Annotated in this window: 216 protein-coding genes, 2 tRNA genes, 1 other RNA gene and 2 pseudogenes (1 of these 221 only partly in view); 113 read left to right on the forward strand and 108 right to left on the reverse strand. The window is 69.1% G+C overall.

Features of this window, described 5'->3' with window-relative positions; genetic code table 11:
- From NS3_RS13025 to NS3_RS13060, 8 genes are all read right to left on the reverse strand, one after another.
- A partial coding sequence (locus NS3_RS13025) for a Mur ligase domain-containing protein (protein ID WP_245649595.1) occupies positions 1-255 on the reverse strand: 255 nt, incomplete at its 3' end.
- Positions 256-352: 97 nt separating this feature from the next.
- Complete coding sequence (locus NS3_RS13030; protein ID WP_067858931.1) at positions 353-1,951, reverse strand: UDP-N-acetylmuramoyl-L-alanyl-D-glutamate--2,6-diaminopimelate ligase; 1,599 nt, start codon at positions 1,949-1,951, stop codon at positions 353-355.
- A gap of 149 nt (positions 1,952-2,100) precedes the next feature.
- Positions 2,101-3,978 carry a peptidoglycan D,D-transpeptidase FtsI family protein gene (locus tag NS3_RS13035; protein ID WP_373865303.1) on the reverse strand — a complete coding sequence of 626 codons (1,878 nt, stop codon included), beginning with the start codon at positions 3,976-3,978 and terminating at the stop codon, positions 2,101-2,103.
- Positions 3,975-4,904, reverse strand: coding sequence for a cell division protein FtsL (ftsL, locus tag NS3_RS29690; RefSeq protein WP_174550470.1), 930 nt, complete (start codon positions 4,902-4,904; stop codon positions 3,975-3,977). Before ftsL ends, NS3_RS13035 begins: the two co-directional genes overlap by 4 nt.
- A 61-nt stretch (positions 4,905-4,965) precedes the next feature.
- Positions 4,966-5,940, reverse strand: coding sequence for a 16S rRNA (cytosine(1402)-N(4))-methyltransferase RsmH (rsmH, locus tag NS3_RS13045; protein WP_067858940.1), 975 nt, complete (start codon positions 5,938-5,940; stop codon positions 4,966-4,968).
- Between the two features lie 329 nt (positions 5,941-6,269).
- Positions 6,270-6,701, reverse strand: a complete 432-nt coding sequence (mraZ, locus tag NS3_RS13050; RefSeq protein WP_067858943.1) for a division/cell wall cluster transcriptional repressor MraZ — start codon at positions 6,699-6,701, stop codon at positions 6,270-6,272.
- 554 nt (positions 6,702-7,255) lie between these two features.
- The gene (locus tag NS3_RS13055; RefSeq protein ID WP_067858946.1) at positions 7,256-7,690 is read right to left on the reverse strand and encodes an SCO2097 family morphological protein; all 435 of its coding nucleotides are present in this window, start codon (positions 7,688-7,690) and stop codon (positions 7,256-7,258) included.
- Between the two features lie 147 nt (positions 7,691-7,837).
- Positions 7,838-8,263 (reverse strand): SAV_6107 family HEPN domain-containing protein, encoded by a 426-nt coding sequence (locus tag NS3_RS13060; protein ID WP_067859457.1) that lies wholly within the window; start codon positions 8,261-8,263, stop codon positions 7,838-7,840.
- Between the two features lie 221 nt (positions 8,264-8,484).
- Here NS3_RS13060 and NS3_RS13065 point away from each other — a divergent pair, with 221 nt between their 5' ends.
- The 6 genes from NS3_RS13065 to NS3_RS13090 all read left to right on the forward strand — a co-directional run bounded on the left by NS3_RS13065 (position 8,485) and on the right by NS3_RS13090 (position 14,740).
- The gene (locus tag NS3_RS13065; RefSeq protein ID WP_067858949.1) at positions 8,485-9,096 is read left to right on the forward strand and encodes a GNAT family N-acetyltransferase; all 612 of its coding nucleotides are present in this window, start codon (positions 8,485-8,487) and stop codon (positions 9,094-9,096) included.
- Entirely contained in the window at positions 9,093-10,655 is a 1,563-nt protein-coding gene (locus NS3_RS13070; protein ID WP_067858951.1) for a phytoene desaturase family protein, read from the forward strand. Before NS3_RS13065 ends, NS3_RS13070 begins: the two co-directional genes overlap by 4 nt.
- Positions 10,652-11,491, forward strand: coding sequence for a carotenoid biosynthesis protein (locus NS3_RS13075; RefSeq protein WP_067858954.1), 840 nt, complete (start codon positions 10,652-10,654; stop codon positions 11,489-11,491). Before NS3_RS13070 ends, NS3_RS13075 begins: the two co-directional genes overlap by 4 nt.
- A 181-nt stretch (positions 11,492-11,672) precedes the next feature.
- Positions 11,673-12,326 carry an LppM family (lipo)protein gene (locus tag NS3_RS13080; RefSeq protein ID WP_245649605.1) on the forward strand — a complete coding sequence of 218 codons (654 nt, stop codon included), beginning with the start codon at positions 11,673-11,675 and terminating at the stop codon, positions 12,324-12,326.
- A 65-nt stretch (positions 12,327-12,391) separates the two neighbouring features.
- Positions 12,392-13,693, forward strand: a complete 1,302-nt coding sequence (locus NS3_RS13085; protein WP_373865305.1) for a glycosyltransferase — start codon at positions 12,392-12,394, stop codon at positions 13,691-13,693.
- Positions 13,694-13,930: 237 nt separating this feature from the next.
- Positions 13,931-14,740, forward strand: coding sequence for a DUF1684 domain-containing protein (locus NS3_RS13090; RefSeq protein ID WP_067858957.1), 810 nt, complete (start codon positions 13,931-13,933; stop codon positions 14,738-14,740).
- A gap of 31 nt (positions 14,741-14,771) precedes the next feature.
- On the opposite strand, the gene NS3_RS13095 is transcribed toward NS3_RS13090, so the two are convergent.
- Positions 14,772-15,710 (reverse strand): methylenetetrahydrofolate reductase, encoded by a 939-nt coding sequence (locus tag NS3_RS13095; protein WP_067859467.1) that lies wholly within the window; start codon positions 15,708-15,710, stop codon positions 14,772-14,774.
- 293 nt (positions 15,711-16,003) lie between these two features.
- Here NS3_RS13095 and NS3_RS13100 point away from each other — a divergent pair, with 293 nt between their 5' ends.
- The 4 genes from NS3_RS13100 to NS3_RS13115 all read left to right on the forward strand — a co-directional run bounded on the left by NS3_RS13100 (position 16,004) and on the right by NS3_RS13115 (position 20,877).
- Complete coding sequence (locus NS3_RS13100) at positions 16,004-17,149, forward strand: polyprenyl synthetase family protein (protein WP_067859470.1); 1,146 nt, start codon at positions 16,004-16,006, stop codon at positions 17,147-17,149.
- Positions 17,146-17,355 carry a hypothetical protein gene (locus tag NS3_RS13105; protein ID WP_067858961.1) on the forward strand — a complete coding sequence of 70 codons (210 nt, stop codon included), beginning with the start codon at positions 17,146-17,148 and terminating at the stop codon, positions 17,353-17,355. Before NS3_RS13100 ends, NS3_RS13105 begins: the two co-directional genes overlap by 4 nt.
- A 165-nt stretch (positions 17,356-17,520) precedes the next feature.
- On the forward strand, positions 17,521-19,104 hold the full coding sequence (gene crtI / locus NS3_RS13110; RefSeq protein WP_067858964.1) for a phytoene desaturase family protein: 1,584 nt from the start codon (positions 17,521-17,523) through the stop codon (positions 19,102-19,104).
- Between the two features lie 66 nt (positions 19,105-19,170).
- The gene (locus NS3_RS13115) at positions 19,171-20,877 is read left to right on the forward strand and encodes an alpha-(1->6)-mannopyranosyltransferase A (RefSeq protein ID WP_067858967.1); all 1,707 of its coding nucleotides are present in this window, start codon (positions 19,171-19,173) and stop codon (positions 20,875-20,877) included.
- 101 nt (positions 20,878-20,978) lie between these two features.
- Here NS3_RS13115 and NS3_RS13120 read toward each other — a convergent pair whose 3' ends face one another.
- The gene (locus NS3_RS13120; protein ID WP_067858970.1) at positions 20,979-21,347 is read right to left on the reverse strand and encodes an Rv2175c family DNA-binding protein; all 369 of its coding nucleotides are present in this window, start codon (positions 21,345-21,347) and stop codon (positions 20,979-20,981) included.
- 99 nt (positions 21,348-21,446) lie between these two features.
- Between NS3_RS13120 and pknB the strand changes: the two genes are divergently transcribed.
- Complete coding sequence (gene pknB / locus NS3_RS13125; protein ID WP_218018226.1) at positions 21,447-23,447, forward strand: Stk1 family PASTA domain-containing Ser/Thr kinase; 2,001 nt, start codon at positions 21,447-21,449, stop codon at positions 23,445-23,447.
- Positions 23,448-23,620: 173 nt separating this feature from the next.
- Here pknB and NS3_RS13130 read toward each other — a convergent pair whose 3' ends face one another.
- The gene (locus tag NS3_RS13130; protein ID WP_067858973.1) at positions 23,621-25,009 is read right to left on the reverse strand and encodes a class II 3-deoxy-7-phosphoheptulonate synthase; all 1,389 of its coding nucleotides are present in this window, start codon (positions 25,007-25,009) and stop codon (positions 23,621-23,623) included.
- Between the two features lie 185 nt (positions 25,010-25,194).
- Between NS3_RS13130 and NS3_RS13135 the strand changes: the two genes are divergently transcribed.
- Complete coding sequence (locus NS3_RS13135; protein ID WP_067858977.1) at positions 25,195-25,683, forward strand: polyadenylate-specific 3'-exoribonuclease AS; 489 nt, start codon at positions 25,195-25,197, stop codon at positions 25,681-25,683.
- Between the two features lie 80 nt (positions 25,684-25,763).
- Here the strand turns inward: NS3_RS13135 and qcrB are convergent, their stop codons facing one another.
- The 4 genes from qcrB to ctaE form a co-directional block, all read right to left on the reverse strand.
- Positions 25,764-27,386: a cytochrome bc1 complex cytochrome b subunit gene (qcrB, locus tag NS3_RS13140; protein ID WP_067858980.1), complete on the reverse strand. Its 1,623-nt coding sequence runs from the start codon at positions 27,384-27,386 to the stop codon at positions 25,764-25,766.
- A complete protein-coding gene (gene qcrA / locus NS3_RS13145; RefSeq protein WP_157101307.1) occupies positions 27,383-28,567 on the reverse strand; it encodes a cytochrome bc1 complex Rieske iron-sulfur subunit in 1,185 nt (394 codons plus the stop codon). The genes qcrB and qcrA overlap by 4 nt, the downstream gene beginning before the upstream one ends.
- On the reverse strand, positions 28,564-29,427 hold the full coding sequence (gene qcrC, locus NS3_RS13150) for a cytochrome bc1 complex diheme cytochrome c subunit (RefSeq protein ID WP_084495472.1): 864 nt from the start codon (positions 29,425-29,427) through the stop codon (positions 28,564-28,566). Before qcrC ends, qcrA begins: the two co-directional genes overlap by 4 nt.
- A gap of 83 nt (positions 29,428-29,510) precedes the next feature.
- Positions 29,511-30,122 carry an aa3-type cytochrome oxidase subunit III gene (ctaE, locus tag NS3_RS13155; RefSeq protein ID WP_067858986.1) on the reverse strand — a complete coding sequence of 204 codons (612 nt, stop codon included), beginning with the start codon at positions 30,120-30,122 and terminating at the stop codon, positions 29,511-29,513.
- Positions 30,123-30,311: 189 nt separating this feature from the next.
- Between ctaE and NS3_RS13160 the strand changes: the two genes are divergently transcribed.
- Both NS3_RS13160 and trpD read left to right on the forward strand, forming a co-directional pair.
- The gene (locus tag NS3_RS13160) at positions 30,312-30,743 is read left to right on the forward strand and encodes a ribonuclease E inhibitor RraB (protein WP_067858989.1); all 432 of its coding nucleotides are present in this window, start codon (positions 30,312-30,314) and stop codon (positions 30,741-30,743) included.
- Between the two features lie 213 nt (positions 30,744-30,956).
- Complete coding sequence (trpD, locus tag NS3_RS13165) at positions 30,957-32,063, forward strand: anthranilate phosphoribosyltransferase (RefSeq protein WP_067858991.1); 1,107 nt, start codon at positions 30,957-30,959, stop codon at positions 32,061-32,063.
- 97 nt (positions 32,064-32,160) lie between these two features.
- On the opposite strand, the gene NS3_RS13170 is transcribed toward trpD, so the two are convergent.
- Together NS3_RS13170 and NS3_RS13175 are read right to left on the reverse strand one after the other, a co-directional pair.
- Entirely contained in the window at positions 32,161-32,436 is a 276-nt protein-coding gene (locus tag NS3_RS13170; RefSeq protein WP_040795366.1) for an Lrp/AsnC family transcriptional regulator, read from the reverse strand.
- Between the two features lie 324 nt (positions 32,437-32,760).
- Positions 32,761-34,908, reverse strand: a complete 2,148-nt coding sequence (locus NS3_RS13175) for a DEDD exonuclease domain-containing protein (RefSeq protein WP_373865304.1) — start codon at positions 34,906-34,908, stop codon at positions 32,761-32,763.
- A 681-nt stretch (positions 34,909-35,589) separates the two neighbouring features.
- On the opposite strand from NS3_RS13175, the gene NS3_RS13180 reads away from it, so the two are divergent.
- From NS3_RS13180 to NS3_RS13235, 12 genes are all read left to right on the forward strand, one after another.
- Positions 35,590-36,177 carry a C40 family peptidase gene (locus tag NS3_RS13180; protein WP_067858995.1) on the forward strand — a complete coding sequence of 196 codons (588 nt, stop codon included), beginning with the start codon at positions 35,590-35,592 and terminating at the stop codon, positions 36,175-36,177.
- Positions 36,178-36,341: 164 nt separating this feature from the next.
- Positions 36,342-37,406, forward strand: a complete 1,065-nt coding sequence (locus NS3_RS13185) for an NlpC/P60 family protein (RefSeq protein WP_067859478.1) — start codon at positions 36,342-36,344, stop codon at positions 37,404-37,406.
- 7 nt (positions 37,407-37,413) lie between these two features.
- Complete coding sequence (locus tag NS3_RS30045) at positions 37,414-38,496, forward strand: peptidase MA family metallohydrolase (RefSeq protein ID WP_067858998.1); 1,083 nt, start codon at positions 37,414-37,416, stop codon at positions 38,494-38,496.
- A 47-nt stretch (positions 38,497-38,543) separates the two neighbouring features.
- Positions 38,544-39,671, forward strand: a complete 1,128-nt coding sequence (locus tag NS3_RS13195) for a glycosyltransferase family 4 protein (RefSeq protein WP_067859001.1) — start codon at positions 38,544-38,546, stop codon at positions 39,669-39,671.
- Between the two features lie 87 nt (positions 39,672-39,758).
- On the forward strand, positions 39,759-40,142 hold the full coding sequence (locus tag NS3_RS13200; protein ID WP_067859004.1) for a polyketide cyclase / dehydrase and lipid transport: 384 nt from the start codon (positions 39,759-39,761) through the stop codon (positions 40,140-40,142).
- A 56-nt stretch (positions 40,143-40,198) separates the two neighbouring features.
- Positions 40,199-40,636: an SRPBCC family protein gene (locus tag NS3_RS13205; protein WP_067859007.1), complete on the forward strand. Its 438-nt coding sequence runs from the start codon at positions 40,199-40,201 to the stop codon at positions 40,634-40,636.
- Positions 40,637-40,641: 5 nt separating this feature from the next.
- Positions 40,642-42,018: an ArsA family ATPase gene (locus NS3_RS13210; protein WP_245649596.1), complete on the forward strand. Its 1,377-nt coding sequence runs from the start codon at positions 40,642-40,644 to the stop codon at positions 42,016-42,018.
- Position 42,019: 1 nt separating this feature from the next.
- Complete coding sequence (locus tag NS3_RS30050) at positions 42,020-42,640, forward strand: hypothetical protein (protein WP_245649597.1); 621 nt, start codon at positions 42,020-42,022, stop codon at positions 42,638-42,640.
- A gap of 1 nt (position 42,641) precedes the next feature.
- Positions 42,642-43,616, forward strand: a complete 975-nt coding sequence (locus NS3_RS13220) for an ROK family protein (protein ID WP_067859010.1) — start codon at positions 42,642-42,644, stop codon at positions 43,614-43,616.
- A gap of 197 nt (positions 43,617-43,813) precedes the next feature.
- Positions 43,814-44,536 (forward strand): lysophospholipid acyltransferase family protein, encoded by a 723-nt coding sequence (locus NS3_RS13225; protein ID WP_067859013.1) that lies wholly within the window; start codon positions 43,814-43,816, stop codon positions 44,534-44,536.
- Between the two features lie 164 nt (positions 44,537-44,700).
- Positions 44,701-45,465, forward strand: a complete 765-nt coding sequence (locus tag NS3_RS13230; protein WP_067859016.1) for a sporulation protein — start codon at positions 44,701-44,703, stop codon at positions 45,463-45,465.
- A gap of 57 nt (positions 45,466-45,522) precedes the next feature.
- Positions 45,523-46,800 carry an FAD-binding oxidoreductase gene (locus tag NS3_RS13235; RefSeq protein ID WP_067859019.1) on the forward strand — a complete coding sequence of 426 codons (1,278 nt, stop codon included), beginning with the start codon at positions 45,523-45,525 and terminating at the stop codon, positions 46,798-46,800.
- Positions 46,801-47,068: 268 nt separating this feature from the next.
- On the opposite strand, the gene NS3_RS13240 is transcribed toward NS3_RS13235, so the two are convergent.
- Both NS3_RS13240 and ctaC read right to left on the reverse strand, forming a co-directional pair.
- Positions 47,069-47,485, reverse strand: a complete 417-nt coding sequence (locus NS3_RS13240) for a cytochrome c oxidase subunit 4 (RefSeq protein WP_067859022.1) — start codon at positions 47,483-47,485, stop codon at positions 47,069-47,071.
- 13 nt (positions 47,486-47,498) lie between these two features.
- Positions 47,499-48,485, reverse strand: coding sequence for an aa3-type cytochrome oxidase subunit II (gene ctaC / locus NS3_RS13245; protein ID WP_373865306.1), 987 nt, complete (start codon positions 48,483-48,485; stop codon positions 47,499-47,501).
- Between the two features lie 446 nt (positions 48,486-48,931).
- On the opposite strand from ctaC, the gene asnB reads away from it, so the two are divergent.
- Positions 48,932-50,875 carry an asparagine synthase (glutamine-hydrolyzing) gene (gene asnB / locus NS3_RS13250; protein ID WP_067859024.1) on the forward strand — a complete coding sequence of 648 codons (1,944 nt, stop codon included), beginning with the start codon at positions 48,932-48,934 and terminating at the stop codon, positions 50,873-50,875.
- An 85-nt stretch (positions 50,876-50,960) separates the two neighbouring features.
- Here the strand turns inward: asnB and NS3_RS13255 are convergent, their stop codons facing one another.
- Positions 50,961-51,929: a carbohydrate kinase family protein gene (locus tag NS3_RS13255; protein ID WP_067859027.1), complete on the reverse strand. Its 969-nt coding sequence runs from the start codon at positions 51,927-51,929 to the stop codon at positions 50,961-50,963.
- 139 nt (positions 51,930-52,068) lie between these two features.
- Positions 52,069-52,434, reverse strand: coding sequence for a HesB/IscA family protein (locus NS3_RS13260; RefSeq protein ID WP_067859030.1), 366 nt, complete (start codon positions 52,432-52,434; stop codon positions 52,069-52,071).
- A 174-nt stretch (positions 52,435-52,608) separates the two neighbouring features.
- Here NS3_RS13260 and NS3_RS13265 point away from each other — a divergent pair, with 174 nt between their 5' ends.
- A complete protein-coding gene (locus tag NS3_RS13265) occupies positions 52,609-53,289 on the forward strand; it encodes a DUF3043 domain-containing protein (protein ID WP_067859032.1) in 681 nt (226 codons plus the stop codon).
- Positions 53,290-53,460: 171 nt separating this feature from the next.
- On the opposite strand, the gene NS3_RS29070 is transcribed toward NS3_RS13265, so the two are convergent.
- Entirely contained in the window at positions 53,461-53,619 is a 159-nt protein-coding gene (locus NS3_RS29070; RefSeq protein ID WP_157101308.1) for a hypothetical protein, read from the reverse strand.
- An 86-nt stretch (positions 53,620-53,705) separates the two neighbouring features.
- Between NS3_RS29070 and NS3_RS13270 the strand changes: the two genes are divergently transcribed.
- The 4 genes from NS3_RS13270 to NS3_RS13285 all read left to right on the forward strand — a co-directional run bounded on the left by NS3_RS13270 (position 53,706) and on the right by NS3_RS13285 (position 57,516).
- Positions 53,706-54,677 carry a helix-turn-helix domain-containing protein gene (locus NS3_RS13270; RefSeq protein WP_067859035.1) on the forward strand — a complete coding sequence of 324 codons (972 nt, stop codon included), beginning with the start codon at positions 53,706-53,708 and terminating at the stop codon, positions 54,675-54,677.
- A 108-nt stretch (positions 54,678-54,785) separates the two neighbouring features.
- Positions 54,786-55,919: a nicotinate-nucleotide--dimethylbenzimidazole phosphoribosyltransferase gene (gene cobT / locus NS3_RS13275; RefSeq protein WP_084495475.1), complete on the forward strand. Its 1,134-nt coding sequence runs from the start codon at positions 54,786-54,788 to the stop codon at positions 55,917-55,919.
- Complete coding sequence (locus NS3_RS13280; protein WP_067859038.1) at positions 55,916-56,692, forward strand: adenosylcobinamide-GDP ribazoletransferase; 777 nt, start codon at positions 55,916-55,918, stop codon at positions 56,690-56,692. Before cobT ends, NS3_RS13280 begins: the two co-directional genes overlap by 4 nt.
- Positions 56,693-56,802: 110 nt before the next feature.
- The gene (locus tag NS3_RS13285; RefSeq protein WP_067859041.1) at positions 56,803-57,516 is read left to right on the forward strand and encodes an MBL fold metallo-hydrolase; all 714 of its coding nucleotides are present in this window, start codon (positions 56,803-56,805) and stop codon (positions 57,514-57,516) included.
- Between the two features lie 79 nt (positions 57,517-57,595).
- On the opposite strand, the gene NS3_RS13290 is transcribed toward NS3_RS13285, so the two are convergent.
- From NS3_RS13290 to NS3_RS13300, 3 genes are read right to left on the reverse strand one after another with little or no spacing between them, the layout of a single operon-like run.
- Complete coding sequence (locus tag NS3_RS13290; protein ID WP_067859044.1) at positions 57,596-58,696, reverse strand: branched-chain amino acid aminotransferase; 1,101 nt, start codon at positions 58,694-58,696, stop codon at positions 57,596-57,598.
- Positions 58,697-58,753: 57 nt separating this feature from the next.
- Positions 58,754-59,848: a glycine cleavage system aminomethyltransferase GcvT gene (gene gcvT, locus NS3_RS13295; protein WP_067859047.1), complete on the reverse strand. Its 1,095-nt coding sequence runs from the start codon at positions 59,846-59,848 to the stop codon at positions 58,754-58,756.
- 10 nt (positions 59,849-59,858) lie between these two features.
- Positions 59,859-60,491, reverse strand: coding sequence for a GNAT family N-acetyltransferase (locus NS3_RS13300; RefSeq protein WP_084495506.1), 633 nt, complete (start codon positions 60,489-60,491; stop codon positions 59,859-59,861).
- Positions 60,492-60,588: 97 nt separating this feature from the next.
- Here NS3_RS13300 and NS3_RS13305 point away from each other — a divergent pair, with 97 nt between their 5' ends.
- A complete protein-coding gene (locus NS3_RS13305; protein ID WP_084495477.1) occupies positions 60,589-61,551 on the forward strand; it encodes a TetR/AcrR family transcriptional regulator in 963 nt (320 codons plus the stop codon).
- A 9-nt stretch (positions 61,552-61,560) separates the two neighbouring features.
- Entirely contained in the window at positions 61,561-63,075 is a 1,515-nt protein-coding gene (locus NS3_RS13310) for a leucyl aminopeptidase (RefSeq protein WP_067859490.1), read from the forward strand.
- Between the two features lie 77 nt (positions 63,076-63,152).
- On the opposite strand, the gene NS3_RS13315 is transcribed toward NS3_RS13310, so the two are convergent.
- The gene (locus tag NS3_RS13315; RefSeq protein ID WP_067859054.1) at positions 63,153-63,503 is read right to left on the reverse strand and encodes an oxidoreductase; all 351 of its coding nucleotides are present in this window, start codon (positions 63,501-63,503) and stop codon (positions 63,153-63,155) included.
- 261 nt (positions 63,504-63,764) lie between these two features.
- Between NS3_RS13315 and sucB the strand changes: the two genes are divergently transcribed.
- The 5 genes from sucB (at position 63,765) to lipA (ending at position 69,005) form a co-directional block, all read left to right on the forward strand.
- A complete protein-coding gene (gene sucB, locus NS3_RS13320) occupies positions 63,765-65,510 on the forward strand; it encodes a 2-oxoglutarate dehydrogenase, E2 component, dihydrolipoamide succinyltransferase (protein ID WP_067859056.1) in 1,746 nt (581 codons plus the stop codon).
- Positions 65,511-65,517: 7 nt separating this feature from the next.
- The gene (locus NS3_RS13325; RefSeq protein ID WP_067859059.1) at positions 65,518-66,420 is read left to right on the forward strand and encodes a TIGR01777 family oxidoreductase; all 903 of its coding nucleotides are present in this window, start codon (positions 65,518-65,520) and stop codon (positions 66,418-66,420) included.
- A gap of 135 nt (positions 66,421-66,555) precedes the next feature.
- On the forward strand, positions 66,556-67,089 hold the full coding sequence (locus tag NS3_RS13330) for a GNAT family N-acetyltransferase (RefSeq protein WP_067859062.1): 534 nt from the start codon (positions 66,556-66,558) through the stop codon (positions 67,087-67,089).
- Between the two features lie 97 nt (positions 67,090-67,186).
- The gene (gene lipB, locus NS3_RS13335) at positions 67,187-67,921 is read left to right on the forward strand and encodes a lipoyl(octanoyl) transferase LipB (protein ID WP_067859492.1); all 735 of its coding nucleotides are present in this window, start codon (positions 67,187-67,189) and stop codon (positions 67,919-67,921) included.
- A 10-nt stretch (positions 67,922-67,931) separates the two neighbouring features.
- Positions 67,932-69,005, forward strand: coding sequence for a lipoyl synthase (gene lipA / locus NS3_RS13340; protein ID WP_067859065.1), 1,074 nt, complete (start codon positions 67,932-67,934; stop codon positions 69,003-69,005).
- Positions 69,006-69,183: 178 nt separating this feature from the next.
- Here the strand turns inward: lipA and NS3_RS13345 are convergent, their stop codons facing one another.
- Both NS3_RS13345 and NS3_RS13350 read right to left on the reverse strand, forming a co-directional pair.
- Positions 69,184-71,028, reverse strand: coding sequence for a hypothetical protein (locus NS3_RS13345; RefSeq protein ID WP_157101309.1), 1,845 nt, complete (start codon positions 71,026-71,028; stop codon positions 69,184-69,186).
- A gap of 155 nt (positions 71,029-71,183) precedes the next feature.
- Positions 71,184-71,408, reverse strand: a complete 225-nt coding sequence (locus NS3_RS13350) for a hypothetical protein (RefSeq protein ID WP_157101310.1) — start codon at positions 71,406-71,408, stop codon at positions 71,184-71,186.
- A 295-nt stretch (positions 71,409-71,703) separates the two neighbouring features.
- Between NS3_RS13350 and NS3_RS13355 the strand changes: the two genes are divergently transcribed.
- Entirely contained in the window at positions 71,704-72,033 is a 330-nt protein-coding gene (locus tag NS3_RS13355) for a hypothetical protein (protein WP_067859073.1), read from the forward strand.
- Positions 72,034-72,096: 63 nt separating this feature from the next.
- Here the strand turns inward: NS3_RS13355 and NS3_RS13360 are convergent, their stop codons facing one another.
- A complete protein-coding gene (locus NS3_RS13360; RefSeq protein WP_067859076.1) occupies positions 72,097-72,333 on the reverse strand; it encodes a hypothetical protein in 237 nt (78 codons plus the stop codon).
- Positions 72,334-72,537: 204 nt separating this feature from the next.
- Between NS3_RS13360 and NS3_RS13365 the strand changes: the two genes are divergently transcribed.
- The 6 genes from NS3_RS13365 (at position 72,538) to NS3_RS13390 (ending at position 78,535) form a co-directional block, all read left to right on the forward strand.
- Complete coding sequence (locus tag NS3_RS13365) at positions 72,538-73,347, forward strand: hypothetical protein (protein WP_067859079.1); 810 nt, start codon at positions 72,538-72,540, stop codon at positions 73,345-73,347.
- Positions 73,344-74,432: a hypothetical protein gene (locus NS3_RS13370; protein WP_067859081.1), complete on the forward strand. Its 1,089-nt coding sequence runs from the start codon at positions 73,344-73,346 to the stop codon at positions 74,430-74,432. The genes NS3_RS13365 and NS3_RS13370 overlap by 4 nt, the downstream gene beginning before the upstream one ends.
- Positions 74,429-75,904 (forward strand): hypothetical protein, encoded by a 1,476-nt coding sequence (locus NS3_RS13375; protein ID WP_067859084.1) that lies wholly within the window; start codon positions 74,429-74,431, stop codon positions 75,902-75,904. The genes NS3_RS13370 and NS3_RS13375 overlap by 4 nt, the downstream gene beginning before the upstream one ends.
- Positions 75,904-77,211 (forward strand): AAA domain-containing protein, encoded by a 1,308-nt coding sequence (locus tag NS3_RS13380; RefSeq protein ID WP_067859088.1) that lies wholly within the window; start codon positions 75,904-75,906, stop codon positions 77,209-77,211. The genes NS3_RS13375 and NS3_RS13380 overlap by 1 nt, the downstream gene beginning before the upstream one ends.
- Positions 77,212-77,559: 348 nt before the next feature.
- Positions 77,560-78,087 carry a DUF6448 family protein gene (locus NS3_RS13385; RefSeq protein ID WP_067859090.1) on the forward strand — a complete coding sequence of 176 codons (528 nt, stop codon included), beginning with the start codon at positions 77,560-77,562 and terminating at the stop codon, positions 78,085-78,087.
- Between the two features lie 82 nt (positions 78,088-78,169).
- Entirely contained in the window at positions 78,170-78,535 is a 366-nt protein-coding gene (locus tag NS3_RS13390) for a hypothetical protein (protein ID WP_067859093.1), read from the forward strand.
- Between the two features lie 225 nt (positions 78,536-78,760).
- On the opposite strand, the gene NS3_RS13395 is transcribed toward NS3_RS13390, so the two are convergent.
- The gene (locus tag NS3_RS13395; RefSeq protein ID WP_067859095.1) at positions 78,761-79,975 is read right to left on the reverse strand and encodes an RNA polymerase sigma factor; all 1,215 of its coding nucleotides are present in this window, start codon (positions 79,973-79,975) and stop codon (positions 78,761-78,763) included.
- On the reverse strand, positions 79,963-80,334 hold the full coding sequence (locus tag NS3_RS13400) for a YciI family protein (protein WP_067859097.1): 372 nt from the start codon (positions 80,332-80,334) through the stop codon (positions 79,963-79,965). The genes NS3_RS13395 and NS3_RS13400 overlap by 13 nt, the downstream gene beginning before the upstream one ends.
- 298 nt (positions 80,335-80,632) lie before the next feature.
- Here NS3_RS13400 and NS3_RS13405 point away from each other — a divergent pair, with 298 nt between their 5' ends.
- Positions 80,633-80,938: a hypothetical protein gene (locus NS3_RS13405; RefSeq protein WP_067859099.1), complete on the forward strand. Its 306-nt coding sequence runs from the start codon at positions 80,633-80,635 to the stop codon at positions 80,936-80,938.
- A 9-nt stretch (positions 80,939-80,947) separates the two neighbouring features.
- Here NS3_RS13405 and NS3_RS13410 read toward each other — a convergent pair whose 3' ends face one another.
- The 5 genes from NS3_RS13410 to NS3_RS13430 all read right to left on the reverse strand — a co-directional run bounded on the left by NS3_RS13410 (position 80,948) and on the right by NS3_RS13430 (position 84,887).
- The gene (locus NS3_RS13410) at positions 80,948-81,280 is read right to left on the reverse strand and encodes a helix-turn-helix domain-containing protein (protein ID WP_067859102.1); all 333 of its coding nucleotides are present in this window, start codon (positions 81,278-81,280) and stop codon (positions 80,948-80,950) included.
- Positions 81,280-81,645: a type II toxin-antitoxin system RelE/ParE family toxin gene (locus NS3_RS13415; RefSeq protein WP_067859105.1), complete on the reverse strand. Its 366-nt coding sequence runs from the start codon at positions 81,643-81,645 to the stop codon at positions 81,280-81,282. Before NS3_RS13415 ends, NS3_RS13410 begins: the two co-directional genes overlap by 1 nt.
- Before the next feature lie 128 nt (positions 81,646-81,773).
- The gene (locus NS3_RS13420) at positions 81,774-83,228 is read right to left on the reverse strand and encodes a serine/threonine-protein kinase (protein ID WP_067859494.1); all 1,455 of its coding nucleotides are present in this window, start codon (positions 83,226-83,228) and stop codon (positions 81,774-81,776) included.
- 32 nt (positions 83,229-83,260) lie between these two features.
- Complete coding sequence (locus NS3_RS13425) at positions 83,261-84,364, reverse strand: hypothetical protein (RefSeq protein WP_067859108.1); 1,104 nt, start codon at positions 84,362-84,364, stop codon at positions 83,261-83,263.
- 151 nt (positions 84,365-84,515) lie between these two features.
- On the reverse strand, positions 84,516-84,887 hold the full coding sequence (locus tag NS3_RS13430; RefSeq protein ID WP_245649598.1) for a winged helix-turn-helix transcriptional regulator: 372 nt from the start codon (positions 84,885-84,887) through the stop codon (positions 84,516-84,518).
- A 211-nt stretch (positions 84,888-85,098) separates the two neighbouring features.
- Between NS3_RS13430 and NS3_RS13435 the strand changes: the two genes are divergently transcribed.
- From NS3_RS13435 to NS3_RS29075, 4 genes are all read left to right on the forward strand, one after another.
- A complete protein-coding gene (locus tag NS3_RS13435) occupies positions 85,099-85,638 on the forward strand; it encodes a DinB family protein (protein ID WP_084495508.1) in 540 nt (179 codons plus the stop codon).
- Between the two features lie 355 nt (positions 85,639-85,993).
- Positions 85,994-88,870 carry a helicase-related protein gene (locus tag NS3_RS13440; protein ID WP_067859114.1) on the forward strand — a complete coding sequence of 959 codons (2,877 nt, stop codon included), beginning with the start codon at positions 85,994-85,996 and terminating at the stop codon, positions 88,868-88,870.
- 2 nt (positions 88,871-88,872) lie between these two features.
- Positions 88,873-93,516, forward strand: coding sequence for an Eco57I restriction-modification methylase domain-containing protein (locus tag NS3_RS13445; protein WP_067859117.1), 4,644 nt, complete (start codon positions 88,873-88,875; stop codon positions 93,514-93,516).
- Positions 93,513-94,193, forward strand: a complete 681-nt coding sequence (locus NS3_RS29075) for a hypothetical protein (protein ID WP_157101312.1) — start codon at positions 93,513-93,515, stop codon at positions 94,191-94,193. The genes NS3_RS13445 and NS3_RS29075 overlap by 4 nt, the downstream gene beginning before the upstream one ends.
- A 330-nt stretch (positions 94,194-94,523) precedes the next feature.
- Here the strand turns inward: NS3_RS29075 and NS3_RS29080 are convergent, their stop codons facing one another.
- The 6 genes from NS3_RS29080 to NS3_RS13465 all read right to left on the reverse strand — a co-directional run bounded on the left by NS3_RS29080 (position 94,524) and on the right by NS3_RS13465 (position 98,866).
- On the reverse strand, positions 94,524-95,111 hold the full coding sequence (locus NS3_RS29080) for a hypothetical protein (protein WP_157101313.1): 588 nt from the start codon (positions 95,109-95,111) through the stop codon (positions 94,524-94,526).
- Between the two features lie 15 nt (positions 95,112-95,126).
- On the reverse strand, positions 95,127-96,638 hold the full coding sequence (locus tag NS3_RS13450) for an IQM protein middle domain-containing protein (protein ID WP_157101314.1): 1,512 nt from the start codon (positions 96,636-96,638) through the stop codon (positions 95,127-95,129).
- A gap of 8 nt (positions 96,639-96,646) precedes the next feature.
- Entirely contained in the window at positions 96,647-96,925 is a 279-nt protein-coding gene (locus NS3_RS28445; RefSeq protein ID WP_169811640.1) for a WXG100 family type VII secretion target, read from the reverse strand.
- 34 nt (positions 96,926-96,959) lie between these two features.
- On the reverse strand, positions 96,960-97,286 hold the full coding sequence (locus NS3_RS13455) for a WXG100 family type VII secretion target (RefSeq protein ID WP_084495481.1): 327 nt from the start codon (positions 97,284-97,286) through the stop codon (positions 96,960-96,962).
- Positions 97,287-97,566: 280 nt separating this feature from the next.
- Positions 97,567-97,773 (reverse strand): DUF397 domain-containing protein, encoded by a 207-nt coding sequence (locus NS3_RS13460; RefSeq protein ID WP_067859125.1) that lies wholly within the window; start codon positions 97,771-97,773, stop codon positions 97,567-97,569.
- Positions 97,763-98,866 (reverse strand): helix-turn-helix domain-containing protein, encoded by a 1,104-nt coding sequence (locus NS3_RS13465; protein WP_373865307.1) that lies wholly within the window; start codon positions 98,864-98,866, stop codon positions 97,763-97,765. The genes NS3_RS13460 and NS3_RS13465 overlap by 11 nt, the downstream gene beginning before the upstream one ends.
- Positions 98,867-98,941: 75 nt before the next feature.
- Between NS3_RS13465 and NS3_RS13470 the strand changes: the two genes are divergently transcribed.
- Positions 98,942-99,139 carry a hypothetical protein gene (locus tag NS3_RS13470; protein ID WP_067859131.1) on the forward strand — a complete coding sequence of 66 codons (198 nt, stop codon included), beginning with the start codon at positions 98,942-98,944 and terminating at the stop codon, positions 99,137-99,139.
- Positions 99,140-99,170: 31 nt separating this feature from the next.
- Positions 99,171-99,437: a hypothetical protein gene (locus NS3_RS13475; RefSeq protein ID WP_067859134.1), complete on the forward strand. Its 267-nt coding sequence runs from the start codon at positions 99,171-99,173 to the stop codon at positions 99,435-99,437.
- A gap of 319 nt (positions 99,438-99,756) precedes the next feature.
- On the opposite strand, the gene NS3_RS13485 is transcribed toward NS3_RS13475, so the two are convergent.
- Both NS3_RS13485 and NS3_RS13490 read right to left on the reverse strand, forming a co-directional pair.
- Positions 99,757-100,161, reverse strand: coding sequence for a hypothetical protein (locus tag NS3_RS13485; RefSeq protein WP_067859139.1), 405 nt, complete (start codon positions 100,159-100,161; stop codon positions 99,757-99,759).
- A 21-nt stretch (positions 100,162-100,182) separates the two neighbouring features.
- A complete protein-coding gene (locus tag NS3_RS13490) occupies positions 100,183-100,728 on the reverse strand; it encodes a DUF3558 domain-containing protein (RefSeq protein ID WP_067859141.1) in 546 nt (181 codons plus the stop codon).
- 224 nt (positions 100,729-100,952) lie between these two features.
- On the opposite strand from NS3_RS13490, the gene NS3_RS13495 reads away from it, so the two are divergent.
- Positions 100,953-102,800: a hypothetical protein gene (locus NS3_RS13495; protein WP_067859145.1), complete on the forward strand. Its 1,848-nt coding sequence runs from the start codon at positions 100,953-100,955 to the stop codon at positions 102,798-102,800.
- Positions 102,801-102,896: 96 nt separating this feature from the next.
- On the opposite strand, the gene NS3_RS13500 is transcribed toward NS3_RS13495, so the two are convergent.
- Positions 102,897-103,256: a hypothetical protein gene (locus tag NS3_RS13500; RefSeq protein ID WP_067859148.1), complete on the reverse strand. Its 360-nt coding sequence runs from the start codon at positions 103,254-103,256 to the stop codon at positions 102,897-102,899.
- 530 nt (positions 103,257-103,786) lie between these two features.
- Here NS3_RS13500 and NS3_RS13505 point away from each other — a divergent pair.
- The 5 genes from NS3_RS13505 to NS3_RS13525 all read left to right on the forward strand — a co-directional run bounded on the left by NS3_RS13505 (position 103,787) and on the right by NS3_RS13525 (position 107,100).
- Positions 103,787-104,107, forward strand: coding sequence for a type VII secretion target (locus NS3_RS13505; RefSeq protein ID WP_067859151.1), 321 nt, complete (start codon positions 103,787-103,789; stop codon positions 104,105-104,107).
- Positions 104,104-104,859: a hypothetical protein gene (locus NS3_RS13510; protein ID WP_067859154.1), complete on the forward strand. Its 756-nt coding sequence runs from the start codon at positions 104,104-104,106 to the stop codon at positions 104,857-104,859. Before NS3_RS13505 ends, NS3_RS13510 begins: the two co-directional genes overlap by 4 nt.
- Positions 104,859-105,416: a hypothetical protein gene (locus NS3_RS13515; protein WP_067859157.1), complete on the forward strand. Its 558-nt coding sequence runs from the start codon at positions 104,859-104,861 to the stop codon at positions 105,414-105,416. The genes NS3_RS13510 and NS3_RS13515 overlap by 1 nt, the downstream gene beginning before the upstream one ends.
- Positions 105,417-105,672: 256 nt before the next feature.
- Positions 105,673-106,029 carry a hypothetical protein gene (locus NS3_RS13520; protein ID WP_157101316.1) on the forward strand — a complete coding sequence of 119 codons (357 nt, stop codon included), beginning with the start codon at positions 105,673-105,675 and terminating at the stop codon, positions 106,027-106,029.
- Positions 106,030-106,146: 117 nt separating this feature from the next.
- Positions 106,147-107,100 carry a hypothetical protein gene (locus tag NS3_RS13525; protein WP_157101317.1) on the forward strand — a complete coding sequence of 318 codons (954 nt, stop codon included), beginning with the start codon at positions 106,147-106,149 and terminating at the stop codon, positions 107,098-107,100.
- A 90-nt stretch (positions 107,101-107,190) separates the two neighbouring features.
- Here NS3_RS13525 and NS3_RS13530 read toward each other — a convergent pair whose 3' ends face one another.
- Complete coding sequence (locus tag NS3_RS13530) at positions 107,191-107,808, reverse strand: TetR/AcrR family transcriptional regulator (RefSeq protein ID WP_067859166.1); 618 nt, start codon at positions 107,806-107,808, stop codon at positions 107,191-107,193.
- 97 nt (positions 107,809-107,905) lie between these two features.
- On the opposite strand from NS3_RS13530, the gene NS3_RS13535 reads away from it, so the two are divergent.
- A complete protein-coding gene (locus NS3_RS13535) occupies positions 107,906-108,298 on the forward strand; it encodes a nuclear transport factor 2 family protein (RefSeq protein ID WP_067859169.1) in 393 nt (130 codons plus the stop codon).
- 134 nt (positions 108,299-108,432) lie between these two features.
- The gene (locus NS3_RS13540) at positions 108,433-108,918 is read left to right on the forward strand and encodes an SLOG cluster 4 domain-containing protein (protein ID WP_084495483.1); all 486 of its coding nucleotides are present in this window, start codon (positions 108,433-108,435) and stop codon (positions 108,916-108,918) included.
- A 57-nt stretch (positions 108,919-108,975) separates the two neighbouring features.
- Here NS3_RS13540 and NS3_RS13545 read toward each other — a convergent pair whose 3' ends face one another.
- Positions 108,976-109,626, reverse strand: a complete 651-nt coding sequence (locus NS3_RS13545; RefSeq protein WP_067859504.1) for a formylglycine-generating enzyme family protein — start codon at positions 109,624-109,626, stop codon at positions 108,976-108,978.
- Positions 109,627-109,830: 204 nt separating this feature from the next.
- On the opposite strand from NS3_RS13545, the gene NS3_RS13550 reads away from it, so the two are divergent.
- Entirely contained in the window at positions 109,831-110,760 is a 930-nt protein-coding gene (locus tag NS3_RS13550) for a methyltransferase (RefSeq protein WP_218018229.1), read from the forward strand.
- Positions 110,761-110,982: 222 nt separating this feature from the next.
- On the opposite strand, the gene NS3_RS13555 is transcribed toward NS3_RS13550, so the two are convergent.
- Positions 110,983-111,504 carry a hypothetical protein gene (locus NS3_RS13555; RefSeq protein WP_157101318.1) on the reverse strand — a complete coding sequence of 174 codons (522 nt, stop codon included), beginning with the start codon at positions 111,502-111,504 and terminating at the stop codon, positions 110,983-110,985.
- The gene (locus NS3_RS13560) at positions 111,497-111,991 is read right to left on the reverse strand and encodes a plasmid pRiA4b ORF-3 family protein (RefSeq protein ID WP_307609903.1); all 495 of its coding nucleotides are present in this window, start codon (positions 111,989-111,991) and stop codon (positions 111,497-111,499) included. The genes NS3_RS13555 and NS3_RS13560 overlap by 8 nt, the downstream gene beginning before the upstream one ends.
- 89 nt (positions 111,992-112,080) lie before the next feature.
- Here NS3_RS13560 and NS3_RS13565 point away from each other — a divergent pair, with 89 nt between their 5' ends.
- From NS3_RS13565 to NS3_RS13580, 4 genes are all read left to right on the forward strand, one after another.
- On the forward strand, positions 112,081-113,271 hold the full coding sequence (locus NS3_RS13565; protein WP_067859181.1) for a Fic family protein: 1,191 nt from the start codon (positions 112,081-112,083) through the stop codon (positions 113,269-113,271).
- 192 nt (positions 113,272-113,463) lie between these two features.
- A complete protein-coding gene (locus NS3_RS13570) occupies positions 113,464-119,808 on the forward strand; it encodes a DEAD/DEAH box helicase (RefSeq protein WP_067859184.1) in 6,345 nt (2,114 codons plus the stop codon).
- Entirely contained in the window at positions 119,808-122,012 is a 2,205-nt protein-coding gene (locus NS3_RS13575; RefSeq protein WP_067859187.1) for a 3'-5' exonuclease, read from the forward strand. Before NS3_RS13570 ends, NS3_RS13575 begins: the two co-directional genes overlap by 1 nt.
- A gap of 152 nt (positions 122,013-122,164) precedes the next feature.
- Positions 122,165-125,005, forward strand: coding sequence for an AfsR/SARP family transcriptional regulator (locus NS3_RS13580; protein ID WP_067859190.1), 2,841 nt, complete (start codon positions 122,165-122,167; stop codon positions 125,003-125,005).
- Positions 125,006-125,056: 51 nt separating this feature from the next.
- Here the strand turns inward: NS3_RS13580 and NS3_RS13585 are convergent, their stop codons facing one another.
- Complete coding sequence (locus tag NS3_RS13585) at positions 125,057-126,265, reverse strand: acyl-CoA dehydrogenase family protein (protein WP_245649600.1); 1,209 nt, start codon at positions 126,263-126,265, stop codon at positions 125,057-125,059.
- 104 nt (positions 126,266-126,369) lie between these two features.
- Here NS3_RS13585 and NS3_RS13590 point away from each other — a divergent pair, with 104 nt between their 5' ends.
- Positions 126,370-127,149: a PIG-L deacetylase family protein gene (locus tag NS3_RS13590; protein WP_157101320.1), complete on the forward strand. Its 780-nt coding sequence runs from the start codon at positions 126,370-126,372 to the stop codon at positions 127,147-127,149.
- On the opposite strand, the gene NS3_RS13595 is transcribed toward NS3_RS13590, so the two are convergent.
- Both NS3_RS13595 and NS3_RS13600 read right to left on the reverse strand, forming a co-directional pair.
- On the reverse strand, positions 127,109-127,867 hold the full coding sequence (locus NS3_RS13595) for an MHYT domain-containing protein (protein WP_067859193.1): 759 nt from the start codon (positions 127,865-127,867) through the stop codon (positions 127,109-127,111). The two genes, NS3_RS13590 and NS3_RS13595, sit on opposite strands and share 41 nt — an antisense overlap.
- Before the next feature lie 255 nt (positions 127,868-128,122).
- On the reverse strand, positions 128,123-129,742 hold the full coding sequence (locus tag NS3_RS13600; RefSeq protein WP_067859196.1) for a nuclease-related domain-containing protein: 1,620 nt from the start codon (positions 129,740-129,742) through the stop codon (positions 128,123-128,125).
- Positions 129,743-129,951: 209 nt separating this feature from the next.
- On the opposite strand from NS3_RS13600, the gene NS3_RS13605 reads away from it, so the two are divergent.
- The 4 genes from NS3_RS13605 (at position 129,952) to NS3_RS13620 (ending at position 133,908) form a co-directional block, all read left to right on the forward strand.
- Complete coding sequence (locus NS3_RS13605) at positions 129,952-130,206, forward strand: hypothetical protein (RefSeq protein WP_067859199.1); 255 nt, start codon at positions 129,952-129,954, stop codon at positions 130,204-130,206.
- A 184-nt stretch (positions 130,207-130,390) separates the two neighbouring features.
- Positions 130,391-130,840, forward strand: a complete 450-nt coding sequence (locus NS3_RS13610; RefSeq protein WP_067859202.1) for a hypothetical protein — start codon at positions 130,391-130,393, stop codon at positions 130,838-130,840.
- A 121-nt stretch (positions 130,841-130,961) separates the two neighbouring features.
- On the forward strand, positions 130,962-133,142 hold the full coding sequence (locus tag NS3_RS13615) for an elongation factor G-like protein EF-G2 (protein WP_067859205.1): 2,181 nt from the start codon (positions 130,962-130,964) through the stop codon (positions 133,140-133,142).
- A 19-nt stretch (positions 133,143-133,161) separates the two neighbouring features.
- Positions 133,162-133,908: a DUF4191 domain-containing protein gene (locus NS3_RS13620; RefSeq protein ID WP_067859209.1), complete on the forward strand. Its 747-nt coding sequence runs from the start codon at positions 133,162-133,164 to the stop codon at positions 133,906-133,908.
- A gap of 91 nt (positions 133,909-133,999) precedes the next feature.
- Here NS3_RS13620 and NS3_RS13625 read toward each other — a convergent pair whose 3' ends face one another.
- Positions 134,000-134,449, reverse strand: a complete 450-nt coding sequence (locus NS3_RS13625) for an RDD family protein (RefSeq protein WP_067859212.1) — start codon at positions 134,447-134,449, stop codon at positions 134,000-134,002.
- Between the two features lie 297 nt (positions 134,450-134,746).
- On the opposite strand from NS3_RS13625, the gene glnA (NS3_RS13630) reads away from it, so the two are divergent.
- From glnA (NS3_RS13630) to NS3_RS13640, 3 genes are all read left to right on the forward strand, one after another.
- Positions 134,747-136,183 carry a type I glutamate--ammonia ligase gene (gene glnA, locus NS3_RS13630; protein WP_067859215.1) on the forward strand — a complete coding sequence of 479 codons (1,437 nt, stop codon included), beginning with the start codon at positions 134,747-134,749 and terminating at the stop codon, positions 136,181-136,183.
- Positions 136,184-136,603: 420 nt separating this feature from the next.
- Entirely contained in the window at positions 136,604-137,338 is a 735-nt protein-coding gene (locus NS3_RS13635; protein ID WP_067859511.1) for a 2OG-Fe dioxygenase family protein, read from the forward strand.
- 66 nt (positions 137,339-137,404) lie between these two features.
- A complete protein-coding gene (locus NS3_RS13640; RefSeq protein WP_067859218.1) occupies positions 137,405-139,012 on the forward strand; it encodes an MFS transporter in 1,608 nt (535 codons plus the stop codon).
- A 32-nt stretch (positions 139,013-139,044) separates the two neighbouring features.
- Here the strand turns inward: NS3_RS13640 and NS3_RS13645 are convergent, their stop codons facing one another.
- Positions 139,045-139,884: a peptidoglycan-binding domain-containing protein gene (locus NS3_RS13645; protein ID WP_067859220.1), complete on the reverse strand. Its 840-nt coding sequence runs from the start codon at positions 139,882-139,884 to the stop codon at positions 139,045-139,047.
- Positions 139,885-140,346: 462 nt separating this feature from the next.
- Between NS3_RS13645 and NS3_RS13650 the strand changes: the two genes are divergently transcribed.
- Genes NS3_RS13650 through NS3_RS13660 form a run of 3 tightly spaced genes read left to right on the forward strand, consistent with a single transcriptional unit; the run spans position 140,347 to position 143,052 of the window.
- Entirely contained in the window at positions 140,347-141,744 is a 1,398-nt protein-coding gene (locus tag NS3_RS13650) for a M20/M25/M40 family metallo-hydrolase (RefSeq protein ID WP_067859223.1), read from the forward strand.
- A complete protein-coding gene (locus NS3_RS13655) occupies positions 141,741-142,580 on the forward strand; it encodes an alpha/beta hydrolase (protein WP_067859226.1) in 840 nt (279 codons plus the stop codon). Before NS3_RS13650 ends, NS3_RS13655 begins: the two co-directional genes overlap by 4 nt.
- Before the next feature lie 10 nt (positions 142,581-142,590).
- Positions 142,591-143,052, forward strand: coding sequence for a 6,7-dimethyl-8-ribityllumazine synthase (locus NS3_RS13660; protein ID WP_067859229.1), 462 nt, complete (start codon positions 142,591-142,593; stop codon positions 143,050-143,052).
- Between the two features lie 222 nt (positions 143,053-143,274).
- Here NS3_RS13660 and NS3_RS13665 read toward each other — a convergent pair whose 3' ends face one another.
- Positions 143,275-144,213 (reverse strand): endonuclease/exonuclease/phosphatase family protein, encoded by a 939-nt coding sequence (locus NS3_RS13665; RefSeq protein WP_157101321.1) that lies wholly within the window; start codon positions 144,211-144,213, stop codon positions 143,275-143,277.
- A gap of 101 nt (positions 144,214-144,314) precedes the next feature.
- Here NS3_RS13665 and NS3_RS13670 point away from each other — a divergent pair, with 101 nt between their 5' ends.
- Entirely contained in the window at positions 144,315-144,641 is a 327-nt protein-coding gene (locus NS3_RS13670; protein ID WP_157101322.1) for a hypothetical protein, read from the forward strand.
- On the opposite strand, the gene NS3_RS13675 is transcribed toward NS3_RS13670, so the two are convergent.
- The 5 genes from NS3_RS13675 to NS3_RS13695 all read right to left on the reverse strand — a co-directional run bounded on the left by NS3_RS13675 (position 144,584) and on the right by NS3_RS13695 (position 152,125).
- Positions 144,584-147,598: a bifunctional [glutamine synthetase] adenylyltransferase/[glutamine synthetase]-adenylyl-L-tyrosine phosphorylase gene (locus NS3_RS13675; protein WP_067859239.1), complete on the reverse strand. Its 3,015-nt coding sequence runs from the start codon at positions 147,596-147,598 to the stop codon at positions 144,584-144,586. The genes NS3_RS13670 and NS3_RS13675 overlap by 58 nt on opposite strands.
- An 18-nt stretch (positions 147,599-147,616) precedes the next feature.
- Positions 147,617-148,957 carry a type I glutamate--ammonia ligase gene (gene glnA, locus NS3_RS13680; protein WP_067859242.1) on the reverse strand — a complete coding sequence of 447 codons (1,341 nt, stop codon included), beginning with the start codon at positions 148,955-148,957 and terminating at the stop codon, positions 147,617-147,619.
- An 87-nt stretch (positions 148,958-149,044) separates the two neighbouring features.
- Positions 149,045-150,577: an alpha/beta fold hydrolase gene (locus NS3_RS13685; protein WP_067859245.1), complete on the reverse strand. Its 1,533-nt coding sequence runs from the start codon at positions 150,575-150,577 to the stop codon at positions 149,045-149,047.
- A 153-nt stretch (positions 150,578-150,730) separates the two neighbouring features.
- Positions 150,731-151,294 carry a TetR/AcrR family transcriptional regulator gene (locus NS3_RS13690; RefSeq protein WP_067859248.1) on the reverse strand — a complete coding sequence of 188 codons (564 nt, stop codon included), beginning with the start codon at positions 151,292-151,294 and terminating at the stop codon, positions 150,731-150,733.
- Between the two features lie 9 nt (positions 151,295-151,303).
- Positions 151,304-152,125, reverse strand: coding sequence for a TetR/AcrR family transcriptional regulator (locus NS3_RS13695; protein ID WP_245649601.1), 822 nt, complete (start codon positions 152,123-152,125; stop codon positions 151,304-151,306).
- A gap of 137 nt (positions 152,126-152,262) precedes the next feature.
- Here NS3_RS13695 and NS3_RS13700 point away from each other — a divergent pair, with 137 nt between their 5' ends.
- From NS3_RS13700 to NS3_RS13715, 4 genes are read left to right on the forward strand one after another with little or no spacing between them, the layout of a single operon-like run.
- Positions 152,263-153,354: a homogentisate 1,2-dioxygenase gene (locus NS3_RS13700; RefSeq protein ID WP_067859251.1), complete on the forward strand. Its 1,092-nt coding sequence runs from the start codon at positions 152,263-152,265 to the stop codon at positions 153,352-153,354.
- A 58-nt stretch (positions 153,355-153,412) separates the two neighbouring features.
- Positions 153,413-154,585: an alpha/beta fold hydrolase gene (locus NS3_RS13705; RefSeq protein WP_067859254.1), complete on the forward strand. Its 1,173-nt coding sequence runs from the start codon at positions 153,413-153,415 to the stop codon at positions 154,583-154,585.
- A gap of 12 nt (positions 154,586-154,597) precedes the next feature.
- On the forward strand, positions 154,598-155,857 hold the full coding sequence (locus NS3_RS13710) for a CaiB/BaiF CoA transferase family protein (protein WP_084495515.1): 1,260 nt from the start codon (positions 154,598-154,600) through the stop codon (positions 155,855-155,857).
- A 46-nt stretch (positions 155,858-155,903) separates the two neighbouring features.
- Positions 155,904-156,572, forward strand: coding sequence for a hypothetical protein (locus NS3_RS13715; protein ID WP_067859257.1), 669 nt, complete (start codon positions 155,904-155,906; stop codon positions 156,570-156,572).
- 23 nt (positions 156,573-156,595) lie between these two features.
- On the opposite strand, the gene NS3_RS13720 is transcribed toward NS3_RS13715, so the two are convergent.
- Both NS3_RS13720 and NS3_RS13725 read right to left on the reverse strand, forming a co-directional pair.
- Positions 156,596-157,180: an NAD-dependent epimerase/dehydratase family protein gene (locus NS3_RS13720; protein ID WP_067859259.1), complete on the reverse strand. Its 585-nt coding sequence runs from the start codon at positions 157,178-157,180 to the stop codon at positions 156,596-156,598.
- 82 nt (positions 157,181-157,262) lie between these two features.
- Positions 157,263-158,069: an acyl-CoA thioesterase domain-containing protein gene (locus NS3_RS13725; protein WP_067859262.1), complete on the reverse strand. Its 807-nt coding sequence runs from the start codon at positions 158,067-158,069 to the stop codon at positions 157,263-157,265.
- Positions 158,070-158,175: 106 nt separating this feature from the next.
- Between NS3_RS13725 and NS3_RS13730 the strand changes: the two genes are divergently transcribed.
- The 6 genes from NS3_RS13730 to NS3_RS13755 all read left to right on the forward strand — a co-directional run bounded on the left by NS3_RS13730 (position 158,176) and on the right by NS3_RS13755 (position 162,309).
- Positions 158,176-158,448, forward strand: a complete 273-nt coding sequence (locus tag NS3_RS13730; protein ID WP_067859265.1) for a type II toxin-antitoxin system Phd/YefM family antitoxin — start codon at positions 158,176-158,178, stop codon at positions 158,446-158,448.
- Positions 158,445-158,714, forward strand: a complete 270-nt coding sequence (locus tag NS3_RS13735; protein WP_067859268.1) for a type II toxin-antitoxin system RelE family toxin — start codon at positions 158,445-158,447, stop codon at positions 158,712-158,714. Before NS3_RS13730 ends, NS3_RS13735 begins: the two co-directional genes overlap by 4 nt.
- Before the next feature lie 201 nt (positions 158,715-158,915).
- Positions 158,916-159,767: a 3-methyl-2-oxobutanoate hydroxymethyltransferase gene (gene panB, locus NS3_RS13740; protein WP_067859271.1), complete on the forward strand. Its 852-nt coding sequence runs from the start codon at positions 158,916-158,918 to the stop codon at positions 159,765-159,767.
- A 113-nt stretch (positions 159,768-159,880) separates the two neighbouring features.
- Positions 159,881-160,327: a hypothetical protein gene (locus NS3_RS13745; protein ID WP_067859274.1), complete on the forward strand. Its 447-nt coding sequence runs from the start codon at positions 159,881-159,883 to the stop codon at positions 160,325-160,327.
- A gap of 75 nt (positions 160,328-160,402) precedes the next feature.
- Positions 160,403-161,326, forward strand: coding sequence for a prolyl aminopeptidase (gene pip, locus NS3_RS13750; protein ID WP_067859517.1), 924 nt, complete (start codon positions 160,403-160,405; stop codon positions 161,324-161,326).
- Complete coding sequence (locus NS3_RS13755) at positions 161,323-162,309, forward strand: CHAD domain-containing protein (RefSeq protein WP_067859276.1); 987 nt, start codon at positions 161,323-161,325, stop codon at positions 162,307-162,309. The genes pip and NS3_RS13755 overlap by 4 nt, the downstream gene beginning before the upstream one ends.
- Before the next feature lie 96 nt (positions 162,310-162,405).
- Here the strand turns inward: NS3_RS13755 and NS3_RS13760 are convergent, their stop codons facing one another.
- Entirely contained in the window at positions 162,406-163,839 is a 1,434-nt protein-coding gene (locus NS3_RS13760; RefSeq protein ID WP_174550471.1) for an RNB domain-containing ribonuclease, read from the reverse strand.
- A 24-nt stretch (positions 163,840-163,863) separates the two neighbouring features.
- Positions 163,864-164,196: a hypothetical protein gene (locus NS3_RS13765; protein ID WP_067859279.1), complete on the reverse strand. Its 333-nt coding sequence runs from the start codon at positions 164,194-164,196 to the stop codon at positions 163,864-163,866.
- A gap of 432 nt (positions 164,197-164,628) precedes the next feature.
- Here NS3_RS13765 and NS3_RS13770 point away from each other — a divergent pair, with 432 nt between their 5' ends.
- Positions 164,629-164,988, forward strand: coding sequence for a hypothetical protein (locus tag NS3_RS13770; protein WP_067859282.1), 360 nt, complete (start codon positions 164,629-164,631; stop codon positions 164,986-164,988).
- Between the two features lie 24 nt (positions 164,989-165,012).
- On the opposite strand, the gene rnpB is transcribed toward NS3_RS13770, so the two are convergent.
- Positions 165,013-165,428, reverse strand: an RNA gene (gene rnpB / locus NS3_RS13775) — RNase P RNA component class A.
- A gap of 74 nt (positions 165,429-165,502) precedes the next feature.
- On the opposite strand from rnpB, the gene NS3_RS13780 reads away from it, so the two are divergent.
- A complete protein-coding gene (locus tag NS3_RS13780; protein WP_067859285.1) occupies positions 165,503-166,390 on the forward strand; it encodes an alpha/beta hydrolase in 888 nt (295 codons plus the stop codon).
- A gap of 73 nt (positions 166,391-166,463) precedes the next feature.
- Here the strand turns inward: NS3_RS13780 and NS3_RS13785 are convergent, their stop codons facing one another.
- The 3 genes from NS3_RS13785 to NS3_RS13795 all read right to left on the reverse strand — a co-directional run bounded on the left by NS3_RS13785 (position 166,464) and on the right by NS3_RS13795 (position 169,324).
- Positions 166,464-167,153, reverse strand: a complete 690-nt coding sequence (locus NS3_RS13785; protein WP_067859288.1) for a S1 family peptidase — start codon at positions 167,151-167,153, stop codon at positions 166,464-166,466.
- Between the two features lie 170 nt (positions 167,154-167,323).
- A complete protein-coding gene (locus tag NS3_RS13790) occupies positions 167,324-168,574 on the reverse strand; it encodes a bifunctional RNase H/acid phosphatase (protein WP_067859291.1) in 1,251 nt (416 codons plus the stop codon).
- A 12-nt stretch (positions 168,575-168,586) separates the two neighbouring features.
- Positions 168,587-169,324, reverse strand: a complete 738-nt coding sequence (locus tag NS3_RS13795) for a zinc ribbon domain-containing protein (protein ID WP_067859294.1) — start codon at positions 169,322-169,324, stop codon at positions 168,587-168,589.
- Positions 169,325-169,645: 321 nt separating this feature from the next.
- Here NS3_RS13795 and NS3_RS29085 point away from each other — a divergent pair, with 321 nt between their 5' ends.
- Positions 169,646-170,998 carry a PPE domain-containing protein gene (locus tag NS3_RS29085; RefSeq protein ID WP_067859296.1) on the forward strand — a complete coding sequence of 451 codons (1,353 nt, stop codon included), beginning with the start codon at positions 169,646-169,648 and terminating at the stop codon, positions 170,996-170,998.
- Positions 170,995-171,756 (forward strand): ESX secretion-associated protein EspG, encoded by a 762-nt coding sequence (locus NS3_RS13805; protein ID WP_067859299.1) that lies wholly within the window; start codon positions 170,995-170,997, stop codon positions 171,754-171,756. Before NS3_RS29085 ends, NS3_RS13805 begins: the two co-directional genes overlap by 4 nt.
- Before the next feature lie 7 nt (positions 171,757-171,763).
- On the opposite strand, the gene NS3_RS13810 is transcribed toward NS3_RS13805, so the two are convergent.
- The 3 genes from NS3_RS13810 to cobC all read right to left on the reverse strand — a co-directional run bounded on the left by NS3_RS13810 (position 171,764) and on the right by cobC (position 174,749).
- Entirely contained in the window at positions 171,764-172,408 is a 645-nt protein-coding gene (locus NS3_RS13810) for a hypothetical protein (protein WP_067859522.1), read from the reverse strand.
- Between the two features lie 103 nt (positions 172,409-172,511).
- Entirely contained in the window at positions 172,512-173,633 is a 1,122-nt protein-coding gene (locus NS3_RS13815) for a Nif3-like dinuclear metal center hexameric protein (RefSeq protein WP_067859302.1), read from the reverse strand.
- 36 nt (positions 173,634-173,669) lie between these two features.
- Entirely contained in the window at positions 173,670-174,749 is a 1,080-nt protein-coding gene (gene cobC / locus NS3_RS13820) for an Rv2231c family histidinol phosphate aminotransferase CobC (RefSeq protein ID WP_067859305.1), read from the reverse strand.
- A 44-nt stretch (positions 174,750-174,793) separates the two neighbouring features.
- Here cobC and NS3_RS13825 point away from each other — a divergent pair, with 44 nt between their 5' ends.
- Both NS3_RS13825 and NS3_RS13830 read left to right on the forward strand, forming a co-directional pair.
- Positions 174,794-175,306: a low molecular weight protein-tyrosine-phosphatase gene (locus NS3_RS13825; RefSeq protein WP_067859308.1), complete on the forward strand. Its 513-nt coding sequence runs from the start codon at positions 174,794-174,796 to the stop codon at positions 175,304-175,306.
- Positions 175,294-176,265: an SURF1 family cytochrome oxidase biogenesis protein gene (locus tag NS3_RS13830; protein WP_067859312.1), complete on the forward strand. Its 972-nt coding sequence runs from the start codon at positions 175,294-175,296 to the stop codon at positions 176,263-176,265. The genes NS3_RS13825 and NS3_RS13830 overlap by 13 nt, the downstream gene beginning before the upstream one ends.
- A gap of 127 nt (positions 176,266-176,392) precedes the next feature.
- Here NS3_RS13830 and NS3_RS13835 read toward each other — a convergent pair whose 3' ends face one another.
- Complete coding sequence (locus NS3_RS13835) at positions 176,393-177,319, reverse strand: cobalamin biosynthesis protein (RefSeq protein ID WP_067859315.1); 927 nt, start codon at positions 177,317-177,319, stop codon at positions 176,393-176,395.
- Between the two features lie 131 nt (positions 177,320-177,450).
- On the opposite strand from NS3_RS13835, the gene sigJ reads away from it, so the two are divergent.
- Positions 177,451-178,392: an RNA polymerase sigma factor SigJ gene (gene sigJ, locus NS3_RS13840; protein WP_067859320.1), complete on the forward strand. Its 942-nt coding sequence runs from the start codon at positions 177,451-177,453 to the stop codon at positions 178,390-178,392.
- Between the two features lie 13 nt (positions 178,393-178,405).
- Here sigJ and ald read toward each other — a convergent pair whose 3' ends face one another.
- On the reverse strand, positions 178,406-179,521 hold the full coding sequence (ald, locus tag NS3_RS13845; protein WP_067859528.1) for an alanine dehydrogenase: 1,116 nt from the start codon (positions 179,519-179,521) through the stop codon (positions 178,406-178,408).
- Positions 179,522-179,668: 147 nt separating this feature from the next.
- Here ald and NS3_RS13850 point away from each other — a divergent pair, with 147 nt between their 5' ends.
- The 3 genes from NS3_RS13850 (at position 179,669) to NS3_RS13860 (ending at position 181,284) form a co-directional block, all read left to right on the forward strand.
- Positions 179,669-180,184, forward strand: a complete 516-nt coding sequence (locus NS3_RS13850) for a gamma carbonic anhydrase family protein (protein WP_067859322.1) — start codon at positions 179,669-179,671, stop codon at positions 180,182-180,184.
- A 166-nt stretch (positions 180,185-180,350) separates the two neighbouring features.
- The gene (locus NS3_RS13855; protein ID WP_228805469.1) at positions 180,351-180,515 is read left to right on the forward strand and encodes a hypothetical protein; all 165 of its coding nucleotides are present in this window, start codon (positions 180,351-180,353) and stop codon (positions 180,513-180,515) included.
- A 112-nt stretch (positions 180,516-180,627) separates the two neighbouring features.
- Positions 180,628-181,284 (forward strand): TetR/AcrR family transcriptional regulator, encoded by a 657-nt coding sequence (locus NS3_RS13860; protein ID WP_067859326.1) that lies wholly within the window; start codon positions 180,628-180,630, stop codon positions 181,282-181,284.
- Here NS3_RS13860 and NS3_RS13865 read toward each other — a convergent pair.
- Complete coding sequence (locus NS3_RS13865; RefSeq protein ID WP_067859328.1) at positions 181,239-182,969, reverse strand: Eco57I restriction-modification methylase domain-containing protein; 1,731 nt, start codon at positions 182,967-182,969, stop codon at positions 181,239-181,241. The genes NS3_RS13860 and NS3_RS13865 overlap by 46 nt on opposite strands.
- Positions 182,970-183,109: 140 nt before the next feature.
- Between NS3_RS13865 and NS3_RS13870 the strand changes: the two genes are divergently transcribed.
- On the forward strand, positions 183,110-183,802 hold the full coding sequence (locus NS3_RS13870) for a nitroreductase (protein WP_067859330.1): 693 nt from the start codon (positions 183,110-183,112) through the stop codon (positions 183,800-183,802).
- A 50-nt stretch (positions 183,803-183,852) separates the two neighbouring features.
- Here NS3_RS13870 and NS3_RS13875 read toward each other — a convergent pair whose 3' ends face one another.
- The 7 genes from NS3_RS13875 to aceE form a co-directional block, all read right to left on the reverse strand.
- Positions 183,853-184,317: a winged helix-turn-helix transcriptional regulator gene (locus NS3_RS13875; protein ID WP_067859332.1), complete on the reverse strand. Its 465-nt coding sequence runs from the start codon at positions 184,315-184,317 to the stop codon at positions 183,853-183,855.
- Between the two features lie 145 nt (positions 184,318-184,462).
- Complete coding sequence (locus NS3_RS13880) at positions 184,463-185,896, reverse strand: acyl-CoA carboxylase subunit beta (RefSeq protein WP_067859334.1); 1,434 nt, start codon at positions 185,894-185,896, stop codon at positions 184,463-184,465.
- A 144-nt stretch (positions 185,897-186,040) separates the two neighbouring features.
- Positions 186,041-187,291 (reverse strand): KasA/KasB family beta-ketoacyl-ACP synthase, encoded by a 1,251-nt coding sequence (locus NS3_RS13885; protein WP_067859337.1) that lies wholly within the window; start codon positions 187,289-187,291, stop codon positions 186,041-186,043.
- Positions 187,292-187,301: 10 nt separating this feature from the next.
- On the reverse strand, positions 187,302-187,601 hold the full coding sequence (acpM, locus tag NS3_RS13890) for a meromycolate extension acyl carrier protein AcpM (protein WP_040795229.1): 300 nt from the start codon (positions 187,599-187,601) through the stop codon (positions 187,302-187,304).
- A gap of 158 nt (positions 187,602-187,759) precedes the next feature.
- Positions 187,760-188,689, reverse strand: a complete 930-nt coding sequence (locus NS3_RS13895; RefSeq protein ID WP_067859340.1) for an ACP S-malonyltransferase — start codon at positions 188,687-188,689, stop codon at positions 187,760-187,762.
- Between the two features lie 128 nt (positions 188,690-188,817).
- A complete protein-coding gene (locus tag NS3_RS13900) occupies positions 188,818-190,149 on the reverse strand; it encodes a PucR family transcriptional regulator (RefSeq protein ID WP_067859343.1) in 1,332 nt (443 codons plus the stop codon).
- A gap of 11 nt (positions 190,150-190,160) precedes the next feature.
- Positions 190,161-193,058: a pyruvate dehydrogenase (acetyl-transferring), homodimeric type gene (gene aceE / locus NS3_RS13905; RefSeq protein WP_067859346.1), complete on the reverse strand. Its 2,898-nt coding sequence runs from the start codon at positions 193,056-193,058 to the stop codon at positions 190,161-190,163.
- Positions 193,059-193,319: 261 nt separating this feature from the next.
- On the opposite strand from aceE, the gene NS3_RS13910 reads away from it, so the two are divergent.
- The 5 genes from NS3_RS13910 (at position 193,320) to NS3_RS13930 (ending at position 195,523) form a co-directional block, all read left to right on the forward strand.
- Complete coding sequence (locus NS3_RS13910; RefSeq protein WP_067859349.1) at positions 193,320-193,856, forward strand: Rv2240c family protein; 537 nt, start codon at positions 193,320-193,322, stop codon at positions 193,854-193,856.
- A gap of 145 nt (positions 193,857-194,001) precedes the next feature.
- Complete coding sequence (locus NS3_RS13915; RefSeq protein WP_067859530.1) at positions 194,002-194,424, forward strand: DUF3052 domain-containing protein; 423 nt, start codon at positions 194,002-194,004, stop codon at positions 194,422-194,424.
- 79 nt (positions 194,425-194,503) lie between these two features.
- Entirely contained in the window at positions 194,504-194,983 is a 480-nt protein-coding gene (locus NS3_RS13920) for a peroxiredoxin (protein ID WP_067859532.1), read from the forward strand.
- 32 nt (positions 194,984-195,015) lie between these two features.
- A tRNA-Val gene (locus NS3_RS13925) sits at positions 195,016-195,087 on the forward strand.
- A gap of 154 nt (positions 195,088-195,241) precedes the next feature.
- Positions 195,242-195,523: a hypothetical protein gene (locus NS3_RS13930; RefSeq protein ID WP_067859352.1), complete on the forward strand. Its 282-nt coding sequence runs from the start codon at positions 195,242-195,244 to the stop codon at positions 195,521-195,523.
- Here the strand turns inward: NS3_RS13930 and NS3_RS13935 are convergent.
- The 5 genes from NS3_RS13935 to NS3_RS13955 all read right to left on the reverse strand — a co-directional run bounded on the left by NS3_RS13935 (position 195,495) and on the right by NS3_RS13955 (position 200,153).
- Positions 195,495-196,034: a DUF3145 domain-containing protein gene (locus NS3_RS13935; protein ID WP_067859534.1), complete on the reverse strand. Its 540-nt coding sequence runs from the start codon at positions 196,032-196,034 to the stop codon at positions 195,495-195,497. The two genes, NS3_RS13930 and NS3_RS13935, sit on opposite strands and share 29 nt — an antisense overlap.
- 139 nt (positions 196,035-196,173) lie before the next feature.
- Positions 196,174-196,986, reverse strand: a complete 813-nt coding sequence (locus NS3_RS13940) for a serine hydrolase domain-containing protein (protein WP_067859355.1) — start codon at positions 196,984-196,986, stop codon at positions 196,174-196,176.
- Positions 196,987-197,066: 80 nt separating this feature from the next.
- The gene (locus tag NS3_RS13945) at positions 197,067-198,197 is read right to left on the reverse strand and encodes an NDMA-dependent alcohol dehydrogenase (RefSeq protein WP_067859358.1); all 1,131 of its coding nucleotides are present in this window, start codon (positions 198,195-198,197) and stop codon (positions 197,067-197,069) included.
- A 166-nt stretch (positions 198,198-198,363) separates the two neighbouring features.
- Positions 198,364-198,999, reverse strand: a complete 636-nt coding sequence (locus tag NS3_RS13950; RefSeq protein WP_067859360.1) for a DinB family protein — start codon at positions 198,997-198,999, stop codon at positions 198,364-198,366.
- Between the two features lie 89 nt (positions 199,000-199,088).
- Positions 199,089-200,153 (reverse strand): phosphotransferase family protein, encoded by a 1,065-nt coding sequence (locus NS3_RS13955; protein ID WP_084495489.1) that lies wholly within the window; start codon positions 200,151-200,153, stop codon positions 199,089-199,091.
- An 80-nt stretch (positions 200,154-200,233) separates the two neighbouring features.
- Between NS3_RS13955 and pabB the strand changes: the two genes are divergently transcribed.
- Complete coding sequence (pabB, locus tag NS3_RS13960) at positions 200,234-202,432, forward strand: aminodeoxychorismate synthase component I (protein ID WP_067859367.1); 2,199 nt, start codon at positions 200,234-200,236, stop codon at positions 202,430-202,432.
- Here the strand turns inward: pabB and NS3_RS13965 are convergent.
- Positions 202,377-202,868 (reverse strand): hypothetical protein, encoded by a 492-nt coding sequence (locus NS3_RS13965; protein WP_067859537.1) that lies wholly within the window; start codon positions 202,866-202,868, stop codon positions 202,377-202,379. The two genes, pabB and NS3_RS13965, sit on opposite strands and share 56 nt — an antisense overlap.
- A 185-nt stretch (positions 202,869-203,053) precedes the next feature.
- Between NS3_RS13965 and NS3_RS29095 the strand changes: the two genes are divergently transcribed.
- The gene (locus tag NS3_RS29095) at positions 203,054-205,333 is read left to right on the forward strand and encodes a TerD family protein (protein WP_067859370.1); all 2,280 of its coding nucleotides are present in this window, start codon (positions 203,054-203,056) and stop codon (positions 205,331-205,333) included.
- Between the two features lie 22 nt (positions 205,334-205,355).
- On the opposite strand, the gene NS3_RS13975 is transcribed toward NS3_RS29095, so the two are convergent.
- A complete protein-coding gene (locus tag NS3_RS13975; protein ID WP_067859373.1) occupies positions 205,356-206,084 on the reverse strand; it encodes a TetR/AcrR family transcriptional regulator in 729 nt (242 codons plus the stop codon).
- A 49-nt stretch (positions 206,085-206,133) separates the two neighbouring features.
- Positions 206,134-206,427, reverse strand: a complete 294-nt coding sequence (locus tag NS3_RS13980) for a hypothetical protein (RefSeq protein WP_067859377.1) — start codon at positions 206,425-206,427, stop codon at positions 206,134-206,136.
- A gap of 199 nt (positions 206,428-206,626) precedes the next feature.
- Between NS3_RS13980 and NS3_RS13985 the strand changes: the two genes are divergently transcribed.
- Complete coding sequence (locus tag NS3_RS13985; protein WP_084495491.1) at positions 206,627-206,920, forward strand: hypothetical protein; 294 nt, start codon at positions 206,627-206,629, stop codon at positions 206,918-206,920.
- Here NS3_RS13985 and NS3_RS13990 read toward each other — a convergent pair.
- The 9 genes and pseudogenes from NS3_RS13990 to NS3_RS14030 form a co-directional block, all read right to left on the reverse strand.
- Positions 206,910-207,110, reverse strand: a pseudogene (locus NS3_RS13990) (VWA domain-containing protein); the annotation flags it as partial. The gene NS3_RS13985 and the pseudogene NS3_RS13990 sit on opposite strands and share 11 nt — an antisense overlap.
- A gap of 123 nt (positions 207,111-207,233) precedes the next feature.
- On the reverse strand, positions 207,234-207,680 hold the full coding sequence (locus NS3_RS13995; RefSeq protein WP_067859387.1) for a MarR family winged helix-turn-helix transcriptional regulator: 447 nt from the start codon (positions 207,678-207,680) through the stop codon (positions 207,234-207,236).
- Positions 207,681-207,799: 119 nt separating this feature from the next.
- Complete coding sequence (locus NS3_RS14000) at positions 207,800-208,468, reverse strand: MspA family porin (RefSeq protein ID WP_067859390.1); 669 nt, start codon at positions 208,466-208,468, stop codon at positions 207,800-207,802.
- A gap of 90 nt (positions 208,469-208,558) precedes the next feature.
- Complete coding sequence (locus tag NS3_RS14005) at positions 208,559-209,230, reverse strand: MspA family porin (protein WP_067859393.1); 672 nt, start codon at positions 209,228-209,230, stop codon at positions 208,559-208,561.
- A gap of 288 nt (positions 209,231-209,518) precedes the next feature.
- Positions 209,519-210,214, reverse strand: a complete 696-nt coding sequence (locus NS3_RS14010) for a type 1 glutamine amidotransferase domain-containing protein (protein WP_067859397.1) — start codon at positions 210,212-210,214, stop codon at positions 209,519-209,521.
- 209 nt (positions 210,215-210,423) lie between these two features.
- Positions 210,424-211,614: a phospholipase D-like domain-containing protein gene (locus tag NS3_RS14015; RefSeq protein ID WP_067859400.1), complete on the reverse strand. Its 1,191-nt coding sequence runs from the start codon at positions 211,612-211,614 to the stop codon at positions 210,424-210,426.
- Positions 211,615-211,780: 166 nt separating this feature from the next.
- Positions 211,781-212,149: a VOC family protein gene (locus tag NS3_RS14020; protein WP_067859403.1), complete on the reverse strand. Its 369-nt coding sequence runs from the start codon at positions 212,147-212,149 to the stop codon at positions 211,781-211,783.
- Positions 212,150-212,372: 223 nt separating this feature from the next.
- On the reverse strand, positions 212,373-212,609 hold the full coding sequence (locus NS3_RS14025; RefSeq protein WP_067859406.1) for a hypothetical protein: 237 nt from the start codon (positions 212,607-212,609) through the stop codon (positions 212,373-212,375).
- Positions 212,610-212,939: 330 nt separating this feature from the next.
- Positions 212,940-213,013, reverse strand: a tRNA-Ile gene (locus tag NS3_RS14030).
- A gap of 998 nt (positions 213,014-214,011) precedes the next feature.
- On the opposite strand from NS3_RS14030, the gene NS3_RS14035 reads away from it, so the two are divergent.
- Positions 214,012-214,560: a glycine-rich domain-containing protein gene (locus NS3_RS14035; protein WP_245649611.1), complete on the forward strand. Its 549-nt coding sequence runs from the start codon at positions 214,012-214,014 to the stop codon at positions 214,558-214,560.
- A gap of 24 nt (positions 214,561-214,584) precedes the next feature.
- A complete protein-coding gene (locus tag NS3_RS14040) occupies positions 214,585-215,985 on the forward strand; it encodes a WS/DGAT/MGAT family O-acyltransferase (protein WP_067859412.1) in 1,401 nt (466 codons plus the stop codon).
- On the opposite strand, the gene ppnP is transcribed toward NS3_RS14040, so the two are convergent.
- From ppnP to kdpB, 5 genes are all read right to left on the reverse strand, one after another.
- Positions 215,976-216,287: a pyrimidine/purine nucleoside phosphorylase gene (gene ppnP, locus NS3_RS14045; RefSeq protein ID WP_067859415.1), complete on the reverse strand. Its 312-nt coding sequence runs from the start codon at positions 216,285-216,287 to the stop codon at positions 215,976-215,978. The genes NS3_RS14040 and ppnP overlap by 10 nt on opposite strands.
- A gap of 82 nt (positions 216,288-216,369) precedes the next feature.
- On the reverse strand, positions 216,370-217,050 hold the full coding sequence (locus tag NS3_RS14050) for a response regulator (RefSeq protein WP_067859417.1): 681 nt from the start codon (positions 217,048-217,050) through the stop codon (positions 216,370-216,372).
- On the reverse strand, positions 217,047-219,554 hold the full coding sequence (locus NS3_RS14055; RefSeq protein ID WP_067859546.1) for a DUF4118 domain-containing protein: 2,508 nt from the start codon (positions 219,552-219,554) through the stop codon (positions 217,047-217,049). The genes NS3_RS14050 and NS3_RS14055 overlap by 4 nt, the downstream gene beginning before the upstream one ends.
- 10 nt (positions 219,555-219,564) lie before the next feature.
- The gene (locus NS3_RS14060) at positions 219,565-220,221 is read right to left on the reverse strand and encodes a potassium-transporting ATPase subunit C (RefSeq protein ID WP_245649602.1); all 657 of its coding nucleotides are present in this window, start codon (positions 220,219-220,221) and stop codon (positions 219,565-219,567) included.
- Between the two features lie 4 nt (positions 220,222-220,225).
- Positions 220,226-222,307, reverse strand: a complete 2,082-nt coding sequence (gene kdpB, locus NS3_RS14065; RefSeq protein ID WP_067859423.1) for a potassium-transporting ATPase subunit KdpB — start codon at positions 222,305-222,307, stop codon at positions 220,226-220,228.
- A 118-nt stretch (positions 222,308-222,425) separates the two neighbouring features.
- Here kdpB and NS3_RS14070 point away from each other — a divergent pair, with 118 nt between their 5' ends.
- Positions 222,426-223,520 carry an RNA-guided endonuclease InsQ/TnpB family protein gene (locus NS3_RS14070; protein WP_218018236.1) on the forward strand — a complete coding sequence of 365 codons (1,095 nt, stop codon included), beginning with the start codon at positions 222,426-222,428 and terminating at the stop codon, positions 223,518-223,520.
- 95 nt (positions 223,521-223,615) lie between these two features.
- On the opposite strand, the gene kdpA is transcribed toward NS3_RS14070, so the two are convergent.
- The 4 genes and pseudogenes from kdpA to NS3_RS14090 all read right to left on the reverse strand — a co-directional run.
- Positions 223,616-225,316: a potassium-transporting ATPase subunit KdpA gene (kdpA, locus tag NS3_RS14075; RefSeq protein ID WP_067859429.1), complete on the reverse strand. Its 1,701-nt coding sequence runs from the start codon at positions 225,314-225,316 to the stop codon at positions 223,616-223,618.
- Between the two features lie 6 nt (positions 225,317-225,322).
- The gene (gene kdpF / locus NS3_RS14080; protein WP_067859432.1) at positions 225,323-225,421 is read right to left on the reverse strand and encodes a K(+)-transporting ATPase subunit F; all 99 of its coding nucleotides are present in this window, start codon (positions 225,419-225,421) and stop codon (positions 225,323-225,325) included.
- Positions 225,418-225,597 carry a hypothetical protein gene (locus NS3_RS14085; protein ID WP_067859435.1) on the reverse strand — a complete coding sequence of 60 codons (180 nt, stop codon included), beginning with the start codon at positions 225,595-225,597 and terminating at the stop codon, positions 225,418-225,420. The genes kdpF and NS3_RS14085 overlap by 4 nt, the downstream gene beginning before the upstream one ends.
- 169 nt (positions 225,598-225,766) lie before the next feature.
- Positions 225,767-226,249: pseudogene (locus tag NS3_RS14090) on the reverse strand (CoA-transferase); the annotation flags it as partial.
- Position 226,250: 1 nt separating this feature from the next.
- Between NS3_RS14090 and NS3_RS14095 the strand changes: the two are divergent.
- Complete coding sequence (locus NS3_RS14095; RefSeq protein ID WP_157101324.1) at positions 226,251-226,622, forward strand: hypothetical protein; 372 nt, start codon at positions 226,251-226,253, stop codon at positions 226,620-226,622.
- Positions 226,623-226,890: 268 nt separating this feature from the next.
- Positions 226,891-227,928, forward strand: coding sequence for a PQQ-dependent sugar dehydrogenase (locus NS3_RS14100; protein ID WP_245649603.1), 1,038 nt, complete (start codon positions 226,891-226,893; stop codon positions 227,926-227,928).
- A gap of 65 nt (positions 227,929-227,993) precedes the next feature.
- Here NS3_RS14100 and NS3_RS14105 read toward each other — a convergent pair whose 3' ends face one another.
- Positions 227,994-228,341 carry an SRPBCC family protein gene (locus NS3_RS14105; RefSeq protein ID WP_218018231.1) on the reverse strand — a complete coding sequence of 116 codons (348 nt, stop codon included), beginning with the start codon at positions 228,339-228,341 and terminating at the stop codon, positions 227,994-227,996.
- Positions 228,342-228,438: 97 nt separating this feature from the next.
- On the opposite strand from NS3_RS14105, the gene NS3_RS14110 reads away from it, so the two are divergent.
- Positions 228,439-229,473, forward strand: partial view of a Fic family protein gene (locus NS3_RS14110; RefSeq protein WP_245649604.1) — the 5' portion only. 69 nt of this gene lie beyond the right edge of the window; 1,035 of the gene's 1,104 nt are visible here — the first part of the coding sequence; it begins with the start codon at positions 228,439-228,441; its stop codon lies off the right edge, out of view.

A 229,473-nucleotide genomic window follows, 5' to 3' on the forward strand; every position in this document is an offset into this window, starting at 1 on the left:
GCTCGGCGCCACCACGACCGCGGGTACGCCGACCGGTCGCGCGGCGAGCACCGCCGCCGCACCGGCGGCGACGGCATCGCGCGCGTAGTCGTGTCCGTCGGCCCGTTCACCCGGCAGCGCCAGGAACAGATCCCCCGCACCGATACGGCGCGAATCGAATTCGGCCGTACCGGTCACCCGCACCTCCGGGTCTGCGACGTCGTGCAGCGTGCCGCCCACGACCTCCGCGATCTCCCGCAGTGTCATCTCGATCATGAAACCGTCAAGTCCTCCGTGCCCGTCCGATCCGGACGGGCATCTCCCGGGCGACTGTCGCGCCCATCGTGCCGAACATGCTGTATCGCTTCACCGTTCACGTGCGTGCCGCCGCGCCGGTCTTGCGCGCCAGGGCCGCCGCCAGCACCTCGCGATCGTCGAACGGGTGCTTGACCCCGTCGATCTCCTGCCCCGCCTCGTGTCCCTTGCCCGCGACCAGCACCGCGTCACCGCGGCGCGCCCAGCGTACGGCGGCCTCGATCGCCTCGGCGCGGTCGCCGATCTCGAGCACCTCGCCGCGCACCGGTGCGGGCACGTCCAGCGCACCGGCACGCAGCGCGGCGCGGATGGCGGCCGGATCCTCGGTGCGCGGATTGTCGTCGGTGATGACGAGCAGATCCGCGCCGCGCGCGCCCGCCGCGCCCATCAGCGCGCGCTTGCCCGCGTCCCGGTCCCCGCCCGCGCCGACGACCACGGCCAGCCGGCCCGGCGCGGCCGGATCACCGGTGGCCAGGTGCTCGCGCAGGGTGGCGATGACCGACTCCAGTGCCGCGGGCTTGTGCGCGTAGTCGACGACGGCCAGGAAGTCCTGCCCCGCCTCGACCCGCTGCATCCGGCCGGGCACATCCACCTCGCCCAGCGCGGGCGCGGCAACCGCCGGATCGACACCCGCGGCCGCGCACACGGCCAAGGCGAGCAGCCCGTTGGCGACGTTGTAGCGGCCGGGCAGCCGCAGCCGCATCGCGAACTCGCCCGCGGGTCCGCTCGCGGTGAACTCCTGTCCACCGCCCTGTGTGCGCACCGGGCCCGCGACCCGCCAATCGGCGGCGGCGCCCGCGGCCTCGGCCACCGAGGCCGCGACCCGCACCGGGGCGGGCAGGCTGTCGGCCAGCCGCCTGCCCCACGCGTCGTCGACGCAGATCACCGCGGTGCGCGCGGCCACCGGCGAGGACACCTCGAACAACTTGCGCTTGGCCGCGAAGTAGTCCTCGAAGTCGGCGTGGAAATCCAGGTGGTCCTGGGAGAGGTTGGTGAACGCGCCCACATCGAAGCGCACGCCGTCGACGCGGCCCAGTGCCAGCGCGTGACTGGACACCTCCATCACCACCGCCTGCACGCCCTGCTCGACCATCAGCGCGAACATCGCGTGCAGCTGCGGTGCCTCCGGTGTGGTGAGCGCACTGGGCACCCGCGATCCGCCGATCCGGGTCTCGATGGTGCCGATCAACGCCGTGGACAGGCCGGAGGCGGCCAGCGCGGCCTCCACCAGGTAGGAGGTGGTGGTCTTGCCGGAGGTGCCGGTGATGCCCACCAGGCGAAGCTTGCGCGAAGGATGCCCGTACAACGCGGCGGAGAGTTCACCGAGCACCTCGCGCGGGTGCTCGCGCACCAGCACCGGCACCGGCAGCTCGCCGATCTGCGCGGCGCCGTCAGCATCGGTGAACACCGCCACCGCACCGCGCTCGACGGCCGCGCGGGCGAACCGGGCGCCGTGCGCGCGCGAGCCCGGCAGCGCGGCGAACAGGTCGCCGGGTAGCACCGCGTCGGAGCGCTGTTCGATACCGGTGACACTCACTTCGTCGACCGGCACGCCTGGCGTGGCCGGTTCGGCGCCGGTCAGCGCCAGCACGGTGGACAGCGGCGTCGTCGGTGGATCGATCGGCCGCAACACGGGCTGGCTGGACTGCTGGGGCACCTTGCTCCTCTCCGAGGGGGCGGATTCAGCGGACACCGCGAAGGTGGCGGCAAGTCAGGTTACCGACGTGCGCGCATCGGCGGGCAACGTGGCTCGGCCTTCCCGCCGCACGCACCCGCGCGACCACGCCGAAGTCCGCCCCCGAACCCCTACGCACCGGCCTGCAACACGAACTTTCCGGACGGCTCCACGCTGGGCGGGATGCGATCGCGCTGCATCGCCCAGGAGGCGATGGAATGGAACAACGGCGCCGCGGACTGCCCGCCGCTGCCGTCGGAACTACGCTGCGGATTGTCCAGCATCAGCCCGATCACATAGCGAGGATCGTCGGCCGGAGCCATCCCCGCGAAGGTGATCCAGTAGCTCGACGTCGAATAGCACTGGCAGCGCGGATCGATCTGCTGCGCGGTCCCGGTCTTGCCCGCGATCGGGTAGCCCTCCACCGCGGCCTGCATGCCGGTGCCGTTCTGATCGGGGTCGGCCGGATCGTGCTGGGTGACCGACTGGAACATGGTGCGCAGCGTGCGCGCGGTCTCCTCGCCGACCACCCGCACGCCCTCGGGCTGCGGTTCGTCGGTGCGGGAGCCGTCCGGCGCGACGATGGACTTCACGATGCGCGGCGGGATACGCATGCCGTCGTTGGCGATGGCCTGGAACATCCCGGTCATCTGCAGCAGCGACATCGACAGGCCCTGGCCGATGGGCAGATTCGCGAACGTGCCGCCGGACCACTGATCCCTGGCGGGCACCTGCCCGGCGGTCTCCCCCGGCAGGCCGACGCCGGTGCGCTGCCCGAGCCCGAAGCGGGCGAGCATGTCGGCGAAGCGATCCTCACCCACCCGCTGGGCCAGCATCAGCGTGCCCACGTTCGACGACTTACCGAAGATGCCGGTGGTGGTGTAGGGCGCGACGTCGTGGGTCCAGGCGTCGCTGACGGTGACCCCGGACATCCGGATCGAACCGGGGACCTGGTGCACCTCCTCGGGGGTGGTCAGGCCGTATTCGATGGCCGCGGCGGCGGTGACGATCTTGTTCACCGAGCCGGGTTCGAACGGATCGCTCACCGAGGGATTACCGGTGGAGGTCCAGTCCTTGGATTCCAGCATGGGATTGAAGGTGCTGTCGTTGGCCATCGCGAGCACCTGCCCGGTCCTGGCGTCGAGCACCACCGCGGAGGCGCCTGCCGCGACGGAGCGCTGCTTGGCCAGTTGCACCTGCTGTTGCACGTAGTACTGCAGATCCGAGTCCAGAGTCAGCTCGACGCTGTTGCCGTCGACGGCGGGTTGCTTGTCGCGCCAGCTGCCCGGGATGACCGCGCCGTCGGAGCCACGGTCGTAGGTGTGCGAACCGTCGGTGCCGGCGAGCACCGAGTCCAGCGCCGATTCCAGGCCGATCAGGCCGTGCCCGTCCCAGCCGGTCGCGCCGACCACATTGGCGGCCAGCGAGCCGCCCGGGTACTCCCGGATGTCCTGGCGTTCGGAACCGACCTCGGGGAACTCGACGATGATCTCGGTGGCGATGCGGGGATCGACGCTGCGCGCCAGATACACGAACTGCTCGTCGCTGTTGAGCTTGTCGAGCAGCTCGGACTCCTTCGGCGCACCGGGACCGAGCTTCTCGTGGATGGTCCTAGCGATATCGCGCAGCCGCTGCTCCGGATCGGGCGCCTTGTCGTTCTTCTGCCGCGCCGCGGCGAGGTTCGCGCGCTCGGCCACCGGCTGGAAAGTCAGAGCCTTGGCCGAGACGGTGAACGCCAGCGACTTGCCGCTGCGATCGACGATGGGGCCACGGGTGGCTTCGTCGATCAGCCGGGTGGTGCGCTGGCTGGCGGCCTGCGCGGAGAGTCCGGGCGCGGAAATGCTCTGCACCCAGAGCAATTGGAGCGCGACCATGACGAGCGCGACCAGCATGACGATCCGGCCGACGCTCAGGCGCAGGCGCATCGGATGATCGAGGCCGGGGGCGCCCGCACGTTGGGATGCCGACGGCCCGCGCCGCCGGGGCGGTGCGGGCCTGGACTGCGTCACCGGGGCGCTCCGACCGGCGCGGGCGGAGCGGGAAGACCCTCGACGGCCGCGGGAACCGGCTCCGCGAAAGCTGGTTCGGGAACGGGCGGTGGGCCCTCCGGCGCGAGCGGCGTCCCGGCGGGCAGCTGACCTTCGATCGGCCGGCCCTCGACCGCCGGGACAGGCTGACCGTCCGTGCCCAGCGGTGCGGGCCCGCCCTCGACCGGCGGGACAGGCTGCCCCTCCGTGCCCAGCGGTGCCGGCTGCCCCTCGACCGGCGCGGCGGGCGCGGCGGGATCGCCGGGCGGAACCGGAGCCGGCGCGGGCTGTGCGGGTGCGGGCTGTCGATCACCGGCCGTCGGGTCCGGCGTACGAGCCGGGGTGAGCGCGGCGGTCACCGGAACGACCTGCTCGCCTTGTGCGGCGGGACTCGCCGGATCACGGGGTGTGGTGTTCAGCGGCGGCGCGGGCGCGCCCTGCACCGGGGTCGGGGTACCGACCACGATCACCGCGCCGTCCGGCGCGATCAGCAGCCGGGCCGGATCGTCGGCCGGGATCATGCCCAGTTCGCGGGCGCGGGCGGCCAGTTCGGGCGCCGAGTCGGCCGCCTCGACCTCGCGCTGCAGCGCCGCGCGTTCCTCGGCCAGGGTGCGGTTGAGCTGCCTGGCGTCACTGAGCTGGTAGCTGTCCTCGGCGGCGCGGGTGGTGAGCAGCAGCGTCAGCGCCAGACCGCAGCCGAGCATCGCGATGATCGCGGCGACGAACGGGATCCGTCCCGACATCGCCGAGGTCGTGCGGGGCAGCCGCGGTGTGTCCGTGAGCTGTTCGGCGCGCAACCTCCGCTTGGCGTAGGCGCGTTGCGCGGCACCGGATTTGACCCGATCGGCGGCCTGCACCCGGCGGGCGATACGACCCGGCGAAGGGACCGTGCGCGTCCGAATACTCATGGCGTCGTCGCCTCCTCTGCTCCGCATGGACATCCCCACCCCGTCGACTCCGGCCACCCGCTCACGAGGACTTCTCGATCCGCTCGGCCGCCCGCATCCGCACCGGCGCGGCGCGCGGGTTCTCCTCGATCTCCTGCTCGGTCGCCTTCTCCGCGCCGCGGGTCAGCAACCGGAATTCCGGGCCCATGCCGGGCAATTCGACCGGCAGGTCCACCGGCGTGCGCGAGGTCGTGCGCGCGGCCAGTTCCTGTTTGACGACCCGATCCTCGAGCGACTGATAGGACATGACCACGATCCGCCCGCCCAGGCGCAGCGAGTCCAGCGCGGCGGGCAGCGCGGCCCGCAACGAATCGAGTTCGCCGTTGACCTCCACCCGCAGCGCCTGGAAGGTGCGCTTGGCCGGATGCCCGCCGGTGCGGCGGGCGGCGGCCGGGATCGTCGCGTAGAGCAGTTCGACGAGTTCGCCGCTGCTGGTGAAGGGCCGCTGGGCGCGCCTGCGCAGTACTTCCGAGGCGATCTTGCCCGCGAAGCGCTCCTCGCCGTAGTTCTTCAGCACCCGGGCGAGATCGCCGTGGCTGTAGGTGTTGAGGACGTCGGCGGCGGTGATCCCGGTGGAAGGGTCCATGCGCATGTCCAGCGGCGCGTCCACCGAGTAGGCGAAGCCGCGTTCGGCCTCGTCCAGCTGCATGGAAGAGACGCCGAGGTCCATCAGGATGCCGCTGACCGAGCCGATCGGATCGAGCCCGGCCTGCTCCAGGGCGTCGGCGATGCCGTCGTATCGGGTGTGCACCAACGTGATCCGGTCCGCGAACGGCGCGAGTCGCTCGCCCGCCAGGCGCAGGGCCTCGGTGTCCCGGTCGAGACCGACCAGGCGCAGTCCGGGGTAGGCGCTCAGAAAATGTTCGGCGTGACCACCCAATCCCAGTGTGGCGTCGACGTATACCGCACCGGGCTCGGTGAGCGCCGGTCCGAGCAACTCGTCGGCACGGCGCAGCAGGACCGGAACATGACGGGCGCCGCGTTGTTCACGGTTCACCTCGACCTCCCGGATTCTGCCTCGCGTTCGTCGGAACCGTGACGGGCATCCGGTGGAGTGGTCTCCGGCCGGCGCACACGGGTCGCCTTGTTCCACTTGTTCTTTCGCTTGCATATGCGTCCGTGCGAACCGCGAGGCAGGGCGCCGAGTCCACTCGGGCCGTTCTCGTCGGGGATGTCACGCGGTGAATGCTGTAGCGGGCTGGACATATCGGTGATGATCACCGGGGGCGAGTGCCCCGTGGTCCCTGTCCGAACCGGCACCTGGCGTCGGGGAAGTACGCCAGGGTCCGCGCTCGGACAGAGACCGCGCGGCACTCGCTCGCCCGGCTAGAAGATCCCGCCCAGCGACTCGTCTCTCGCTTGCGCGTAATCCTCCTCGTGCTCGGCGAGGTAGGACTCCCACGCCTGCTTGTCCCAGATTTCGAGGAAGTCGACCGAGCCGATCACCACACACTCCCGTGACAGGTTGGCGTAGCGACGGTGATCCGCCGACAACGTGATGCGGCCCTGGGTATCCGGACACTGTTCGTCCGTACCGGCTGCCAGCGCCCGGACGAATGCCCGTGCCTGCGGATTGCTACGAGACGCGGCCGCGGCTCGGCGAGCGAGCGCGGTGAACTCCTCTTTGGGATATACGGCAAGGCTGTGGTCCTGACTCTTCGTGACCATCAACCCTCCCGCCAGCTCGTCTCGAAACTTCGCAGGCAACGTGAGTCGCCCCTTGTCGTCCAGGCGCGGTGTGTAGGTACCGAGAAACATCTTCTCGTCACCTCTCTACCGGATCACCGAGCCTGCATGGTCTCTCCTGTAGTGCGCGCTCCACATTACCCCACTTTCCCCCACTTTCAATCGAAACAAGAGGTGATCTGGCTCCCCGCTCCCGCGATTCCGCAGGTCATCCCAGCTATCACTGATGTGGGGGGCTTTGCGCATGTCCTGACGACACGCGACGGGCACTCCGCGACAGCCCGAAAACAACCAGCAAACTCCCCGGCGGACGGCCACGGAAGGGGTGTCACGGGGAGCGCGGTGGAGGGTTGTGGGGAGGACCGGATCGGCTGTCGCGGGCCCGTCCGACGAGAATGCCGGTGCACGAGGAACGAACATCAGCGCCCGGCGTGTCGCCGGGCACCACACCGGGACAGGTCGGGCGCCTACCGGTCGCCTGTACGGTCGGCAAGGTCACCGGAGGCGCGGACACGCCGAGCCCGCGACCGCCCGGCGAACACGAGAAGGCGACGCCGCACCCGTGAGGGTCGGCGCCGCCTGTGTATGAGGATGTCGTGGGCGCGGCGAACCGCACCCACGCGCGTTCAGTCCTGCTCGAACCTGCGACGGAAGCGGTCCTCCATGCGTTCGGAGAACCCGCCGGACTTGCGCTGGCGCCCGCCCGGACCACGGCTGCCGCCGGGACTTCGACCGGAAGAGCCGCCGGAGCCGGCTCGGCCGGTGGGCACATCGCCGCCGGACACCTTGTTACCGCCGGCCAGCAGCAGCACACCGGCGCCGAACATGATCACGAACCCGATCAGACTGATGATCGGGAACCCACCCGGCTTCGGCCCGGCGATCCCCGTGACCAGCAACAGCAGGCCGAGGGCGAACAGAGCGGCAGCCTGGAGTCGACGACGACTCGTGGTGGTGCGAAGTCGCCCGCCGCGTACGGACGAGGCGAACTTCGGGTCCTCAGCATAGAGCGCGCTCTCGATCTGTTCGAGCATGCGCTGCTCGTGCTCGGAGAGTGGCACGGTACCTCCCCCGGCACTAGGCGTGACTGTCGCCTCCGGGTAGGCGACAGATAGCCGACCTTGGCGGCCATCTGTCCCCCATGATACGAGTTCGATCAGGGCCGTACCACCCAATGGGCACTGTGGAACGAAACTGTCGCCGAGCCGCTACGCGCTCATGTCCGGGGCGAGGCGCAAACGGGCGGCCGACTGCAGCAGATCGGCCACGTCGTGCAGGAATGCGCCCACCCGCGAGGCGAACTCGTCGGCGTCGGCCTCGCCCACGTCGCGGTCGAGCCCGGCCTCCAGTGCCGCGCGCAGTTCCGAGCGGGCGGCGAAGTAGTCCGCCCACATGACGAATTCCGGCGCGGCGCGCTGCAACAGCACCCAGGCGTTGCGCGACCTGGCCCGCGGCGCGGCATCGGCTCCGGTGCAGGCCAGCACCGCGCCCGCGCCACGCAGCGCGGCCAGGTAGGCCGTGCGGAACCGCTCGCGCGGATCGCGTTCCCCCGCTGCCTGCAGGAGCAGACCGTCGGCCTTGTCGAGCAGGATGCCTGCCTTGCCCGGCCGTTCCCGTGCTGCGTTGCGACTCATCAGCGGTCCCCTTCCGAACCGGCGCGGCACCGCCGCCGGCCCCGCGGACGACACCGGCACCACCGCTCGCGCTCCCCGTCCCGCGCACCGCGCGGACCGAACAGATATTCGAACGTTTGAATTGAGCTTGAATATAGGGACACCCACCGACAAGTTCTGCCGAGCGAACGTCCACCCCGCCCCACCACCACGCCGCCCATCGCGCGACATCGACGAGAGCCATGACCGCCGTCACGCCACATCAGACCCCCGCCCCCGCCGTCGTCGACCTCTCGGTCGCCGACCTGCGCTACCGGCTGCACGACGCGCTGTCGGTGTACGTGGCCGCCATGGGGTACCCCCGGGGCACGGAGAACCATCGCGCCCCCATGTGGACCGAGCACACCACCCGGGCGGGCTGGCAGGCCGTCGCGGCGCTGCTGCCCGACGACAACGGCTACGTCGACCCGCGCACGTCGCGGATGCTGGGGATCGCCTACGGCTACCACGGCGCGCCGAACCAGTGGTGGCATCAGCAGGTGCACGTCGGCATGCGCCGCTGCGGCTGGCCCGAACAGTCCGCCTACGAACTGCTTTCGGACTATTTCGAACTCACCGAACTCCACGTGCATCCCAGCGCCCAGGGCCTCGGGATCGGCCGGACGTTGTTGCGCAGGCTGCTCACCGGTCGCGCGGAGCAGGCCGTGCTGCTGTCCACGCCCGAGGTGCCCGCCGAGGAGAACCGCGCGTGGCGGCTGTACCGACGCGAGGGATTCGACGACGTGATCCGTGATTTCGTGTTCTCCGGCGACAACAGGCCGTTCGCCATCCTGGGCAGGCGGTTGCCGCTGTGACCGTCGTCGTGGTCGGCAGCGGACACAACGCCCTCGTCGCCGCCGCCTATCTGGCCAGGTCCGGGCACGCGGTCGAGGTGCTCGAACGCGACGAGGTGCTGGGCGGAGCGGTGTCCACGGTGGAGCGCTTCCCCGGGCATCGGGTGGATCGCGGCTCCTCGGCGCACATCATGATCCGACACACCGGCATCGTCGAGGATCTGGAGCTGGCCCGCTTCGGGCTGCGCTACATCGACTGCGATCCGTGGGGTTTCGCCCCCGCCGCCGACGGGCCGCCGATCGTGTTCCACCGCGATCTGGACGCGACCTGCGCGTCGATCGAACGCGCCTGTGGCTCCCGCGACGCCGACGCCTACCGCCGCTTCGTCGGGATCTGGGGACCGCGCAGCGCCCGGGTGATGCGCGCCTTCGGTGCGGCGCCGCGGCCGCCGCATCTGTTGCGCGCGTTCTGGGGACTGGATACCGGGTCCGGCGGCAGCGCGCTGTCGCGGGAGTTCCTGCAGTCCGGGGACGCGCTGCTGGACAGCTTTTTCCGGAACGAGCGGCTCGCGGCGGCGCTGGCCTGGTTCGGCGCGCAGTCCGGGCCGCCCATGTCGGAGCCGGGGACCGCGCCCATGGTCGGGTTCGCCGCGCTCATGCACACCCTGCCGCCGGGCCGCGCGGTGGGTGGCAGCGGCGCGCTCACCGAGGCCCTGGTCGCCCGGCTGCGCGCCGACGGCGCGACGATCCGCACCGGTGAGGCGGCGACATCGCTGCACCGCGACGGTGCGGGCTGGCGGGTGCGCACCGAGGCGGGCCGGGAGATCCGCGCGGAAGCGGTGATCGCGGGCGCGCATGTGCTGACCACGCTGGATCTGCTGGCGGCGGGCGGTTTCGACGCCGCGGTGATCGAGGACTGGCGTTCCCGTATCCGGGTCGGTCCCGGCATCGGCATGATCGTGCGCGTCGCGACCGACGCGCTACCCGCCTATCCGGGCGCGAGCGCGGCGGAATCCGCGCGCGGCCTGCAACTGCTGGTCTCCGATCGCGCGCAGCTCTACCGCGCACACGGCGCGGCCATGGCCGGTGACCTGCCGCCCCGGCCCGCGGTGCTCGCGATGAGCTTCAGCGCGGTGGATCCGAGCATCGCCCCGCCCGGTGAGCACCAGCTCTCGCTGTGGGCGCAATGGCATCCGTATCGTCTGGCCGACGGCAGCGCGTGGACCGCGCACGCCGAGCGCGAGGCCGACCGGATCATCGGCGAGGTGGACGCGCTCGCACCGGGATTCGCCGGTTCGGTGCGGCAGCGGTTCGTGCAGACGCCGGTGGATCTGGAGCGCGAGATGGGATTGCTGGGCGGCAACGTCATGCACGTGGAGATGTCCTTGGATCAGGTGATGATGTGGCGGCCGCTGCCGGAACTGTCCGGCCAGCGGGTGCCCGGCGCGCCCGGCCTGTACCTGACCGGCGCGTCGACCCATCCCGGCGGCGGAGTCAGCGGCGCCAGCGGACGCAGCGCGGCGCGGCTGTTCCTGCGCGATCGCCGCCGGGCCCGCATCCCGTTCCTACCGCGCCGATGATCGAGGCGCCGTCGACCGGGGCGCGGTGGACCCGGCAGTTGCCGATGCTGTTCACGGTGTTGCTCGTGCTCACGCAGATCGGATATCCGCTGACCTCCGGCTCGGCGCGCGACCAGGTGACGATCGCCGTCGTGCTGCTGTCCGCGGCGACCGCGCTCGCGCACGCCACGGTGACCCGCGGGTTCCGTTATGCCGCGGGCGTACTGGTCATCATCTCCGGACTCGGCCTGTCCTCGGAGATCCTCGGCGTCGCGACCGGCCTGCCCTACGGCTGCTACGAATACGCCCTGGGGCCACTCGGGCCCTCGTTCGCCGAAGTGCCGCTGCTGATCCCGCTGGCCTGGACCGGCGGGCTGTATCCGGTGTGGGTGGTGGCCACGCTGCTGACCGAACGTGCGGGCGCGATGCGCGCGCCGGCGCGCATCGCGCTGACGATGGCCGGTGCGCTGGGCTGGGATCTGTTCCTCGATCCGCAGATGGTCGCCGACGACCGATGGACCTGGTGCGATACCGATTCCGGGCTGCCCGGCATCCCCGAGATCCCGCTGACCAACTATCTCGGCTGGCTGGTGGTCGCGCTGATCATGGCGCTGGTGCTCACGATCTGGGAGCAGGCCGCGCCGCCGCCCTCCCAGCGACGATCGGGCGTGGACGACACCGTGCCGGTGGTGGTCTTCCTGTGGACCTGGCTGGGTTCGGCGCTGGCGCACCTGGCCTTCCTCGGGCTGCCCGTCTCGGCGGGTTACGGCTTCGCCGGAATGGGTGTGCTCGGCGTCCCCCTGCTGGTCCGGCTGGTCCGGCACGGGTTCGCGAGCGTGGTGCGTCCGGGCGGGTGATGCGCCGAATCACCGTGTCGGTGGCTGCCCTTTGGCGCCGGGCGCGGGGGGGCCTGGCACGATGTGACCCGTGCGATCGAGTGCAGCCACCCCACCCGCCGCGACCATCGCGGTCGTTTCGCGGCCGACGGCGCGGATTCGCGCCGCGTCCGCCGTCCTGCTCGCGGCCCTGTTGGTGCCGATGCTGGCCGGGTGCCTACGGGTGCAGGTCTCGATGGGGGTGTCGTCCAACGACCGGGTGTCCGGGCGGATCGTCGCGGCCGTGGTGCCCGCCTCCGCCGAGGACACCGGCCCGCAGCTGACCGCACCGGAGTCGCTGGCCTCCAAGGTGCGCGTGGAGCCGTACAACCAGGACGGCTATGTCGGCAGCAAGGTGTTCTTCGAGGACCTGTCCTTCGGTGATGTGCAGCAGCTGTCACAGCTCAACGAGCAGGCGCAGGGCATGATCCAGCTGCAGTTCCAGCGAACGGGCGACCTGGTGTCGCTCAACGGGCGCATCGACCTGAAGTCGGTGCCGCCGCACGGCTCGGACGTCCAATTCACCATCGCCTTCCCGTCGCGGGTCGCCAAGACCAACGGCACCCGCGAGGGCGACAACACGGTGTCGTGGAAGCTGCCGCCCGGCGAGGTCTCCACGCTGCGCGCCGAGGTGGGCTACCCCGACCCGAACACCCGCTCGTTCGCCGGCTGGGCGGGCATCGTCGGAGGCATCACCCTCGCGGTCGCCGCGATAGTGGCGGGCATGGCCTACCTCAACCGCAATCCCACGCCCGAGGTCCCCGAACACCAGTTCTCCTGGCGGCGCTGGTGGCGCTCGGTCAAGCAGTTCCGCTGAAACCGGCCGTCACCGCCGCGACCCACCTGGGCACGGGCCTCGCGCTGACCGGCTGCGTCATCGCCCTGATCAACCGGCTGACCGTGCCCCGGCTGCACCCGAGTCCGGCGGTGCTCGAACCGGTCACGGTCTGCGTCCCCGCGCGCGACGAGGCCGACAAGCTGCCCGATCTGATCGCCGACCTGCGCGCTCAGGTCGGCGTCCCACGGCTGCGCGTGCTGATCCTCGACGACGGATCCTCCGACGGCACCGCCGAGCGCGCCCGGGCCGCCGCCGGGGACGACCCGCGCATCACCGTGCTGCGCTCCGAGGAGCCGCCACCGCCCGGATGGACCGGGAAAGCCGCGGCCTGCGCGCGTCTGGCTGTCCACGCCGGGGTCACCGACGCACTTCCCGGCGCGCTCACCGGTGCCCACACCCCCGACCCGACGGCTCGCATCGACGCCGGCAGGGAACGGCCGGACTCCACCACCGGGGAGCTGATCGCATCCGTCGCACGCGAGCGGCTCCACCCGCCGGTCGGCGACCCGGCCGACACCCCATCCGGCGAGCGACGCAACTCCCTTGCCGACTCCCGCCGGGGTTTCCCGTCGGCACCGTCGGTGGTGGTCTTCCTCGACGCGGACGTTCGTCTCGCACCGCAGGCGATCGCGGCGGCGGTGGCGGAACTGCGGCGCAGCGGTGCGGCGATGGTCGCGCCGTGGCCGTGGCAGCGGTCCGGGTCGCCGGCAGAGGCGCTGGTGCAGCCGTTGCTGTGCTGGTCGTGGGCATCGAATCTGCCGGTGCCACTGGCTGATCGGAGCCTGCGGCCGAGCGCCGTGGTGTCCAACGGGCAGTTCCTGGTCTTCGACGTCCCGGCCTATCGCGGGATCGGCGGGCACGCGTCGGTGGCGGGCAGCCCGACCGAAGATCTGGACATCGCCCGAGCGCTGCGCCGGGCGGGGTCGTTCACCCGGATGGTGGCGGCCGGCCGGCTGGCGAGCACCCGGATGTATCGCGGCGCAACCGAACTCGACACCGGGTACACCCGCTGGCTGTGGTCGGCCTACGGCGGTTCACCGACGGCGGCGGCGGCGATCGGTGTCGCGGCGGGTACGGCCTATTGGATTCCTCCCGCCGCCGCGGTGCTCGGGCGCGGACGGCTACGCGGGATCGGGACCCTCGGTTACGCGGCGGCGGTGGCCGGCAGGCTGCTCGCGCGCCGTCTCGAGACCGGGACCGCGTTGCGCGCGGCAGATGTGGGTTCGGCGCTCGCGCATCCGGTCTCGGTCGCGGCCTATCAACTGCTGGTGCTCCGCTCGCATCGCGCGCGGCGACGCGGGTCGGTGCGCTGGAAGGGACGTCCTGCCGTCACGACACGTTCGTGACGGCCACGGTCGGCAAGGCGGGGCAGCACCGCGCACCGTCGCGAACGGGGCCGAAGACGACCATGGTCCCGCGTCCCCGGCTGCGCGGATAGGGATCGGCTCACGGTGATTGCTGACCTTGTCCGTCGGGCGACCGGGCTCGCATCCTGGTGCGGCCCGCGGAAACGGCCGCCGTGACCACCTCGGGGCGCCCCACCCGCACCAGCACAGCGCCGCACACGAAGGAGCCCGCGCGTCATGACGGCAAGTACCGTGACGAGTTTCGACACCGAATGGGCCCGCTGGCACAGCACCCGTGAGGACGGCCTGCGCGATCCGCTCGGCGTGCTGAGCCTCACCGGCCTGCACTGGCTCACCGACGAACCGAGCCGCCTGCCCGGCGTCCCCGGCACCTGGTGGGTGACCGACGACAAGGTCTTCATCACCGCCCAGCCCGGCGACCGGCTCGTCGCCGAGGGCAGCGACATCGCGGGCGTGCGGATCCTGGTCCCGGCAGAAGGTGCGCCCGGCCTCCAGGTGCGCCACGAGCGCCGCATCCTCGAGGTCGTCCGGCGCACCGGACGCCACGGAGTGCGCGTACACGATCCGGCCGCGCCCGCGTCGGCCGGATTCACCGGAATCCCGGCCTACTCCCCTGACCCGCGCTGGGTCGTCCGAGGCCGGTACACCGCCTACCCCGCGCCCCGCACGATCACCACGGGCGCGGTGATCGACGGCCTCGAGCACCGGCACATCGCGGTCGGCGAGATCGAGTTCGGCATCGGCTCGGTGACCGAACGGGTCGTGGTGTTCCGCACCGGCGCGCGACTGCGGGTGCTGTTCACCGACGCCACCAGCGGGGTCACCACCTTCCCCACCGCGCGTTCGCTCACCCTGCCCGCCCCGGATGCCGAGGGCACGGTCACTCTCGACTTCAACCGTGCGGTGAACCTGCCCTGCGCCTTCACCGCTTTCGCCACCTGCCCGGTCGCGCCCGAGCAGAACCGGCTGCGGGTGGCCGTCGAAGCGGGCGAACAGTATCCGCGTCCGGGCGTCGGTCTGCGATGAATGTGCCGCCCGCACGGGCGGGCCGCGGTTCTCAGGCGCGCGCGGGGGCGGGGGTCACGCCGTAGCCGAGGTTGGCGAGTACCTCGCTGGTCGCCTTGGCGAAGTTCAGGGTGATGAAGTGCAGGCAGGGCGCGCCCTCGGCGATGAGCCGCTGCGCCATCTCGGTGGCGATCTCGATGCCGGCCTCGCGCACCGCGGCCTTGTTCTCCTCCGGCCCGTCGCCCGCCGCGCGGCGCAGCCGCTCCAGCACCGAGGCGGGCAACGGCCGTCCGCACAGTTCCTCGGCGCGGGTGACGGTGCGCAGCGAGGTGATCGGCATCAGCTCGGGAATGATCGGCTTGGCGCCCTCGCTCGGGTCGAGCGCGGCGACCCGATCGCGCAGCCGCAGGTAGTGATCGACCTCGAAGAACATCTGGGTGATCGAATACTCCGCGCCCGCGCGTAGTTTCGCGACCAGGAACGCGGTGTCGGAGTCCAGGTCGGGCGAGCGGTGGTGGCCTTGCGGGAAGGAGGCGACACCGACATGGAAGTCGCCCAGATCCCGGACGATGCGAACCAGTTCCTCGGCGTACTCCACGCCCTCGGGGTGGCGGTGCCATTCGCCGAGCGGGTCGCCGGGCGGATCGCCGCGCAGCACCAGGATGTTGCGGATGCCCGAGTCGGCGTAGGCGCCGACCAGCGAACGCAGCTCGGCCACACTGTGTCCGACAGCGGTCAGATGGGCCACCGGGAGCAACGTGGTCTCCCGCGCCAGCTGGCCGGTGACGCGCACCGTCCGGTCCTTGGTGGAGCCGCCCGCGCCGTAGGTCATCGACACGAAGGCCGGATGCATGCACTCGAACTCCCGCACCGCGCGCCACAGCCGCGCCTCGCCCGCGGCATCGCGGGGAGGGTTGAACTCGACGGAGAACGGCACCGCACGGCCCTCGTGGGCCCGCAGGCTCTGCACCACCGACGGTGTGCCGGAGATGGACGAGGGCGCGGGATCGAAAGTCACCGGTCCAGTGTAGTGAGACCCCGTGGTGCCGGGCGGCCGCTCGCGTGTTCGGGACAGAACACCAGGTAGGACAGCTTTCGGCGCGCGCGGGGAGCCCGCCGATCACACCTTGCCTACATGCGAGTATTCTTCGTGGCGGCGGCATCGTGAGTTCGCGCACCCGCGCGCGCTCACGCCTGCCGCGAACAACGCCAAGCCGAACCCAGCCCCCGCAACTGCCCGATACGTCCGCGCAGCAACGACCGGGCAGCAACGACACCGTGACCTTGGAGGTTCCTCTGTCCGCCGGACCCGGTACTCCGACACGAATCCCTGCCGCCGGGACACCCGCGCCGACGCTGGGGTCCAGGGAGTTCGTCGCCTCCGTGGAAGCCGCGCTCGTCGAGTTCTTCGCCGGCCGACGTCCCTCGGTGAGCGCGCTCGGCCCGATCTTCGAAGAAGCCGCCGACACCCTGGAATCGTTCGTGCTGCGCGGCGGCAAGCGCACCAGGCCCGCCTTCGCCTGGCACGGCTGGCTGGGCGCGGGCGGCGACGAGGACTCGGCCGAGGCCGGTGCGGTCCGTAGGGCGTGCGCCGCGCTCGAGCTGGTCCAGGCATGCGCGCTCGTCCACGACGACATCATCGATTCCTCGCGCACCCGTCGGCGCTTCCCCACCGTGCACGTCGACTTCGAACAGCGTCACCGTGAGCGCGGATGGTCCGGCGACCCCGCCCACTTCGGCGTCGGTGTCGCCATTCTGATCGGCGATCTGGCCCTGGCCTGGGCCGACGACATGGTGCACGCCGCGGGCCTGGGCGAAGCCGCGCTCGCGCGCTTCGCCCCGGTATGGGCCTTGATGCGCACCGAGGTGCTCGGCGGGCAACTGCTCGACATCAACGGTGAAGCGGGTCGCGACGATTCGGTCGAGGCGGCCCTGCGGATCAACCGCTACAAGACCGCCGCCTACACGGTGGAGCGGCCGCTACATCTGGGCGCCGCGCTCGCGGGCGCCGACGACGGCCTGATCGCCGCCTACCGCACCTTCGGCACCGACATCGGCATCGCCTTCCAGCTGCGCGACGACCTGCTCGGCGTGTTCGGCGATCCCGAGGTGACCGGTAAGCCCTCCGGCGACGACCTGCGTGAGGGCAAGCGCACCGTGCTGCTGGCCGAGGCGCTGCGCCGGGCCGACGCCACCGACCACACCGCGGCGGCACTGCTGCGGGACAGCATCGGCACCGATCTGGATGCCGAGAACGTGGAACGCCTACGCGCCGTGCTCGTCGAGCTCGGCGCCGTCGACGATGTGGAACAGCGCATCGCCGATCTCACCGAACGCGGCCTGGCCGCATTGGAAACCAGTTCGGCCACGCCCGCCGCGAAGCAGACCCTTCGCGGTATGGCGTTGGCCGCTACCAGGAGGATTGCATGAAAGCCGTTGTGTCGCCCGCCCACCGGGTGATCACCGTCGGGGCCGGGCCCGCCCCGCGCGGCACCGGCAAGCGCCGTGGCAAGGCTCTGGCCGCTCTCACCGAACGCCGGGTGATCCTCGGCGCCTCGCTGCCGACGCGGCGCGACTTCCCCGTGCCCCGGTCGTGTTCGGCGCTTCCCGAGGACGACGACTTCATCGAGGACTGACACCCCCGGCCGCAGCACACCCGGTTCCGGCCTCCCCGGTTCCGGGTGCCGGATCGTGCCCCGGTGCGCCCGGGTAACCTGCGCACCGAGGCGCCCGCATGCTCGCGGCACGGAGGACGAGCGCGTTCCGGGGCGGAAACGACACTCAGGTGACGAGGAGCCCAGATGAAAACCGTTGCGGGACCGACCGATCGGGTCGTGGTGATCGGCGCGGGTCTGTCCGGGCTGGCCGCGGCGCTGTATCTGGCCGGCTCGGGTCGACAGGTCACCCTGATCGAACGTGCGGACCATCCCGGTGGCCGGGTCGGGCGCTACACCGGCCCCGACTACCGGATCGACTCCGGCGCCACCGTGCTCACCCTGCCCGAACTCGTCGACGAGGCGTTGGCCGCCGTCGGTCACACCCGTGCCTCCGCGCCGGTCCCGCTGGATGTGCTCGCGCTGTCGCCGAGCTATCACGCCCGCTTCGCCGACGGCTCCGACATCCGTGTCTTCGCCGACCCCGACCTGATGGCCGAGGAAGTCGCGCGCACCTGCGGCCCGGACGAGGCCGTCCGCTACCGACGGCTGCGGGATTGGCTCGCCGCGATCTATCGCGCCGAGTTCGCCGAATTCATGGATGCCGATTTCGACTCGCCGCTGGACATGGTGCGCACACCGGCGAAACGAGCCGCACTGCTCGACCTGGTCCGGCTCGGCGGATTCGGCAGGCTCGGCGCGAAGATCGACCGTCTGCTCACCGACCGCCGCCTGACGCGGCTGTTCACTTTCCAGGCTCTCTACGCGGGCATGGCCCCGACCGACGCGCTGGCCGTCTACGCCGCGATCCCGCACATGGACACCTCGATGGGCGTCTACTTCCCACGCGGCGGGATGAGCGCGGTCGCCGAGACCATGGCCTCGGCCCTGACCGACGCGGGCGGCACGCTGAAACTGAACAGCGAGGTCGTGCGGATCGACTACGCGGGCAAGCGCGCGACCGGGGTGGTGCTCGCCGACGGCGAGCGCGTGCCGTGCGACGCGGTCGTGCTGACCGCCGACCTGGGTTCGATCGAACGTTTCGGCGGCCGACGCAGACGCGGGCTGCGCGCCTCCCCCTCGGCGGTCGTCGCGCACGGCACCATCCCGGCCGAGGTCGCCGCGAGCTGGCCGGTGCAGGCCCACCACACCATCGATTTCGGCGCCGCCTGGGAACAGACCTTCCGCGAGATCGCCACCCGGCCCGGCAAGGGCAAGCTCATGAGTGAACCCTCGCTGCTGCTGACCCGGCCCGCGCTGACCGACCCGGATCTGATCGTCACCCGCCCGGACGGCCGCCACGAACCGTTCTCGATCCTCGCGCCGTGCCCGAACCTGGACAGCGCGCCGCTGGATTGGGACCGCCTGGCCCGGCCCTATCTCGACGAACTGCTGTCGCTGCTGGAACAGCGCGGCTACCGCGGCATCGCCGAGCACTTCACCGTCGACCACCTCGACACCCCGTACACCTGGCGCGACAAAGGCATGCTGGCGGGCACGCCGTTCGCGACCGCGCACCTGTTCCGGCAAACCGGCCCGTTCCGCACCCGCAACATGCCCCGCTTCGCCGACAACGTGGTCCTCGCCGGTTGCGGCACCATCCCCGGCATCGGGGTGCCGACGGTGCTGCTGTCAGGCAAACTCGCGGCACACCGGATCGTCGGCGGCCAGGGACACACCTCCGGAGAAGCCGCCCGTACCAGGGCGAGCGCCCCGCCGAACAACTACTAAACTGACTGCCGACCATATCCACACGCGGTTGCGACCGCCGATCTCGCCCGGGGGAACCGACACGACATGCATCCCCCCGACACGAGCACCGCAGCCCCCGCCCAAGCCGTCACCGGCGCCGTTCCCGGCGGAGGCCGCACTCGGATGCAGGCCTGGGCCGACTTCGCCCGCAGTCCGGAGGGCCACGCGGCGCTGCTCGGTTTCGTCGGTGCGGCGCTGATCACCTTCGGCGGGTTCGGCGCGGGCAGCGTCCGCACCCGTGATCCGCTGCTCGAGGCGCTGCACCTGTCGTGGCTGCGGTTCGGACACGGGTACGCGCTGTCGACGATCCTGATCTGGGCTGGCGTGCTGGCCATGATCACCGCCTGGGTGCGCCTGGGCCGCAGCACCCTCGGCTTCGGCGGCCGCCCCGTGCACGTGACGCTCAACGAATTGCGGGCCATCGTCGGCATCTGGATCTTCCCGCTGCTGTTCGCGGTGCCCATGTTCAGCCGCGACGCGTACTCCTATCTCGCCCAAGGCGCGCTGCTGCGCGACGGATTCGACCCGTACACGGTCGGGCCGGTCGCCAATCCCGGTGTGCTGCTGGACAATGTGAGCCCGGTGTGGACCACCACCACCGCTCCCTACGGTCCGGCCTTCCTCCTGCTCGGCCGCGCCATCACCGCGATCACCGGTGACGATGTGGTCTCGGGCACCATCGCCCTTCGCCTGGTGATGCTGCCGGGCCTGGCGCTGATGATGTGGGCGGTGCCGTATCTGACCAAGCACCTCGGCGGCAGGCCCACCGTGGCGCTGTGGCTGGCGGTGCTCAACCCGCTGGTGCTCATCCACCTGATCGGCGGCGTGCACAACGAGATGCTGATGGTCGGGCTGATGTGCGCGGGCATCGCGCTGGTACTCGAACGCCATCATGTGGCGGGCATCGTCGTCGTCGCGATCGGTGTGGCCATCAAGGCGACGGCCGGGGTGGCACTGCCGTTCCTGGTGTGGATCTGGATGCTGCACGAACGTGAGCGGCGGGCACTCGAACGCGCCGCGCTCGACCCGCACGCCGAACGCGATCCGGCCTCGAGCGAGCAATCCGGGCAGCCCGACGCCGCCAAGCCGGGGCCCGACATGCCGCACCCCGTGTTGACCTTCGCCAAGATCGCCGGTCTGGGTCTGAGTGTGTTCGCGGTGGTGTTCGTCGCCGCCTCGGCCATCGCCGGTGTCGGCATCGGCTGGCTGACGGCGCTGTCCGGTTCGAAGAAGATCATCAACTGGCTGTCGCTGCCGACCGTCATGGCGCACGCCACCACCTGGGTCACCAACCTGCGCCTGGAGTCGGTGCTGAGCGTGACCCGCACGCTGTGCGCGGTCGCGCTGGTGGTGGTGCTGGTGGCGACCTGGTGGCGGTTCCGCCACAGCGAGCGCGAGGCCGTCTTCGGCATCCTCATCGCGTTCGTCGCGATCGTGATCCTCTCCCCCGCCGCGCTGCCCTGGTACTACTCCTGGCCGCTGGCGCTGGCCGCCGGATTCGCGCTGTCGACGACGACCTCGATGGTGCTGGTCGGCGTCTGCACCTGGCTGATGCTGGTCTTCCAACCCGACGGCTCCATCGGCCTGTACAGCTTCTGGCACGTGGCCGCAGCGACCTTCGTCGCCGTGGTGGCCGCGTTGTCGCTGCGGCATGTGGATCCGCTGCGGCTGAGTACATCTTCGGGGGCGCCGCGTGAACCCCTGACGCTGTCGACATCAGCGGTGGAGCCCGCGACGATCGCCCGCGCGTGATCGACCACGACCGCGACCGGGACGCGAGGCGCGCGATGCGCCCGGCCACGCCGACGGGACAGTTCGTCAGGTGACCAGCGCGCGGCTCGTCGAGCCCCCGGTCAGAACGGTTCGGCGGCGGCCCGGCGCACCACTTCGCGGGCGAGCGGGCCGTGCAATGCCTCGACCGGTTTGCCGGGCAGGCTCGGATCGTCGGTGAAGATCCACTCCAGGATCTCCTCGTCGGTGTACTTCGCGTCCCGCATCACCGTGATGAGGCCGGGCAGCATCTTGACCACCTCGCCGGAGGAGTCGAAGAAGATCGCGGGAACACCGGCCACACCGTCGCGGCGCACCGCGAGGAGCTGGTGTTCACGCAACATCTGATGCACCCGGGTCACCAGGATCCCGAGCCGTTCGGCAACCTCCGGCACCGACAACAGGGGCACCGAGTCGGACAGCACGTCCTTGCTGCAGGGGAATGAGCTCACGGCAGACAACGGTAGTCGGTGTGGCCCGCCCACATCCAACGGCATGGTTACCATCAGGGGGTCGCAGAGCGCGGCCGCTGATTTCGGAGGACTTCACTGGTGATCGGGCAGATGCTGGACGGCCGCTATCGGATCGACGCGCCGATCGCCCGCGGTGGGATGTCGACGGTCTTCCGTGGCGTGGACACCCGGCTCGACCGTCCGGTCGCCATCAAGGTGATGGACCCGAAGTTCGCGGGCGACCCGCAGTTCCTCACCCGCTTCGAACTCGAGGCGCGCACCGTCGCCCGGCTCAGCCATCCGGCGCTGGTGGCGGTGTACGACCAGGGCATCGACGGCGAATATCCGTTCCTGATCATGGAGCTGGTGCAGGGCGGCACGCTGCGTGAATTGCTGCGCGAACGCGGCCCGATGCCCCCGCACGCCGCGCGTGCGGTGGTCGAGCCGGTGCTCGCGGCGATCGGCGTCGCGCACAATCAGGGCCTGGTGCACCGCGACATCAAGCCGGAGAACGTGCTCATCTCCGATGCCGGTGAGGTCAAGATCGCCGACTTCGGCCTGGTGCGCGCGGTCGCCGCGGCCAACACCACCGCGGCGGGCGTGATCCTCGGCACCGCCGCCTACCTCTCCCCCGAACAGGTGACCACCGGCCATACCGACGCCCGCAGCGACGTCTACGCCTTCGGCATCCTCCTGTTCGAACTGCTCACCGGGCAGGTGCCGTTCACCGGCGACAATTCGCTGTCGGTCGCCCTGCAGCGGGTCGACAACGACGTACCCAGCCCCAGCAGCTACATCGACGGCGTCCCGGCCGAGTTCGACGAGTTGGTTGCCAGGGCCACCGCTCGCGAACCGGCGCACCGCTTCGCGAATGCCGACGAGATGCTCGCCGAGCTGCGCCATATCGCCGTGCTGCTGAATCTGCCGCCCTACCGGGTGCCCGCCCCGCAGGACTCCGCCGAGCATCTCAGCGCCCGCCACCGCGCCGCCGACCTGACTCCCGCGGCCTACGCCCCACCGCCCGCGCAGCCGCCGCAGCACCACCCGACCAGGGTGGTGACCGGTCCGCAGCCGCACCAGGACGACTACGCGCCCGCTGACTATGCGCCCGCTGACTATGCGCCCGACGCATACACGCACAACGAATACGCCCAGCACAGACAACCGGCGGCGCCCCACTACGAGCCCGCGGGCGCGCACGCGCCCTACCGGGCCGCCCAGGCGAACTCGCGGCGCACCACGCTGATCTGGGTCGCCGTCGTCGCCGTGCTCACCCTGCTGGTCGGCATCGGCGGCTGGTGGCTGGGCGTCGGCCGCTACAGCGCGGTCCCGCCGATCGCGGGTCTGACCGCCGAGCAAGCCACCGAAGCCGTCATCGAGGCCGGCTTCACCGCGGAGACCAAGCCCAAGGCCTCCGACACCGTGCCGGTCGGTGGCGTGGTGGGCAGCGATCCGCCCGCAGGCGCCAAGATCACCAAGGGCTCCACGGTCTCGGTGCTGGTGTCCAACGGCAAACCGAAGGTCCCCGCGGTACAGCCCGGTGACGACATCGCCACGGTGATCTCCCAGATCGAGGACGCCGGGCTCACACCGGTACGCGCCGGGGAGACCGGCAGCACCGCCCCCGAGGGCACCCTGGCGAAGGTGGAGCCCGCGCCCGGCACGGTGCTGCCGCTGAATGGGCAGGTCAAGGTGTACACCAGCAACGGCTCCCAGCCGGTGCAGGTGCCCGATGTGCGCGGCAAGACCGTCGAGGAAGCCGAGGCGGCGCTCGCGGCCGTCGGCATCACCGTGCGCAGCACCACCGAGAGCTACGACAAGACCATCGAAGCCGGCAGCGTGATCAGCACCGATCCGGTCGAGGGCACCACCATCGACCCCGGCCAGGGCGTGTCCCTGGTGGTGTCCAACGCGGTGAAGATCCCCGGCGTGATCGGCAAGAGCGTCGCCGACGCCCGCGAGATCCTGGAAGGTCTCGGACTCCAGGTGCAGGTGCGTCAGCTGACCCCGCGCGACAGCTCGGTGGTCATCTCGCAGAGCCCGACCATCGCGGCCAAGGTCCAACCCGGTTCGACAGTCACCCTCGTCGCGCTCCCCTGAGCCCGCGATGCGGTCCTATCTCGACCCGGTCCCACCGCACTGCCCGCCCTCGGGGGGCGGTCCCGGGTCCACCGATCCCCGAGCGCGCCGCGGCACGACGCATTGCCCGAGGCCGGACATGCGCCCCGGACCCCGGCGTCCCGGGCGCGCCGAGCAGCGGTGTCAGCCCGGTATCAGCGCAGCATCTCCGCGACCAGGAAGGACAGCTCGAGCGACTGCTGGGTGTTCAGGCGCGGGTCGCAGGCGGTCTCGTAGCGACCGCTCAGATCCAGATCCGAGATGTCCTGGGCGCCGCCGAGGCATTCGGTGACGTCCTCGCCGGTCAGCTCGATGTGCAGGCCGCCGGGATGGGTGCCCAGCGCGCGATGCACCTCGAAGAAGCCCTGCACCTCGTCGACGATGCGGTCGAAGTGCCTGGTCTTGAAGCCGGTGGAGGCCTCATGGGTGTTGCCGTGCATGGGGTCGCACTGCCAGATCACCTGGTGACCGGTGGCCTGCACCTTCTCGATGATCGGCGGCAGCGCGTCGCGCACCTTGCCGTTGCCCATCCGGGAGACGATGGTGAGCCTGCCCGGCTCGTTCTTCGGGTCGAGCCGCTCGACGTACTCGACCGCCTGTTCGGGAGTCGTGGTCGGGCCGATCTTCAGGCCGATCGGGTTGGCCAGCAACTCGGCGAAGGCGATGTGCGCGCCGTCGAGCCCGCGGGTACGCTCACCGATCCACAGGAAGTGCGCCGAGAGATCGTAGAGCAGCGGCTCCCCGGTCACCGGGTGCTCGCTCAGGCGCAGCAGCGCGCGCTCGTAGTCGAGGACGAGCGCCTCGTGGCTGGCGTAGATGCGCGCGGACTGCAGGCTCGGGTCGTTGACCCGGCAGGCCTTCATGAAGGCCAGGCCGCGGTCGATCTCCTCGGCCAGCGCCTCGTAGCGCGCGCCCGCCGGAGACTTGGCCACGAAGTCGCGGTTCCAGTCGTGCACCTTGTGCAGATCGGCCATGCCCGCGCTGGTCAGCGCGCGCACCAGGTTCATCGCGGCGCTGGCGTTGGCGTAGGCGCGCACCAGGCGGGACGGATCGTGCTCGCGCAGCGCCGGGTCGTCGACCAGCGAGTTGACCATGTCGCCGCGATAGGACTTCAGGCCCTTGGCGTCGATGTCCGACGAGCGCGGCTTGGCGTACTGGCCGGCGATCCGGGCGACCTTCACCACCGGCAGGCTCGCGCCGTAGGTCAGCACCACGGCCATCTGCAGCAGCGTGCGGATGTTGCCGCGGATGTGCGGTTCGGTGTTGTCGGCGAAGGTCTCCGCGCAGTCGCCGCCCTGCATGAGGAAGGCCTCGCCGCGAGCGACTTCGGCCAGCCGGTCCTTGAGTTCCTCCACCTCGGTGGGCAGGCAGATCGGCGGCACGCTCTCCAGAACGGTGCGCATGTCCGCCGCCAGTTCGGCGTCCCACGACGGCTGCTGCAACGCGGGACGGGCCAGAGCGTCGTCCAGGCGCCTGCGCAACTCCACAGGCAGCGGGGGCAGTTCCGGCAAGCGATCGATGGGTACGTCGACGGTCCAGTTCACCAGTTCAGAATACGTACCGGCGGGTCCGCCGACATCGCGCGGGATGGGTGAAAATCCACCTCGCGGGGGTGGACGATTCCACTCCGGCGGCCCCTTGCGCCCGCGCGCGGGTGCGGCACATAGGGTGATGACGTGCGGGGCGGCCCCGCAGGCACCAGGGGAACAATCGAGGAAGGTCGATCGCGCTGCGGTATTTCTACGACTGCGAGTTCATCGAGGACGGTCGGACCATCGACCTGATCTCCATCGGGGTCGTCTGCGAGGACGGGCGCGAATACTACGCGGTATCCACCGAATTCGATCCCGAGCGCGCCGGGTCCTGGGTGCGCAAACACGTCCTGCCGCAGCTGCCCGCCCCCTCCTCGCCGCTGTGGCGCAGCCGGGCGCAGATCCGCGACGACCTGTTCGCCTTCCTCGTTCCGCGCGCCACCGTGCAGCCGGAGCTGTGGGCGTGGACCGGCGCCTACGACCACGTCGCGCTGGTGCAACTGTGGGGGTCGATGACGGGTCTGCCGACCGCGCTGCCGCGCTATACCAACGAACTGCGCCAGCACTGGGAAGCGCACGGCCGTCCGCCGCTGCCGCCGGTACCGCAGGACGCGCACGACGCGCTGGCCGACGCCAGGCACAACTTCGCCAAGTTCGAGGCCATAGAAGCTGCTCGCAGGCGCTGAGAACAGCGGTGCGCAGACGCTGATGACAGATCGAAGGCCCCGAGTCGTCCGACTCGGGGCCTTCGTGGTGCGGTCCGCGCTCAGTGCGCGTGCGAGGAGCCCCTGGCGTCCTCCTGGACCTTCTGCAACGCCTCGAGCTGGGCGTGTTCGGCCGCGTGCTCGAGTTCGACATTGCGGGCGGCCTCATCGATCGGGTCCGCGCGCAGGAACGAGCCGGTGCCGGGCTTGCCCGCCAAGCCGAGCTTGTTCATCTTCTTCGGCACCGGGGCGCCCTGGTACTCCAGCGGAATCGGGTGGCCGTGGGCGTCGACCGGGCCGAGCGGCTGGTGCACCTCGATGTACTCACCGTGCGGCAGGCGCTTGATCACGCCGGTCTCGATGCCGTGCTCGAGCACCGCGCGGTCGCTGCGCTGCAGACCCAGGCAGAACCGGTAGGTGATGAAGTACGCCAGCGGCGGGACGACCAGCAGGCCGATGCGGCCCATCCAGGTGGTCGCGTTCAGCGAGATGTCGAACTTCAGCGCGATGATGTCGTTGACGCACGACAGCGTCAGCACCACGTAGAACGCGATCGCCATGGCGCCGATCGCGGTGCGGACCGGAACGTCGCGGGGACGCTGCAGCAGGTTGTGGTGCACGTCGTCGCCGCCGATGAGCCGCTTCTCGATCCACGGGTAGGCCACCAGCACGGTGAACACCAGACCCATGATCAGCGCGACCCAGAACGCCGCCGGGATCGTGTACCGGCCCAGGTAGAGCTCCCAGGCAGGCATCAGGCGCGCCATGCCGTCGGTCCACATCATGTAGAAGTCGGGCTGCGAACCCGCCGAGACCTGGGAGGGGTTGTACGGACCCAGGTTCCAGATCGGGTTGATCTGCAGCACGCCGCCCATGATGCCCACGATGCCGAGGGTGAAGGCGAAGAACGCGCCCTGGTCGGCGGCGAACACCGGCACGATACGCGCGCCCACCACGTTGTTCTCGGTACGGCCGGGGCCGGGGAACTGGGTGTGCTTCTGGTACCAGACCAGCGCCACGTGGGCGGCGATCAGGGCCAGGATGATGCCGGGCAACAGCAGCACGTGCGCGATGTACAGGCGCGGGATGATGATGTCGCCGGGGAAGTCGCCGCCGAACATCAACCAGTGCAACCAGGTGCCGATCACCGGGACACCGATGGTGATGCCGGAGAACGCGGCACGCAGACCGGTGCCGGACAGCAGGTCGTCGGGCAGCGAGTAACCGAAGAAGCCCTCGAACATCGCCAGGATCAGCAGCAGCGAGCCGATGACCCAGTTGCCTTCACGCGGCTTGCGGAACGCACCGGTGAAGAAGATGCGGAACAGGTGGATGATGATCGACGCCGCGAACAGCAGGGCTGCCCAGTGGTGGATCTGGCGCACGAACAGACCGCCGCGGACCTCGAAGGAGATCTCCAGGGCCGTCTCGTACGCGCGGGACATGCCGACGCCGCGCAGCGGCTGGTAGGCGCCGTTGTAGGTCACGTGCGCCATCGACGGGTCGAAGTACAGGGTCAGGTAGACGCCCGACAACAACAGGATGATGAAAGCGTAGAGCGCGATCTCACCGAGCAGGAACGACCAATGGGTCGGGAAGACCTTGTTGATCGAACGCTTCATGAACGCGGCGGCGCGATACCGCTCGTCCACCCCGTTGGCTTGGGCTGCGACTGAAGGGCTCATGAACGACGCTCCCAGAAGGCCGGTCCGAGCGGCTCGATGAAGTCGCCTGCGGCGACCAGGAAGCCCTCGGAGTTGACGGTGATCGGCAGCTGAGGCAGCGCACGAGCGGCGGGACCGAAGATCGGCTTACCCCACTCGGTCGCCGAGAACTGCGACTGGTGGCAGGGGCACAGGATCCGGTTGGTCTGCTGCTCGAACAGCGAGGTCGGGCAGCCGAGGTGGGTGCAGATCTTCGAGTAGGCGAAGTAGTCGCCGTAGTTGAAGCTCTCCTGGCCCTTGCGCTTGATCGCCTTCTCGGCGTCTGCCGTGCGCAACCGGATCAGCATGACGGCGTTACGGATGCCGCGCAGCGACTGCAGGGTCGCGTGGCTGTCGCCGCGCCACGATTCCTTCCACGGGAACACGGTTTCCATGGAACCGGCGTCCAGATCCTCCGGACGCACCAACACGATGTCCTCCGGGCGACCGGTGTCGCGCCGCAGGTAGATGGTCTCGCCCGGGTAGTCGGGGGTCCAGCCGGACACCCACAGCGGCGACTTGTCGCCCTTGGCCCACGGGTTCTTGACCATGCCGCCGACGAAGACCAGCAGCGAGCCGATGCCGAGGATGCCGACGCCGGCGCCCGCGGTACGGGTGATCATCTTGCGGCGGCCCAGGGTGGAGGTCTCCCCCGCGTCCTGCAGCTGCGCGATCAGGGTCCGGCGCTCCACCTCGGGCGAGGGGCCGTCGTGACGCTGCTGGACAGAAATCTCGGCCGGGATGAACTTCTTGCGGATCAGCAGTACCGCGATGCCGATGACCAGCACCGAGATGCCGAAGGTCAGGCCGACCAGCGGCGTGAACAGCGAGTAGGCGCTATGGCCTTCCTCGCCGACGCCCTTGAATTCCCACGGCCAGAACAGGAACACGCCCACCAGCGCGGCGGCCGCGAGGCCGGATACCGCGAACCAGAAGGTCACCTCGCGTTCGGCGCGCTTCTCGGCCCGGGTGCCGGGCACCGGGAAACGCTCGGCGCGGTAGACGACCTCGACGCCGTCCCGCTTGGTGCCGAGTGCGACGAGTTCGTCGCGCGTCATCGCGTCCAGCTCGTCCTCGGTCGGGTCGGCCGGGGTGTTCACCGGCTCCTTCGACAGTTCTGGCCCCTCGTCCGGCCGGCTCACGTCTCGCTCCTGTTCACTCATGATCGGGATCCGATCCACATCGCCGCACCGACGGTGAGCACGATTCCGACGATCCAGATGGCCACGGCCTCGGTGGCGGGTCCGAACCCGCCGAGCCCGTACCCACCGGGGGTGGCCTCTTCGGCCGCGTTCTTGATGTAGGCGATGATGTCGCGCTTTTCCTCCGGCGTCAGCTGACGGTCGGAGAACTTGGGCATGTTCTCCGGGCCGGTCAGCATGGCCGCGTAGATCTGCTGTTCGCTGGCGGGTTCCAGCGGCGGGGCGTACTTGCCGGAGGACAGCGCGCCGCCCTTGCCGGTGAAGTTGTGGCACGAGGCGCAGTTCATCCGGAACAGCTCCGAGCCGCGGCCGATGTCCTCACCGCGCAGGGATTCCTGAGCGATCTCGCCGTTCTCGTCGCGCACCACGGTGGGGCCACCGCCGTTGGCGGCGATGTAGGCGCCGAGGGCGTCGATCTGGTTGGCGTCGAACTTGGCGGGCTTGCGCGTGGCCTGCGCCTGGTTGGCGGCCAGCGGCATACGCCCGGAGGAGACCTGGAAGTAGACCGCGGCCTCGCCGACGCCGATGAGGCTCGGGCCGCGATCGGTCACGCCCTGCAGGTTGGCGCCGTGGCAGGTGACGCAGGAGGTGTCGTAGAGCTGCTGTCCCTCGCGAATCAGCGCGGACTGGTCCTGATTTGCCGTGGCGACCTGGGGTTCAGGAGTCAACGCGGTAGCGAGGAAGCCGGCTCCGACCAGGCCCACCAGGAGCGCGAGCCCGCCCGCGACGCGACGACGGGCGCGCCGCTGCTTGCGGGTCTTGCTGGCCTGGCCGTTCCCGGGGCTGGCGGGCTCTGGCGCTGACGGGGGAGATGAACTCATCTGTGTCCCTTTGGAGTAGACGGAACCGACTTGTGCGAAGTGTGGGTCCGAGCGTCGTATCGTCCGACGCCGGCCCCGGCGACTCAGCGAACGAAGTAGATCGTCGCGAACAGACCGATCCAGACGATGTCGACGAAGTGCCAGTAGTACGACACGACGATCGCGGCGGTGGCCTGCGCCGGGGTGAACTTACTGACCTTGGTGCGGATCAGCAGGAAGACGAAGGCGATGAGACCGCCGATGACGTGCAGGCCGTGGAAGCCGGTGGTGATGTAGAACACCGAGCCGTAGGCGCTGCTGGAGATCGAGGTGCCTTCGTGCACCAGGTGGTAGTACTCGTAGCCCTGACCGGCCACGAAGAACGTGCCCATCGCCAGCGTGAGCATGTACCAGCGGCGCAGGCCGAACACGTCGCCCTTCTCCGCCGCGAACACGCCCATCTGGCAGGTGAACGACGACGCCACCAGCACGGCGGTGACCGGCACGGCGAGCCCGAGGTTCAACTCGGTCGGTTCCGGCGGCCAATTGCCCTGCGCCTGGGCGCGCGCCACGAAGTACATCGCGAACAGGCCGGCGAAGAACATCAACTCGCTCGACAGCCAGATGATGGTACCGACGCTGACCATGTTGGGCCGGTTCAGCGAATGCACACGCTGAGTAATGGCCGATCCTGGGGTCCCTACTGCGGTCGTCACAGGGGTAAGTATGACTCTTCGTAGTACGACGCGGGTACCGGGGTCGGAAAGTGGGCCCGACGTGTCGGAAAAGGCAGGCGGGGAGATGGTCTCGACCACGCGCGCCCGATCCGGGCCGACCGCCAGCATGACAGGCTGATATGTGGAAATCCTGAGACGAGGCACAGAACTTTCGAGCGAGGAGTACACGTGGCCGGGCGATCACCGATCGGACGTATCTGGCGGCGGCTCGCCGGGCGCGCCACCGAGGCGCAACTGGACCCCGCGAGCGCCGATCTCGCAGTAGTGGCCGAGAGCTTCGACGACGCCGAGGCGTGTTCGGCCGCGCTCGACCGCGCCGCCGGGTTCGACGCGACGCGGCCCGCGCTGCTCCGCCATCATCTGCGGGTGCCCGGCCCGCAGGTGGAGCGGGTGTGCGAGATCGCCGCGCAGGACGGTTACTCCCCCGCACCGGGTTCGCCCGCACCCGACGGCGAGTGGGTGCGCGTGGTGCTGTGCCGGACCCAGCGGGTCGACGCGTTGCACTGCGCGCAGGAGCGATCCAGGATGGCCGGGCTGGCGCAGCGCCACGAGGGGCACGCCGACGGATGGGACGTGATGCAACCCCCGGCGAGCAGGTGACGCGCTCCCGCGACTCGGCGCGATGCCGGCGTCGGCGCGGAGGTGACCGGGCTTGCGCGACGGCGCGCCGATACTCGATCCGCACCGGCGCCCTCGCGCATTAGGCTGCTCGACAGGACCGGGCTCCTCAGCGATCGGTTCATGTGTCGGACTCTCGATGCGCACCCGATGCCGTGCCGATCGGCGCGGACCGGGTGCCGGAAGGAACAGAAGATGAGCGGTCAGCTCCCGGAAGCGCACGCCGAACCTGCCGAGCGGGACCGCGCGCGCGACTGGCCGCAGATCCTCGGCGCGCTCGCCGACGGACACGACCTGACCGCCGCCGACACCGCGTGGGTGATGGACGAGATCATGTCCGACAACGCCACCAGCGCCCAGATCGCCGCCTTCGGCGTCGCGATCAAGATCAAGGTCCCGACCCCGGCGGAACTCGACGGCCTGGCCCGCGGCATGTTCGAGCACGCGCGCCTGGTGCGCATCGACGGCGACGCGGTCGACATCGTCGGCACCGGCGGTGACCGTTCCGGTTCGGTGAACATCTCCACCATGTCCTCGATCGTGGTGGCCGCCGCCGGGGTGCCGGTGGTCAAGCACGGCAATCGCGCGGCCTCCTCCAAGAGCGGCGGCGCGGACGTGCTCGAGGCGCTCGGGGTGAAACTGAACCTCGGTCCCGAGGCGGTGGCGCGGTGCGTGCGTGAGGTGGGCATCGGCTTCTGCTTCGCACCGGTATTCCACCCGGCGCTGCGGTTCGCCGGTGCCGCCCGCAGGGAGATCGGCATCCCCACCGTCTTCAATGTCCTCGGTCCGCTGACCAACCCGGCCCGGCCGCGCGCCGGGCTCATCGGCTGCGCCTTCCCGGAACTCCTCGAGGTGATCGCCGGGGTCTTCGCCGAACGCGGCGCGGGCGCGCTGGTGGTGCGCGGCGCCGACGGCCTCGACGAGATCACCACCTCCGATGTCACCGACGCCTGGATCGTCGCGGACGGGCGCAAGCGCCGCACCACCATCGACCCGACCCGACTCGGCATCGAGCGCGTGGACCTGGAGGCCCTGCGCGGCGGCGACGCGGAGGTCAACGCGGGCGTGGCGCGCTCGGTGCTGGCCGGAACCACCGGCGCGGTCCGTGACGCGGTGCTGGTGAACTCGGCGGCCGCGATCGTCGCCTACGACCTGTCACGTGGGGTGGGCGATGCGGACGCCGATGTGCACGAGGCGCTCGGCGCGGCGGTCGAGCGGGCCGCGGCGGCCATCGACAGCGGCAAGGCGGCCGAACTGCTCGATCGCTGGGTGAAGCTGACCAACTCCCTCGGCGACACCTAGAGACGGCGCATCACCGGCCGGTCTGCGCCTTCGGCGTCCGAGGCCGGCCGAGCCGCCGAGCACGGCGCCGACCGGCGCGACCGATGCGCCTGCCGTGTCACTCCCCGATCGAGAAACCGTCCTCGGCGTCCGCGCGCGAGTAGGACTTGAAGGCGATGTGCGTGGTGGTGCGCTCGACGCCTGGCACCTTGTCGATCCGCCCGGTGACCACCTCGGCGATCTGCTCGTGGTCACGCACCCGCACCATCGCGATCAGGTCGACGTCGCCCGCGCAGGAATAGACCTCGGTCACGCCCTCGGTGTCGGCCACGGCCTGCGCGGTCTCCGGGATACGGGCGTTGTCGGCGTGGATCAGCACGATCGCGTTAATCATGGGTTCAGCCTAGTGCGGCGGGCGCCCCACGCTCGGCCGCGCGCAGAGCACGCGATCGTCGCTCGGACCCGGTACGCGTGACCGGCGCACCGAGCGTGTCCGCCCAACAGGCCGCGGGCCCGCTCGGCCTCGAACCGGCCCGGCGGCAGGACACGTGCTGGTGGCTGGGTGCAATCGCATCGCCCGGGATACGGCCACATGCGAACACGCCGACCACGACCCGCTCCCCTCTTCGGTCTCCACAAAACCCTCGCACCGGAACCGAACCATCGTCGGCGAGCCGACCGGCATACGCCCCATCGGGGTGTGCGGCGGCCGAGTCGTTCACCCGGTGCGCTCGATGTAGTCCGTGCCTTCGGGCCGAGCCCGCGCCGCAGCCTCGGCAGTCTCCGCCCAGGCCAGCAACCGGCCCGCGCCGTAACAGGGTTCGTGGTATCCGTGGCTGGTCCGCACGATTCGTACCCCTGGCCGCTCCAGCCATCGCGCGACCAGTGCCACTTCTTCCGGTGACGCGCCGAGCAGCGGGGGTCCCACCCATTCGATCTCCTCGGCGGTCGGATCGACGCCGGTGTCCGACACCCCTGCCGTCGTTGCCTCGACACGGTCGGCTCGGTCGGGGCCCCCGGTCGGCTCGCCGCCTCGTCCGCCGGACGCGACAGGCCGACCGGTGGGCCGTTCGGCCTCGGCAGTCGAGGCAAGCGGGGCGGACAGGGCGGGCGACGCCGCCGACCCGGCATCGCACCCGGCGAACGATGCGAGCCGACCCGACGATCCCAGTCGACCGGGTGATTCCAGCCGACCGGGTGATTCCAGCCGACCCGACGAATCCAGCCGACCGGGTGATTCCAGCCGACCCGACGAATCCAGCGGACCTGATGCTGCCGGCACGGCGGGCAGTTCGGGCAGAGCCGCCGGGGTGGGCACGGGACGGCCGTCGGGGACGACGGTTTCGGCGGCGGCGACGAGGTGTTCGACGACGGGCATCGGGGGTGTGCCGCGGCGGGCGACGCCTGCGGCGGCGAGCCTGCCGTGGCGGATGACGGCGAATTCCCAGCCGCCCGCGCCGTCGGGATGCGCCGCGATCAGTTCGGCGATGCGGGTCAGGGCGGCCAGGCGCTGGGTGCGGCGCAGGGCGCGGATGACGGCGGCGGCACGGTCGCGCAGGCGCGCGGCGGTCTCGAAGTGTTCTGCGCGGGAATGGGTGTCGATCCGGTCCAGTATGGCGGTGAGCACGGCGTCGTCGCGGCCGGTGATCAGATCCCGGACGGCGGCGGGCGTCGGCGCGTAGTCCTCCGCGGTCAGCGGCTTTTCGCCGGCACCGGCGGCCGGGCATCCGCCGACCACAGCGGGCGGGCAGTCGTGGGTGGCCGTGCGGGTGAGCCGGGTCGTGCAGGTGCGCAGACCGGTGTGTTCGGCCAGGGTGGCGGCGACGTCGGCGGCGTCGTTGCGGGAATGGAAGGGGCCCAGCGCATCCTGGGTGGGTGTGCGTACCACCGCGAACCGGGGGAAGGGCTCGTCGGTCAGGGTGATCCACCAGGCGCGCTTGGGGAATTTGGAGCGCCGGTTGTACGGAGGGGCGTGCGCGGCGAGCAGCCGCAGTTCCCGCACCCCGGCTTCGAGGCCGTGTGCGCATACGACGTGGTCGACCCGCGTCGCGAGCGCGACCATCTCCTTCATGCGGCCGCGGGTCTCCGATCCGGTGAAGTAGGTGCGCACGCGACGGCGCAGATTCACCGCCGTCCCTATATAGAGGACTTCGTCGGACGGTCCGCGAAACAGATACACCCCCGGCTCGGCGGGCAGACCGGTGGCGAAGACCCGTTTGGCGCGCTGCCCCGAGGTGACATCGGGCAGGTAGTCGAGCAGCTCGGTCAGGCTGTGCACGCCCTGATTGCCGATCCGGGCGATGAGGGCGTGCAGCACGTCGACCGTGGCGCGGGCGTCGTCGAGGGCGCGGTGGGTCGGTTGGGTGGACGCGCCGAGCAGATGGGCCAGCGCGGACAGCCGCACCGACGGGGCCTCGTCACGCCCGAGCACGCGCCTGGCCAGCTTCACCGTGCACAGCACCGGGGAGTTCGGCCACGGCAGTTCGCTGCGAGCGGCCGCCGCGCGCAGAAAGGCGGTGTCGAAGCGCGCGTTGTGAGCGACCAGCACCGCGCCCGCCGCGAACTCGAGGAACGCGGGCAGCACCGCTTCGATGCGCGGCGCCGCGCAGACCAGGGCGGTGGTGATGCCGGTGATCCGCACGACCTCGGGCGGGATGTCCCGACCCGGGTCGACCAGGGTGGCGAATTCGCCGAGCACCTCGCCGCCGCGCACCTTGACCGCGCCGATCTCGGTGATGGCGTCGCCGTCCGGGCTGGTGCCGGTGGTTTCCAGGTCGACGACCACGAAGGTGGTGTCGTAGAGCGGGGTGTCCAGCTCGTCGAAGGCCAGCTGCCGGGCGGCGGCGAGGGGTTCGGAGTCGGGCACGGCGGTCAGAGTAGGGCTCACCCCCGACAGACACAGCCGAACACAGCCGAACACAGCGGACGCAGCCAAGGCCGACACCGCCGATACCGCCGCCGGCCACAACAACGCCGACAAGATCATCGGACAACTTGTCACCCGGTAATTCCGCCACAGAATGTCGCGGTGCGTTTTTCGGCCGAATACCAATAGATGATCTAGAAAGACCTCATTATGACGCAGGTTACATTTTTCACGGGAAACTATCACAGGCCGGGCGTGTCCACCTCCGCACCCGAAGCGCAAACCGACCGGCCGGGCCGAACAAGCACAAAGTTGTACGATTGTCCACAACTTCCTCCGGCGCGGGTTACCCAACACCAAGCCCATCTGCGAATATGCCGGAAATCGAGCGCGTCACATGATCACTCCCCCGGCCGGGACGCCGCCTGGAGGACCTGGACGAAACGGACAGTGAAACGCTTCTGTAACTGTTCCGTGATTGCTGTGAGATCTATCGCAGATTTTTCTGCCACCCATTCGGCAAACGCGCGTTCGGCAGCCGAGCGGCTTTACAAACTTCCGTGATCGGTTCGTAATCGTTTCGAGACCTCACGGAGTTCGTCGCACCGAGCCGGTGCGTTCGTCGCAGTCCGCCGCACCACCGGGTGTGGCGTCGTGGGGCAGATTGGAAGTAACCGCAACATGGCGACCAACACCGTCAAACGGCAGGCGCGGCGTGCCGTTGCCGCCGGAGCGATCGGCGCTGCCACCATCGGCGCGTTCCTCCTTCCCGCGACGGCCTCGGCCCAGCCGGTGACCATCCCCGGCGTCGGCACCTTCGAGGTGCCCAACGAGATCCCGATCCCCCCGGGCATCCCGGCCATCCCCGGCATCGCGCCGGGTAACCCCGCCGCGCCGTTCGCGCCGCCGTTCGTGGCGCCGCAGAAGGCCCTCGGCGAGGTGGCCCTGGATGCCGCGCTGTCCAAGGTCGGTTCTCCCTACGTCTACGGCGCCGCCGGCCCGAACGCCTTCGACTGCTCGGGCCTGGTCCAGTGGGCCTACCGCCAGGCGGGCAGGGAGCTGCCGCGCACCAGCGGCGCGCAGCTGTCCTCCGGCGCCCCGGTCTCGCTGAACGACCTGCGCCCCGGCGACGTGGTCTCCTTCTACGGCGGCGGCCACTCCGGCCTGTACGCGGGCAACGGCAATGTCGTGCACGCGGCCAACGCCGGCTCTCCGGTGCACGTCGCGCCGATCTCGTCGATGCCCTTCGCGGGCGCTCGCCGGTACTGAGTCTTCGTACCGAGTCGGCCGAATCGGCAAGTACGGCAACGCGGCCCGTGTCCACCTGGACACGGGCCGCCGCCGTTTCGTAATCTAATCGAGACCGAACGAAGTGCGGACCGGTGACCTTCGCCGTATCCGAGCGCTTCGGCAACGAAGGAGCACGTCGGGCTGTGGCAGTCGATCAGCGCACCTCTCGCACCAAGCGCCTGCTCTGCGGCGTATTCGCCGTGGGGGTTCTGGCCACCGGACTGTCCACCGGGTCCCCCGCGGTCGCCGACCCGGTCGCGATGCCGAACACCGCGAGCGAGGCGGTGCAGAGCATGATCGAGCTTTCCCGCCAGTCCGAGCAGCTCAACCAGCAGGCGCTCGGCGCGCAGGAGGATCTCGACGCCAAGCTCGCCGTCCAGCAGGCCGCCGATGCCGAGCTCGCCGCGCGCACCGCCGTCGTGGAGGCCGCCCGCGCGGAGGTCCGCGCGTTCCAGCCGGTCATCGACCGCACCGCCATCGCCGCCTACCAGGGAGTGCGCACCAACCGCATGTTCGCGGTGCTGGTCAGCGACTCGCCGCAGCAGATGCTCGACCGGATGTCCACGATGGACATGCTCGCCACGCAGACCACCGACGAACTGCGCCGGTTCAAGAAGGCCGACGACGCGGCGACAGCCGCCGAGAACACCGCCCGCGCAGCCGCCGACGCCGCCCGCGAGGCAGCGCGCAAGGCCGACGAGGTGCGCGCCGATCTCGAGCACAAGCGCAGCGAACTCGCGGGCGCCATCGCCCAGGTCGTGCGGGCGTGGGGCGCGCTGTCGGCGTCGGACCGCGCGACGCTGGCCGGTTCGCCCTTCCCGCCCGGCTTCGACCGCGACACCCTGTTGCAGGGCCTGGTCCCCGGCAGCGGCACCAGCGCGCTGGCCGCCGGGCTCACCCGGGTCGGCGATCCCTACGTCTGGGGCGCCACCGGCCCGGACCAGTTCGACTGCTCGGGCCTGGTGCAGTGGGCGTTCAAACAGGTCGGCAAGAACGTGCCGCGCACCAGTTCGGCACAGGCGAGCTACGGCACCCCGGTGGACAAGGACGATCTCCAGCCCGGTGACGTCGTCTTCTTCTACCCCGAGATCTCGCACGTCGGCATCTACGCGGGCAACGGGATGATGCTGCACGCCTCGACCTTCGGTGTGCCGGTCGCGGTCGCCCCGATGGGCTCCACGCCGTATCACTCCGCCCGGCGGTACTGACGCCGACGTGACGGAGGTTCACCCCCTCGGTTTCCCGGCCGCCGCTCGCGATCGGGGGCGGTTCCTGTTCACCGTGGCGGTGATCGCGCTGCTGACCGCCTCCGGCTGTGCGCTGATCCGCCTGATTCCCGAAGCCGCCGCACCGCTCGCGGACGCGGCTCCCGCGGGCACCGCTCACCTGGAACCCGCGCGCCGGATCATGGCGCCGTTCGGCGAGCTGCGTGAGATCCGCGCGCCGGACACCGAGGCCGTCGTCCTCGCCCATCCGGGAAACGAAGAGCTCGCCGACCGGCTGGCCGCCGAACTGCCCGCGGCCCTGTCCGCCGTAGCGGGCTTCTGGGATGCGAGCGAGACCGCGTGGACTCGCCACGCCGTGGTCGTCGTCGCCGCCGACCGTACCGAGTTCGCCGCACTGCTACGCGCACCGGAGCCCGCCGCCGGCGGCCCGCAGACCGGCGCCGACGCGGGCGCGGTCCCCGGCGGCCATGCCCGCAGCGACACCGCAGGCAGCCGCCGCAGCGACGACAGCGGCGCGACGGCCGTCGACGTGACGAGCACCGACATCGCCGCCGCCGCGTTCTCCGACCCGTTCGTCTTCGGCACTTCCCCGACGGGTCAGCGGGTGGTCTTCGCCCCCGACGCCGGCGAACGGCTGACCCCGGACCAGTTGCGCACGCTCCTGCGCCACGAACTGACACACCTCGCCACCCGCGCGCACACCGCCGGGGACGCGCCACAGTGGCTGACCGAGGGCTTCGCCGACTACGTCGCCCACCGCGGCCTCGGCCACACCTTCGCCGAGATCGCACCGACCGTTCGCGCCGCCGCTCGGTCGGGTGCGCTGCCCGATGCCTTCCCCGCCGACACGGCGTTCACCGGACCGGCCGCGGTCGAGGCCTACGAACAGGCCTGGACGATCTGCGCGTTCGTCGCCGCCGCCTACGACGAACCACGACTGCTCCACCTGTACCGAACGCTCGCCGGGAGCGGCCGGGCGGACGAGGACCGGCTGCTGCGCGAGGTACTCGGGACCGACCGCGCGAGCTTCGCCGACCGGTGGCGATCCTGGGTCGCGGACCGCTCGGGCTAGCTCGACCACGACGGCGCGGGCGATCCGCCGCCGAGTAGGTTGTCCGTATGGCCCGAACCCTGCTGGTTACCAACGATTTCCCGCCACGGCCGGGTGGTATCCAGTCGTATCTGCAGGCCCTCGCCGGGCAGCTGCCCCCCGAGGATCTGGTGGTCTACGCACCCCGCTGGCGTGGCGATTCGCACGTGAAGTTCGACGCCGGCCAGAAGTTCCGGGTGGTCCGCCACCCCACCACGCTCATGCTGCCGACCCCGGCCGTCGCGCGCCGCGCCGCGCGCCTCGTGCGCGAGGAGAAGTGCGACACGGTCTGGTTCGGCGCCGCCGCACCGCTGGCTCTGCTCACCCCGGGACTGCGCCGCGCGGGCGCCGAGCGGGTGCTGGCCAGCACCCACGGTCACGAGGTCGGCTGGTCGATGCTGCCCGGCGCGCGCCAGGCCCTGCGGGTGATCGGCGAGAGCACCGACGTGGTCACCTATGTCAGCAAGTACACCCGAGGCCGGTTCGCCTCCGCGTTCGGCGCGAACGCCGCGCTCGAGTACCTGCCCCCCGGCGTCGATCCCGGCGTCTTCCGCCCCGATCCGGCCGCGCGCGCGGAACTGCGCGCCCGCTACGGGCTGGGCGAGCGCCCGACGATCCTGTGCCTGTCCCGGCTGGTGCCGCGCAAGGGGCAGGACGCGCTGATCGTGGCCATGCGCGAGATCCGTACCCGGATCGACGGCGCGGTGCTGGTGATCGCGGGCGGCGGCCCCTACGAGGAGAAGTTGCGCGGGCTCGCGCAGGCGCTGGAGGTGTCCGGCGACGTCGTGTTCACCGGGCGGGTGCCCTCGGCCGAGCTGGCCGCGCACCACACCGTCGCCGACGTCTTCGCCATGCCCGCCCGCACCAGGGGCGCGGGCCTGGATGTCGAAGGCCTGGGCATCGTGTACCTGGAAGCCTCGGCCACCGGTGTGCCGGTGATCGCGGGCCGTTCCGGTGGCGCACCGGAAACCGTGCGCGAGGGCGAGACCGGGCACGTGGTGGACGGCAGGCGGGTGGAGGAGATCGCCGACGCGGTCGTGTCCGTCCTGTCCGACCGCGACGCCGCCGCCGCGATGGGCGCCGCGGGCCGAGCCTGGGTCCAGCAGCACTGGCACTGGGACGCCATCGGCGCGCGGTTGCGCGAACTCCTGCGCTGAGGACGGCAGGTGCCCCTGCCGTCGACGGGCCCACCGACATCGACGGGCCACGTCCGGGGCGCGGCGGCATCCATTACGCTCAGCGGAGTGAGCAGCATTCAGGTCGCCGACCAGACCTTCGTCGTCGCCTCCGGCGCTGCCGTCGCCGAGGTGCTGGCCGATCGGAGCCGGTGGCGCCGGTGGTGGCCGGACCTTCAGCTCGAGGTGCGGGAAGACCGCGCCGACAAGGGCATTCGCTGGGTCGTGCGTGGTCCGCTGACCGGCACGATGGAGGTGTGGCTGGAACCGTCGCTGGACGGGGTCCTCCTGCACTACTTCCTGCACGGCGAACCCGAGCCCCGGCACACCCTCACGCCCCGCGCGGCGGCCGCCGCCAACCGGGCCAGGCGGGTCGCGGGCAAGAGGATGTCGTTCGAGGTCAAAGCACTGCTCGAGGCCGGGCGCCCGGCGGGCGTCACCCCAGCCGCCTGACCTGTCATCACTCGGAGCCACACCCGCATCGTCGCCGGAAAGGAACCGCTGACCCCATGGCCGACCGGACCCAGAGGTCGATCCTCATCGAGGCACCCGCCGAGCGGGTGATGGCTGTCATCGCCGATCTCGAGTCCTATCCGGAGTGGGTGGCGGCGGCCAAGTCCGTCGAGATCCTCGACCGTGGCGCCGACGGACGGGTCCGTACCGCGCGCTTCGTGCTCGACGCCGGAGTCGTCAAGGACACCTACGTGCTGTCCTACGTCTGGCGGTCCGACGAACGGGCGGTGGCCTGGCGGCTGATCGAGGGCGAGCTGCAGAAGGCCCAGGACGGCAGCTACGTGCTGCTGGAGAGATCCAGCGGCTTCACCGAGGTGATCTACGAGCTGACCGTCGATCTGAACATCCCGATGATCGGCATGTTCAAGCGCAAGGCCGAGAAGGTCATCACCGACACGGCCCTCAAGGAACTGAAGAAACGGGCCGAAGGCTGACGGCCGTGCAGCACGGTCCGCGGCGCACCCGGCTCGAACTGTTCGTCGGCAAAGGCGGTGTCGGCAAGACCACCCTCGCCTGCGCGGGCGCGCTGTCCTACGCCCGCGCCGGTGAGGACGTGCTGCTGGCCTCGCTGGACCAGGCGCACTCGCTGGGCGACGCCCTCGGTTTCCGGTTCCCGCACGATCCGGGCACGGTCGCGGGCATCGCGCGGGTGGAGCCGGGGCTGGACGTGATCGAACTCGATTCCCTCGCCCTGCTCGAGGACCGCTTCGCCGAGGTGACCGCGATGCTGTCCGCGGGCGGCTCGCACAGTCACTCCCTCGGCATCGATCCCGCCGCGCTCGACCCCGCCGAGCTGACCGGCCTGCCGGGTGTGCAGGAACTGCTCATGCTCACCGAGCTGGCCGCGTTCGCCGAGGACGCCGACTGGAGCGTGCTGGTCGTGGACTGCCCGCCCTCGGCCGACCTGCTGCGCATCGTCACCGCCCCGCAGACTCTGCTCGACTACCTCGAACGCCTGTGGCCGCCGCACGCGCGCGCCATGAGCGTGAGCGGTTTCGATCCCCGGCGCGCGGTGCTCGCGGTCACCGTCGAACGGATCGTGACCGCGGTGACCCGGGTGCGTGACCTGCTCGCCGATCACGATCGCACCGGCCTGCGCCTGGTCACCGCACCCGAGCGGGTCGCCGTCGCCGAGACCCGCCGGGTCCGTTCCGCCGCCGCCCTGCTGGGCCTGCGACTGGACGCGGTGCTGGTGAACAAGGTGCTGCCCGCGACGCCCGCCCCCGCCGGTCCGCTCGAGGCCGCCCACCCGGCGGTGCACTGGTACCTCAACCGCCGCGCCGATCAACAGGCTGTCATCGCCGAGCTGCGCGAAGAACTCGATGACGTCGCGGTGCTGGTGTCCGCGCACACCGGCGCGGAACCGGTCGGTCCCGACGCGCTCGCGGCCCTGGCCCCCTCGTCCTGGCACGCCGACGAAGCCCCGGTGACGCGAACGCCCCGCCGGGACGGCGGCCCCGCGCGGGCCGCCGATCCGCTCGGTGACAGCCGGGATGGGGAACCCGAGGGCGACGACGCCCCGACGCGTGTCGACGTGCGTTCCGGCGAGCCGGTGGTTCGATGGGAGTCCGGCACCGGGGAGGACTCGGTGTACGCGTTGTGGATGCGGCTGCCCGTCGTCGATCCGGCGACGCTGCGACTGGGACGAGTGGAGGACGATTTGATCGTGGGAGCGGACGGGGTGCGGCGCCGGGTGCGCCTGGCCCCGGTATTGCGTCGGTGCACGGTCTCCGGCGCCGAGTTGGACACCGGCTGTCTGGTGGTGCGATTCCGCCCCGACCCGGCACTGTGGCCGGCGAGCACGGAAGGCCGCTGACGTGCCCCGACCCTCCGCACACGAACACCGGCCCGACGCTTTCGCCGAATTCGCCGAAGAACTGCGCATGCTCGCCGAGACCGTGCTCGAGCGGGTCGAACCGGCCCTGCGCAGCGCCGCCGAGGACCGGCCCGAGTGGTCCAGTTGCAGCTGGTGCCCGGTCTGCGCGACCGCCGCCCTGCTCCGCGGTGAACACCACGACGTGCTGACCGCGATCGCCGACCACGGCACCGCCATCGTCACCGTCCTGCGCGAAGCACTCGCGGGCGCCCCTGTCGAGCCGGTCCTGCCCACCGACGACCCCACGGGTCCGCACACGCACCGCGGCTCGCACGTCCGTACCGGGGAACCACCGGCAACCGGCGACGCGGCGTCCGCGACCACGCGTGCCACATCGGATCCCGGCCCGGTGCAGGCATCGGACACCGCCGGAAGCGCCGGCGCAACAGTAGACCCCGGCGACTCACCCGCCGACACCGCCACCGACGCGGGCTCCCGTGACGCCGGTCGGCCCGAGGACCGGACGGGCGGGATCGGCGACCCGACCCGATCCTCGCGACGCTCGGCATCGCCCCGCAAGCGCTCCGGCTACACCGATATCCCCGTGACGATCAGGATCTGACGTGACCGGCGCTGCACTGACCGTCGGCATCGATGTCGGCGGCACCAACATTCGCGCGTCCGTGGTCGACGCGGGCGGACAGGTCCTCGACACCGTCCAGTCCCCCACGCCGCACAGCGCCCGCGCGCTCGAGGACGCCTTGGCCAGGGCGGTGCGGGAGCTGTGCGCGCGCCACCCGGTCGCCGCGGTCGGCCTGGCGGTCGCCGGTTTCGTCAACGAACACCGTGACACCGTCCGGTTCGCCCCACATCTGCCCTGGCGCGACGCCCCGGTCGCGAAGCAACTGACCGAGCGGCTCGGCCTGCCGGTCATCCTCGAGCACGACGCCAATGCCGCCGCCTGGGCCGAGTACCGGTTCGGTGCCGCGGCGGGCGGGCACAATGTCGTTCTGGTCGCGATCGGCACGGGGATCGGCGCGGCGCTGCTCGTCGGCGGCACGCTCTATCGCGGAACCCACGGCGTGGCTCCCGAACTCGGCCACCTGCAAGTGGTCCCGAACGGCCGCTTCTGCGCGTGCGGCAAGCGCGGCTGCTGGGAACGCTATTGCAGCGGCACCGCACTCGCCGAGACCGCGATCGAGATGCTGGCCACCGATCCCTCCGAGTCGACTCTGCTGGCCGCCGAGGTCGCCGCCGAACCCGGTGCGCTCACCGGCAGACGGGTGGCGGGCGCGGCGCAGGACGGCGATCCGGTGGCGGAGGCGGCGGTCGCCGATTTCGGCCGGTGGCTCGGCCTCGGCCTGGCTTTCGTCAGCGACATCTTCGATCCGGATCTGATCGTGGTCGCCGGCGGGGTGAGCAGTTCGGCGCCGCTGTTCCTGGACGAGGCGCGCGAAGAATACGCCCGCTCGATCACCGGCGCCGGACACCGTCCGCTGGCCCGCATCAGGACCACGCAATTGGGTGAGGCGGCCGGTGAGATCGGCGCCGCCGAACTCGCCAGAGCCGCGATTCCGAAGACCGGTTCCGATCGATGAGAACGCCTCGCCGACAATGGCGGGAGTAAGCCTGCAACCTGCGGGTAACCACACCGTGACCAGACCGGCGCGGCGCGGCGCGGCGATTCCGTCTCACGGCAACCGCCGTGGTTGGATGAGCACTCCGACCAGCGGTAAAGTCGCATAGGTCGCAGGTCTGCCACCCACCGATCCCGGTCCCCTGGGGGAAGGATGTCATGTTCTACTGGCTTCTGAAATTCGCGCTGCTGGGGCCTTTCATCCATGCCTACAATCGCCCGACCGTGGAAGGCCTGGAAAACATTCCGGCCGACGGCCCGGCGATCATGGCGGGTAATCATCTTTCCTTCGCCGACTGGCTTTTCGCTCCCCTGCTGAGCCCGCGCCGGATCAACTATCTGGCCAAGGCCGAGTACTTCACCACCCCTGGGCTCAAGGGCCGCCTGCAGAAGTTCTTCTTCAGCGGCACCGGTCAATACCCCATCGACCGCAGCGGCGCCGACGCCGCCGAGGACGCGCTCAACGCCGCCCGCAAGCTGCTCGACCAGGGCAGGCTGGTCGGCCTATACCCGGAGGGCACCCGCTCGCCGGACGGCCGCCTCTACAAGGGCAAGACCGGTATGGCGCGACTGGCGCTGGAGACCGGCGTGCCGGTCATCCCGGTCGCGGTCATCGGCACCGACAAGGTGTCCCCGCCCGGACCGTTCCGCTGGCGCAGGCACAAGGTGACCGTGAAATTCGGCGCCCCGATCGATTTCTCGCGCTACGAGGGCATGGCGGGCAATCGATTCGTCGAGCGCGCCGTCACCGACGAGGTGATGTACGAATTGATGCGTATGAGCGGCCAGGAATACGTCGACGTCTACGCACACAGCCTCAAGGGCACTCCGTCCGGTTCCCGGCCGGAGGCCACCCGGATCCCGGATTCCGCGGCGAGCTGAGCGACCGACAACCGAAAGGCTCCGGACCCGTGGTGGTTCCGGAGCCTTTTTGTTTCCGTTCACCGCGCCGAGTGCGGTGTACCGGGCTTCGCGCGGAATGACCTTGCTCACAACGCAAGCCGACCGCAAGATCTTCTTCAGGTCCGCCCGCCACACTTCCCGGCATGTTCAAGAAATTGCTGGCCGCCGCGGGCGTCGGTGGGGCCGAGGTCGAGACCGAATTGTTCACCCCGGGCGTGCAGCCCGGTGGCGTGGTCGAAGGAACGATCCGGCTGCGCGGCGGGCGCGTCGCTCAGGACGTGGAGTACATCGCCGTGGAGTTCGTGACCCGCGTCGAGCAGGAGTACGACGACCACGAGGGTCTGCGCGATTTCGGGTTCGCCCCGGTCGGGGTGACCGGCCCGTTCCACCTGCCCGCCGAGGCCGAGCTGTCGTTCCGGTTCGCCGCCCGCGCGCCGATGGAAACCCCCATTACGTTCTACAACGGCAGGCACCTGCCCGGCACCGTGGTCTCGCTGCGCACCAAGGTCGGCATCCGCGGCGCGGTCGACGCGGGCGACACCGACCCGATCGGCATCGGCGCGCTCCCGGCCCAGCACATCGTGCTGGAAGCCGTGGAGCGCTTGGGCTTCCACCTGCGCAGCGCCGACGTCGAGCAGGGCCGGGTGCACAACACCCCGCAGACGCTGCCCTTCTACCAGGAAATCGAGTTCGCGGGCTCGCCGCACTACCCCAGCCTGAACCAGCTCGAGGTCACCTTCATCGCCACCGAGACCGGGATGAGCGTGGTCTTCGAAGCGGACAAACGCGGCGGATTCTTCACCGAGGGGCGTGATGTGTTCGACGCGCTGTGGATGGAACACCACCGGCTCGACGGCATCGATTGGGCCGGTGAGATCCACCACCGGATCGCGCGTCTGGCCTCCTGAGCGCAGTCCCGGATTCGAGTGCGCACAAGTGGCGCGGCTGTGGTTAAGTTTTGAGCCATGAGCACGTCGCAGTCTGTCTCCACCGAAGAATATCTACCTCGTGACACCGCGGATGTCGTTCGCACTGTTCGGGATTCGCGGGTGCGCGCCGAAGGTCTCACGGTCGTCGGTGGCGAGGTCCTCGACGAGGGACTGCAGGTGCCCGATCACCGCGCGGTGGTGTCACTGCGCAGGATGAACGCGGTGCTCGATATCAACCTGGGCCGCAAGACCGTCCGGGTGCAGGCGGGTGCGAAGCTCTCCGAGATCGACCGCAGGCTCGGCGCGCACGGCCTCGGCCTGCCGATCGTCGGCGACCACCGCGACATCACCGCGGGCGGATTCGCCTCCGTCGGCGGCGTCTCCAGCGCCTCGCACCGGCACGGCCTGTTCATCGACCAGGTCGTCGACCTCGAATACGTCGACCCGGACGGGCGCATCGGCACCTGCGGACGCGACCACCACACCGAGCGGTTCCACCGCATCCTCGGCGCGGGCGGCCGGGCGGGCATCATCACCGCGTTGACGCTGGACACCGTCGAGATCGACAAGGACCACACCTGGCTGACCACCGACGCCCACCGGTTCCTGGACTTCGACTCCTTCGTCGAGCACGCCCAGAGCGAGATCTCCCGCCCCGGCAATGCCGCGCTGCAGGTCGGCCGCTGGGTCGACACCCAGCCACTCAAGGTCGCGCGTCCGGTCGGCACCGGGCACGTGCAGCTCGGCACGGTGCGCTTCGGCCAGTGGTCGAGCCTGTACCCGACCGCGCCGACCCGCTCGCTGAAGGCCCGCCGCGACGTCGGTACCCGCGCCCGCAAGGGCCTGGGCGCCATCGCCTCGCACGCGAGCGGGCGCGCGGGCATGCCGGTGCGCAACGCCGCCGCGGGCGCGCTGATGTTCGCGCCGAAGGTGCTGACCCTGCGCGACGCGGAATACCTCGCCGACACCGTCATCAGCTCCTCGGAGCGCGGCCCGGCCTACCGTGTGGGCATCTTCGCGCCGATGTCGACCTACTCCTCGGTGTTCTACCGGCTGCACGACCTGTTCTCCGGGCACCGCGAGCGCACCGGCTGCTTCACCGTCATCTCGGCGATGACCTACGGCGTGCGCTCGGACTACCTGCGCGCCGAGGCCGGCGCGCGCAACCTGCCGCACGAGGACCACGGCCTGATCACCTTCACCTGCCGGCTGCGTCCCTCGGCGCTGCCCTCGGAACTGCTGCGCGACATCATGTCGAGCATCGACGACATCTGCGCCTCCGAGCGCGCCCTGCGTTACGAGTCGGCGCAGTAGAAGCACGAGAACCCCCGAAGGCCGGACGCGTCGGCGGACGCGTCCGGCCTTCGTCGTGTCCCGCTGTTCCCGAAGCGGGCCTGCCAGGCCGCCAGGTTCGGCGCCGGCTCGCCTGACGTCGCGAGCCGTCGCACTGCCGCATCCGGCGAACGGGTCGACAGGAGCACAGCGCCGTAGAGACAGGACAGCGCCCCACCCGTGCGGGTGGGGCGCTGTCCTGTGGTGCGAGCTCTCGTGTGGGCCTCCCAGTGGCCCGCAGAGACTCCGCTCAGTGCTTCTCGGGACCGACGTGGTACTCGAACACCAGCCCGGCGGCCGCGGCGACGACAGCCACGACACCGACGGCGATCAGCCACGGCTCGAAGAAGGCCAGGCCGAGGGCCGCGATCGAACCGGCACCGGCCAGCAGGATGGGCCAGAAGCTGCCCGGCGAGAAGAAGCCGAGGTCACCGGCGCCGTCGACGATTTCCGCGTCCTCGTAGTCCTCCGGACGCAGGTCCAGGCGACGGGCGATGAACCGGAAATAGGTGCCGACGATCAACGACAGACCCGCGGTCAGCACGATGGCGGTGGTGCCCGCCCATTCGATGCCGGTGCGCGACTGTGCGGTGAAGAAGCCGTAGACGAAGGCGACGATGATGAAGAACACCGTCAGCAGTTCGAAGATGCGTGCTTCGATCCTCATGTCAGATCAATCCTCACTCGGACTCGCCGGACGCGCTCTTCACCGAGCGATCCGTCTGGAACGGGCTGGTCGATGTGGCCACCGGGGACTCGCCGATCGCCGAGAGGGCCTCGGCATTGGTCTTACCCGCGCGGCGCTCGTCCAGGTACCGGGTGAACTTCTCCGGCGAAACCGCCCGGATCTCGAAGTTCATCATCGAGTGGTAGGTGCCGCACATCTCGGCGCAGCGGCCGACGAACGCGCCTTCCTGATCGATCTCGGTGATCTGGAAGACGTTGTCGGAGTTGTTCTCCTTGGGGTTGGGCATCGCGTCGCGCTTGAACAGGAACTCCGGCACCCAGAAGGAGTGGATCACGTCGGCGGCGGCGAGCTGGAACTCGATGACCTTGCCGGTCGGCAGGACCAGAACCGGGATCTCGGTGCTGGTGCCGACGGTCTCGACGGTGTCGTAGTGCAGGAACGACAGATCGTTCTCCGGGTGGCCGTGCACCGGGCCCGGCTGCGGGTGGCCGTGCTCGGAGTCGACGCGCTCCTCGTAGGCCTTCAGCTGCTCGGCAGCGGCGTCCTCACGGGCGGTGTCGATGCCGTCGAAACGGTAGCCGTCCTTGAAGTCGACCTCGCGGTAACCGAACTTCCAGTTCCACTGGAAGGCGGTGACGTCGACGGTGACGTCGGGGTCCTCCACCTTCTCGTGGACGTAGTTCTGCACCACGACGGTGAAGTAGAACAGCACCGCGATGATGACGAACGGAATAGCCGTGTAGGTCAGCTCCAGCGGCACGTTGTAGCCGGTCTGGCGCGGGAACTCCGGGGAGTTCTTCTTCTTGCGGTGGAAGACGACCGTCCAGAAGGTCAGACCCCAGACCAGCAGGCCCATCATCAGCGCGGCGACGATGGACCAGGTCCACAGCTCCCGCATCCGGGTCGCCTGCGGCGTGACGCCCGAGGGCCAGCCGAACCGCAGCCAAACATTGTCGATCGAGCAGCCCGAGACGAGCATCGCGGTGATCCCCAAGGACACCGCCAGCCCGGCCCGCCGAAGGATGCGGCCCTGCCGACCTCGAACGGGTCGTGCCCCGATCTCTTCGCTCGCCTTGTGCGCCACGCTCACGCCTTCCTGGTCGCCACACATTCCGACAGTGCGCCGCCGGGGCCGCGATCCGCCCTGACGACACGATAAAAGCACGTTCAGACCTTTCTCCGGACGGCGGCCACCGTGGACCCACCTGCCTGAGAACGACCTGAGTACTACGCAGCGTAGACCAAACGGGCGGCCTCTATGTCGCCGGGTCGCATTCGACACTCGCGCGACGCCCGGCGCGGCCCCCGTGGCCCGCCGCCACCAGGGCATGAGGCGTCCTGCGCGCGCGTGCGGCATACTCGGACACGTCATTTCGGCCGCGCGCGACGCGGCGCCCCCGACCGGAGAAACGAGGTTGCCGACACGTGTGCGGACTGCTCGGATTCCTGACAGCTGACGCGGCGACTTCCGAGGTCGTGGATCAGGTCTACAACGCGCTGCACTGCATGCGACACCGCGGACCGGACGAACGAGGCACCTGGCACGACGACCACCTCGTCTTCGGGTTCAACCGGCTGTCGATCATCGACATCGAGCACTCCCATCAGCCGCTGCGCTGGGGCCCGCCGGAGTCTCCCGAGCGCTACGCGCTGACCTTCAACGGCGAGATCTACAACTACCTCGAACTGCGCGAGGAACTGCGGGCCGCGCACGCCGCGGAATTCGGCGACCAGCCGATGTTCCGCACCGAGGGCGATTCCGAGACCATCGTCGCCGCCTACCACTACTGGGGCGTCGAAGCTGTCGCGAAGCTGCGCGGCATGTTCGCCTTCGCGGTCTGGGACACCGAGCGCGACGAACTGTTCCTGGCTCGCGATCCGTTCGGCATCAAGCCGCTGTTCCTGGCCACCGGCCCCGGCGGCACCGCGTTCGGCAGCGAGAAGAAGAGCCTGCTCGACCTGCTGCCCGCGCTGAAGCGCGGCGACGAGCTCGATCCGCGCGCGCTCGAGCACTACACGGTGCTGCAGTACGTGCCGGAGCCGGAGACCCTGCACAAGGCCGTCCGCCGGCTGGAGTCGGGCACCTACGCGGTGCTGCGTCCCGGCGCCGAGCCCGAGGTCACCCGCTACTTCACCCCGCGTTTCCCGGTGCGCCCGTTCACGCCCGGTTCCGAGCAGACCCGCTACAACGAGATCGCCGCCGCGCTCGAGGACTCCGTCGCCAAGCACATGCGCGCGGATGTCACCGTCGGCTCGTTCCTGTCCGGCGGCATCGACTCCACCGCGATCGCGGCGCTGGCCATGCGCCACAACCCGAATCTGATCACCTTCACCACCGGCTTCGAGCGCGAGGGCTACTCCGAGGTGGACGTGGCCGCCGAGAGCGCCGCGGCCATCGGCGCCCGCCACATCGTCAAGGTGGTCTCCCCCGCCGAGTTCGCCGCCGCCATTCCGGAGATCGTCTGGTATCTCGACGATCCGGTGGCCGACCCGGCGCTGGTGCCGCTGTACTTCGTGGCCAAGGAAGCGCGCAAGCACGTCAAGGTGGTGCTCTCCGGCGAGGGCGCCGACGAGTTGTTCGGCGGTTACACCATCTACCGGGAACCGTTGTCGCTGAAGCCCTTCGAGTATCTGCCCAAGGGGCTGCGCAGGCTGGCGGGCAAGCTGTCGGACCGCATCCCGGACGGCACCCGCGGCAAGAGCCTGCTGCACCGCGGTTCGCTGACGCTCGAGGAGCGCTACTACGGCAACGCCCGCAGCTTCAGCGACGCCCAGCTGCGCTCGGTGCTGCGCGAGTTCCGCCCGGAGTGGACGCATCAGGACGTCACCGCCCCGATCTACGCGCAGTCGCGCGGCTGGGACCCGGTGGCGCGCATGCAGCACCTGGACCTGTTCACCTGGCTGCGCGGCGACATCCTGGTCAAGGCCGACAAGATGACGATGGCTAACTCGCTCGAGCTGCGGGTGCCGTTCCTGGACACCGAGGTGCGCAAGGTCGCCGAGCAGCTGCCCTTCGATCAGAAGCTCACCAAGGAGACCACCAAATACGCGCTGCGCCAGGCGCTGGAGGGCATCGTGCCCGGCCACGTGCTGCACCGTGCCAAGCTCGGTTTCCCGGTCCCGCTGCGGCACTGGCTGCGCGGCACCGAGCTCTACGACTGGGCGCACACCCAGATCGCCGACTCGCAGACCGACCACCTGCTCGACAAGGCCGCGATCACCGCGATGTTGGTCGACCACCGCGAGGGCCGCTCCGATCACAGCAGGCGGCTGTGGACTCTGCTGGTGTTCATGATCTGGCACGGCATCTTCGTCGAGGACCGCATCAAGCCCGAGATCCAGGAGCCGGTCTACCCGGTGAATCTCTGAGCGCCGCAGCTCCGAACACACGACACCCCCCGGTCCGAAAGGGCCGGGGGGTGTCGCGGTTATTCGAGTACGAGAGGCCGCGCGGTCAGAGCAGCGGCTTGATCTCCGCCGCCGCCTCGGGGCCGTAGGCCTCGGTGAGCCGGACGATCGCGTCGTCCTTGTGCAGCGTCCACTCCTGGGTGCCGGTGGTCTCCAGCACGAGCACGGCCACCAGCGAGCCCAGCTGCGCGGACCGCTCCAGGCTCAGGCCGGCGCTGTGACCGGTCAGGAAGCCGGCGCGGAAGGCGTCGCCGACTCCGGTCGGCTCCACCTTCTCCCGCTCGGGCACCACGCCGACGCGGATCTCGGTGCCGTCGGCGTCGACCACCAGTACGCCCTCGGCACCCAGCGTGGTCACCCTGATCCCGACGCGCTGGGCCACCTCGGCCTCGCTCAGGCCGGTCTTCTGCAGCAGCAGCGCCCACTCGTACTTGTTGGTGAACAGGTAGGCGGCGCCGTCGATGAGCCGCACCGTCTGGTCGCCGTCGAGGCGCGCGAGCTGCTGGGAGGGATCGGCGGCGAAGGCGATGCCCAGCTCGCGGCACTCCTCGGTGTGGCGAAGCATGGCCTCGGGATCGTTGGCGCCGACCAGCACCAGATCCAGCGTGTGGGATTCGGCCAGTTCGGCGATGGAGATGTCGCGGGCCTCGCTCATCGCACCGGGGTAGAACGAGGCGATCTGGGCCATGTCGTCATCGGTGGTGCAGACGAAGCGCGCGGTGTGCGCGCGGTCGGAGATGTACACCGTCGAGCAGTCGACGCCGTGCTTCTCCAGCCACGCCCGGTACTCGGCGAAATCGGCGCCGACCGCGCCCACGAGCAGGGGCGTGCGGTTGAGCACACCCATCGCGAAAGCGATGTTGCCACCGACGCCTCCGCGCCGGATCTGCAGGTCGTCGACGAGGAAGCTCAGCGAGACGTTGGCCAGCTGATCGGCCAGCAGCACATCGGCGAACCGTCCGGGAAAACGCATGAGGTGGTCGGTCGCGATGGACGCGGACACGGCGATAGACACGAGGCGGGGCCCCTTCAACGGTAGGCGGCAGCGGGCGCGGGCCGGAGATACCGGTCCCCGCCTTTCACCGTATCAACACCGGACCGCGCGAAGGAGCCACCTCGAGCGGGTATCCCCCGTCAGGCGGGGGAACTCGACATCAGTTGAAGGAGTCGCCGCATGCGCAGGAGCCGGTGGCATTCGGGTTGTCGATGGTGAAACCCTGCTTCTCGATGGTGTCGACGAAGTCGATCGAGGCGCCTTGCACGTACGGCGCGCTCATCCGGTCCACGGCCAGCTTGACACCGCCGAACTCGACGGTCAGGTCGCCGTCGAGGCTGCGATCGTCGAAGAACAGCTGGTAGCGCAGGCCGGCGCAACCACCCGGCTGCACGGCGATCCGCAGCGCCAGGTCGTCGCGGCCCTCCTGATCCAGCAGCGCCTTGGCCTTGCTCGCCGCGGCATCGGTCAGGACCACGCCGTGAGTCGTGGTCTCGTTCTGCACGGTCTCGTTCTGCACAGTCATGAACGCTCCTAAAGGACAGCTGAGGTCAACCCGTTGCATCAACGCCACTACTCGGGCTGGTATTCCCCTTCTTGTATTCCCCATCTTGCCACCGCGACGCCACCGGGTGGCGACGGCCTCACCGAAAGCGACCGGGTTTCGGCATGCGAAACGCCATCGAATAGCCTGGTCGGCGTGAAGTTGTTCCGTCGCGACCAGGCCGGCACCACCGACGCGACCGCCGAGTCCACGGCGGACGCGCACGACGACGCGGCCGTCAGCATGACCAAGACCGGCCCCGCCACCACCCCCGGCAAGGGCCGTCCCACCCCGAAACGCCGTGAGGCACAGGGCAACCGGCGCGGACCGGTCGCGCCCGCCCCGCTCACCGCCAAGGAGGCCCGCGCCCGCCGCAAGGCCGCCAAGGGTCCGAGGGGCACCCGTGAGGAGCGCAAGGCGGCCGCCGCCGAACGCAAGCTCGCCGTCCAGGAGCGCCGCGCGAAGATGCTCGCCGGCGACGACAAATACCTGCTGCCCCGCGACCAGGGCCCGGTGCGCGCCTTCGTGCGCGACATCGTCGATGCCAGGCGCAATCTGGCGGGCTTGTTCATGCCGATGGCCTTGGTGCTGATCCTGTCGATGTTCGCCGCGCCCGGCCTGCAGACCATCGTGACGTTGGTCATGCTGGTGATGATGCTGTTCATGGCCATCGAGGGCGTCATCCTCGGAAAGCTGGTCAACAACCGGGTCGTCGAGCGATTCCCCGACACCACCGACACCGGCATCAAGCTCGGTTGGTACGCCTTCGTGCGCGCTTCCCAGATCCGCCGGATGCGCGCTCCCAAGCCGCGCGTCAGCCCGGGCGACGCTGTCTGATTCCCGATTCTCCGGCTTCCACGGCCGCTCGTCCTCGCGACGGGCGGCCGTTTGTCGTTTCTGTCGTTTCCGTCGGTGTCATTCCGGGGATCCGCGGCGGTCGGGATCGGCAGCGGTCGGGATCGGCAGCGGTCGGGATCGGCAGCGGTCGGGATCGGCAGCGGTCGGGAGTCAGCGATGGTCGGCGCGGCCGGCGATCGCGGCGATCTCGGCCCGGGCGCGCTGGACGTCGCGATCGACGACATCGGAGGAACCGGCCGAGCCGTGGCCGCGAGTCGAGAAGAACAGGAGGAGGGCGATTCCGGCGAGGGTGAGGAGAAGAACTATCATGGCAGTAATTTTGCGGTCGCCAATTTTCCACCGAAAGTGGCTGTTCTGACATAGTTCGTCAATTTTCGGCCAGCTACACTCGGTGGATGTTGTCGAAGGTTGCCGTCGTGCTGTACGAGAAGCTCGCCATGTTCGAATTCGGCGTGGTCTGCGAGGTTTTCGGCATGGACCGCACCGCCGACGGTCTGCCCGGTTTCGATTTCAAGGTGTGCGGGGCCGAGCCCGGCAAGCCGCTGGCCTCCTCCACGCCTGGCGTCACTGTCACCCCCGCCTACGATCTGTCCGAGCTCCGCCACGCCGACCTGGTCGCGGTCCCGGCCGCGCCCGCCGACGTGCTCACCGGCGATATCGACCCGCGCCTGATCGAGGCCGTCCGCGATGCCCACGAGGCGGGCGCCACCATCCTGACCGTCTGCTCGGGCGCGTTCCTCGCGGGCGAGGCCGGTCTGCTCGACGGCCGTAAGTGCACCACCCACTGGCGCTACGTCGACACACTCGCCGCCCGGTACCCCGAGGCCACCGTCGACCCCGACGTGCTGTTCGTCGACGAGGGCGATCTCGTCACGAGCGCGGGCACCGCCGCGGGCATCGACGCCTGCCTGCACCTGGTGCGCCGCGAGATCGGCAGCGCCGCGGCCAACGCCATCGCCCGCCGCATGGTCGTGCCGCCGCAGCGCGACGGCGGTCAGCGCCAGTTCATCGAACGTCCGGTCGCCGACTGCTCCTCCGACAGCCTCGGCGAGACCCTGCAGTACATGAACGAGCATCTCGATCTGCCGCACACCGTCGACGAACTCGCCGCCCGCGCCGCGATGTCCACCCGCACCTTCGCCCGCCGCTTCGCCGCCGAGACCGGAACCACCCCGGTGAAATGGCTCACCACCCAGCGCATCCTGCACGCCAAGCAGCTGCTGGAGGACACCGGGTTCGGCCTCGAACAGATCGCCGCCCGCTGCGGATTCGGCTCCGCCGCCCTGCTGCGCCATCACTTCCAGCGCCATGTCGGCCTGGCCCCCACCGAATACCGCCGCCGCTTCGGCCGCCTGCCCGGCGACTGACGGCCGCCGCTCGAGGGCGGCGTTCGGCACGCGCGAGAGCGCGGGGCAAGATTGGGCGACGACCACCCGCGGCGAGGACGCCGCTGCCCGACCCGAGAGGCTCGACCAGTGACACACGGATTCGGACCGGTTGCACCCCCCGACGCGGGAATTCGCGCACAGGCCGAAGCACGCCAGACCCGGTTGATCAAGCCGGTGGGCGCGCTCGGCAGGCTGGAGACGCTCGGCAACTGGATCGCCGCCTGCCAGGGCGCGTGCCCGCCGAAGCAGTTCGAGCGGGCGCGGGTGGTGGTGTTCGCCGGGGATCACGGCGTCGCCACGCACGGCGTCTCGGCCTATCCCCGCGAGGTGACCGCCCAGATGGTCGCCGGGTTCCTGGCGGGCGGCGCGGCGATCAACGCGCTGGCCAGGGCCGCGGGCGCGACGGTCCGGATCGCCGACATCGCCGTGGACGGCGACACCGATCCGTCGATCAGCGCGCACAAGGTCCGCCGCTCCTGCGGCAGCATCGACCGCGAGGACGCGCTGTCGGCGAAGGAGATCGACGACGCGCTGGCCGCGGGCGTCGCCATCGCCGACGAGGAGATCGACGGCGGCGCGGATCTGCTCGTCGCCGGAGACATGGGTATCGGCAACACCACCCCGGCTACCGTGCTCATCGCCACGCTCACCAATGCCGAACCTGTCGTCGCGGTCGGTCGCGGCACCGGCATCGACGACGCGGGCTGGATTCGCAAGGTCGCCGCCATCCGCGACGCCATGCGCCGGGCGCGACCGGTGATGAAGGATCCGGTGGACCTGCTGCGTGTCGCCTCCAGCGCAGATATCGCCGCCACCGCCGGATTCCTGGCCCGCGCCGCCCAGCGCCGCACCCCGGTGATTCTCGACGGCGTGGTGGTCACCGCGGCCGCGCTCGTCGCCGAGGATCTGGCCGCGGGCGCGAGCGCCTGGTGGGTGGCCGGACACCGCTCCACCGAACCCGCGCACACCCTCGCGTTGAAGCAGCTTCGCCTGGAACCCCTGATCGAGATGGAGATGCGCCTGGGCGAGGGTTCCGGAGCGGTCGCCGCCCTGCCGATCCTGCGCGGCGCTGTCGCCGCGCTCGCGGAGATGTCGACTTTCGACGAGGCGGGCGTGAGTACTTCCGGCAGCGGCACTCCCGACAGTGGCACTCCTGGCAGCGGTTCTCCCGGCAAAGGCACTCCCGGCAACGACCCGACCACCGCGCCGCTGACCACATGACCGCACCGCGCCGGGTGTCCTGGCCCGCGGCCGCGCGGCTGGCGTTCTCCTGGCTGAGCGTGCTGCCCGTGCGCGGCCCCGACGAGGTGGACCGCTCCGGAGCCGCCAAGGCGATCGCCCTCGCCCCGCTCGTCGGCGCGGCGCTCGGCGCACTCGCCACGGCCCTCGCCTGGCTGTCGGCCCACCTCGGCGCGAGCGCTCCGCTGGCGGCGCTGCTCGCGGTCGGCGCGCTGGCCCTGGGCACGCGGGGCATGCACCTGGACGGTCTGGCCGACACCGCAGACGGTCTCGGCAGTTACGGCCCGCCCGAACGCGCCCGCGCGATCATGAAGGGCGGCGATGTCGGCCCGTTCGGCGTCGCCGCCATCGTATTCGCGATCGGCGTGCAGACCCTCGCGTTCGCGGCGCTCGTCGATGAACGCCGTTGGCTCGCACTGGCGCTCGCGGTCACCGTGGGCCGGGTCGCCGTCGTGCTCGCCTGTCACGGCGCGCCGCCCGCCGCGGGCACCGGCTTCGGTGCCCTGGTCGCCCGCACCCAATCCCGGCCGACCGGCGCGCTCTGGGCGCTCGCGGCGGCGGTGTGCGCGATATTCGCGGTGCCGGACCGCGCCTGGCTCGGCCCGGTGGCCACGCTGGTCGCCCTCGCCGTCGCGCTGCTGCTGGTCCGGCATTGCGTGCGCCGTTTCGAGGGCCTGTCCGGCGACGTACTCGGCTCCGCGATCGAGGTGACGATCACCGTCGCGGCGGTCGGCTTCTCGCTGGCAACCCCCTGATTCCGGGGTCACCGGACCGGAACAGTCATCCACGTTGCACCGAATACAACCGACCGGTACTTTTCCTTGCCGATGCGCGGAGGCAGCCACAGTACCCCTAGGGTGGGCGTATGTCTTCCGACCGTCTGTACTTCCGGCAGCTGCTGGCCGGGCGCGATTTCGCCGTCGGCGACCCGATCGCGACCCAGATGCGCAATTTCGCCTATCTGATCGGTGACCGCGAGGCCGGTGAGTGCGTGGTGGTCGACCCGGCCTACGCCGCCGGCGATCTGGTCGACATCGCCGAGAACGACGGCCTGCGCCTGACCGGTGTGCTGGCCACCCATCATCACCCCGATCACGTCGGCGGAACCATGCTCGGCTTCACACTGCGCGGCGTGGCCGAACTGCTCGAGCAGAGCCCGGTGCCCGTGCACGTGAACAACCAGGAACTTTCCTGGGTCGCCGATGTCACCGGCATCGCGCCGAGCGAACTCACCGGACATCAGCACGGCGACACCCTCGAGGTCGGCGCGGTGCGCATCCAGCTGCTGCACACTCCTGGGCACACCCCTGGCAGCCAGTGCTTCCTGGTGGACAACCGCCTCGTCGCCGGCGACACCCTGTTCGTGGACGGGTGCGGGCGCACCGACTTCCCCGGCGGGGACACCGACGAGATGTTCCGCAGCCTGCGCTATCTGGCCGGTCTGTCCGGCAACCCGGTGGTCTACCCCGGCCACTGGTACTCCGAGGAACCCAGCGCGGCGCTGTCGGCGATCAAGGACAACAACTACGTCATGCGTCCGCAGACCCTCGAGCAGTGGCACATGCTGATGCCCGGCTGAGACAACCGGTGGATCGGTGGATCGGTGGAGGCGGTGGCAGTACTGAGCGGTGGCAGTACCGGCTGCCACCGCCTCGCGCTCAGGCCTTGCGCATCCAGCCGTGGATGTCGGCGAAGGTGCCGCGCTGGATACCGGTGAGGGTGTCGCGCAGCGCCATGGTCACCTCGCCGGGCTCACCGCCGCCGATGGTGAATTCACCCTCGCCCGAGCGCACCCAGCCGACCGGCGTGATGACCGCGGCGGTGCCGCAGGCGAAGACCTCGCTGATCTCGCCGGACGCGGCACCCTCGCGCCATTCGTCGACGGTGATCTTGCGCTCCTCCACCGGGTAGCCGGAGTCGGCGGCCAGCGTCAGCAGCGAATCGCGGGTGATGCCGGGCAGCAGCGAGCCGGACAGTTCCGGGGTCACCAGACGGGCGTTCGAGCCCGTGCCGAAGACGAAGAACAGGTTGTTGGTGCCCATCTCCTCGACGTAGCGGCGCTCGCAGGCGTCCAGCCACACCACCTGGTCGCACCCCTTCTCGGAGGCCTGGGCCTGGGCGAGCAGCGAGGCCGCGTAATTGCCCGCGACCTTCGCCTCACCGGTGCCGCCGGGGGCGGCGCGCACGTACTCGGTCGACAGCCACACCCGCACCGGCTTGACCCCGCGCGGGAAGTACGCACCCGCGGGCGAGGCGAGCAGCAGGTACTTGTAGGCCGACGCGGGCTTCACGCCCAGGCCCGCCTCGGTGGAGAACAGGAACGGGCGCAGGTACAGCGATTCCTCGCCACCCGCGGCGGGCACCCAGCGCTCGTCGACCTCGAGCAGCTGATGCACGGATTCGATGAACAGTTCCTCGGGTAACTCGGCCATCGCCATCCGGCGCGCGGAACGACGGAAGCGCGCCGCGTTGGCGTCGATGCGGAAGGTCGCGACGCTGCCGTCGGCCTGCCGGTAGGCCTTGAGTCCCTCGAAGATCGCCTGGCCGTAGTGGAACACCATGGTGGCCGGATCCATCGACAGCGGCCCGTACGGCTCGACCTTCGCGTTGGTCCAGCCTTCGGCCTCGGTGTAGTCGATGGAGACCATGTGATCGGTGAAGTACCGCCCGAAGCCGGGGGCCGCCAGAATCTCCGCTACCCGCTGATCCGATTGCGGCGCGGGATGGGGAATGCGGGCGAACTGTGCGGCGACGGTCATGGCGATGATCCTAATCCGTGCCAGGATCCCGGTCTCGCGCGTCCCGGTGGTGGCGTTTCAGGAGGTGCGCGGCGACAGGAACGGCGGCTTGACCACTTCGCAGCGCAGTCGGCGCCCGCGCACATCCACCTCGACCTCCGCGCCCGGCTCGATCCCGGCCGCGGTGTCGATCAGCGCCAGCGCGATGCCGATCTTCAAGGTCGGTGAGAAGGTGCCCGAGGTCGTCTGCCCGATCTCCGTGCCGTCACGCAGCACTCTCTGCCCCTGCCGCAGCACACCGCGATCCAGTGCGCGCAGCCCCCGCAGGGTTCGGCGCGGTCCCGCCGCCTTCTCCTGTTCCAGTGCGGCTTTGCCCCAGAACTCCGGCTTGCGCCAGGCGACGGCCCAGCCGACCCCCGCCTGCACCGGCGAGATCTCGGTGGACAGTTCGTGTCCGTGCAGCGGGTAGCCCATCTCGGTGCGCAAGGTGTCGCGCGCCCCCAGTCCGGCGAGCTGCCCGCCCACGGCCTTCACCCGCTCGGTCAGCGCACGGAACACCACCTCGGCGTCGGCCCAGCGCGGCAGCACCTCGTAGCCGTGCTCACCGGTGTAGCCGGTGCGGCAGACCCGGACCGGGCGACCGTCCCACTCGGCGTCGGCGAAGGCCATGTACTCCATCTCCGAGGGCAGGCCGAGCGCGTCGAGCACCGCCGCCGCGCCCGGTCCCTGCACCGCGAACACCGCGTATTCGCGATGCTGATCCGTCACCGTGACGCCCTCCGGCGCGGCCTCCGCCAGCCGCCGCACGACCGTCGCGGTGTTCGCCGCGTTCGGCACCAGGAAGATCTCCTCGTCGCCGACGTAATAGGCGATGAGGTCGTCGATCACGCCGCCGTCGTCGGTACAACAGAGCGTGTACTGCGCCTTGCCCGGCCGGATTCGGCCGAGATCGTTGGTGAGCACGGCGTTCACGAACCGCGCCGCGCCCGGCCCGGCCACCGTCGCCTTGCCGAGGTGGCTGACGTCGAACAGCCCGACCGCGGTGCGCGTGGCCTGATGCTCGCCCACGGTGCCCGCATAGGACACCGGCATCTGCCAGCCGCCGAATTCCGCGAACGTCGCCCCCAGTTCGACGTGCACATCGTGGACAGGTCCGCGCAACAGGTCGGTCATGCCGCCGAGCTTAGCCCGCGGACGTCTGCGCATCCGGCACCGGTGAGCGCCCGCGAAACCACATGGGGATCAGTACGGGGCCGCCCTCGGGCAGTGCGAGTGTGTGCCCGGTCCGCACGAAACCGCAGCGTTCGTACAGTGCGGCCGAACGCTGCGTGCTGGCTTCCAGGTACACCGGCTCGGCCGCCGCGGGTAGCCGCGCGGTCAGGATCGCCGCACCCGCGCCCTGCCCCCGGTGCTCCGGCACGGTCACGATGGATTGCAGGTAACGATGCGGGAATTCGCGTGGATGGCTCTGCGCGACCAGCTCGGTCACCGCCGCCAGCCGGACCATCGGGCGCATCTGCTGTGCCCTCGAGGCCATTTCCGCGGTCTCCCGAGCCTCGGCCTCGTATCGGTCCACCGCGGTGACGTGGTGCCACACCGAGACCGACCACACCTCCTCGCCCGGACCCGCGATCCACACCTCGTCCTCGCGCACTGCCCGTTCGATCACCTTCGGCGCGTGCTCGGCACGGAAGGCCGTCGCGACGTCCGGATAGCCCTCGGTCACCCAGGCTGTCACCACCTCGTCCTGCGCACCCGCCGCGTACGCCCGGCCGACCGCCTCGACATCGGCGGCCGCCGCCCGTCTGACACGCATCCGATCCATTCCCCTACCTCCCGTTGTGAACGCTGTTCCGCACGCCAAAGTAGGGAGACCCCTATCGCTTTTCCACACTTTCGTCACACTTGTTCGTGTGTCGAAACCCGGCGAGCGTCACCCCTCCGACGGTCGAGGCTCGCGCGGTGACAGCAGCGACCGCAGCGACCGGAGGCCGGCGGGCGATGCGGCGGACGCACGAGTTCGGCAGTGCGCCGTCTGCCGCCGTCGCCTGGACTTTCCCAACCGCGGGCGGCCCCGCCGCTACTGTTCGCGTTCCTGCCAGGCCCGCGCCTACCGCACCCGCCGGGCACTGCGCGCCGCCGGAGCCCCCGCCGAACGCAGGCCGCCGCGCCCCGAGCGACTCACCCGGGTGGCGATCGCCCGCGTCGCGGTCGCCCTGGCCGACCGCGACGGTCTCTCCGGACTCACCATGCGCCGCCTGGCAGGGGAATTGGGCGTGACGACCGCCGCGCTCTACCGGCACTACCAGGACCGGGAAGCCCTGCTGTCGGCCATGACCGAACTGGTCATCGCCGAACACACGCGGCGCCCACACCCCGCCCCCACCGATCCGCGCACCGCCCTGGCGCAGGAGGCGCACCGCGAATGGCGTCTCTACCGTGACCACGCCTGGATGCTGCCGGTTCTGGCGCGCACCCGCCCCCCGCTCGGTCCGTCCCTGTTCGACACCCTCGAACGCACCTTCACGGCCCTCGACCGGTTCGACGTTCCGGGCGAGGAGATGCTCACCACCTACCTCGCCCTGTCCGGACTCGTCCAGGGGCTCGCCCTGCTGTCGGTCTCCGATCGTGAGCGGCGCGAAGCCGGTTCCCTCGGCAGCGGTTCCGGGAGCTCGACATCACCGGAGGAGCCGGCGGACTTCCTCACGCCCGACACCCGGCCCACGCTGTACCGTGCCCTCGCCCCGGCCGGCGCCCTCGATCTCGACGACCTGCTCACCCGCGCCCTCGACCTGCTCCTCGACGGCATCGCGTACCGCCACGCCACCCACCACACGCCCGGACGTCCGCTGCACGATGCGGAACCGACCGAATAGCCTGTGACCATGACCGCTGTTGCAGATCGCCCACTCGGACCCGAATTGGCGCGTACCGAATCACTGAGCCCGGACACCGACGTGCTCGTGATCGGGCTGACGTCCTCGGAGAACGGTCCGTCCATCGCCCCCGACGACCTCTTCGGCGACGTGCTCACCGAGCAGGTGCGCGCGGACCTGCTCGACGCCCTCGGCGCGGTCGGCGCCAAGGGCAAGGCCGAGGAACTGACCCGGGTGCCCGCCCCCGCCGGTCTCGACGATGTCACCAGCGTGCTGGCGGTCGGCCTGGGCGCGGCCGAGAAGATCGACGCCGAACAGATCCGCCGCAGCGCCGGTGTGGCCGCGCGCTCGCTCAGCGGCACCGAACTCGTCGCCACCACACTGGGCGGCCTGGATCTGGGCGCCGCCGCCGAGGGCTTCTACCTCGGCGCCTACACCTTCACCCCGTTCCGTTCGGCCAAATCCGCGCCCAAGGCCGACGAGGGTCCGCTGGCGCGTGTGGAATTGCTGGTCCCCACCCCCGATTTCGGTGAGGCGGAACTGATCCGCGCCGCGCTGGTCGCCGAGGCCGTCGCCACCGCGCGCGATTTCGTCAACACCCCGCCCAGCCACCTCTACCCGGCCGAGTTCGCCGCCCGCGCCGAGACACTGGGCCGTGCCGCCGGTCTCGAGGTCGAGGTACTGGACGAGAAGGCCCTCGAAGAGCACGGTTACGGTGGCGTGCTCGGCGTCGGCAAGGGTTCCTCGCGCCCGCCGCGGCTGGTGCGTTTGGTCTACGCGGGCGGCGAGCGCAAGGTCGCGCTGGTCGGCAAGGGCATCACCTTCGACACCGGCGGCATCTCCATCAAGCCCGCCGCGAACATGGAGAACATGACCTCGGACATGGCCGGCGCCGCCGCGGTCGTGGCCACCACCCTGCTGGCGGCCCGGCTCGGCCTGCCGATCACGGTCACCGCGACCGTGCCGATGGCCGAGAACATGCCGTCGTCCACCGCCCAACGCCCCGGCGATGTGCTCACCCAGTACGGCGGCACCACCGTCGAGGTGCTCAACACCGATGCCGAGGGCAGGCTCATCCTGGCCGACGCGATCGTGCGCGCGAGCGAGGACGATCCGGAATTCCTCATCGACGTCGCCACCCTGACCGGTGCGCAGATGGTCGCTCTCGGCACCCGGACCCCCGGCGTGATGGGCACCGAGGAGTTCCGCGACCGGGTGGCGCGGATCTCCCGTGAGGTCGGCGAGCACGGCTGGTCCATGCCGCTGCCCGCCGAACTGCGCCAGGATCTCAACTCCAAGATCGCCGATCTGGCCAATGTCGCACCGCACCGCTGGGGCGGCATGCTCTCGGCAGGGCTGTTCCTGAAGGAGTTCGTGCCCGAGGGCGTCCAGTGGGCACACGTGGACATCGCGGGCCCGGCCTACAACACCGGCGGCCCGTTCGGCTACATCGGCAAGGGCGGCACCGGCGTTCCGGTCCGCACCCTCATCGCGGTCCTCGAAGACATCGCTGCGCAGCAGTGACAGCTTCGGCGCACTGACAGCAGCGCCGTGACACACCCGCACGGCGACTCGGGGAATCACGAGTCGCCGTGCGGCATTCACAGATCGCGCAACTCCTCCTCGAACGCCCGGCGGCGCTCGATGCGCTTGCGTTCGTCGAAGTCGCGCATGCGCTGCGGATAGCCCGTCTTCGCCACGTCGTAGACCGGAATTCGCAGGTCACCGGCCAGCTTCCGCGCTCCGGCCTCGCCGACGATCCGTCGTGTCCACTCGCCGTCCGCGGCGACCAGCACCACCGTCACGTCGGTCACCGTCGTCTTGGGCTCGACGTATCCCTCGACGCCGGTGTGGGTGTGCACCCACTCGGCGAGATACCGCGCGTCCGCGCCCGAAACGCCGGAGGCGCCGCCCCGGCCCATCGCACCACGCAGGCGCCTCCACAAACTCATCCGCGCCGACCTCCTCCTGGCCCGGTGAAAGTTCTCACCGGCGTCGATTCCATAGTGCCAGCTCGCGGTCAACTGACCGCCCTGTGCTACGCGCCACGGCGGCGAGTGCAAGGATGGTCGGCGGTACAAAGAACCACACCGATCTCCGGTGCCGCGCAGTAATCGGCGCGGCTTTCCGGGTTTTCGCCGCGACCGCGGTGGACGCCCGGCGGAAGATCAACTGTTGTAGAACCCGTCGAGCAGTCAGAGGAGTCAACGGACATGGCCTTCTCCGTCCAGATGCCGGCTCTTGGTGAGAGCGTCACCGAGGGAACGGTGACCAGGTGGCTGAAGCAGGAAGGAGACACGGTCGAGGTCGACGAGCCGCTGCTCGAAGTCTCCACCGACAAGGTCGACACCGAGATCCCGTCCCCGGCGGCGGGCGTGCTGTCGAAGATCGTCGCCCAGGAAGACGACGTCGTCGAGATCGGCGGCGAACTCGGTGTGATCTCCGCTGAAGGTGACGCACCTGCTACCGCCGAGGCGCCCGCGGAATCCGCTCCCGCCCCGGAAGCTCCGGCCGAGCAGCCGCCCGCCGAGGAAGTCGCGGCCGCCGAGCCCGAACCCGAACCCGCGCAGGCCGAACAGGCCGCGCCGCAGGCCGGCCCCGCCGAGGGCACTCCGGTGAAGATGCCCGAACTGGGCGAGTCGGTCACCGAGGGCACCGTCACCCGCTGGCTCAAGGCGGTCGGCGATCAGGTCGAGGTCGACGAGCCGCTGCTCGAGGTCTCCACCGACAAGGTCGACACCGAGATCCCGTCTCCGGTCGCGGGCACGCTGCTCGAGATCACCGCTCAGGAAGACGATGTCGTCGACGTCGGCGGCCAGCTCGGCATCATCGGCAGCGGCTCGCCCGCGCCGAAGCCCGAGCCCGCCCCGGAGCCGAAGCCCGAACCGAAGCCTGAGCCCAAACCCGAGCCCAAGCCCGAACCGAAGCCGGAACCCGCGCCCGCGCCGAAGGCCGAGCAGCCCGCCCCCGCGCCGCAGGAGAAGACGGCCGCGGCCGACTCGGACTCCACCCCGTATGTGACTCCGCTGGTGCGCAAGCTCGCCGAGGAACACGGCGTCGACCTGGCAGGCATCAAGGGCTCCGGTGTCGGCGGCCGCATCCGCAAGCAGGATGTGCTCGCCGCGGCCGAGGCCAAGAAGGCGCCCGCCCCGGCTCCCGCTCCGGCGGCAACCGCTCCGGCCCCGGCCGCCGCGGCCGCGCCCGCCGCCCCGGCGGCCGATGCCAAGCTGGCCCACCTGCGTGGCACCACGCAGAAGGCCAACCGCATCCGCCAGATCACGGCCACCAAGACCCGTGAGTCGCTGCAGACCACCGCGCAGCTCACCCAGGTCCACGAGGCCGACGTCACCAAGATCGCGGCGCTGCGCTCGCAGGCCAAGGCGGCGTTCAAGGAGCGCGAGGGTGTCAACCTGACGTTCCTGCCGTTCTTCGCCAAGGCCGTGGTCGAGGCGCTCGGCGTGCACCCGAACGTCAACGCCTCCTACAGCGAGGACAGCAAGGAGATCACCTACCACGCCTCGGTGCACCTCGGCATCGCCGTCGACACCGAGCAGGGTCTGTTGTCCCCGGTGATCCACAACGCCAGCGACCTGTCGCTGGCCGGGCTGGCCCGCGCCATCGCCGATATCGCCGACCGGGCCCGCAACGGCGGTCTCAAGCCCGACGAGCTGGCAGGCGGCACCTTCACGATCACCAATATCGGCAGCCAGGGCGCGCTGTTCGACACCCCGATCCTGGTTCCGCCGCAGGCGGCCATGCTCGGCACCGGCGCGATCGTCAAGCGCCCGGTGGTGGTGACCGACGAGACCGGCGGCGAATCCATCGGCGTGCGGTCGATGTGCTACCTGCCCCTCACCTACGATCACCGCCTCATCGACGGCGCCGACGCGGGTCGCTTCCTGACCACGATCCGGCACCGCCTCGAAGAGGCCGCGTTCGAGGCCGATCTGGGTCTGTAGTACGCCGATGAAGGTCGTGATCGCCGGATCGTCCGGGTTGATCGGGACGGCGCTGGTCGCCGCGTTGCGCAGGGACGGACACGACGTCGTCCGTCTCGTGCGCCGTCCCATCGCGGCCCGCGACGAGTTCACCTGGCATCCCGCGCGCGCCGAGCTCGATACTCGGGCGCTGCGTGGCGCCGACGCGGTGGTGAACCTGTGCGGGGCGGGCCTCGGACAACGGCGCTGGACCGGCAGCTTCAAACAGGAGCTGCGCGACAGCCGCATCACACCCACCGATGTGCTGTCCGGCGCGGCGGCCGCCGCCGCCGTGCCGGTGCTGGTCAACGCCAGCGGCGTGCACTACTACGGCGGCGGCACCGGCGATCGTGTCGTCGACGAAACGACTCCCCCCGGCACCGGGTTCCTGGCGACCCTGTGCCGGGACTGGGAGGCCGCGACCGAACCCGCGCGCGCGGCGGGCGTGCGCACAATCCTGCTGCGCAGTGGCGTCGTGCTCTCCCAGCACGGCGGCATGATGAGCATGCTGCGCCCGCTCTACCGGCTCGGTCTCGGCGCGCGCCTCGGCAACGGCCGCCAGTACACCCCGTGGATCTCCCTGGAAGACGAGGTCGGCGCGATCGTCTTCGCCCTGACCAACGACACCCTCGACGGCCCGGTCAATGCCGTCGGACCCGCCCCGGTCACCAATGCCGAGTTCAACCACGCCCTCGGCCGGGCGCTGGGCAGGCGGACCCCGCTGATCGTGCCCGCCGTCGCCCTGCGCACGGTGATCGGCGAGTTCGCCGACGAGGCGATCCTGCGCGGCCCGCGCGCTATCCCGACCGCGCTGGAGCGGGCCGGATACCCATTCCGTCACCCCACCATCGGCTCCGCACTGGCCGCCCTCATGGAGCCCGGCGCGCGCTGAGCCCGGCTCCCACCCCCCAGGGGGCGTCCGCGACGTCGACCGTCACGCCCGCGTGACCGAGCCCTCCTTGCTCGCGATCGTCGTGACCGGCGATGATCGGGGACGGCCGCAATCCGCCGATCGCTGGAGTTCCCGTTGACCGTCACGCACGCCCGTCCCGAAACCGTCATTCGTGACGCCACCGAGGACGACCTGCCCGCGATCCTCGAACTCCACAACGCCAACATCGCGACATCCACCGCTCTCTGGGACGTCGAGCAGGCCGATCCCGCCGACCGCCTGACCTGGTTCCGCGATCGCCGCGCCGCGGGCATGCCGGTCCTGATCGCCGAAGTCGACGGCGAGTTCGCCGGCTACGCCCACTACGGCCAGTTCCGCCCGAAGGCCGGCTACCGCTACAGCGTGGAGAATTCCGTTTACATCGCCGAGCGTTTCCAGCGCCGCGGTCTGGCCTCCGCCCTGCTCGCCGAACTGATCGAGCGCGCGCGCGGCTCCGGTCGCGTGCACGCCATGATCGCCGCCATCGAGTCCGGCAACACCGGATCCATCGCCCTGCACGAGCGGTTCGGCTTCGTCGAGGTCGGCCGGATGCCGGAGGTGGGCCGCAAATTCGGCCGCTGGCTCGATCTCACCCTGCTGCAATTGACCTTCCCGCCGGCGGGCGACTGAGGGCGGTGGGAGGCGTTGTCGCAGGTCGGCAACACTGTGGCGGCGACCACAGCGGGTCGCTGTGATCACCTCCACGTCCGGGCGTAACGTCGTGATCGTGAACGACACGCGCACCGCTGGGTCCGCCCGCTTCGACACCGCACCCGTCGTCGTCGAGGACCTCGGTCTCATCGACTATCACGCCGCTTGGGAACTGCAGCGCACCATCGCCGCCGAACGCGCCGAGAACGCCGGTTCCGATCGTCTGCTCCTGCTCGAGCATCCGTCGGTCTTCACCGCGGGCCGCCGCACCGAGGACGCCGACCTGCCCATCGACGGCAGCCCCGTGGTCCAGGTCGACCGCGGCGGCAAGATCACCTGGCACGGCCCCGGCCAGCTCGTCGGCTACCCGATCGTGCGCCTGGCCGAGCCCGTCGACGTCGTCGACTATGTGCGCCGCCTCGAGGAAGCCCTGATCAGCGTCTGCACCGATCTCGGCCTGACCGTCGGCCGCGTCGAAGGCCGCTCCGGGGTCTGGCTGCCCGCCACCGAGTTCTTCGCCGAACGCAAGGTCGCCGCCATCGGCATCCGGGTGCAGCGGGGCGTCGCCCTGCACGGCATCTCCTTGAACTGCAATTCCGCCCTCGACGGCTTCCAGGCGATCGTGCCCTGCGGCATCCCCGACGCGGGCGTCACCACCCTCACCCGCGAGCTGGACCGCGAGGTCACCGTCGCCGAGGTCAAGCCCATGGTCGCCACGGCCATCGTGCAGGCCCTCAACGGCGATCTGCCGGTTCGGGAGCACGACATCCCCCGCACACCGGCGCCCGAGCCGAATCGGGCACGCGCGTAAGGTCGATCAGGTGACCTCAGTCGACACTCCGGCATCGCAGGGCGACACCCCCGCCCCGACCCCCGCTGCTCCGGCCCCCGCCACAGCGAACGGCCGCAAGCTGCTGCGTATCGAGGCGCGCAACGCGCAGACCCCGATCGAGCGCAAGCCCCGATGGATCCGCACCCGCGCCACCATGGGCCCCGAATACAGCGAACTCAAGGGCCTGGTCAAGCGCGAGGGTCTGCACACCGTCTGCGAGGAAGCGGGCTGCCCGAACATCTTCGAATGCTGGGAAGACCGCGAAGCCACCTTCCTCATCGGCGGCGAGCAGTGCACCCGCCGCTGCGACTTCTGCCAGATCGACACCGGCAAGCCCGCCGCCCTCGACCGCGACGAGCCCCGCCGCGTCGCCGAGTCCGTCCAGGCGATGGGCCTGCGCTACTCCACCATCACCGGCGTGGCCCGCGACGACCTCGACGACGGCGGCGCCTGGCTCTACGCCGAGACCGTCCGCGCCATCAAGCGCCTGAACCCCGCTACCGGCGTCGAACTGCTCATCCCCGACTTCAACGCCGACCCCGCCCAGCTCGCCGAGGTCTTCGACGCCCGCCCCGAGGTGCTCGCCCACAACCTGGAGACGGTCCCGCGCATCTTCAAGCGCATCCGCCCCGCGTTCCGCTACGAGCGCTCGCTGTCGGTCCTCACCGCCGCCCGCGACGCCGGCCTGGTCACCAAATCCAACCTCATCCTCGGCATGGGCGAGACCCCCGAGGAAGTCACCCAGGCCATGCGCGACCTGCACGAGGCCGGCTGCGACATCCTCACCATCACCCAGTACCTGCGCCCCTCCCCCCGCCACCATCCGGTGGACCGCTGGGTCAAGCCGGAGGAATTCGTCGAGCACTCCAAGGCCGCCGAGGACATGGGCTTCGCCGGCGTCATGGCGGGCCCCCTGGTCCGCTCCTCCTACCGAGCCGGCCGCCTCTACGCCCAGGCCATGGCCCACCACGGCCGCGAGATCCCCGCCGTCATGGCGCACCTCGCCGAGGAAGGCACCGCCTCCCAGGAGGCCTCCGCGGTCCTCGCCCGCTTCGGTAGCTGAACCCACTGCCGAGCCCGGCCGGCACACAACCTGCGCGCCGGCCGGGGACTACCGCTACTCACTCTCGACTCGGCAGAGCTCGAAACTCAGGCTGCGGCGGGCTTCTCGAATCGTGCGATGAACCGCAATTCCACTTCTGCCCGCCCGGCCTCGTACTCCGCGACGTCGGGTCCGGCCGTCATACCGATCGCAGATGTCTCCCCCGCCCGCCGGTCACGTCGGACAAGACCACCTCGAGATCGGCGACGGACGCCGTCGCGGGATGCCCGGCAGCGCGGATGACCGCGGCGAATTCCGCACGATCGGCTGCGGGAATCCGGCCCAGCTGAGCACGGACCTCGTCAGGACCCCCGACCTCGAGCAGCGTCAAGATACTCTCCGTCATCGCGAGGTCGGCCTCACCGGGAGCGAGGTCGTCGTGGGCCAACCCTCCTTCTTCCACCATCAGCATGACCGCGAGCGGTCCCAGCTGTGGATGGGTTCGCAGCTCGGCGAGGAGTTCGGGCCGTTGCGGCAAGCCGATCATCAGCATTCGCAGCATCGCGGCGGCGCGGGCGCGGAAGGGACAGCGGTGCACCGCCGCGAGCAGCGCTTCGACATCGTCATCGTGCCGGGCCAGCCAGCCCTGGATCTCGAGCCGGGCGGCTTCCTCGGTGTAGTGATCGGCGACGACGCCGAGCAACCCCGCGGGATCGGCGTCCGCGAGCTCACCGACGGCCCCCGCTTCGCGCCCCTCGGCGAGCATGCGCTGCCGGACCGCGATGGCGCCCAGACCGGTGAGCCGAACGAGCGGACTCGCCTTGCGCAGATCTCGGCGCAAGGCACGCAGTTCCTTCGCGTCGAACTCGATCCCGCTGAACGGCGAGGCGAAGGCGTCGTCGAGGTCCATGCCGAAGTCCGGGTGCGGCACACCGATGCTCAGCTCGACCGCACCGAGCCCGGCCAGCGTTTCCAGGATCGTGTCCAGAGCCGCATCACACCCGGCTCGGTAGACATCGAGATCTGTCCGGGATTCGACGACGGATGAGAACTGATCCTGCCAGCTCAGCCACACCGGAAGCTGCAGGCGGATGATCGGCATCGGATGAGGCAGGCTGTACAAGGTGTTGAGCACATCGATCGCGACGTCCTCACACAACCAGCCGAAGGGACCCCCGTCCGCGAACAGGACGTAGTCGAGGTCGAAGAACGTGTCGAACAGCCTGTGCCACAAGGCCACCGGATTCGACAGCAGCGGCCGGGCTTTGGCCACGGCGCGCAGGTGACCGCTGACCACCCGAACCAGGCCCGCCTCGCGCGCCCAGGCCACCAGCAACCCGAGTCGCGGAAGGTCGGCGCTGCTGCGGACACCCTCGACGTCGTCGCCGGTATCCAGCAGCGCCACCAGTTCCCGAGCATCCGCCACGCGCAGGTACCCGCGGGCGGTCAGCTTCCGCCCCTGCGGTCCCACCCATTCGGTCAGGCGTCGCATCTGCCCGACCAGCGCGCTGTCCGCCGCCTGAGCCGCCAGCTCCGAGTCGGTGGGCAGGACGATCGGCAACTGCGCGAACCTCCGCTCATGATCCGGCTCGTCACCGGTGAACTCGCCCAGCTGTTCGAGCAGAGCCATGATGTCGGATTCATCGAGCTGCGACGTGGCCGCGACGGCCACCGGATACTCTCCGACGGCCACCTCCACTGCCGCATCCAGTTCGGCAAGGGCCTCCCCGCGAGGATCGAGCAAGCCGTGCTCGGCTTGATACCGGATCACCGTGCGCACCGATCCCCCGGCCAGCTCGGGGCTCGGCGGGTCAGCCTCGAACGTGTCCGGAATCCACTCGAGCACAGCACGCCGGACGGCGGCAACAGTCCAGTGATTCAACCGGCCGTCGCTACTCATGTGCCGTGAATCCAGCGTCGCCGCCACGATGCGCGCGTCGGCCGGATGCCCCCGTTCGGCAGCCCACGCCACACACCGTCGCGTGAAGAGTTCCTTCGCGGTGGTGTACTCGTCGTCTTCCTCGATCTCGTAGCGCATCCGCACCGCACCACGGTAGCGCCACTGCTGCGCTCACACTCGCTCACGGAGCGAGACGCACAGCCCGGGGTCGCGTCCGGAAGGCAGTCGGCCGGGCCTGCTCGCCCCGGAGCGTTGTACAGCGGTCGGACCCCTGCCGTTCAGTGCCCGACCGATAGGCCCTACTCCGACCTCGTGGACCGGTCTACTACATCGACCTGTTCGGCATGATGTTCCACCGAGACGCCCTGTGCGGGGTCCTCCGCCGGAATCACCGAGTCCCCGTGGGTGATCGGCGCCTGGTCGCCGAGCGCGCCCCTACGCTGCTTCTGCCGGACGACGCGAATCACGACCAAACAGCCCGCCAGAATCGCGATGGGCAGCAGGACGGCCAAGAGGATCTCCACCCCGGCAATCCTAGGGACCACACCCGACCGCCGCGGAACCGCCCGACCGGGCCGGCGGGACCGAATCACTGCGCCACCTGGCAACATCGATCTCCGGGTTCGCCGGAGCGCGGTTCCCGATCGCGTTCGAACGACCGGCGACAAGCGGGAGACGGGTTGATCGCGCCGACGGAGGACTGCCGGATGCCGGTGGTCATCGACAAATACGCCTCGCAGTCCCCCGCACCAAGTCGTACCATATGAAACTAGCCAGAAAATAGCGTCGACCAGAACCCCCTCGAACCGAGGCCCCACCATGCGTACTTCAGCGATTCTCGGCGTCACCTCCTGCGCGGTCACAGCCATCGCCTTCATCGCCCCCATCACCGCTTCCGCCGATCCGTTCACCGACTTGCTCTGTGCCAGCGGATCGGCCCAGTTCTGCCCAGCGCCGCCGCCGCCCGAATCCACGCCGCCGGAAACCCAGGCTTGCCACCCCTCCTACGACCCCTGCTTGCCCATCACCAGTGACGTCGATTGCGAGAACGGCTCCGGCGACGGCCCGGTCTACACCGGGCCCGTCCGAGTCATCGGCCCCGACGATTACGGTCTCGATCGCGACGGCAACGGAATCGGCTGCGGGTAGCGCGGGAAATCCCCGATACAACGGCCGTGCTCGCGACGAGCCCGCGAGCACGGCCGCCCGACCTCAGCGCATCGCGCAGATCTGCCCGAGCAACGGCCCGTACGGGTTGTAACCGAGCGCCTGGATGATGGTGCCGATCACCGGCGCGCACAGCAGTGGATCGAGCACCTCCGCCGACCCCGTGGACGACGATCCCGCGGGCACCGCGACCGGCGAGACCTGCATCGCCTGAGCCCCCGCATTCGCCGCGGGCCCCAGCAATGCGGCCACCAGCACGACAGCGGCGACGGACTTTCTCATACACACCCCTTCGATGAAACAAACTCGCGCGCCAGAGGTTATGCGTCCGAACGGTGTTGCGCCAGTGTCGATTCGACCGAACTCGGGGATACGACAACTCACGGCGCCCAGCAAAGTCCGACGACAAGATGGGAACATATGTTCGAAACATGAGAACACTGGCAAATACTGGACTTCACTGGAATATCTGGATAATCTCGCCTCGTGCCAGACACCGCCCAGCAATTGGAGGACCGCATCGCGGAATTGCGCGCCTCCGTCCGGCGCGCGGTGTCCGCCGGTGACCGCGTCGGCGCCCGGCAACTGCGCGCCGAACTCCGGCAGGCCGAGAACGCCTGGGAAGACGCGGTTCTCGGTATCGAACTCGAGGACGAGCCCGTCGAGCCCGCGCCGGCCGTCCCGGTCCGCGAACACGTGCACCGCGCCCTGACCCTGCTCGGCGCCCCCGCCACACCGAAACTGGTGCTCGGCGTCCACGAGGCGTTCTTCTCCGGTGAACTGATCCCCGCCCGCCTGACCAGCCTGCGCCGCGACGAGGAGCGCTCGTTTCGCTCCGCCCCGCAGGCCCGCCCGTATTACATCTGCTCGGCGCTCACCACCGACCTGCTGGCGCCCGCGCGCGGCCTGCTCGCGGTCAGCACCTGGCCGCTGGACAAGCGCATGATCGGCCCGCTCAGTCCGCGAGTAGACCTGCTGAACTGCACGATCCGGCTCGCCGAACACATGGCCGCGCAACCGTCCACCGACCGCCGCGCCCAGCGCGTGCTGTGGAAGCTGGCGATCTCGATCCCCGGCGTGCGCGGTGGCCCCGACACCATCGACCACGCGGACGTCATCGACTGCGCGACGCGCGAACTGTCCGTCCACCAGGCCGAGGACGCGGCCCGGCGCGCCGAGGCCGCGCAACGGGCGAACAATCGACTCGATCACACCGCCCAGCTGTTCGGAGTTCGTCTGGGCATCGCCGACAGGCAGGCCGACATGGCCGACACGCGACGGAAAGAGGTGGGATGAACACACTTTCGGCACGGCTGGACGAACTGCGTGGTGCGGCGCCGGCGTGCCGTCACAACGCCAGGACGATCGCGGCGTTGACGGCGAATCCCGGGTGCACCCGGCGCGCGCTGCTCGACGCCGCGGCGGTCGACAAGGCCGCCGTCGCACGCCATCTCGGCTTCCCGCCGACCTTCGGCCAGTCCCAGTTCGCGATCACCCGAGGCAACGCCTTCGAGGCGATGGTCAAGGCCAACGGCTGCGCCGATCTGCTCGCGCTGCTGCGCGAGCGGCTGGACCTGACCATTCCCGAGGTCGCCTACCACAACCTCGAGGCCGTCGGCGACAACACCTCCAACGCCATCCGCTACCGCCGCACCCGCCAGCTGTTCGAGCAGGCCGTGGATTCCGGCGAGGGCACGCTGTTCGACCACCCGATGCTGCGCCTGGAAATCGCCGGAGCCACCGCGTATCTGGAACCGGATGTGGTGGCGCTGCGCCTCGGCGGCCAGTTCCACGTCGTGGAGATCAAGTCGTTCCCGGTCGTCGACGGCCAGGCCGATCCGGCCCAGGTCGCCGCCGCCGCGCGCCAGTCCGCGGTCTACGTGATCGCGCTGCGCGAGCTGATGCGCGAGATCGGCGCGGACCCGGAGAAACTGGTCTCGCACAATGTGATCCTGGTGTGCACCACGGATTTCAGCAACCGTCCGACCGCCGAATTGGTCGATCTGCGCAAACAGATCGCGGTGGTCTCCCGCCAGCTCTCCCGCCTCACCTCGATCGACCAGCTGGTCCGAACCCTGCCCGAGGACGCCAGTTTCGCCCTCGGTGATCAACTCGCCGACACCCTCGCCGACATCCCCGCCCGCTACGCCCCCGACTGCATGTCGACCTGCGAACTGGCCTTCGCCTGCCGCGACGAGGCCCGCTCCCAGGGCTGCGTCGACGTGCTCGGCCGCACCGTCTGCGACGACCTCGGCGGCCTGGACAACATCGACGTGGTCTTGTCCCTGGCCGAGGGATCGCTGGAACTGGGCGAGGAATTCGCCGACATCACCGAGGTCCTGCGGCAGGCGCACCGGCTGCGCCTGGAGATCGCCGGATGAGCGTGCTGACCGCGCTGGCCCGCATGGAAGCGATGCGGGCCGGGCGCGCCCAGCCGATCGCCGACCTCTGCCACACCCACCTCTCCGACCGCCCGCTGGTCATGATCCCGCTCAAGCTCGCCGGTGAGGCCGCCGCGCCCCTGGCGATCATGATCGGCTCGACCCCCGCGACCCCGCGCCTGCTGATCGTCCCCCAACCCCGCGACCGCGTCCTGCGCCTGCGCTTCATCGCCGACCTCGCCGACATCCTGCTGCCCTACATCACCGGGCACACCCTCGAAACCGAGGAACGCACCAACAAAGCGGGCGAGACCTACCTGCGCTGCCTGGACGCCCCACAACTGTGGGTGCCCAATACCGGCGGCATCGAATTCCTCGGCCTGCTCGGCCGCTCGGTGCGCTTCCACCGCACCGACGGCGACAATCCCGTCCCCGCCTCCATCCCCCTGCTCGGCCGCTGGCTCACCTGGTTCCGTGACCGCGCCGAGCACCCCGGCTCCAGCGTCGCGCTGCCCATGACCTCGGTGCTGTCCGCGCACTGGGCCAGCGGCCAATCCCCGCTCGAGGACGCCAATCTCGCCGCACTGCTCGGCTGGATCGCGCCCCCGCCCGGCCGCACCGGTCAAGAAGCCGCCGCCCGCGCCGAGGACCCGCTCTCGGTCCCGCCCGCGGGCCCCGTCACCGACCCCGGCTTCGACAACGAGGAACTCGCACCGCTGATCGCCTCCTACGACGAGGCGATCGACGAGTCCGCGCGCTCGGTCGCGGTCCAGCGCATCGAACGCGCCCTGCACAAACAGATCGAACCCACCTGGCAACTGATGTGGCAGGGCATGTCGCTGCTGCGCGCCCTGCCCTCCGCCCCGCACACCGAAGGCCGCTGGTCCGACGACATCGCCGCCTTCTCCTACTTCCTCGACACCATCCCCGAAGGCACCCCGCAACCCCGACGCGACTCCGCGGTCTCGGCCGCCCGCCGCCTGCTCGACCGCGAACGCGCCCTCGAACGCTACGATGCCGAACGCGCCTTCGACGACCCCCGCGTCATGCTCGAACACCGTTTGGCCGGAACGGCTTTCACCGGCACCGTGGTCGACGTCAAGCCCACCCGCACCGAAGCCAAGGGCTCCCGCAAAGTCCTGCGCCCCCATCTGCGGGTCCGGACCAGCGATCCCTTCACCGCCGTCCCCGGCGAAAAGCTCTGCAATATCAACCATCCCAAGCAGTCCGGCACCGTCCTCGAGGTCGACGGCGACACCATCGCGCTGGAACTGTCCGGCGGCATGGGCCGCAAACTCGTTCCCGACCCCGGCACCGTCCCCGAACTCGACACAGGCATCGGCTTCGCCCGCTTCACTCCCGGCGGCTCGTCGCGCCCCCCGAAACTGCCCACCCGTGAGGAAACTCCCTGGACCCACGGCGGCCCGCCGCCGGAATGGGTGCCCACCGCGGACACCTTCGAGGAACTGTGATGACCACCGACACCGCCCGCGCCGCCGACACCGCCGTCGCGGGCATCCTCACCGACCTCGCCACCTCCACCAACCGGGCCATCGTCGTCGACTCCCCGCCCGGCGCGGGCAAATCCACCCTCGTGGTCAAGGCCGCCCGCCAGCTCGCCGAATCCGGCGAGCAGCACATGATCGTCGCCCAGACCAACGAACAGGTCGACGACCTCATCGAACGCCTCGCCATCGCCGACCCCGGCCTCGCCATCGGCCGCGTCTCGGCGGCCGGCTACCTGCCGTCGGAGCGCATCACCCGCCCGAATGTGACCGTGGCGCAGAAGGTCACCGACCTGGCCGACCGCACCGTCGTCATCGGCACCGCCGCCAAATGGGCCACCATCGAGGAAGGCCGGTGGCAGCACGCCATCATCGACGAGGCCTACCAGATGCGCAGTGACATGCTCCTGCGCATCGCCAACCGCTTCGACCGCGGCCTGTTCGTCGGCGACCCCGGCCAGCTCGACCCCTTCGCCACCGTCGACACCGGCCGCTGGGCGGGCCTGACCTGGGACCCCACCACCAGCGCCGTCTCGGTCATGCTCGCCAACAACCCCGACATCCGCCCACACAGCCTGCCCGTCTCCTGGCGCCTGTCGGCCACCGCCGCCCCCGTCGTCTCCGCCGCCTTCTACCCTTTCAACGAATTCCGCGCCGGCACCGACCCCGCCGCCCGCACCCTCACCTACTCCGCCCGCGGCCTGCGCACCCCCGTCGACGCCGTCCTCGACGAAGCCGCCGACCACGGCTGGGGCTGGTACGAACTCCCCGCCCGCCACGCCCTGCGCACCGACAGCGAGGCCATCCGCGCCGTCGCCGACATCACCCGCCGCCTGCTCGAACGCGCCCCCACCGCGCACTCCGAACAGGGCACCCACACCGTCACCATCGACCGCGTCGCCATCGGCACCGCCCACCGCGACCAGGCCGAGGCCATCCGCACGGCCCTGCGCGGCACCCCCGCCGAAGCGGTCACCGTCGACACGGCCAACCGCCTGCAGGGGCGCGAGTACGACGTCACCGTGGTGCTGCATCCACTGTCCGGCCGCCGCGACGCGAGCGCCTTCCACCTGGAGGCCGGGCGCCTGTGCGTGCTGGCCTCCCGCCACCGGCACGCCTGCATCATGGTGGGTCGGGCCGGTATTCCCGAACTCCTCGACGCACACCCGTCGGCCGAGCCGGTGCACCTCGGCGTGCCGGTCAAGTTCCCCGATGGGTGGGAGGCGAATCAGGCGATCCTGAGCCGGCTCGAGCAGCATCGCGTGCGCGCGTGACCGATCGAATTCCTCGAGACATCTCAACCGTTCGAAACGGGCGCGGGAATTGATCGCTGCCAAGGGTTTCGACACCACCGGCACGGTGCTTGCCTGTTACCGCGGCGCGGACTCGACGAGAATCTCCGCGCCGTCGGCACCGCCGCCGGCGAGGGCCAGGGGATCCACGAACTCCGCTGCTCATCGACCTGTCCACCCTCTACTCGGCCCCCGGACAGGGGCCGTTCCCCGGGTACACCGCGCGATCCGCCCGACGACCGCCGGTGCGGTGACCTTCGGCCCTTCTCGGCCCGCACGTCCCCTCCTAGCGTCGATGTCGAGGAAAGCTCTCGGAAAGAGAGGAACGGTATGCCTCCGCACTGTGACTCACTCGACGGTCCCGTCGTTTCCGCGGCTCGACAGGCACTCGACACCGCCGAGGTGACCCGCGTTCTGCCGTTCGTTCCCGCCGAAGCGGAAGCCGAGGTCCGCGCGGCGTTCGACCGGGTCATGCCGCTGCGCGACACCGGCGCTCAGGCCGCCCGCGAGCTCGCCGAACTCTGGTTCTTCGAAACCGTCGTCCGACTGCACCGCGCCGGCGAAGGCGCCCCCTACACCGGACTGAAACCCGCTGGGCTGTCGGTCGGTCCGGTGATCCCGCTGGCCGAGCGCGCGATCGAATCCGGCGAGAGCCGACAGCTGACCGACTTCCTGAGCAACGTTCTGCGCGACGAACTGAAGCACCGCCTCGACACCGTCCGCGGGCTGGCCGCGCACCGAGCCCTGTCCGTGGCCGACGACCGGCGGTACGTGCAGGCCATGCTCGGCTACCAGGTCTACAGCCACCATCTCTACACAGCGATGCGGGCCCACGATCACCACGAGGAACAGAGATAGCTATCTGATTGCTTTCCGGCGCGGCGCCCGGCAGCAGCGGTAGCCTGAGTCCGGCAGCCAGCAACCAGACCTAGGAGCCGCTATGAGCGGTAGGTACCTCGGAATCGCCGCCGCGTCGGCGTTCACCGCCCTGCTGATCCTCCCCGCCACCGGCGCCGCGGCCCTCGCGCCGCCCGTGGCGACCGGCGCCGCGGGCGTGGCCCAGCCGGTATCCCAGCAATCGCCCCCGCCGCCGGACACGGGCCCCTATGTTGTGCAATGCCTGAACGGCGACTCCGGCATGGCCAGGTGGAGCAACGGCCAGACGGGCTACTCCGAATGGTGCATGAACGGAAACGGCGGCCCGCACGGCCCCGACGGGTACGGTCCGCTCGGCCCGGTGGAGCCCGGTCTGCCGGGTGGGCCGCCGACGCCCGGCGGGCCGATGCAGCCGGGCATACCGTTCTGACGGTCCAGCACCATCGGCCTCAGCCCACCATGTCTTCCTCAGCCCACCATGTCTACCTCAGCCCACCATGTCTTCGACGAGGTCGACAACTCGACGCGTGCCGCCACCGCCGGTGCCGCTGCCCGCCACTCTGCCGACCGGCGGGCGCGTTGCGGATCGCTGACGAGCGTCCGCGGGCGTCCCCGCCGATGTTGTAGAGCGGCGCCAGGGGCGCGCGCACGGCGATCAGTACCGTTCGAGCACGTCCCTCGCCTCGATGAGGAATCGCCGTTCGGCGCCGTCGTGTGAAAGATCGATCGCGCGGGTGTACGCGACGCGGGCTTCTTCCACACGGCCGAGCGACGCGCACAGATGAGCGCGGACCGCCCAGGCAGGCTGGAAGCGCCGGTCGTCGACTTCGGCGTCCAGGATCTCCAGCCCCGCGGCGGGCCCGTGGACGCGGGCGGTCGCGGCGGCGAGCGAGGTCGCACTGCCGAGCGTGGGGGCGAGCCGATGCAGCGCGCGGTGGGCCTCGAGGATGACGGCCGGGTCGGCCCCCGCGCCTTCGGCGGCTTGGACAGCGGCTTCGAGCTGATAGCGACCGAGCGTGCCGAACGAGTGCGCGCGCCGCAGATGGGCGTGTCCCCGGGCGACGAGTGCGGCGTCCCACAGTCCGCGGTCCTGCAGTTCCAACGGAACGTACCGTCCGTCGGCATCACGACGCGCGGGTGCGCGAGCCGTGCACAGATCGATGAGAGCCGCGAGCCCGTGTGCTTCGGGATCGTCGGGCAGCACCTCCGTGAGCACTTCGGCCAGATACAGCGCCTCGCCGGTCAGCGACTCGTGCAGCTCCCGCCCGGTGCTGTGCCAGTCGATGGCGAAGGCGCCGTAGACCGCGGCGAGGACGGCATCGACCCGTGCGGGCAGCTCCGCGCGGTCGGGCACCCGGAAGGGAATGCGCGCCTGCCTGATTCGCTTCTTCGCCCTGGTCAGCCGAGCCGCCACCGTCGTCTTGGGCACGGCGAACGCCCGGCCGATCTGTTCGGCCGTGCAGCCGAGCAGGGTGTTGAGCATCAACGGAGTCCGGGTCATGGGGTCGATCGCCGGATGCGCGCAGACGAACATCAGCTCGAGCCGCCGGTCCTCCAGCGCGTCCGGATCGATCCGGTCCAGCAGGCCGGGATCGTGACGCTGCGGGTCGAGCGTGACGGTGCGGCGCGCGGGCGCGCCCGCGGTGACATCGCGGACGCGATTGCGCGCCACGGTCAGCAACCAAGCGTCCGGGTTGGCAGGCACGCCGTCCACCGGCCAGGTGCGCACCGCGCGTTCGAAGGCGTCGGCGAGCGCGTCCTCGGCCGTCGTGACATCACCACAGCGGGCCGCGAGCAGCGCCAGCAACCGGCCGTAGGACGTGCGGGCCGCCTCGGCGGCCCTCGACGCCGCATCGGTCACGCCGTCCATTCCCCGGCGATGCACGAGGTCGCGACCGGCCGCACCTCCAACATCGCGTAACTCGCCGCCGGGCACTTCTCCGCCCACCCGAGCGCGGCGTCCAGATCCGGCACGTCCACGACGAACACCCCGGCCAGCGCTTCCTTCGTCGCCGCGAACGGCCCGTCCTGCACCTGCAACGACCCGGTGCGCCGCGTCACCGTGGTCGTCGCCGCCTGGCACGCGAGGATGTCGGCGCCGACCAGCACACCGGCCTCCTGCAACGCGCGCCCGTACGCGCCGAACGCCCGCTGCATCTCCTCGATCGCCTCCGCCGGGATCTCGCCCTCGGCCGGCTCCTCGTTGTGGATCAGAAACGCGTATCGCATCGGTCTCTCCTTCGTCGGGGGCCGGATTCAGTATCCGCGCCATCGAGAAGATGACGATCGAGCGCGGGCCGAATCGACGGCGTCGATTGATCCGCTCGTCTACGACCTGACAGCCATGCGCGGCCGCCTTGCGCCGCTACCGTCGGTACCGCCGCCCCCGCCGAGGCCGGTCCCGCCCGAACCGCCGGACGGCTCGGTGGTCCGGTTCACCCGAGGCGGTCGATACACCTATGTCGCGGTCCGCCGCGGTAGATTCTGGGAGACGACCTCGTCAACGAGCGGTTCGGTCGATGAAGTGATGACCTGGCCCGACCTCGCCACTCGAGTCCGCGCGTTCGAGATCGCCGCCGACTGGGCTCAGGTCGCACCGCAGGGGGACCATCGGAGTCTCGAATCCGGGGCCGTAGTCCGCTTCACGATCGGCACGCACTACCTGGCGGCACTCAATATCGACACCTACGGCCAAGCGCAAGGCGACTGGTACACCACCGTCACCGGGCACACCGCCGCAAGCCTGCCCCTCGGCGACCTGGCCGATTGGTCCGAGATCGCCGACCACGGCACGCACGTTCAGATCGCCACGGCATGGCGCCGGCTCCCCTGACCTGGCGGATCAGGCAACCTTCCACGAGCGGTCACCGAGCGTGACCACGACGTCGACAGATCCCCCCAGAGCGGCGATATAGGCTCGGATCGTATCGATTCCCGAGATCTCCCCGCGCTCGATCTTCGACACTCTGGCCTGACTGAATCCCAGAAGCTCTGCGACCTCGGCCTGAGTCAGTCCGATGGCCTTGCGAATCTCGGCCAGCTGATGCCCACGGAGGTAAGCCGCGTGCCGTTCGGCGGCGACGGACTTCGCCGCAGCACGTTCTTCCGCGGAACGGGGGTCGACCGCCCGCCCCTTCGCTTTGACGTCGCTCCACTTGGCGAACTCTGCGCTCATCATCGCTCCTTCAATGCCTCGAGATGCTCCGCGAAGCGCTTGTCGGCCAACGGTATCGTTTCCTGATACCACCCTCGCCAGTTCCCCTGCTTGTCACCGGCCACGAGGACGATCGCCTCTCTAGCCGGGTCGAATGCGAAGAGCATCCGAACCTCGGATGTGCCCGTAGATGCAGGCCTCAGCTCTTTCATGTTGTGATAGCGGCTCCCTTTGACTCGATCGACCATCGGCCGACCCGCCGCGGGCCCTTCAGCAGCCAGGTAGTCCAGCGCTTCCTCGATCAAGTCCGCAGTGCCCGCATCGTGCGCACACAGCTCCAGGTACCACGTCTCGACCTCCCGATGAAGACTGATCTGCCAGACCATGGCCGCAGACTATAACCATACAGTCATATTCGCAGCAATTCGACCCGCGCTACCAGCACAGCATCCGATACTGAATTTTGTCTCAGGCAACTCGGTCGCCGACGCTACTTCCGTGCTCGAACGCGACCTCAGCGCCGCAGATCGGCGAGAATCCCCCTCACCTCCGCCACCCGCCGATCCGCCGGCCCGAACCTGGCTTCCAGCTGCGCCTTCAACCGCTGGAACCGGTCGACGGCTTCGCCGGTGCGCCCGAGGTGCAGCACGCATTCGGCGAGGCGGCGCTGACAGAGCATGACCTGGTCGTCGTAGGGTCCGCGTTCTGCGGTGAGGTCGTCGATGAGGGCTTGGTAGAGCTCGCTCGCCTCCGCGTAGCCGTGCGATTCGAAACGTAGTCCGGCCAGCTGGATCCTGGCGTCCACCACGTCGGCGTCGCGCGCGCCGAGTAGGGGGACGGCGGCGTGGACCGCGCGATGCAGATGTCGCACGGCCGGGTGGTAGCGGGATTCGTCGGCGAGGTGGCGGGCTTTCTCGACCGCGCGATGCAGGTCGCCGCGAGTGTGCTCGTCGGAGGGCACGATTTCACCGGGCACGATGTCACCGGGCGCGATGTCACCGGGCGCGATGTCCTGAACCGTTCGCTCCCCGGCGGGCGAGGCGCCGGGCGCGAGTACCGTGGGCGCCATTCGTGCTCGCGCGGGCGCACCGACCGCCAGCGCGTACATCCGCGCCGGGCTGTGCACATCGTCGATCAGCTCGGCGACATCGGTGGCGTGCCGCAGCAGCACCGCGTGCACGGCGGCCGCGCCCGCGGGTCGGCTCTCCGGCTTCTTCTCGAGCATGCACATGATCAGCCCGGCCATGTCGGCCGGGATGTCCGGGCGCTCGGCGCGGATGTCGGGTGCCGGGGTGGAGATCTGGTGGTTCCACACGGTGAAGGCGTTCGTCCCGGTGACCACCCGTTTGCCCGTGAGCAGTTCGTGCAGGATCAGCCCCAGTGCGTAGAGGTCGGTCTGCGGCGTCACGTCTCGGGATTCGACCTGCTCGGGCGCCATGAACGCGGGGGTGCCGATCGTCTGCCCGGTGCTGGTGAAGCGACTGCGGTCGGAGTCGGGGGCAATGGCCAGGCCGAAGTCCAGCACTTTCACCGTCCCGTTCCCGCACAGCATCAGATTCGACGGCTTGAGGTCGCGGTGGTAGATGCGGTGGCGGTGGGTGGCGGCCAGCACGGCGGCGGTCTGCGCGCCGAGCGCGGCGACGATGCCGATCGGCAGCGGTCCGCGGCGGGCGAGCAGATCCTCGAAGCCGACCCCGTCGACGAACTCCATCACCAGGTAGGGCCGGATCGGATCGGTGTCGGTGATCCCGGCGTCGTAGATCGCGGGCGTGCCCGGATGGTCGACCACGGCCATCAATTCCGCTTCGCGCAGAAAGCGTTTGGTCCACTCCGGGTCGGAATCGAGGCTCGCGTGGGTGAACTTCACGGCGATCCGGCGCTTGAGGTTGTGGTCGAAACCTTCGTAGACCTCGCCCATCCCCCCGGCGCCGACCTGCCGGATGAGGTCGTAACGACCACCGACCTGCACCAGGCCACCTCCGTGAATCTCGAACCGAAACACTATTCGCCGGTGTCCACCGGTCGCAATCGGGCGGTCGCCAAACCCAGATACCCGAGGCGGACCATCTGCTCGATGGCCGCACGACGCCGATGCCAGCCGTCCTCGAGCTTACGCAGCCGGTCGAAGGCCCGCGCGTACTCGCGCTGGTCGGAGGGCGAAAGGCGGGGCACCTCCACCTGATAGAGATCGGTCCCACCGGAGCCGTGCGCCTCGATCGCCGCACGCAGCACTCCCGCGAGGAAATCCGGGACGAGCGCTTCCGACTCCACGCGCACCAACTCGATGCCCGGCCCGAGCAGCGCACCGTCCTCGCCGCACACCCGCACGACCACGTCCTCGGCGATCACCACCACATCCCCGGCCCGGCAGATCACCGCCCCGGCCGCCTGTCCGTCGCCATGCCGGGACGGCCCCCGCCCCAGCCGAACGTCCTTGGCCGTCCACATCGGCGTAGTGCCCGCGGTGGCGACGGTCGGCGGAGACTGATGGAACACGACCATCCCGGCCTCGGCGAGTTCCCCCAGCGTGACCCCACCCGCCGCATCGGACTCCGCGCGTTCCAGCACCGGCGGCCGATCCTCGGGCCCATCGACGAGCGCCTTCCACAGCGCCGGATAATGGTCCAGTTCGAGAGTGTGCGCGTCGGCCGGGCTCAGATCGACTCGCTCGTCGAGCCTGTCGACAGCGCGCACCACATACCGCGCCGCCTCCGGATGCGCCGGATCGGACCGGAACGCCTCCCACACCGAACTCACCAGCGCGCGATCCCCGTTCGCGTCCAGCAGCAGCACATGCTCGTGCCGTTCACCATCGGATTCACCGAGCACCCACAGGTCGCGCTCGGCCGCCAGCCGAGTCACGATCGCCCGCAACACTCCCCTGCGCAACAGCGACGACCGCAACGGCCGCGCCTGCGCGTTCGCGAGGGCCGCCGAGGGCATGAGCACCACGACCGACCCGGATTCCGAAGCCTGCGTGAGGCATTGGAGCACCCACGCCTGCGCCCCCTCGGCCGATTCCCATCGCCGATCAAGGTCGTCCCCATAGTGCCCGGGGTCGTACAGCGTCGCGCCGAAGGTCTGCTCGGCGAAGTCGTGCCACACGTCGGCGCCTCCTCGGTTCGATCGGCACATCGAAACGCTAACAGCGCGCCGCGGACGAGCACGCAGGTCGTGCAATCGAACTCGCGCATCGAGCGCGCAGAGATCGCCCTCCGAGGCGGCACTCAGCGCCCACGCACTGTCGCGCGGCCTGTCAGGTGAGATGGGAGTCGCGCAACTCGTCCATGTAGGCGTGGATCTTGTCCTGGTCGCCATACCATCCCTCGAACCGAGGCTCGGTTGTCGATGTCGTGGGGTCCAGCAGGTGGCCCACCCGGGCCAGCTCGAACAGCAGCGGGACGAGCTGGATGCCGGCCTCCGTCAGGGAGTACCTGCCCTGAATCCCTCGCGGCGCGGATTCTTTCGTCAGCAAGCCCGTCTCCACGAGCTGGGACAACCGCCGCGACAGCATCGGCGGGCTGATCCCCTCACGCGACGCTGTCAGCAGCTCACGGAAGCTGCGATGGTCACAGAACGCCACGTCACGCAGAATCACCAGGCTCCAACGGTCCCCGAGAAGCTCCACCCCCCGGTTGATGGGGCAGTCCGACCGTCGCTGAGTGATCACCACACCTCCACGTAGTTGCGTATTGATACTACCCTGCGCTAGCGTCACTAGTAACAATCTTTAACTACCCGGAGATGCCGAGCCCGGCAGCGCGTCTGTCGTCCGACAGCTCTCGACCACCGCCGAGGTCGACGCACTCGACCGGAACCCGTTGATCGGAGTCGACGTCATGACCGAAGAAGCTCGCCGCCACCTCGACTTCGCCGCGACCTTCCAGTCCATCGCGGACGCCACTACAGACTGGGACGCCCCCACGCCCGTCGAGGAATGGCGCGCCCATGACATCGTCGACCACCTCCTGGACTGGCTTCCGCCCGTCCTGTCCGCCGGGGCCGACGTCACCCTCCCCCTCGCCGCGGGTGACACCCCCGCCCAGAGGTGGTCCGCGCGCGCACGCGATGTCCAGGCCCTGCTGGAAGACCCCGACATCCGCTCCCGGCCAGTCCACCACGGACCCTTTGCCGGAGAACCCCTCGGGCACGTCATCGACCGGATCTACACCTCCGACATCTACATGCACTCATGGGACCTGGCGCGCGCAAGCGCGATTCGCGCGGACCTGGACCCGGCCTACGCCCGGACGCTCCTGGAAAGCATGCGGCCCATCGAGTCGGTTCTCCGCAGTTCCGGCCACTTCGGCCCACCCACCCACACCGACAGCACCGACCCCGTCGACCAGCTCATGGCTTTTGTCGGTCGCCGGATTTAGGGCCCCACAGCAGCTGTTACCGGCTCGACACCTTCGGCGGCACCGCCCGCAACCGCCTCGCCCTCGCCGACGAACTGAGCGCCACCCTCGACTACCCGCACAGCTTCGTCCACGCCGCGATCCTCGCCTACCACCCGCACAACGGCTGACCCGCGCGCCGATCGGGGCCGCCCGCGATCAACCGGCCCCTCGGCATCTCCCCCCGCGTCCCACCGAGAACCCCCGCACGGCACGCACCCGACACGCCGCCGCGCCCGGTCAATGGTCCGAACAGATGACACAGGGAAACAACGCGACCCTCCCGAGCGGTACTAAGTTGGTTCGTTCCACCGCCCACACAGCAGGAGCCCTGTCGATGACCTCCGCGCACCCTCGTGCCGACCTCACTGTCGCTCCCGGCTCGATCGTGGTGGTCCGCGACGAGGAATGGCTGGTCACCTCGGCCGAACAGGGCTCCGACGGCTGGCTGCTGCGGGTGCGCGGCCTGTCGGAGCTGGTCGCCGACACCAATGCCACGTTCTATTCGAGCCTCGACGACATCGAGGTGCAGGACCCTGCCGCCGCCGAGATCGTCGCCGACGGCTCCTCCGGCTACCGCGACTCCCGCCTCTGGCTCGAAGCCCTGCTCCGCAAGACCCCTTTCCCCTACGGCGACCAGACCCTCACCGTCTCCACCCGCATGCTCGCCGACTCCCTCGGCTACCAGCGCGCGGCCGTCGCCAAGGCGCTGGACCCCCGCCTGATCCGCCCGCGCATCCTGCTCGCCGACGCGGTGGGCCTGGGCAAGACCCTCGAGATCGGCATGATCCTCTCCGAGCTGGTGCGCCGGGGCCGCGGCGAACGCATCCTCATCGTCACCCCGCGCCACGTGCTCGAGCAGATGCAGCACGAACTGTGGTGCCGCTTCGCGCTGCCGTTCGTGCGCCTGGACTCCGCGGGCATCCAGAAGGTCCGCCAGAAACTGCCCGCCACCCGCAACCCCTTCACCTACTACAAGCGCGCCATCATCTCCATCGACACCCTCAAGAGCCCCCGCTACAAGGCCCACCTCGAACGCCAGCACTGGGACGCCGTGGTGATCGACGAATCCCACAACCTCACCAACGTCGGCACCCAGAACAACGAACTCGCCCGCGTCCTGGCCCCCAACACCGAGGCCCTCATCCTCGCCTCGGCCACCCCGCACAACGGCCGCGAGGAATCCTTCGCCGAACTCCTGCGCCTGCTCGACCCCACCGCCGTCGCCCCCGACGGCTCGTTCGACAAGCAGGACGTGCAGTCCCTGCTGATCCGCCGCCACCGCCACCACGACGAGGTGGCCGCCGAGGTCGGCAGCGACTGGGCCGAACGCGCCGAGCCCGTGCACCGCCTGGTCCAGCCGTCAGCAGCGGAAGACGCTGTGGCGCGCGAACTCTCGCAGGTCTGGCTGCATCCCGAGTCCGGCTCCTCCCCGTATTCCGGCGAGACCAAGGCCCTGTTCCCGTGGACGCTGGCCAAGGCGTTCCTCTCCTCCCCCGCCGCGCTGCGCGAATCCATCGACCAGCGCCGTGCGAAGCTCAGGGGCTCGCCGACTGCCGAACAGCGCGTCGAACTCGACGCCCTGAACACCCTCGCCGACCTCAACGACAAGGCGTTCACCGAGGCCGCGGGCAAGCAGGCCGCACTGGTGGAGCGATTGAAAGAGATCGGCGTCGGCCCGAAGTCGGATCTGCGCGCCGTGGTCTTCGCCGAACGCATCGCCACCCTGAAATGGCTCACCGAACAACTGCCGCCTGCCCTGGGCTTGAAGCAGGAGAACGTCGTCATGCTGCACGGCGGCCTCTCCGACGTCGAGCAGCAGGAGATCGTCGACAAGTTCAAACTGGAGACCTCCCCCATCCGGGTGCTGGTCACCGGCGACGTCGCCTCCGAGGGCGTCAACCTGCACGCCCAGTGCCACCACCTCATCCACTACGACATCCCGTGGTCGCTGATCCGCATCGAACAGCGCAACGGCCGCATCGACCGCTACGGCCAGCGCCGACCCCCGGTCATCTCCTCCCTCGTCCTCGAACCCTCCGACCCCGACTTCTCCGGCGACCTGCGCGTCCTCTCCCGCCTGCTGGAGAAGGAGAACGAGGCCCACTCCGCCCTCGGCGACGTCGCCTCCCTCATGGGCAAACACAGTGTGAGCGAAGAGGAATCGGCCATCCGCGACGTGCTGGCCCGCAAAACCACCCTCGACGACGAGGTCCGCGCCATCGACGACGTGCTCGGCGGCGACGACATCGACGCCTTCTTCGCCGAACTCGACATGCTCGACGAGCAGACCCCCGACCTCCCCGAACTCCCCCGCCAGAGCCTCTACCCCGACGACATCACCTTCCTCGGCGAAGCCCTCGACGCCGCCTTCGACGACGTCCCGCACGCCGACCCCTCCGCCGGCGGCGTCGGCTGGACCGTCCACGCCAACCACGGCATCGCCGAACTCGTCCCGCCGAAAGACCTGAAACAACGCCTCGCCCAGCTCCCGCAGAACTACCTCCAGCACGGCGGCGTCCTCGAACGCCTCAAGCTCGCCACCACCCCGCAGGTCGGCGACGCCCAGCTGCGCGCCGCCAAACAGGGCAAGGGCGTCGACAACACCACCTGGCCCGAAGCCCACTTCCTCGGCCCCCTGCACCCGGTGCTCGACTGGGCGGGCGACCGCGCCCTCAGCGCCCTCGGCCGCAACCAGGTCTTCGCCATCCGCGGCGCCCTGCCCGCCCCCACCGTCCTGCTCATGGGCACCCTCATGAACCGGCGCGGCCAGCTCGTCTCCCGCGTCTTCGCCACCGTCGTCTTCCCCGCCCCCGACAACCCGTCGTTCTCCCTGGTCGAAACCCACCAGGATCTCGACTTCCTGCTCACCGACACCGGTTTGAAGCCCGGCACCGCCAACCCCGGCCCGCTCGCCGACGTCGAATCCCTGCGCCCGCTCATCCCCCGCGCCGTCGACCAGGCCGCGCAGGCGATGAGCATCGTCCTCGACCAGCAGGAGCGCACCGCCACCGAACGCCTCGCCCAGTGGCGCGCCCGCGCCGACCGGTGGTATGCCGCCGCCGACCAGCTCGACCTGTTCGGCAGCCAGAAGTCCAAGGTGGACAAGCTGTCCCGCCGCATCGCCGAAGAGCAGCGCCTCGCCGAATCCCTCGCCCCCACCCAGCAGCTGGTGCGCCCGCTGCTGGTGATCGTCCCCGAAAAGGATCAGTGACCATGCCTTCTTTCGACTCCATCGTCGTCGGCGAGGACTGGATCAGCGAGCACTACTTCACCACCGATTCGGTGAAGGAGTCCTTCCATGGCAAGGTCATGGAACTGCGCAAGGCCTGGGATGCCGAGGCCAAGGAGGGCCGCCCCACCGTCCGCAGCCGCTTCCTCGCCGCCGCCCGTGACCTGCAGACCGCCCTGGCCGCCCTCGTCGAGAACCCCGAGACCGCCCCCAAGGCCCACGCCCAGGTTCGCGACGTCTTCGGCTTCACGGGCGAACTGTCGGCTTTCACCGCCGAACGCGCGGGCTCGGACCTGTCGATCCCCGACGCCCAGCTCCCCACCACCGCGAACGTGCTGTTCCTGCAAGCGAACCCGGTGTCGGCACTGGAAGATCTGCTGGCCCCCGAGACCGGCCTGCTCCTCACCCCCGCCGTCGAGGACGGCAAGCCGATCGAGTCGGCGTCCAAGGCCGTCTCGGCGGCCTTCCGTTCCGACACCCCGCCCGCCTTCGTCGTGGTGCAGGCAGGCCAGTGGCATCTGCTCGCCGAGGCCGAACGCTGGGCCGAGGGCCGCTACCTCGCCGTCGACCTGCTCGTCGTCGCCGAACGCAGGCACGACGCCCGCGGCGGCGAAATAGACCGCGCCGCCGCCATCTTCGGCCACCAGGCGCTGAGCCCCGACGCCGACGGCGCCATCTGGTGGACCGGCGTGCTGGAGGATTCGGTCAAGCACACCGTCGGCGTCTCCAAGGATCTGCGGGAAGGCATCCGCCTGTCCATCGAGATCATCGCCAACGAGGTCGTGCGCCGCCGCCGCGAAAAGAACCAGACGATGGACGGCGTCGACGGCACCGAACTCGCCAAGCACTCCCTGCGTTTCCTGTATCGAATCCTGTTCCTGCTGTATGCCGAAGCCTCCCCGGAAATGCAGGTGCTGCCCACCGGAGCGGCCGAATACGAGGAGGGCTACGGCCTCGACCGCCTGCGCGAACTCACCCTCGCCGAACTCGTCTCGCACCGCGCCCGCACCGGCACCCACCTCTACGAGTCGCTGAAGAAACTGTTCGACCTGGTCGACCAGGGGCACACCCCCGCCGAACCGGAGAACGGCGCCGACGACCCGGCCCCCGGCCTCCAGTTCAACCCCCTGCGCGCCGACCTGTTCGCCCCGAAGGCCACCGCCCTCATCGACGAGGTCGGTCTCGGCAACGAGGCCACCCAGCAGGTGCTCGAACACCTGCTGCTGAGCAAGGAGAGCAAGGGCCGCAAGGGCGCCGACCGCGGCTTCATCAGCTACGCCGAACTCGGCATCAACCAGCTCGGCGCCGTCTACGAGGGCCTGATGTCCTACACCGGGTTCTTCGCCGAACAGGACCTGTTCGAGGTCGCCAAGGACGGCAACCCCGAGAAGGGCTCCTGGGTGGTGCCCGTCGACCGCGCCGACCACCTCGCCGAAACCGATTTCGTCCGCACCGAAGACCCGCACACCCACGAACAGCGCCCCGTCCTGCACCGCGAAGGCACCTTCGTCTTCCGCCTCGCCGGCCGCGAACGCCAGCAGTCCGCCTCGTACTACACCCCCGAAGTGCTCACCAAGTTCGTCGTCTCCCAGGCCCTCGAGGAACTGCTCGACCAGAACGGCCACCGCACCACCCCCGAGGAAATCCTCCAGCTCACCATCTGCGAGCCCGCCCTCGGCTCCGGCGCGTTCGCCATCGAAGCCGTCCGCCAACTCGCCGCCGAATACCTCGAGCGCAAACAGGAAGACCTCGGCCGGCTCATCGAAGCCGATCAGTACCCGGTCGAATTGCAGAAGGTGAAGGCGCACATCGCCCTGCACCAGGTCTACGGCGTCGACCTGAACGCCACCGCCGTGGAACTCGCCGAGATCTCGCTGTGGCTGGACACCATGGTCGCCGGCTTGCAGGCGCCGTGGTTCGGTCTACATCTGCGCCGCGGCAATTCGCTCATCGGCGCGCGGCGCGCGGTGTATCAGCCGGGGCAGCTGGCGAAGAAGGCGTGGTTGAAGACCGTGCCGAAGGACGTGCCGCTCGGCACCGAGACCGGCACGGGCATCCACCACTTCCTGCTGCCCGCCGACGGTTGGGGCGCGATGGCCGACACCCCCGAGGCGAAGACCTACGCGCCGAACAAGCGCGAAGAACTCCGCTTGTGGCGCAACGAGATCCGCAAATCACCGCCCAAGAGCATTGTCCATCGCCTCACCGCACTGGCCCAGCGGGTGGAAACACTCTGGGAGCTGACCACGCGACGGCTCACCATCGCCGAATCGGCCATCCGCCGCGACCTGCGCCTGTGGGGCGGCGAACCGGTCGAACCCGGCCCCGCGGTCACCCGCGAACAGATCGAAGCCGTGCTGCACGACGAGAGCGGCGCCTACCGGCGACTGCGCCGGGTGATGGACGCCTGGTGCGCGCTGTGGTCCTGGCCGGTGACCGGCGACGTGCCCGCCCCCGACTGGGATCAGTGGGTCGGCGGCCTGGAAGCGCTGCTCGGCCTCGCCCCCAAGGCGGGCAAGTTCGAGAAGCACGGGCAGATCAGCATCGCGGGGGATCTGAGCTGGTACGACCTGGACATCGCCGAGGACACCGACCGCGCGTTCGCCCAAGCACAGCCGATCGACAGGGCGCTCACCGCCTTCCCGTGGCTCGAGGTGGCCGCCGACATCGCCGGGGACCAGGGTTTCTTCCACTGGGAACTCGACTTCGCCCCACGGTTCGCCCGTGGCGGCTTCGACCTCCAGGTGGGTAATCCGCCGTGGGTGCGCCCGGACTGGGACGAGGCGGCGGTGCTGGCCGACTTCGACCCGTGGTGGCAGTTGGCGAACAAACCGTCGGAGGCCACCAAGCGCGCGAAACTGGCCGAGGCGCTGGCTGTTCCGACTACACGGAAGACGTTGCTGGACGAACGGGCGAAGCAGGCCGGGCAGAGCGCGCACCTCGGGTCGGGAATCGGCCGTCCCGTTCTGACCGGTTTGCAGCCGGATATGTATCGCTGCTTCATGGAACGCACCTGGCGTTCGATGACGGCGAACGGCATCGTCTCCCTGATTCATCCGGAGAGTCATTTCACCGAGGCCCGCGCCGCCAACCTGCGACGGGAGTGCTACCACCGCCTGCGGCGGCACTGGCAGTTCCGCAACGCACTCAAAATTTTCCGGGAGATCGACAACGGCGTCGAATACGGTGTGCATGTATACGGCGCGGTATCCGATGTCCACTTCATGCAAGGCTCGTCGCTATACCACCCAGACATGGCAGCTCGTTCACTGCGACATGACGGCAACGGCCTCGCGCCGGGCCTGAAAAACTCCGAGGGTCACTGGGATGTCCGCCCACACGCCGAACGCATCGTCCCTGTCACCGAGAGCGAGCTCGCAGGCTGGGCGGCGCTGATCGATGAACCCGGCACCCCCGCCGCCGAAGCCCGCATGCTCTATCCGGTGAACCGCGCCAGCGCCGCCGTTCTGGAGAAGATCGCCGCCGCACCCCGCCTCGCCGACATCGGCTTCCAGTGGACGGCGGGCTGGCATGAGTCCGCAGACCGCAAGCTCGGCTACTTCGAATCCCGCTCCGCCGTCCCCGACCGCTGGGCCGATGTGATCCTGCAAGGCCCGCACCTCACCGTCGCCACCCCGATCTACCAGCAGGGCAACCCGACGATGCGCAGCAACAAGGACTACTCACCGATCGACCTGGAAACGCTGCGAGAGGATTTCATCCCCCGAACGAACTACCAGGTGGCCAGGCCATCGGCCGAGTACCTGGCGGCCTACCCACACTGGGACGGCGAACCGAGTTCCAACTACTACCGCCTGGCCTGGCGGCGCATGGCGGACTCTGCCACCGTCCGAACCCTACATTCCTCATTGGTTCCACCGGGGCCATCCTTCGTCGGAACAGTTCTCTCAGCAAAGTTCCCAACGCTCGGTGATCTCGTAGTAGCAGCAGGAATATGGTCCTCATTGGTAGCGGACTTCCTCATCAAGGTTAGCGGCGCATCGGAGTTGAAGAATGGTCTGATGGCGCGGATACCTCACATTCGCGACCACTGCCTCGAACAGCAACTCGTCCTCCGAACGCTTCGTCTGAACTGCATGGTGAGACCGTTCGCAGATCTATGGGAGGCAATGCACACCCCATCCTGGGCGCAGGATGCTTGGGTCGAACACGTCGGTATCGACAGGACCAACCGATCACAACTCGGTGATCCGGGTTCAACATGGCATGCGTCCACACCGATCCGCGAAGCTGCCGACCGTCGCCAGGCCCTGATCGAGATCGATGCAATCGGCGCGGTAATGCTCGGCATCACCGCCGAAGAACTCCTCACCATCTACCGCACCCAATTCCCCGTCCTGCAACGCTACGAACGCGAAGCCCGTTACGACGCCAACGGCCGCCAACTCCCGACCAAACTCGCCTCCGAACTGCGAAAAGACCCCACTATCGGCCGCACCGATATCACCGTCGACGGCATTACCTACGCCGCCCCTTTCACTAACGTGGACCGCGAACGCGACATGGAACTTGCGCACCATCATTTCCTAAGGCTTAGCCGCACCATGGGCAGCGATAGTCAAGCGCGCCTCGAAACCCAGCGAACACCTGAGGAGGCGCAGTCATGATCAGAGGCCACGCGGGATTGCAAAGCCTGGAAAGTGCGCTGGGTGGCCCCCCAGATCGCACGTTGACGGACCATGACCGGGCCACAACGATCTTTCTTCGCAAGATTGCAGCACGACGATGGGCGTATGTCGTCAAGCTGGCCACGACTAACCCGTCAGGCGAGCTACAAATCGGTGAGGTCATCCAGGCAGGCGAACGGACTTCATCGCGGCGCGCAGAATCACTTGCGATGGAGCTTGCAGAGGAGATCCAACCGCGAGTCCGCGAACTCCTCAACAAGCGTGCAACCGATCGAGAGCGCATGGCCGAGCAGAGCAGACGCTATGAGAAAGCAATGCTTGAACGCGACAAGCTGATGGCTCAATCAGTAGCTGCAAATATTAAGCTGCGCCTACAAGCTATCGACCCCAATTCGATAGTTGGCGAATGGCGACCAGGAGACGTCATGGAGTTAGCACCATTCCGCTCTGGACGCGGGAAGGCGATTTTTGCCCACCAATTGGGCGATCTCACGATCATCGCGTCAAGACAGAAAGATCCGGAAGTTTTCGCGGTATGCCGAGATCATAACATCGCTTACGGCACATACTCCCAAGGAGATGCGCGGGAACTAACTTCACGCAGGATGAGGTGGTGCACGGAGTGTTCAGCCAGCCGAGAGGAAAAGACCACCTAATCGTTATGGGTCATGCGGTTGTTGACGCCAGCAACAGGCGAGTTGAAGGGGCGAATCCTTCGCCGGCAGGACCGAAAACGCCAATTTCAAGATTCGAGAACGGATATCGATAATCTCCACATAAGCAGCTGTCGAATTTTCTCCTGAACCATTCGTAGGAAAATCTTATCAATGGCACCCCCCCCCGGCCCCAAAAGACGAGTATTTGACAACTCCCGAACACTCTGACGAGCCTTGCTCTAAAATCGACAGACTTCCATCCACTCCAGCGGAGTGGCGAGAGCAGCGTCGCACTTTTCCGAAGAAGTAGCCGCTATTGTGCTCAATAGGCTACGAAATGGATATTTCGTCCGCGTTTAGCGACGTCGCGGAGATCAATTCCTGCGCTATCGCCGAGGCCGTTCGCTCCTGCCCAAGCGAAAAAACATCGGTCGCAGCCTTGCCGCTTTGACTGGGCCATATCAGGGCCAGTTCACTTCCCGATCGCAACGCAACGAGCAGACCTTGGCCATTCTCCAGCCGTTTAAATGTCTTACCAACCCTACCTTCGATGGCAGGCCAGCCCACTGCTATCTGCGCGATCGGCCCGACGGAGACAGAATTCGACCATTGCGTAATAGGAATCTCCCGCAGTGGAGGTAGCGGCCACGGGCGCATCGCATCAAGTTCGGCGACCACTCTGCTGAGAAAGCTTCGAACCTCGGCGGGTGCGTGCTTAACCTTGACGACAGTATCGAGTTCCTGGCCGGACTCCAGCGCGTCCGCGAGTGCCCTATATTCCTGTTCTGGAGTCAGGTTTCCCAGCGGCTTCTCCAAAAGGGCAGCCGACACCCTTTGCGCCTCAGCTTCATCCAACGCGGTAGAAAATTGCGACATATACAGAACCGCGTTCACGACAGGCCGCCAGTTATCCGCCATTTCAAAACCTTCCTCTTAGTTGGGCGCCATCATTTGTACTTGCAATGAATCTACCCGAACACCCTGATCTTGCAAATTCTTGACCACTTGCTGCGTATACTGCTGCGTCGGCTTGTAGTGTCCACTCTGATCGGTGATCAACTTGAGTTCGCCGTTGACAACTTGAAGCTCCCCCGCGCCCGAAACCGGCTGCCCACCAAGAAAGCTCGAGTGATGAAACTCGCCCACCGCATGGTGCGTAGACGCATACATGTTGCCATTTTCATCCATCACAAAAATGGCCCTGCCGCCACCTGGTGTGTGAGCGGTGGACGCCGCAGATGTGTCAAACAGATTTCCATTCGCATCGTATATCTTGCCATCTCTTACGAAGATTTGGTAAGCCTGACGCTCCTCTTCGGTGAGATATTTAACGTTCGAGCCAGGCCATATGGAGTTTCCGGGAACTTCCTCACCCACATAGTGCGGGTCCATCTCCGTGCTGTTGAACTTCGGAACAGCCCCAACTTTAGGGATATCGACCTCGTCATCCGCCTTCTTGACGGTGTCATCTCCACGTCTCTTGACGAGGTCGATTATTCGCTGAAGCTTGCTCCGAACATCGGATACAACTTTTTGCGTTCTTACCTTGACCGCTAATTCAGCGGCATCAATGATACCTTTGATCCTGCCAGCATATTTCGTGACCTTTTCCACGATTTTGCCCGCACGTAGCGCAGCCACCGCCGCTGCACCGAAACCCGCAGACAGCGCCCCCGCGACTGCGGAACATACTAGAGTGACTGCCACCTCGGTGGCGATGTCCTTTGCGAGGTCTTCCAGCAACGAGATCAGCTTGGCACGCATCTTGTCGATGGCCACCTTCTGATCCCGACATGACTGCGCGATGTCAGCGAAGATGGAGGCCACATCCTCGGCCGCCGCCTTCATCTCGCGGATGTCTTCGTCGATGAACGAAGCCTCGGGCGCAGTAACCGCACTGAAATTGTTCGCTGCACTCTCGAGCTTGCTGACCAGCCCGGCTACAGCGCCGCTTTTCGCCAAAGTATCCCAAACGTTAGCGGCTGCAAGTAGCTTGTCCGGGTCGCCGTCAGGAATGGGCACCCCTGCCTTGCTGGCGAGTTCGAACCCATCATCGACCAACCCGTTACCAGGGCCTCCAGCCGAAGGCGGCGGTTGCGGGCAGGTGCTCCACGCGAATGGAAGTGCCGCCGGTTCCCCAGGTTCTGGCCGACCTGATCCGCTCTCATGGTCAGCGAGAGCATAGTTATAGCCGGCCTGCAGCAGGATGTTGGCGTAATTATCTATGGCCTGAACTAAATTGCTTGAAAGCACATACACATCAAGAGCGAGCGCGTCGTAGGATCCGGCCCATTCCTTACATGCTCCGACAGAACCACCCATCTCTTCACTGCCGGATAGTTGCGCCATCGCGTCTGCGAACGCCTTATGGAAGTCCACAGCATAGGTGTTGAGGTTGCTTGCGGTCGAAACGTAGACGAGCGGATCTACATTGAATTCGGACACACGCGCACCTACGCTCTGCCGAGCATGCGAAGATTTGCCGAAGCTGCGCTCTCGTAGCGGTTGCGTGCATCTACAATCGCCTGCTTTATCGCATCGATCCCGTCGGACACATCTGTGGCGCCAGCCATCCACTGTCGGAATGCTTCGGCTTGCGCATCGGCCGCCGCACCATTCCACTTCTGCTGCACATCGTCAATGCGCTGTTGCAGTCCCGACAAGCTATCGGCGAGAAAACCGGAGAATCCGTTCAGACGAATGACGATATCTTCTAATTCGGTCAGTTTCACCTGGAAAGGTTGCGTGTTATCCATCGCGGTCCCCCTATGGCAGATCGAGCGAACTCGTCGTCTGTGCTCGCTCCCTATCCTTATCCTCCAGCACTTGGCTAGTCACTCCCAGAAGCTCGGCCATCGTCGCCAGTGCATTCAGAACCGTGTCCGCGCCGTACTTGATCTCGTCCCAACCAAGGCGACAAGCATCCGCAGACGTTCCTTTCCAGGAGTTGAGCAGCGCGCTCACGTCGGCGTCGAGCGACTGCAGACCGTTCACCAGCGATTCGGCTGTCAACTGTACGAACCGACCAGCGTCGGTTACCTCGGCGGGCACAACAGCAAAGTTCGTTGCCTCTTCCCCGGATCCCGACAACACGCCCCCTCTGTCCGAGCATCACGCAGAACATCCATCGTCCCAGCGAGGAGCTGGCCCGACTGGAACGGAATGGACGCCGATCAGACTACCGTCACCGTTCTGTCATCCCCCAACCGATCGAGTACTTCCTCGTACAATCCAGCATCAGCCGATATCATCACTACAACACCACCAAGTGGATTGGCACAGCCCGAGCGAACGCAACAGAGGTTGGCAGCAACGGACTTCGGGGCGACCCACCGACTGTATTCGAGCTGCGGAGAGCCGGGGACGCCAGCGATTAGGGACGGTCGAACTCGCCGTCTCGCGCGCCGGCCAGGAACGCATCCCACTCCGAAGGCGTGAACACCAAGACCCCACCGCTGGGGTCCTTCGAGTCGCGCACCCCTACCCGTCCGCCATCCAGATGCGCGATCTCGACGCACTCACTACCAGCCGAACTGAGGCTGCTCTTGAACCAGCGAGCTCCGGATAGATCAACGGACACAGTCGAACTCCTTCGCCAGTTGCCGCAGCAGACGCTTGCTGTTGACGCTGTCCAACGCTACCCGCCGCAGGACATCGATTCCAGCCTTGTACCTGCGAACAGCGCTGGCACGCTCCAAGTAGATGTCGCCGGTGTAGCTCTGGACATGGACCACCGGAGGCTCCAACGGGCGGCCGTCGCTATCAGCAGCGAAGTCCAGGACGGTGAATGGGCCGGTCGACGTTCCGAGCGGAAACCCCGCTGCGAACGGAACCACCTGCGCCCGCACGTTGGGTGGCAGGTCCGCCAGGTGCCGCAGCTGCGCCGACATGGTTCTTGGGCTGCCGACGACGCGCCGGATCGCCGCCTCGTCCAACACGAGCACCGCCGAGACCGGGGCGAAATCGCGAGTGATCAACGCCTGCCGGTTGCGCCGGACGCGCACTCGCCTCTCGATCTCCTCAGCGGTGTCCATGGGGAAGTACGCACGATCCAGCGCCCTCGCGTAGTCCGGGATCTGGAACAGTCCGGGCACCATGTCGGGCCGATAGAACGTGAGGTGCGCTGCCGCCGCCTCCATCTGGATGTAGGCGTTGAACGTCGGATTCACCTGGTCAGGGAACTCGTCCAACCACGACGGCGTCCTCCCCTGCGCCGCCAGCGACTTCAGCACCGGCAACATGTCCACCCGCTGATACAGCTTGCACAGCCGCCGCAGATCCTCCTCCCGCACGACCACGTTCGGCGCACCGGTCTCCAACCGATGCAACGTCCCCGCCCCACGCCCGATCGCCCGCGCGGCCACTTCGATCGACAGCCCGGATTCCTGCCTCATCCCCCGCAGGCACCGCCCGAGGCTGCGGTGTGGAACGCCCCCTGTCCCGCGAATGTCGGCCCTGAGCTGCCGGACGTCGGCGCTCTCATCCCTGTCCCCCATACCGTTTGCTCCCTTCCGTGGAATACCCGCAACCGCTGACTGGAAGATTTCGAAACACCTTGTGGAAGGCCGTGATTCGGCCTCATGGAGGCCATTGTGCAGGGTCGCTGGAAGGTGTCCAGGGCGTTTGCCACTTTCCGTCGCGAAATTCCGCCGGAACCTCCACACCGCCCGCATCCGGTGCTCCACTGATCCCGTGATCGGCGCGGCGAGACCCCGGCATTCGCCCGCCAGTCGACCCACGGAGGACACATGACCAACGCACTACCGCAACGGATTCCGTTCCCTCGGCCGCGCGCCCCGTACAAGGCGGTGCCGCTGCCCGTGCTCGAGCGCTACGCCCTCGCGCTGCGGACGTGGGCCGCCGCACCCGAACGTCCCGGAGGCGGGGTGCCGACCCCTCCCCCGCCTCCGGTGACCCTCACCGAAGCCCTGTCATGGACCGAGTGACCCGACACCGGCCCACCCGGACGAGGAGGTCGTGACCATGCGCCAGTACTACGTCAAAGTGCACTGCTGCGGCCCGCAGTGGCTCATCCACGTGCCCGCCGTGGACCGCTGGACGGTGACCGGCGACAAGTCGGCGATCCGGGCCACCGCCCGGCAGATGATCGCGGCGCTGACCGGGCACGGCGGCGACGCGTTCGAGCTGGAGCTCGTCGCGGGCAGGGCTATCCGCGACGCGGAAGAGTTCGCGGTGGGGTGCGCGGTGCTGACGCGGTGGCGGCCGAGCGAGGTCGCCAAGTGATTCCAGGAGGGGCTTCGAACTGGGATGTCGCCCTGGCGCGCCGGTCGGGGCCGGTAGATCATGGGTGCTGTCGGTCCACGGACACGGGAGGCGCGCGTGGTCGCAGGGTCCATTCAGCGGTGGACGCCGCGCAATGGCACAGGGGTCATCGAGACCGGCGAGGGGGTGCTCGTGTGGTTCCACCTATCCGCGGTACGTGGCGAGGACATCACGACCATCGCCGAGGGGATGCGGGTCGAGGTCGACATCGAGCACACTCCGCAGGGGAAGTACGACTCCAGGGCGAGGTCCGTGCGAAGAAGTACGTGATCGTGGCGGATCAGTTGAGCTGGTCGCCCTGGCTCGTCAAGGTTTGGCCGGTCTCTTGGTCGACCTGCACGAGTTTTCCTATAGCCGCCAAATACGCGTCGCGCATGGTGGTGACGATCTCGATGTGCTGGTCGATGCGGGCGATTGCGTTATCGTTAGGATCGTGTGGCGCTCCACCAGTTGCCTTCTGCTCGAACTTCTTCCTCAGCGCATCAGCAGAAGGGAGGCCGCCGTACCCGGAGAGGCGCGACAATAGCGCGGCGTCCGTCCTGAGATCCTGCAAGTTACCTAGAAGCACGTTGCAGCGCTTGACCAGAGCCTCACCGATGTCGTTCTCGAGCTTGAACTCCCCGTTGATGCCTTGTTCTTTAAAGTTCTGCCAAGTACGAAGTTGAGCCTGCGCACTATCGGTCATGGTGTCCCCTGCGACGTACAGCTATCTCGGTAGATGCGGTTCGAGATCGGTGGCGTGCTTGATCGCGAGGTCACATTGCGCCTCGGCGGGTCGGTCACCGAACCAGTCGACAGCGATCTCGAACATGCCCTGCTCGGCGGGCAGACTGATGTAGCAGGATCTCGCCCCTTCGAAGTCGTCCTTGCTCACGATGCCCGCCCGATCACCAATGGTGATGTCACGGAGGATTGTGAGGTTCGGGTTTGCACGCGCGTCTTCGATAGTCTTACTGGTGGACAGCAGATCCATCCGGTAGTTAGCCGCGGTGGGCTTCCAACCGCAGATACGCCAGGACGAGATCTTGTCCGGGTTGACGACATTGCGCTCAGTCGATGGGTCCAGACCAGTCTCGATCAGCCACTCATCCGGGATATCTGTACATGGATCGAGCAGATTGTCCATCTCCGGCTCAGCCGCCGTAGGCGTACCGGGCGCGGAGCCCCCCAGACCGACATCCGAGCACCCGCTGACCAGCCCGAGAACGGCTACCCCCGCGATCACAGTGCGTGCGGCGATGATGGCGCGCATGTCCCTCCCTGATTCCGACTGCCCGTCCACGATATAGGACGCTACGCAGCACGCCCCGGTTCCGGCAGCCCTTCGAGAGGTCGCGACGCACCGCGAACGCCTCGAGCGAGTGCTTCGTCCGCGCGGACGAATTCATCCGTTCGACCGACACGCACAGGCCGCAGACTGTGCCGGTGCCCCGATAGTGTCGGAGGGTCGAAGTGTTCTGTGACCGGGAGGTTTCCATGCGCCGTACTCGCCCCGGTGTGCCGGCCTGGTCGGCGATCTTCCTCGCGCTCGCCTGCCTGGTGCCCGGATGCGCGCTTCCGGGCGACGGCACCGAAGGCGGTGCGTTACCGACGGTGGGACCGCCCATCAAGGAACAGGTGGTACCGGTGCGCGCGGTCGAGGACACCGAAATCGCTGTGTCCGAGTCGTGGACGGTCACGATCCCCGCCGGGGCCGCACCGGCCGGAGCGACATTCGCCGTGCGGGCCACCCCGGATCAGGATGGCGCCCCCGCGCTCAGCCGTGCCGATCTGACGCTGTCGTCGGGCCAGCCATCGACACCGCTCGAATTCACCTACCGCACGGTTGATCCCGTCCCCAGCGGCGTCGAGATCTTCTTCGTCGGCCGCCCGAGCGGCACCGGCGATTCGCCCGCGCCGTCGACGGTCGTCGCGGCCCGCCTCGATGCGGACCGCCGGACCGCCACCGCCGAGATTCCGCACCTGAGCTGGTGGGAGGTGTTCGTCACCGAAGCGAACCATGTCCTCACCTCCGCCGCCGGTCTCCGCACGAACGCGCCGTCCTGCGAGACGCAACCTCGACCGGCCTGGCTGGAGGAGGCCATATTCCTGGAAGGTAAGGACGCTCCGATGCTGGTCTGCACCGGAGCCGACCCGAACGACCGCGAGACCGCGGTGGTCAAGATCCGCAACAATCGGGGTGTGGCGATGATCGTCACCGCACCGGTCACACCGAAATGGGCCTATGCGGAGGCGTTTTCCGGCCTGCCGAGTGCCTTCGTCTCGGAATTCCTCACGGCCACGACCGAAGCATTCGGTGTCCCGTCCTCCGAGCGTGCGCGGACATGGGTGCTGCCACCGGGCACCGGGCTCGACATCGGATTCACCGAACGATCGCTCTCGGCACAACCGGCCGCCAAGATCACGACCAGGGTGTCCACCTCCTCGGTCGCCTACGGCCTCATCTGGAACGCGCTCGCGGAGCACTTCGACGACCCGACCGCCCTCACCGCGATAGAGCTGGGAATTATGGGCGTGTGCTTCGGCGAAGGGGTGAACTCCGCCGTCACCGCCTCGGATGCCGGGGCGCTCGCCGCAGCCGTCGCCCGGATCGCGGGCTGCGCCATCCAGAGTGCGCCCGACATCATCGGCGAGATCAGCGGGCACCTCTCCGACGAGGCATGGAATGCCCTCCAACGCGGCCACGCCATCACCGGCAAGATCAGCGAGCTCCGGTTCCGGCTGCTCCCGCTCCTCGCGGTAGCGCAAGCCACCATCGTCATCGGTGACACCTTGTCCACCCTCGCGCTCGGCTCCGGCGCATACGAGATAGCCCTGTTCACGACGTTCGGCGCACAAGCCGGATTGGCCTCGCTGTGCGGAGGAATCGACGAGCGACGCACCGTCCGTCACCCGGAACTCGGCGAGGTCACCGTCGGCCTGAGTCGGCCGTCCGGCGTCGGCGAGGGATGTATCGCCGTGGTCGACCGAAGAGGGTCGAAACTGCTGGTCCAGAAGGTCTCGATCTACGGTGACGAACTGGACTTCGCCGATCCGGCCACCGATGCCACGAACAACGTGTTCATCACCTACAACCCCGGGCGCTACAACGGCGTGATCACGCTCGTCCCGGTCGCCGGCGGCTACGCGGATATCGGCTGGAACGACCCGGACGGACTCAACTACCAGAGCACCACGCACGCCTACTACTACGCCGAATTGATCGGCCCGGGCGACGACGGTCGCTACACGATCGAGGCTTCGAGCAACGACTGCGAACCCGACTGCGCGAGTGGGACGATTACCAAAGAGATCCTGCGCTGGAACGGTTCGCGGTATGAGTAACCGTGGCGCGTCGGTAGGCCGACTTCGGTCCGATTCACGACGTGGACTGGAGCCGGCCACCTCCGCCACCCCGAACTGCCCGGCGTGAAATGGCGATCAGTGATGCGCGGAACCGGAGTGCAGGTACGTCAAGAACTGCGTCACCGAGTCGCGTTCACCGGGGTCGGCACACGGGCCGTCGACCGCGGCCTCATCGCCGCTACCGGTGTTCGCCCCGGGAGAGACCAGGGAGAGCAACCAGAGCGCTATTCTCGCGCCTACCTGGGCGCCACTATCCAGTGTGGCCGAACCGGTGCCGTGGAACAGAACCATGGGCCCGTTCCAGCAGTCGGGAACCACCTCGGTGCTGCCGGTGCTCGGACTGTCGACCAGAGTCAAGCCTCGAGCCTGCGCCGGGGCGGCCACGGCAGCGGTGGCAGCGATGGCGATGAGACCGGTGACGAGAAGTCGATTCATGCGTATTCCTATTGGGAAGAACAGGTGTGGCCCGGCGGGCCGGGAGACTCACAGTAGACAGCCACAAAGTCGAAACATTACCGTTTCGAAATGTTGCAGGTATGACGTGCGCCACATTCGATTCGCATCCGCACGAGCGCCCACCGTGGTCGAATCGACAACGGATACAACGTCTTCCGTATCCTAGATGACGGCAGCCGCGCTCCGGTACGGCTTGAAGACGCGAGCTACGGCATCGCCGCACCCGGAGCCGAGGCAGCCGAGGACTGATCCGTCTCCTGGCCGGGTTGCATCGACGGAACCCGGCACCCTGCTGCCCACTGCACTCCGCGGGCCCGGCTTGCAATCTGCAGAGCGTTGCGGCAACGTTCGAGTGACGGTTGATTGGGGGCCAAAGCATTCGGGCGCGTTGCCGACAGAGGGTGGGAACGTTCGGTGATGCCGTTCACGTCATCGCGTACCGACGAGCTCGCTGCGGACCGTCGCGCTACGGAACTCGATCGGTCCTTCACACTCGAGGAAATGAAGGTATGACTGAGCAATTCGCTGTCGAGCCAGACGATTTGGACTTGGCATCCCGCGCGCTGTGGAAATTGTCCGAAGACAACAACGGGGCTATCACCTACGCTGAAGAATGGCTGAATGTTCAGTCCAGTGGCGGGCTCGTCCTCACACCGGTCCTGGATCAACTCCAGACAGTGTGCGATCAACTGAAGAAGAACTATGAGCGTCTGGGAACTGTGACCGACAACTCGGCCACAGAACTGCTGGAAGCTTCGCGGATGTACCGAACCACCGATTTCGAGCGCGCCAAGAACCTGGACTGGTACTACAGGGAGCTCGACAAATGACAGTCACCTCGTATCCCATAGCGAAACTTTCGGAACCACAGCCGGACGACCCGGTTCACGACTACGTCGAACTCGTCATCAGTGGCAACGGCACGAGCCTCACCTACCATCTGAACAATCTGATCGTGATGGCCTCGAGCCCTTTCGTGGACGGCGGATTCAACTGCATCTCGACTATCACCAACAATCTCTCGGGTGACTGGGTTGCGCTGCAGCAGTCTGCCGACGCCATTCGTAAGCTGGCCGAGTACAACTCGGCCTACCACGAGGCGATCGACGCCGCCCTGAACGATTCGAACACGTCCTGGCAGGGAAACGCGGCCGAGAGCGCGCGGAAGTTCTTCTCATCTTTGACCGACGCCTTGGACGGTCAAATCGAGCCGTTGACCACCGTCGCAGACGAGATCTCGGCCTATGCCATGGCGTCCTACGGCATGGCCAACGGAATAGCTGACCTAGTGCAGACCCTGGGCGATCTCGCTATTCAGTGGATGGCGACCGAAATTGCCTCCGGGACTGCCGCGGCATCCGTTGTGGGAGCCGGAGCTGCGGCCGCGCTTCAGGCCGTCGCCAAAGCCATCTTGGCTGTCATGGCGACCAAGATTGTGGAGATCATCGGCAAGCTCGGTCACATGGTGAACGCTTCCGAAGCGCTACTCGGGCTCGTCATCGCGGGCATGAGTGCGGCTGTCGAAGCGTCCGAGATACCAGCACTGGGCGTGAATTCCTACGATCATCCCGGAGTGCAGTGATGAAACGCGATAACGAGCCGATGCTCGATGTAGTCAACGGCGATATCGGCATGTCACGTCACTTGTCGAAGGTTTTGAAGATCATCGCAGACAGCCCTGGCGTGGACAAAGACCTGCGCAACCAACTGGGCGAGATACTTGCCGGAAAAGCAAGCTTCCGAGATCTTGCACGCAGCGAGTCCTTCACGCGGCTCAGCGAGGCAGCCATGCCGAAGATCGCCGCGGACCTGGCGGAGCAAACGCCCGAGCAGATCCAGTCGCTGGCTCGTGCAGGTGAAGAATTACTCCGAAGATACCGCGTCGAGGCTCCCGAAGCCTCTTCGACGATCGATGACGAGAAGATGGATTCCGGTTCGCCTCGGCCCGGTTCCGAGCCGTCCACCCGAACTCCGTCGAGTGCGCCGGACGACGCGCCCCCGTCCAGAAGTACCACTACCCCGAGGCACGTCGTCCCCGGCACACGCAAACCCGACCGCGACCGGATCGTCACTCCCGACGAACCGGATGATGACGACCTCTACTACGGCGAGAGGCAGCGTCGTGGTTGGCTGGAGTGACACGGCAACGATCAGCCTGCGGCGCTGCCGAGAGCCCCTACCAAACGCATCGCTGCTCTACGTGAAAGCGCCGGGGGCGCGAACCGTGGAGCCTCTCGAACTGGAGATCGCACAGCAACTCCCCGACGTCTGCAGCCAGCACGGCTTGCCCGCATCGACACGGAGACCACTTCGCGTCCGCTTCTACGACACCAGCAAACATCCACGATCACCCCGATTCGGTCCCGTCAAGTGGTATGACAAACGGGCTGCGCCCGTGTCGACCATCCTCGTCGGCGCTTGGCCCTACTGTGACAAATGCGTTCGTATCGATGAGCGAGGCCGCCGAGCCGCCCTGGTGCCGATCACTTTGATGGCGGTGAACCTGCTCGCGTTTCTGCTCGTGATCGCCGCCGGCTGGCTGGGATTGTGGCTGAACGAATTGCGCCCCTTCGTCATTCCCTTGGCGCTCGGCGTCGTTCCGGGGTCCATCCCGATCGGCGTGGTCGTGGCGATATGGCTGTTTCGCATGGGTGCGAACTCGGCTGCCTGCTTCTATCCCATCGACGACGAACGGTCCGTGATGGTCCAGGCCCATCCCGATTTCTGCACAGCTATCGAGGCCGGTCGCTGAGTCTGCGTCGTCGGCGAGCCGATCGGTCGTGCGCGAGCCGCCGAAGAAGCCTTGCCGGCTGTATCCGAGACAGCAGGGCGCTTCCCGCTGCGGCGAAGGGCTCCGTGGGAGAGGTAGATGATGGATACGGGGGTCGCCTTCCTGCCGACGAACCCACGACACAGAGGGGATGTGTTGACCGATACCTCAGCTCTGCCGCGCCTCGAGATCGTCGAGCATCGGCCGACGAACAGGCGGCTCGACCTCGTGCTCTTCTGCCTGATCGTCACCGGCGGGTCCGTGATCGTGGCCGGTTTCTTGGCAGCCGAGACCGCGCCCATGTGGGGAACTCACGACCCCATTCGGTCGGCAGCGGAATGTTCGCTGATCGTCGGCATGCTCGGCACAGCCGCGCTGTCGACGGCGCCGCTGTTCGCGAGCGCGCCAGAGCTTTCACGGTTGCGCGGGCGGCCGGTGCGCCGGTGTGAGAACGCCGTTCTGGGCAAGGGAATTGCCCTTGCGCAGGACAGACAGGACGTGTCGTTACTGATCGCGGTCGCGGCTCTCGGCAGTTGGTTTCTGCTGAGCTGGTGGGCCGCACGGACGGGTGTCGAAGGCGAACTGCTCTACGCGTCACCGGAGGAGCCCGACGCCGCCATGGTCGCGTTGGTGTTCTCCGTTCTGACGTTCTGCATTCTGCCGGTGCTCGTGTTGTCCTCTTTCACGAAGATTTCGTATGAGATCTACCCCGAGGGCATTCTGCGGCGCAGCGCGGCGCCGCAACGGTGGCTGCGCGACCGGCTCGTGGTGTGGGAAGACATGTCCGACGTCGAAGTGGACGGTTGGCGTACGTCCGCATATCACCCCGATGTGGCCATGGTCGTCATACGGCTTGCAGACTCTGCGGCCCAGCCCACCCACAAAGTCTTCGACAGGCCGGGGAAGTTCGGCATACCGGCTTACCTGATGAAATGCGATGTTGATGTGCTGGCTGCGGTTGTCACGCACCTTTTCGACAATCCTGAAACGCGAATGATGCTCGATCGCCCCGGTGCCGGGGATTGGTTCACTGCGGAGTACCACCTGCACTGATCACAAAGATTCGGCGGTGAATTCCGACGTCGCCTGTCGACGAACTCCGATGTCGCTCGGTGAGGCTGAGATTCGCGGGCGCCGAGGCGATCACGTCTCCGCGTCCTGAGAGTCCTGACTCCCCGCGCAGGCGCCCCCGGCCGGGGCGAGGATGCGCATCAGGCTGGTGGTGAACGCGTGCTCGGCGTCCGAGTCTGTCATCCGGCCGCTGCCGCGCTCCTCGCTAGCGGCGTGGGCAAGGTGGATCGCGGCGACGACCAGCCAGTCGGCGGGGAGATGGCTGTCGAATTCGCCGGTGTCCTGTCCGCGCCGGATCACCTGGCCGATGCGGTCCGCGATCGGTGCGTGCCGGGCATGGTCCTCGCGTGCGGAGATCGGCAACGCGTTGATCCGTTGCAGCAGGGCCGGGTAGCGCCCGGATTCCTGTGCGGCCGCCTCGAATACGCGCAGCAATGCCTCGGCGGCCGTGCCCTCGTCCGGCTTCGCGGCGTCCATCGCGGCGACGGTCAATTCGGTGAGCCTGTCCAGGACCGCCACAAGTAACCGCTCGCGGGAGGGGAAGTGCGCGTACACCGTCTGGCGGGTCACTCCCGCACCGGCGGCGATGGTCTCGACGCTGGCCTCGGGTTGTTCGTTCAGGATGCGCGCGGCGGCGTCGAGAATGGCCGCCCGGCTGCGGTGGGCATCAGCCCGCTGCTTACGAGCCATCTGCTCCCCGCGATCTCTTACATCTTGTCAAAGTACTCATCGCCTTATATCTTACATCTCGTAAGAGTTAGATTGGTTCAGTCCCGTCAGGAGACTCATGCCCGCCTTCACCGGCACCGACCCCGCGCGGTTCATCGCCGACTTCTTCACCTCCTTCAACGAACATCTGCTGGCCGACGACCAGGACGCGGCAGTCGTCGTGGACCGTTTCCACACCCCCGACATCGTGCAGGTCGCCGATGGGCACCGGATCGATCGCGACAAGCTGATCGCGCACACCCGCCCGATCCGAAAGAACCGCCCCAGCAGTCACATCGACGTCCACGAGGCCATCGCCGACGACGACCGGCTCGCCGCCCGGTACACCCTCCACGTCCGGCAGCGCGGCAAAGAATTCGCTATCGAGGTCTGCTTCTTCGGCCGCTTCACACCGGACGGACGGATGCGGGAAGCGCATATGCTCACCCGAACCGCGGCCACCGACGACTAGCGCCGGCCGAGCGTGCGGCCATGATCGAACACGGTCCTCGGGATGGCCTGTGACCACTGTGTCGCATCCACTACCGAGGCACTCGGACATCTACCCGGCGGTCGCGGCGATCGGCGCGGACGAAAGGTCATGCTGTGCCACCTGTTCAAGTCGCCGTCTGCGGGCCGCGGGACTGCACCGTGACCGAGGCGGCGAACGCTCGGCACGTCGGCCGACTGCTCGCTGAAGCCGGAGCCACCGTGCTCTGCGGCGGCGGGCCGGGCGTCATGGCAGCGGTCGCCGCGGGCGCTTCCGACGTCGGCGGACTGGTGATCGGCGTGCGGCCCGACACCGACCGATCCATGATCTGCGCGGGACTGTCGGCTGTGCTCTACACGGGGATGGGTGAGGCCCGCAACGCGATACTCGTGTCCTCGGCCGACGCGGTGATCATCATCGGCGGGTCATGGGGCACTCTGTCGGAGTTGGCCCTGTCCAACCGGCGTGGAGACGTTCCTGTCGTCAGCCTCGGCGGCTGGAAGGTTGTCGATGCCGAGGGGCGGGCCGTCGGAGGGGCGAGCGAGGTCGAGTCACCGGAGGCGGCTGTCGCGGTTGCGCTCACAGCGGTGAGGGAGCGCTGAACCCGATACCTGGGGCCGATCCGAAGATCGACTGGTGTCCGAGGCGAGCAGTGCAGATCAGTGCGGTACTGAGCGCGCGATTCGGAATCCGACGTCATCGATTCGGAGCGTGGGGTGGCTGCGACGTCGCACCGAGGCTCGGCAGCTCCAGTGCTCGTCGAACCATCCGCCGCCCCGAAGCACCCGATAGCCGCCGTACACGTCGGCGTCGTAGATGTCCCAGCACCATTCCCACACATTGCCGAGCATGTCGTACAGCCCCCAAGCGTTGGGGTTCTTCGCGCCGACCTCGTGCATGCGACCGCCGGAGTTCGCACGGTGCCAGGCGATCTCGTCGAGCGGGCCGTAGCGCGGACCGGTGGTGGCCGCACGGCACGCGTATTCCCATTCGGCTTCGGTGGGAAGGCGATACCCATCGGCCGACTCGACCTGGTCGACTTCCTCGTCACCGGCACCGATGCAGTACGCCGGTGTAAGGCCGACTCGCTCGGACAACGCGTTGCAGAAACGAATCGCGTCGCTCCACGAGACACTGTCGACAGGCAACCGGTCGCCTCGAGCGTCACTCGGCCACTGGCCGGTGACCCGGGCGTATTGCGCTCGAGTCACCGGGACTGCCGTCAGCTGGTAGGCACCGACGTCGACCGACCAACTGCGTCGGGTCCGCCGATCCGACAGTTCGACGGCCCCAGGCGGTATGTCGACCATCTCGATTCCCACGCGCATGTCCACAACAAAGGAAATGCTACCGAGCTGATCACCGGACCTCGACACGAAGGAAGAATCGATGTCCGAAAGCCAGGCCCCTGTGAGCCCATGCGATAGTGCGTCCTTGTGGGGGACGATGACATCGGCGCGGAAAAGCTTCGTCGCATGGCCGGTCTCGCGACGCCGATGGCGCTGCGTGTCGCCGTGACGCTGGGCCTGCCGGACCGGCTCCTCGGCCACGGCGCGACGCCGGACCGGCTCGCGGCCGAGCTCGAAGTCTCATCGGTCGCGCTCGAGGTGCTGCTGGAGCACCTGACCACGCTCGAAGTCGTGGAGCGATCGTCCACCGGCTACCGCACCACCGCGTTCGGCGCGCATCTGTGCGCCGACGCCGACGGCGGCTTCACCAACATCCTCCTGAGTCTGGATTCCGCCGCCGGTCGCGCCGAGCTGGCTTTCGTCGAACTCGCGCACAGCATCCGCACCGGTCGCGCGGGCTACCCGCGCCGGTACGGCAAGGACTTCTGGACCGACCTCGCCGACCACCCGCGTCTCCGCGCGTCCTTCGACCAACAGATGATCCTGCGGTTCCAGGAGCAGATCCCACGGATCGTCGCCGGTTTCGACTGGTCCCGTTTCACCACCATCGTCGACGTCGGCGGCGGGCGAGGCGCGCTGCTGGCCGCGATCCTGACGGCCCACCCGCTGATGCGCGGCCATCTCGTCGACCTCGCAGCCACCGCGACCGACGCCCGCCACACCTTCGTCGCTCACCATCTCGACGACCGAACCGAAGTGACCGAAGGCAGCTTCTTCGACGCGCTGCCGGCCGGGGCGGACGCCTACCTGCTGTCCGACATCCTTCACGACTGGGACGACGAACACGCTCACCGCATCCTCGCCCGCTGCGCCGAAGCGGCGCATCCCGCGAGCCGCGTCCTGGTCCTGGAGCCGGTGGGTGACCGGCGCGCGATCACCGACATGGATCTGTCGATGCTCGTGATCTACGGCGGCCGCGAGCGGCGGATCGATGAGTTCCGTGCGCTTGCAGCCGACCACGGTTTGATACTCGACGCCGTGACCGATGTGACCGATCAACGCTGCCTCCTGGAGTTCCGGCTCAACGACAGGTGATGAGGCCGCTCCTCCCGTCGAGGTGGTCCGGTTCGAGCTGCCACGGAACAGATTGCGCGAATCCGGCAGGGCAGGCCGCATAGTCGGCAGCGCACCGGTCGGCGTCGATCCCACTGTCCTGGATGGCAACCCCGGCTTGGACGCAGGGCGCCGAGGCGACACCACAGCCTGACCGAAGAGGCAGGCCCAACTCGGTGGCGCCCCCACGACCAGATCATCTGTTCAACTGCGCGGGGCCTGTCGAACTCGTAGAGCTGCGCGGGCGAGCAGCACCGCACCCGGCTCCACCCGCCTGCCCCGCCCACGCACCCGACGCAATCCGCCGAGCAACTCGAGGACCTCGGTGACGTGCCCGGTCACCCATCCGATGTCAGCAGCGCTGATCGGACGGTGTTCGCTGTCACGCCAGCCCAACGCGGCAAGCGTTTCGGCGACGAAATCGTAGGCGCGGTCCGTGGTGCTTGCGGCCAGCGCCAGCAGGTACAGCAGCCCGGCTTCTCGGTCGGGGCTGCGGGTCGCGCCGCCGGACAGCCGGGCGGCGACGTGCCACCACAGCGCGACGGGATTGTCGCGTAGCGATCTGCCTTTCGCGGTCGTCAGGAGCTTGCCTTTCTGTTTGCGCAGCAATCCCATTCGCTGCGCCGTCTCACGCAGATGGCGTACCGGCGGGGTCAGATCTTCCCGGTTTCCCTTGCCGATCCAGTCGGTGGCCATGTCGAGCTCGCGGAACAGCCGTTCAACCACCGTCGGCGGCAAGTAGCCGGCGGCGGTGAGGGTGACCCCGTCGCCGATCGCGTCCAGCAGGTGCGCAAACGGGATTGTCCACATCGAGGGCGGCACTGATCAATTCGAAGGTGTCGACGCCGCCACAGTCTTCGGCGGGCGCGGGCCGGTCGCCGCCGAAGCAGGACGCGCGCGGCCGGTCCGGAGCGGCGGAGACGACCTCGGTCAGGCGCAAGGTGAGCGTCCATTCGTCACCGAAGTCGTAGCAGTCGAAGAGCACGTCGCCGGGCTCGGCCAGCGTTTCGTCCAAGCGGACCTGGTTCTGCGGGATGCCGGGGTCGCCCTCCTCCACCTGGAACGGGCAAAGGTAGTTCTCGTTGGCCGGGTCGTGCGGCGCGGAACCGATGAAGAACACGTTGAGGTGGGCATCATCCCAGCCGAAGGCTGTCTGCAGCATCTCGTGCACCTCGTCGAGATATATGTTGCATGAGGGATCTGCGCACAACAAAGTACAGCAAATCTCTGCTTACTATATCTTTGCGTGCATAACATATAGAAGAATCAAGTCTGCTCTACTTTGCGACGTCAGGAGCTCATATGAAGTGGCCACCCCATCGCGTCGAGCCCCGACCGTGGGTTGCCCGCAAACGACAAGGTACGCGGGCCGATCGCACGCTCGACAGCATCGAGGTGTCGATCCCTCCGCACATCGCCGAGCTCGACTTCGAGTCCACCGGGTCCGTTGCCCGAGCGCAGGAGGAAGCCGTCATCGCGGTCGCCCGATTGGAGGCCGGTTTCGGTGCGTATCTCGCGCCCCTGGCGGACTTCCTGCTGCGCAGTGAATCGGTGGCGTCGTCGAAGATCGAGCACATCGACGCGGGCTGGCGGGCATTCGGCAGGGCCTTGGCCGGCGCCAAAGCCAGCGATGAGGCACGGTCACAGCTGGCGGCAGTGCGCACATTGGCGACGATGGTCGACACGGCATCCGGCGGCCCGATCACCCTGGACACGCTCCTGGCGGCACATCGCACTCTCATGGCTCCGGACTACTACACCGCTCGTGACTCCGGGCGGCTGCGCGATGTCCAGAACTGGATCGGCGGCAGCGACTTCACACCGGTCGACGCGCTCTGTGTGCCACCACCACCGGAGCTCGTGCCCGAACTGATGGACGACCTCATGGTCTTCGTCAATCGGACGGATCTGCCGATCATCGCCCAAGCCGCGATCGCCCACGCCCAGTTCGAATCCATCCATCCCTTCACCGACGGCAACGGGCGGATCGGCCGGGCGTTGATCAGTGCGATACTGCGACGCCGCAAGCTCACCCACCGGGTGACCGTCCCCTTGGCCTCGGTCATGCTCGCCGACACGCACCGATACTTCGGTTACCTCAACGGCTACCGCGCAGGCCGCGCCGACGATCTCGTCGAATACACAGCACGCGCAGCCGTCCATTCGAGCGGCGCCGCAGAGGAGTCGGCCCGATCCCTGAGCGAGCTCCCGCGCCGGTGGAAGGACGTGGCCCGGCCGAGGGCGAATTCCGCCGACGAAGCACTGATCGCATCGCTTCTGGATACCCCGATACTCAATGCCGACCTCGCCCAGAGCATCACCGGCACGACCGAAGCGAGTACCTACCGTGCGCTCGATCGACTCACCGGGGCCGGGATTCTCGACGTGCTTTCCGAGAGCAAGCGCAACCGCGTATGGGCAGCCGTCGACGTCCTCGCGGAGCTGGACGCACTCAGTACGGCAATCGGGAAACGCACGTTGAGCGATCTGTAGCGCCCGCGCCGGGAAGTCCGAGGCGCAGAAGCCCGGGACCTACCCGTGACACATAGACCGCTCGACGAGCCGGACGCACCGGCTGTCGGTCCAGCGGACGATTCACCCCCGTGGTAGCCGTGCGATAGCGTCCAAGGCGTCGACTGCACGCACTACCGGGTGATCGGACCACCAGCCGAGGAGCACGAACATATGGGGGCACTCCTGCCTACCCTGCAGGCCGACCACCTGCGGGAAGGCCTGACCGACTACCTCGCCACCACCTTCGCGCTCACCGACCCGGACACCCAGGCCGCCCTGATCGACTTCGTCGGCCACCCCCGTGAGGGCATGTTCAAAGGTCCTTATGTCCGGCTCCGCCTCCCCTTCGCCCCGGCCCGCGGCAACTGGGGTATGCACCTGGACTGGTTGCCGAACGGCTTCGTCCCTTACGGCCATCAAGCCAAGGCGTTCGAGCGGCTGTCGACCAAGTTCCAGGACCGGCCGCAGCCGACCCTGGTCACCACCGGCACCGGCTCGGGCAAGACCGAGTCCTTCCTGATCCCGATCCTCGATCACGTGCTGCGCGCCAAGAGGCAGGGTGTGGCGGGCATGAAGGCGCTGATCATCTACCCGATGAACGCCCTGGCCAACGACCAGGAGCAGCGGCTGGCGCGAATGATCACCGAGCACCCGGAACTGTCGGGCGTGACCGCCGGTCTCTACACCGGTGAGCAGTCCTCGGGCGGGCGGACGATGGTGTCGGAGGACGGGTTGATCACCGATCGGCGGCTGATGCACGATTCGCCGCCGGACATCCTGCTCACCAACTACAAGATGCTCGATCATCTGCTGTTGCGGCCGGATAGGGCGGCGATGTGGCGGCAGTCGGCGGAGTCGTTGCAGTACGTGGTGCTCGACGAGTTCCACACCTACGACGGCGCGCAGGGCACGGACGTGGCGATGTTGCTGCGGCGGCTCGGGCTGGCGGTGAAGTCCTACTGGACCGGCGACTCCGCGGTGAGCGAGCGGGATCGGGTTCGGCCGTTGGGGCGGATCACGCCGGTGGCGACGTCGGCGACGCTGGGCGGCGGGGGTGAGCCGACGGCCATGCTGGATTTCGCTCGCACGGTGTTCGGGGAGGAGTTCGCGGCCGAATCGCTGGTCGGGGAGACGAGGCTCGGGCTGGACGAGTGGCTGGGGGATCGTGGGGCCGAGCTGGATCGGCTGTATGTGGCGGTCATGCCCGCGGTGGAGGGCGCTGTCACGTTTCTCGACGGTCTGAAGAAGTCCTCGGCGAGCAACGCCCATCTCGCGGCGGCGGTGCTGGCGACCTTGTTCGAACGGTTCGGCGATCATGCTCCGACGGTCGAGGAGCTGACGTCGGAGCTGCGCAGGCTCGATGAGGTCGAGCAGCTGGATCTGCTCAAACACCACAATCTGTTCGTGCAACTGGTGCAGCGCTGCGCCGAGGCGGTGTCGCTGGCGGAACTGGCCTCGGCGGTGCTGCCCGCGCCGACGGGTGAGCGGGACAATCCGCGGGCGCAGGCGACGCGGCAGCGGTATCTGGATTTCGTGTTCGCGGCCCTGTCGCACCTGCGGGCCGAGATCGGGCGGGCGGCGCTGAATGTCGATGTGCACCTGTGGGTTCGGGAGCTGTCGCGGATCGACCGGGCGTTGGACACATCGACGCGGTTCCGGTGGGCCGACGACGGGGCGGACGAGAGCGTCGAAGTCGAGTATCAGCCCGCGCTCTACTGCAGGCATTGCGGGCGGTCGGGGTGGGGTGTGCGGATGGCGCCGACCGGCAGTGTGCTCGATCCGGATCAGGATTCGGTGCGCACTCTGCATGTCACGGGCGACAACCGCATTCGCGCGCTGATCTCGGCGCCGTTGGAAGCCCAGCTCGACAGCGCGGTCGACGGATTGCGCTGGCTGCGGCTGGAAGACCGGGAACTCGGCGACGAGACGCCCGCGCCGGACAGTCCCGAGATCGTCGAAGGCCGGGCCCTGCCGGTGCTGGTCCTGCACGGCCCCAATGCCGAGGACGACTCGCAGAAGGACGTGTGCCCGGCCTGCAATACCGCCGACGGGATCCGCTTCCTCGGCAGCGCGGTCGCCACGCAGCTGTCGGTGGCGCTGTCGAACATGTTCGGTGACGCCGACCTCGACGCCGACGAGAAGAAGGCGCTGATGTTCACCGACAGCGTGCAGGACGCCGCCCATCGGGCCGGTTTCGTGCAGGCGCGCTCGCACACCCTCAGCCTGCGCTCCACGTTGCGCAATGCCCTGGGCGCGAAGACTTCCGGCACGTCCATGCTGACGTTGACCGAGCTGTGCGAGGCGGTGCTCGACCGGGCGGGCGAGGATCCGGCCCGCCGCTACCACCTGCTCGCGCCGGACATCGTCGAACGGCAGGAGTTCACCGCCTACTGGCAGTCCGATAAGCCTGCCGCGGAACGGCGCAAGGCGCAGCGCAAGGTCGCCAAGCGCGTGCAGTTCGACATCGACCTCGAGTTCGGGTTGCAGTCGCGGCTGGGCCGCACGCTGGAACTCACCGGCAGCGTCGTCGCCGAAGTGGATCTCGGGTCGCCGGAGCGGGTCGCGAGCCTGGGCAGGCAGGCTCTCGACGGGGCCGAGCACCAGATGACCTTCTCCGCACCCGACGTCGCGGCGGTCACGCAGTGGGTGCGCGGGACGGTGGAGCGGATGCGCACGCAGGGCGCGATCCGGCACGTGTGGCTGGATCGGTTCGTGCAGCGCGACGCCAACCGGCGCTGGGTGTGGGGTGGCAGGCCGCGTGGCGAAGGGATGCCCGCGTTTCCGAAAGGCCGTCCGGCTCCGGCGTTTCCGGCGCTCGGGGCGCGCACGGTCCCGGAGGGGTTCGACCCGATCACCGCGCCGTCGTCGTGGTATGCGCGGTGGGCGTCGCGTTGTCTCGGGGTGTCGGCGTTCGAGGGCGGGTTCCTGGCCCGGTCGCTGTTCGAGATCCTGGCCGCCGAGCGCATCCTCACCACCGTCGGCACCGAGAAGTCGCTGACCGCCTACCAGTTGAGCGAGGACGGCGTGCTCGTCGGCGCGCCCGCCAAGGCGGATCTGGAGGCGGGCAGGCATCTGCTGGTGTGCGGGGTGTGCCAGACGCAGAACCCCGGCAGCGCCACCGTCGTGGACCAGCTCGACGGCGCGCCGTGCCTGTTGACCCGCTGCCCCGGCACGCTGCACCGGGCGCACAAGGCCGACAACTTCTATCGCCGCCTCTACGACCGCTCGGAGATGAAGCGGGTGGTGGCGCGCGAACACACCTCGCTGCTGCCGACCGCGACACGGCTCGAGTACGAGACGAAATTCAAGGGCAGCGGCGTGGATCCGACCGCGCCGAACGTCCTGGTCGCCACGCCGACGCTGGAGATGGGCATCGACATCGGCGATCTGTCGACGGTGATGCTCGGCTCCATGCCCCGCACGGTGGCCTCCTACCTGCAGCGCGTCGGCCGCGCGGGCAGGTTCACCGGCAATTCGCTGGTGCTGGCGTTCGTGCGCGGGCGCGGCGAGCACCTGCCGAAGCTCTACGATCCGCTTTCGGTGATCTCCGGGGAGGTGCGCCCGCCGGCGACCTTCCTGACCGCCGAGGAGATCCTGCAGCGCCAGTATGTCGCCCACATCATCGATCGGCTGGCACGTCAGCCCGGTGCGCAGGACCCGGTCGATGCCCGCGCCGTGCTCGGCGGCTTCGACGAGAACACGTGGATGGCGCGGCTCATCCAGACCGCGGAGGCGAAGGCGGGTGAACTGGTCGACGGCTTCCTCGACCAGTTCGGCGAACTGCTCGACACCACCACTCGCGACGGCCTGCGTGCCTGGGCGAGCCCGGGTGCGGACGAACCGAGTGCACTGACCCGTCAGCTGCGCGAAGCGGTGCACCGGTGGAACCGCGACGTCACCGAACTCACCGACCGGCGCACCGCCGTCGACGCCGCCCTGCCGGAGTTCGAGCAGCGCGCCAACTCCCCCGCCGCAACCGACGACGACCGCCGCAACCTGCGTTCCGCGCGCGGCACGCTGCGTCTGCTCGGCAAACACATCAGCGATCTCACCAACGAGCACTGGGTGGGCGTGCTGGAACGCTACGGCGTGCTGCCGAACTACACGCTGCTCGACGACTCGGTGACGCTGGACGTCGGCATCACCTGGATCGACCCGGAGACAAACGAGTACCACGGGGACACCGAGACCTATCAGCGCGGCGCCCGCGTCGCGCTCACCGAACTGGCGCCCGGATCCACCTTCTACGCGCAGGGATTGGCCGTGCGGATCGACGCGGTGGACCTCGGTGCGGGCGAGGCCGCCATCCAGACCTGGCGGATGTGCCCGAGGTGCGGGTGGGCCGACATCAGCGCGGGCGGGGAGGCGCCGCGGCATCGGGGTAATTGCCCGCGCTGCGAGGAACCGGCCATCGCCGATGTCAGTCAGCAGGTGCAGGTGGTGGAGATGGCGAAGGTGTCGGCGGAGGTGCGGCGCGACGAAGCGGCCATCACGGACTCCCGCGACGAACGGCAGCGGGAGATCTATTCGGTGGTCACCGCCGCCGACCTCGATCGCGGCAACGTGACCCGCCGCTGGTTCGCCACCGGCCACGACTTCGGCGCGGAATACCTGCGCCAGGTCGACATCCGCTGGCTGAACATGGGCAAGCGCACCTCTCAGGGCAGTAGGCGCACCGTCGCGGGCACCGAAATCACCACCGGCCTGTTCCGGGTGTGCTCGGGCTGCGGCCGGCTCGACAAAGTGGCCGGGCGCAACGAGACCTATGAGCACCGGACCTGGTGCAGATACCGCAAGGCCACCGACGAACGGCACGTCCGCGATATCGCGCTGGCCCGTTCACTGCGGACCCAGGCCGTGCTGCTGCACGTCCCGCCGGAACTGCGCTACGACACCTACGCCTATCCGAGCCTGGGCGCGGCCGTGTTGCTCGGGCTGCGGCAGGTGATCGGCGGTGCGCCGGAGCATCTCGACGTCGTCGCCGTTCCGGACGCACTGCACACGCCGGACCAGCAGGCGTTGCTCATCCACGACACCGTGCCCGGCGGCACCGGCTATCTCGCCGAGTTCGCCGACCCGAACAAGGTGTGGTCGGTGCTGGTGGCGGCGCGGGAAGTGCTGCACCACTGCTCGTGCGAGGCGGAATCGCGGCTGGCCTGCCACAACTGCCTGCTGCCGTTCACGCCTCCGCACGAGTTGGACAAGGTGTCGCGCAAGACGGCGGCGAAGATTCTCGACGCGATTCTCGACGCCGAGGATGCCGAGCCGTCCTGGACGCGGTGGGCACAGTCCATCGTGGAGGAAGCGCCGGACAATGGCGCAGTCAGCAAGGAGTCGCCGCTCGAGCGGCGCTTCTACCAGGCGTTCCTCGATCGGCTGCGCACGCTCGGCGCGACGATCAAGGAGACACCGGGCACCTACGCCAACAAGGCCACGATCACCGTGCCGGGCACCGAGATCCGTCGCTGGACGCTGACGCCGCAGATGCAGATGGGCAACTGCGTGCCGGACTTCGAGCTGAAGACGTCCGACCCGGAGATTCCGGTCATCGCGATCTTTGCCGACGGGCGCAGGTATCACGCCGTGCCGGACAACAACCGGGTCGCCGATGACGCGCGCAAACGGGCCATCCTGCGTGCCGGCGGTGTCATGGTGTGGTCGTTCACCCATGAGGATCTGCGGCGGTTCGAAGCGAGGAACTTCCAACCGCCGTCCTGGCATACGGAGAAGATGCGTCAGTTCGTCCTGAAGCACGGCGACCTGCGCAGGCCGGTCCTCGACCAGCTGGTCTTCGATCCGATCAGTCAACTGTTCGCGTTCGTGCAGGATCCGAGCTTCGAGGATTGGGCGAAGGTCGGGCACTGGCTGCCGCTGATGTTCTTCGGCGGCAAGCCCGTCAAAGCCGACAATCCCGCGCTCGCCGAATGGGCGCTGTCGCTGCTCGACGGCCGAGATCCCGCTCTCCCGCCCGGCAACCACGCGTGCGCCTCCTACACCGACGGGCCGTTGGCCCTCACCCTGGCATTCCAGCCCGAGACCAGGACCGTGTCCGCGGCCCTCGTGCTCGACGACCGCGACGACGCCCTCGAGGTGCGCGACGGCGCCGCCTGGCGTGAGTGGTTGCGTCTGTCGAACTGGTTGGGTCTGAACGACACCCATCTGGTGACGACCCGCAGTCTGCTGGCCGGGGAACCCGCCGCGCCCGAGCCCCGTGCCGAGACTGTCACCACTACCGACCTCGCCGCGCCGTGGCAGACCCTCTACGACGAGAGCATCTCCGATGCCGAACGCGTCCTCGTTCTGGCGCTGGCCGGGGCCGGAACCCCGCTGCCCGCCCAGGGCTTCGAGACCGATGACGGGGAGGTCGTCGACATCGCCTGGCCCGGCGCCCGCGTCGGGGTGCTCTTCGACGACGGCGCGGAGGCGGCCCATACGCTGACCGACCAAGGGTGGACCGTCTGCCCGCCGGACCCGACCTCGATCATGGCGGCGCTGACCGCGAACGGAGTGATGTAGTGGCGAACATCGTCATGACCAATCAGAACAAATCGCTCGCCGCCGTCGACGGCTCGATCATCCCCCGCGTCTACAGCTTCCTGGCGAAGCTGCAGGCCGACGACACCGCCTCCGGCCTGCACATCGAGCCGATGAAGAGCGCGGTCGACCGTCGCGTCCGCACGGGGCGCGTCGATCTCAATCATCGCGCCGTGTTGTTCCGGGTCGACCCCAACGAGGGCGGCACCACCTACGTCTACCTGGGCACCTGGAAGCACGACGTCGCCAACTCCATCGCCGAACGCGCCATCCTGCGGGTCAATCCGGTCAACGGCATCCTCGAGGGCATCGTCGCCGAATCGGTCACCGGGACCACGCCGGAGCCGGTCGCACCGGAGCCCGTACCGGAGCAGACCACGCGGGGCTTCCTGGCCGAGGCCGGATTCACGCTCGCCGAACTGACCGGCCGGCTCGGTATGGACGCCACCATCGCCAAGCGCGCCTTGGCGGCCGCCGACGACTTCGAGCTCAACGACATCGCCGCGGGCGTGACCGGGTGGCAGGCCGACGCCCTGCTCGAATTGGGTTGCGGCACCGGCATCGACGAGATCCGGGCGAAGTACCGGTTCACGGAGACCCTCGTCGACGCCGACGTCGACGAGGACGACCGGATCATCGAAGCGCTGGAACGCCCCGCCTCCAAGATCCAGTTCACCTACATCGACGGCAGCGAGGAGCTGCGCCGCGTCATCGAGGGCGGCGACTTCGCGGCGTGGCGCGTCTTCCTGCACCCCGAGCAGCGCGAATACGCCGAGAAGGACTACAGCGGACCGTTCCGGCTCTCCGGCGGCGCGGGCACCGGAAAGACCGTCGTGGCGATCCACCGTGCCCGCAATCTGCTCGCCCGCGATCCCGCGGCCCGCATCATCCTGACCACCTTCAACAAGACGCTGGCCAGGAACCTCGAAACCGATCTGCGCGCCCTCGATCCCGGTATCCGGATCGCCGACAAACCCGGCAGGCCCGGCATCTACGTCGCGGGCATCGACAAGCTGGCCAGTGACATCGTGCGCCAGGCCGACGACATCGGTCCCGCCACCGAAGCTGTGCTCGGCACCCGCACCGAGGTGCCGTCGGCGCGCACCAAGGAGCAGGTCTGGCGGGAACTCGTCGACACCATCGACAGCGGCCTGGAACCGCGCCTGGCCACCCCCTGGTTCCTCGAGACCGAATACACCTCGGTCGTGCTCGCCAACAAGGTGACCACCGTCGAGCAGTACGCGCGGGTGGCCAGGGCCGGTCGCGGTGTGCGGCTGTCCCGCCCGCAGCGGCTCGCGATCTGGAAACTGGTCGAGGCCTATCGCAGGCGTAGCCGCATGGACGAAACCCTCAGCTTCCCCGAGGTTCTCGCCGTCGCCGCCGAACACCTCCAGCAGCGCGCCGCCGTGAACGCGGCACGCCTGGCCGACCACGTCATCGTCGACGAAGCCCAGGATCTGCACGCCACCCACTGGCTCATGCTGCGCGCGCTGGTCGCCGAGGGCCCCAACGATCTGTTCATCGCCGAGGACTCCCACCAGCGCATCTACGGCCAGCCGGTCGTCCTCGGCCGTCTCGGTATCAAGATCGTCGGCCGCTCCCGCAGGCTGACACTCAACTACCGCACCACCGCACAGAACCTCGACTTCGCCGTCGGCGTGCTCAGCGGCGCGGAGTACCACGATCTGGAAGAGGGGCGGGAATTCGCCCTCGACTACCGCTCCGCTCGCACCGGCCCCAAGCCCGTCCTGCGCCAATGCGCCTCCGCCGCGGAAGAACTGGAAATCGTCGCCGGCTACATCAACGACTGGCTCGCCGACCCCGCGGTCGAACCCTCCACCATCGCCGTGCTCACCCGAGGCATCGGGGAGCGCAGCCAGTTCGTCCGCGCGCTGGCCGAACGCGGCATCAGCGCCCGCGCGCTCGACGACAACCAGGCCCTCCCGGGCCACGTGCAGGTGCTGACCATGCATCGGTCCAAAGGCATGGAGTTCTCGCGGGTCGTCCTCGCCGGGGTCGACGAGAACCGCGTGCCTGCCAAGGCGAGCCTGAACGGGGTGCCCGAGGAGGAGGTCGAAGAGGCGCGGTTGCGGGAGCGGTCGCTGCTGTATGTGGCGGCCAGTCGCGCGCGGGATCAGGTCGTGGTGACCTGGAGCGGACGTCGCTCGGAGCTGCTCGGAGCCTAGCTCGACCGGCCGAGAACCCTGCGTGTTCTGCGCGGGCAGCTCCGCATCGAGGGCTCCGAGGCCATCGAGGCCGAACGAGACCTACGAACCGCCACGGCGCACGGGGATACACTTGGCCGGTCATTCGCAGCACACCCCGGATTGGCGAAGCGGTGGAGCAACCTGATCGGTTCCGGATCGACGTTCTCGGTCCGCTTCGGGTCCGGACGCCGGAGGGCGCCGAGGCCACGCCCGGTGGTGCGCTCCCCCGGCGGCTGCTCGCGCTGTTGACGCTGCGCCGCGGGAAGACGGTCACGGCTGACGCGGTGGTCGAGCTGTTGTGGCCGGCCGGCGGGCCGAACGATCCCGTCGCCGCCTTGCACAACCATGTGGCGCGGTTGCGGCGATCGCTGCCGGGGTTGATCGTCCGCGCGCCGGAGGGTTATCGCCTCGATCCGGCGCAGGTCGAGGTCGATGCCGATGTGCTCGCCGCCGCGCTGGCGGAGCCGGTGATGTCCGGCGCGAGTCGCGTCACCGAGATCCTCGATCGCTGGCGGGGACCGGCCTACCCCGAACTCGAGGACTACGACGAGGCGCGAGCCGAGGCCGTCTACTTCGACGAACTACGCGCTCGTGCGCGGGAATTCGTCGCCGAGCGCAGGCTGGCAGAGCAGGACACCGACGGCCTGGCCGCACAGGTGCGCGCGCTGGTCGACGAGTATCCGTTGCGTGAGCGCCCCCGCGCGCTGCTCATGGACGCCCTGGTGGCGACCGGCCGCCATGCCGACGCCCTGCGCGTCTACGACGAGTTCCGTCGCCTGCTGGCCGACGAGCTGGCGGTGGACCCGTCGCCGGAGCTGGTCGCCCGGCACCGGCGGATTCTGGACTCCGGCGAGCCGGGTGAGTGGGCGCCGCAGAGTCTGCTGCCGATGCCGCCGACCTCGCTGGTGGGGCGGGAACAGTTGCTGACCGAGTTGGCGGCACTGGCGGCGGAGTGCCGATTGCTGACGCTGGTCGGGCCGGGCGGGGTGGGCAAGACCCGGCTGTTGCTCGAGCTGGGACATCGGCTCGCGAAGGCGGGACCGGTGGTCCTGTGCGAGCTGGGCCGGGTGGAAGCGGCGGGGGCGGGTGAGGCGATCGCGGCGGCGTTGCGGATCGACAGCAGGCCGGGCGTACCGATCGTCGATCGGATCGCCGGAGTCGTGCGCGACGGTTCGCTGGTGTTGTTGCTCGACAACTGTGAGCATGTTCTGGAACCGGTGGCCGCACTGGTGGCACAAATGACGGGCCGGTGCCCAGGGGTGCGGATCGTGACGACGAGCCGGGAACGGCTGCGGGCGCCGGGGGAGTTCGTGCGGCATATTCCGCCGCTGGCCTTCGACAGTTCGGAGGCGGCGGGCGTGCGGCTGTTCGTGGAGCGGGCGCGGGCGGTGTCGGCCGAGCCGGTCACCGATCCCGCGGCGCGGGCGCGGATCGCGGCGATCGTGGCGCGGCTGGACGGACTGCCGCTGGCCATCGAATTGGCCGCGGCGCGGATGTTCTCGCACGATCTCGACGAGATCGCGGCGGGGCTTGACCAGCGCTTCGACTTCTTGTCGAGCGGATATCGCACCTCCGAGCGGCACGGGTCGTTGTCGGCGGCGGTGGCGTGGTCGTTCACGCTGCTGGACGAACCGCGCAGGCGGGCGTTCTCGGCGCTGTCGGTCTTCGGTGGGCCGTTCGAGACCGAGGGCGCCGCGGCGGTGTGCGGGGTGTCGCGTCCGGCGGCGGCCGATCTGCTGGGGCAGCTGATGGAGCGGTCGCTGGTGATGCGATACCCCGGTCGGCGGTACGTGTTGCTGGAGACGTTGCGTGCGTTCGGGCGCGAGCAGCTGGCCGCCGAGAACCAGTGGGAGACGGTGGCCGGGCGGCACGCCGGGTACATGCTCGCCTGGGCGGAGCAGGCGCACGAAAGGCTGGCGCTGCCGGGCAGTTCGGCGATCCGCGAGATCGACGAGGCAGTCAACGAGTTGCAGCGTGCGCTCGAGTGGTTGCTCGGCCACGACGAGGCCGATGCCGCGGGTCGGCTGGTGGCGGCGTTGTTCGACTACGGGCTGCTGCGGCTTCGCCCGGATGTGCTGGGCTGGGCGGAGCGAGTGGTCGAGGCACTGCCCGGCGAGCCGAGCCCGCTCCTGGCGACGGTCTCGGCCGCCGCGGCGTATTCCGCCTGGATGGTCGGCGATGTGCGTCTGGCCGGGGAGCGCGCGGGCAGAGCGCTGGAGGTCGCCCGGGCGGCGGCGGAGTCGGTGCCCATGCGGGTGTTCAGCGCCAATGGGGTGTACGAACTGTTCGCCGGGCGTCTCGAGACGGCGGCGCACTGGTACCAGCTGGCCGCGGAGGAGTCGGCGGAGGCGGGCGACCACATATACCGGCTGATCCCGCACGGCACCGACGTCATGGTGCGCGGCTATATCGGGGACGCCCGAACCCGTGAGCTGGCAGCGGAATTGGCGGACGACCTCGGGGAGGACACCTCACCGTATGCCGCCTACGCCTGGTACTGCGCGGGCGAGGCGGTGCTCGACACCGACCCGTCCGCCGCGCGGGAGCGGCTCGACAAAGCCGTTCGGATCGCCGAACTCACCGATGCCGCGCTGGTGACCGGGGTGGCGACCGCCTCGCGCGCGTCGCTGGAGGTGCGGGCGGGCCGGCTCCGGGAAGCCGCGGACGCCTACAAGCCGCTGATCGAGCACTGGCGTCGCGTCGGGATGTGGGCCAAGCAGTGGGTGATGCTGCGCTCGATCGCGCTGCTGTTCGAAGGGCTGGACCGGCACGAGGACGCCGCGCTGGTCGAAGGCGCGATCCGCGCGGCAGAGACCGGACAACGTGTCGCGGGCTTCGACGACGTCGCGCTCGACGAGCTCGCCATGCGGCTGCGCGATGCGCTCGGCGACGAGCGGTTCGAGGCCGCCCGCCGCCGAGGCGAGGCACTGGACAACGACCGCTTGATCGGTCACGTCCTCGACTGTCTGTGATCGACTGTCTGTAGGACCGACTGTCTGTGAGACCGACTTCCTGTGAGCGGCCTACCAGCGCGGCTGTTCGCCGAGGATGCCCAGCGCCGCCTTGCCCACCATCTCGTGGGTGAGCGCGTCGTTCGCCGGGTGGAACCCGCCGCAGCGCACGTCCCGATACAGCCGCTCGAGCTCGTTGCCACGGAACATCCCCGCGCCGCCGCTGACGTCGAGAGCGATGTCCACCACCCGTTTCGCCGCCTCGACGGCCCGCCACTTCATCGAGTACACCTTCGAGACCCATTCCGCGCCGTGGTCGACCCCGGACATCCAGTCCTGCAGGAACCGTTCCAGCACCGCCGAGGCGGCGTCGAGTTCGAGATACATCGAGGCGACCTGCTGTTGCACGAACGGGTTGTAGGCGTAGGCGCCGCGTTCGATGGCCACCGACTTCTTGCGCCGCGCCGACTCGCACGCCAATTCCAATGCCCGATCGGCGATGCCGAGGTAGACGGCGGCCATCAGCGACAGCGGCCACATCGTCATGCCGACCAGGAACGGGTGGGAGCCGTCGCCGGCGGGGGCCACGCAGCCGATGCGGTCATCGGGGACGAAGACGTCGGACAGGACGGTGTCGTGGCTCTGGGTGGGCCGCATGCCGAGGGTGTCCCAGGTGTCGACGACCCGCACGCCGGGGCTGGTCCGCTCCACGAACGCGTGCACAATGTGCGGGCCGCCGGGGGCCTCGACGTCGATGGCGTGCGCGCCGAGCCATTTCCAGGCCGGGCCGTTGGAGCCGAACTGCTTGACGCCGTCGAGCACGTAGCCGCCCTCGACCCGGCGGGCGCGGCAGGTCGACATGAGCACCGGCAGGTCGTTGCCCGCCTCCGCGTGCCCGGCGGCGATCACTTCTCCTGCCACGGCCTCGCGGTGGATCCAGGCCAGCGATCGATCCCCCGCCCGCTCCACTTCGGAGGCGACGCCGATCCAGTAGGAGTGCATGGTCATCGCCAGGGCGGTGGCCGGAGCGTAGCGGGCGAGGCGGCGCTGGCTGCGCGCCAGCTCCTCGAGGGTCAGTCCCCAGCCGCCGCGCTCGACCGGGACCGCCGCGGCGAGGTAGCCGATCGCGCGCAGTTCGGCGAGATCGTCGGCGAAGTAGGTGTTGTCGCGATCGTGGGCCGCCGCGCGGGCACGGAAGCCCTCGAGCAGTTCGACGGGGATTTCCCGGGCGCCGCCGCCGTTCGTACCGGATGTGCTGGTGGTGATCATGCTGTTCGTCATGGGATCAGCGTCGGTGGCGGCGCTGTCAGGACGCTGTCACCGGCTGCCGGAGCGCCCTCGGCGGTTGACAGTGTCCTGACAGCGACCCCCGGCACAGTGAGCTCATGAACGACAGCCAGCTCATGAACACCATCGGCGAACTCGGCACCATCTTGTCGATCTGGGCGCATCCGGACGACGAGACCTATCTGGCCGCGGGCATCATGGCCGCGGCGCGCGAGAACGGACAGCGGGTCGTCTGCGCGACGGCCACCGCAGGGGAGATGGGAGCCTCGGATCCCGTCGTCTGGACCCCGGCAAGGCTCGCGCGGGTCCGGCGATGGGAGGCGGCGGCCGCGATGGCGGTTCTCGGCGTCGACGAGCACGAGGTCTACGACCTGCCCGACGGCGAACTGCCCATGCACGATACGGCGGGCCGGGAATGGGCGCGCCGGTTGCTCGACGAGGTGCGTCCCGACACCGTCCTCACCTTCGGACCGGACGGCATGACCTTCCACCTCGACCACATCGCCGTGCACCGCTGGGTGACCAGCGCCTGGCACGAGTCCGGCGGCCGGGGCCGGCTGCTGTACGCCGCGCCGACCGTCGAGAAGTTGCGCAGATTCATGCCGCTCTACGAGGAATGGGACATGTACATGAGTCCGCAGCGCCCGGCAGGTGTGCGACCCGAGGAGTTGTCGCTGCGGGTGATGTTGCGCGAGCAGCGGCTCGACCGCAAGATCACCGCATTGCGGGCGATGGCCAGCCAGACGGCGACGGTCGTGGCGGCCCTCGACGAGCACCTGTATCGCGACATGGTCGCCGAAGAGAGCTTCGTCGCCGCCGAGTCCGTCGTGGCGGGACCTACCGCGCCACAGCAGGCACCTGCTGGTCCGGGTCGCTGATCAGCAGAATCGTGATCGGCACGGCCAGGCCGAGCAGGCCGAGGACGAACACCGGGAACAGGAACGAGAAGACCTCGACACCGTCGGGTGAGGCGAAGGTCTGGTCGACGGTCACGCTGACCGCCGCCATACCGGTGTAGTGCATGCCGACGACGGCGACGCCCATGATCAGGCCGCCGAGCAGGCGCAGCACGGGCGAGTCGAGAATGACGGTGAACAGCAGCGCGACGGTGGCCGCGACCACCGCGATCAGGATCGACAGCACGACCAGCCGCGCGTCGTAACGGATCTCGCCCTGGAAGCGGATGGCGCTCATGCCCGCGTAGTGCATGGCGTTGACGGCCAGTCCGGTGATGAGGCCGCCTGCCAGCAGGCGGGCGGGGACGATGGACGTGCCGACGACGTTCAGGCCGATGTAGACGGCGACGATCGCCAGGATCGCCGAGCCCGCAGTCCATGTCATGTCGTAGCGCAGCGGGACGCCGGGGACGGCGAAACCGAGCATGGCGATGAAGTGCATGAGCCAGATGGCCACGCCGCCGATGGCGACGGCCGACATCGCCAGCCAGCCCTGCCGCTGCCCCTCGGTGCGGGCGGTGAGGGAACGGCGAGCGGCGGCCAGTCCGACGAAGGAACCGATGACCGAGACGAGGTAGGCGAGCCACATCAACCATGCGCCCATCTCGAAGTGGTGGACGTCGTGGGCGTGGTGATGCATCGGAGGGAACTCCTGATTTTCGATCCGAGAAATAAGCAATCTGCCAGCAATTGAATTACCGGCGCGTGCACCATAACTACCCGAGATCACCAGCTCGACAGGGTAAAGCTCAGTCTATTGTGATGTGGATCACTCACTGAGGGCGTCTGACCCGCCACCAGCGAGGCAGCAAAACACAGCTACCGGCGGTCGACATTTCCGAAACAACAAGTATCGCTTTCCTTCGTGGAAGAAATGCGAATTCCGCCGCCGTGCTCAGTAATTGGTCAGCAGTCCAGATTCGCCCGGGCGCAAGGCACAGCGAGGTCCGGTATCGAGCGAACACGCCAGGGCATTCCGTTCGGCCACGGAGGTCGAGCCGAGGCCGCGGGTGTCGTCCGCGCTGCGATGCGGAGCCGAGCACGCCGAGGCCAGGATCCAGAACGTGCTCAAGAGGGCCGCTATCAGTGTCAGCGCCACGACCTGCTGACGGCGATGGGGGTTGATCTCGGCGGACCCACGCAGCTGCGCCGAGATCTGTGCGGGGCGCGCGATTTCCGGTCGCGGGCGCGAAGGTGCGCTCGAAAGAACGCGCTGGGCGGTCTCGCGCACGCGCGCGGACCCCGTGTCCACCGCGCGCCGGGCGGCCTCGCCGAGTCCTTCCCCGAGCCGCCTGCCTGTCCGCACGTCACGTCCGGCGCTGGGACGGGCGGGCGGCACGGGTGCTGCGGCCGAGGGGCCGAGGCCGGATTCGGCAGGATCGGGATCGTCGAGCCACGCGGGCCGCAGGACCTCGGTGCGGCGGAATCGGAGGCGCTGCGGTCCGATCCAGGAGGACCAATCGTCGGTGAAGGCGGAATCGCTGTCCGGTTCGGGCAGTCGCTCTTCGATCACCGTCGCGGGCCGAGGACGGGCCGAGGCAGAGCTGGAAACGGCGGTAGCGGCAACGGGAAGCGCGGACACCAGAGGCGGTGCCGGTGCCGGCGCGGGCTCGTCCCGACCGGCGATACCGACCTCCGCAGGCAGCGCCTCGGCGTCACCCACGGCGCGGCCCTCGACGACGAGGTGGGCACCGGGCGTGCCCACCGTGAAGGCGGCGGGCACCATTTCCTCTCCCGCCCGAAGGTCGCCGACCCGTACTCCGTCCGTCCCCTCCGGTTCGGCGGCGGCCTGCTTGCGTTGTTCGGTGTGCCTGCGCGCCGCCGTCACCGCGGCCGCGTACTCGGGACTCGCCAGATAGTCCAGGCGGGCGCGGGACGGAAAGCCCTCCGCGAGCAGGTCTTCGACCGACACCCGCTCCCCCGCGCCGAGGTCGGTGAGCAGTTCGTGGGCGGCCTCCGCACTCCAGACGATCGCCCGGTTCGCGGTGCGGTGGAACCACGCGCGCAGGTCGGCGGCGGACTCGGCGACCACCACGCCGCAGCGCGGACGGCCCGCGCCTGCCCGCACGGTGATGTCGGATTCGCCGGGCGGCACGATCACCACCAAGCCCTCGACGCGAGCGTCGGAATGGTGGCGGCGCGCCGCTTCGCTCAAGGCGGAGATGCTGTCCGACACCCGATCGAAAGGGCGTTCGCCCACGTCGGTTTCGGCATCGTCGGTTTCGGGGTGGTCGAGAGGATCGCCGTCGTAACCGGACAGCTTCCAGCGACCGTCCGAGCGCATCGAGAGCACACCCTCCCTCGCCTCGGGAGCGGTCCCCTTCACCTCCATCACGATGGTGGCGCGGGGAGTCAGGACGACGAGATCGGTGTGCTCGCGCTCGCCCAGGCGACAGCCGGAGATCGCCAGGCCGACGATGATGAACTGACCGGACCAGGCGCGCATCCAGTCGAGAACTCGCTGCTCGGGATACGCGCCCGCAGTATGCGCAGTCGCTTCGTCGATGACCAGCATCGCGGCCGCCCTCCATCGCCGTCCCACTATCGACGGACTCCACGGTAGGCCGTCGCGGTGGCTCCGTTTCGCCGAAAGGCACTGTAACAGCGGGGTATTGGCGGCGATGAGGCGGTCCGCGGACAGCGTGCCCCCGCCGCTCGCGGCCGCGTTGGCCGACCGGGCGAACTCGTGGCACACTTGCGCAGCTGTATCTGGATAGGAGTTGCATGCGTTTCGCTCTCTCACTCGGCGTATCCGCCCTGGCCGCCGTGACTTTCGTTCTCACCTCCCCCGCCGCTCCCTCCGCCCACGCCGAGCCGGCCGAGTGCCATCCCTCCTACACCCCGTGCCTGCCGATCACCAGCGACGTCGACTGTGCGGGCGGCAGCGGCAACGGTCCCGTCTACACCGGTCGCGTGACCGTCATCGGACCCGACGAATACGGCTTGGACCGCGACAACGACGGCGTCGGCTGCGAGTGACGGCGGGACACGCCGGATAGGCGGGCGACGCGCCAACCGCCGAAACGAACTCCCGTCGCGTCCCGACACACCCGGCGACGGTCTGTGCGGCACGGATCGCGGTCTCGACCTCTACCGTGCGATCGACAGCGACCGTGCTTTCGGCATCGACTGCTCTCGACAGTCACACAGGTGAGGAGTTCGGATGAAGCGAAACATGACGCGGGTGGCCGGGATCGTGGGGGTCGCGTGCGCGGTCCCCGTCCTCTTCGCCGGGACGGCCGAAGCCGAGCCGGGGACGAAGTACTTCTCGGTGGGCTCGGTGCAATGCGCGATCTTCGGCAACGGCACGGTGGGTTGTGACCTGCCTGCGCCCACCCCGCTGACCTACGGGCAGCTGCCGTTCAGCTTCCCGGTCAGCGAGATCGTGATCGACATGCACTGGCTGCCCGCCCATCCGACCTTCGACCCCGGCACCCCCTACACCCTGCCCGGCGGCAACCCGCCGCTGTCGGAGGTGAAGACCGGCGACGGTCAGTGGGGCCCGGCCATCGAGCACGCGGGCGCCAGTTGCGCCGTCGGCTTCCACGGCTCGTTCGGCTGCGCCGCGAAGGGTCGCGGCTGGAGCATGTGGTCGGGGCGGATCACCGCCTGACCGGTGTCCGGCGCCCGCCGGACCCGCGTGTCCAGGCCGTCCACCGCGCGGTGGCCGTGGACTTGCGGCGGCGATGGTGGGAAGCTCGATGTACCGCGATGTCGAGGCGAGGAAGCGTGACATGGCCGACGGTGTGATGACCGTTGACCGACCGGAGCGCATTCGGAACGTGGCGTTGGTCGGGCACAGCGGAGCGGGCAAGACGACGTTGGTGGAGGCGCTGGCGCTGGCCACCGGCGCGCTCAATCGCGCGGGGCGGGTGGAGGACGGCACCAGTCTGTCCGACTACGACGAGATCGAGCAGCGCAAGCACCGGTCGGTGCAGGTCTCGGTGGTGCAGGTCGGGTGGCGCGAGACCAAGATCAATCTGATCGACACCCCCGGGTACGCGGATTTCGTCGGGGAGCTGCGGGCGGGCCTGCGCGCGGCGGACGCGGCGCTGTTCGTGATCTCGGCGGCCGACGGCCCGAGCGGGGTCGGCGGCGCGACGCGGGCGGTGTGGGACGAGTGCGAGGCGGCGGGGATCCCGCGCGCGATCGTGCTCACCCATCTGGACGCCGCACGGGCCGACTTCGACGAGATGGTGCACGCCTGCGCGCTGTTCCTGGGCGACGGCGCGTCCGAATCGGTTCTGCCGCTGCATCTTCCGGTCCACGGCCCCGCGGGGGCGGACGGCCACCGGTCGGTGACCGGGCTGATCGACCTGCTGTCGGACCGGGTGATCGACTACTCCGGCGGAGATCGCGCGCCGCGGGAACCGACCGAGGAGCAGGCCGGCCGCGCGGCACAGGGCCGCGGCCGGTTGATCGAGGCCGTCATCGCGGGCAGCGAGGACGAGTCCCTCATGGAGCGCTATCTCGAAGGCGCCGACATCGATCCGGCCACCCTGACCGCCGATCTGGAGCGGGCGGTGGCACGGGCCGGGTTCCACCCGGTGCTGATCGGCGCGTCCGCCCCGGAGGGCGCGCGGACCGGGCTGGGCACCGTGGAACTGCTGGAGCTGATCGTCGGCGGCTTCCCCACCCCGGCCGAACACGTGGTCACCGCGACGCCCGGCGGCAACGGCGCCACCGCACAGACGCTGACCTGCGATCCGGAGGCCGACCTGGCGGCGGAAGTGATCCGCACGTCTTCGGACGCCTACGTCGGACGGGTCTCGCTGGTGCGGGTGTTCTCCGGCACCCTGCACGCCGACGACACCGTGCACGTGCGCGGGCACGGACTGGCCGCACCCGGCGATCCCGCCCACCCCGATCACGACGCCGACGACCGGATCGGCGCGGTGACAGCGCCGTTCGGTAAACAGCAGCGCCCACTCCCCCAGGCCATCGCCGGCGACATCGCCTACGTCACCAAACTCGCCCACGCCGAAACCGGCGACACCCTCTCGGCCACCGGCGCCCCGCTGCTCATCGAACCCTGGCCGTTGCCGGAACCGTTGCTGCCCGTCGCCGTTCGCGCGCACGGCAAGTCCGACGAGGACAAGCTCTCCACGGGCTTGGCTCGGCTCACCGCCGAGGATCCGACCCTGCGCGCCGAGCACAATCGCGACACCGGTCAACTGGTGCTGTGGTGCCTGGGCGAAGCGCATCGCGATGTCGCGCTGGAACGGCTGCGCACCCGCTTCGGCGTCCAGGTCGACATCGAGGAGTACCGGTTGGCGCTGCGCGAGACGCTCGCGCGACCCACCCGCGCGCGCGGCAGGCATGTCAAGCAGTCCGGCGGGCACGGGCAGTACGCGGTGTGCGAGATCGAGGTCAGGCCGTTGCCGACCGGGTCGGGAATCGAGTTCGTGGACGCGGTGGTGGGCGGGGCGGTGCCCCGGCAGTTCGTCGGGTCGGTGGAGAAGGGGGTCCGGGCCCAGGCCGCGCGCGGGATGGTGGCCGGATACCCACTGGTGGATGTGCGGGTGACGCTGGTCGACGGGAAGGCGCATTCGGTGGATTCCTCCGACGCCGCGTTCCAGACCGCGGCCGCGTCGGCGCTGCGGGAGGCGGCGGCCGCGGCGGGGGTGGTGTTGCTCGAGCCGATCGACGAGGTGTCGATCGTGGTTGCCGACGATTATCTGGGCACGGTGCTCGGCGATCTGTCGAGCCGACGCGGTCGCGTCCTGGGCACCGCGCCGCACGGTTCGGGCCGCACTCGCGTGGACGCCGAGGTGCCCGAGCGGGAGTTGCGCAGTTACGCGGTCGACCTGCGTTCGCTGGCCCACGGAACCGGCGAGTTCCACCGTGGCTATCTACGCCACGAGCCGATGCCCGCGCCGGTCTCGCGGACGGTACTCGACGAGGCCCCGACATGAGCCCACTATCCTGAGTGCCATGGCAGCAGGTAAGGGCGGTAAACCGTCGAAGGAAGCGAAGGCCGCGGCGAAGGCGGCACGCAAGCAGGCGTCGAAGGAGCGTCGTCAGCAGCTCTGGCAGGCGTTCCAGATGCAGCGCAAGGAAGACAAGCTCCTGCTGCCGCTGATGATCGGCGCGCTCGTCGGCATCACCGTGGTGTTCCTGGCGATCAGCCTGATCTTCGGCATCAACTGGTATTTCCTGGTGCCCATCGGCGTGCTGCTCGGCGTGCTGGTGGCGTTCATCATCTTCGGTCGCCGCGTGCAGGCCAGTGTCTACGCCAAGGCCGAGGGCCAGGCGGGCGCGGCCGCGTGGGTGCTGGACAACCTGCAGGGCAAGTGGCGGGTGAGCAACGGCGTCGCCGCCACCACCCAGCTCGACGCGGTGCATCGGGTGATCGGCCGTCCGGGTGTGATCCTCATCGGCGAGGGGTCGCCGCAGCGGCTGAAGGCGCTCATCGCGCAGGAGAAGAAGCGCACCGCCCGCCTCATCGGCGACACCCCGATCTACGACTTCGTGATCGGTAACGACGAAGGTCAGGTTCCGCTCAAGGAGCTGCAGAAACGCCTCACCAAGCTGCCGCCCAACATCGACGCCAAGCGCATGGACCTCATCGAGGGCAGGCTCTCGGCGCTGAGCAGGCGCACCGGCCCCGCGCTGCCGAAGGGCCCGATGCCCGCGGGGGCGAAGATGAAGGGCATGCAGCGCACGATCCGCCGCCGCTGACCGATCGAACGCCGACCTACCTACCGAACGGCCCGGGCACGCCCCGGGCTGTTCGCGTCAGCGGGCGGGTGCAGTCAGCGCGCGGGTGCAGTCAGCGGGCGTTGATCAGCGCGGTTCCGGTGGCCCGATCGTGCATACCGCGGCCGTCGCCGTCGGTGAACAGGGCGGGGATGACGAACACCAGCAACACCTGCCTGGCCAGCGCCCGGACGAACCCGACCGGCGCGGCCACGTCGACGCGCGCCACCCGCAGCCGCAGGAAGTACTGGCCGGGGGTGAAGCCGAACAGCGTCACCGAGGCCACGCCGATCACGAACCAGATCAACAGGGTGAGGTTCGCGTTGACGCCCTGCACGATCAGCGCCGTGATGCCGACGGCGATCATCCAGTCCACGAACAGCGCCGCGATCCGACGCACCATCCCGGCCAGCGACCCGGCGCCCGCACGAGGGAGGCCGAGCAGCTCACCCGGGTATTCGGAAGCCGACGGATCGCCGTCCGCCTCGGGTCCGGTGAGCCAGGAGCCGGTGATGCGTGCCATGACCTCAGGATAGGCGGCGGCAACGGTCGTCGCCGCACCCGGCCCGCCCGGCTCGGGCTACCCTCCGGCAATCCTGTGTGCCGACGATTTGCGCACGGGTGCCCGCTGTGCGGCCCCATACCGGGCAGTGGCAGGATGGAGAACTATCCGGTGCTGGGAGGGTGACCTCACACCCGCCCCCGCACGTGTAACACCGGCGAAACACAGCCTTGATTGCTGGGAAACACCGCGTACTTAGCGTCTGCTGTCGAACCCACGCAATCCACACTGGCTGGGACCGATCCGTAAGGAGAACAAGTGACGTTCAGCACGGCCGATGAGGTCATCCAGCACATCAAGGAAGAGGACATCGAGTACGTCGATATCCGCTTCAGCGATCTTCCTGGTGTGCAGCAGCACTTCTCGATCCCCGCCAAGGCCTTCACCGCCGACCTCGCCGAAGAGGGCCTCGCCTTCGACGGTTCCTCCGTCCGTGGGTTCCAGTCGATCGACGAGTCGGACATGCTCCTGCTGCCCGACTTCTCCACCGCGCGCGTCGACCCCTTCCGGGCCGCCAAAACGCTGAACATGAACTTCTTCGTCCACGACCCGCTGACCCGTGAGGCCTACTCCCGCGACCCGCGCAACATCGCGCGCAAGGCCGAGGAGTACCTGCGTTCGACCGGCATCGCCGACACCGCGTACTTCGGCGCCGAGGCGGAGTTCTACATCTTCGACTCGATCCGCTACGACTCGGCCATGAACGGCTCCTTCTACGAGATCGAGTCGATCTCGGGTTCCTGGAACACCGGCGCGGAGTTCAACCCGGACGGCACCCTGAACCGTGGCTACAAGGTGCGCAACAAGGGTGGTTACTTCCCCGTCGCGCCGTACGACCACTACGTCGACCTGCGTGACAAGATCTCGACCAACCTGCAGAACGCGGGCTTCGAGCTCGAGCGCGGCCACCACGAGGTCGGCACCGCCGGTCAGGCCGAGATCAACTACAAGTTCAACACCCTGCTCGGCGCGGCCGACGACCTGCAGCTGTTCAAGTACATCGTGAAGAACACCGCGTGGCAGGAAGGCAAGACCGTCACCTTCATGCCGAAGCCGCTCTTCGGCGACAACGGCTCGGGCATGCACGCCCACCAGTCGCTGTGGAAGGACGGCAAGCCGCTGTTCCACGACGAGGCCGGCTACGGCGGCCTGTCCGACATCGCCCGTCACTACATCGGCGGCATCCTGCACCACGCGCCGTCGCTGCTGGCGTTCACCAACCCGACCGTGAACTCCTACCACCGTCTGGTGCCGGGCTACGAGGCCCCCATCAACCTGGTGTACTCGCAGCGCAACCGCTCCGCCGCGGTCCGCATCCCGATCACCGGCAACAACCCGAAGGCCAAGCGCATCGAGTTCCGCGCGCCGGACTCCTCGGGCAACCCGTACCTGGCCTTCGCCGCCATGCTGATGGCCGGCCTGGACGGCATCAAGAAGAAGATCGAGCCGCACGCCCCCGTCGACAAGGACCTCTACGAGCTCCCGCCGGAGGAGGCCAAGAACATCCCGCAGGCCCCCACCAGCCTGGCCTCGGTCATCGACCGCCTCGAGCAGGATCACGACTACCTGACCGAGGGCAACGTCTTCACCCCCGACCTGATCGAGACCTGGATCGACATCAAGCGCACCCAGGAAATCGCCCCGGTCAACCTGCGTCCGCACCCGTACGAGTTCGAGCTCTACTTCGACGTGTAAGTCGACAGCGTCGGCCGACCCGCGGCGGAGTGTCCGGCTCCGGTTCTTCGTCCGCAAGTCGTCCGTGTGGCAGGTCTTTTCGAGTCCGCCCGCCGAGCGTTCGCTCGGCGGGTGGACTCGTTTCGTAACGGGGCGGCCGCATCGAAGCGGCGCCGCCCGCCACGGACCGCCGCGCGGAGAGCGCGGGTGTCCGAGACCTTCTCCGCCTTCTCCGCGCTGGAAATGATCGGAAATTGTGCCGGAATCCGATGGTCGCGATCGATATATGCTGGTCGGTGCCGGGCCGTTCGAGGTGATCCGACCGTCGATGCTCGAGCGGGCAGATGTTCCCCGAACTCCATCGACGCAGCTGGACCGGAGGAGGGCGAGCCATTCATGAACAGCACGACCGGCGGCTCACGGGCGGCGCCGGAGGCCGCGATGGCTGCGCAGGTCCCGCACTCGGACCGGCGGCTGGTTGCGGCCCGACGGGCCCTGGTCGCGCGAGGCGTTCATCTCGTGCCCGCGGCTGTCACGACTTCGCTTCTCGGCGTGGCGAACGAGACGTGGGAGCGATTCCGCGCCCACTGGGACGAACTCGGCCCGGACACTTACGCCGCCGAGCAGGGCACGTGCAGGCTGCGCCGCTACGGGCGGTTCGCCTGGTCCGCGGCGACGGACCGGGTCCGGCTGCTGCCGCGAGCCGACTTCGTGCAGCCGGAGAACAGCAACCCGCTCTATATCGGCGTGAGCCGCACCCTCGAGCCCCTGACCGAATCCTTCGCGGCCGACCCGGTGCTGCGGGCGGCGCTTCGTCTGCTCGGACAGGTCGCCACGGCGCTGGACGACCCGGCGGAGTGGATCGCGAAGGTCCATCCCTTCCGCGTCATCGCCTCGGAGGACGCGAACGGACTGCCCACCCCGGAGGGCAGGCATCGCGACGGTGTCACCCTCGTGTCGTCACTGCTGATCGGCAGGCACAACGCCGCCGGTGGTGAGAGCGCGGTCTTCGATCCGGACGGACGGCGACTGCTGACGATCACGCTCGATGAACCGGGAACCCTGCTGCTGGGTGACGACCGCCGCACTCTGCACAGCGTGTCCGCGATTCGCCCGGTCGACCGCAGCCACCCCGCGTATCGCGACGTTCTGGTGGTGACGTTCGCTCCTGGGTGAACCGCACGCTTCGGTGGCGGCCGCCGGGGCCGCCGCATCCGGCTCGGACGGGACAGGAGGCGCACGGTGCCCGCGGTTCGATCTCGAAGCGACGCGAAGACGACGCCGATCATCCTCGCGCTCGCCATCGCCTTCACCATCACCGTCGTCGACCCCTTGGTGCTCAACCTGAACCTGCCGGCGGTGAGCCGGGCGCTGCATGTCCCGGCGCAGGTCGTCGGGGTGCTGGGTGGAGCGGCGACGCTGGTGATGGCCGCCGCGGTCCTGGCCGCGGGCAATCTCGGGGACGCCTTCGGGTTGAAGCGGCTGCTGAGGTCGGGGCTGGTCGTCGTCATGATCGCCAACCTGCTCTCGATGCTCTCGCCCGGCTGGGGCTTCCTGCTGGTGATGCGCCTGCTGGACGGACTCGGGATGACGGCGCTGCTCGGCGTGCCGCTGGCGCTGCTGAAGACCTCGGTGCCGGAAGAGAAAAGACCCGCTGCCATCGGCGCGTTCATGGCCGTCGAGATGGTCCTGTGCGGGCTGACCCCGGCGTTGACCGGCTGGGCGGTGGCGGCGGTGGGCTGGCGGGTGCTGTTCCTGGTCGCCCCGTTGCTGTGCGTGGCGTCGCTGTGGCTGACCTCCCGATACGTTCCCGAGGCTCCGGTGCAACAACGCGGCAGACTCGACGTGGCCGGCGTGATCCTGGTCGGAGTGGCTCTGCTGGCCCTGGTCATCGAGCTCACGGCGGCACAGAACGGCATATCACGGCCCCAGACCGTGCTGCCGATGGCGATCAGCGTGGTGGCCGCGGTGCTCTTCGTGCACCATGAACGCCGCACGCCCGAACCGGCGTTGGATCCGGCCTTGTTCGGCAGCCGCGCGTTCAGCGTGGCGCTCGCGGCGACCCTCACGCTGAACTTCCTGGCGGCCGGGCTGGGCATCGCCCTCGGGCAGTTCGGCAGCGTCGTGCTCGCGCTCTCGCCCGAATCGATCGGCCTGTTGTACCTGCCCGGCACCTTGTTGATCGCCGGCGCGGTGATCCTGGCCGGGCGCCTGATCGGAAAGTACAGCCCGACACCGGTCATGGTCACGGGCCTCGCGGTGCTGGCGGTGAGCGGGCTGCTGATGGCGGGGACGGTCAGCCCGACGATGGCGCTCTGGTTGCTGGTGGCGGCCATCTGGCTGTGCAATCTGGGCTCGCTGGTCACCTCGACCGCGGTGTCGGAGACGGTCCTGTCCGAGGCGCCGCCAGGGCATTCCGGCTCGGTGGCTTCCGCGCAGCTGGCCTTCGGGATGACCGGCTACGCGCTCGGGCCCACCGTCTACCTGCTTCTGATGCGGATCTTCTTCAGACAGGAGTGGCTGGCCGACGCCGAATCACGCGGGCTGTCGGCGACCGAAGCCGAGCAGACGGTGGACGCCGTGCGCAGCAGCCTGGCGCTGAGCCCGGGCAGCGGCGGATTCGATCCGAACCTCATCCGGCACGCGTCCGGACTGCACCTCGGGCAGGACTTCGCCGACGCGCTGCGGCTCACCATGCTGACGGTCAGCATCCTGCCGCTCGTCGTGGCGGTGGCGGCCTTCCTGGTGCGCGGCAACACTTCTCGGTCCCGGCGAGGCCTGCACCGCCGACCTCGCGGACGCGGATCGATACCTTCCGGGCCTTCCGCCCCGGATTCGCCGCACTGCTGATGGTCGACCCGGATCGCTACCGAGTACCACGGTCAGAACATGTCGACGACCCAGACCTCCATGTCGAACTGCGGGTTGCCGGGGTTCGCCGGGTCGGCGATGCGGTGCTGCTGGATGACGGTGCCCAGGGAAAGAATGTCGGCGCGGGGCGTCTGAAAGACGTTGGGGTTCGAGGCGTAGGTGAAGCGGCAGCCGCCCACCAGCGCCGACTGGGCGATGCGGCGGATCTCGGCGAGAGTTACCGCGCTCAGCGGTGCGCTGCGCGCGCAGATGTCGCTGGCGGAGCCGGCCACCAGAGTGGTGGAGGTGAGAGGGCGCCCGCGGGCGAATTGGGGCTCGGTGGCGAAGTCCTGGAAGCCGAGATAGTCGGTCTCGCCCTCGCCGTAGATGTTGATCCGCATCGCGTTGCCGATCGGGTTGATCGGCGTGCCCCGGTGCTGGGCGCGGTTGTCCGGCCCGGGGGCGCTGACCCGCGGCGGCGTGGGGCAGGCCAGGTGGTTGTGCGCAGCGCCCAGATCGGTCGGCGCGACGAGGCCGGTGACCGGCGGTGTCGACTGCTCGAAGGCGGCGATGTCGTCGTCGAGGCGCTTGATGGTTCCCTTGCCGACGATGCGGTCGGCGGTGAGCTGGCCGGGCGCGAGGATGCCGCGCCGGTTCTTGTAGTTCTCGACGGCGTCGCCGGTGGCCTGGCCGAAGATGCCGTCCACGCCGAGGGCGAGCGATTCGAGTTCGTTGAGCGCTATCTGGATCCGGCGGACGTGTTCGCCGGTGCCGTTGATTCCCTCACCGATGTGCGCGGGATCGGAGATCAGGCACTTCTCCAACTGCTCGTCACGCGCGGGCGAGGTGAACAGCATGCTGTTGAGCCCCATGGTCGGTCATCCCCTTCGAGACGGTCGTCGGCAGTTCGCCGCGGTAGATCGAAAACGCTAATCAGATCGGCCGCTAGGGTCTCGGGTAGTCCACTACCCGAGTTCCAATGTCCGCCACGGCGAGGACCACCGGCCCCTTCAGGTCCTGACCTGGAGAAATACCCTGCTGATGGATTGATCGACTTCTACTACAGCTCGTAGTGTTCGCGGTATGTGGATCATCGCCATCGTCGCCCTCGTCAGCACCATCACCATCACCATCGGTTTCGCCCTGGGACTGCCGGAGTGAGGCCGGCGTAGCCCCGCCTCCCGCAGCGGCGCTACGAATCCGTCGCGGCCCACGCGGTTACCTCCCGATGTACTGTCCCTCTGCACACGTCGGCTGCCCTGATCCGCCCTCCAGCTCCGCCCGGTGCGGTATGAACGAGGCAGCGGCGACAGGCGACTGAACGGGATGTGGCGATGACAGCGCAGACAGCGGGGACGACGAACCCCCGGGCTCTCGAAGGGGTCGACGACGCCGTCGCCGAGCGCTTGGCCGCCGCGTTGCGGTGCGCCACCGTCTCCGGAACCGGCGAGGAAGCCGACGACAGCGCCCACGAGGAATTCGTCCGGCTCGCCGCTCACCTCGAGGCGTCGTTCCCGCGCGTGCACGCCGAGCTGGAGTTGCGGACATTCGGGCACAGCAGGCTCTACCGCTGGGCGGGCGTCGAGCCGGAGCGGGTGTCGGCGATTCTGCTGGCACATCAGGACGTGGTGCCCGCGGGCGGCGGGTGGTCCCATCCCCCGTTCGCCGGTGTCGTGGACGAGGAGTTCATCTGGGGGCGCGGCGCGATCGACGACAAAAGCCGACTGATCGCCCTGCTCGAGGCTGTCGAGGGCGCGCTCGAGGCCGGAATCAGGCCGCGGCACACGGTGTATCTGGCGTTCGGGCACGACGAAGAGGTGTTCGGCGACGCCGGTGCGGTCCGGATGGCCGATCACCTGCGCGCGGCGGACGTGCGGGCGGATCTGCTGCTCGACGAGGGCGGGGTCGTCACCGAGGGAGTCGCCGACGGGGTGCGGGTTCCGGTGGCCTCGATCATGGTGGGCGAGAAGGGCTATGCCACCGTGCGGTTGTCGGTGCGTGAGCTGGGCGGGCATTCCTCGATGCCGGGGAAGCAGACGGCGGTGGGGCGGATCGCGCGTGCGGTGGCGCGGGTGCAGGACCGGCCGATGCCGTTGCGGCTGCCGCCGGTGACCGCCGACATGCTGGCCCGGCTGCGGGCGGTGATGCCACCGGCGCGGCGGGTGCTGCTCGGCGCGGCCGGCGCGGCCGGACCGCTGATCACGCGGGTGATGGCCGCCCGGCCGCAGACCGAGGCGATGGTCCGTACCACCACCGCGCCCACGGTGATCCGGGGCGGTGTGAAGGCCAACGTGCTGCCGCAGCACGCCGAGGCATTGATCAACTTCCGCATCCTGCCCGGCGATTCGGTCGCCGGGGTGCTCGAACACTGTCACCACGTCATTCGCGACCCGGGCGTGACGATCGAGCTGGCGGGGATGGCGTCGGAGCCTTCGCGCACCGAGAGCCCCGGTCCGGCGTTCGAACTCGTCGCGCGACTGGCGCGGGAGGTCGTCCCCGGCGTCGCGGCCACCAGCGGCCTGGTGCCGGGCGCGACGGACTCCAGGCACTACGACGGACTGGCGGCGACGCGCTGCAATTTCGCGCCCATCGTGCTGACCGAAGCCGACCTCGCCACGATCCACGGAACCGATGAACGGATCTCGCGACTCAACTACGCTCGCCTCATCGAGTTCGACCGGCGACTGATCGAGGAGCTCGCGGCCGGTCCGATCGGAGAGGAGCCGCGATGAGCCGGACGAAGGAAGACGCGTTCGAGGGCCGCAGCGACCGGGTCTTCTGGCGCGCTTGGCTGCCCGAGGAGCCGGCCCGCGCGGTGACCGTGCTGGTGCACGGCGTCGCCGAGCATTCCGGCCGGTACGGGCACGTCGGCGAGTTCCTGGCCGAGGCCGGGCACGCGGTCTACGCGCTCGACCACATCGGACACGGCAGGTCCGGCGGTCGCCGGGCCAATCTGGACTCCGTCGACGGCGCGGCCGACAATGTCGAACAGTTGCGGGCGATCGCGCAGCAACAGCACCCGGACGTCCCGGTGTTCCTGCTCGGGCATTCGATGGGCAGCCTCATCGTGCTGTATCTGGCCACTCGCGCGCCGATCGACGTGGCCGGGATCGTCGTCTCCGCGCCGCCGCTGGACATCCCGGCAGGCAACGCGCTGCAACGGCTGTTCGCGCCGGTGCTGTCGAAGCTGACCCCGAATCTCGGTGTATTGCAACTCGATTCATCCACCATCAGCCGCGATCCCGCGGTGGTCGCCGCCTACGACAACGACCCGCTGGTGTTCCGCGGCAAGCTGCCCGCACGCACCGGCGCGGAGATCCTGGCGGCCACCGGAACGGTGAAGGGCAGGCTCGACACGCTGACGGTGCCGACGCTGGTGCTGCACGGCACCGCCGACACCCTCGCCGCACCGTCCAGCTCGGACATGCTCGAGCGGGGCGCGGCCGCGCGGGATCTGACGGTGATCCGCTACGACGGTCTCTACCACGAGGTCTTCAACGAGCCCGAGCGCCATACCGTGCTCGCCGACGTCCTGCGGTGGATTCAGGCGCGCCTGCCCGCCCAGTAAGCTCACGGGCATGGCTTCGACATCCAACGCATCGGTCGCTTTCGTCCGCGCGTCCTGGCACAGCGGCATCGTCGGCAAGGCGTTGGAAGGCTTCACCGCCGAATTCGCCCAGCTCGGTTTCGACACCGAGGGCATCGACGTCTTCGAGGTGCCCGGCGCCTTCGAGATCCCGCTGCACGCCCAGCGCCTGGCCCGCACCGGCCGGTATGCGGCGGTGGTGGCGGCGGCGCTGGTGGTCGACGGCGGTATCTACCGGCACGACTTCGTGGCCTCCGCGGTGGTCGACGGGCTGATGCGGGTGCAGCTCGACACCGATGTGCCGGTGTTCTCGGTGGTGCTCACCCCGCATCACTTCCACGAGCACAGCGAGCACATCGACTACTACACCGAGCACTTCGTGAAGAAGGGCGCCGAGGCGGCACGCGCGGTGTCGGGCACGCTGGCCTCGCTGAGCGCGCTGCCCACCGCCTGACACTGCCGCACTCTCCGGGCCGCCACGTCACCGGACTCGGTGGACGACGCCGCACTCCGGCCGACCACGGCGCCGGAAACGCCGATGACTCGCACGCTCGCCGTCAGCCGGCTCGGCCGGGGCCCCGATCCGACCGGTTCGAGCCGACTCCGGCCCAACGGCCCGGGCGGCGCTCCGGCTCGATGGCTCCGGCTGGGAGGCCCCGCTGAGGCGAGGGCCGGTTCAGCCCAGGTGTAGCACCGCGAAAACCGCGCGGTGGTCGGAGCCGGGAATCCGGATGCTCTCCGCGTGTTCGGCGCCGCCGTCGGCGACCAGGACGTGGTCGATGCCGATCACCGGCCCCCACGCTCGGTCGTCGGGCCAGGTGGGCATCGGCCCGGCGCCGGCGAGTTCGGCGGCCGAGGCGAAGCGACCGCTCAGCAGATCGCGGAACAGGGCGTGATCGCGGGTGGCATTGAAGTCCGCGCCGACCACGGCGGGCCCGGTCTGCGCTTCGAGGATCTCGCGGGCCCGGCGCATCTCGGAACTCCACGCCGGGAAGTTCGCGGTCGGCGGCACCGGGTGGAAGTTCAGCACGGTGACCGCGCCGCGCTCGGGGTGATCCATGGTCGCCGCGAGGTTGGTCAGCAGGAAGCCGTCGAACTTCACGGTGTCGTGCAAGGGGTAGCGGCTGTAGATGCCGGTGCCGCCACCGCCGTGCATGGGTTCGAGGTAGTGGTAGGGCAGCTCGGCGGCGAGGGCGGCGGTCAGCCCGGGTTCGATTTCGGGAGTCAGTTCCTGCACGGTCAGCACGTCGGCGCCGCGTGACTCGACGTGGTGGGCCACCGAGGTCACATCGGCCTCACCGAAGAGCAGATTCGACTGCAGCACCCGCAGTTCCGTCCCGCCCGCCGCGTTGCCGTCCGGAACGAAGACCGGCAGCTGCGTCCACGCCACCGCCGCCACCACGATCCCCGCCGCCACCGCACTGCGCCAGCCGCGCGCCACCAGGAAAAGCAACAGCGCGACCACCGCCGCGAGCATGAAGTAGGACGCACCCGAGGCGACGAGCGAGAACGTCTGCGACCGCCATCCCCTCGTGTGCAATACGATTCCGGCGATCCCCACCAGCAGGCCGCACCACCCCAGTACCAGGAGCGCCCGCATCATCCATTTACGCATGGGATCAACCCTATTCGGGCCCGCTTGCCGATCGCTTACACAGCGTCCCTTCGCCGCAGAAGATCCCTACACTGATCGGCATCCGCGTGAGAGGTGCTCACATGCATATCGAACAACTGCGGGCCGCAAGGTCGATGACCGAAGGCGACGCGCACGACCTCGCCGTCGTCGCAGGCGGCCACCGGCCATGCCGCGTCACGCTCAGCTGCCACGAGCGCAGCGTGCATGCCCTGGTGCTGCCGTTCTGCCGCGACGAGTTGGCCGTGGCCGAGGGCGACCTCGTATCGGTGACGGTCGAAGGTCCGGACCAGGAATCGGAGCGCGCGGCGCTGCGTGCTTTCGCCGCGCGCTTCGACAGGATCGGGGGCGATCAGCCGCCGAAGACCCGCTCCACGACCGCTTTCGCGCGGCGGGTGATCCGCAGGTAGTTGTCGAGGAACTCCGCGCCGCCGTCGGTGTTCGGCCAGCCGGCCACCGCGGCCACCGCGGAGAGCAGACTGCCCGGAGCGGGCAGCTGGTCGATCGCCTTGCCGCGCACCAGGACCAAGGCGTTGCGGGCCTTGGTCGCGGTCAGCCAGGAGTCGCGCAGCAGGGCGACGTCTTCGGCGGAGAGCAGTTCGGACTTCTCGATGACCTCCAGCGCCTCCAGCGTGGAGGTGTTGTGCAGGCCGGGGATCTTGTGCGCGTGGCGCAGTTGCAGCAACTGCACGGTCCACTCGATATCGGCCAAGCCGCCGCGTCCCAGCTTGGTGTGGGTCGCCGGGTCCGCGCCGCGTGGAAGGCGTTCGGCGTCGACCCTGGCCTTGATGCGGCGGATCTCGCGGACCGCTTCCTCGGAGACGCCGCCGGCCGGGTACCGGACCTTGTCGATGGCGTGCAGGAACCGCAGGCCCAGATCCTGATCGCCCGCCACCTGGTGCGCGCGCAACAGCGCCTGCATCTCCCATGCCTGCGACCACTGCGCGTAGTAGGCCTGGTAGGAGGCCAGCGTGCGGACCAGCGGGCCGCTGCGCCCCTCGGGACGCAGGCCCGCGTCGACGTGCAGTGGCGGGTCCGTGCTCGGTGCGCCCAGCAGCCGCTGCACCTGTTCGGCGACACTGTTGGCCCACTTCACGGCCTTGGTCTCGTCCACGCCCGGCCTGGGATCGCAGACGAACAGCACGTCGGCGTCGGAGCCGTAACCGAGTTCCATGCCGCCGAGCCTGCCCATGCCGATGACCGCGACGTCCGCGGGCGCGGGTTCACCGGTCTCGACCTCGCTCGCCCGGATCATCGCCGCCAGCGAAGCCTCCAGCACCGCCACCCAGACCGAGGACAGCGCCAGGCACACCTGCGGCACGTCGAGCATGCCGAGCAGGTCGGCCGAGGCGATGCGGGCCAGTTCGTGCCTGCGCAGCGAGCGGGCCGCCGCCACGGCGCGGGTCGGGTCGTCGTAGCGAGCGGCCGCGGTGAGGATGCCGCGGGCCACGTCCTCGGGTCGCGGTGTGAGCAGTGCCGGGCCGTTGGGGCCGTCGGCGAACATGCGGATGGTCTCGGGCGCGTTGATCAGCAGGTCGGGCAGGAACTCCGACGAGCCGAGCACGATCATCAGACGCTCGGCGATCGCGCCCTCGTCACGCAGTTCGCGCAGGAACCAGGTCTGGTCGTCGAGCGCTTCGGAGAGCCTGCGGTAGGCGAGCAGGCCCGCGTCGGGATTCGGTGTCTCGCCCAGCCATTGGAGCAGCGTCGGCAACAGCAGCGCCTGGATGCGGCCCTTGCGCGAGACTCCCCTGGTCAGCGCCTCGAGGTGGCCGAGGGCGTTCTCCGGGGCGACGTAGCCCAGCGCGGCGAGCTGGCGGACGGCGGCGGCGGGACTCAGGCGCAGCGCGTCCGGGTCCATCTTGACCACCGACTCCAGCAGCGGCCGGTAGAAGAGTTTGGTGTGCAGGCGGCGGATCCGCACCGCGTTGCGGCGGATCTCCGAACGCAGCACGCCGACCGCGTCCTGCCTGCCGTCGGGGCGGACGTGGGCGGCGCGGGCCAGCCAGCGCAGGCCCTCGACGTCGTCGTCGGCGGGCAGCGTGTGGGTGCGCTGCAGGCGCTGCAACTGCAGCCGGTGCTCGAGCAACCGCAGGAACTCGTAGGAGGCGTTGAGATTCGCGGCGTCGTCGCGGCCGACGTAGCCATCCGCGGCCAGCGCGGTCAGCGCGTCCACGGTGCTGGCCACGTGCAGGTTCTCGTCGACCCGGCCGTGCACCAATTGCAGCAGCTGCACGGCGAATTCGATGTCGCGCAGGCTGCCGCGGCCCAGTTTGAGTTCCCGGTCCTGCAATTCGGCGGGCACCAGACCCTCGACCCGCCTGCGCATGCCCTGCACATCGGAGACGAAGTCGGGCCGCTCGGAAGCCGTCCACACCATCGGCATCACCGCGTCGCGGTACCGGCGGCCGAGTTCCAGATCGCCGGTCATCGGGCGGTTCTTCAACAGCGCCTGGAACTCCCAGGTGCGCGCCCAGCGCTTGTAGTAGGCCAGGTGCGAATCCAGCGTGCGCACCAGCGCGCCCGCCTTGCCCTCCGGGCGCAGCGCCGCGTCCACCTCGAAGAAGGCCTGGCTGCCGATGCTCATCATCTCGGCGGCCAGCCTGGTCGCGGTCGCGTCGGCCGGTTCGGCGACGAACACCACGTCGACATCGCTGACGTAGTTCAGTTCGCGCGCGCCGCACTTGCCCATCGCGATCACGGCCAGCCGCACCGGGCACGGCTTGTCCTTGCACACCCTGGCCACCGCCACCGACAGCGCGGCGGTCAGTGCCGCGTCGGCCAGATCGGCCAGCTGCCTGCCGACCACCCGATACGGCAGCACCGGCTCGTTCTCGACGGTGGCGGCCAGATCGAGGGCGGCCAGCACCATGAGGTGATCGCGGTAGCGACGGCGCAGTGAGGCCACCGCGTCGGGCCCGACATCGCCCGCCCGGAACAGCATCGGGCTCGCGTTCGGGCCCTCTTCCGGCACCGCCGAGACGACGGCGAGCAGGTCGGCGACCAGTTCGTCCTTGTCCGGCAGCGTGCCGCGACGCAACAGCTCCCAGACCGAGGGCTCGGCGATCAGGTGGTCGCCGAGCGCCGAGGAGGAACCGAGCAGCGCGAACAGCCGCCCGCGCAGCGCGGTCTCGGTGCGAATCGCCGAATCCAGCCCCACCCAGTCGGTTCCGAGCGCTTCACGCAACCGGATGATCGCGCTGAGCGCCAGATCGGGGTCCGGCGCACGCGACAGCGACCACAGCACGGGGATGCTCTCGACGTTGTCCCAGCCCAGTGCGCGCAGCGAGGCGGGGGCCGACGGATCGAGCAATCCGAGCCGCCCGACACCGGGCACAGCGGAACGAGCGGTAGGAGGCCGAACCATGGATCTGAACTTACCGTGTCACAGACCCAGGTATTCCTTCAACTCGTACGGGGTCACCTGGCTGCGGTAGCCGGCCCATTCCCGGCGCTTGTTGCGCAGGAAGAAGTCGAAGACGTGCTCGCCGAGCGCTTCGGCGACCAGTTCGGACCGTTCCATCGCGCCCAGCGCCTCGTCCAGGGTGCCGGGCAGCTCACGGAAGCCCATCGCCCGGCGCTCGGCCGAGGTCAGCGACCACACGTCGTCCTCGGCCTCCGGCGGCAGGGTGTAGCCCTTCTCGATGCCGCGCATACCGGCGGCGAGCAGCACCGCGAAGGTCAGGTACGGATTGCAGGCCGAGTCGGGGCTGCGGATCTCGACGCGCCGCGAGGAGGACTTGTTCGGCGTGTACATCGGCACCCGGACCAGCGCCGACCGGTTCGACCGGCCCCACGAGGCGGCCGTCGGGGCCTCGCCGCCGTGGATCAGGCGCTTGTAGGAGTTCACCCACTGGTTGGTGACCGCGCTGATCTCCGGGGCGTGCTCGAGGATGCCCGCGATGAACGCGCGCGCGGTCGTCGAGAGGTTCTGCGGGTCGTCGGGGTCGTGGAAGGCGTTCGTCTCGCCCTCGAACAGACTCATGTGCGTGTGCATCGCCGAGCCCGGGTACTCGGCGAACGGCTTGGGCATGAACGTCGCGCGCACGCCCTCGTCGATGGCCACTTCCTTGATCAGGTAGCGGAAGGTCATCACGTTGTCGGCCATGGACAGCGCGTCGGCATAGCGCAGGTCGATCTCCTGCTGGCCGGGCGCGCCCTCGTGGTGACTGAACTCCACCGAGATGCCCATGGATTCCAGCGCGTCGATGGCGTGACGGCGGAAGTTCGGCGCCGAGTCGTGCACGGCCTGGTCGAAGAAGCCGCCGGAGTCGGCGGGCTGCGGCGGGGAGCCGTCGTGCGGGCCGTTCTTCAGCAGGAAGAACTCGATCTCGGGATGCACGTAGCAGCTGAACCCGACGTCACCGGCCTTGTTGAGCTGACGGCGCAGCACGTGGCGCGGGTCGGCCCAGGACGGCGAGCCGTCGGGCATGGTGATGTCGCAGAACATGCGCGCGGAGTGCTGATGGCCCTTGCTCGAGGCCCACGGCAGCACCTGGAAGGTCGAAGGATCGGGCCGGGCGACCATATCGGCCTCGGATACCCGGGCAAAGCCCTCGATGGCCGACCCGTCGAAGCCGATGCCCTCTTCGAACGCGCCTTCCAGCTCGGCGGGTGCGATGGCGACGGACTTCAGGTAGCCCAAGACGTCGGTGAACCAGAGACGCACGAAGCGGATGTCCCGCTCTTCGAGCGTCCGCAGCACGAATTCCTTCTGGCGATCCATACGCGCGACCGTAGTCACTTGGAGTTAAATCCGTGTTACATGAGGCGCATCAATTTTTTGCGGTGATCGGACGAACTCGACGCGACCTCAACAACTGAGGCCCGACGGTGGGGCGATCAGGTCGACGAGATAGGCGATGACGGCCGAATCCAGGCACTCGTCGCCCACCACGAGGGCTGCGGTGTGCCGATTCCCCTCGAAGGTGATCAGGGCCGCGTCGAGCTGGGCCGCCAGGTCGACACCGGCCTGATAGGGAGTGGCCGGGTCGTCGGTGGTGGAGACCACGACCGTGGTGGGCAGTCCGTCGACCGCGATGGTGTGCGGCTCGCCGGAATTGGGCACCGGCCAGCTCGCGCACAATTCCAGCGCCGAGGCGCCGGTCCCGCGACCGTCGTCGAGGAATGGAGCGGCCCTTCGGTATTCGGCGTCGAGCCGGGCGGCGACGGCCGGATCGGTGACGCGCGGATCGTCCACGCAGCGAATGGCGTTGAACGCGTCCTGGATATTGCTGTAGGTGCCGTCGTCGTTGCGGCCGTCGTAGATGTCGGCCAGATACAGCAGGGTGTCGCCGCGGCCCTCGCGCAGTTCCTGCAGACCGAGGGTGAGCCGCTGCCACAGTTCGTCGGCGTAGAGCGTCTGGGTGACGCCGGTCATGGCGTCGTTGTAGCCCAGGCCGCGCGGGTCGGTGGTGGCGGCCGGGGTGTACCGGAGCGGGTCGACCAGTTCACGGAACCGGGCGACCGCTTGGGTGGGGTCGGTGCCGAGCGGGCAGTCGGCCGCCTGGGCACAGTCGGCCGCGTAGGCGTCGAAGGCGCGCTGGAAACCGGCGGCCTGGCGCAATGCCTCCTGGACCGGGTCCACCGAGGCGTCGACGGCGCCGTCGAGAACCATGGCGCGTACCCGGTCGGGGAACTTCTCGGCGTACAGCGCGCCGATCTTGGTGCCGTAGGAGTAGCCGAGATAGGTCAGCTTCGCATCGCCCAGCACGGCCCGGATCACGTCCATGTCCTGCACGACCTCACGGGTGCCGATGTGCTCGAGCAGGTCGATGCCGCTGCGCTCGACGCACTTGTCCGCGTACTCGCGGTTCTCCGCCTCGGTCTCCGCGATCCCCTCCGGCGTGCTCTCCTCGGGCGGTTCGGCGCGTTCGGCGTCGGCCTCCGCCGGGGTCAGGCAGGCGACGGCAGGCGTGGACGAGCCGACGCCGCGCGGATCGAATCCGACCCGGTCGAACCGCTGCGCCAGCGGGGTCTGGTTGCCGACGAGCACCGTGTCCAGGCCGGAGACGCCCGGACCGCCCGGATTGAGCAGCAGCGAGCCGATTTTCGCGCCGGTGGCCGGGATGCGCGAGAGCGCGAGCTGCGCGGTGGGGCCTTCCGGCTCGGTGTAGTCGATCGGCACCTCGATCCTGGTGCACTGCGCGATCGGCGGCAGGCTCACCTGCTCGCCCGCGATCTCGGCGCAGGCGGTCCACCGCGGAGTCTGTTCGTAGAAGCGGGTCAGCCCGTCGGGCGCGGGCGGCATCGAGCCGACCGGCGCGTCGCCCTCGGCGACACACCCCGCCGTCGCCACCACGATCGACACCGCCGCCGCTACCCCGCACCACCGCCGAACACCCATGCTCACGATCCTGCCAGTATCGACGTCGGCCGCGAACGTCCGGCACGCCACGCCCGCCCTACCCAGTCACCGGTCGAGGGAAGCCCTCGCGAACCGGAGACGACGCACGCGGTCCCCGGGCAGTGGCCGCAGCTTGCCCGAACGGTGGTGGGTTCAGGGCCGGAGCAGGAAGTCCACGAGTTCCTCACGCTCGGGAGGCGATGGCCTGCCACCGCGCGCCGAAGTCGACAGGTGCAGTGCCCCGATGCCGAGCGCGAAGGTCCATTCGGCCCGGCGGGCGGCGGTCTCGGGGTCGAAGCCGTGATCGGCGAAGGCCCGGCGGACCGCGCGTCTGGCGTGTTTGTCCGAGGCGCGCACGCTCGCGGCCGCGCGCGGGTCGGAGCGGGCCCACTCCCGCATGGCGCGCTCCAGCGTCCAGTGCCGCGGACTGACCAGCAGGCCCATCATGGCGATCAGCCGTTCGCGCGGCGGGGTGTCCGCGAGGGCGTCCATACGCTGGTGGTCGACATCGCTCCACTGGCCCCAGGAGTCGACCAGCGCGTTCTTGAACGCGGCGATGTCCTGGAAATGGTGGTAGAAGCTGCCTTTGGTGACGCCGAGGCGAGTGCACAGCACATCGATCTTGAGCGCGCGGAAACCCTCTTCGGCCAGCACCGTGTATCCGGCCTGCAACCAGTCCTCGACCGTCAGCTGGACGGCACCGCGTGCCCGCGCCACCGCCTCAGCTTAGCCGCGCGATTGCTCGTCGTCCCCGCTCGGCCGATCCGCCGCGTCGCCCGGCCGCTTCGCCGACGCGCCAGGCTCGTTCGCCTTGGCCTCGACACCGGCCACGATCATGTCCGCGACGAACCGCGCGTGCCGCCGCACCGCCTGCGCCGAGAGCGGGTCGCCGGGCGCCATCCGCCTGGCCAGCGGCAGCGCCGAGAACGGGGCTGTCGCGCCGTGGGCGATGAGGAAGTGGATGGAGCGTAAATCGTTGCGGGTGAGCACTTTCCGACGGATGAGCGGCTCGAGGGGCTTGGCCAGGCGTACCAGGATCGGCTCGATGTGGCGCTCGTAGAGGTAGGCCAGGCGCGGGCCCTCGATCGCCGATTCCATGCTGACCAGCCGGACCGCGTCGGGATAGTCGGCCTGCAGGATCAGGAAGCGCACGATGCCGCGCCGGAACTCCTCCAGCGGGGCGAGCTCCGGACCGGCCGCGCCCTGGGCGACCAGGGCGGCGGCATGGCCGAACACCCAGTCCACCACCGCGAACCACAGCCCCTCCTTGGAGCCGAAGCGTTGGTGGATCAGGTTGTGGCTGACACCGAGTTCGCGGTTGATCTCGGCCACCGAGGCGCCGGCGAAACCGTCGCGGGCGAAGATCCGCAGGGCGGTGGCCATGATCTCGTCGGTCGATGCGGGCGATCCACCGGCGGGCGGGCGACCGCGCGACTTCTTGACCCGCGCGGTCTCCGGCACCGCCCCCGGCACGGGCCCCGCCACTGCCCCGGATGCGGGCTCGGCCTTCACGGATTCCACGGCGTCCTCCACTGCTGCGCTACCCAACGGTGCCTGCTTACCCGAAGGATCGACTTGCCCCGAAAGATATTGACGATGATCAATTTATCTGAAACATTGACTGGCATCAAGATGGCTTCGCGGTGGCGGATCGACGCGGCCCCGCACGAGGACTGGAAGCTGACATGGAATCGTTTGTGCACCTGCGTAAAGGCACCACTCCCCGCCGCCTGCACGCCGATCTCGACGGACTCAAGGACGACGAACTCGGCCGCGGCGGCTTCACCGGCCGCACCGCGAGCCTCTACCGTCGCAACGACCCGACCCAGTACAAGGCGGTCGGCCCCCTGCGTCCCACCGACGTGCTGGCGAGCTCGCTGACTCCCCCCGACGCCACCGACCCCGCGGGCGCCCCGCTGCAGCTGTTCCACAACGCCGACTGCCGGATCCTGCTCAGTCGGCGCGGCGAGGAGATGCCGCACTTCGTGCGCTACGTCGACGGCGACGTGCTCTCCTTCGTGCACGCCGGCTCGGGCCTGCTGGAGACCGAGTTCGGCCCGCTGGACTACCGCGAGGGCGACTGGATCTACATCCCCAAGGGCTGCACGTTCCGCCAAGTCCCCGAAGCCGAGACCACACTGCTGATGATCGAGGCCACCGAGGAGTTCCGTGTGCCCGACGCCGGCTACCTGGGCAGGCACTTCCCGTTCGATCCGGCACTGGTCACCATCCCCGAGCCCGCCGCCCACGACGACGACGGCCGCGAGAGCTACGAGATCGTGCTGTTCCACGAAGGCGGCCCGACGAAGCTGTACTACAAGCACCACCCGCTCGACGTCGAGGGCTGGCGCGGGGACAGTTTCCCGTTCACCTTCAATATCGCCGACTACAACGTCATCCTCTCCGAGAGCGTGCACCTGCCCCCGACGGTGCATCTGTTCATGGAGGCCACCGGCGTCTACGTGATGAACTTCCTGCCCAAGCTCGCCGAGTCCGCGCCGGGCACCGAGACCATCCCGTGGTACCACCGCAATGTCGACTACGACGAGATCGCCTTCTTCCACGGCGGCGAGATGTACGGCGTGCCGATGCCGCCCGGCCTGATCTCGCACGCGCCACAGGGCGTGCACCACGGCGCGCCGGAGAAGATGCGCGAGCGCGCCCGGCGCAAGCGCGAGGAGATCACCCGCATCGGCTGGACGACGATCGCGATCGACACCCGCCGCAGGCTGATCCCCTCGCCCGAGTACCTCGCCAACGACCTCGGCGCGCACTGACGGTCCGCGCACCGGCTTCCTTCGCCACGCACTCCTCGAACATCAAGGCAGGCAAGAAATGTCTCGTACCGAGCGCATCCCCTACGTCGTCGCCTACGCGAACACCACCGGCGGCCGCGACGCCTACGGCGGGCTGACCGAGCTGGTCACCCTCGAATCCCAGCTGGTCAAGCCACGCGACCACGAGTCCGACACCGTGCTGGTGCTCATGCATCCGGTATCCAGCGGCACCTATCTGCCGATCGTGGGCTCGCTGGCCAAGGCCGGGCACCACATCATCGTGTGCAACAGCCGCTACCGCGGCGCCGATTCCGCGCTGCTGATGGAGAAGGTCGTCCAGGATCTCGGCGAATGCGTCCGCGACGCCAAGAACCGGCTCGGATACCAGAAGGTCGTGCTGCTCGGCTGGTCCGGCGGCGGTTCGCTGTCGGTCTTCTACCAGCAGCAGGCCACGAAACCGACGCTGACGGCGAGCCCGTCCGGCGACGGCCCCGACCTCACCAGGGCCGACCTGCCGCCTGTCGACGGCATCGCGCTGGTCGCCGCGCACATCAGCCGCCACCACACGCTCACCGAATCGATGGACGCCTCCATCCTCGACGAGTCCGACCCCACCGTTCGCGACCCCGAGCTGGATCTCTACGACCCGGCCAACCCGAATCAGCCCCCGTACACCGCCGAATTCCTCGAGCGCTACCGGCAGGCCCAGATCGCGCGCAATCGCAAGATCACGGCCTGGGTGAAGGACAAGCTGGCCGAGCTGAAGGCCGCGGGCCGCCCCGACGACGAGTTCGGCTTCGTCGTGCACGGCACCATGGCCGACCCGCGCTGGCTCGACCCCACCATCGACGCCAACGACCGCGACCCCGGCGAGTCCTACCTGGGCGACCCGCAGGAGGTGAACCAGGGCCCGTTCGGCCTGGCCCGCTTCACCACGCTGCGCAGCTGGCTGTCGCAGTGGAGCTACGACGACGCCCGCGGCGACATCGTCGACTGCGGCCCCGACATCGCCGTGCCGACCCTGGTGATCTTCAACGCCGCCGACAACATCTGCACCCCGAGCCACGCGCACGCCATCTTCGGCGCCATCGGCACCGAGGACAAGGAACTGCACGAGATCCCCGGAGCCAACCACTACTATCTGGGACCGGACCAGCGCGAACCCCTCACCGAAGCGGTGCGGATCATCAGCGACTGGCTCGCGGAACATCACCTCGCTCCCACTACCTGAATGAACCCGCACATGACCCCCTCCCCCACTTCCAGCTCGGCATCCGCCGATTCGGCCACCCCCGGCTCGCAGAACATCGGCGCTCTCGACGGCATCCGTGTCCTCGAGGTCGGCACGCTGATCTCCGGACCGTTCGCCGCCCGCCTGCTGGGCGACATGGGCGCCGAGGTGCTCAAGATCGAGCTCCCCGACCGGCCCGATCCACTGCGCACCTGGGGTCAGGCCGAGCTCGACGGCCACCGCTTCTTCTGGACGGTCGCGGCCCGCAACAAGAAGGCCGTCACGCTGAATCTGCGTGAGCCGCAGGGCCGCGACCTGTTCCTGGAACTGGTGGAGCGTTCCGACATCATCGTCGAGAACTTCCGGCCGGGGACGCTCGAGAAGTGGGGGCTGGGCTACGAGACGCTGCGCGAACGCAACCGCGGCATCATCCTGGTGCGGGTCTCCGGCTACGGCCAGACCGGCCCGGACGCGCACAAGGCCGGCTATGCCTCGGTCGCCGAAGCGGCCAGCGGCCTGCGGTACATGAACGGCTTCCCCGGCGGCCCGGCTCCGCGTCTGGCGCTGTCCCTCGGCGACAGCCTGGCGGGCATGTTCGCCGCGCAGGGGGCGCTCGCGGCGCTCTACCGACGCTCGGTCACCGGCGAAGGCCAGATCGTCGACGCCGCGCTCACCGAGGCGTGCCTGGCGATCCAGGAATCCACCATTCCCGATTACGACATCGGCGGCGTGGTGCGCGGACCGTCGGGCACCCGCCTGGAAGGCATCGCGCCGTCGAACATCTACCGCAGCGCCGACGGCAGCTGGGTGGTGATCGCCGCCAACCAGGACACCGTGTTCCGCCGCCTGTGCGCGGCGATGGGGCAACCCGGGCTGGCCGAGGACGAACGTTTCGCCGACCACCTCGCCCGGGGCAGGAACCAGGACGAGCTCGACGCGATCATCGCCGAGTGGGCTTCCACCCGGCAGCCCGGCGACATCATCGCCACGCTCAACGAGGCCGGGGTGATCAGCGGACCGATCAACACCGTCGCCGAGGTGGTCGAGGATCCGCAGCTGCGGGCGCGCGGCATGATCGCCGACCACTACGACGAGCGCATCGGCCGGAATGTGAAGGGGCCGGGCATCATTCCGGTCCTCTCCGAGACGCCGGGCGCGATCCGCAACGCGGGGTCGGTGCGGCCGGGTCAGCACAACGAGGAGATCTACCGAGGTCTGCTCGGCAAGAGCGAGGACGAGATCGACAAGCTGCGCGAGGCGGGCGTGCTCTGACCTGCCTTCGAGTTCCACCTCCGCGTGAACGGGAGAGGACGTCGCGATGATCTCCGCTGTCCTGCTGGTGACGGCAGCCCTCCAGCTGGCGTGCGTGGTCGTGCTGTGGAGCCGTGTGCCCCGCCTCGCGCGGGTGTGGCTGCTCGGCGTGGTAGGGCTCGGGGTGGCCTACGACTCGGCCGTCGTCGGCCTCGGCGCCGCACTCGGCGAAGGGACGGTGTTGCACGCGCTCAGCGTGCCGCGCTTCGTCGTCCACGCCCTGCTCACGCCGCTGCTGATCCTCTGGGCCGCCGATCGGGTGGACGCCGGGCCCTGGGTGCGACGCGGCGCCGTGGCGCTGACCGCGGTGGCGACGGCATGGGGAGTGGTCACCGAACTGCCACACCTGCATCTGGTGCCGCGGTACTACGCCGACACCGTGCGGTACTCGGCCGAGCACGCTGTGCCGCCGATACCGGCCGTCGTGGTGACCGTGGTGCTGCTGGCGGCGGGAATCGTGTTGTGGCGCAGGGAAGCTCGCCCGGCCGCCCTGATCGGGACAACGCTGCTGTTCGGCGCCTCCGCCGCGGCGGTGGCCGTGCCGCCGCTGGGCAATGTGGGCGAGGCGGCGATGCTCGTCGGTCTGGTGGCCGCCGAACTGCCGAAGCGATCGCGCGAATCCCCGACCGCCGATGCCGATCACGCCGCGCCCGGCAGAGCGAGTTCGCGCGGCTGACGCCGGGCACGAGGCAGGGGTCGTCAGTCCTCCGGTTCGGCCAGCACCACCACGCCGCTTGGCGCCTCCAGCAACGGAACCGTCCGGGCCGCCGCGTCGTCCACATGGATGCGCGGATGCCCGGGCGGTTCGGTCTCGTAGTAGGTGCCCGGCCCGTAGAACTGCCCGTATCTGACCACCACTCCCCCGACGTCGAGGACGGCCTGCTCGTGCGCGGCGATCACCTCGGCATGCCCCGCCGGCACCCAGGCGATGCTCTGCGCCAGGAAGCGTTCCGCGCTCGCCGCCGCGGCCGCCGCGATCAGGTTGGCCGTGCCCTCGGTGCGGATCCGGGCGTTCGCCTCGACCCGCTCGGCCAGCTGCGCGGGATCGTCGGGCAGGTCGGTGAGCTGGTGCATCACCAGGTCGGGCCGGAAGTTCACCACCGCCGCCGTCAACGCGCTCCGGTGGTAGACGTCGCAGACGACAGGCTGCCCGCCCGCGGCCACGATCGCCGCGCTCCGGCCCGCCGACCGGGTCATGCCCGCGACTCGATGGCCCGCCGCGGTCAGCAGCGGGAGCAAGCGTATTCCCAGGACGCCGGTGGCACCGGCCAGAAAGATACGCACAGATCCACGGTAGTCCCACCACAGGCTCGGCTCACCGCACGCGCCGCCAGGTCTACGACCGGCGTGCCGATCGCCGCGCGGGTCACTTCAGGAGGACGCGGTCCTCGGAGGCGGCGAAGTCGATCTGGCGTTTCGCGTTCGACAGCGTCGTCACGGCGCAGGTACCGAGCGGGCCCGAGCGGTCGTACATGACCGCGGTGCCCACGGAAATACCCGCGTCGGCGAAGGTGTTGTCGGCTTTCATGCCGATCTCGTACCCGACGGGCAGCCGAGACAGTGTCAGGGTCACGTCGGCGTTGATGTAACCCGCGCCCGCACTTCCCCAGTGGCACACCTGATTCGCGGTATCCGCTGTGATCGCCGCCCGCTGGAACGGCGTCGTCGCCGCACCCGCCACCAGCGGCGGCATGCTGTGCCACGAGGCCTTGCGCTCGGCATTCTGGGCGACGGCGAAATCGCCGGTCCAGTTCGCCGCACCGCATTTGAACAGTGGCCGCGCCCCGTCCGGTGACAGGCATCCCTCCGGCGGCACCGGCAGGTCGAGCGTCGGCGACCACACTTTCCCCGGGGGCTGTTCGCTCCGGCGCAGGAACACCGCCGAGGCCCGCACCCGATCCTGTCCGTCCTGCACGATCCAGGCGTCGGCGACCACGATCCGCGATCCCTGCCGCACCACCTCGGTCCGCACCCGGGTCGGCGCGGCGAACACCGGCTGATACAGATCCACTGTCATCCGCGCGGGCAGGAACCCCTCCGGGCAGTGCTGCTCGAGCGCGAGCGCCAGCAGCCCGCACACCGGCACGCCGCTCAACTGATTCGGCGACCACCAGCTGACCGACAGTTCCGTGGGCAGGAAGTCTTCCCCCTGCCTGGTGAAGAATCCGAGCACCGCCCACCTCCGTCGATCTCTGCTGTGTGCCGAGGGTATGCCTTCATTCCGTTCCTGCGGGCGAAACGGCGCGACCTTGACCACGCCACGAGATATAGTCACACTTATGACCATGAAGCTAGCGGAGGTAAAGGCCAGCCTGTCGGAAGTGGTGTCACGGGTCCGCACTCACCATGAGCGTGTCACCATCACGGTCCACGGCGAAGCCGCGGCCGTTCTTATCGCACCGGAGGACCTGGAGGCTTTGGAGGAGACGATCGCGATCCTGTCCGATGCCGCCACGATGTCGCGGCTCGCGGACTCCGACGCCGAACTGGCACGCGGTGAGGTCGTCACCGGCGACGATCTCGCGGCCGCGATGGCGAACCGTCGCCGGTGACGACATACCAGCTGGAGACGACCCCCACAGTACGGCGGGCACTCACCGATCGACTGCCGGAAACGGTGGCAGCAGCGGCGTTCGAATTCATGACCGGCCCTGTGCTGGAGAATCCGCACCGCGTCGGAAAACAGCTCATGCCACCTCTGGATGATCGCTGGTCCGTGCGGCGGGGCACCTATCGGATCGTCTACCGCATTGATGACAAACGGACGGTCGTGACTGTGGTCGATGTGAGCCACCGCCGAGACGCGTACCGCACCTGACCAGTGCGACTGTCCGCGCGCCCGCTGCCGTCTACACCGCAAGCCGACAGGGAGACAACGCGGTGATGCACCACGGCGTGTGACCAATCGCACCATTCGACGCCCCTGTGTAAGGCAGGAGGACGGGTGGCACACTGGAGGGCGTCAGTGAACCCGGGGACCCGACAGCGGCCTCGAGGAGACAACACGAAAGGGACGACGATGTCCGTATCCGATTCGGAAACTCCTGCCTACGGCGCGGCGCAGCCGGCGCAGGCGCGTCGCAAGACACGGATTCCCCACCTTCAGCAGATGAAGACCGCCGGTGAGCGCTGGTCGATGCTCACCGCTTACGACTACTCCTCGGCGCGGTTGTTCGAGGAAGCGGGCATCCCGGTGCTGCTGGTGGGCGACTCCGCGGCCAATGTCGTCTACGGCTACGACACCACTGTGCCGGTCACGGCGGACGAGCTGATTCCGCTGGTCCGGGGCGTCGTGCGCGGTGCGCCGAACGCGCTGGTGGTGGCGGATCTGCCGTTCGGCTCCTACGAGGGTTCGGCGCGGCAGGCGCTCGAGACCGCGACTCGCTTCATGAAGGAGGGTGGCGCGCACGCGGTGAAGCTCGAGGGCGGCGAGCGGGTCGCCGAGCAGATCGCGCTGGTCACTTCGGCGGGCATCCCGGTGATGGCGCATATCGGGTTCACCCCGCAGAGCGTGAACACCCTGGGCGGATTCCGGGTGCAGGGCCGCGGCGACGGCGCCGAGCAGCTCATCGCGGACGCGATCGCGGTGCAGGAAGCGGGCGCGTTCTCGGTGGTCATGGAGATGGTGCCCGCGCAGCTGGCCGGGCAGGTCACCCGCAAGCTCACCATTCCGACGGTCGGCATCGGCGCCGGTCCGGACTGCGACGCGCAGGTGCTGGTCTGGCAGGACATGGCCGGCTACACCAGCGGCAAGACGGCGAAGTTCGTGAAGCGCTTCGGCAATGTCGGCGACGAGTTGCGTTCGGCCGCAGCCGCCTTCGCCGACGAGGTGCGCGCGGGCACCTTCCCGGCTTCCGAGCACAGCTTCTGATCCACCGCGCCGGGCGGGCGCCGCGATGCCCGGCCCGGCACCGGACGTGCACCACGTCCGCGGCGCAGTGGCAGACTCGGAATCGACATTCTCGACTCGAGCAGAGGTTTTCGATGCCGCATCGCCGTTGGTTCTCCCGCCGCCCCCTCATGCTGGGCGCCGCCGCTTTCGCGGTCGCAGCCACGCTGAGCGCCTGCGGATCGTCCGGGGACCCGGACCACGCCGCCCACACCGAGTCGTCCTCCTCGACGACCGCCGCGCCCACCACGAAACCGACGACCTCGGTGAAGGCCGAGCCGACAGTCACCGATGCCGCCGCGCAGAGCCTGTGCGACGCGATCCGCCCCGAGTTGTCGAATTTCCGGGTGCAGGGTCCGACACTGGGCCGCATCGGGATGAATCTGATCGTGCACCCGTGGGGCATGCAGAACGGCATCGACGTGCTCAACAACAAGAGCGTGGTCGACACCGTCACCATAAAGAGCTGCCCGGATGTGCGCCAGGAGGCGATCGACGCGCTGGAGGTCCCCGACCTGGCGACAGTCGTTGTCGGACGGTGACATCCGAGCCTGTGTCATGGTGATGTAGTGACCAGACGCGAACTGTATCCGCCGATCGAGCCGTACGAGTCGGGCATGCTCGACGTGGGCGACGGGCAGTCGGTGTATTGGGAGATCAGCGGCAACCCCGACGGGAAGCCGGTGGTGTTCCTGCACGGCGGACCGGGCGGCGGGACCACGCCGATGCACCGGCAGTTCTTCGATCCGGCCGCCTACCGGATCGTGCTGTTCGACCAGCGCGGGTGCGGGCGATCCACCCCGCACATCGCCGACGGCGCGGACTTGGCGGTCAACACCACCTGGCATCTGGTCGCCGACATCGAGAAGCTGCGCGAGCATCTGGGCATCGGCCGCTGGCAGGTGTTCGGCGGCTCCTGGGGCTCGACACTGGCGCTGGCCTACGCGCAGTCCCACCCCGAGCGGGTCACCGAAATGGTGCTGCGCGGCGTCTTCCTGTTGCGGCGCAAGGAAATCGACTGGTATTACAACGGGCCCGCCGGATACGTCTACCCCGACGAGTGGGAGAAGTATCTGGCGCCGATCCCGCGGGACGAACGCGACGGCGATCTGGTGGAGGCCTACCACCGGCTGCTGCACTCGCCCGACCCAGCAGTGGTCGAGGCGGCGGCGGTCGCGTGGTCGGTCTGGGAGGGCTCGACGAGTTCGCTGCTGCCTCGGCCGGAGCGGGTCGCCGAGAGCGCCGATCCCCGATTCGCGACGGCTTTCGCGCGCATCGAGAACCACTACTTCCGCAACAACGGGTTCCTCGAGGAGGGGCAGTTGCTGCGCGACATCGACAGGATCGCCCATCTGCCGGTCGTGATCGTGCAGGGCCGCCACGACATCGTCTGCCCGGCGGTGAGCGCGTGGGATCTGCATCGGGCATGGCCGGGTTCGCGGCTGCACCTCGTCGACGATGCCGGGCACGCGACCACCGAGCCGGGCATCGCGCACCATCTGATCGAGGCAACCGACGAATTCGCGAGGGCGGGCCGATGACGAAGAAGGCGGGCAAGGCCGTCACCGAAGCCCTCGGCGAGGACATCGATCGGATGCTCGGCGCCGAGCCGGACGTGCGCGCCGACGCCTACGACTCGGTGCACCAGATGCGGGTGGCGACCCGGCGATTGCGCAGCGTGCTGCGTTCCTACCGCCGGTTGTTCCGCAAGTCCGAGACCACCGAGCTCAGCGCGGAATTGAAGTGGCTGGCAGGGCTGCTCGGCGTGGCACGGGACGCCGAGGTGCGCGCCGAGCGGTTCGCCGCGTTGCCCGCCACCGGTGCGGCCGGCGAGGCCGAGGCCGACGACAACGGCGGGCAGGCCGGGGACAGCACGGATGCCGGCGCAGAACTCGACAGCGGGAAGGATGCCGACGGCGGGCAGACGGCCGTGGTGGACCGGCTGGCGGAAGCGCAGCGGAGCATCTACGCCGAGGCGCACGCGGAGGTGCTCGACGCCCTCGACTCCGATCGCTATGCCGACCTGCGCCGGACGCTCGAACACTGGCGAACCGACCCGCCGTTGCGCGGCAAGCGCGGCCACGCCTCGGCCCGGAAGGTCTTCCGCGCGGTGCTCGACGGCGACACCGAACGGCTGCGGACCAGGATTCTCGCCGAGCCCGACCTGCCGGAGGACGAGCGGGTGGAGGCGTTGCACGACATCCGCAAAGCCGCCAAGCGATTGCGCTACAGCGCCGAAGCGGCCGTGCGGGTACTCGGCGACGACGCCGACGACCTGCGCGCCCGGGCCAAGCAGGTGCAGTCGGTGCTCGGTGATCACCGCGACGCCGTCGAAGCGGCACAGGTGATTCTCGCCGCGGCGAGCGAGGCGGAGGCGGCACACACGGCCACCGTCGCGGACACCGACATCTATATCCTGCTCGCGGCCGCCGAGGAGGCCGCCGCGGCACGCGAACTCGAACGCTATCCCGAAGCGGCGCAAGCGTTCACCGCAGGTGACCACTCCGGACAGAGCGCCGACTAGAGGCCCCGTTCCACGTCCCCGTGCAAGCCCCCGGGCCGAAACCGTTCGTGAGGCGCTCGCGTTTACAGCAGCTCCGTTCGACGCCACCGGCGGATGTCAGGCCGGGTGGGTGAAGCCGATCTTGCGCTCGACGGGATCGGCCGTGGTCAGCCGGACCCGCAGGTGCTTGCCTTCCGGCGGGTCCCCGGCACACGGGCCCAGCAGCGGCGGGTCGGCGACGAAGATCTCGGCGGGGCGCTTGCCCTCGGCTTCGCGCAGGACGACGGCCTCGAAGACCGCGCCGAGCCGCTCGGACAGCAGTGTCGCCTCGGTGAGGTCGATGCACGCGCGATCGACCTTGTTCGCGACGGAGCCGGAGCGCTTCATCGTGTCGGCGACTTCGGCCAGGCTCGCGCGCGCCCACGGCGGCACCGGGTCGCCCGCGCACAGCGCCAGGCAGATCTCGATGGTGAACCGGTCCGACAGGCGGCGCAGCGGCGCGGTGACGTGCGCGTAGGGCGCGCCGATGGCGCTGTGGTGCAGGTTCTCCTCGCCGTCGGCGCCGGTCAGCACGGTGTAGTCGGCGCCGCGCAGCAGGCCGGTGGCTTCCGACATCAGGACGAGTCCGGCGGGGCTGTTGGCGTCCAGGCCTGCCAGCATCCGGCCGACGGCCAGATCCCGCGGCCAGTCGATGCCCATCGCCGCGGCGGTCCGGCGCATCGAGTCGACCGCGGAGTCCTGCGGCGGCGGCATGGTGCGCAACAGGCCCGTCCGCTCGCTCGCGGGTGCGTCGAGCATGAGGCGGGCCGCGCACATGCCGGTGAGCAGGGAAACCTGTTCGTTCCAGTCGTCGGCGGCGGTACGCGGCTCCAGCGCCAGCCGCCAGTGGCCGTCGGGAGCGCCGTCGGCGACGACGCTCTGAGAGGGCAGGCGCAGGCCGATCGCACCACGTTCCAGGCCGGCGGCGATGCGCAGCGCGCCGAACTCCGGCAGCGCCTCGATCGAGGGATGCAGCCTGCCCGCGTCCGCGTCGGCCTGCACACCGGCGTAGTCGAAGCGGGCGCGCGAGCGGACCAGCGCCCGGATCACCTCGTAGCGCACCGGTTCGGCGGCGGCGTCGAGTTCGATGGTCCACAGGGCGGCGGGACGGGTGCGGCCGGGCAGCAGGCTGGCGGAATCCTCGGACAGGATCGGCGGATGCAGCGGCACCGAACCGTCCGGCAGGTAATAGGTCTGGCCGCGAGTTCCGGCCTCGTTCGCCAACGCGCCGTCGGGGACGATCACGGCGCCGAGGTCGGCGATGGCGTAGTGGAGCAGGAAGCCCGTTTCACTGCGTCGCAGGCAGAGGGCTTGATCGAGATCGAGCGAACCGGGCGGGTCGATGGTGACCAATTCGAGGTCGGTGCGATCCACCCGGGAGCCCGCGAACGCGTCCACCGCGTCGCGGGCTTCGGCGACGGCCTCGGCGGGATACGCCGAGGCCATCGCGAATTCGGATCGGATGGCGCCGAAGTCGACCGGCGCCGAGATGATCCGCTGGCGTAATTCCACAACCGGAGATTACTGGAGCGGAGATTACTGCAGTGCCAGCATGGTGCCGTTGAGCTCGTTGAGCGGACCGAAGACGGTGAAGGTCACCCGGCCGTTCGGATACTGCGCGGACAGTTGGGCGGCGGCGTCGAGCGCCTCGCCGAACGACGGCGCCGACTGATGGGGAAGGCCGGCGACAACCCGGCCGAAACCGGTGTCGGCGACCCACCTGGTGTCGCTGGGGCTGAGGTCGACCTGCACACCGCCCGGCAGCGGAGTGAGGGCCACCGCGCTCGCGGAGCCCGCACCGAGCACGGCGAGAACTGAAGCGGCTCCGGCGACGAGTGCACCGGCGACCAAGGAACGAACTACCCGCATATGTGTTGAGACCTGCTTCCGCATAGATGTCCGAATGGCCCGGAGCTGCCCCGCGCCGGGCACGTGCCAACGGCGACCACTCTATGACGTCGATCACCATTCGTGCCAGTCCGGAACGAATTCCTCGAGTGGTTTCCCAGGGACCTCGGCGGGGACGTTTCGGACTGCTAATGTTCGATTCCGGTGCGGGCCGAAAACTTTCGCCCCGTTTCCGTCAGCTCCCCAACGTCGAACAATTGGAGTACCGCACTGATGTCATCGATCATCTTCGATTACCTGATGCCTCTGGTCGGCCCGGACCAGGCCGCATACTGGGCGCAGGTTCTCCTGGTCGAACCGTCCTGACCTCCTGATCACAGGTCATCGACGCGTCGCCTTCCGTTCACTTCGACGGAAGGCGGCTTCGTTCCGGCGGCGCTACGATCCCGCGTCGTGACCAGATTCTCCGCCGCTCTCATGACCGGTTCCGCAGTTGTCGCCCTGTTGCTCACCGGTTGCGGCACCGACGATTCCCCACAGAGCGCCGCCACCACCACTACCACCGCCCCGACCGGCGCCGTCGACAATGCCAAGGCAGGCATGTTCGTCGTCAGTTATCGAAACGCTTTCCCCGACCTGACCCAGGGCCGCGAGGACCGCGAGATCGCCGAATTGTTCAGCGCTATCTGCGGGGGCATCGCGGCGGGCGAATCGCAGGACGCCGTCGTCGCCGACATCGTGACGCGCACCGATTCCGCCGCGACCACCGACCAGGCGCTGGCGATCTACGCGACCGCCCGATACATGTGCTGAATCGCGGCGGGCGTGCCCGGGGGGCGGACGAGTTGGTCTGTAAGCCGGATCCTGTCCCCGGTTCGCACCGGGTGGCGACCATCCATCTGGGCACACCGTCGCCGGGTACCTCGAGCGGTCAACCCGCAGGCTCGGGCGAGCAGCCCTCGGACACCTGCGCAGCCGCACTCTCGCGAATGCGACCTTCGACCTTGCTCCGGGCGGGGTTTACCGAGCCGCCCCGGTCACCCGGGGCGCTGGTGCGCTCTTACCGCACCGTTTCACCCTCACCGCACGACCCCGAAAGGCCGTGGGCGGTCTGTTTTCTGTGGCACTGTCCCGCGGGTCACCCCGGGTTGCCGTTAGCAACCGCCCTGCTCTGTGGAGTCCGGACTTTCCTCGGCGAGGGGCGGCGACACCGAGGTGTCCGTTCCCTTCGCCGCGGCCGCCCGACCAACTCGTCCGCCCGAACAGGGTACCTGCCCGGCCCGCCCCGGCAGGTCGGCGGGCGGGCACGCCAGTACGGTTAAGCGTCATGGAACGTCTCGAGGTCAGTTTTCCCTCAGGTGGCCGTCAGTGCGCCGCCTGGCTGTATCCTCCCGCAGGCGTCCCCAAGCCCCGTCCACTCGTGGTGATGGGGCACGGCCTGGGGGGCACGCGGGACATGGGTCTGGACAGATACGCTCGCCGGTTCGCCGCGGCGGGAATGGCCGTATTGGTCTTCGACTACCGACATTTCGGCGCCAGCGAGGGGGAGCCGAGACAGCTGCTCGACATCGCCCGCCAGCGCGACGACTGGCGCGCCGCCATCGCCTACGCCCGCACCCTGCGCGGCATCGACAAAACCAGGATCGCCCTGTGGGGCACCTCTTTGGGCGGCGGTCACGTGCTCGCCGTCGCCCCGGAGGACGACTACATCGCCGCTGTGGTCGCTCAGGTACCGTTCACCAGCGGCTGGGCCTCGACGAAGGCGAAGGGCTTGATCAGCCTGACCAAGGTCACCGCCATCGCCGTCGCCGATCTGCTGTTCGGTTCGCTGCGACGCAAGCCGGTGCGCGTGCGACTGGCCGGGCGCAGGGGCTCGGCGGCGCTGATGAGCGCCCCCGACGTGCTGGAGGGCTTCGGCAGGCTGGCCGAGGAGAGCGCGACCTACGAGCCGAAAGTCGCCGCGCGCGTGGCATTCTCGCTGTTGTTCGACGCGCCGGGCAAGCATGCGAAGGCGATCAAGACACCGGTGTTCTACGCGATCGCCGACAACGACACGATCACCCCGATCGGTCCCACGCTCGAGGCCGCCGAACGCACCAAGCATCCGGTCGTGAAGCGTTATCCGGTCGGGCATTTCGATGTGTATTTCGACGAGGTCTTCGAACAGATCGTCTACGACCAGACCGAATTCCTGGTCTCGGTGCTGCGTCCCTGAACCCGTGTACCCGAACAGAATTCACCGCCGTGCCCGCACGCCGGGCACGGCGGTGAATTCGCCGGGAAAGGCGTTAGACGGTGTGGAAGCCCGCGCCTACGCCACCGATGGCGTCGACGGCGGCGAGGATGACCTCGATGGGGGCGAAATAGGCGGGCGAGTGGATCGGGTTGGCGGCGTCGGCGCACGGCAGGTCGAACGGAATGCCCGCCATGCCGGTCAGCCTGCCCTGGTTCATGCCGACCAGGCGATCGCCGACGGTCACCGGGCCACCGGAATCACCCGGCTTGGAGCACGCCTGATTGAGCGTGAGGGTCTCGTCCAGACTTCCCCACACCACGCCGCAGCCCCCGCCGCTGGTGCGGCCGTTGAAGCAGACCGTCGTGCCCGGGTTCGGCGTCTCGCCGAGGCCGTTGATGGTCGTCTGGCCGACCGTGCGGACCGGGGTCACCTTGGCCGGGTCCAGCTGCAGCACAGCGAAATCCAAGCCCTTGCCGTTGTCGGAATAGGCGACCGTGCCGATCACGCCCGCCTGCAGCGCCGCTTCCGCCGCCAGCCGCGAGCCGGTCGGCGCGCAATGGCCCGCCGTCAGACCGACCAGCCGTCCGGCGTTGTCGTGACCGATGGCGGTCAGCGAGCACGCCGAGTTGTTGTCGAAGACCAGTCCCGAACCACCCCCGAGCACCGCGCCCTCCGGCGCCGCCTGCGCCGTCCCCGTGACGGCTGAGCCCACACCTGCGACGACGGCCGCCGCTGCCGCCATCCACCTGAGCGTCAAAACAGTACTTCCTCTCGAATTCCGAAGAACGAAGGGCGCATTCGCGCCGGGTTCACCACCGCGCGAACCGCCCGCCCACAGCCGGGTTCACCTTTTCACGAGACAGGCGTACCCGGTAGTGGAATCGCGCGAACATTTCCGTGCTCGCGCGCGGCTCAGCTCAGATGCGAGGTGTCGTTGACCAGTCGTACCGACGCCCCACCGTCGGGATAGAACTCCGCGATCGACAGCGACGCCAGATCCAGGTGCAACCGGTACAGCAGCGAGGGGCCCACTCCGAGCGCGAGCTGCAGCAACGTCTTGATCGGCGTCACGTGGCTGACGACCACCAGATTGCGTCCCGGATACAGCGCGATCAGATCGCGTCGCGCCGCCTCGACCCTGGCCCGCACCGCGTCGAAGCTCTCCCCGCCCGGCGGCGGCAGCGACGGATCGCCCATCCAGGCCGCGTGCAGTTCCGGATCACGTTCGGCCGCCTCGGCGAAGGTGAGCCCTTCCCATTCGCCGAAATCGGTCTCGATCAGACCGTGATCGGTCTGCATCGGCACGCCCAGCGCCTTCGCGGCGGCCTCGGCGGTCTGGGTGGCGCGGGTCAGCGGGGAGGTGATCACCGCTTCCACACCGCCCTTGGCGGCGAGCATCTTCGCGGCGCGCGCAGCCTGTTCCCGGCCCAGCTCGGTCAGCGCCGGGTTGCCTCGGCCGGAGTAGCGCCGCTGGACCGACAGCTCGGTCTGACCGTGGCGCAACAGCAGCAGCCGGGTCGGGCGGCCGACCGCACCGGTCCAACCGGGACCGGGAGCCGCATGGGTCTCCGAGCGCGGAGTCGTCGTGGCGCCACCGGATCGCGGCGTGAGCTTCTCCGTCCCGTTGTCCGAGCGGTCGGGAGTGGACCGGGTTTCGCCGCGACCGGCGCCGAGATCGGTCGCGGCGTGGCCCTCGGCGCGGGCCGCTCGCACTTCCTCGACGAGAAGCGCATCGTCCATCGCCTCGTTGGCCAGCTTGTCGGCGTGCTTGTTGCGCTCGCGCGGAATCCAGGTGAAGGTGACCCGGTCGAAGCCGGCGACCAGCCTGCGCGCGCGCTCGGCCAGCGGAATCATCGCCGCGTGCTTGACCTTCCAGCGCCCCGACATCTGTTCGACCACCAGCTTGGAGTCCATCCGCACGTCCACCGTGCGGGCCCCCAGCTCGGCCGCCGCCTCCAGGCCGGCGATCAGGCCCCGGTACTCCGCGACATTGTTGGTCGCGATGCCGAGACCGGCGGACCGTTCCGCGAGTACCGTCCGATCGGTGTCGAACACGACCGCGCCGTAACCGGCCGGTCCGGGATTGCCCCGCGACCCGCCGTCGGCTTCGACGATCACCTTCGAGTACGCCACCTTCTTGTCGGCCACCTTCTCGTCGGACATGACCTCATGGCCTCACAGACCGGATTCCTTGGTGCGCACCAGGACAGCGCCGCATTCCGGGCAGCGCACCACGGCGTCGGGCGCGGCCTTGGCGATCCGGGCGATCTCCCCGCGATCCAGCTCGATCCGGCAGGCCCCGCACCGGCGCGCCTGCAGCAGCGCCGCACCCACACCCTGCTGGGCGCGCTGACGGTCGTAGATCGCGAGCAGTTCGGCGGGGAAGGCGCCCAGCAGCGCGGCGCGATCGTTCTCGCAGCGGGTCTGCGCCACGTCCAGGTCGGCCACCGCCTCGTCACGCATCCGCCGCGCCCGCGCGAGCTCGTCCTCGGTATTGCTCAGCTGCGCGCCCGCGTGATCGTGGTCCGAGGAGGAAGCCTCCCGCCGCTCCATCACCTCGAGCAACTCGTCCTCGAGCACGCCACGGCGGCGCTCGAGGCTGCCGAGCTCGTGCTGGATCTCCGACAACTGCTTGGCCGCCACCGCCCCCGAGGACAGCATCCCCCGGTCGCGCTCCTCGCGCTTGCGGACCGCCTCGATCTCGCCTTCGAGCTTCTCGAGGTCGCGGTCCAGATCATCGATGACGATCTCCACCTTCACCGCGGCATCCTTGTGCTCGCTGCGCAGCGCCTCCAGCCGCTCCACCTCCTGCTGCTCGGGCAGCACGGTGCGCCGATGCGCGATCCGCGTCAGCTCGGCATCGACAGCCGCGAGCTGGAGCAGCTTGGCCTGGATCGGTGGTTCGACATTCAACGCGGACAGACTCCTGCACACTGTGGACGAATGGGCGCCCGCCGAGGCCCGGCGGGCAAGGGTCGAGCGTACCCCTGCTCCGGCCCACGGCCCGCCGAACCCAGCACAGACCCCACGAAATCACGGGAACCGAACCCCGGGCGGGTGCGTCATATAGTTACGTCGACTGTCTTCCGACGCCGCCAGGAGAACCATGCGAACCGCCGTCGCCCCACGTGCCGCCTCACCGTTGCGGCAATCGGGAACCTCGAGCGGGAACCTCGAGCGGACCGATCGGGCCGCGGCGCATCGGATGAATGCACGAACCGAGGGGGTCAACTGATGGGTTTGGGACTGTATGCGGCCATGGCCGGGTTGGCGGGGATCAACGGTCACCGGACCTCCGACGCCAACAACGAGCGGGATCAGACGCTGCAGGACGATGCGGCGAGCAAGTGGAAGGGCGATCGACAGCACATTCAGAACGAGTACAGCCAGCTGTCGAGCGAGTACAACAACCCCGCGCCCCCGGCGATCACCGACCCCGAGGCGTTCGATACCTGGTCGCATCGGGAGATCTACGACGCGTTGAACGGCACCGGCGACCCCGATAACCCTAAAGGAGTCCAGCAAGCCGACATCAATGCCGGGGCCGACGGCTGGCGGAAGCTGACCGACCAGGCCGGGGACGCGATCAAGGCGTTCAGAACAGGCATCGAGCAGGACATCAACATGTACTGGAGCGGTAGGGCCGCGAACTCGGCGATGACGGCGAGCCAGTCCTACGCAGACGAATTCGAAACGCTGAAGGTGAGTTTCCAGCAGGTGGCCGGTGGTATCGACCTGATCCAAGGTTATCTGGATCAGGCCAAACTATCCGTCCCCCCGCCCGAGGAACTCGACGCGGTCGACAGATTCCTCGGCCATGTCCCCGGCAACGGCGTGCTGAAGCTGGGCCAGCATCGAGCCAACGAGGCGGAGGCCAGGGCACAGGAGGTCATGAAGACCTACCAGTTGGGCGCCACCGAGGTCGACAAGCAGACGCCGATCCTGCCGGAGCCGACGAATCCGGTGAGCAATCCGAAACCCGACGGCGGCACGGACTGGCCGGGCAGGCCGCCGGGGTCGAATTCGGACGACGATCCGTATACGCCGGGCTCAGAGGATCCGTCGAAGTCGGAGGACCCGTCCTCGACCGAGGATCCCTCGAAGACCGACGACCCGTCCTCGACCGAGGATCCCTCGTCGACGGACGATCCGTCCGCGACCGACGACCCGAGCACCGATCCGGCGTCCACGGATCCGGCGAGCACCGTGCCCGCGTCGAGCCAGCCGAGCAACCCGACCGATCCGAGCAGCAAACCGAGTCTCGGCTCACCGGGTTCGGGCTCCCCCGGCTCGGGTTCGCCGGGTTCCGGCTCGCCGGGGTCTACGCCCGGCCCGGGGGCGAGCATTCCGGGTAGCGGCAGCACCTCTGCACCCACCGGCGCGGGAGTGAGCAACGCCCGCGCCGCGGGTGCGAGCGGGCGCGCCGGCATGCCGGGCATGGGCGGCATGGGCGCCGGCCGAGGCGGCGGCGGCAAAGACGACGAGAGCGAGCACAACATTCCCGATTACCTGGTCCAGGACCGCACCACCGAACTGCTCGGCGAACAACCGCGCGTGCTCCCGCCGGGCGGGGTCATCGGCGGATGAGTGAACTACGTTGGCAGATGGACGGTCTCGCGTTCCGAATAGCACTCGAGGTGCTGGGGCGCGATCGGCTGCCGTATCCACTGAGCTACCGGCCCGAACGGATGGAGCATCGCGACGACTACGAGCGGCTGCGCGCGCAGACCGCCGGACGGTTGCAGCAGATCTTCGACGAGCGGCTGCACCGCGCGTTGACCGTGCTGCTGGAGCCGGAGGTGCGGGTGGAGGTGCACGGCCTGCACGGGCCGCGGGCCGATCGGGTGGTACGGATCCACGCGGGCATCTCCGGCCAGGTCGCCACCATCGCCGTGCAGCATCCCGGACCGACCAGGGAGCACGGGCGTGATGTGGTGCTGACCATGTGCTACTCGCACACGGTCGCCACCGAGATCGCCGCCCGGTTGCCGCGCTGCGCGGGCGGTCGGCACGCGCCGTTCACCGCGCGGCGGTCCGATCTGGATCGGCCGGTGTACGCGCGCCATCCGACCCGGCTCGCGCCGGAAGAGGAGCTGAACCGATTCGTGCGCAGGCCGCGCATCGGCACCGGCGAGATCTCCGTGCATCCGGGGATCGCGATCGACGCGCGGCCCACCAACGACGGGCACGCGTTCATCTGGCTGGATTACCCCGACGACGGACGCTATCTGCTGGTCAACCACGACGCCGACGCTTTCTCGATCAGTCCCGCGCCGGTCGACGAACTCGTGCGGCAGTTGCAGCACCGGATCGAGGCTCTCCGGACGCGCTCGCACGCCTGGTGAGCCTCGCTCACTCGCCCGCGGCGCGGGTCTTGATGGCGTCGCGGGAGATGTAGACGTCGTATTCGCCGGGCATGGCGATGACGGCGTTGCCGTACGCCGAGCGCACGAAAGGCTCGGTGTACCAGCTGCCGTCGCGCATGTCCTCGAAGAAGTCGCGGTCCTCGCCGTCGAGGAAGATGTGGTTCTGGGTGGTGGCGACGCCGTCGAGCCGCTGGCCGTACAGGCGGGTCACCTTGTAGCCGGAGTGGAAGCCGAGTGCGTTCACCCACGGTTCGAGTTCGACGATATTGGCCTGCAGCACCCACATGTCGCCTTGCACCTGGAAGGTCTCGCGGCGTTCCTCGGTGTCCTCGTCGCCGTAGATCGTGAGATCGACCTCGAGCTGATGATCCTGGCCGTCGACCTCCCGCACGACGGCGTGCGCGGCCTTGATCTCCCCGGTGAGACCGAGGTAGGTCTGCAGCAGTGTGACGATCCAGAGGATCACCACCGCGACCAGCAGGATGGCCAGACCGCTCGCGCCGCGACCGATCAATACGCGCAATCCGACCGTGCGCACTTTCAGCAGTGCCGAGATCAACAACGCCACACCGACGAGGAGCAGCAGGATCAAACCGATCTGCGCGACCCCGAAGTCCACCGGGAAGTTCATGCGGTAGTTGTACCCATTCGCGGCTGTCACAGCCCGTCGAACCTCGCGTCCACCCGCGCGTCCGAGCGGGACACGCCGCCCGAATTCGCTGGGGCGGGGGCGATCAGGGCTGCGCGCACACCGTCCACGGATCGGTGCGCAGGGTCGACACCCGAGTCTCCAGATCCGGGAGCGCCGCCCGCACGACGCCTTCCGCCTGTGCGCACCAGGGGAATTCGGTGGCCCAGTGGGCGGCGTCGAGCAAGGCGGGGCCGTTCTTGCGCAGGTGCTCGTCGACGGGGTGATGGCGCAGGTCGGCGGTGAGGTACGCGTCCACGCCCAGGCGGATGACCGCGCCGAGGTAGGAGTCACCCGAGCCGCCGCACACCGCGACACGCTCGATCACCCGGTCCGGGTCACCTGCCGCACGCACGCCCCAGACGGTGTGCGGAAGCCCCTGCGCGACGCGAGCGGTGAACTCGCTCAACGTCTGCGGCTCGGGCAGCACACCGACGCGCCCCAGCCCGAGGCTCGACGGCAGCGTGGCGCGCTCGGTGACGTGGTAGGCGGGTTCCTCGTAGGGATGCGCGGCCCGCAGCGCATCGAGCACAGCGATGCGCGCGCCGGGCGCGGCGACGACCTCGATGCGATCTTCGGCGACGACCTCGAGTTCGCCGATGTCGCCGATCGCCGGTCTCGCGCCGGGCATCGGCCGGAACTGTCCCGTCGAGGCGACCCGCACGGCACAGTCACGATAGGCCCCGGAACCACCGGCACCGGCCGCGAACAGCGCCGCGAGTACCGCCTCGGTGTGTGCCTGCGGCACCTGAACGGTCCATTTGTCCACGGCCGTCACCGGTTTCGGCTCCATCGGTCCGGTCACGGTCAGACCGACGGCGGCGGCCAGCGCGTCCGAGACGCCGGGATCGGCGGAGTCGGCATTGGTGTGGGCGGTGAACAGCGCGCAGCCGGAGCGGATGAGCCGATGCAGCAGAGCGCCTTTCGGGGTGTCGGCGGCCACGGTGTCGACGCCGCGCAGCAGCAGCGGATGGTGTACGACCAGCGCTTGGGCGCGCCAGTCGATGGCCTCGGCGACGACGTCGGCGGTGGCGTCCACGGCGAAGAGCACCCGGGTCAGGGTGTCGTCGGGATCACCGCAGACCAGCCCGACGGAATCCCAGGACTCGGCGAGCCTCGGCGGGTAGGCCGCGTCCAGTACCTCCACCAGATCCACCAGCTTCGTCACCCTCGACCTCCTGTTTCGCGCCACCTGCCGAACCCATCATGCCGGGCCGCCCGGTCGGCGACGGCGACCGGCTTCGGGTGTCCGCATCACCGTCCGCAGCCCTTCGAGCAACCGGTCGACCTCGGCATCGCCGCGCACCGCGACCCGCAGGTGATCGGGGCCTAGGCCGGGAAAGGTGTCCGCGCGCCGGACGGCGATGCCGCGCTCGGCGAGCCGGGTGCGCACGGTCTCGCCCTCGGGGATGCGCAGCAGCAGGAACGGGCCCGCGGCGGGGGTGTGCACCTCGACACCGACGGCGGTGAGACGTCGGATCATGGTGGCGCGGCGGACCGCCAGGGTGTGGGCGCGGGCGTCGGATTCGGCGAGGGCGGCGGGGGTCGCGGTCGCGCGGATCGCCTCGAGCTGCAAGGTTCCCAGCGGCCAGTGCGGGCGGCCGTGGGCGAGACGGTCGAGCAGGGCCGGGTCGCCGAGGAAGTAGCCGCAGCGCAGACCGGCCAGCGCCCAGGTCTTGGTGAGGCTGCGCAACACCAGGACGTCGGGTCCCGCCGCACCGGCCAGCGACTCGGGTTCGCCGGGGATCGCGTCCATGAATGCCTCGTCGACGACGATGACGCGGCCGGGGCGGCGCAGGGCGCGGATGGTCGCTGCGGGGTGCAGGACCGAGGTGGGGTTGGTGGGATTGCCGAGGACGACGAGGTCGGCGGACTCGGGCACGACGGCGGGATCGAGGACGTAGGGGCGGTCGAGGAGCACGCGGGTGACGGGGACGCCCGCGTCCCGCAGAGCCAGCTCCGGTTCGGTGAACGAGGGGTGCACCAACGCGGCCAGACGCGGGGTCAAGCGCGGCAGCAGCGCGAAGCCTTCCGCCGCGCCGGAGAGCAACAGGACCTCGTCGGCGAGGCGGCCGTGACGAGTGGCGACGGCGGCGCGGGCGGCGTCGTGGTCGACAGCGCTCGGGTAGCGGCCGAGGTCGTCGAGGCGCGCGGCGAGGCGCGCGCGCAGCCATGGCGGCGGGGCGCTGCCCTGCACGTTCACCGCGAAATCGAGCATCCCCGGCCGCGCGTCGACGTCGCCGTGGTGGCGCAGCAACGCGTGATCGACTGTGTCGGAGGGCACGACTGAACACCCTACGTGGCGGGCTCGTGCGGGCGACGGCCAGAATGGCAGGTGTGGGTGAGCTGCACATTTCGTTCGTCTGTACGGGCAACATCTGTCGTTCGCCGATGGCGGAGAAGATGTTCGCCCACCACCTCGACCTGGCCGGGCTCGCCGACCGGGTCCGGGTCAGCAGTGCGGGCATCCAGTCCTGGCACGTGGGGGCCGACGCGGACCACCGCACCACCGCCACCCTGGACAGATACGGATACCCGATCGGGCATGTGGCCGCCGTCGTCGGCGACGTGCACCGCGACGCCGACCTGCTCGTCGCCATGGACACCGGCCACGAGCGGGACCTGGCGAGGCTCGGCGTGCCCGCAGAGCGCAGGCGGCTGCTGCGCAGCTTCGACCCGGCCGCCGACGGGCCGGACGTCCCCGATCCCTACTACGACGACGAGGCCGCGTTCGAACTCGTCCGCGACCAGATCGAGGCCGCCCTCCCCGGCCTGCTGGACTGGACGCGAGCCGCACTCGGCGCCGCCGGAATCGACGGGCGGCCCTCATGCGCAAGCTGACGTTCCTGCTGCGGCCGAGCTGGGTGATCCTGGCGGTCGTCGTGGTCGCCTTCGCCTACCTGTGTTTCACCGTGCTCGCCCCGTGGCAGCTCGGCAAGAACACCTCCACCGAGGAACGCAACGATCTGATCGCCGAGTCGGTGCGTGCCGCCCCGGTGCCGGTGACCGACGTCCTCGCCGCCCCCACCGACAGCCGAGCGGAATGGCGGCGCGTCACCGCCTCCGGCGATTTCGTGCCCGGTTCGACGGTGCTGGTGCGGCTGCGCCACCTCGACGGCGCGCCCGGCTACGCGGTGCTCGCGGCATTCCGGCTCGACGACGGCCGGATGCTGCTGGTCGACCGTGGACTCGTCGCCGGTGTCGACGGCTCCCGCGCGCCGCAGGTCGACGAGCCGCCGACGGGTCCGCTACGTCTGGAAGCCAGGGTGCGCAACTCCGAGGGCGTCAGCCCGGACCGGTTCCCGCTGACCGAGGACGGCTACCGTCAGATCTACTCCATCGACGTCACCCAGGCGGGCGCCGTCATGGACCTGGCGCTCACCCCGCTGCCGGTGAGCGAACGCGGCGGCTACCTGCAACTGTCGGAAGGCCAGCCGGGCGCTTTCCGTCCCACCCCGCTCCCCCAGCTCGACGCGGGCCCCTACCTGTCCTACGGCTTGCAGTGGCTGGCCTTCGGCATCATGGCACCGCTCGGACTCGGCTATTTCGTCTATGCCGAGATCCGCGAACGTCGCAGGAGCAAGAGCGTCGAGGCCCCCGCCACGCCGACCGAACCCGTGTCGCCGACGCCGTCGGCCGGTCCGTCGGCCGAGTCGACGCCCTCCGGATCGTCGAACCCCGAATCGGTGACACCCGGGTCGACCGCGTCCGAATCGCCGGAGGGGTCGAAGCCCGCCGCGCCGCACGTCCGGCAGACCGCCGAGGCTCGGCTGGCCGATCGCTACGGCCGCAATCGGTGACCCTCGCCGGCGATCTCTCGGCTTGCCGGGTTCTGCGGGGTCGGCGGCCTCGTATCGCGCATCGGTTCCTTGCCGGACCGACCGCCGGTCACACCACCACCTCGCACGTCGTCATGGCGAGACCCGCTCAGTGACGTAGGGCGGCGACCCCGGCGGCGCAGACGACGGCCGCGACCTGGATCGCCTCGGACAGCCGCACGGCGCGACGCAGATCGGGGACCGTGGGCGCGGGGCCGTCGCCGAGGGTGGGTCGCCGTTCGGTGCCGTGACGGTAACGGGTGAGCCCGCCCAGCTGGATGCCGAGCGCGCCCGCGGCCGCGGCTTCGACCACGCCCGCATTGGGGCTCGGATGCTTGCGCGCGTCGCGTCGCCAGGCACGCCAGGCAGCGCTGGGGCGGCCGCCGGCCAGCGGTGCGAGGGCGACGGTCAGCAGCGCGGCGACCCGCGCGGGCGCCAGGTTCGCCAGATCGTCGGTACGGGCGGCGGCCCAGCCGAAGCGTTCGTAGCGCGCGTTGCGGTAGCCCACCATGGCGTCCAGGGTGTTGATGGCGCGGTAACCGAGCAGTCCGGGCACCCCGGCGACCGCGCCCCACACCAGCGGCGCGACGGCGGCGTCGGAGGTGTTCTCGGCGATGGATTCCAGGGCGGCGCGGGCCAGCCCGTCGGCGTCGAGCACGGACGGGTCGCGACCGCACAGCGAGGGCAGGAGTGCGCGCGCCCCGTCGATGTCGCCGCGGTCGAGGCACTCCGCCATCCGGTGACCGGTGCGGGCCAGGCTGCGGCCGCCGAGCACGGTCCAGGTGGCCAGTGCCGTCACCGCGACGCCACCCCTGCCGGCTCCGCGCAGTGCCACCCCGAGACCGACGACCGCGCCGACAGCCACGACCTCGTGCAGCACGCCGGCGGAGCGCTTGTCGGTGTAGGTCAGCGACTCCAGGGCCGTTGCCGCCGAACCGAATCCGGCGACCGGATGCAGGCGCGCCGGATCGGCGAACAACCGGTCTGCCGCGAAGCCGAGCAGCAGACCGGTCGCGGTCGAAATCCCCGTACGCACCGGGCGAGCCTAACGACCGGCCGACGCGCGAAATATCGTGGGCCGGGCCGATGTCACACTCCGTACCGCGGCGTCGTCGTCCTCCCGAAACCAGCACAACGCTCTCGGCCCTCACGAAACGGTGGCACACGATGACCTCCCCCGACTCCGGCGCCATCGGCGGCGCCGACACCGCCGAACTGGCGCGACGTTTCGAGGAACACCGCCCCTACCTGCGCAGACTCGCCTACAGCACGCTCGGCAGCCTCTCCGACGCCGAGGACGTGGTGCAGGAGGCGTGGCTGCGGCTGCAACGTCAGCAGCGACCGGAGGAGATCGACAATCTGCGCGCCTGGCTCACCACCGTCACCGGCCGCCTCGCCCTCGATCAGCTCGGCTCCGCGCGCGCCCGTCGGGAGCAGTACGTCGGCGAATGGCTGCCCGAACCGCAGGTCTCGGCCTGGGACGATCCCGCCGATCGCGTGAGCCAGGACGAACGGGTGACCACCGCCCTGCTCGTCGTGCTGGAATCGCTCTCCCCCGCCGAGCGCACCGCCTTCGTGTTGCAGGACGTGTTCGGCATGAGCGGACCCGAAGTCGCCGAAGTGGTGGGCCGCACTCCGGCCGCGGTGCGCCAGCTCGCCTCCCGCGCCCGTAAACACGTCGAGCAGGGCACCCCTCGCTTCCCCGCCTCCCCGGACGAACAGGAGAAGGTGGTCACGGCGTTCTCGGTCGCGTGGCGCAGCGGCGACCTGAGCGCGCTGCTGAGCGTGCTGGACGCGAACGCCACCCTCACCGCCGACGGCGGCGGCAAGGTGCCCGCCATCCGAAAGGCGGTGTCCGGCGCCGAGGTCATCGCCAAGCTGCTGCTCGGCTGGTACGGCGCGCCGTCGGCGGCGAACGCCTGGGGCCGCCCGGTGCTGGTCAACGGCGAACCCGGGCTGCTCGTCTTCGACGGCACCCACACCGGCGTGTGGGCCTTCACCGTCGACGCGGGCCGCATCGTGGCCATCGACGTGGTCCGCAACCCCGACAAGCTGCACGATCTGCCGACCGACGGCGAGCGGAACTGGTTCCGGCACGGCACCACGTAGCTCGCGCGGCCGGTCAGCCCGCCAATCCGACCGGCCGCGTCACGGTGATGCCGTGCGCCTCGGCTACCTGTGGCGACAGCAGCAGCCCGTCCTCGGCGGTCAGGCCCGCCGCCAGATCGGGGCGGGACGCGCAGGCCTCGCGCCAGCCCTGGTCGGCGATGGCGAGCACGTAGGGCAGGGTGGCGTTGGTCAGGGCGAGTGTCGAGGTGTGCGGCACCGCGCCCGGCATGTTCGCCACGCAGTAGTACAGCGCCCCGGCCACGGGAAAAGTCGGCTCCGCGTGCGTGGTCGGGCGCGAGCCCTCGAAGCAGCCGCCCTGGTCGATGGCGATGTCGACGAGCACCGCGCCCGGCCGCATCGCCGCGACCATCGCCGTGGTCACCAGCTTCGGCGCCCGCGCGCCCGGTACCAGCACCGATCCGATCACCAGATCGGCGGCCCGCACGGCCCGCTCCACCTCGGCCGCATTGGACGCGAGCGTGGTGATCCGGCCGTGGAACGCCGCGTCGAGGTCGCGCAGGCGGGCGAGATCGGTGTCCAGCACACTCACCTGCGCGCCCATGCCCGCCGCCACGGTGGCGGCGTTGCTGCCCGCGACACCGCCGCCGAGCACCACGACGTGAGCGGGCCGCACCCCGGGCACGCCGCCGAGCAGCACGCCCGCGCCGCCGAGCGGCGCCATCAGGTGATAGGCGCCGACCTGGGCGGCCAGTTTGCCCGCGACCTCGCTCATCGGCGCGAGCAAGGGCAGCGAGCCGTCGGCCGCGCGCACCGTCTCGTAGGCGATGGCGGTGATGCCGGAGCGCAGAATCGCCTCGGTGCAGTCCCGCGAGGCGGCCAGATGCAGGTAGGTGAACAGCGCCTGGTCGCCTCGCATCAGCTGGTACTCGGGCTCGATGGGTTCCTTGACCTTCAACACCAGCTCGGCCTCGGCCCACACCCGATCGGCGTCCTCGGCGAGCAGCGCGCCCGCGGCCGCGTAGGCGTCGTCGGTGAACCCCGACCCGAGGCCCGCGCCGTGCTGCACGAGCACCTCGTGACCGTGCCGCACCAACTCTCCCGCGCCCGCCGGTGTCAGCGCGACGCGGAACTCCTGTTCCTTGACCTCCCCTGGCACACCGATTCGCATACCGCCATCGTGTACCTCTGTCAGGCGTTTCGCCACGAACACACCCGCGACCGGCGGCCGGACGAACCTCGGCGCCGCCGATCCGGCCGGAGCCCGGAACTCCGAGCCGCCGCGTTCCCCGCGACAGCGGCCGGTTACTTTCGACCCATGAGGATTGAGGCCGGCGGTTTCGCGCCGGAAATCGACGAGGGCGCCTGGCTGGCGCCGAACGCCACGGTGATCGGGCGGGTGCGCCTGGCCGCCGACGTGAGCATCTGGTACAGCGCGGTGGTGCGCGGTGATCTGGAGCAGATCACCGTCGGCGAGCGCACCAACATCCAGGACGGTTGCGTGCTGCACGCCGATCCCGGCTTCCCGCTGACCATCGGCAGCGGAGTCTCGGTGGGACACAACGCGATCCTGCACGGCTGCACCGTCGGCGACGACGTGCTGGTCGGCATGGGCGCGACGGTGCTCAACGGCGCGGTGATCGGCGCGGGCAGCCTGATCGCGGCCAACGCGCTGATCCCCGAGGGCGCGCAGATTCCGCCCGGATCGCTCGTCGCGGGCGTGCCCGGCAAGATCCGCCGGAAACTCGACGATGCGGGAGTCGACGGCATCCGGCTCAATGCCGCGGTCTACGTGCACAACACGGACACCCATCGCAAGGCCACGGTACTGTGACTTTGCGACACTGTGATTGATCGCACAATGGTCAAGCGACCAGTAGGTGCCGCTGATACCATTTTGCCTGCATGCGCGCTATTTCGCGACTCGGCGAGTCTCCGGCGTGGCGCGCATGATGCGTTGACGGGCAGGAGGTACCGCGGTGTCGTACCAGGATTCGAGTATGCACCGTTCCAAGGGGCGGATCAGTGTGGCCGATATCGCGGCCCAGCCGGGGGGAATCGAGGCGTTGCATCGCCGGGTTCACGAATTACGCGCGCGCGGCGTCGATTTCGCCGCCAACGCGATCGAACGAGAAATGGCGGATCTGGACCTACCGCAGGGCTGAGCGGCGCAAGCGTGACCACACGCTGCGGGTGGATGAAATAATGACCCTCCATCACCCGCAGCGTCGCGCCGCCGCGTCGGCCTCGGCCGCGCCGAAGGACTGGAGACCCCGAATGCCTGCCGTACCCCCCATGCTCCAGCGCATTCTCGACAAACCCGTCGCCGACGGGGAGAAGCTGCTCGAGAGCGCGCTCTCGGCGTTTCTGGATTTCGGCATCAAGCGCACCAGCATGGGCGAGATCGCGCGGCGGGCAGGCATCAGCCCCGCCACGCTGTATCGACGTTTCGAATCGAAGAACGATCTGGTGGAGGCGGTCAGCGTCCGCGAGGCACAGCGGTTCGTCGAGTACATCGACAAACGGGTCCAGACCGTCGACGGTGGCGAGGACCGATTGGTGGAGATCTTCGTCGCCTTCATCACCGCCATCGCGGGCAACGAACTGCTGCGCAGGCTGCTACGCACCGAACCCGATCTGATCCTGCCGCGCCTGACCACCGAGGCCGGTCCGGTACTGGCCGTCGGCCGCGTCTATCTGGCGGAGAAGCTGCGCGAACTGCGTCCCCGCGATGTCGACTTCGACGCCGACCTGGTCGCGGAGGTGATGGCCCGACTGGCGCTGTCGCTGGCGCTGACCCCGGACGGTCTGATCCCGCTCGCCGATGCCGAGGCCGGCCGCGATTTCGCCCGCCGCACTCTGCTGCCCATGGTGGGTGTGTCGAATGCTCAGCCGACACCGAACGCGGTGGCGACCAGCTCGTCGAGCAACTGACCGGCGGAATCGTCGGCTTCGCGACTGCCGTCGACCAGATCGGCGACCAGTGCCGCGATCCGGCGGGCCGGTTCGCCGTTCGGATCGGGCAGCGGTAGCCGCGAGACGTACTGCGTGATCCACCGCCGCCTGCCCGAATACAGCCGGTTGCCGCAGACGGTGTCGTAGAACCGCAGGCCCAGCGCCGAATTCGCGACCCCCATCAGCAGCTGGGCCACGTATTCGGCCGCACACGCGGAACCGTCGAGGTCGGCCAGCGAGATCCAGTAGCAGTCCCCGTTGACGACCGCGCCCGATCGATCCAGTGCGAAGCGCGCTCGCTCGCTGATATCGGGAAAGACGATCTTCGGCGCCCGCCACCGGTCTGGCCGTTGCGGCACCCAGATCTCGAACCAGCGCCTGCCACCGCCGGTGAGATAGGTGCGCGCCGCCAGTCTGGCGCGATGGGACCGCAGATACGTCGCCGCGGAGGGAAAGTCGTCGAGGTCGACGGGTGTGCGCTGCGCGGCCGTCACGTCGTAGGGGTACAGCACACGGGTGTTCGCCGCTCGCTCCACCCGCCAGGGCCGCAGGTCGCGGTGGGTGAGCAGGGCCCGCAGCAGCTCCGGCTCCGGGCACGGCGTGCGGCGCTCCCAGTCCTCGGCGATGAACACCTCGTCGGCATTGGTCTTGACGCCCACCCGCACCGGTGCCAGCTCCCCGAATGTCCGCCAGGTCCGGTCGGCGACCTCGGCGAGCCAGGCCTCCCGGTCCGGGGACGACATCCGCCACGAACTCTCGGTAGCCGCGGGCCGATCCGGCGAGCGCGTCGACGGATTCGGTCGCACGGGCGTGCCTGCCGCGAGGGTGCCCACCTCGATCGCGTAGGTGCGTCCGTTGCGGGCCACCAGCGACGGGGCGTCGGCGAGCAGCGCGTCGAACAGGTCGGCGGTGCTCGACGGGTGTGCGTGCGGGGCCTCGTAGGCGGAGACATGCCGGCAGGCGGAGACGTGCCGGCAGGACGCGCCCGTCCCGGCATGCACGGCGATCGTGACCGCGGGCAGGACGGCGGCGGCGAAGAGCTTGGTGTCGCCCAGGTCGTAGATCTCCACCGGCGGCAGGTCGCGCGACAGCACGGCGCGAATGTTGGCCCCCGCCTTGGTGGTCAGGAAGCGATTGGCGCACAGCAGTCCGAGCACGCCGCCGGTCCGCAGCAGGCGTGGGGCGAGGGCGACGAACGGGTGGGTCAGGTCGATGCGACCCCGCAGTCCGAACTCCCGGCTGAGCAGCCGGGCGGTCTCCGCGCCGAGTCGCTGGACACGGACGTACGGCGGATTGGTGATGATCGCGTCGAAGCGCCGCTCCGCCAGACCAGCCGCCGCGGTGAGGAAATCGCCGCCGTGCCAGTCGGCGTCGACGTCTTCGTCGGCGGCGCGGGCCCGAGCGCGGTCGAGCGCCTCCTGGTCGAGGTCGTAGCCGATGGCGGCGAACCGGAGTCCGGGCGAGGTGCGCGCGGCGGCACGATGCAGTGCGAGCAGCAGTTCGCCGTCGCCGCAGGCGGGGTCGAGCACACGCAGCGTGCCGTCCGGACCCGGGTGCGGGAGATGCGCGAGGACTCGGCGCGCCAGGAAGTCGGCGAGTTCGGGCGGCGTGTAGTGCCTGCCGTGCCGTTTCCGGTCGTCCGCGTCGCGGGCCGGGGAGCCCATCTGCTGATTGTGCCCCGACGGAGCCGCCGGATGGAGGCGGCGGACCCCCGGGCGAGTCGCCGCAGCACTTGAGGTTCCCCCGACGCCGTTCAGCAGCTAGCATCGGTCTCGAAATAGAACCATTTCAAGGAGGCGGGTTCATGACCCCGACCAGTGCGCAGACCGCCGAGCAGACGGCGCTGTCCCGGATTCTCGACCAGCGGTACACCTGCAGGCAGTTCCGCTCCGACCCGGTGCCGCGCGAGACGATCGAGACCCTGCTGCGGATGGCTCAGCGCACCCCTTCGTGGTGCAACACCCAGCCCTGGCACGCCGTGGTCACCGACTCCGCGGCCACCGACCGGTTCCGCAAGGAACTGCTCGACCACATCCAGACCGCCGCACCCGCCCCCGACCTGACCTTTCCCGGCACCTACCACGGGGTCTACAAAGACCGCAGGCGCGAATGCGGCAAGCAGCTCTACACCGCCGTCGGCATCGAGAAGGGCGACAACGCCGGGTCGATGCGCCAGATGATGCGCAATTTCGAGCTCTTCGACGCCCCGCACGTCGCGATCGTCACCACCGAGGCCGAACTCGGCATCTACGGCGCGGTGGACTGCGGCCTCTACATCAACACCTTCCTGCTGGCCGCCCAGAGCCTCGGCCTCGGCGCGGCCCCACAGGCGGCGCTGGCGAGCTACTCACCGTTCCTGCACAGCCACTTCGGGATTCCCGAACACCGCCAGGTGGTCGCGGGCATCAGCTTCGGCTACCCCGACACCGAGCATCCGGTGAATTCGTTCCGCACCCATCGTGGGGATCTCGACGAGGCCGTCACCTTCGTCAGCTGAGTCCTGCCGAGAACATCGACCGCCCCGCGCGACCGGCTCGCGCGGCGCGGTCAATCGACGGGTTGTTCGCGCAGGAGGCCGGGACCGAGTTCCGGGACGATGTCGCGCGCGCTGATCTGCTCACCGCACTCGTCGCATGCCAATTCGATCCTGGCCTCGCCCGGACAGTCCCGATGGCGGTAGCGCACCGGCGGACCTTCCGGCGCCATATAGGTATCGCCCCACGCGCGAATCGCCATGAGGATCGGGTAGATGTCGTGGCCCTTCGGGGTCAGCCGGTATTCCTCGTAGGCTCCGCCCTCGATCTTCTGCTTGACCAGGATGCCGTGCTCGACGAGCCGGTCCAGCCGATCCTGCAGCCGGCCACGGGAGATGCCCAGGGCGCTCTGGAAAGCGTTGAACCGGCGCACCCCCGCGAAGGCGAACTTCAAAATCACCAGGGTCCAGCGATCCCCGAGAACCACCAGCGGCCGCGTGATCGAACACGGCTCGTCGGCAAGCTCCTCATAACGCATCACCCGATGCTACCCAGGCCCCCGCGCGCCGCGGACGGTGAAAAAGCGAACGGCCCCGGAATCGCTTCCGGGGCCGTTCGCGGTACCACTGGGATTCGCTTCGGCTCAGCTCACAGCCCTGATCTGAGCGTCACGAATCCACGCGTCACAGCGGGATGTTCTTGTGGTGGCTGGGGCGCGAGGGCGCGGCGGCCAGTGCGGCGGCGATGACGCTGCGGGTCTTGGCCGGGTCGATGACCTCGTCCACCACGCCGATCGCCAGGGCGCGTTCCACGCCGCCCGCGATCTTCTCGTGCTCGGCCGTCAGACGCTCGTGCAGCGCCTCGCGCTCTTCCTCCGGCGCGGCCGCGAGTGCCTTCTTGTGGAGGATGCCGACCGCCGCCTTGGCGCCCATCACGGCCACCTCGGAGTCCGGCCAGGCGTAGACCGCGGTCGCGCCCAGAGAACGGGCGTTCATGGCGATGTAGGCGCCGCCGTAGATCTTGCGGGTCACCAGGGTGACGCGCGGGACACGGGCCTCGGCGAAGGCGTGCAGCAGCTTGGCGCCGCGGCGGACCACGCCGTCCCACTCCTGACCGACGCCGGGCAGGTAGCCGGGCACGTCGGTGACGACGATCAGCGGGATGCCGAACGCGTCGCACAGTCGCACGAAGCGGGAGGCCTTCTCGGCGCTCTCGGAGTTCAGGCAGCCACCGAGGCGCAGCGGGTTGTTGGCCAGCACGCCGACGGTGCGCCCGCCGAGGCGACCGAGACCGACCACCATGCTGCGCGCGTAACCGGCCTGCAGCTCCTCGAACGAGGACTCGCCGTCGACATTGTCGAGCAGTTCGTGCACCAGCGGCTTCACGTCGTAGGCGCGCTTGGCCGAGGCGGGCAGCATCGCCTTCAGGTCGACGTTGCCGTGCTCGGCGGCCATCATGTCGAACTCGCCCTGCTCGGCGAACATCGACACCAGCTTGCGGGCGCGGTGCATGGCGTCGGCCTCGTCGTCGGCCACGATGTGGCACACGCCGGACTTCTTGCCGTGGGTCTCCGGGCCGCCCAGGGTGGCCATGTCGACCTGCTCACCGGTGACCGAACGGACCACGTCGGGACCGGTCACGAAGATCCGGCCCTCCGGCGCCATGATGACGACGTCGGTCAGCGCCGGGCCGTAGGCCGCGCCGCCGGCGGCGAAGCCGAGCACCACCGAGATCTGCGGGACCAGGCCGGACGCGCGGACCATGGCCTCGAAGACCAGGCCGACCGCGTGCAGCGCCTCGACACCCTCGGCGAGCCGGGCGCCGCCGGAATGCCAGAGACCGACCACCGGGACGCCGGAGTCGATGGCGGTGTCGATCGCGTCGACGATGTGCTTGCAGCCCTCCACGCCCATCGCGCCGCCCATGACCATCGCGTCGGAGCAATAGGCCACGGTGCGAACGCCGTCCACCTCGCCGATCGCGGCGAGCACGCCGGACTTGTCACGCGGGTGCAGCGGTAGAACCGTTCCGGGATCGAAGAACCGCTGGAGCCGGCCCATCGGGTCACGAGGGTCGGTCGCTGTGTCCGGTGTCAACGCGGGTGCCATGATCGTCATCGCGTTTTCTCCTCATCGAAAGAATGTGTGCCGCTGATCGCGGCTGCATGGTCGAAAGACCGGTGGATTCGAAAAACCCGGTGGGGTCGAGGCCGCTGACAGGGCCGACCCCACCGGGGATCGTCGAGCAAATCGGTCGAGCGGCTATGCGCGACCGAAGGCGAGGGCAACATTGTGCCCACCGAAACCGAACGAATTATTGATCGCGTATTCGATGTTCTGCTGGCGAGCTTCGCCCTTCACCACATCGAGATCGATCTCCGGATCCTGGTTGTCCAGGTTCAAGGTCGGCGGCACGATGCCGTCGCGGATGCTCATCACGGTGAGGATCGACTCGAGCGCGCCGACCGCGCCGATCGAGTGACCCAGCGCCGACTTGGGCGCGTACACCGAGGCGTGAGTGCCCACAGCTTTATGGATCGCGTTCGCCTCGGCCGTGTCACCGACAGGGGTGGCCGTGGCGTGCGCGTTGATGTGGGTGATGTCCTGCTTGGACAGGCCCGCGGTCTGCATCGCGCGGGTCATCGCGCGGGCGGCGCCGGTGCCCTCCGGATCGGGGGCGACCAGGTGGTAGCCGTCGGAGGTGATACCCGCGCCCAGCAGACGGGCGTGGATGGTCGCGCCGCGTGCCTTCGCGTGTTCCTCGGTCTCGAGCACCATCAGGGCGCCCGCCTCACCGAAGACGAAGCCGTCACGATCCTTGTCGAACGGCCGTGAGGCCCCCTTCGGATCGTGGTTGCGGGTGCTCGTGGCACGCATCATGGAGAACGCGGCGATCGGCAAGGCGTCGATGTAACCCTCGACGCCGCCGGTGACGACGATGTCGGCGTCACCCATCACGATCATCCGCCACGCGTTCGCGATGGCTTCCGAACCGGACGAACACGCCGAGACCGGAGTGACCACTCCTGCCTTGGCCTTCAACTCGAGTCCGACGCAGGCCGACGGACCGTTCGGCATGACCATCTGAACAGCCAGCGGCGAGATCTTGCGATAGCCACCGTTCTTCAGCTTGTCGACCGAGTCGATCAGCGCGTCGCCGCCACCGAGTCCGGTGCCGATCGCGACAGCCAGGCGGTCGGGATCGACCTCGGGGCTGCCCGCGTTCTTCCACACCTCGCGACCCATCACGGTCGCGAGTCGCTCGACATAAGCCATGCGACGGATTTCAACCCTGGTGAGCAGGGTGTCGGGGTTCACCTTCAGGTGTCCGCCGATGCGGACCGGAAGGTCGTATTCCTCGATGAAGGAATCCTCGAGAACGTCGATACCGCTCTCGCCGTTGAGGAGTCCCTTCCACGTCGCATCGACGTCGCCCGCGATCGACGTGGTAGCCGCCATGCTCGTCACGACGACGTTGGGGAAATTCCCATTCAAGGTGGAAGGAGTGGTCACTGTTTCGGCCCTACTCGCCGTCGAACTTGGCCTTGAGCTCCGCGGCCGCGTCAGCGTTCTCGGCCTCGAGCTTCTGGATGTAGGAGACAGCGTCTCCGACCGTCTTCAAGCTGGCCAGATCCTCGTCGGGGATCTTCACGCCGTACTTGTCCTCGGTCTGCACAGCGATCTCGACCATGGACAGCGAGTCGATGTCCAGGTCATCGACGAAGGACTTCTCGACGGTCACCTCGGACGGTTCGATACCCGTAACCTCTTCGATGATCCTGCCGAGTTCCTCGACGATTTGTTCCTGGGTCAGAGCGGCCACTTCGTGGCTCCCTTCTTGTTTCTGGGTAGGGCTTGTCCCCCCGGAGGGGATTTCTGTTCGGGGGGTTTCTATGTGGTTTTTCGGACCGCGACCGCCGGAGGTTACCGGCGATTCGGTCACAACCGGGCGTCATTACGGCGCACGGTCGCGGTGGAAAGCTAGCCGGAGTGCCCCAGCGCGGTGAACGCGGGGAGGTCCTCGGGGGTTTTCAACGCCAGCGTCGGCGTGCCCTTCAGCTCTCGTTTGGCGATGCCGACCAGCGTCCCCGCGGGCGGCAGTTCCGCCACCGCCGAGACACCGGCGGCGCGGACCGTCTCGGAGCACAGATCCCAGCGCACGGGCCGGGTGACCTGAGCGGCGAGCTTCTCGATCGCGTCGCGCCCCGAAGCCACCGGCTTGCCGTCGAAGTTCGACAGCAGGGTCCGGGTGGGCTCACCGGGCGTGATCCGCGCGATGGCCTCGGCCACCGCGTCCTGAGCCGGAGCCATGAAGGCGGTGTGGAAGGCACCCGCCACCGGCAGCGCCCGCACCCGTGCCTTCTCCGGCGGATTCGACGCCAGTTCGGCCAGCGCGTCCAGCGTGCCTGCCGCCACGATCTGGCCGACCGCGTTGCGGTTGGCCGGCACCAGATCGAGCTCGGCAAGGCGAGCCAGTACGACGGCCTCGTCGCCGCCGAGCACAGCGGACATGCCGGTCGGTTCCAGCGCGCACGCCTTCGCCATCTCCGCACCGCGGATAGCGGCGAGAGTGACGGCCTCGTCAGGGGTGATGACCCCGGCGACCGCGGCGGCGGCGAACTCGCCGACCGAATGCCCGGCCACGATCGTATCGGCAGGAATCGGATCCGTCTCGTTCTCACCCGCGGCGAGTTCTGTGTAGGCGAGCAGCGCGGCCGCCACCACCAGCGGCTGGGTCACCGCGGTGTCGACGATCTCCTCGGCCGTCGCGGTGGTGCCGAGACGGACCAGATCGAGGCCTGCGGCCTTCGACCATAGGGCGAGGCGATCACTCGCACCGGGGAGGTCGAGCCAGGGGGCGAGCATGCCGGGAGTCTGGGACCCCTGTCCAGGGGCGAACAACGCGATCACGTCTCTAAGAAAACACTGTGAGCCCCGCCGCAAGAGATGTCGGTGCGAATGAAGCTTTCGGACCGCTTTTGTGGGGGTCCCACAAAAACCCACGTGGACCGGCCGGATCGGACAGTCGATGCCGCGCGTTACAACCCTTCGGAATCGTGTGTTTCCACAGAGGTTTCTGGTGCGGATTGTGATGTTTCGTTACGCGTTCGTGTCAAGCGACCCATGGTGGCCGCGATCCTGAGTACGTACGCGTCCCGCGCATTGAGCGGATCTCGCCCGGTGACTTCGGCGATTCGCTTCAACCGATACCGGACCGTATTTGGATGTACGTACAGCTGGCGCGCACACGTCTCGACGGCTCCACCGCAGTCGAGATAGGCATCGAGGGTGTCGGCCAGCGCCGAACCGGCAGCCTCCAACGGGAGCACAACATACTCGTTCAACGCGTCCACCGCACCTCTGTCGCCGAGCAACACACGCTCGGGTAACAGTTCGGCCGCGTGCACCGGGCGCGGCGCGCCGCGCCAGCCCACGACGGCCTCCATGCCGGCCAGTGCCTCCACCGCGCTGGTGTGCGCCGCGCCGAGCGTGCGCATGGTCGGACCGATCACCACAGGACCGTCGGAGAACACCTCGGCCAGCAGGTCCGCCACGAACGGCCCGGCATTGTTGTCGCCGAGATGACCGCTGACGACCATCACCAGGCGCGCCCCCTGCACCACCGCCAGCGCGGCGCGACCGTGCCTGGCGGCGATGTTGTGCACCGCGCCCACCGCGGACACACCGTGTCCCCCGGGAGGCGTGCCGACCAGCACGGTGGCGGGCGCCGTGGCGTCCCAGTTCAACGTGGCGGCACGCGAGAGCATGTCCGGACCCGTGTCGCCGCGCACCACGGCGTCGACGACCAGCGCCTCCAGACGGGTGTCCCAGGCGCCGCGCGATTCGGCGGCGCTGGCGTACACCGAGGCGGCGGCGAATCCGAGCTCACGCCCGTATCGCAGCACCGCCTCGGTGAGCGCGACCAGCTGACGATCGTTGCGCGCCAGCGCGGGCAGCCACTGCTCGAAGAACTCCATGGCCACCCGGACCATGTCCACGGTCTGGCGCAGCGTCAGCCGCCGCGCCAGATCCTGCGGAATCACCTGGAAGGTGTCCAGGCTGAACCGGATGTCGCTGTCCGGGTCCTGCAACCACTCCAGGAAGTTCACCACCGCGGTCTGCACCAGCATCTGCACGCCCGCGCGCTGCGCGGCGTCCAGATCGGCGAAGAACGGCAACCGATCCTGCATCGAGCCCACCGCCTCGGTGGACAGCCGCCCGGAGAACTGCTTCACCCTTTTGAGCAGCGTGTCCGGCAGCGGGTCACGGGTCTGGCGGTTCGGTGAGAGCGCGCCCGTCGGCAGATACACCTCGTGCTCGGAAGAGCCTTCGGAGATCCGTCTCGGCCGCGGCGGTTTACGGTCCACCATCCAATGTTGCGCTATGCCAGATCTTCGTCCGAACTCACGGCAGGCTTCGGCGCGGCATCCACGTCCGCGATGCGGTACTTGCGTGCCGCTTCGACGGCCGCGGACCGGTCGATCCGGCCCGCGTTCGCCAGCCCGATCAGCACCGCCACCACGATGGATTGCGCGTCGACGTTGAACCGCCTGCGCGCGGCCGGACGGGTGTCGGAGAAGCCGAAACCGTCGGTGCCGAGGGTGATGAACTCACCGGGCACCCACTGGCGCACCTGATCGGGCACCGCCCGCATCCAGTCGGTGGCCGCGACGAACGGACCGCTCGCCTGCGACAGCGCCTCGGTCACATACGGCACCGCGGGCTCGGCGCCCGGATCGCGCAGCGCGGCGATCTCCGCGAGCAGCGCCTCCTTGCGCAGCTCACCCCACGAGGTCACCGACCACACATCGGCCTGCACACCCCATTCCTCGGCCAGCAGCGCCTGCGCTCGCAGACCGTCGGGCACCGTCACGCCGGAGACCAGGATCTGGGCGCGCACATCGCCCTCGCCGCCCGCCCGGTAGCGGTAGAGGCCCTTCAACAGCCCCGCCACATCCAGGTCCTCGGGCTCGGCCGGCTGCTGATAGGGCTCGTTGTAGAGGGTGATGTAGTAGAAGACGTCCTCGCCGCCGAAGGTGTCCTCCGGCCGCTCCATCGGTTCGGTGCCGGGCAGCGCCCCCGCATGCTCGGCAGGTTTGCCGCCGCCGTACATCCGTCGCAGGCCGTCGCGCACGATGTGGGCGATCTCGAAGGCGAACGCCGGATCGTAGGTCACCACTGCGGGATTGGTGGAGGCCAGCAGGAGTGAGTGACCGTCGTTGTGCTGCAGACCCTCACCGGTCAGCGTGGTCCGTCCCGCGGTCGCGCCGAGCACGAAGCCGCGGGCCAGCTGATCGGCCGCCGCCCACAGACCGTCGCCGGTGCGCTGGAAACCGAACATCGAATAGAAGATGTAGAGCGGGATCATCGGCTCGCCATGGGTGGCGTAGGACGTGCCCACGGCGGTGAACGATGCCGTCGAACCCGCTTCGTTGATGCCCTCGTGCAGGATCTGGCCGACGGCGCTCTCCTTGTAGGCGAGCATCAGTTCGGCGTCCACCGAGGTGTACAGCTGCCCGTTGCGGTTGTAGATCTTCAACGAGGGGAACCACGAGTCCATGCCGAAGGTGCGGGCCTCGTCGGGGATGATCGGCACGATGCGCTTGCCGATCTCCTTGTCACGCAGCAGTTCCTTCATCAGCCGCACCAGCGCCATCGTGGTCGCCACGTTCTGCTTGCCCGAGCCCTTGCGCACCGACTTGTAGGCCTCGTCGCCGGGCAGGGTCAAAGGCTTTGCGGTGCTGCGCCGTTCGGGCAGGAATCCGCCGAGCGCCCGGCGCCGGTCGAGCATGTACTGGATCTCGCGGGCCTCCATGCCGGGGTGGTAGTACGGCGGCAGGTACGGATCCTTCTCCAGCTCCGCGTCGCTGATCGGGATGCGCTGCACATCGCGGAAGTCCTTGAGGTCCTGCAACGTCAGCTTCTTCATCTGATGCGTCGCGTTGCGACCCTCGAAGTGCTTGCCGAGGGTGTAGCCCTTGATCGTCTTGGCCAGGATCACCGTCGGCTGACCCTTGTGCGCCATCGCCGCCGCGTACGCCGCGTACACCTTGCGGTAGTCGTGGCCGCCGCGCTTGAGGTTCCAGATCTCCTGGTCGGACATGTTCTGCACCAGCGCCTTGGTGCGCGGGTCCCGGCCGAAGAAGTGGTCGCGCACGTAGGCGCCGTCGTTGGCCTTGTAGGTCTGGTAGTCACCGTCGGGCGTGCTGTTCATCAGGTTCACCAGCGCGCCGTCGCGGTCGGCGCCGAGCAGCTGATCCCACTCGCGGCCCCAGATCACCTTGATGACGTTCCAGCCCGCGCCGCGGAAGAACGACTCGAGTTCCTGGATGATCTTGCCGTTGCCGCGGACGGGCCCGTCGAGGCGCTGCAGGTTGCAGTTCACCACGAAGGTCAGGTTGTCCAGACCCTCCATGGCCGCCACGTGCGCCAGGCCGCGCGACTCCGGCTCGTCCATCTCGCCGTCGCCGAGGAACGCCCACACGTGCTGATCGGAGGTGTCCTTGAGGCCGCGGTCGTGCAGGTAGTGGTTGAACCTCGCCTGGTAGATCGCGTTCATCGGGCCCAGGCCCATGGACACGGTCGGGAATTCCCAGAAGTTGTTCAGCAGTCGCGGATGCGGGTAGGACGGCAGGCCGCGGCCGAGACCGCCGTGGCTGTACTCCTGCCGGAAACCGTCGAGCTGGTCGGTGCTGAGCCTGCCCTCGAGGAAGGCGCGGGCGTAGATGCCCGGCGAGGCGTGGCCCTGGATGAAGATCTGATCGCCGCCGCCGGAGTGATCCTTACCACGGAAGAAGTGGTTGAAGCCCACCTCGTACAGCGCGGCCGAGGACGCGTACGTGGAGATGTGGCCGCCGACGCCGATGCCGGGCCGCTGCCCGCGATGCACCATGATCGCGGCGTTCCAGCGGATGAAGGCGCGGTAGCGGCGCTCGACCTCTTCGTCGCCGGGGAACCACGGCTCGTTCTCGGTCGGAATGGTGTTGACGTAGTCGGTGGAGGTCAGGGCCGGGATCGAGACGCGGCGCTCACCGGCGCGCTCGAGCAGGCGCAGCATCAGGTAGCGGGCGCGCTGCGGGCCTTCGCGCTCGAGCATCTCGTCGAACGACTCGAGCCATTCCCCGGTCTCCTCGGGGTCGATGTCGGGTAGGTAGGACGCCACTCCTTCGCGGATCACCCGCACGCGTTCGCCCGTGGCGGGCGCCGGAGCTCCGCTCGAGCCTGCGGCGTCTGTTCCGGTGGATTTCGCCGTAACGGAAGAGTCGATGAGGTCGGTCAAATCTGCTCCTCGTGCAGGTGTGGAAAAGCTGATGTGCTTCGTAATCCGTGGACGGGTCCGCTGGTGTGCGGATTCGCCCGATGCGCCAGGTCGGTCGCACCCTCCATCCTTCCCGAAGGTGCGTCCCGAAGCATCATGGCAGCCGGAAATCAAGTACCGTCTGCAGAAAATGGGTTACCGCCCAGTTGCCCCGGCAGACCTCGCGTGCCGGGCTCCATCAGCCACCATGCGCAGCCGCCACCGTGAGCAGGGGAGACGACGATGAAGCTGTTGAATCCGCACCGGATCGGACTGGCCTGCTCGGCGCTGGCCGTCCTCGCCGGGACGGTGGTGGCCTGCGGCGAGCAGGTTCCCGGCACCGCGTTGCCGAACACCGGCGAGGTCGCGATCTACCAGAGCGAGCAGGCCGCCGCCACGTCCTCGCGCCGGGCCGCCGAGCAGGCGCAGGCGATCACCGACAACTGCGCGCCCTTCGCGAACACCAGCGGCATCGGCGTGCAGCGCTACAACGAGTTCGTCGAAGCCCACGACTCGAACGCCCCCGACTACGACGCCCGGCGCGACACCGCCGCGACGACTCTCCAGGATGCGGCGAACAAGGTCGAGGCAGGCGTGAACAACGCCGGCGACAAATTGCCGCCGGATCTGGCGGGCAAACTCATCGAGTACGTGAACGCGGCGCGCCAGCTCGCCGAGGAGACCGGAAAGATGTCCTACCACGCGAATGTCGACCCGCTCAACGCCGCGAGCCAGCGGGTCAACAACGCCCGCAACACCGTACGGGAGGCCTGCCCGTAGCCCCGGATCGGCGGTGCCCCGGAGGCCGTTCCGGCGCTCCCCCCGACGCGACATTCGCCCCATTTTCGACCGATCAGCTTGCGCTCAGGCCGATAACCATGTTCGCTTGCACTTACCTGTTGTCGGGATTGAGGAGGACACCACCGTGGTCGCCGCGGCGGACGCGCAGAATTACGCTCAGAAGCTTGGCATTGCACACGGCATGGTTGTCCAAGAGCTCGGCTGGGACGAGGACACAGATGACGACCTTCGTGCGGCCGTAGAGGAAGCCAGCGGCGGCGAGATGGTCGACGAGGATTCCGACGAGGTCGTGGACGCGGTGCTGCTGTGGTGGCGCGACGGTGACGGCGATCTGGCCGACGAGCTGATGGAAGTCATCAGCCCGCTCGCCGACGACGGTTTCATCTGGGTACTCACGCCCAAGACCGGTCAGCCGGGCCACGTGGACCCGAGTGAGATCGCCGAATCGGCTCCTACGGCCGGCCTGACCCAGACCTCGGCCATCAGCCTCGGTGGATGGACCGGCAGCCGCCTCGTGCAGCCCAAGGCTCCCTCCAAACAGCGCTGACCCTTTTCGCTATGGTTTGCCTCCGGACGGTGGGTAACCACCGTCCGGCCGCAAACCCGTCACGATGGAGGATTCGCGTATGCCCGCCGAGGTCGGCCCACTGGAAGTCGGCACCGTCGCGCCGGATTTCACCCTCAAGGACCAGAACAACCAGCCCGTCACCCTCTCGGACTACCGGGGCGGCAAGAACGTGCTGATCGTGTTCTACCCGCTCGCCTTCACCGGCGTGTGCCAGGGCGAGCTGTGCAAGGTCCGCGACGAACTGCCCAAGTTCCAGAACGACGACGCCGAGATCCTGGCGATCTCCGTCGGCCCCCCGCCCACTCACAAGATCTGGGCGGCCGAGCAGGGCTACACCTTCCCCCTGCTGTCGGACTTCTGGCCGCACGGCGCCATCGCTCAGGCCTACGGCGTCTTCAACGACAAGACCGGCATCGCCAACCGCGGCACCTTCGTCGTCGACAAGGCGGGCATCATCCGCTTCTCGGAGATGAACGGCCCCGGAGAGCCCCGTGACCAGGGAGCTTGGGAGAACGCGCTCGCCGCGCTAGATTCATAAACCGTTCCCGCCGGTTCCGGCCGGCAGGATACGGGCGTATAGCTCAGCGGTAGAGCACTGGTTTTACACACCAGCGGTCGGGGGTTCGATCCCCTCTGCGCCCACTCCGGAATTCGCGGACCACAGCGGTTCGGTATCGCCCACGAACGATTGCCTCGCTCCCGCGGCCCGGCCATACTGGTCGAACCGCGATTCCGGCGGTCGGAACTCGAGAGTGTCTCACCTCGGCCGCCAAGGGATTTGCGGTGTGGGGGGCTCATGGAATTGCTGCACAACGCCGGGTTCGTCGTCTGGATACTCGGCAACGTAGGAATCCTGGTGTCCCGCTGGCGGGAACGGCGCCGGAGCCTCCACGGTAGCCGGTTCACGGTGGCGAGCTTGCTGGTCGCCGCCCTCGGAGCAGGTATCGCCGGGGCGACCTATCTCGCTGTCGCGGAGGACTCTTCGTGGCCGCGGATCGCAGTCGCGGGCGCGCTACTTCTGGTGACAGCGCTGAATCTGATCGCAGCGCTCAGCCGACGTCGCGGCGCAGCCAGGTGACCTCCGCGCCCACGGCGTCGTCGTCCCCGCTGCGGAATGCTTCCAGATCCTCGTCCCACGGCGTCCCCATCGCCCGGTCGATTTCGGCGGCCAGGTCGTAACCGGAGCGCTTCCCCTCGCTGCGCGCCGATTGCAGCATCGATCGCAGGCGGTTCTCGCCCACCATGACATCCCCGTTGGCGCTCACCGCGCCATGCCACAGTCCCAGCACCGGCGAGAAGCTGTAGCGCTCGCCGTCGACGCCGTCGCTGGGGTCCTCGGTGACTTCGAAGCGCAGAACCGGCCAGGAGCGCAGGGATCGGGCGATGCGGCCCGCGGTACCGACAGGGCCGATCCAGTCGCTGGACGCGCGCAGGTGGCCGTCGACGGGCTGGGTGGTCCACCTGAGCTTGGCGGGCGAGCTGAGCGCCGAGGTGAGTGCCCATTCGACGTGCGGACACAGCGCGGCAGGGGCTGAGTGGATCCAGACCACACCCGCCGTCGCGTCCGCGAACTGACTCGATGCGCGCACCACTGACACCTCCAGCTCAGACGAGGGACGTCTTCCCCAACGACCTGTCTGCTGCTGGCGTTGCCCGAGTGTACTCGAGTGTACGGAGTTACGAGTGTTACTCGGTTCGTGTGTTGCCCGGCAGTTACCCGCCGCCGGTTCAGGCCCCTGACTTTTCGGCGATCACCGCGTCACTGAGGAGCGGCCAGGCGGCACGCGCCCAGTCGCCGAAATTCTCGTCGGCGAGAGCGCAACACGCCAGACCCTGTCGCGGGTCGACCCACAGAAATGTTCCGGTTTGCCCGAAGTGGCCGAAAGTACGCGGGGAGTTGGTGGTTCCGGTCCAGTGCGGGGACTTGCCGTCACGGATCTCGAACCCGAGGCCCCAGTCGTTGGGGCGCTGAGAGCCGAATCCGGGCAACACGCCGTTGAGACCGGGGAACTGCACGGTGGTCGCCTCGGCCAGGGTCTGCGGCGAGATCAACCGGGGGTCCAGCAATTCCGCGGCGAAGCGCAGGAGGTCGTCCAGGGTGGAGCGGCAGGCGTGCCCCGCCGGGCCGGCCAGCGCGGAGGATGCCATACCCAGTGGCACGAAAACGGATTCGCGCAGGTATTCGTCGAACGCGATGCCGGATTGTTCGGCGACGAAGTCGGCGAGGACCTCGAAGCCCGAACTGGAGTAGATCCGGCGGGCGCCGGGTTCGGCCAAGACCTCGGTGGTGTCGAAGGCCAGGCCGGAGGCGTGGGCGAGGAGATGGCGCACGGTCGCGCCGGGCGGACCGGCGGGCTGGTCGAGCTCGATCGCGCCCTCTTCGATCGCCACGAGAACGGCATACGCGACCAGCGGCTTGGTCACCGAGGCCAGTGCGAACACCCGGTCGGTGTCGCCCCGGGACGTCGTTGCCGCGCCGGACACCACGCCCGCCGCCGCGTGCCGGACCGGCCAGTCGTCGATCTGCTCGAGTGCTCGCACCCCGCGAGCCTACGAGACAACGCCCGGCGAACCCAAGGGCGCGGGCCCGCCCGGACGACGGGCGGGCCCGACCACGCGCTCTACCAGTCGTTCTCGGTGTAGCGGATGATGCCGCGCAGGTTCTTGCCGTCGAGCATGTCCTGGTAGCCCTGGTTGATCTCCTCCAGCGCGTAGCTGCGGGTGACCATGTCGTCGAGATTGAGCTGGCCGGACTTGTAGAGCGAGAGCAGATGCGGAGCGTCCTGACGGGCGTTGCCGCCGCCGAAGATGCAGCCCTTCACCGTCTTCTGCAGCATCGACAGCAGGAAGGTGTTCATCTTGACGTCACCGGCGTCCATGCGGCCCATCGAGGTGACCACGAGAGTGCCGCCCTTGCCGGTGAGGATCAGGCCCTCTTCGACGTAGTCGCCGTGCATCTCGCCCATGGTGAGGATGACCTTCTCGGCCATGCGCCCCTCGGTGGCCTCCATCAGCGGCACGATGGCCTCGGCCATGCTCGCGTAGGTGTGGGTGGCGCCGAACTTCTGGGCCTGCTCGAGCTTCCACGGCACCGGGTCGATCGCGACGATCTTGGACGCGCCCGAGAGCACCGCGCCCTGCAGCGCGCTCATGCCCACGCCGCCGATACCCGCGACGACCACGGTGTCGCCGGGCATGACGTTGGCGACATGGGTGGCCGAGCCGAAACCGGTCGGCACACCGCAGCCGACGAGGCAGGCGACCTCAAAGGGAATGCTGGGGTCGATCTTGACGACCGACGTGTGATGCACCGTCATGTACGGGGCGAAGGTGCCCAGCAGGCACATCGGGATGACGTTCTCACCGCGCGCCTGGATGCGGTAGGTGCCGTCGCTGATCGCCTGGCCCATCAGCAGTCCCGCACCGAGGTCGCACAGGGCCATCTTGCCCGACACACACGCCGGACAGCGGCCGCAGGCCGGGATGAACGACAGGATCACGTGATCGCCGACCTGCAGATCGGACGGCACGTTCGGGCCGAGCTCGGTGATGACGCCCGCACCCTCGTGACCGCCCATCACCGGATAGCCCGGCATGGGCGTCGCCCCCGTGACGATGTGATGATCCGAATGGCACATACCGGCGGTTTCCATCCGGATCTTCACCTCGCCGGCCACCGGGTCGCCGACCTCGATCTCTTCCACCGACCACGGCTGGTCGATCCCCCACAGGATCGCGCCCTTCGTCTTCATTGCAGTCGACCTCTCGCGTGCACAGTGCTTCAATGTGACAGCACCCACAGTACGAGATAAGTGGAACGTGTTCTAGTGCCGGGTAGGAAAATCATTGCCCAGGGTACGAACAGCGACCGAACACGTTCCAGAAGTGGGTCTTCCCGACTACCGCCGGGACGAATTGTCAGCCCCGCACGTCGTGGACGTGGTGGACGAGATCGTGCAGGAAGTAGCGCGCCAGGGTCTCCACCGTGAAGGTCGATCCGTCACCGCGCCGCGCCTGCAGACCACGATCGGCGGGCGGGACCGACGCGAACGCCTCGGCGGCGGCCACGGCCGCGGCGGCCAGCTCCTCCGCGACGACGGCGGGGTCCTGTTCGCCGTAGCGATCGGCGATGGCGGTCGCGTCCTGATCCCAGTTCGCGAAGGTCGGCGGATCCACCGAGTCGCCGCGGCGGCCGGCGTCGGAATGCCCATCGCCGGACAGCTTCTCGGCATGGACGGGACCGGGGTCGACGCACGGATCGAACGCCGGGAGTCCGGGATCGACAGCCGGGCGACGAGTGATCACCGCGACGCGGAACACAAAGACGCGGCACACGTCCCGCACGTGTGCCGCGTACTCCGTCGGCGACCACACCTCGGGCCGCGGCCGTCGCCGCGCGCCGGGACGGGCGAGCGCCGCGCGCAACCGATCCGCACTCGCCCGCGCCGCGGCAGGGACCGCGTCGTAGTCGACGGTCGCGGCGTCGTAGCCGCAGTCCGGGCAGGGGCGCTCGAGCACCCAGGTCCAGTCCTTCACATCAGGAACGATCGCCATGGGTCGAAACTAGTCCGGCCGGATATGGTTCACCATCCATATCCGGCCGGACTTCATCGAGATGCCGCCTCCCACGAGGCGTGGGCAACTCAGGCCATGAGCTGCCGCGCGCGCTCGAACAGTTCGAGAGTGATCGCGTGCAGGAAGTCGCCGGTCTGCTTGGGCGCCTTGCCCGCGAACGCGCGGGCGTGCGTGCCCTCGAGCACGATGCCGAGCTTGAAGCAGGCCAGCACGGTGTACCAGTCGACGGCGCTCAGATCGCGGGTGGAGAACTCGCCGTAGTGCTCGACCATCTCCGCCGCCGTGGGCAGTCCGCCCGCCGCGCCGAGCTTGCCGATCAGCGCCGCGCCCGTGGTGCCGGGTTCCGGGCGGGTCGCGATCTGCCAGCCGAGGTCGAGCAGCGGGTCGCCGATCGTCGACATCTCCCAGTCGACCAGGGCGGCGACCTGCGGGCCGTCGTAGCTGAACATGATGTTGGCCAGATGGCAGTCGCCGTGCAGGATGCCGGGGGTCCACTCGGCGGGCCGGTTGCGGTCGAGCCATTCGCCGACCTTCTCGATGCCGGGGATCTGCGGTCCGGGGTAGCCCTCGTTGCCCGCGTAGGACTCGAGTTCGGCCATCCAGCGCGGCACCTGACGTTCCAGGAAGCCCTCGGGCTTGCCGTAGCTCTCCAGCCCGATCTCCTTGTAGTCCACCGAGCCGAGACGGGCGATGGCCTCCACAGCCGACAAACCCATCCGACGGCGGATCTCGGCGTCACCGGCGTGCAGGGCGGGCAGTTCGGTCTGCGGGTTGAAGCCCTCGATGGGTTCCATGAGGTAGAAGTACACGCCGATGAGGGACTCGTCGGGGGCGGCGGCGATCACCCGGGGCGCCTTGACGTCGGTGCCGTTCAGCGCGCCGAGCAGGCGGGCTTCGCGCTTGATCACCTCGTTGCTCTTCGGGCGCAGATGCTTGGGGCCGCGCCGCAGGACATAGGTGCGACCGCCGCGGACGAAACGCAGCATGATGTTCTGCGTTCCACCGCCCAGCGGAGTCACCTCCTCGAATTCGCCACCGGGAAGCCCCTGCTCTTCCATCCACTTCCCGACGATCGCGAAATCGACGACGTCACGATCCACCTCGACCGGCTGCGCTACAGACATGCATGACATTGTGCACCACCGCCCGAGACGAACTGAAGGCATCCGACAACAGTTGCCGGTCGGTGGCCGGGCGTAGGGTTGCCCACACCATGCGCACGTTGTTGATCGATAACTACGATTCGTTCACCTATAACCTGTATCAGCTGATCAGCGAGGTGAACGGCACCGAACCCACGGTGGTGCGCAACGACGAGTTCACCGATCCGGCCGAGTTGCGCCTGGACGGCTACGACAACATCGTCATCTCCCCCGGCCCCGGACGACCCGACCGCCCCCGCGATGTCGGTCTCTCGGCGGCGGTGATCGCGACCGCGACCCAGCCGCTGCTCGGCGTCTGCCTCGGGCATCAAGGCATCGTGATCGGCGCGGGCGGGCGCGTCGATCGCGCGCCCGCCCCCCGGCACGGCTACCTCGATCGCATCGCCCATGACGAGCGCGACCTCTTCGCCGGTCTCCCGCAGGACTTCACCGCCGTGCGCTACCACTCGCTGTCCGCCCTGCGCCCGCTGCCGGAGGACTTGGAGATCACCGCGCAGACGCCGGACGGAGTGATCATGGGTGTGCGGCACCGGAGCAGGCCACAGTGGGGCGTGCAGTTCCACCCCGAGTCCATCGAGAGCGAGCACGGGGCGGCGCTGCTGCGCAATTTCGCCGCCCTCACGGCATCGCGGCGGACGATGCCTCCGAGCGTGACCACGCCGCCGAAGAACACCGAGCCACCGGCCACCACCGTGCCGCCGGCCGTGTCCACACCTCCGATGACGGCCGGCTCCCCCGGACAGCGGGCCGTTGGCGCCGGTTGGCGGGTCCACCACGAGGTGATCGACCGCGCCGTGGACACCGAGGCCGCCTTCGTCCGCCTGCACGCCGATTCCCCGACCGCGTTCTGGCTCGACAGCGAGCACGTGGAGCCCGGTCTCGACCGCTTCTCCTTCCTCGGCGATGCGAGCGGACCGCTGGCCGAGGTGGTGCGCTACCGCGTCGGCGACAAGGCGGTGCGGGTCCGGACAGCCCGCGGGGAGCAGCGCGTCGTGCCCGGCGATGTGCTGACGTATCTGTCGTCGCAACTGCGTCAGCGGCGGCGGATCGAACTCCCGGATCTCCCTTTCGATTTCGGTTGCGGTTACGTCGGCTACCTCGGCTACGAGGTCAAAGCCGACTGCGGTGCGAGCCACGCGCACCGCGCCGCCACCCCGGACGCGCAGTGGATCTTCGCCGACCGCCTCGTAGCCGTCGATCACGTGACGGGGCGCACCCACCTGCTCGCCCTCAGCGATCCCGCCGACCCGAACGCGACCGGCGCCCACGCGCAGTCCTGGCTCGCCGACACCCGCGCCGTGCTGGAAACCCTGCCCTCCTGGGCCAATCCGCCCGAGCTGGCCATCGACGCCGACCTCGACACCGTCGCCGGACTGCTGACCCGCGGCCGCGAGCGCTACCTCGCCGACATCGCCACCTGCCTCGAGCGCCTGCACGCGGGCGAGTCCTACGAGATCTGCCTGACCGACGGATTGACCGTCGACGCCGACATCGCCGGCCTGGACTTCTACCGCACCCTGCGACGCTGCAACCCCGCCCCCTACGCCGCCTATCTGCGGTTCGACGACGTGGAGATCGCCTGCTCCTCCCCCGAACGATTCCTCAAGGTCGGCCGGGACCGGACGGTGGAGAGCAAGCCGATCAAAGGCACCGCCCCGCGCGGCGCGACTCCCGCCGACGACGATCGGCTGCGCCGGGAACTGGCCGCCGACCCCAAGACGCGCGCCGAGAACCTGATGATCGTCGACCTGCTGCGCAACGATCTCGGCCGCGTGTGCCGCATCGGCAGCGTTCATGTGCCCGAACTCATGACGGTCGAGACCTATTCGACTCTGCACCAACTCGTTTCGACGGTGCGCGGCACATTGCGCCCGGACGTCGACGTGATCGATTGCGTACGCGCCTGCTTTCCCGGCGGCTCCATGACCGGCGCGCCGAAACTGCGCACCATGGAGATCCTCGACGAACTCGAGACCGAGGCGCGCGGCGTCTACTCCGGCACCATCGGCTTCCTCGGACTCGACGGCGCCGCCGATCTCAATATCGTCATCCGCACGGCCGTCCGCCACGACGGGCGCTGGCGGATCGGGGCGGGCGGGGCGATCGTGCTCGATTCCGACCCAGCCGGTGAATACCACGAAATGCTGCTCAAAGCGGCCGCCACCTACCGTGCGGCCACCGCGCGGGACATGATCAGCGCCGCCGCTTCGGCGGAGCGGGCGGTTCCTCCTCGCGTCGCGCCCCGGTGACCCGGCCGAGCAGCGAGGAGACGCCGGGCAGGCGCGCCAGCGCGCCCAGCACGTCCTCGCCCAGGGCGACCATCGCTTCCAGCCGCGGCAGCAGCCGGTCGTAAGCGGCGAAAGCGGGATCGGCGAGCGCGAGTGTGCGGTCGAGCCGGTCGATGGTGGTGTTGAGCCGGTCGATCGCTTGGGTGAGGCTGTCCACCAGGTCGGGCAGCTGGGCGGCCAGTTGCGCCGAAGCGGGGGGCAGCCGCACGGCCGCGTCGAAGGCGTGCCCGGCGGTGGCCTGCGCGGATTCCAGCGCCTGCCCGGCCGCCGCCTGGGCCGCCGCGGCAGCCGCCTGCGCGGCCGCGATGACCTCGGCCGGACCGGGCACCCGTGGCACGCTCGGCCTCGCCGGACCGTCTCCCGGCTTGCCGCGACCCTTCCCCTTCGGGCTTGTCATGTCCTCCACTGTGCCCGACCTCGGCCGACACCCGCCGGATTTCCCCGGACACCCGCTCTGTGTCGCCCGCCGCCGCTGCCGCGCGAGACCGGCACGCTCGGCGTGTCGGAGGGGCGTGGCAGGATGCCAGCACGATGGAACTCAGCAAGGGCGCTAACGCACCGGTACCGACATCTCTTCTAGCCGTGGTCATTTCATGGCAGACCGAGCATGCCGTCGACGCGCACGCGCTGTTGCTGGACGAGTCGGGCATGGTCGGAACGGACCGAGATCTGGTGTTCTACAACGCCCCCCGGCACATCTCCCAGGCGGTGACCCTCGATCAGGAACCCGCCCCCGGCACCGCCCGCCTCAGCGTCTCCCTGCCGCGCACCCAACGCGATGTGGATCGGATCGTGATCGGCGGCTCGCTCGACGAAGGCAGCTTCGCCGACATCACCGGGCTCACCGTCACCGTCCACGCCGCCGAGGGCCCGATCGCCCGCTTCGAGATCGACGACCACGAGCGCGTCACGGCCATGATGTTCGGCGAGTTCTACCGCCGCGACGGTCTCTGGCGCTTCCGCGCGATCGGCCAAGGCTGGCACACCGGCCTGTCCGGCATGGTCACCGAATTCGGCGTCACCGTCGACGATCCCGGCCGACGCACCGGTACCACCCGCAGCGCCGACCCCTTCGCTCGCGGTCGCGCCGCTCGATCCGACCGTCGCGCGGGCCGGACCGCCGAGCCGGATCCGCGTACCGGCCGGAACCCCGATTCGGGTCGACCCGCCGCCCGCGGCGGCGAGTCCGACCGCCGTGCCGGCCGAGCCGAACCGGACCGGCACATCGGCCGGGCCACGGCAGGGTACACATCCGCAGCCCGCGCCGCCGCGGCCGCGGGTGAGTTCGCCGCCGGCTCCCGTCTCGACGAGGCTCGCGAACGCGCCTCCACCGCCGAGGACGCGCGAGCAACGCACGCACCCACTGGGGCCGAGGACCTCGCCGACCCGATCGAGCCGGACTCACGCCTCCCCGAAGCGGCCGACGCCGTCTCACGGACGGAGTCCTCCGCCACCTCGCCGCCCGACCGGGCCCCCTCGCTGCACCGCCCGACCGGAGCCCCGTTCCCGACCCGCCGCCTCCCGTTGTCCGGGCAGTCCGGCGATCCGTCACCGGGCCGCATCCCCGAGCACGGTGCGGCATCCGAGGACTCCGCACCACGATCCCCGCTGGGCCCCGACGACCCGCCCACCGACCCGGCGCTCGCCGCCGTCGCGCGTTCCGGCCGCGCCGACACTCTCCCGCTGGCTCGTATCGACGCCGTTCCCGCCGCCTTCCCCGGCCCGGCGCCGCTCCCGTCCGCACGCCCGGTCGACTTGACCCGTCACCGCGCCGATCCCGCTCCGCCGCCACCCCCGCCGGACCCGGCCCGCGCCGACTGGCACCCCGATCCCACCGAACCCGCCCGCATGCGCTGGTGGGACGGCGCTCGCTGGACTTCCGACAGCTACCTGCGCACCCACGACGACCCGCGCGACTGCCCGCGCTGCGGTTCCCCGCGCCGCCGCAAATTCTTCGGCGGTCTCTCCCCGTGCGCGGCCTGCGAGGTCGAGATCGAGGAGTTCCTCACCCACTGGCACAGCAGCGCCTGGCGCGTGCTCACCACGTCCGGACCGATAGGCGAACCGTGGGAGCACCTCTGGGCGTCACTGCGCTACCAGCGCATCGACGAGAACCGCGGCCGCGCGGCCCTGCGCGATCTCGGGCTCAGCTATGTCGAGCGCATGGTCACCTTCGCCTTCGCCGACGGCGAGATCCAGCAGGACGAGTTCGACCTGTTCGAACACGCCCTGGCGGAACTGCGCCTGGGGGGACCGCTGGTGGAGGATCTCCGCAGGCGTGTGCATCGAGGCCGGTTGCTGTGCCGGTTGCGGGAGGGCGATCTGCCGCTGATCCGCACGCCCGACCTGCACCTGGACTCCGAGGAGAAAGTGCATCTGGATCTGCCCGCCACCCAGGTCAGGGCACTGGCGCGCGGACCGAGGCGCACCGAGGGCAGATTGATCGCCAGCAACAAGAAGCTCCGCTTCGTCGGCGCGGGCGCGGGTGTCGAGTTGCCCTGGTCGCGCGTGGTTTCCGTGCAGAACGACGGCGGCGCGGTGATGGTCGCGGCGACATCTGCGCGCGGCGGGGCCACTTTCGAGGTCGACGACCCCGACTACGTGACCGCGGCGCTGGAGGGCGCCCTGCGGGTGGCCAAGCGCCTGGTTCTCACGCCAGGGCAGTTGGATTCGCGCAGCATCTCCCAGGAGGTCAAGGCCGAGGTCTGGCAGCGCGACGGCGGCCGGTGCGTGGAATGCGGCAGCGGGCATTATCTCGAGTTCGACCACATCATCCCGTTGAGCCGGGGTGGGGCCACCAGTACGACGAACCTGCAGATCCTGTGCCGGGCCTGCAACCGGCGCAAGGGCGCCCGGATCTGAGGATGCCCGAAGCAGCGGGCGCTCAGTCCTGCGTCAGTCCCCAGGAGCGCGCCAGGTCGGCGAGCACCGCGTCGAACATGACCTCCGGGTCCGACAGCGGCAGCGGATAGTTGCCGAACACCTCGAGGGTGACGTGCCCGTACAGCCGCGCCCAGATCTGGGTCATCAGGTAGGTCACGCCGAGATCGAGCTTCTCGGCCGGGAACTTCTGCCCCGACTCCGACAGCGCCACCAGCAACTCGGTGCGGAAGTCCAGCAGATCCTCGCGCAGGGCGGGCGGGATGACGTCGGTGGCGGGTGTGGTGATCTCGTAGGAGGTCAGCAGCCGGCCCGCCGCCGCGAGGAAGATCCGGCCGAACGGCTCGGTGAACCGCTGCGACACCGAACCGGAGACCGCGCCCGGCGAGGCGAACACCAGGGTGAACTCCTGGGTGTTGGCCAGCGCCCAGCGCCGGAATCCCCGGCAGATGGCGAAGAACTGGACCAGCCCGTTGTCCTCGGCCAGCGCGTCGACCTGTGCGGACAACTCCGCGGCCAGCTCGTCGCAGCATTCCGAGCGCAGTGCGGCGAGCAGGTCGTCGCGTGAGTCGTAGTACCGGTACAGCGCGGGTGCGGTGATGCCGAGCGCGCGGGCGATGGCGCGCAGGCTGACCGCGTCGGGCCCGTGGTCGGCGAGCAGGCCGCGCGCCTGCCTGCGGATATCGGCCTCGGCCACCACGGGGGCGCGACCGCGCGGCTTCGACTCGCTCATAGCAGTCGATTCAAACCCATCGCGTGCCCGCACGGGGCGGATCAGCCGATCATGCCCCGATCACCGCGTTCATGATGGTGCCCGCGCTCGTGGCGACGGCGCCGCCGATCATCGCGCCGGCCACCATCTTCGGCGACTGCAGGCCGCTGCCGGACCACTTCTCCCAGGCGAAGCGCCCGCCCGCGTAGATGATGCTGAGGATGCCGGACAGGATCGCGAACCAGGTCGCGTAGCGGACGAACTGCAGGATCTTGTCCGAGAGCGGAGGCGCCTCCGGTGTCGGGTTGCCGACCTGCGCCAACGTCGACATCGTGTCCCCCACAGCCATCAGGATGATGCTCACTGTTCACACCTCGCGTTGCAGCAGTACCGATTCCGGCGCAACGACTTCCGTGTCCGGCGCCCCCACCATGATCGCGACCCGGCGACCATCCCGCAAGGATGGCGGCACGTACGGACAGGTGACTGCGCCGCAGGGGAATACCGGATACCATTCCTAGAGCGATTCTCCTTGTCCCGAACCCGGAATGAGTAGCACGACGATGATTCTGGCCGCAGCACTCGACACCGCAGCAGTACTCGACACCCTGGCTCAGATCGGTAACCCGACGCCTGAGGCCCCGCCCATGTCCGACAAGATCCTGCAACTCGTGCGGTATCTCACCTGGTTCGTCCTCCTGGCAGGCATCTGCGCCATCATCTACGCGGGTGGCCGTTTCGCCTGGGAGAAGTGGTCCGGCGGCGGTCTGGAGTCGCCGAAGATGGTGGCGGGCGCGATGATCGGCGGCGCCGTCGCCACGAGCGCGGGCACCATCATGAACGCCGTCATCGGCTGAGTTCGGACGTCGGCCGAGTCACCGCTCGGCCGGCCCTCCTCGCCGCACGATCTCGACGCACCATCCCTGCCGTCTCCGCCGCTCGCAACCATTCCGGGAACTCGCCCAGCACACGCGCGTACAGCCGCGCGTCATCGACCGTGTCGATGTCGTCGAGCGCGAAGAATCCGGCGTTGTCCACGAGGTCACCAGCAGCGCCGAGACAGCCACGGCCGCATCGGCGCGCCGACACCATCACCCCGTCGACTGCGGGCGGACCCTTCTGCCCCGGCGAGGCGGCAACTCCGCGGAACGCCGTCTCGACAGGTGAGATTCAGCCGATTCCGCCGAACTCGAAGGACTTGCGCAGGGCGGCGCCGAGCTTGCGTCCCGCCGCGTTCGACTTCGCTCCGAACAGTCGCTCGTCGACTTCGGCGAGCACGTCCTGCGCCTCGTCCAGCAGCCTGCGGCCATCCGCGGTCAGCTCGATGGTCGAGGCGGCGCCCGGCTTGGCGGTGTGGTCGCGCACCAGCCCCGCGGCGGTCAGCGACTTCATCGTGGCGTGCACGCTCTGCACACTCACCCCCGCCATCCGGGCCAGCTCGCTGAAGGAGACGCCGGGCATCTGGTCGATGTGGCCGAGCAGCCCGAGTCTGCGGACGGTGAGATCGAGTCCGGCCAGAGCGGCGTTGAGCTCGCCCTCGACCCGGCGGGCGAGCGAGAGCGCCACGATGGAGGCACTGAGGACGGGCGGCTGAGGGCGCTCGGGCGGCGTTGTCACGGCTCCAGTCTCACCCACGGGCGAACCTCCGGCTACGCGCGTACTCCCGACACACGACAGCGGGTCCGGCGTAATCGCCGGACCCGCTGTCGCAGAACCTGTTTCGGTCGGTGCGTCGATCAGCCGATGCTGAACGGCTGGCCCCACAGCGTGACCGAGGAGATCACGTTGTCGGTCTCGACCTTCACGCGCACGAACGCGCGCGCCTGGGCGTAGCCAGCGCAGCCGGACAGGCCGATGGTCGAGTCGGCCCAGGTGACCGAGCCGCTGTTGCCCTTGAACTTGTTGCGCTTGGCGTGATCCTCGTTGCCGTAGTCGTCGGCTTCCTCGAGGTCGAGGATGTAGAAGGACTTGGCCTGGCCGGGGCCGAGGGTCAGCTCGCCGCCGGACTCGGCGCCGAGGCTACCCGCGCCGTCTTCCCACTCGACGCCACCCTCGATGCCGCCCTCGACGCCACCGCCGTCGATGTTGACCTGGCAACCCACCACGTAACCGGGGTAGATGGCGCCGCCGATCTTCTCGCCGCCGGACAGCTCGACCTGCGCGCTGCCGGAGACCCACGCGTTGCGGTGGACCGGGGTGGAACCCATCGACGGGCTGATGGTGGCCGACTCGCCGACGAGGCGAACGGTCACCACGGTGCCGTCGGACAGGGTCTTGGTGATCTCGCCGCCGGGCAGCGGGACGAAGGTGTCGGCGTTGGCCGCACCCGCGGACAGCATGCCGAACGCGACGGACGCCGCGGCGACAACGCCGGCCGCCCGCATGGAGTTCTTACGGATCTTCATGTTTGGTGCATCCCCTCCGGGATCGAGTTCTTCCTCAGCTGCGCCCATTGCGTGCGGCAGCTGTGACTGGTGTGTGCAGCGGACCCGGAATCAGCCGATGCTGAACGGCGCCCCGTAGAGGGTGGTCTTCGAGTAGTGGTCGCCGATGATCTCGACCACGGTGTAGGAACGCGCCTGGGCGTAGCCCGCGCAACCCTGGATCTGGATCTCGTAGTCCTGGTACTCGACCGAGTAGACGCCCGGTTCGGGGATGTTCTTGTGCTCGATCTGGACGAACTTCACGTCGCCGGGGCCCAGCTCCAGGCCGATCGAGCCGCCGAGGGAGCCACCCTCGAGGTCGATGCCGCCGGACAGACCGGCCGCGATCGCGTCGTCGCCGATGGCGACCTGGCAGCCGACGATGTAGCCGGTGTTCAGCTGCGAAACGCCGTGCGTCGAGGAGTTGTTGGTGCCGGGCGCGTTGGCCGGACCGTTGTTCGGGCCCTCTTCACCCTCGGGGGTGACGGTCACATCGGCGGTGGCGTTACCCGACACCCAGGCCACGCGGCCCGCGCCGTTGGCGGCCAGCGACGGCGAGATGACGGCATGCTCACCGGTACGGGTGATGGTGACGCCGGGTCCCAGCTTCTCGCCGTCGGGCAGCGGCACGAACGTGTCAGCATTGGCAGCGCCGGCCGAGAACAGGCCGACGGCGATGGTGGCGGCGGCGCCGATGCCGACGACGCGACCACCGCGCAACCCACTGGTGCGGTTGTTGCTCATACTTCCCCTCATCAGGTTCAAGCGGTCTGCCCCAGTCCAGGGGCGGTAGAAAATACCCCTCGCGAGGCCGCTCCAGAGTTTCGCCGCCTCTGCTGTCCACTAAGTGAATGGACGTCCGACTACCTGGTGAACGCTTCCAGGCCGGAATATGACCAGAATATCTCCGTTCGATAACGGTCGACGGTGAATACCCTGTGCGAGCTGGGAATTCGCTGTCACTGTTCTGTTATCCGCGCAGAAAAGACCGCCGCCACCGCAAATACGGCGACGGCGGTCACGGCAACCGAACTACTGCACGGTAGCGAGCATTTTCTCTGCCAGCGGCCGTGCGGAGGCCGGATTCTGCCCCGTGTACAAGGTGCGATCGACCTCGACATGCGCCTCCCACGGCGCACCCTCCCGATAGTCCAGGCCCATCCCCACCAGCCGATCCTGGAGCAGCCACGGCGCCCGATCCGCCAATCCCGCCTGCGCCTCCTCGGCATTGGAGAACGCGGTCACGCGGTAGCCCGCGAACGGCGACCCGCCGTCGCCCATCCCCGTGGCGAGAAGTGCGGCAGGCCCGTGACAGACCACGCCGACAGGCATTCCGGCGGCCAGCGCATCCTCGAGCAGCCTGCCCGATTCCGCGTCGACGGCCAGATCTTCCATCGGCCCGTGACCGCCGGGAACGAATACCGCGGCGAACTCGCCGAGATCGACCCGCGCGACCGCGCGCGGATGCCGCAACGGTTCCGCCGCATCCAGCACCTGGCGAATTCGTCGCACCGCTTCCGGGCCGCCGTTGGCATCCTCGGCCAAACTGCTCTCGTCCACGGTCGGCGCCACCGCACCCGGTGTCGCCACCACAACCTCATGCCCCGCCGCGGTGAACACCTCATAGGGCGAGGTGAATTCCTCGGCCCAATAGCCGGTCGGATGCTTCGTACCATCGGCGAGCGTCCAGTGATCGGCCGCCGACATCAAGAACAGAATCTTCGACATTGCGCCTCCTGCGGGGTTGGAAAATTCATCGGATCCCTGGAGGCATATCCGGCGCGGCGACATTCATGCGGGCCCGGCCGGCCCTCGACGAAGCTCACCTGGCCGGCCACCACCGTGAGACATGCCTGGACTGCGCGCGGCAGGCGAATTCGGCTGCGCGTCGGCGGGATCGACCGCGCGATGGTCTCTCCAGCCGAGCGATGGCCGATTCAGAGGAAGCGGCGAATGGGCCGCACGGCGAACTCCCTGGCGCGTTGCAGCGCCGAACGCCGCTGCCAGCGCCCCGCCTCGATCAGTACCGACGACTCGATGTCCTCGTCGAAGTGTCCGTCGAGGGTGGCGGTGAACTGCTCGTCGAGCACGGCGAGCATGACCTCTTCGTCGTGATCGAGTGAGCGGCGGTTGAAATTCGTCGAACCGACCAGGGCGGCGTCACCGTCCACGGTGATGATCTTCGCGTGCATCATGGTCGGCTGGTACTGGTAGATGCGCACGCCGCAGGCCAGCAACTCCTCGTAGAAGTGCTGGCCCGCGAGCTGGCAGACCCGCTGGTCGGTGTGCGGCCCGGGCAACAGGATCTCCACCTCGACCCCGCGGCGCGCGGCCGCGCACAGCAGGTCGATGAAGAACGCGTCGGGTGCGAAATACGCGGTCGCCAGCCGCAGCCGCTGCTGCGCGGACTCGATCACCACGCGCAGCAAGGTCTGCATGTCCTGCCAGCCCACACTGGCCGAGCCGCGCACCACCTGGACCACGGCGTCGCCTTGCGGCGTGTGCTCGATGAAGCGATCCCGGTCGTCGAAGAGTTCGTCGTGGCACTCCGCCCAGCCCTGGGCGAACGCCGCCGCGATTCCGTCGACCGCTGGTCCGCGCACCTGCACGTGAGTGTCGCGCCACTCGGTCTCGTCGCGGGCATCGCCGCACCACTCCTGAGCGATGCCGACACCGCCGGTGTAGGCGACCTCCTCGTCCACCACCAGCACCTTGCGATGGCAGCGATGATTCTGCTTGAACGGGGAGACATAGGCGGGCTTGCGGAACCAGGCGATCCGCACCCCGGCCTCGTCCATGAGCTCCAGCAGATCCTTCTCGATCAGCCTGCTGCCGAACCCGTCCAGCAACAGCCGCACCCGCACCCCCGCCCTGGCCCGCTCGGCCAGCGCGTAGGCGAACTGCCGGGCGATCTCGCCCTGCCAGTAGACGAACGTCATCATGTCGACGGTGTGCTCGGCGCCCGCGATGCTCTCCAGCATGGCCGGGAAGATCTCGTCGCCGTTGCGCAGCGCGACCAGCGCGTTGCCCTCCGACGCCGCGATCCCGATCAGCCGCTCCAGCCGCCTGCGCAGCCGCACCGCCGGCTCCCGGGCCCCCGCATCGGGTCGGTTGACAGTCTCCGGCATGGGTGGCTCCTCTGGTGGCGCGTAAGACGATCACAGCACCCCGAACAGGGCCGTGAACGCTCGTGCGCACACTGTAGAGGCCGGACGAAGGCCGAGTACGCCGGCGCCCGCCCGTTGTGGCCCGCACCACCCCGCGCCGATCCCCTCCGGCCGCTGGTCGGCACCCCTATTGCCACTCCAGGCAGAAGGTGTGCCCTACCGGATCCCGGTATACCCGGAAGGTCTCGTGCTGCTGTACGAGTGTGGCCCCCAAGGCCAGGACGGCGGGCTCGGCGATCTCGATGTCACGCACAAGGATGTCCAGGTGGATCTGCTGTGAAGCCTGTGGATCGGGGAACTCGGGTGGCTTGTACTCCGGCGCGAGCTGGCAGGCCAGCCGTCTGCCCTGCGGGTCCAGCAGGGCGACCCAGGTCCCGTCGCTCTCCTCTTCCAGGATCTCGCCACCGAGCAGTGCCGCGTAGAACTCGGCCAGCTTCCGAGGGTCAGGACAGTCCAAGACGATCGTCCGCAGTCCTTCGACACCTGCAGCGGCCATGGTCGCGCTCTCCTTCGGAGTGGACGGACTCGACGCGCGTCGTCGCCTCGCCGATCGTCGCGGACGTACCCGGCCGCTGCGGCAGGAAACGCTTACAGCTGTCGGATCGTCGGCGGGATGCCATCGCCGCGCTCCCGACCACAGCCCTCGGCGTTTCTCAGTGATCGGTGCGATGGACGCCCTTCGAGCGAGTCGGCTACCTCGGCATCGGGTTCTCGGCTCTTCAGTGCTTCTTCGACGTCTTGATCGGCTTCTTCTTCGACTTCGGCTTGTCGTGGTCGGGCTCCCACTCGTAGCCCGGCTCATTGTTCTCACAGTGGTAGTTCTCGACGAGCACATCGCCCCGATCGAGTTCACACCAACGCTCGGTCTTGCTGCACGCGGAGACACCCACCGTCGCGGCGAGCGCGAAGCCGAGCGTGACTGCCGTGACCCTGGTCCGGTGGCGACGAATCGTCATCGACCTTGCTCCTTCGGATCGCTACCAAGAGTTCTCCGCCGATTCTTCGGCGCACAAACAGCATTCGGGCAAACGGCCGGAATGTCCAGTCGTCGCCGGTCAGCGGCCGGACGCGAGTCACCCGCGCCGGACGCCGCCGTGGCAGGTGCGGACCCGCTCATGGACGGGCAAGCGGCGGCGCGGCAGTATCGGCGGCCACGACGACACGGGACAACCACGGCGCACTCGCGCTGTGATCGCCAAGGGCGCCGCGCTGACCACCGAAGGGTCGACGATCACAGCGACGCCGCGGCTCGACGCTCCATGAAACCGGTGGTGAACGACAATCTGTGGGGCGGGCGGGGCTCGAACCCGCGACCAATGGATTATGAGTCCACGGCTCTAACCGACTGAGCTACCGCCCCGCTTCCGCGGCGCGACCGCGGCGTCTGGATGGTACCGGCTGCGGCGCGGCGGGCACCAGTCGGCCACCGGACCGGATACGGGTGGGAGCCGGGACGCGGGGCACAGGGAATGGCGTACGGCGGCATTGACGTACGCGCTCGGTGCGAGGGATGGCGGCGAGTATGTCGCCTGGGAGCCTGTCCGGCGGTGTTGCCGGGAAACATTGCGCGGAGAGAGATTCCGGATTGCCGCTCACTGCTCGGAAGGAGCGGGCGGCGGGAAATGCGCGTTCCGGCGGGGTACTTCGTCAGGGTCGGTCGGTGCTGTCGCCCCAGGCTCCGCCTGCGCGGGAAGCTGCGGCACTGTAACGACTCCGGTCTCTCGGGGGGCGGCTGGCGAATTGGACGACGGCGACTACGAGCGCGAGGACAACGGCGACTACGCCGACAACGATCAGGATTTGCACGCAGAGACCATAACCTCACTCACGTCGAAGAGCGCTGTGATGCGGGTCAAGTCACAGTTTACACCTGGTTGAAACTTGAACAGCTTTAAAACCATTGGGGCACAGACCGAGCCGATCTCAGCTGTATCGCCGACGAATGTCGACGTTTCGGCTGGTCACGAGCCGCCGCCGCAACCACCGCCACCACCACCGCAGCTACTCCCCCCGCCGCAACTACTGCCACCACCACAACTGCTCGAACCACCGGAACAACGCGACCCTCCCGAACACCCCTCGCCACCGGACCCCGCGCCGCAGCCGCCCGCGTAATCGTCGCGGTGATGATGGTCGCCTCCTCCGCTCGCGTCGGCGGCCGACCACAGCGAGGGGTCATATCCGCCGCCGCTGCCGTACGGAGGTGGTGGGAGTTGCCCGTTGATCGAATTGATCATTCCTACGACGAACGCGGCGATTCCGCCGCCGATGAGGAGAACGAGAATGAGGATCAACAGGATCACGGCCACTGTCATCGATGAATCGTAGCGGCGTCGAGCCGTACAGTGAATCGTGCGGATTTTCCCCTTTCGGGCCCGGCAGGCCGCTCCGATCGATCTGCGTGATGTCGAGCAGGCGGTGGCCGAGCTCGAACTGCCCGAGGCGGTGTTCAAAACCTGCCCGTGGCAGCCGCGGGAACTGGTGGAATCGGGGCTTCGCCAGTGGTTGCGCTGCTGCGGCGCGGCCATGCGCGACGGTCAGGTGATCGGCATGCCCTCGCACGCGGTCGACGAGGCATGGCACGGACTGATCCTGTGCACGCAGCGGTACGCGGAATTCTGCGACAAGGCCTATGGACGGTTCCTGCACCACTATCCGGACGGCGGCGGGGCGCCGACCGGCGTCTCGCACGGAACGATGGCCGAGCAACTGGGGCGGACGGTGGTCGCCTGGTCGATGGTGGCACGGCCGGGCGAGCGGTGCGTGCTGTGGGATCTGGACCGCGCGGTCGGGGTGGAGCATCCCTGGGGCATCCCGCCGGAGCGGGTCGCGGCGATCGAGGCCGAGATTCACCAGATGGCGTCATCCGGAACCGACGCGGACCGGAAAGCCGAGCCCCAGAATTAGAACTCGTTCCAGTAGCATGACGCTATGGAACGTCTGACCGGATTGGACGCCAGTTTCCTGTACCTCGAGACGCGGACGCAGCATCTGCACGTGTGCGCGCTGATCATTCTCGACCCGACGGCCGAGGGCTGCGCCTACTCGTTCGACTCCTTCAAGGCCGAACTGGGTCGCCGCATCGCGCATGTGCCGCAGATGCGCAGGCGGCTACGGCCGGTGCCGTTGAACCTCGATCATCCGTTGTGGGTGCAGGACGCGGAATTCGATCTCGACTACCACATCCGCCGCTACGGGCTGCCGCAACCCGGCGGGCGCAAGGAACTGGCCGACCTGGTCGGCGATATCGCCGGCACCCCGATGGACCGCAACAAGCCGCTGTGGCAGATGCGGGTGGTGGAGGGCGTCGACGGCGACAAGATCGCGGTGATCGCGAAGTACCATCACGCCGCCGTCGACGGGATCACCGGCGCCGACATGCTGATGCACCTGTGCGACCTGGAGCCGGGCGTCCGGAAATCCGAGCCGCCGCCCCGCCCGCGCGCCGATGCCGAGCCGGGCGACCTGCGGCTGATGACCGAGGCCGTGGTGCGACTTCCCGCACGGGTGGGCGTGCTGGGCATGGTGCCGAAGACGCTGGGGATGCTGGCCGGGTTCGCACGCAGGCGGCGCCACCACGAGTCCGGCATGGCGGTGCCGCTGACAGCGCCGCGCACGCCGTTCAACAAGACCATCACCCCGCATCGGGCGGTGGCGTTCACCGAGGTCGATCTGGACATCGTCCGGGAGATCAAGGACGCGTTCGGGGTGAAGGTCAACGATGTGGTGCTCGCCGTGGTGGGTGACGCGCTGCGCGAGTACCTGATCGCCCACGACGCGCTGCCGGATCGCTCGTTGCTGGCCGCGGTCCCGGTCTCGGTGCACGAATCGACCAGGCATACGGAGGGCACGAACAAGGTCTCCTCGCTGTTCTGCGCGCTGGGCACCGATATCGCCGATCCTGTCGAGCGGCTGGCCGCGGTCGCCGAGGCGAACAAGGACGCCAAGGACGAGCACGAGCTGATCGGTTCCGATTTCCTGCAGGACTGGGCGAAGTACGTGCCGCCGAACACCTTCCGGCTCGCGATGCGGCTGTACTCGTCGCTCGAGCTGGCCGAACATCACCCGGTCGTGCACAACCTCGTCGTCTCCAACGTGCCGGGACCGCCGATGCCGCTGTATTTCCTCGGCGTGAAGATGGTGAGCATGTTCCCGTTCGGGCCGGTGTTCCACGGCGCGGGGCTGACCATCACGGCGCTGTCGATCAACGGACGCCTCGATTTCGGGTTGATCGCCTGCCGGGAGCTGGTGCCGGACGTGGACGCGCTGGCGAAGGCGATTCCGGAGGCGGTGCGGCGGTTGCGCGAGGCGTCGGGCGGGACTCAGCCGTAGTGGCAGACGTAGTGCAGGGTCTCGAGCACCTCGATCTGGAAGGAGCTGTCTCCCGGCACGCTGAAGGACTGGCCGCCACTGTAGGTGACCGGGTCGGTCTCGCCCGCGAGCGTCACCCGGCAGCTACCCGCGACGAGTTCCATGACCTCGGGGGCCGCGGTGGAGAAAGTCAGGCTCGCGGGCTGGATGACGCCCACGGACTTGGACGTGCCGTCGGGCAGCTCGAGGCTGTAACTGACGCACTTGCCGTCGAAGTAGACATTGGCCTTCTTCGCGACGCTGACATTCTCGAACTTCGACATGCGCCTTCTTTCTGCTCACCGAACCGGGGATTCGCAGCGTACTGGAGGGCGGGCTGCGACCGGGCTCACAGGTCGGCGGACCTCACGGCTCGAACCGGTAACCGCGGCCCGCCTCGGTGAGGAGGTAGCGCGGCCGGGAGGGTTCGGGTTCGAGCTTGTGGCGCAGCTGCGTCAGATAGACCCGCAGATAGTGGGTCTGCTCGACATAGGCGGGGCCCCAGACCTCGGTGAGCAGTTCCCGCTGGGTGACGAGCTTGCCCTGGTTGCGGACCAGCATGGCCAGCATCCCCCATTCGGTCGGGGTCAGATGCACGTCGACGCCGTCGCGGGTGACCTTCTTGGCCACCAGGTCCACGACGAACGCGTCGGTCACGACACGGGGTTCGGATAATTCGGGTGCGGCGGCCGCGCGCCGGACGGCGGCGCGGATGCGGGCGAGGAATTCCTCCATCCCGAACGGCTTGGTGACGTAGTCGTCGGCGCCGGTATCGAGTGCGGCGATCTTGTCGGCGGCGTCGGTGCGGGCGGAGAGCACGATGACCGGCGCCGTGCACCAGCCGTGCAGGCCGGCGAGTACTTCGATGCCGTCGATGTCGGGCAGACCGAGGTCGAGCACGATGACATCGGGGTGCTGCTGGGCGGCGACGCGCAGAGCGGTGCGGCCGTCGGCGGCGGTGACGACCTCGTAGCCGCGCGCGGTGAGATTGATGCGCAGGGCGCGCAACATCTGGGGTTCGTCGTCGACGACGAGGATGCGGGTCATCGTCGGGCTCCATCCGGCGCGGGCAGATCGATCACCATCGTGACACCTCCGCCGGGAGTCTCGGCGGCGGTCAGGGTGCCGCCCATCGCCTCGACGAAGCCGCGGGCGACGGTGAGACCCAGGCCCGCTCCCCCGGTGCGCTGGTCACCGGAGCGGGGGAAGGCGGCGAAGACGTCCTCACTGCCGCCGTCGTCGCCGAGGCCGGGGCCGTGGTCGGCGACGGTGATGACGGTGCGCTCGCCGGAGGTGGTGGCGCACACGCGGATCCGGCCGGTCGGGGCGTAGCGGAGGGCGTTGTCGAGCAGGTTGGCCAGGACGCGTTCGAGGAGTGCGCCGTCGGCGGTGACGAGGGTGTCGTCGGCGTCGAGTTCGATGCGGTCCCGGCAGGCGGTGTCGGTGAGGGTGAGCACGGCGGACTGGGCGATCTCGTCGACATAGACCGGGCGCCGGTCGGGGGTGACCACGCCCGCGGCCAGCCGCGAGGAGTCGAGCAGGTTCGACACCAGCCGGGTGAGCTGATCGGTGGATTCCTCGATGGTGGCGAGCAGTTCGGCGGTGTCCTGCTGGGAGAAGGTGACATCGGCGCTGCGCAGGCTCGATGCGGCGACCTTGACCGCGGCCAGCGGTGTGCGCAGATCGTGGCCGACCGCGGAGAGCAGCAGTCTGCGCAGCCGGTCCTTCTCGGTGAGGTCGCGGGCGTGGGCGGCTTCGGCGGCGAGTTCGTTCTCCCGCACGAGCGCGGCGGCCTGACCGGCGACGGCGGTGAGAATACGCCGGTCGCGAGGCCGCAGCCGGGGGCCGGTGAGCAGCAGGGCGTAGGGGCTGCTGTCGAGTTCGCCTACGGTGGCGGCGGACTCGACGGTGAGCGGCGGCGTCGATCCGGCCGTGCCGAGCACCTCGGTACCGTCGCCGTTCTCGCGCACCAGGCTCACGCCGCGCTGGCCGTAGGTCTCGCGAACCTTCTCGAGCAGGGCGGGGACATCCGCGCCGCGCAGGATCGCTTCGGCGAACACGGTGAGCAGTTCGGCTTCGCGCGTGGCGAGGCGTGCCTCGCGGGTGCGCGCGGCGGCGGCGTCGACCAGTGCCGCCACCGCGACCGCCACCACGAGCAGGACGACCGTGGTGACGAAGTTGGCGGGTTCGGCGATGGTGAGGCTGTAGCGCGGTTCTGTGAAGAAGTAGTTCAGCAGCAGGCCGGAGAACAGGGCTGCCATGATCGCGGGGCCGACGCCGCCGAACAGCGCCACGGCGAGCACCACGACGAAGAACAGGGCGGTCAGGCCGGCGGTGCCGGTGAGGTGGTCGACGACGGCCATGACACCCGTTGCCACGCAGGGGATGACGACGGCGGCGACCCAGGCCGCGATCCGGCGTTCGCGGCGGCCGAGCAGGGCTGGTCGCGGCCCCCGCACGCTGTGCTCGTGGGTGACCATGTGCACGTCGATGCGACCGGAGCGGCGCACCACGGCCGCGCCGATGCCCTCGTCGAGCATTCGCGCCCACCGGGAGCGCCGCGAGGTGCCGAGGACGAGCTGGGTGGCGTTCACCTGCCGGGCGAAGTCGAGCAGGGTGGCGGGCACGTCGTCGCCGACGACCGTGTGCAGGCTCGAGCCGAGACCGGCGGCGAGGTCGCGCACCTTGCCCAGCTCTGGCGCGGCCAGGCCGTCGCCGCGCACCACGTGCACCACCAGCAGTTCCGCGCCCGCCTTGGCCGCGATGCGGCTGCCGCGGCGCACCAGTGTCTCCGATTCGGGGCCGCCGGTCACCGCGACCACGACCCGTTCGCGCGCTTCCCAGGTGTCGGTGATGGCGTGTTCGCCGCGGTACTTCGCCAACGCCAGGTCCACCTGGTCGGCAAGCCACAGCAGAGCCATCTCGCGCAGGGCGGTGAGGTTGCCCTCGCGGAAGTAGTTGCTCAGTGCGGCGTCGACCTTGTCCGGGGCGTAGACGTTGCCGTGGGCGAGACGGCGGCGCAATGCCTGCGGGGTGATGTCGACGAGTTCGATCTGGTCGGCCCGGCGTACGACGGCGTCGGGAATCTTCTCGCGCTGCACCACCCCGGTGATCTGTTCGACCACGTCGACGAGCGATTCGAGGTGCTGGATGTTGACGGTGGACAGCACGTCGATGCCCGCCGCGAGCAGTTCCTCCACGTCCTGCCAGCGTTTGGCGTGCCTGCTGCCGGGGACGTTGCTGTGGGCGAGTTCGTCGACCAGGGCGACGGCCGGTCCGCGGGCCAGCACGGCGTCGAGGTCGAGTTCGTCGAAGTTCGCGCCGCGGTAGGTGAAGCGACGCGGCGGCACGATCTCGAGCCCGGCGAGTTGGTCGTCGGTGCGTGGCCTGCCGTGGGTGTTCACGATCGCAACCACCACGTCACCGCCGCGGGCCAGACGGCGGTGCGCCTCACCGAGCATGGCGTAGGTCTTGCCCGCACCGGGCGCGGCGCCGAGGTAGATCCTCAGCCGGCCGCGCCGCGGTGCCGACGCCTCCCCGGTAGTGCTGATCACCAGGCCATCATCCACCCTGGCCGCGGTCGCAGGCGGGAGCGGTGAGGCCGAGGGCCGCGTTCAGGGCGGGGACCTCGACGCGCTCTTCGCCCAGGAAACCGGCCTGCCTGCCCGCCGTGTGCTCGGCGACGAGCTCACGCACTCGCCGCTCGCCGAGCCCGGTCACCCGTGCCACGCGCGGCACCTGCAGGGCGGCGTAGGCGGGTGAGATGTGCGGGTCGACACCCGACCCCGAGCCGGTGACGGCGTCCACCGGAACCCGGTCCGTGGACACGCCCTCACGCGCGGCGACGACGGCGCGACGCTGCTCGATCCAATCGGCCAGCAGTTCGCTGCTCGGCCCCTGGTGGGAGGGCAGTGCGGCGGCCGGGTCGCCGGGGGCGAAGGCGTCGTCGTCGGCCACCGAGCCGGTCAGTCGCTGGTGGAAGAACGGATCGGGCCTGCCCTCCCGGACCGCCGGATCGACGCCGACCAGTGCGCTGCCGATCACGCAGCCGCGACTGTCGGTGAGCGGCGAGCCCTCGGCGGAGTCGGTGTCCAGGCGCGAGACCGCCCACACCGCCGCCGGATACGCCGCGCCGACCACCGCCGTCAGCAGTAGCAACACCACCAGACCCGCCCGGGTCTGCCTGGCCAGATCCTTCATCACCGTGCCTGTCCGCATGGTTTCACCCGATTCCCGGAACGAGGCGCACCACGAGGTCGATCAGCCAGATCCCGAGGAACGGCGTGATCACCCCGCCGACGCCGTAGACGAGCAGATTGCGGCCGAGCAGCGTCGAGGCGTTCGCGGGCCGGTAGCGCACGCCACGCAAGGCCAGCGGGATCAACGCCACGATCACCAGCGCGTTGAAGATCACCGACGACAGGATCGCCGACTGCGGCGTCGCCAGGCCGAGAATGTTCAGCGCCGACAGCTGCGGGTAGAGACCGCTGAACAGCGCGGGCAGGATGGCGAAGTACTTCGCCAGATCGTTGGCCAGCGAGAAGGTGGTCAGCGCGCCGCGCGTGATGAGCAACTGTTTGCCGATCTCGACGATCTCGATCAGGGTGGTCGGGTCGGAATCGAGATCGACCATATTGCCCGCCTCCTTGGCGGCCGACGTGCCGGTGTTCATCGCCACGCCCACGTCGGCCTGGGCCAGTGCTGGCGCGTCGTTGGTGCCGTCGCCGGTCATCGCGACCAGGCGGCCCTGCCGCTGTTCGGCGCGGATGAGGTCGAGTTTGTCCTCGGGGGTGGCCTCGGCGAGGAAGTCGTCGACGCCCGCTTCGGCGGCGATGGCCTTCGCGGTCAGCGGATTGTCGCCGGTGACCATCACGGTGCGGATGCCCATCGCCCGCAGGCGATCGAAGCGTTGCGCCATACCGGGTTTCACCACGTCGGACAGTTCGATCACCCCGAGCACGCGGGTGCCCGCCGCGTCGGCGCGCGCCACCACCAGCGGGGTGCCGCCGATGCGGGCGATGCGGTCGACGAGATCGGTGAGCTGTTCGGGAAGCGGCCCGCCCCGGTCACGCACCCAGGTGCGCACAGCGTCGGCGGCGCCCTTGCGAACCAGCACCGGCCCGTCGCCTCCCGCGTCGGTGTCAGGGCCGATGTCCAGACCGCTCATCCTGGTGTGCGCGCTGAACGGGACGAACTCCGCGCGCTGCTCGGCGGCGTCGGGTTCGGCGGCGAGACCGAAACGCGCCGAGCACAATTCGACGATGCTTCGACCTTCCGGCGTGCCGTCGGACAGGCTCGACAGCCGGGCCGCGGCGGCCAGTTCGGCCTGGGTGACGCCGGGCGCGACATGCAGGGCGGTGGCGCGGCGGTTGCCGAAGGTGATGGTGCCGGTCTTGTCCAGCAGCAGCGTGTCGATGTCGCCCGCGGCTTCGACGGCGCGACCGGACTTGGCCAGCACATTGCGCTGCACCAGCCGGTCCATGCCCGCGATGCCGATGGCAGGCAGCAGCGCGCCGATGGTGGTCGGGATGAGACACACCAGCAACGCGATCAATTCGACCGGCCCCTGCTCGACGCCCGCGTAGGCGCTCATCGGGCCGAGCGCGACGACCGCGAGCAGGAAGACGACGGTCAGCGCGGCGAGCAGGATGTTCAGCGCGATCTCGTTGGGCGTCTTCTGCCTGGCCGCGCCCTCGACCAGCGCGATCATGCGGTCGACGAAGGTCTGGCCCGGCTGGGCGGTGATCCGCACGACGATCCGGTCCGAGAGCACGGTGGTGCCGCCGGTGACCGCACACCGGTCGCCGCCGGATTCGCGGATGACCGGCGCGGATTCGCCGGTGATGGCCGATTCGTCGACGGTGGCGATGCCCTCGATCACATCGCCGTCGCCGGGAACGAACTCCCCCGCCTCGACCACGACCAGATCACCGACCCGCAGGTCGGTGGCGGCCACCAGATCCCCGCCGTGGTCGGTGACGCGGCGAGCGGTCATCTCCCGCTTGGTTTTCCGCAGCGCCTGCGCCTGGGCCTTGCCGCGCCCCTCGGCTACCGACTCGGCAAGGTTGGCGAACAGGACGGTGAACCACAGCCAGGCCGCGATGAACCAGGCGAACACACTCGGCTCGACAGCCGCGGCCACGGTGGTGACCACCGAGCCGGCGAACACCACGAACATCACCGGATTGCGCGCCATCCGGCGCGGATCCAGTTTCCCGACAGCGCCCGGCAGCGCCTCGGCGAGTTGGCGCGGCTCGAACCCTTGACGGCCCGCGCGGTGCGGCCGTTCGAGTAACGATGTCATCGTGTATTCAGGCGCGGAGACCCCGGCGTTCACGGCGGGGAGGAAGCGCCTATCTCCTTCCTGTGGGGTTCAGGGGCTCACATTGTGGGGTAGTAGTGTGTGAGGCGTGGGGGAAGTGGTGAAGCGGGCGTACAAGTACCGCTTCTATCCGACCAGCGAGCAGGCTGAACAGCTTGCTCGCACGTTCGGGTGTGTGCGCTTGGTCTACAACAAAGCGCTCGAGGAACGGGCCCGTGTCTACGCCACCGAGCAGCGGAGTATGAAGTACACCGAGTCCTCTGCCGCGCTCACCGAGTGGAAGAAGACAGCGGATCTGGCGTTCCTCAACGAGGTGTCGTCGGTGCCGTTGCAGCAGACGCTGCGGCATCTGCAAACCGCGTACGCGAACTTCTTCGCCAAGCGCGCGCGGTACCCGCGTTTCAAGTCGCGTAAGAAGTCCCGCGCGTCGGCCGAGTACACCCGGTCCGGTTTCCGTTGGCGTGACCGACAGTTGACGTTGGCGAAGATGTCGACCCCGCTCGATATCGTCTGGTCTCGCCCCCTGCCGGAAGGGGCGGAACCCACCACGGTCACCGTGTCCCGCGACAGTGCGGGCCGCTGGTTCGTGTCCCTGCTGGTCGAAGAGACCCTCGAGGCCCTGCCCGCTATCGACGGCATGGTCGGCCTCGACGCCGGGCTCGCCACCCTGCTCACCCTGTCCACGGGGGAGAAGATCACCAACCCGCGCCATGAACGGCGGGACCGGGTGAAGTTGGCGAAAGCCCAGCGTGGGCTTTCGCGCAAGGAGAAGGGGTCGTCGAACCGAGCGAAGGCCGGTCGCAAGGTGGCCCGGATTCACGCCCGGATCGTTGATCGCCGTACCGATCACCTGCACAAGTTGTCGACGAGGCTCGTCCGTGAGAACCAAGCGGTCGCCCTCGAAGACCTCAACGTGTCCGGCATGGTTGCCAACCATTCGCTGGCCCGCGCGATCTCGGATGCGTCGTGGCGGCAACTGCGAACGATGCTGGAATACAAGTGCGCCTGGTACGGGCGCGACCTGCTGTTGGTGAACCGCTGGTTCCCCTCCAGCAAAATGTGTTCCGCCTGTGGGGCGCTGCGGGCAGCGATGCCGTTGAATGTCCGCGAATGGACCTGCGCCTGCGGGACCGTCCACGACCGAGACATCAACGCCGCGAAGAACATCCTCGCTGCCGGGCTGGCAGAGAGATAAAACGCCTGTCGAGTCGGTGTAAGACCTCAACGGAGTAATCCGGGCGGGCAACTGGCGGAGAAGCAGGAATCCCCGTCCTTCAAGGCGGGGAGTAGTCAATGCAGTGCCTCCGCGATCGGTCCCAGTGCTAGGACGGGGAAGAAAGTGAGCGCCGCGACGAGGACGGTGGTGCCGGTGAGCAGACCACCGAAGCCCACGCCCGCGGTGGGAAGGGTGCCCGCGCTCGCGGGCGTGCGCTGCTGCGCGGCCAGCGAACCGGCCAGGGCGAGCGCGAACAGGATCGGCAGGAACCGGCCGAGCAGCATGCAGATGCCCAGCGACGACTGGAACCAGTCGCTGGTCACCGTGAGCCCGCCGAACGCGCTGCCGTTGTTGTTCGACGCCGAGGCGTAGGCGTAGAGCACTTCGGTGAAGCCGTGGACGGCGCCGGGTGTTCCCGGATCGCCGGAGTTGCCCAGGGCGCTGCCGGTGGCGGGCAGGATCACCGTCACGGCGGTGCCCGCCAGCACCAGCGCGGGCATCACCAGCACCGACAGCGCGGCCATGGTGATCTCGCGGCGGCGCAGCTTCTTGCCGAGGAATTCCGGGGTGCGTCCCACCAGCAGCCCGCCGACGAACACCGCGAGCACCGCGAGCATCAGCATGCCGTAGAGGCCGCTGCCCACCCCGCCGGGCGCGATCTCGCCGAAGAGCATGTTCAGCAGCACCGCGCCGCCGCCGAGCGGGGACATGGAGTCGTGCGCGGAGTTCACCGCGCCGGTGCTGGTGCCGGTGGTGGTGACCGCGAACAGGACCGAGCCCGGAATGCCGAAGCGAACTTCCTTGCCCTCCATCATGGTTCCCGCGGCGGTCGCCGCCGCGCCGCGCGCGCCGGATTCGGCGGCGAGCGTGACCGCGAGGACCGCGGCGTAGATCAGCGCCATCACCGCGAGGACTGTCAGCCCCTGGCGGCGATTACCGACGAGCGTGCCGAAGGTGCGGGTCAGAGCGACCGGGATGAGCAGGATCGCGATGATCTCGACGATATTGCTGACCGGCGTGGGGTTCTCGAAGGGATGGGCGGAGTTGGCGGCCAGGATGCCGCCGCCGTTGGTGCCCAGTTCCTTGATCGCCTCCTGGGAGGCGACCGGGCCGAGCGCGACGGTCAGCGCGTGCCCGTCCAGGCCGGTGGCGGTGAAACCGCTGCGATAGGACTGGACGACTCCCTGGCTCAACAGGATCAGGGCGACCACGAACGACAGCGGCAGCAGGATGCGCAGCGTGCCGCGAGTGAGGTCGACCCAGAAGTTGCCGATCTCCCCGCCGCGCGCGGTACGGGCGAAGCCGCGGATCAACGCGACCGCGACACCCATGCCGACGGCCGCGGAGACGAAGTTCTGCACCGCGAGCCCGGTGGACTGGGTGAGCGGGCTCATCGTCGTCTCCGGGACATAGGACTGCCAGTTGGTATTGGTGACGAAGGAGATCGCGGTGTTGAACGCGACCGCCGGGCTCACCCCGTCCAGCCCGTTGTTCAGCGGGAGAACACCCTGAACGCGTTGCAGGACATAGAGGAACAGGGCACCGGCCAGTGAGAAGCCCAGCACGCTGCCCGCGTACCCGTACCAGGTCTGTTCGGCCCGCGGGTCGACGCGGGCCAGCCGGTAGAACAGCGATTCGACCCGCAGGTCCTTCGACCGCAGATCTCCCTCGGTGGTGTACACCCGGGCCAGGTAGTCACCGAGCGGTACATAGACGAGCGCGAGAACTGCCACGACCACGGCGATCTGCAGTCCCGCGGCGAAAGCGGGTGACATCCGACCTCAGAACCTCTCCGGGTCGAGCAACGCCGTCAGCAGGTAGACCACCGACGCCACTGCCATGAGCAGCAAGGCCACGCTCGTGACCCCCGCCCAGGTCATCGGTCCGTCCCCGCACCATCGAGCGCCTGGCCGTCGGGACCGTGCGCGTCGCTGTCTCGGTCGAGAACGCGGGGCGCCACAGGCCCGCCCCCGGCTCGCCCGTTGATCGCGCGCAACACCAGCGCGCAGGCGAGGAAGCCCGCGAAGATCAACACCACGTAGGCGGCGTCAGCCATCTCTCATCCTTGCGTCGGAACACAGACGCCGATCGGCGTCCTGAGCACACGATGCGTCGGAATCGGAGGCCGGGCGCCGATCCTGGCGGAATCTTGACGGGCGGGCGGGCGGTCCTTACGCGATCTTTACAGCGCCGCCGCCCCCCGTTTCAGAGCCGCTGTGGATGGATCACGCCCGGCGGCAGACGCACGGTGGATACCGCGTCAGCCGTGGTGGAGGCAGAGACCACCCCCGCAGCGCCACTCCGGTCCGGCTCCGCAGTTCGTCGAGGGAGATCCCGTAGGTCGCCCGCACCCGCACGCCGTCGCCGGTGATCTCGAAGACCGCGTGGTCGGTGTAGACGCGGCTGACGCAGCGCCGGCCGGTGAGCGGGTAGGTGCACTCCGCCACCAGCTTCGAGGTCCCGTCGCGGGTGAACAGCGACATCATCACGAAGACCTGTTTCGCCCCGATGGCCAGGTCCATCGCGCCGCCGACGGCGGGGATCGAGCCGGGCTTGCCGGTATCCCAGTTGGCGAGGTCACCACTCACGGAGACCTGGAAGGCACCGAGCACGCACACGTCGAGATGGCCGCCGCGCATCATGGCGAAGGAATCGGCGTGGTGGAAGTACGACGCTCCCGGCGTCTCGATCACCGGGACCTTGCCCGCGATGGACATCGTCCTGACCGCGAATGGTCACGACTTCACCTTCGATGACGCCGACGCCCTGACCTACGAGGTCTACGGCGCCGACGCCTTCTTCGAACTCATCGACGACTCGAATCCGGCACTCGTGCGCACCGTGGCACAAGAGCAACTCGTCTACTGGTTACGCGGAAAGGGAAAGCGTTGCCCGAGGCCCTGCGGGCGGCAGGAGCCGGGGGGTTCGCCGAACGTGTGCGCCGGCACCTCCAGACGATGGACGTCGGTCGAATTTTCGCAGCTGGCCCATAGTCCTGATTCAGAGCCGCACGCCCCCAGAGCCTCGACCGAGAACCAGGGCACCAACGCATCCGGCCGTCGAGCGCGAACCGTACTGTGACCTCGGCGGCAGCCCGCTCGTCAGCCCACAGCACACGGCACACCCTCGCTGGACACTTTCGACGGCAGCCTTCTCCATCGAGTGGGTGACTCCCGACCGCGACCCGAGTACGGTCGGGCGAGTCGACAACGAAGCCGCCCGTCTTGGAGCGACGATGACGAGAACCAGAGATCCTGCGTCCATCCGCCCTCGGAGAGCCGATGGACGCTCGGGCGGGCGCCGATCATCGCTCGGCCGGGCCGGGCTCGCGGCGGCTGCGACACTGGCAGTGCTTGCCTCCTCCTGCTCCGCATCGGAGGACAACAGCAGCACACAAGTACCGACTGCGGGCAGCGAGATTCCAGGATTCGAGCCGGAGGCGGAGATCGCTCGTGACATAGATATTCCCTGGGGCCTGGGGTTCCTCCCCGACGGCGCGGCATTGGTCGCCGAACGCGACACCGCCCGCATTCTGCGCATCGAACAAGGCCGACCCCCGCAGGAGGTCTACCGCGTGCCCGGCGTGGTCGCCGAGGGCGAAGGCGGCCTGCTCGGCCTCGCCCTCTCCCCCACCCACGCCGACGACGGCTACGTCTACGCCTACTTCACCGCCGCCGACGACAACCGCATCGTCCGCTTCCGGCTCGACGGCGCCCCGCAACCGATCTTCACCGGAATCGCCAAGGCGGACAACCACAACGGCGGCCGGATCGCCTTCGGCCCCGACGGCATGCTCTACGCGGGCACCGGCGACGCCGAAGACCCCGACCTCGCCCAGGACCCGACCTCACCGAACGGCAAGATCCTGCGCCTGACCCCGGAGGGCTCGCCCGCACCCGGTAACCCGACAACCGATTCCCCCGTCTACAGCCTCGGTCACCGAAACGTCCAGGGCCTGGCGTGGGACAGTGCCGGTCGCCTCTTCGCCGCCGAATTCGGCCAGAACTTGTTCGACGAGATCAATCGGATCGAACCCGGCAGGAACTACGGCTGGCCCGCGGTGCAGGGCGGGGGCGGAGCGGACGACGGATACACCGACCCGCTGCTGATCTGGACGCCCTCGGAAGCATCACCGTCCGGCATCGCGATCACCCGTGACACCCTCTACGTCGCCGCACTGCGTGGGAAGCGGCTGTGGACGGCGCCGCTGAGCGCGGGAACGACAGGTGAACCACGCGCCGTCCTGGACGGCACCTACGGCAGAGTCCGCACTGTGACCGTCGCCCCGGACGGCGCCCTGTGGCTCACCACCTCCAACACCGACGGCCGGGGCGACGTCCGGGACGGAGACGACCGGGTCCTCCGCTTCCCCCGCCAGAACTCGTGAAAGCGGAAGCCGCCGGCCTTCCCGTCGACTGAACGCACCCACGCACCGTCACCCCGGCTGGAAACTCACCTCAACGGCAATCGAACGCCTCGGTTCGGCCACCGCTTCCCGGCGGGGTCGACGAGGAGTCGGAGCACATGACTACGCCAGCCGCCGTTCATGAACCGGCGAGCGAGTTGCCGGGTGGGATCATCCGGGTCGAACCCGGAGTGTTCGAGAAAGAGGCGAGTGCCCGTCTCCTCGGGCTGCAGCGTCCAAGTGACCTCGATCGCCATCCGGTCCGGATCGGCCGCGTCGGCCCAGCTGATGCGCAGCCGCTTCGGCGGCGTGCACTCCAGCACTCGGCAGGCGATCTGCCCGGAGAATCCGGTCTGCAGGACGTAGCCGTTGCCGTCCGGGTCGGCGAATGTCACCTGCTTGCCCCACGGGGGTCCCGAACGGATATGACAAGAGATTTGACATGTCCAGAGAACGTGTAAAAAAAATCCGAAAAACTTTACATATGGAACGATGCGTGACACCTTCGTGCACATGACCACGTGGCAGCCCGAGGTTCCCTACAACGATCTTCCGCCCGTGCCGCATGCGGCGGACCTCGAGACCCATGACGTGCTCAAAGCCGCGATCCGCGCCAACAGGACCCTCGCTCAGCTCGACCAAGCGGCCATGGCCATACCCAACCCGACCGTGCTGATCAATACGATCCCACTCCTGGAAGCCCAGGCCAGCTCCGAGATCGAGAACATCGTCACCACCACCGACGCCCTCTTCCAACATGCCGACGACGACGCGAACGCCGACGCGGCTACTCGTGAAACTCTGCGCTACCGCAGTGCCCTGCGCATCGGCCACGACCATGTGACAGCCCGTGGCCTGACCACATCGACAGCCGTGGAAGTGTGCAGCACGATCAAGGGCCGCGACATGCAGCTGCGGTCACTGCCCGGCACCCGGATCGGGAATCCACTCACCGGTGCCGTCATCTACAGCCCGCCCGAGGGCAGGGAGGTGATCGCCACCAAGCTCGCCGAATGGGAACGCTTCGTCCACTCCGACGATGGCATCGACCCACTGATCGCCATGGCGGCCGCGCACTACCAATTCGAGGCCATCCACCCCTTCTCCGACGGCAACGGCCGAACCGGCCGGATTCTGAATGTGCTGATGCTGTGTGAAGCGGGCCTGCTGCGGCTGCCGGTGCTCTACCTGTCGCGCTACATCATCGATACCAAGCAGCAGTATTACGACCGGCTGCGCGCTGTCACCGCCGAGGCGGCATGGGAGCCGTGGTTGCTCTACATCCTCGAAGGTGTCGCCCGAACTTCCGAGACCACGCTGAGCAAGATCACCGCGATCCGTGAACTCCAGGACGACTTCTCCGCCCGCGCCCGCGCGGTGTCCCGAGGCGGCGGCGACTCCGAATTCCAGGCCGTACTCTTCGAACAACCGTACTGCAGGATCGCGACGGTCATGCAGCGCTGCAACATTTCTCGACCCACCGCCACATCGTGGCTGAACGGTTTGGCGCAGGCCGGAATGCTACAG

It is taken from the genome of Nocardia shimofusensis NBRC 100134, assembly GCF_001613125.1.
In the GTDB taxonomy this organism is placed as follows: Bacteria; Actinomycetota; Actinomycetes; order Mycobacteriales; family Mycobacteriaceae; genus Nocardia; species Nocardia shimofusensis.

Excerpts from the sequence above, each read along its gene's own strand:
- ftsL (WP_174550470.1), bottom strand. The coding sequence starts at position 4,904 with ATGAGTATTCGGACGCGCACGGTCCCTTCGCCGGGTCGTATCGCCCGC.
- mraZ (WP_067858943.1), bottom strand. The coding sequence starts at position 6,701 with ATGTTTCTCGGTACCTACACACCGCGCCTGGACGACAAGGGGCGACTC.
- NS3_RS13060 (WP_067859457.1), bottom strand. The coding sequence starts at position 8,263 with ATGAGTCGCAACGCAGCACGGGAACGGCCGGGCAAGGCAGGCATCCTG.
- NS3_RS13065 (WP_067858949.1), top strand. The coding sequence starts at position 8,485 with ATGACCGCCGTCACGCCACATCAGACCCCCGCCCCCGCCGTCGTCGAC.
- NS3_RS13075 (WP_067858954.1), top strand. The coding sequence starts at position 10,652 with ATGATCGAGGCGCCGTCGACCGGGGCGCGGTGGACCCGGCAGTTGCCG.
- NS3_RS13080 (WP_245649605.1), top strand. The coding sequence starts at position 11,673 with ATGCTGGCCGGGTGCCTACGGGTGCAGGTCTCGATGGGGGTGTCGTCC.
- NS3_RS13090 (WP_067858957.1), top strand. The coding sequence starts at position 13,931 with ATGACGGCAAGTACCGTGACGAGTTTCGACACCGAATGGGCCCGCTGG.
- NS3_RS13105 (WP_067858961.1), top strand. The coding sequence starts at position 17,146 with ATGAAAGCCGTTGTGTCGCCCGCCCACCGGGTGATCACCGTCGGGGCC.
- crtI (WP_067858964.1), top strand. The coding sequence starts at position 17,521 with ATGAAAACCGTTGCGGGACCGACCGATCGGGTCGTGGTGATCGGCGCG.
- NS3_RS13115 (WP_067858967.1), top strand. The coding sequence starts at position 19,171 with ATGCATCCCCCCGACACGAGCACCGCAGCCCCCGCCCAAGCCGTCACC.
- qcrB (WP_067858980.1), bottom strand. The coding sequence starts at position 27,386 with ATGAGCCCTTCAGTCGCAGCCCAAGCCAACGGGGTGGACGAGCGGTAT.
- qcrA (WP_157101307.1), bottom strand. The coding sequence starts at position 28,567 with ATGAGTGAACAGGAGCGAGACGTGAGCCGGCCGGACGAGGGGCCAGAA.
- qcrC (WP_084495472.1), bottom strand. The coding sequence starts at position 29,427 with ATGAGTTCATCTCCCCCGTCAGCGCCAGAGCCCGCCAGCCCCGGGAAC.
- trpD (WP_067858991.1), top strand. The coding sequence starts at position 30,957 with ATGAGCGGTCAGCTCCCGGAAGCGCACGCCGAACCTGCCGAGCGGGAC.
- NS3_RS13170 (WP_040795366.1), bottom strand. The coding sequence starts at position 32,436 with ATGATTAACGCGATCGTGCTGATCCACGCCGACAACGCCCGTATCCCG.
- NS3_RS13180 (WP_067858995.1), top strand. The coding sequence starts at position 35,590 with ATGGCGACCAACACCGTCAAACGGCAGGCGCGGCGTGCCGTTGCCGCC.
- NS3_RS13195 (WP_067859001.1), top strand. The coding sequence starts at position 38,544 with ATGGCCCGAACCCTGCTGGTTACCAACGATTTCCCGCCACGGCCGGGT.
- NS3_RS13205 (WP_067859007.1), top strand. The coding sequence starts at position 40,199 with ATGGCCGACCGGACCCAGAGGTCGATCCTCATCGAGGCACCCGCCGAG.
- NS3_RS13225 (WP_067859013.1), top strand. The coding sequence starts at position 43,814 with ATGTTCTACTGGCTTCTGAAATTCGCGCTGCTGGGGCCTTTCATCCAT.
- NS3_RS13230 (WP_067859016.1), top strand. The coding sequence starts at position 44,701 with ATGTTCAAGAAATTGCTGGCCGCCGCGGGCGTCGGTGGGGCCGAGGTC.
- NS3_RS13235 (WP_067859019.1), top strand. The coding sequence starts at position 45,523 with ATGAGCACGTCGCAGTCTGTCTCCACCGAAGAATATCTACCTCGTGAC.
- NS3_RS13240 (WP_067859022.1), bottom strand. The coding sequence starts at position 47,485 with ATGAGGATCGAAGCACGCATCTTCGAACTGCTGACGGTGTTCTTCATC.
- ctaC (WP_373865306.1), bottom strand. The coding sequence starts at position 48,485 with ATGCTCGTCTCGGGCTGCTCGATCGACAATGTTTGGCTGCGGTTCGGC.
- NS3_RS13260 (WP_067859030.1), bottom strand. The coding sequence starts at position 52,434 with ATGACTGTGCAGAACGAGACCGTGCAGAACGAGACCACGACTCACGGC.
- NS3_RS29070 (WP_157101308.1), bottom strand. The coding sequence starts at position 53,619 with ATGATAGTTCTTCTCCTCACCCTCGCCGGAATCGCCCTCCTCCTGTTC.
- NS3_RS13270 (WP_067859035.1), top strand. The coding sequence starts at position 53,706 with ATGTTGTCGAAGGTTGCCGTCGTGCTGTACGAGAAGCTCGCCATGTTC.
- NS3_RS13280 (WP_067859038.1), top strand. The coding sequence starts at position 55,916 with ATGACCGCACCGCGCCGGGTGTCCTGGCCCGCGGCCGCGCGGCTGGCG.
- NS3_RS13285 (WP_067859041.1), top strand. The coding sequence starts at position 56,803 with ATGTCTTCCGACCGTCTGTACTTCCGGCAGCTGCTGGCCGGGCGCGAT.
- NS3_RS13290 (WP_067859044.1), bottom strand. The coding sequence starts at position 58,696 with ATGACCGTCGCCGCACAGTTCGCCCGCATTCCCCATCCCGCGCCGCAA.
- gcvT (WP_067859047.1), bottom strand. The coding sequence starts at position 59,848 with ATGACCGACCTGTTGCGCGGACCTGTCCACGATGTGCACGTCGAACTG.
- NS3_RS13300 (WP_084495506.1), bottom strand. The coding sequence starts at position 60,491 with ATGCGTGTCAGACGGGCGGCGGCCGCCGATGTCGAGGCGGTCGGCCGG.
- NS3_RS13310 (WP_067859490.1), top strand. The coding sequence starts at position 61,561 with ATGACCGCTGTTGCAGATCGCCCACTCGGACCCGAATTGGCGCGTACC.
- NS3_RS13315 (WP_067859054.1), bottom strand. The coding sequence starts at position 63,503 with ATGAGTTTGTGGAGGCGCCTGCGTGGTGCGATGGGCCGGGGCGGCGCC.
- sucB (WP_067859056.1), top strand. The coding sequence starts at position 63,765 with ATGGCCTTCTCCGTCCAGATGCCGGCTCTTGGTGAGAGCGTCACCGAG.
- NS3_RS13325 (WP_067859059.1), top strand. The coding sequence starts at position 65,518 with ATGAAGGTCGTGATCGCCGGATCGTCCGGGTTGATCGGGACGGCGCTG.
- NS3_RS13355 (WP_067859073.1), top strand. The coding sequence starts at position 71,704 with ATGCGTACTTCAGCGATTCTCGGCGTCACCTCCTGCGCGGTCACAGCC.
- NS3_RS13360 (WP_067859076.1), bottom strand. The coding sequence starts at position 72,333 with ATGAGAAAGTCCGTCGCCGCTGTCGTGCTGGTGGCCGCATTGCTGGGG.
- NS3_RS13370 (WP_067859081.1), top strand. The coding sequence starts at position 73,344 with ATGAACACACTTTCGGCACGGCTGGACGAACTGCGTGGTGCGGCGCCG.
- NS3_RS13375 (WP_067859084.1), top strand. The coding sequence starts at position 74,429 with ATGAGCGTGCTGACCGCGCTGGCCCGCATGGAAGCGATGCGGGCCGGG.
- NS3_RS13380 (WP_067859088.1), top strand. The coding sequence starts at position 75,904 with ATGACCACCGACACCGCCCGCGCCGCCGACACCGCCGTCGCGGGCATC.
- NS3_RS13385 (WP_067859090.1), top strand. The coding sequence starts at position 77,560 with ATGCCTCCGCACTGTGACTCACTCGACGGTCCCGTCGTTTCCGCGGCT.
- NS3_RS13390 (WP_067859093.1), top strand. The coding sequence starts at position 78,170 with ATGAGCGGTAGGTACCTCGGAATCGCCGCCGCGTCGGCGTTCACCGCC.
- NS3_RS13395 (WP_067859095.1), bottom strand. The coding sequence starts at position 79,975 with ATGGACGGCGTGACCGATGCGGCGTCGAGGGCCGCCGAGGCGGCCCGC.
- NS3_RS13400 (WP_067859097.1), bottom strand. The coding sequence starts at position 80,334 with ATGCGATACGCGTTTCTGATCCACAACGAGGAGCCGGCCGAGGGCGAG.
- NS3_RS13405 (WP_067859099.1), top strand. The coding sequence starts at position 80,633 with ATGACCTGGCCCGACCTCGCCACTCGAGTCCGCGCGTTCGAGATCGCC.
- NS3_RS13410 (WP_067859102.1), bottom strand. The coding sequence starts at position 81,280 with ATGAGCGCAGAGTTCGCCAAGTGGAGCGACGTCAAAGCGAAGGGGCGG.
- NS3_RS13415 (WP_067859105.1), bottom strand. The coding sequence starts at position 81,645 with ATGGTCTGGCAGATCAGTCTTCATCGGGAGGTCGAGACGTGGTACCTG.
- NS3_RS13435 (WP_084495508.1), top strand. The coding sequence starts at position 85,099 with ATGACCGAAGAAGCTCGCCGCCACCTCGACTTCGCCGCGACCTTCCAG.
- NS3_RS13440 (WP_067859114.1), top strand. The coding sequence starts at position 85,994 with ATGACCTCCGCGCACCCTCGTGCCGACCTCACTGTCGCTCCCGGCTCG.
- NS3_RS13445 (WP_067859117.1), top strand. The coding sequence starts at position 88,873 with ATGCCTTCTTTCGACTCCATCGTCGTCGGCGAGGACTGGATCAGCGAG.
- NS3_RS29075 (WP_157101312.1), top strand. The coding sequence starts at position 93,513 with ATGATCAGAGGCCACGCGGGATTGCAAAGCCTGGAAAGTGCGCTGGGT.
- NS3_RS29080 (WP_157101313.1), bottom strand. The coding sequence starts at position 95,111 with ATGGCGGATAACTGGCGGCCTGTCGTGAACGCGGTTCTGTATATGTCG.
- NS3_RS13465 (WP_373865307.1), bottom strand. The coding sequence starts at position 98,866 with ATGCGGGCGGTGTGGAGGTTCCGGCGGAATTTCGCGACGGAAAGTGGC.
- NS3_RS13470 (WP_067859131.1), top strand. The coding sequence starts at position 98,942 with ATGACCAACGCACTACCGCAACGGATTCCGTTCCCTCGGCCGCGCGCC.
- NS3_RS13485 (WP_067859139.1), bottom strand. The coding sequence starts at position 100,161 with ATGACCGATAGTGCGCAGGCTCAACTTCGTACTTGGCAGAACTTTAAA.
- NS3_RS13490 (WP_067859141.1), bottom strand. The coding sequence starts at position 100,728 with ATGCGCGCCATCATCGCCGCACGCACTGTGATCGCGGGGGTAGCCGTT.
- NS3_RS13495 (WP_067859145.1), top strand. The coding sequence starts at position 100,953 with ATGCGCCGTACTCGCCCCGGTGTGCCGGCCTGGTCGGCGATCTTCCTC.
- NS3_RS13500 (WP_067859148.1), bottom strand. The coding sequence starts at position 103,256 with ATGAATCGACTTCTCGTCACCGGTCTCATCGCCATCGCTGCCACCGCT.
- NS3_RS13505 (WP_067859151.1), top strand. The coding sequence starts at position 103,787 with ATGACTGAGCAATTCGCTGTCGAGCCAGACGATTTGGACTTGGCATCC.
- NS3_RS13510 (WP_067859154.1), top strand. The coding sequence starts at position 104,104 with ATGACAGTCACCTCGTATCCCATAGCGAAACTTTCGGAACCACAGCCG.
- NS3_RS13515 (WP_067859157.1), top strand. The coding sequence starts at position 104,859 with ATGAAACGCGATAACGAGCCGATGCTCGATGTAGTCAACGGCGATATC.
- NS3_RS13525 (WP_157101317.1), top strand. The coding sequence starts at position 106,147 with ATGATGGATACGGGGGTCGCCTTCCTGCCGACGAACCCACGACACAGA.
- NS3_RS13530 (WP_067859166.1), bottom strand. The coding sequence starts at position 107,808 with ATGGCTCGTAAGCAGCGGGCTGATGCCCACCGCAGCCGGGCGGCCATT.
- NS3_RS13535 (WP_067859169.1), top strand. The coding sequence starts at position 107,906 with ATGCCCGCCTTCACCGGCACCGACCCCGCGCGGTTCATCGCCGACTTC.
- NS3_RS13545 (WP_067859504.1), bottom strand. The coding sequence starts at position 109,626 with ATGGTCGACATACCGCCTGGGGCCGTCGAACTGTCGGATCGGCGGACC.
- NS3_RS13565 (WP_067859181.1), top strand. The coding sequence starts at position 112,081 with ATGAAGTGGCCACCCCATCGCGTCGAGCCCCGACCGTGGGTTGCCCGC.
- NS3_RS13570 (WP_067859184.1), top strand. The coding sequence starts at position 113,464 with ATGGGGGCACTCCTGCCTACCCTGCAGGCCGACCACCTGCGGGAAGGC.
- NS3_RS13585 (WP_245649600.1), bottom strand. The coding sequence starts at position 126,265 with ATGACGAACAGCATGATCACCACCAGCACATCCGGTACGAACGGCGGC.
- NS3_RS13590 (WP_157101320.1), top strand. The coding sequence starts at position 126,370 with ATGAACGACAGCCAGCTCATGAACACCATCGGCGAACTCGGCACCATC.
- NS3_RS13595 (WP_067859193.1), bottom strand. The coding sequence starts at position 127,867 with ATGCATCACCACGCCCACGACGTCCACCACTTCGAGATGGGCGCATGG.
- NS3_RS13600 (WP_067859196.1), bottom strand. The coding sequence starts at position 129,742 with ATGCTGGTCATCGACGAAGCGACTGCGCATACTGCGGGCGCGTATCCC.
- NS3_RS13605 (WP_067859199.1), top strand. The coding sequence starts at position 129,952 with ATGCGTTTCGCTCTCTCACTCGGCGTATCCGCCCTGGCCGCCGTGACT.
- NS3_RS13610 (WP_067859202.1), top strand. The coding sequence starts at position 130,391 with ATGAAGCGAAACATGACGCGGGTGGCCGGGATCGTGGGGGTCGCGTGC.
- NS3_RS13615 (WP_067859205.1), top strand. The coding sequence starts at position 130,962 with ATGGCCGACGGTGTGATGACCGTTGACCGACCGGAGCGCATTCGGAAC.
- NS3_RS13620 (WP_067859209.1), top strand. The coding sequence starts at position 133,162 with ATGGCAGCAGGTAAGGGCGGTAAACCGTCGAAGGAAGCGAAGGCCGCG.
- NS3_RS13625 (WP_067859212.1), bottom strand. The coding sequence starts at position 134,449 with ATGGCACGCATCACCGGCTCCTGGCTCACCGGACCCGAGGCGGACGGC.
- NS3_RS13635 (WP_067859511.1), top strand. The coding sequence starts at position 136,604 with ATGGCTGCGCAGGTCCCGCACTCGGACCGGCGGCTGGTTGCGGCCCGA.
- NS3_RS13645 (WP_067859220.1), bottom strand. The coding sequence starts at position 139,884 with ATGGGGCTCAACAGCATGCTGTTCACCTCGCCCGCGCGTGACGAGCAG.
- NS3_RS13650 (WP_067859223.1), top strand. The coding sequence starts at position 140,347 with ATGACAGCGCAGACAGCGGGGACGACGAACCCCCGGGCTCTCGAAGGG.
- NS3_RS13655 (WP_067859226.1), top strand. The coding sequence starts at position 141,741 with ATGAGCCGGACGAAGGAAGACGCGTTCGAGGGCCGCAGCGACCGGGTC.
- NS3_RS13660 (WP_067859229.1), top strand. The coding sequence starts at position 142,591 with ATGGCTTCGACATCCAACGCATCGGTCGCTTTCGTCCGCGCGTCCTGG.
- NS3_RS13665 (WP_157101321.1), bottom strand. The coding sequence starts at position 144,213 with ATGCGTAAATGGATGATGCGGGCGCTCCTGGTACTGGGGTGGTGCGGC.
- NS3_RS13670 (WP_157101322.1), top strand. The coding sequence starts at position 144,315 with ATGCATATCGAACAACTGCGGGCCGCAAGGTCGATGACCGAAGGCGAC.
- NS3_RS13675 (WP_067859239.1), bottom strand. The coding sequence starts at position 147,598 with ATGGTTCGGCCTCCTACCGCTCGTTCCGCTGTGCCCGGTGTCGGGCGG.
- glnA (WP_067859242.1), bottom strand. The coding sequence starts at position 148,957 with ATGGATCGCCAGAAGGAATTCGTGCTGCGGACGCTCGAAGAGCGGGAC.
- NS3_RS13685 (WP_067859245.1), bottom strand. The coding sequence starts at position 150,577 with ATGGGTGTTCGGCGGTGGTGCGGGGTAGCGGCGGCGGTGTCGATCGTG.
- NS3_RS13700 (WP_067859251.1), top strand. The coding sequence starts at position 152,263 with ATGGAATCGTTTGTGCACCTGCGTAAAGGCACCACTCCCCGCCGCCTG.
- NS3_RS13705 (WP_067859254.1), top strand. The coding sequence starts at position 153,413 with ATGTCTCGTACCGAGCGCATCCCCTACGTCGTCGCCTACGCGAACACC.
- NS3_RS13710 (WP_084495515.1), top strand. The coding sequence starts at position 154,598 with ATGACCCCCTCCCCCACTTCCAGCTCGGCATCCGCCGATTCGGCCACC.
- NS3_RS13715 (WP_067859257.1), top strand. The coding sequence starts at position 155,904 with ATGATCTCCGCTGTCCTGCTGGTGACGGCAGCCCTCCAGCTGGCGTGC.
- NS3_RS13730 (WP_067859265.1), top strand. The coding sequence starts at position 158,176 with ATGACCATGAAGCTAGCGGAGGTAAAGGCCAGCCTGTCGGAAGTGGTG.
- panB (WP_067859271.1), top strand. The coding sequence starts at position 158,916 with ATGTCCGTATCCGATTCGGAAACTCCTGCCTACGGCGCGGCGCAGCCG.
- NS3_RS13745 (WP_067859274.1), top strand. The coding sequence starts at position 159,881 with ATGCCGCATCGCCGTTGGTTCTCCCGCCGCCCCCTCATGCTGGGCGCC.
- pip (WP_067859517.1), top strand. The coding sequence starts at position 160,403 with ATGCTCGACGTGGGCGACGGGCAGTCGGTGTATTGGGAGATCAGCGGC.
- NS3_RS13755 (WP_067859276.1), top strand. The coding sequence starts at position 161,323 with ATGACGAAGAAGGCGGGCAAGGCCGTCACCGAAGCCCTCGGCGAGGAC.
- NS3_RS13765 (WP_067859279.1), bottom strand. The coding sequence starts at position 164,196 with ATGCGGGTAGTTCGTTCCTTGGTCGCCGGTGCACTCGTCGCCGGAGCC.
- NS3_RS13780 (WP_067859285.1), top strand. The coding sequence starts at position 165,503 with ATGGAACGTCTCGAGGTCAGTTTTCCCTCAGGTGGCCGTCAGTGCGCC.
- NS3_RS13785 (WP_067859288.1), bottom strand. The coding sequence starts at position 167,153 with ATGGCGGCAGCGGCGGCCGTCGTCGCAGGTGTGGGCTCAGCCGTCACG.
- NS3_RS13790 (WP_067859291.1), bottom strand. The coding sequence starts at position 168,574 with ATGTCCGACGAGAAGGTGGCCGACAAGAAGGTGGCGTACTCGAAGGTG.
- NS3_RS29085 (WP_067859296.1), top strand. The coding sequence starts at position 169,646 with ATGGGTTTGGGACTGTATGCGGCCATGGCCGGGTTGGCGGGGATCAAC.
- NS3_RS13805 (WP_067859299.1), top strand. The coding sequence starts at position 170,995 with ATGAGTGAACTACGTTGGCAGATGGACGGTCTCGCGTTCCGAATAGCA.
- NS3_RS13810 (WP_067859522.1), bottom strand. The coding sequence starts at position 172,408 with ATGAACTTCCCGGTGGACTTCGGGGTCGCGCAGATCGGTTTGATCCTG.
- NS3_RS13825 (WP_067859308.1), top strand. The coding sequence starts at position 174,794 with ATGGCAGGTGTGGGTGAGCTGCACATTTCGTTCGTCTGTACGGGCAAC.
- NS3_RS13830 (WP_067859312.1), top strand. The coding sequence starts at position 175,294 with ATGCGCAAGCTGACGTTCCTGCTGCGGCCGAGCTGGGTGATCCTGGCG.
- sigJ (WP_067859320.1), top strand. The coding sequence starts at position 177,451 with ATGACCTCCCCCGACTCCGGCGCCATCGGCGGCGCCGACACCGCCGAA.
- ald (WP_067859528.1), bottom strand. The coding sequence starts at position 179,521 with ATGCGAATCGGTGTGCCAGGGGAGGTCAAGGAACAGGAGTTCCGCGTC.
- NS3_RS13850 (WP_067859322.1), top strand. The coding sequence starts at position 179,669 with ATGAGGATTGAGGCCGGCGGTTTCGCGCCGGAAATCGACGAGGGCGCC.
- NS3_RS13855 (WP_228805469.1), top strand. The coding sequence starts at position 180,351 with ATGCACCGTTCCAAGGGGCGGATCAGTGTGGCCGATATCGCGGCCCAG.
- NS3_RS13860 (WP_067859326.1), top strand. The coding sequence starts at position 180,628 with ATGCCTGCCGTACCCCCCATGCTCCAGCGCATTCTCGACAAACCCGTC.
- NS3_RS13865 (WP_067859328.1), bottom strand. The coding sequence starts at position 182,969 with ATGGGCTCCCCGGCCCGCGACGCGGACGACCGGAAACGGCACGGCAGG.
- NS3_RS13870 (WP_067859330.1), top strand. The coding sequence starts at position 183,110 with ATGACCCCGACCAGTGCGCAGACCGCCGAGCAGACGGCGCTGTCCCGG.
- NS3_RS13875 (WP_067859332.1), bottom strand. The coding sequence starts at position 184,317 with ATGCGTTATGAGGAGCTTGCCGACGAGCCGTGTTCGATCACGCGGCCG.
- NS3_RS13880 (WP_067859334.1), bottom strand. The coding sequence starts at position 185,896 with ATGACGATCATGGCACCCGCGTTGACACCGGACACAGCGACCGACCCT.
- NS3_RS13900 (WP_067859343.1), bottom strand. The coding sequence starts at position 190,149 with ATGGTGGACCGTAAACCGCCGCGGCCGAGACGGATCTCCGAAGGCTCT.
- NS3_RS13910 (WP_067859349.1), top strand. The coding sequence starts at position 193,320 with ATGAAGCTGTTGAATCCGCACCGGATCGGACTGGCCTGCTCGGCGCTG.
- NS3_RS13920 (WP_067859532.1), top strand. The coding sequence starts at position 194,504 with ATGCCCGCCGAGGTCGGCCCACTGGAAGTCGGCACCGTCGCGCCGGAT.
- NS3_RS13930 (WP_067859352.1), top strand. The coding sequence starts at position 195,242 with ATGGAATTGCTGCACAACGCCGGGTTCGTCGTCTGGATACTCGGCAAC.
- NS3_RS13945 (WP_067859358.1), bottom strand. The coding sequence starts at position 198,197 with ATGAAGACGAAGGGCGCGATCCTGTGGGGGATCGACCAGCCGTGGTCG.
- NS3_RS13950 (WP_067859360.1), bottom strand. The coding sequence starts at position 198,999 with ATGGCGATCGTTCCTGATGTGAAGGACTGGACCTGGGTGCTCGAGCGC.
- NS3_RS13955 (WP_084495489.1), bottom strand. The coding sequence starts at position 200,153 with ATGTCATGCATGTCTGTAGCGCAGCCGGTCGAGGTGGATCGTGACGTC.
- pabB (WP_067859367.1), top strand. The coding sequence starts at position 200,234 with ATGCGCACGTTGTTGATCGATAACTACGATTCGTTCACCTATAACCTG.
- NS3_RS13965 (WP_067859537.1), bottom strand. The coding sequence starts at position 202,868 with ATGACAAGCCCGAAGGGGAAGGGTCGCGGCAAGCCGGGAGACGGTCCG.
- NS3_RS13975 (WP_067859373.1), bottom strand. The coding sequence starts at position 206,084 with ATGAGCGAGTCGAAGCCGCGCGGTCGCGCCCCCGTGGTGGCCGAGGCC.
- NS3_RS13985 (WP_084495491.1), top strand. The coding sequence starts at position 206,627 with ATGATTCTGGCCGCAGCACTCGACACCGCAGCAGTACTCGACACCCTG.
- NS3_RS14000 (WP_067859390.1), bottom strand. The coding sequence starts at position 208,468 with ATGAAGATCCGTAAGAACTCCATGCGGGCGGCCGGCGTTGTCGCCGCG.
- NS3_RS14005 (WP_067859393.1), bottom strand. The coding sequence starts at position 209,230 with ATGAGCAACAACCGCACCAGTGGGTTGCGCGGTGGTCGCGTCGTCGGC.
- NS3_RS14010 (WP_067859397.1), bottom strand. The coding sequence starts at position 210,214 with ATGTCGAAGATTCTGTTCTTGATGTCGGCGGCCGATCACTGGACGCTC.
- NS3_RS14015 (WP_067859400.1), bottom strand. The coding sequence starts at position 211,614 with ATGCCGGAGACTGTCAACCGACCCGATGCGGGGGCCCGGGAGCCGGCG.
- NS3_RS14020 (WP_067859403.1), bottom strand. The coding sequence starts at position 212,149 with ATGGCCGCTGCAGGTGTCGAAGGACTGCGGACGATCGTCTTGGACTGT.
- NS3_RS14025 (WP_067859406.1), bottom strand. The coding sequence starts at position 212,609 with ATGACGATTCGTCGCCACCGGACCAGGGTCACGGCAGTCACGCTCGGC.
- NS3_RS14040 (WP_067859412.1), top strand. The coding sequence starts at position 214,585 with ATGGAACGTCTGACCGGATTGGACGCCAGTTTCCTGTACCTCGAGACG.
- ppnP (WP_067859415.1), bottom strand. The coding sequence starts at position 216,287 with ATGTCGAAGTTCGAGAATGTCAGCGTCGCGAAGAAGGCCAATGTCTAC.
- NS3_RS14050 (WP_067859417.1), bottom strand. The coding sequence starts at position 217,050 with ATGACCCGCATCCTCGTCGTCGACGACGAACCCCAGATGTTGCGCGCC.
- NS3_RS14060 (WP_245649602.1), bottom strand. The coding sequence starts at position 220,221 with ATGCGGACAGGCACGGTGATGAAGGATCTGGCCAGGCAGACCCGGGCG.
- kdpB (WP_067859423.1), bottom strand. The coding sequence starts at position 222,307 with ATGACATCGTTACTCGAACGGCCGCACCGCGCGGGCCGTCAAGGGTTC.
- kdpA (WP_067859429.1), bottom strand. The coding sequence starts at position 225,316 with ATGTCACCCGCTTTCGCCGCGGGACTGCAGATCGCCGTGGTCGTGGCA.
- kdpF (WP_067859432.1), bottom strand. The coding sequence starts at position 225,421 with ATGACCTGGGCGGGGGTCACGAGCGTGGCCTTGCTGCTCATGGCAGTG.
- NS3_RS14085 (WP_067859435.1), bottom strand. The coding sequence starts at position 225,597 with ATGGCTGACGCCGCCTACGTGGTGTTGATCTTCGCGGGCTTCCTCGCC.
- NS3_RS14095 (WP_157101324.1), top strand. The coding sequence starts at position 226,251 with ATGGACATCGTCCTGACCGCGAATGGTCACGACTTCACCTTCGATGAC.